The sequence below is a fragment of the Nonomuraea sp. NPDC003727 genome (genome assembly GCF_053586935.1).
Window position 1 is genome coordinate 745173 of the sequence record NZ_JBSFNE010000001.1, and the last position, 223082, is coordinate 968254.

Genomic DNA, 223082 nt, shown 5'->3' on the forward strand with positions numbered 1-223082 from the left:
CGACGAGTTGCTCGCGGGCGAGGGCCATCTCACGGTAGTAGTCGCGGGTCGAGCCGTGGTAGGCGGTGTCGTAGGTGGTCTCCCCGACGACCGGGCGCAGGCGCGGGTCGACCTCCTCGTACCGCTGGTCGGGCCAGAACAGGCCGACCTTGCCGGTGCCCCTGCTGTCCTGGGGGGCGATGATGCCGACGCCCGACTTGGCCAGCGCCTTGAAGCCCTCGGCGACCTGCTTCGGCGTCTGGCCGAACCCCACCCGCTTGCGGGCGTCCATGTAGGGGCTGACCAGGATCGGCTTGCCGGGCAGCTCCTGCTCGATGATGACGTGCTGCTCGGAGTAGACCTGCAGGGTCGGGTTGGTGGCCATGGTGGCGCCCATCTGCAGCTCGAAGGGCTGGTAGAAGCCGCCGAGCGAGGCCCTGTCCTTGAAGCGGTCGCCGTAGTCCTGCAGGATCCTGCGGGTCAGCGTGACGAGCACGGGCATGTGCTTCTGGCTGGCCCTGGTCGCCACGTCCGAGTCGCGCGGCGCCATCGGCAGCGAGGGGAAGACCTGGATGCCGAACGTCTCGCCGAGGTCGAGCAGCTCCTCGAGGCTGTCCTTCTTCGCGCCGGCGATCAGGATCAGGTCGTAGGAGCGTCCCGTCTTGCTGAAGTCGCAGGTGGCGTCGTCGGAGCCGTCGGGCGCGGCGACGAGCCGGTAGTAGACGCGCTTGTGGCTCTCGATGGCGCGTTCCATCTGGGGGCAGCGGAACAGGCCCGGGCCGAACGCCTCGTCGGTCCGGTACACGAAGGTGCGGCCGATCCTGTTGCCGGGGTTGGCCCGCCTGAGGTCGTCCTCCGCCTCGGTCCAGCACCCCTCGCAGTCGGTGTAGCGCGGGTCGACCTCGCCGTCCCTGGTCAGGATCTGGCCGTCCCTGACCGGCCGGTACTGCAGGCCGTACCCGATCCTGATGACGGTGTCGCCGCCGGCGGCGTGGATCTCCTCCATCTGGTGCCGCCACGTGCACGGGTTGCTCGACGGGGTGATCCAGTAGCCGGTGATCGCGTACGGCTTGACGTCCTGCAGGTCAAAGGTGCCGCAGGAGTCCCTGAACTGCTTGGCGGTCGGCTGCGGCAACGCCTTCTTCGACGCGGAGGGCGCGGCCGAGGCTCGGGTGTCGCCCGCGGTCGGCTCCTTGTCGGGAAGGACCATGACCACCGCCGCGATGGCGGCCAGGATCGCGGCACCCAGAAGCACAGTGAGCCAGCGCACGTTCAGGAACCTACCGCCCTCGTGATCAGCAGGGGATAAACGCTACTTCTTGACGCCGGCCCAGGACTCCAGTTGGGCGACGAACCTGCGTGCCGAGTTCGGCCAGTGGTGGTTGGCGCGGGCCGCGGCGTAACCGCGGGCCCCCATCGCGTGCCGTTCGCGCTGGTCGTCCCTGAGTGACAGGACGGCCTGCGCCACGGCCTTGGGGTCCTCCCACGGCACGACCACGCCGCTGGAGTACCGCTCGACCAGCTCCACCGCGCGCGGCGAGGGAGTCGTTATCACGGGGATCCCGTGCGCCATGTACTCCACGATCTTCGTGGGCATGGAGTGGCGGTAGTTGGGCTCGTCGTGCAGGAGCGACAGCCCGGCCAGCGCGCCGTCGAGCCGCTTCAGCGCCTCGTCGTTCGGCATGAAGTCACGCCACTCCAGCACGCCGTCGGCCACCGCCTGGTTGAGCGCGGGCCGCGACTGCGGGTCGGCGTAGCCGATCAGTTCGACCGCCACCTTGTACGGCTGCAGCAGGCGACCGACCTCGATCGCCTCCTGGACGCCACGCGCCCTGGACAGCCAGCCGAGGTAGACGACCCTGTCGTCGCCGGGCGGCGTCACGTCGTCGGGCACCCACGTCTCGTTGGGGACGATGAGGTGGGCGTGCTTGAACCTGCCCGCGTAGGCGGTCTCCGCCAGCAGCAGGTGCAGTCCCCGCTCGGCGGTGCCCTCCAGCAGGCGGGCCAGGAAGCGCACCGGCGGACGCAGGAACGACGGCAGCCAGGGCTTCAGCGACAGCGTGGCCGGGGTGTCCTCGTGCACGTCCCAGACCACGGGCGGCCTGCGGCGCATGCCCCAGACCGAGAACAGCAGCTCGGGGTCGTGGATGAGGACGAGGTCGACCTTGTCACGCAGGCGCTTGAACGCCCTTCGCGCCTCCCACACGGCCCGGATGCGCTTGCGCTGGGCCGCCCTGGGCAGGTCGATGGCGTTCACCCACGGTCTGGCGACCACGCCGTGGGCGGAGAAGGACGCCGCGTACGTGACCTCATGACCGGCATCCACGAGAGCGCGGATCTGCCGGTGCAGGATCCGGGCGTCCTCGGGGTTATGCACCACCGTCATGACGAGCACGTGCACTGCGCGCAGCCCCCTGTCGCTACAGCCGCTCGACGCGTTCACCCTCGGCGAGCACGCCGCGGGTGTCCAGCACGAGCCTGGCGTTCTCCTCGACCATGTCGAGGTCGAAAGCGGCGTGCTGCTGCAGCAGCAGCGTCACGTCCGCGGTCACGACGGCCTCGGCCAGGTCCTCCTCACGCGGCACCGCGGTGCCGTCAACCGACCACTCCTTGACGTAGGGGTCCACGAACGTGAGCTCCGCGCCCAGCTCCAGCAGCGCCCGGGCGACGGGCAGGGCGGGGGTCTCGCGCTCGTCGGCGATGTCCGGCTTGTAGGTGACGCCGAGCAGCACGACCTTGGCGCCGTTCACGGCCTTGCGGTGCCGGTTGAGCAGGCGCTGGACGCGGTTGACCACGTACGCGGGCATCCGCTCGTTGATCTCCTGCGCCAGCTCGACGAACCGGAACGGGTAGCCGAGCTTGCGGACCGTGTACGACAGGTAGCCGGGGTCCACGGGGATGCAGTGGCCGCCGACGCCGGGTCCGGGAAGGAACTTCTGGAAGCCGAACGGCTTGGTCGCCGCGGCCTCGATCGCCTCCCACAGGTCGACGCCGAGCTCGTCGCAGAAGATCGCCATCTCGTTGACGAGGGCGATGTTGACGTGCCGGTAGGTGTTCTCCAGCAGCTTGGCCATCTCGGCCTCGCGGGTGCCGCTGACCGGCACGATCTGCTCGATGAACTGGCCGTAGAAGGCGGCGGCCCGGTCACGGCAGGTGTCGGTGTAGCCGCCGACGACCTTGGGGGTGTTGCGCAGGCCGTACTTGGGGTTGCCGGGGTCGATGCGCTCGGGAGAGAAGGCGAGCTGGAAGTCGACGCCGGCGACGAGACCCGAGGTCTCGAGCAGCGGCCTGGCCACGCCGTCGGTGGTGCCGGGGTAGGTCGTGGACTCCAGGACGACGAGGGTGCCGCGGCTGAGGTTGCGCGCGACCGCCTTGGTCGCGCCCTCGACCGCCGACAGGTCGGGACGGTGGTCCTCGTCCAGCGGCGTGGGAACGCAGATGACGATCGTGTCGCTGGCTGCCAGCACCGACTCGTCGAGCGTGGCGCTGAAGCCGTTGGCCAGCATGTGCTCGAGGTCGGCGTCGGTCAGGTCGTCGATGTAGGACTGACCGGCGTTGAGCGCGTCGACCTTGCGGGGGTCGACGTCCACGCCGACGACCCGCAGGCCTGCCGCCACGGCCTCCTTGGCCAGCGGCATGCCGACGTAACCCAGGCCGATGACTGCCAGGTCGAAATCCGTCACGACATCGCCTTAGAACACTTCATGGTGGCAAAGGTTATCTCAAGTCCACCTAGCTCACGCCTAATGCGACTGAACCCGTCAGAACCGACAGCGAACTTGTAGGTCATCGTTCTTCAAGCGTTCGGTAAAGGTCACGATAAGTCTCGGCAACGCGGCTCCATGTCCGCTTTGCTGCCACTTCCGCCTTTCCAGCCTCACCCATCTCAGCTCGCCTGGCCGGGTCCTGTCGCAGGTCGGACAGCGCCTTGGCGAGCGCCTCCGGGTCGCCGGGCGGGACCAGCAGACCCGCGCCCTCGGAGCCGACGAGCTCGGACAGCGCGGGCAGATCGCTCAGCACGACGGGCTTGCCGAGCGCCATCGCCTCGACGGGTTTCAATGGCGTAACGAGCCGGCACACCCTCAGGTCCTCGCGGGGGCAGACGAAGATGTCGATCGCCGCCTGCGCCTGCAGCGCCTCCTCGGGGCCCACCCGGCCCGGCAGGATGGCGTTGTCGAGGCCGAGCTCCTCCACGAGCGCGAGCAGGTTGTCCCGCTCGGTGCCGTCGCCGACGATGAGGACCCTGACGTCCTTCCTGAGCAGCGCGCCCGCCCGCAGCAGGGTCGCGAAACCCTCGTAGGCCACGATGCTGGAGACCGAGCCGACCACGATCTCGTCGTCGCCGATGCCCATCGACCGGCGGAAGGCCGCGCCGTCGTAGTCGGCCGTCAGCAGCGAGTCGTCCACCGCGTTGGGCGCCAGGCGGATCTTCTCGCGCGGCACGCCGCGCTCCACGATCTCCTGCGCCATGGTCTCGGCCAGCGTGACCACCGCGTCCGCCTCGCGCATCAGGAACGCCTCACGCTCGCGCTGGAGGACGTGCCGCTCGCTGCCGATGCGGATCGGGTCGCGCGAGGCCCAGGTCTCCTCCAGGAAGCCGCGCACCTCGTAGACGAACGGCGTGCCCGTCCGCTCGCGGACCGCGTACGCCATCGACCCGTTGCGGTGGTCCGTGGCCGCGTGCAGCACCTGCGGCCGCAGCGTGGCGACCAGCTCGGTGACGCGCTCGGCGCCCAGGATGATGCGCCCCCGCGTCTCGAACGGCATCTCCTGCCGCCCGTCCGGCAGCAGCCGGTGGTACGGGATGCCGTCGAGCTCCTCGAACGGCGCGGCGTCCGCGTGCCCCTGCAGCATCGGCCAGCCCCAGCTGGTCACGACGTGCGGGTCGAGGCCCTTCTCCTTCTGCGCGGTCACGATCCGGTGCGTGCGCACCGTGTAACCCGCCTGCGTGTACGGCAGGGCGTTGGTGACCATGTGCAGCACCCGGCCGGCCACGCGCTCGGTGATCGCCACCTTGGGACGCGGCGGGATCGGGTCAGGGCTGATCGCGGCCAGCTCGCCCCGGTAGTAGGCGGCCCTGCGCTTCACGAAGGGGTACTTGGCGTGCGGCTCGAGGACCTCGGCCGCCTCGGTGACGCGTCCGGCGTCCCAGTGCGCCTTGGCCTCGTTCCACGGCGCCTTCACCACGCGCATGCCGACCTTGCGGACGGCACGCCGTACCTTGCGGGCGGCCGGCCAGGCGACCCGGCCCACGACGGGGCGCAGCCTCGGCGGGAGCGCGTCGGCGGCGGCTTGGGCGACCCGGACGGGGTCGGATTTCACCTTCGCGACGACGACGCGGGAAACGATGACCGGATGCTGGATGAAGCCCTTGAGAAGTCCACCGACTCCGGCCCTGGCCGACTTGGCGGAAACCTTTGGTCTGGCGTCGGATACCACGCGGTGACCGTACCATAGGCAACGTTTTTCCCCTTCCGCTATGAAAGGCGAGGTAGATGAGGGAGAACCCCCTGGTCCTCCATGTCCTCGGCGCCCGTCCCAACTTCGTGAAGGCCGCCCCCGTGGTCCGCGGACTCGACGAGCTGGGCGTGCGGCAGGGCATCATCCACACCGGTCAGCACTACGACGCGCTGATGTCGGACGTCTTCTTCGCCGACCTCGGACTCCCCGCACCCGTCGCGAACCTCGGAGTCGGATCGGGAACGCACGCCAAGCAGACCGCGGCTCTCCTCGTCGGCCTCGAGGAGGTCTTCCTGGCGCAGGAGCCCGACCTCGTGATCGTCTACGGGGACGTCAACTCCACGCTGGCCGCCATCCTCGTCTGCGCCAAGCTCGGCGTCGCCACCGCCCACGTCGAGGCGGGCCTGCGCTCCTTCGACCGCGGGATGCCCGAGGAGGTCAACAGGATCGTCACCGACTCGCTGTCGGACCTGCTGTTCGCCACTTCGCCCGAAGCGCTGTCGTATCTGGCCGCCGAGGGCGTGCCCGCCGCCAGGACGCATCTGGTCGGCAACCCGATGATCGACAGCCTCTTCGCCGCGCTCCCCTCGCTCGACCCCGCGCCCGTCGTCGAACGGCTCGGCATACCTTCTCGTTATGCCGTGGCCACGCTGCACCGCCCGGCGAACGTGGACACGCCCGAGGCCGCCCGCGAGCTCGTCTCCGCCGTCCTCGAGGTCGCCGCGCAGGTCCCGCTGGTCGTACCGATGCACCCGCGCGGGCGCGCCCAGCTCGCCGCGGTCGGCCTGGTCGACGGGCCCGACGTCAAGGTCGTCGACCCGCTCGGGTACGTCGACTTCCTCTCGCTCGTGCGGGGCGCCGCGCTGGTCGTGACCGACTCGGGCGGCGTGCAGGAAGAGACCACGATGCTCGGCGTGCCGTGCCTCACCGTCAGGCCCAACACCGAGCGGCCGATCACCGTCACCCACGGCACCAACAGGCTCGTCACGCCCGCGGCGCTGGCCGCCGCCGCGTCCAAGGCGCTGTCCGACGGGGCCACGACCCCGGCCGGGGAACTGCCCGTGCTGTGGGACGGCGCCGCGGGGCCGAGGATCGCGCGGGTCATCGCGTCGTGGCTGAAGGGGGAGAACCTCTCACCGGCCTCACGAAACGGGCGGCAGTAGCCGTACCATGACAGACCTCCTTTGACTTAGTGAGGACGAGCGGATGTCTTCAGAAGAGCCGACCTTCCAGCGACTCGGGCCGATCAACTGGCTCCCTGAGGAGCGCAAGCTCGTCGAGAGGTACGAAGAGGAGATCAAGGAGCTGCGGCGGCGGCTCGAGATCGCCGAGGCCCGCGCCGAGTACGCCACCTGGAAGCTGCAGGCCACGCAGACCAAGCGCGCGTTCAAGCTGGGCGAGGCGCTGACGTCCAAGAACCCGGGCAAGGTCGTGGCGGCGGTGCGCTCGAACGAGAAGGCGCCCGCCGCGCCGACTCCGGTCTCGACGGTCACCGAGGCGGCGGGCAAGCGCCCGCCGCTGGTCGAGGTGCCGACGGTCAAGTGGCCCACCGGGCCGATCAACCGGCCCGACCTGAAGGTCGCCGTCATCCTGGACGACTTCTCCAGGATGGCCTTCCGCTACGAGTGGGACCAGATCGAGTTCGGCCTGCGCGACTGGCCGGAGATCTTCGCCGAGAAGCGGCCCGACCTGCTGTTCTGCGAGTCGGCCTGGCACGGCAACCAGGGCCGCTGGCGGTACCAGATGACCGGCACCAATGCGCCCAAGCAGGAGCTGCGGGACCTGGTCGCGTGGTGCCGCGCCGAGGGCATCCCCACGGTCTTCTGGAACAAGGAGGACCCGCCCAACTTCGACTTCTTCATCGACACGGCGAAGCTGTTCGACTACGTGTTCACCTGCGACGGCGACATGATCCCGAAATATCGTGAAGTTCTGGGACATGACCGGGTGGACGTCCTGCAGTTCGCCGCCCAGCCCCGCGTGCACAACCCCATCCAGCAGAAGCAGGGACGCCTGCACGACGTGGTCTTCGCGGGCATGTACTTCCGCGACAAGCACCCCGAGCGCCGCGAGCAGATGGAGACCGTGATCGACCCGATCAGGGAGCTCGGCCTGCACATCTTCGCGCGCAACGGCTCCGTCGACGACAAGTACGCCTGGCCCGAGAAGTACCGGCCGCACATCGTGGGCGAGCTCCCCTACGACCAGATGCTCGCGGCCTACCGGATGTACAAGGTCTTCCTCAACGTCAACTCGGTGCTCGAGTCGCCCACCATGTGCGCGCGCCGCGTCTTCGAACTGTCCGCGTGCGCCACCCCCGTCGTCTCCGGCTGGTCCCGCGCCATCGAGGAGACCTTCGGCCCGCTCATCCCCATCGCCCGCGAGCCCATCGAGTCCTTCAACCAGGTGCTCCACCTGATCAACAGCCCCGAGCTGCGCGCCCGCATGGGCCACCTCGCCATGCGCGAGGTCTTCGACAAGCACCTGTTCTCCCACCGCGTCGACCAGATCCTCGGCCTCATGGGCCACCCGGTCGAGTCGCGCTCGCGCGCCATCTCCGTCGTCCTGCCGACCAACCGCGCCGCGCAGATCGAACACGCCATCAGCTCCGTCGCCCGGCAGCGCCACCGGCCGCTCCAGTTGGTCATGGTCCTGCACGGCCTCGACATCGACCCCGTCGTCGTCGCCGACAAGGCCCGCATGGCGGGCATCTCCGACGTCGTCGTCCTGCCCGCCGCCGCCGACATGTCCCTGGGCGCGTGCATGAACATGGGCATCGCCGCAGCCGACGGCGAACTCGTCGCCAAGATGGACGACGACAACCTGTACGGCGAGCACTACCTGTCCGACCTGGTGCGGGCCTTCGACTACTCCGACGCCGAACTCGTCGGCAAGGGCGCCCACTACACCTACTTCGAGGGCACCAACACGACCATGCTGCGCCTGCCCGGCCTCGAACACCGCTACACGTGGCTGGTGCAGGGCGGCACGTTCCTCGGCAAGGCCGACATGTTCCGCTCGTACGGCTTCGCGGACATCACCCGCGGCGAGGACACCCACCTGGTGCGGCGGCTGAAGGAGGACAAGGTCAAGATCTACTCGGCCGACCGGTTCAACTTCGTGTACTGGCGCAGCGCCGACTCGGCGATGCACACGTGGCAGGCCGACGACATCAAGCTGAACCGGGTCGCCCAGTTCTCCTTCGTGGGCCACCCGGAATCCCACGTCATGCTCTGACCCGCACGAGCGCCCGACGGCAGGAGCCGCCACGTCGGGAGACGCCCACGCCGTCGACCTCGGCCGCTCCACGCGGCCGACGCACGTCCGGGGACGTCACGCTGGGCGTACGGCTCGGCGTGGGCGCGCATCGTACGGCTCGGCGTGGGCGCGGGCCGTACGACTCGGCGTGAGCGTGGGCCGTACGCGTGATGTCGCATCAGCGGGTGGTAGAGGGGCCCCGTCGCCGAGCGAGCCCCTCCAGCACGATCGGTCAGCGCTCGTCCGGCGGCCTGAACAGGACTCGTTCTTCCACGTAGCAATCGCAGTTGCCGCAGCCTGGGACCACGTCGATCTCCCCTCACCCGTCTTCCTCGACCGTACGACAGGCGGCCGTCTCCCGGGCTGACCGCGAGGGTCAGACTCGCGTTCTCACCCTCGCGTCGATCGGCAGGACGGTGCGTGGGGCCGGCCGACCGTGGCAGCACCGTCAACGGGACGCCGCTGGTGCTGTGGGACTGCCACCTCGATCTCGACCAACGGTGGCGTGGACCCCTCAGGCTCACCTTGGTGGTCTCCCTCGGGCTCACCTTGGCGATCTCCCTCGGGCTCACCTTGGGGACTCCCTCAGACTCACCTTGGGGACTCCTTCGGGCTCACCTTGGGGACTCACCTTGGTGGTCCCCCTCGGGCTCACCTTGGGGACTCCCTCGGGCTCCCGTCGGTGGACTCCCTCGGGCGAGGGAGGTGCGAGGCGGCGCCGTCCGCGACAGTCGTGGTGTCAGTCCATGCTGTCCACTCCACCAGATCGGAGAGACCATCATGATCAAGACGGCTGCTCGACTCGTCGCCGTCGCGGCGCTGGCCGCCACGACGACCGCCACCGGCACGGCGAGCGCGGCAGCGGCGCCCGCCGGGAGCATCCGTGTCGCCAAGACCACCGCCGGCATCAAGGGATGGGCGCGCATGCACTTCCCCGCCCCGGGCAACGACATCCAGGTCACGGTTGACGCGCACGGCGAGTTCACCGCCGCCAGCCCCGCCTTCCCGACCCGGGCGTGGGGGACGTTCCGCATCTACCACGCGGTCAAGGAGCCGGGAAAGCCGCGCCAGGTCAACTGGGGTGAGGTCAAGGTCGACTGCCTGACCACCGGCGGCCCCGTCGCCACCGTGACGGGCACGCTCGTCCGGGTGACTCCCGGCGGGCCCTGGGAGGACCTGCTGAAACGGCGCGTGCGCATGGGGGTAAGCTTCTACGTCGCCCCGAAGGGCGCGGGCCCCAGCATGATCGGGCTGGCCGGGGCGACGGCGGAGGGAGAGCCGCTCCTGACCAGGTGCATGGCGCCGGCGCCCGACTCACCGGTGATCAAGGGCGGCTACACCCTGGAGGAAAAGGGGCCGCTCGGCTGATCCCACGCCTCGGCGCCCGCGAAGACGAGACCGAGCTCGTAGGCGAGAACCGCCGCCTGGGTGCGGTCGCGGGCGCCGAGCTTGTCCAGGACGTTGCGGACGTGCGTCTTGACCGTCTCCTTCGACACGTACAGCGCGGCCGCGATCTCGGCGTTGTTCTGGCCGTGGGCGATCTGCCGCAGGACGTCCAGCTCGCGCGGGGTCAGCTCCACCGGCACCCGCCACGTCGCCCCGGCGCTCCCCGCCGAACCGCGCCACCATCCACGCCCCGGCAGCCGATCGCCCGCACGCCCGCCCAGTCCTGACCGGCGATTCCCATCACGACCGCGCCCCGCCTCACCAGCCCTCCCCAGGTCACGTCCCGCCTCCACGGCCCGCCCCAGATCGCGCCCCGTGTGACCGGCCGGTCCCTGGCCGCGCCCCGCCTCACCAGCCCGCCCCAGGTCGCGCCCCGCCTCACCGGCCCGCCCCAGGTCACGTCCCGTCTGGCCCGGTGGTCGCAGGTCAGGTCCCGCCGGCTCCCTCATGGCCGGGCCGCTGGTCCCCTGGCCCGGAACGCGTCCGGGTGTAGGGGGGCCTGCCGTACCGAGATGGTGGGCGGCGATGCGGCGCAGCGCGTCGGGGAAGAGCACCGCGTCGCGGGAGTGGACCAGCCGGACGGCGTCCACCAGCTCGCTCGCCGGGGCGCGTTTGAGCACGTAGCCGGCCGCGCCGGCGCGCAGGGCGCCCCAGACCAGCTGGTCGTTCTCGAACGTCGTGACCACCACGACCCGGGTCGCGGGCGAGCGGCGGGCCAGTTCCTGGGTGGCGGCGAGGCCGTCCATGCGGGGCATGCGGACGTCCATGAGGACGACGTCCGCGCCGAGACCTGCCTCGACGGCCTCGCGACCGTCGGACGCCTCGCCGACGACCGCGATGTCGTCGTGGAGGGAGAGCATCGCGGCCCATCCCGAGCGGATCAGCTTCTCGTCGTCGGCCAGGACGACCCTGATCACAGCGGCAGCGTCGCCTGGATGCGCCACGTGCCGTCCACCTCCTTCTGATAGGTACAGGTGCCGCCGACGAGGCGGGCCCGCATCCGCATGCCGGTCAGGCCACGCCCGGCCCTGCCGGAGGCCCCTGGCACCTCCGGCGCACCTGGTGGATCCGACGCCCCCAGCCCGCCCGACGCACCGGACACCCCCCGCGAACCCACCACGCCAGGCGCGCCCGGCGCACCGGAGCCGCCCGAAGCGTCCGGGATGACCGCCACCTCCGGGATGACCGCCACGTCAGGGATGCCCAGCGCGTCAGGGGTGCCCGGTACCTCCGGGATACCTGGCGCCTCCGGGATACCCGGCACTTCCGGGATGCCTGGCACATCCGGGATGCCTGGCACCTCCAGGATGCCTGGAGGGGTCGCAGTGCCGTGGGGAGCCGGGGCGGCCGTAGGAGCCGATGTCGCGTTCTCCACGGTCAGCACCAGGGTGTCGGTGACGGCGATGTCGAGGGTGATCGGCCCGTGCCCGTGGCGGAGGGCGTTCGTGAGCGCCTCCCTGGTGATCGCGTAGGCCGCGCGGGAGGTCGCCCCCGGCACCCGGTCGAGACGGTCGACGCTCGCCCGCACGTCCACACCACGGGTGAGCGTGCCGAGCGCGTCCAGCGTGGGCCCCTGCCCGGCGTCGCCGTCGTCGAGCACCCCGAGCAGCACGTCGAGGTCCTGCTGGGCGTCGCGCGCGGTGGCCATCAGGTGCTCGAGCGACTGGCCGGCGGTGGCGACGTCCGTCTGCCTGCGCTGCAGCGATGCCTGGGCGGCCATGGCCTGGACCAGGACGACGCTGAGGGCGTGGCCGACCGAGTCGTGCAGTTCCAGGGCGAGGCTCTCGCGCCGGCCGAGCTCCTCGATCGTGCGGGACGGCTCGGCGTGCAGGAGGCGGCGCGCCGCCCACCGCTGGGCGAACCCGGCGGCGACCAGCGCGGCCAGCGTGGCGGCGGCCAGGAGGGGTATCGGGGCCATCGCGCCGGGATCCGCGGTCCAGAGCCCCAGGTCGCCGAGCTTGACCAGCCCGGGTGCCAGCAGCAGGACGCCCGCGCTGAGCGTGGCGCCGCCGTACAGGTGCAGGCTCGTCAAGGCGAGGAGGTAGAGGCGGTCGGCCCGCTCGGGCACCTCGACGCCGAGCAGTTCCGACAGCGCGGCCGCCTCGATGCGCCGCGTCAGCGGCACCGCGGCGAGCAGCACCGAGGCGGGCAGGCACGCCGCCCACAGCGCCAGGACGCGTCCCGGCGTCACCTCGGTCATGATCACTATGCCGAGCGCCACGGCCACGGGAGTCAGCAGCGCGGCGCCCAGCAGCTGGTAGGTGCCCGCTCCGACGGCGCGGGCGATACGGCCTCTCACGTGGAGCGACGCTAGCCGACGCGGCGTGGCGTGGCCTCCCTCGTCAGGGGGAGGTGTGCCGGTACGGGCGTTCCTAGCGTGAGCGGCATGACGAGAAGGGATCGCCTCCTGGGCGCGGCGCTGTCACTGGCGGTGACCGCTGTCGGGATTCTGTGGTGGACGACTCCGGCGAGCTACCCGTTCGGCGCCGGAGACCGCGTCAAGGTGTCGCTGTCGCACCTCATCGAGCACGGGGTGGCCGGTCCGATGACCGTCGCCGCCGGGCTCGCGGGGCTGGTGACGATCTTCGGGCCGCGGCCGGTGGTGCGAGTGGGGTCGGTTGCGCAGTTGCTCTTCTTCGGCGTGGCGATGTCCGACGCCGGCATCATGTCGCTCTTCGCGTACAGCCTGGCGATGCTGGGGCCCGTCGCCATGCTCGGCGTCGTGGTCATGGCCGGCCTGCGCGGCAAGCCGTACGGCGTGGCGGGCCTGGCCGCGCTGGCCGCCCTGGTGGTCGCCGACGTGCTCACCGGGGCGGGCGCGATGACCACGGTGGCGACCTACCTGGGCAACGTCGCCGGAAGTTTCGCCTCCTACGGCGGGCGGCTCGCCTGGACGCTGGCCAACGCCGCCGCGTGGGCGGTGTGGGCGATGATCGCGGTGAGGTCGTTCCGGCCGGCGGAGCCGCCGCGGTGGACCAGGCCCGAGTCGGTCGCCCGGTGGGGGCGCGTCGTCACGATCGGGGCGGCGCTGTGCCCGCTGCCGTACACGCTCTACCGGCTGACCTGGCTGACGCCCTGGGCGACCGACTCCGACGTCACCGGGCCGAACATGGACGCGGCCCTCCGGATGCAGGGCCTGCTGCTCGCCTTCGCCGGACTGATCGGCGCCGTGCTGACGCTGGGGCTGATCAGCAGGTGGGGCGAGGTGTTCCCGCGCTGGGTACCGATCTACCACGGGCGTCCGGTTCCGGTACGGCTGCCCGTCATCGCCGGTGGCCTGATCACGGGGGTCTGCTTCCTTGCCTCGCCGGGCCTCGTGATCGACGCGGTCCTGCGGGGGCAGCCGCTCGCGCTGCTGCTGTGGCCGTACCCGCTGTGGGGGGCGCTGCTGGGCGCCGCGGTCCTCGCCTACTGGCTGCGCCGCCGGTCAAGCACCGGCACAGCCCCCACCCGAGCAGCGGCATAGCCGCCCACCCGATACGCCCCGGCAACCGCAGGAACAGGAGTGCAGCCACCCATCCGGAACACCCCAGCGCAACGCTCCCTCACAGCACCCCTGGTCGCAAACGCTCCCTCACAGTGCCGCTGCGCGCAGCGCGGCGCGGGCCTGGGACATGGCCGCCAGCCGTTCCGCCACCTGGTCACCGGGTGGCGCGGCGCCGCGCTCGGCCTGGCGGCTCAGGAGGACCAGCTCGGTGGCGGCCCGCTGGTAGGCGGCCATCGCGGGCCCGGCGCCGAGCCGCCGGGCGTGGTGGAGGGCCTGCCAGCGGCCGTGCGGGGAGGAGAGCATGGCGATGTCGCGCGGCGTGACCAGGCCCGTCGGCTGGTAGCGGGGCAGGTGGCGGCCGATCGCGGCGACCAGCCCGCGGTGCTCGGCGGTGATCGCGCCGGCCAGGACGATGACGGCCGCGGCGCACGCTACGGAGACCGCCCTCTCGCCGGCGACGGGGGCGTGTCCGGTCGGGGCGGAGAGGATCGCGTGGTTCCACAGGCTGTGGAGAAGGACGGCGGCCGCGCCGTACAAGGGGACGATCAGGACGCTCGTCCGGGTCCGCGAGACGGCCGCGTAGCCGACGCCCAGCCCGAGCAGCGCGCTCCACAGGGGGTGGGCGATCCCCGACCCGAGCCCGTGCTGAACGAACGCGTGCAGCAGGTCGCCCTGCCCGCCCCGCGCGAACACGGCGAGGTGGTGGCCGGCGCTCTCCACGGTCGCGAACCCCAGCCCGGCCATGGCGGCGTAGACGATGCCGTCGGTCAGCGTGGTGATCGCGCCCTTGCGCCGCCACAGCAGCCACCCGAGCACGGCCCCCTTGGCCACCTCCTCGACCGCCGGGGTCAGGACCGCCAGGCCGTCGGGGGCGAGCCATCCCGTCACGACGACGCTCGCCACCAGCGCGGTCCCCGCGCCCCACGCGAAGGCGAAGGCCAGGTGCAGCCGCGGTTTCTGCGCCAGCTGGTCGACCGCGAGCACGACGCCGAGCAGGACGGGCAGCGGTGCCAGCCCGGCCGCGAGCCCCAGGGCCAGGTCGGCGACGGTCGCGCCGTGCGACGGGACCAGCGAGCCGAGGTAGCCCACGGCACACAGCACGGAGATCACCATGACGGCGACCATGCTCCTGTCCCGGCTCCTGCCCTGCCCGGACGGCGGCGGCTCCGAACACGGATCCTGGCACGGCTCCGGACACTGATCCAGGCACAGATCCGGACACGGCTTCGGGCGGGGATCCGGGCGCGGCTCCGGCCGCGGCCTCGGCAGCTGTCGGGTCTGGGTCGTCATGGTGGTGGCCTCGCCTGCGGATGTCGGTCCGGCGGGGAGCGGGGCGAGGCACGGGATGCGCCACACCCCCCGTCGGGCGTTTCATCCGTTTTCTAGCGGTTTGTGGTTGCACATCCCTTTTAGCTGGCTTGCCAGGGCGCGCCACGGCCTCAGCGAACGGCCAGCAGGTCCCCGCAGAACGCGCGGATGGCGCGGGCGACCACGGTGGGCTTCTCCCAGGGCATGAAGTGACCGGCCCCCGGCACCCAGAACGGGCCGACGACCTGCGGGAAGGCGATGGCGCACCGCTCGGCGACGTGATCGCCGAGCGTCACCTGGTCGGGACCGACGAGCACCAGCGTCTGCTGCTGGACCGGCCGGTCGATGAGCTCGGGGGCCGACATGGCGCGGGTGCCCATCACCACCTCGTAGTCGGCGAAGGCGGCGCGCAGCCGGTCGGCGTCGGCGTACGGCTCGGTCAGCACGGCCAGATCGGCCTCGGAGAACGCGCCGGGCGGGCACCACATCCGGTGCCCGAAGAACTCGGCGATGTAGCGCCGGCGGCGTTCGGGGGTGTCCAGCTCGTCGGCGTGCAGGCCCTGCCGGCGCTGGTAGTCGTAGATCGCCGGCTTCGGTGTGCCGGGCGGGATGCCCGCCGCGGCGAACGCGTCGGGCAGGTCGGGCATGGAGTCGTCGAGCACCACCAGGCGGTCGACCCGGCCGGGATGCCGGTTGGCCAGGTCGATGGCCACCATCGCACCGAGATCGTGGCCGGCGACGACGGCCCGCTCCCAGCCGAACGCGTCGAGCAGCCCGACCAGGTCGGCGTTGAACGCCGCGAAATCGTAGAAGCCGTCGGGGGCGAAGTCGGAGTCGCCGTAGCCGCGCAGGTCGGGCGCGGCGACGTCGAACCCCGCCGCGGCCAGCGGCTCCATGGTGTGCGACCAGATGAGGCTGGTGCAGGGGAAACCGTGCAGGAGAAGCAGCGGCACGCCACCGTGGCCGCTGCGCCGAACGGCCAGCCGGTGGCCCTCGCTGACCGTGACGAACGCGGGAGAGACGAGCACACCAGATGCTCGCACGGGCCACCGACAGAACGACAGGAACGGGACACCGCCGGAAACGGGCCACCGACAGGAACAGGGCACCGTACGGCACGCCCCGCCATGGACCGTCGCCGGGACGATCAGCCCCAGGCGCCCGCCACCTGGCGGGTGGCGGCGTTGAGCCTGTTCCACAGGTTGACCGTGGCGATCGCCAGGATGAGAGCCGCGAGCTGCGGCTCGTCGTAGTGCTTGGCGGCATCGGCGTAGATCTCGTCGGACACCGCCTCCGGCCGGTCACTGAGCCGGGTGACGGCCTCGGCGAGCGCCAGGGCGGCCCGCTCGGCGTCGGTGAAGTACGGGGCGTCCCGCCACCCGGCCACCGACCAGAGCCGCTCGTCGCTCTCGCCGGCCTTCTTCAGCGCGCGGGCGTGCATGTCGACGCAGACGCTGCAGCCGTTGATCTGGCTGGCGCGCAGGTTGACGAGCTCGACGAGCTGCTTCGACAGGCCGGTCTGATCGAGGGTGGCGCCCACGCTCAGCAGGGCCTTCATCGCGCCGGGAACCGTCGACGCCGGGTGGCTCATACGGGCTTCCATGATCATTTTCCTCCGTCATCGGATGGCCGTCGGTGACGGTCCGCGGTGCGGGGGCCGCGCCGGGGCCGTCACTTCCATGACCACCCCCGACGGAGAAATGTGACAGCGGGACGGGACGGGTTCCGGATGAGCGACGACGCTGACGGCGCGGTGGCCCGCAAGCCGCCATCCTGTCCCGCGTCAGGACGTGCGGGAGTCCGTCCACTCGGCGCGTACCACCGTGGCGGTGTTCCAGACGGTGCCGGGCGCCAGGCCGGCCTGCATGCCACCCGGCTTCACCACGACGCTCTCCCTGGCGAGCGCCACCCCTGCCGCCTCGTCGATGATCAGCCGGTCCTGCAGGATCCCGTGATCCGCGTCCCGCGCGCTGACCCGGGACTCGGTCTCGATGGCGATCGCCGTACCCGATCGGCCCTGCCCGTCGGTCACCTGGCCGACGGCGGTCACGGACGGCAGCGCGGCGAGCATGCGGAAGGCGGCACCGCGCACCTTGGCGCTGACCGGCATGTCGGTGATGAGCCCCGCGGTGACCTGGAACAGCCACGCGTCCTCGGCCATGGGCCGGTCGGACTCGGTGTCCTTGCCCTCGTAGTTGCGCAGCAGCCAGGCCTTCAGCCCCGCCTCGTCGTCCGGGAGCCCGGCCAGGTCGTCGAGGGTGACGTTGCGTCCCAGCCAGAACACCTCCTTGCCGGAGTGGTGGCCGCTGTACGGCTTGCCGGCCGCGAGCGGGAACCGCCTGTCCCTCGTGCCCTTGCCCGGCATGGAGATCCGGACCTCGGCGGGGGATCCGGCGGCTTCCCACTTCGCCCTGTCGTCAGGCGTGGCGGGCTCGGCGCCGAGGTACTGGTCACGGGACCACTGACCGTTCTTGCCGACCCACATCTCGCTGCGCTGCTCCGAGGCCATCGTGTAGCCGTCGGAGGTCGTGACCAGGCCCCTGGCGAACGTCTCGGTGTGCCAGAACCGGCCCGAGGCCGGCGGCCGCCGCTCGGCGCTGGTGGCGGCGACCAGGAGCACCTGCTGGGCGGACAGCCTCACAGGGGCGCTGGAGGCGGGAGTGCTGGAGGCCGGGGTGCCGGACCCGATGGCGGCCGACGGCGGGCGCGGAGCCGTACCAGCCCCGGTGCTCGTGGCCAGGACGGCGACGGCGGTGACGCCCGCGGCGGCGCCCGCCAGGCCGAGCCCCCATGCCAGGCGGGGCTTGCGGCGGCGCCCGGTGGGCCGGTCGTGCGACATGGCGTAGGCGAGTTCGGACCGCCTGGTCCGCTCGTCGGTGGGGACGTCGCCGAGGTGGGCGGGCCGGGCGGCGCGCAGTTCCTCGATCGGGTTCATGACCACTCCTCCTTGAGGCCGAGCCGGGACACGGCGGGTGCGGGGGGCTGTTCCAGCTCGCGTCGCAGGCGCCTGCGCGCGCGGTGGAGACGGACCTTGAAGGCGGGCACCGAGCAGCCGACGACCTTGGCGGCGTCGCGGGTGGACAGTCCCTGCCAGGCGACCAGGATGAGCAGTTCGCGCTCCTCCTGGGTGAGCCCGGCCATGGCCCTGAGGACTCCGAGCCGCTCGGCCACCTGGTCGGCCACGTCGCCCGCGACCCATTCGCGCAGCTCGCGGGCGAGCCCTTCGCGCCTGGCCTCGTCCCTGATGGTGTCGCGCAGGACGTTCTTCGCGATCCCCAGCAGGTACGGCAGCGCGTTGCCCGGCACCTGGTCGAGCTTGCGCCAGGCGATGGCGAAGGTCTCGCTCACCACCTCGTCGGCGACCTGCCGCCCCGCTCTGGTGACCACGTAGGCCCACACGCGCTGCCGGCATTCGTCGTAGATGGTGGTGAACCGTTCTCGCTCATCCGTCACCGCCCAACTCCCTCATGTCTCGGGTGTGCTGACACGGAGAAGTGGTCCGGGAGGCGCGATGGTTACACGGCATAGTCCTTGAGCCTGATGGAGTTGGCGGCCTTGGTGGTCATCCGGTCGAGGAGGCCGACGAGGAGACCCGAGCTCAGGATCTTGTAGACGCGGTTGCGGCGGCGCACGTTCCTGGGCGCGAAGAACCCGCCCGCCCCGTCGGCGACCCGCTGGCAGGCCTTGGCGTAGCCGCGGATCTGCTCCTCGTAGCGGGGGAAGGCGACCGTGTGGTCGCCGCCCGCGGCGGCCAGCTCGCCGGCGAGCACGTAGGAGGCGATGAGGGACATGCCCGCGCCCATGCCGCCCATGGTGGCGCCGTATCCCGCGTCGCCGATGAGCGCGACGCGGCCGCTGGTGTAGCGGTCCATGTGGATCTGGCCGATCGCGTCGAAGTAGAAGGCGCCGGTGTCGTCGAGGTGGGACAGCAGCGTGGGCAGTTCCCAGCCCGCCCCCGCGTACGCCTCGGCCAGCAGCCGCTTCTGGGCGGCGACGTCGCGACGGTGGTAGTCGACGGCGTCCGCGGCGAACACGCACATGACCGTCAGGGTGTCCTGGTCCCGCTCGGCGGGGTAGACGAGGCAGCCGCGGCCGGGCTCGCTGTACATGAGCGACCGGCCGCTGAGCCCGAGGTGGTTGGGCGCGTCGAAGAGGGCGGCGTGGTAGCCCGACCGCTTCAGGAAGCGCGATTCGGCGCCGAAGGTGAGCCCGCGCACGTTGGAGTGCAGCCCGTCGGCGCCGATCACCAGGTCGAAGCCGCGTCTCGCGCCGCTGTCGAAGACGACGTCGACGCCGCCGGCGGTCTCGGACATGGCGGCGACGGAGTCGCCGAACATGTACTCCGCGCGGTCCTTGGTCAGGTCGTGCAGCAGGTGCGACAGGTCGCCGCGGGCGATCTCGACGGCGCCGCCGGTGAAGGAGGCGGGCAGGCGCAGTTGTTCGGTGCCCTCGGCGTCGATGATGACCAGGGGGCCGCCCTCGGTCCTGCGGCGGCGGACCTCGTCGAGGATGCCCATGCGCTCCAGCATGGTCATGTGCGCCTCGCCCCGGAAGTCGACCGCCTGCCCGCCGTCGCGGATGGCCGGGGCGCGTTCGACGACGGTGACGTCGTGGCCGTCGCGGAGGAGCCAGTGGGCCATGGCGGGCCCGGCGAGGCCGGCGCCGGAGATCAGGACGCGCTTGGTGGTGTTCGTCATGGGGCAAGGCTCGCCGGGCCCGCTGACGGGGCGCGCACCGCTCGCGCACCGCGCGGTGACCTGACCGGCGGCGGCCGGTGCGCGGGTCGCCCGCGTCTCGCCTGTCTCCAGGACCGCCGTCAGGTTCTGCTCTCCAGGACCGCCGTCAGGTTCTGCCCGACCAGCCGCACCTCGTCGGCAGCGGTCGCTCAGCTCCGCGTCATGTTCCGTCGCTATTCATGGCGAGAGTCAGCCTTTCGTAAGCTTCGCGGCATTGGTCACCCAGCTCGGCATTATTTACTTTTCGCGCGACCACGAGCAGGCTCATCACCACCCTGCCCGCCCTGATCACCACGGAGCCCACCTCCAGGCTCTGGCCGCCGCCCGTGACGGCCGTCACATAGGCGCGCGACTGGTCGCCCAGCGGCGGCAGCTCGAGCTTCCTGGTGACGTAGCTGACCCGGGCGCCCTCCACGACCGCCGCGTAGGAGGCGCACGCCGCCGGCAGCTCCCCGGGAAAGGCGGAGGGCAGGTCGACCAGCACCTGGGTGAGCGATCCTTCGTCGGAACCGTAGGCCACGACGGCGGCCGGCGCGGCGCTCACGTCGGGAAGGTCCAGGTCGAGCCGCGGCGCGCACGCGCTGCCCCGCCGTACGGCGGCCATTCCCTGCCGGGTGGCGCCGAGCGCGCCGTAGGGGCCGGTCTCGGGACCGTAGGCGACCCGCATGCCAGGCGGCGCGGGAAGGAGGGCGGCGCCGAGATCGCGGGCGGCCGCCGGGGACCGCGCGGCACTCGGGCGAGGCCCGGGCGAGGCGGCTCCGCAGCCGGCGACCAACATGACCGCCGCACATATCCCGGAAAATGATTTCACCATGCTTTCTCCATTTCCCTGACTCCCTCCTTTCTAGGGCACCGGAAAAGGCCTGCGCGGAGTTCGGGGAATACGCGTAAAATGTTCGCCGAAATGCGCGTGCCATAGCACGGCATTTCCCGCCTCTCGTCATGATCGGGACATGGAGATCGATCGGCACAGGGCGCGCGAACTCGGCATGGGCCGGCCCATCTCGCGCCGCGACTTCTTCGACGGCGTGGCCATGGCCGTCGGAGCGGCCGCGCTGGGATCGCTGGCCGGCTGCGGGGCCGCCGCCACCCACGGCGCGATCGGCACCGACCGGCTGGAGGTCCCGCGGGAGGCGAGGTTCCCTCCGGGGCTGAGCGGGCTGCGGGGCGACACCCCGGCGGCGATGAGCGTCCCGCACGCGCTGCGCGACGGCACGTTCTGGCAGTACGCGGGCGCGCCGCGGCCCACGGGCGAGAGCTACGACCTGGTGGTGGTCGGCGGCGGCATCAGCGGCGTGAGCGCGGCCTTCGAATGGCTGAACAATGACCCGGACGCCAGCATCCTGATCCTCGACAACCACGACGAGATCGGCGGGCACGCGCGCCGCAACGAGTTCGCCCCGCGAGGGCGCGCCGGATCGCTCATCGGGTACGGCGGCTCGCAGTCCATCGAGGCGCCCTCGGCGTGGACGGCCGAGGGCCGGATCCTGCTCGCCCAGCTCGGCGTCGAGCTGCGGGCGCTGGCGTCGTCCTTCGACCGCAAGCTCTACCGTGACCTGGGGATGACCGGCGGCGTCATGTGCGACAGGGAGAGCTTCGCCACGGAACGGCTCGTCAGGCTCACCGGGGGGCTCACGCCCGAGGAGCTGGCCGCCCGGCTGCCGATGGCCGAGCCGGCCAGGAAGGACCTGGTCAGGCTCTACACGAACCCGCCCGACTACCTGGCGGGCCTGTCGCGGGAGGAGAAGGAGGAGCGCCTGGCCGCCCTCACCTACTCCCGCTACCTCCTCGAGGTCGCCGGGGTCCATCCGGACGTGGAGCGGTTCTGCCGGACCATGTCGTGCGACGAATGGGCCTACGACACCACCGTCTTCGGCGCGATCGACGCCTGGGGCAGCGCGGACGGCTGGGACTACCCCGGCTTCCAGGGCCTCGGGCTCGACCGCGGCAAGCCGTCCAGGTTCAACTCGCCGAGCGTGGTCAAGGCGTGGGGCGCCGAGGACCCGGCCGTCCACCACTTCCCCGAAGGCAACCAGGCGCTCGTGCGGATGATGGTCGGCAGGATGATCCCCGGCTTCGCCACCGCGACGGACATGGACGGGATCACCACGGCCACCTTCGACTACGGCAGGCTCGACCTGGCGGCCAACCGGGTGCGCTTCCGGCTGTCCAGCCCCGTGGTCTCCGTCGCCAACGACGGCGACGCCCGCACCGCCGCCGGCGCGACGGTCGGCTACTTCGACGGCACGGCGGTCAGGACCGTCCGCGCCGGCGCGGTGATCATGGCCTGCTGGAACGCGGTGATCCCCTACATCGTCAGGGACCTGCCCGCCGACCAGCGCGCCGCGCTGCGCGAGGCGGTGAAGATGCCGCTGCTGTACGCCACGGTCCAGCTGCGCGACTGGACGGCATGGCAGCGCGTGGGCGTCCACCACGCGCGCTGGACCGGCGCCTACTGGTGCGTCTCGGAGCTGGACCACCCGGTCAGCACGCCGGGCTACGCCTGCCCGAGGGATCCCGGCGAGCCGATCAACGTCCACCTCGTCGCCACCCCGGCACGCTCCGGCATGGCGCCCGCCCACGCCGCGGTCGCCGGGAGGCACGCCCTGCTCAAGACACCCTTCAGCTACCTGGAGTACACCGTCCGCGACCAGCTGGCCCGGCTCCTCGGCTCCGGCGGCTTCGACCCCGCCCGTGACATCGAGGCGATCACCGTCAACAGGTGGGGCCACGGTTACGCGCCTGAGTACTGCCGGCCGTGGAACGCCTTCCATCCCGACGGGCCCTTCCCCGCCGAGACGGCGCGCAGGCGGTTCGGCAGGATCGCCATCGCCAACTCCGACTCCGTTCCCGCGGCCTACGCCGACGCGGCGATCACCGCCGCGCACCGCGCCGTGGGGGAGCTGCTGGTGTGAGGACGTGGCCGCGCGTTTCGCAGCCGGGTTCGCCCGGCGTCGTCACCCCGCCGCTCTGGCTGCGCGCTACCGCACGGGCCGCCGCAAGGCCGTGAACGCCCAGGACATCCGGGGCTCGACCGCCCAGCCGAAGGCCGCGCGGACCGGTGGCGTGCACAGCAGGGTCGCCACGACCACGCCGAGCGCGATCGACAGCGGCACCCCGAGGTCCAGGCGTTCGGCCACCTTCACCACGAACCCGTGCAGCAGGTAGGCGTACATGGTGGCCGCCCCGAGGCCCGAGAACCAGGTACGGCCCCGGGGGGTGACCGCCATGAACGCCGCCACCAGCACCGCTCCCGCCGCCAGCATCCCGAGCCTGATCAGGCTGCCGGTGACGTCGTCCACGCCGATCGCGGTGTTGGCGTGGCGCCACCTGATCCACTCGGTGGGCACGACGTCGTGCAGGAGCAGCGCGGCCGCCAGCCCGGCCGCGAGCGTCACCGCTCCGACGATCCTCATGGACGGCCTGCGCAGCAGCTCGACGTGTTCGGGCCTGAGCATGAGGCCGAGCACGTAGAACGGCAGCAGGCCCAAGGTGCGGTTCATCGACAGCTCGTCGGGCAGCGCGCTCGTGCCCGACAGCAGCGACAGGCCGAGCGCGACGGCCAGCGGCCGGCGCAGCTGCTGCCAGACCGGCGTGGACAGCCGCCAGAGGAAGAGCGACATCAGGAACCACGTCAGGTAGTACGGGTCGAGCAGGCTGAGCTCCAGCTTGCCGTACAGCAGCAGCCTGGGCACCGCGTAGGCCAGCTCGAACAGCACGTACGGCACCGCGAGCGTGGCGATCAGCTTGCGCGCCTTACCCGACGAAAAGGTGAAATTTCGTGACAAATAGCCGCTCAGGGTGATGAAGAGCGGCATGTGGAAGACGTAGACGTAGAAGTACAGCGCGTGGGCGATCGGGTCGTCGCGCAGGTCCTCGATCATGTGCCCGCAGACGACGAGCACGATGGCCAGGTACTTGGCGTTGTCGAAGTACGGATCCCTGTCGCTCACAGCCCACGGACCCTAGCCAGGCCACGGCGAACTCCGGGTGTCCGGCGACCGAACCCTTGTCGGCGGAACGACTTCGGGAAGAGCTGTCAGCGACCGGATCCGGAGCGTGACGCGAAAGCACAGGTCAGGGACGGCCGGCACGGATACCGGCCCAGCGGAATCCGGCGTCGGCCCCGATAATCACACTAATCATCAGGTTCCTCCACTGCGCCACCACCATAATCGGTGCTAGTCTCCTGTGCGATCTTCCGAGGCATATTTACACAAAGCGTGGAAATCGCCGCGGTACTCCGAGGTTGGGACATGGGCTCGAGAAACCGGTCGATTCGGTTCAAGATCTTTCTGTTGCTGCTCCTGCCGCTCCTGTCCCTGAGCGCGCTCTGGGGCTTCGTCCTCAACCTGACCGTGAGCGACGGCCAGGCCCTCCTCCGCGCCAACACGCTCTACGAGACCATCGGCGTCACCTCCACCGAGCTCGGGCTCCAGCTCCAGGCCGAACGGGCCGCCTCCGCCACCGCGCCGGCCAGACGCGGCCGGGAGCTCAGCGCCCAGCGCGAGCGCACCGACACCGCGCTGGCCGCCTTCACCACGGCCGTCGCCGCCACCGACGACGACAAGCTGCGCCAGCCGCTGCGCGACACCGCCGGCGAACTGGCCAGGCTCGACTCCATCCGCGCCGCGCACGACGCCGGGCTGGAGACCCGCCTCCACACCATCAACGCCTACAACCACCTGCTCGACACGCTGTTCCGCCTCTACGAGCAGCTGACCGCGGTCCCCGACCTGCCGATCTTCCAGCAGGCCGCCGCGCTGCAGGCGATGAGCAACGCCCGCGAGATCATCGCCAGGGAGAGCGCGCTGGTCGGCGCCGTCCTGGCCAACGGCAAGATGGCCGAGGCCGAGGCGGCCGCCTTCACCGAGTACGTCGCCACCCGCACGTTCCTGCACACCCGCGCGCTGGCGACCCTCGACACCGAGCTGCGCGCGCCCTACGACCGCTTCTTCTCCGGCCCCGGCTACTCCAGGTTCGCGCGGGCCGAGTCGCGGATCGCGATCACCGGCGCGGCGCCGCCCGACCCCGAGCAGTGGACGGAACCGGTCGCCGAGGTCACCAAGCAGCTCGACAAGCTCGGCGCCGCCTCCGCCCGGATCCTGGCCGAGCGGTCGGCGGACGTCTCGACCACCGTCATGGTCCGCATCGCCGTCGCGGGCGGCGTCGGCCTGCTCGCCGTCATCGCCTCGATCATCATCTCCGTGAGGTTCGGCCGCCGCCTGTCCTCCGAGCTCGCCGGGCTCAGGTCGGCGGCGCTCGACCTGGCGGAGGTACGGCTGCCGCGCCTGGTCGCCCGGCTGCGCGCGGGCGAGGAGGTCAACGTCAGGAAGGAGGCGCCGCCGTTCAAGGTCAGCGGGGCCGCCGAGATCCTCGACGTGGCCAAGGCGTTCGCCTCCGTGCAGCGCACCGCCGTCGAGGCCGCGGTCGGCCAGGCGAACCTGCGGCACGGCATCAGCCAGGTCTTCCTCAACCTCGCCCGGCGCAAGCAGGGCCTGCTCCACCGCCAGCTCGGCCTCCTGGACGGCATGCAGCGCCGTACGGACGACGCCGACGAGCTGGAGGACCTCTTCCGCCTCGACCACCTGACCACCCGCATGCGGCGGCACGCCGAGGGCCTGATCATCCTGTCGGGGTCGGCGCCCGGACGGGTGTGGCACGAGCCGGTGCCCGCCCTCGACGTGGTCAGGGCCGCCGTCGCCGAGGTCGAGGACTACACCAGGATCGCCGTGGAGCACATGCCGCGGGCCGCGGTCGATGGCGCCGCCGCCGCCGACATGGTGCACCTGGTGGCCGAGCTGCTGGAGAACGCCACCATCTACTCGCCGCCCAACACCACCGTGCAGGTGCGCGGCGACTCCGTCAGCAACGGTTACGTGATCGAGATCGAGGACAGGGGGCTCGGGCTCTCTCCCGAGGAGTACGCCCGGCTGAACGGCCTGCTCCTCAACCCGCCCGAGTTCGACCTGGCCGACAGCGACAGGCTCGGGCTGTTCGTGGTGGCCAGGCTCGCGGCCAGGCACGGCGTGAACGTGTTGGTCCGGGCCTCGCCGTTCGGCGGGACGACCGCTATCGTGCTGATCCCGCGCGGTCTGCTGGTGGAGCGGTCCGCCCTGCCTCCGGCCGAGCCGCCCAAGCGCGACAGGAAGCCCCTCGCGCTGGTCGGCGGCACGACCGCGACCCACAAGGGTCTGCCGAGGCGGGTCAAGCAGGCCAACCTGGCACCGCAACTGAAGGCCCCCGAGCCAGAGCCAGAGACACACCCGGAAAGATCGCCAGACGAGGTACGCGACCTGTTCTCCGCCTTCCAGCGGGGTACCGAGCGCGGCCGAGAAGTAGAAGCCCAGGAGGGGGACCTATGACGACACCCACTGCGAACACCGGCGAGCTGAACTGGCTCCTCGACGATCTCACGACCAGGGTGGGCGCCGTCAGACAGGCGGTGATCCTGTCCACCGACGGCCTGGCCGTCGGCTACTCGAAGGGGCTGTCCCGTGAGGACGCCGAGCACCTGTCGGCCGTCGCGGCCGGGTTCCAGAGCCTGGCTCGCGGCGCCGGGCGGCACTTCGGCGGCGGCGACGTGCGCCAGACCATCGTGGAGATGGAGGCGGCGTTCCTGTTCGTCACGGCGGCGGGGCAGGGCACCTGTCTCGCCGTCCTGGCCAACGCCGACGCCGACGTCGGCCACATCGCCTACGAGATGGCGATGCTGGTCAAGCGGGTCGGCCAGCACCTGTCGACTAATCCCCGTGTGCCATGAGCCAGTGGATGGACGAGGAGGCCGGACCCTTCGTCCGGCCGTATGCTCTGATCCGGGGTAGAACCCGCTCGTCAGGCGCCAACCTCGACCTGATCACGCTGGTGACCGCGACGGACCCCGCCTCAGGCGAGGGGCCCGTCGCGGGGCTCGGGCCCGAACAGGAGGCGATCCTGCGCGCGGCCCACACCCCCATCTCGGTGGCCGACGTGGCCGCCGAGCTCGACCTGCCGGTCGGCGTCGTCCGGGTCTTACTCGGCGACCTGCGCGACAACGGCCTCATCTCGGTGGCCGCCTCGGCAGGGCCACGTCCGAGTGAGCGCATTCTCAAGGAAGTGATCAATGGACTCCGGGCTCTCTGAGGACCCCGTTGCGCTGAAGATCCTCATCGCCGGCGGATTCGGCGTGGGGAAGACCACGCTGGTCGGCGCCATCAGCGAGATCAAGCCGCTGCGCACCGAAGAGGTACTGTCCGACGTCGGCGTCGGCATCGACGACCTCGAGGGCGTGGAGGGCAAGACCACCACCACGGTCGCCATGGACTTCGGCCGGATCACCATCCGCGAGGGCCTGGTCGTCTACCTGTTCGGCACCCCCGGGCAGGAGCGCTTCTGGTTCATGTGGGACGAGCTGTCCTACGGCGCGCTCGGCGCGGTCGTGATCGCCGACACCCGGCGGCTGACCGACTGCTTCCCCTCCATCGACTACTTCGAGCAGCGCGGCACGCCGTTCGTGGTCGCCGTCAACTGCTTCGACGGCACGGCCACCCACAGCGTCGAGGACGTGCGGATCGCGCTGGACCTGGACGACGACGTGCCGGTGCTGCTGTGCGACGTGCGCAGGCGGGCCTCGGCCAAGGAGGTCATGATCTCGCTGGTCGAGCACTCCCTGAAGACGCTCACAGCGCCCGGAGCCCGTTGATCACCTCACGCAGCAGGCTCTCCGTGGGAGAGGCGGCCGCCGGCACCGGCGGCCGCACCAGAATGAGCCCGTGATCGAGCAGGTCCCCCAGCAGTACCCGCACCACGCCCACCGGCAGCCCCGTCTCGGACGCGACCTCGACCACCGGTCCCGTACGGCTCCGCGCCACGCACTCGAGCAGCCGCCGGTGCTGCGAACCCAGATGGGCCTGCGAGGGCACCGGCCTGCCCGTCGAGGTGACCACGGCGAGCAGGTCGAGCGACGACGACGAGGGCCTGGTGCGCCCCCTGGTCATCGCGTAGGGCCTGACGACGGGCCCCGCGTCCTCGTCCACCCACTCCATCTCGGCCCCCCTGCCGTGATCGTCGATTGCCTCGCTCGGCTCGGTCATGACCCATCCTGTCCGCTGTCCTGACGACCGCGCTGCCACCCCGACTGCAAGGACGACAGCAACGCCCTGGTCTCCTCGGGAGAGCGCTCGTCGGCCTGCTGCTCTTCGGGCGGGGGGCTGGGTTGCGCCAGACGGGGCGGCAGGTTGGCCTGCCTGGTCCGGCGGGGAAGCACGTCGGGAACCTCGTCAAGGCCGGCCTGCCGCGTCCGGCCGGGAAGCACGGCGGGAGCGTCGTCGAGATTGGCCTGCCTGGTCCGGTGGGGAAGCACGGCGGGAACCTCATCGAGGCCGGCCTGCCGCGTCCGGCCGGAAAGCGCCGCGGGAGCCTCCTCGACGGGCTCGGTGAGCACCGGAGCGGCCAGCGGCCGCACCTTGACGGCCTCGAAGGGGCCCCGGGGCTGAGCGTCCTCGAACGGCCCCCTGACGGCGGGCTCGGGCGCCGGCACGTCGATCCGTTCGACGCTGACGTCCACCCTGCGGGAGGTCCGCGTCCTGCGCGGCAGGTCGGCCGCGCCGTCCTTCTTGATCGGGCGCACCCTGTCCTGGATCGCGGGGCCGTTCACCGGCTTGAGCGGCTCGATGAGCGCGCTCGGGACGAGCACGACCGCCGTCGTCCCCCCGTACGGCGACTGCTTCAGGGTCACGCTGATCCCGTGCCGGGCGGCGAGCATGCCGACGACGGCGAAGCCGAGCCGCTCGGTCTGCGAGGCGTCGAACTCCTGCGGGCCCGCGAGACGGTCGTTGATCGCCTGCCGGTCCCGGACGGACAGGCCGAGCCCGCGGTCCTCGATCTCGATCGCGTACCCCTTGGCCACCAGCTCGCCCCTGATCGACACCTCGTTCTCCGGCGAGGAGAAGACGGTCGCGTTCTCGATGAGCTCGGCGAACAGGTGCATGAGGTCGGCCACGGCGCCGCCGGAGACGCCCTGTTCGGGCATCGGGTAGACGCGGACCCTGGTGTAGTCCTCGACCTGGGCGGCGGCGCCGTTCAGCACGTCCTCGACGGGGATGGTGCCGCGCCACTTGCGGCCTGCCGTACCGCCGGACAGCAGCACCAGGCCCTCGGCGTGGCGGCGCATGCGGGTGGTGAGGTGGTCGAGCTTGAACAGGCTCTCCAGCGCCTCCGGGTCCTCGGCTTCGCGCTGCATGCCGTCCAGGAGCTTGAGCTGGCGCTGGAGCAGCCCCTGGCTGCGGCGGGCGAGGTTGCGCAGCGCCAGCGCGACGCCCTCCCGCAGCCTGGCCTGCTCGACCGCGGCGTGGACGGCGGTGCTCTGCACGCTGTCGAACGCCATGGCCAGGTCCTTGATCTCGCTGGTGGCGCGGGGCGCGACGACGATGGGCGGCGCCTCGGCCGCCACGTCCACGCTCTCGCCGCCGCGCAGCCGCGCGACCACGCCCGGCAGCCTGATCTCGGCCAGCTCCAGCGCGGTACGGCGGAGCGTGGCCAGCTCGCCGGTCACGACGCGGCCGACCCTGATGGAGATGAAGATCGAGAAGCCGACCGCGATGAGGCCGAGCACGCCGGCGACGGCCGCGCGCACCAGGATGGCCATGCCCGCGGGCTGCATCCTGCTCAGCAGGAGGGAGCCGGTGTCCCAGGTGCCCTGCTGGAAGGTCTTCAGCACGGGGTCGGCCGAGCCGCGCCAGTCGGCGACGTCGGCCCTGCCGCCCGCCAGTATCGAGGTGATCGCGCCCTGCAGGACGAGGTACTGGGGCGAGCCCGCCAGCGTGTCGAACGGGCGGCGCAGCTCGCCGTCCAGTTCGGTCCGCGCCTTGTCGAACTGCAGGACGCGGGCGCCCTCCAGCCTGGCCAGCAGCTCGCGGTCGCCGGGCATGATGGCGCCGCGCGAGGCGACGACGAGCGTGTGCTGGCGGTGCAGCAGCTCGCGCGCCTGCTCGGCCGCGATCAGGCCGCCGGCCTGCTGGTAGAGCGTGATGTCGGTGCTGAGGGCGAAGGTGCCGTAGAGACGGTAGATCGCGTCGGAGATCGCGGCGTAGTCGGTCACCAGCCGGGAGGGGGCCAGCAGGCCCTCGTCGGCCAGCCGGCGGATCTCCTCCAGCCGTTCGATCTGCGCGAAGACCACTCTGAGCTGGGCCTTCATGTCGGGAGAGAGGACGGCCTGCGTCTCGTCGGCGTTCGCGCCGGCGGCGAGCACCCTGCGCGCCTTGTCGGTCTCGGTGCGTGCGGCGGCCAGCGCGCTGGGGCCGGACGCGCTGCGCGCCAGCTTCTCCGCGGTGGCCAGCCGTTCGCGCTGGAGGTTGTACACCATGCCGTCGGCGCCGTTGATGACGCCGCTCCAGATGGTGTCGACCTTCAGGAGGTTCATCGCCTCACCGGCGGTGGTGCTGGCCGCGAATCCCCAGAGCGCGATGAGAGACACCAGGGGGACGACGAGCAGGGTAGCGATCTTGAATCGTATGGATCTGCTCGATGCCATGACACCCGCTCCCGTAGAGAGATCGCGGGAGAGAATAGCACCGAGCTTAGGAGAAAATCTTCTCCCATTCGTGAGAAAGTTGTGACATGTCAGGAAATTGGGGCAAGTGAGGCGGCTCGCGTCCTGACCCACTGCAGACGGACCAGCCGCGCCGCCAGCACCGCCAGCAGCGCGACCTCGGCCGCCAGCAGACCCCTCTCGACCAGGCCGATCATCACCCGGTCACCCGGCAGCGCCACGTAGGTGATGGCCAGCAGCCCCAGACCGCCCGCCAGCGCCAGCCACTCCACCGGCCTGGCCACCGCCTTCCACCTGTCGTCGGCGGCCAGCCTCGGCACCAGCAACGCCGCCGCGGCGGGCAGACTGACGAACGCCGCCACCGACACGTAGCGGTGGACCTGCGCGGTCACCGTCATGTCGGCGCCGATCGGCGTGGTGGGGATGATCGCCGCCACGACCAGAGCCCCGCTCCACACCGCCATGAGCCGTTCGGGCATGCCACTGACCGGCGCCCCCGCCCCCCTCAGGCCGGCCAGCAGCGCGAACGACCCCAGGCCCATCGCCGCCATCGCCATCTCCGTGCCGCCCCCGCGGTCGGCCACGGCGTACTCGCTGATCGTCACGTTCATCGGGTCGAGGTACGGGTCGGGGTCGAACTGCCCGACCACGATCGCGACGACCGAGAACAGGATCAGGGAGCAGGCGAGGAGCGGATACACCCTCTTCAGCGGGGCCATGGGTCGAGAATGCCCCGGCCCGTCCCGCATTCCATCCGGCGTCACCCCTGAGACGCCCCCGAGTCGACCCCGGCTTCTCTCCGGCCTCCGGCCCGCTCTTCCCGGCCCGCTCTCCCCGGCCCGCGGTCGCCGCTCTCCAGCCACCGGCCGCCGGCCTGCGGCTCCGGCCCCTGGTCACCGGCCGCTGATCTCCGGTTCCGGTCCCTGATCACCGGCCGCCGGTCCGCGGCCTCCGGTACGGCAGGCGGGGCCGAGGCCACCATGGTCACCGGTGACCGCCCGTCCATCACGCGTGCTCCAGCGGGACTCCGGTCACTCGCCGTCACGTCGTCCCGTGAACGCCCCCTCGCCCGTCCGGTGGGGCCGCGGCCTTCCTCCGTCAGAGCGCGTCGCGGCAGGCGCCGCACATGACCTGGCCGGAGGTGACCGTACCGGCGCAGACGTCCGGCCGGTCGGGATGCCGGAAGCACAGGCACTGGCAGGTGCTCGTCTGCTCCTCGATGTCCCAGGTGCCTTCGGGCTGCTCGCCGCCGAGGACGGTGTTGTCGAAGAAGTCGGCCAAGGGCCGCAGCACCGCCTCCCCGAGTGGCCGCAGGGCCTGCATGAACGTGGTGGCGAGCGGGCCGAAGGTCTCCGACATCTCCCGCAGGAACTCGGGAGTGGTGTCCGGTTTGGCCTCCGGAGGGGCCCAGCGCATGGAGTCCGCGCTCAAGCTCTCCCAGTCCTCCACCACGCCGTCGATGGCATCGAGCACGTGATCAGGGTCGCTTCGCATGGTCGCGCTCCAAACAGAGTGTTCGGATACCACCAGGTTACGCGAAGGACACTCCCACGCCCCCGCGCGTCCGCGCGCCGTAACGCTCGATCTCGGCGGCCAGGTCCAGCGGCTTGATGCTGGAGCGTCCCTTGAGCACCTCCTCGGTGACGAGCTCGGCCGGCAGCAGCCACGACACCTCGAACTCCAGCCCGTCGGGGTCCTTGGCGTACAGGGCCTTGGTCGTGGAGTGGTCGGACGCGCCCGCGAGCGAGCCGAGCTCGGCCAGCTTGACCGCGATGCGCTGGAGTTCCTCCAGCGTGTCCACCTCCCACGCCAGGTGGTAGAGACCGACGGTCGAGCGCCCGGCGGGCGAGGGGCCCGCCTGCGGGCCGATCTGGAACAGCCCCAGGTCGTGGTCGTTGCTGGAGCCGGCGGCCTGGAGGAAGGCGGCCCCGGGCATGCTCATGACCACGTCGAAGCCGAGGGCCTCGCGGTAGAAGGCGACACTGCGCTCGACGTCGCGAACGTAAAGAACCGCATGGTTCAGGCGTTGTACTGGCATACCACCCAATATAGATGAGAGTTCAAGTAAAGTGGAGAGCATGACCCGATGGCTGGACGACGACGAGCAGCGCACCTGGCGCAACTACCTGGCGGCGACCCAACTCCTCCAGGAGGCGCTTGACCGGCAACTCCAGCGCGAGGCCGGCATGCCGCACACCTATTACATGATCCTTGTGGCGCTCTCCGAGTCGCCCGGCCGCTCCATGCGCATGCACGAGCTGGCCCGTAGGGCGCAGGCCTCCCAGAGCCGCCTGTCCCACGCGGTGGCCCGGCTGGAGGAGCGCGGCTGGGTGCGGCGCAACCCGTGCGCGGCCGACCGGCGCGGCAACATCGCCGAGCTCACCGACGACGGGTTCGCGGCCCTGGCCGCCGCCGCCCCCGGACACGTCGAGGAGGTACGGCGCAGCCTGTTCGACGCGCTCACCCCCGAGCAGGTCACCCAGCTCGACGAGATCTCCGCGGCGGTGCGGAAAACGCTGGAGTCGTAGCGCGAAACTGTCGGCGGCACGCCGTACCGTACCCCGGGGATATCCACGAGAAGGGCGAGCCATGTACGACGACAAGCAACTCTTCCAGGCGGTCCACATGATCGCGGCCAGGTTCGCGGGGCAGCCGGTGCCGGTCGTGATGGCCGCCCTCAACACCCATCTGCCCCAGGCCCCCGGCATCTCCGCGCCCGAGATCCGCAGGATCGCCGAGGAGATCAGCGTGGGGCGCGACCCCTCCGGCCTGTGAGGTCTTGACCTCGATGGACATCCCGTCACACGATTAGGCGGTAGTCCAAACTAATTGGGAGGCGCCATGTACGAGCCCACCCCCGCGGACCGGTTCACCTTCGGCCTCTGGACGGTTGGCTGGCAGGCGCGCGACCCGTTCGGCGACGCCACCAGGGCGCCGCTCGACCCGGTGGAGAGCGTGCACCGGCTGGCCGAGCTCGGCGCCTACGGGGTCAGCTTCCACGACGACGACCTGCTGGCCACCGAGCCCGACCGCGAGAAGGCGGTGACGGCCTTCAGGAAGGCACTGGGCGAGACCGGGCTGAAGGTGCCGATGGCCACCACCAACCTGTTCACCCACCCGGTGTTCAAGGACGGCGCCTTCACCAGCAACGACCGCGACGTGCGCCGGCACGCCATCCGCAAGGTCATCCGCAACCTCGACCTGGCCGCCGAGCTGGGCGCGACCACCTACGTGTGCTGGGGCGGGCGCGAGGGCGCCGAGTCCGACGCGGCCAAGGACATCAGGTCCGCGCTGGCCCGCTACAAGGAGGCCATGGACATCCTGGCGTCCTACGTGATCGACAAGGGCTACTCCATCAGGTTCGCGATCGAGCCCAAGCCCAACGAGCCGCGCGGCGACATCCTGCTGCCGACGATCGGCCACGCACTGGCGTTCATCAACTCCCTCGAGCACCCTGAGATGGTGGGGCTCAACCCGGAGGTCGGCCACGAGCAGATGGCCGGGCTCAACTTCGTCCACGGCATCGCGCAGGCGCTGTGGCACGGCAAGCTCTTCCACATCGACCTCAACGGCCAGCACGGTCCGCGCTACGACCAGGACCTGGTCTTCGGCCACGGCGACGTGAAGAGCGCCTTCTTCCTGGTCGACCTGCTCGAGCACGGCGGCTACGACGGCCCGCGCCACTTCGACTACAAGCCCGCGCGCACCGAGAACGCCGCCGACGTGTGGGTGTCCGCGGCGGCCAACATGCGCACGTACCTGATCCTCAAGGAGAAGGCCGCGGCGTTCAGGGCCGACCCCGAGGTGCGGGAGGCGATGGCCGCCAGCAGGGTGTCCGAGCTGGCCGTCCCCACCCTCGCGCCCGGCGAGACCTACGACGACCTCCTGCGCGAGGAGGCGCCCGACGCCGCGCGCGGCTACCACTACAGCCGCCTCAACCAGCTCGCGCTCGAACACCTGCTGGGCGTGCGGACATGACTCTCGTCGCGGGGATCGACTCCTCCACCCAGAGCTGCAAGGTCGTCGTCAGAGACGCCGGCACCGGCCGTCTCGTACGGCAGGGCCGCGCCGCCCACCCCGACGGCACCGAGGTCGACCCCGCCCGCTGGTGGAACGCGCTCGAGACGGCCGTCGCGCAGGTCGGCGGCCTCGACGACGTGGCCGCCGTCAGCGTCGCAGGCCAGCAGCACGGCATGGTCTGCCTCGACGAGTCGGGGCAGGTCGTGCGCGACGCGCTGCTGTGGAACGACACCCGCTCGGCCACCTCCGCCGCCGAACTGGTGGCCTCGACGGGGGCGCAGGCGTGGGCCGAGGCGGTGGGCAGCGTGCCCGTGGCCTCGTTCACGATCGCCAAGCTCCGCTGGCTGGCCACCCACGAGCCGCAGCACGCCGCCCGCACCGCGGCCGTGTGCCTGCCGCACGACTGGCTCACCTGGCGGCTGGCGGGCGCTGCCGGGCTGGAGGGCCTGGCCACCGACAGGGGCGACGCCTCAGGCACCGGCTACTGGTCGCCCATCACCGGCGACTACCGCCCCGACCTGCTCGAGGCAGCTTTCGGCGCGGTCCCGCTGCTGCCCCGCGTTCTCGGCCCGCACGACTCCCCCGGCGTCACCGGCGCCGCCGGCCTCCCACCGGGGATCCGCCTGGGGGCGGGCACGGGCGACAACATGGCGGCCGCCCTCGGCGTCGGCGCCCTGCCCGGTGACGTCGTGGTGTCCGTCGGCACGTCGGGCACCGCGTTCGCGGTCGCCGACACACCCAGCCGCGACGCCAGCGGGATGGTGGCGGGCTTCGCCGACGCCACGGGACGCTTCCTGCCCTTGGCGTGCACGCTCAACGCGGCCAGGGTCCTCGACGCGGCGGCCGCGATGCTCGGCGTCTCGCTGGACGAGCTCGGCTCGCTGGCCCTCCAGGCGCCGCCGGGGGCCGAGGGGCTGACGCTGGTGCCGTACCTGGAGGGCGAACGCACCCCCAACCTGCCCGAGGCGACGGGCGCCGTCCACGGCCTGCGGCTGTCCACGTCGACACCGGCCCACCTGGCGCGGGCGGCGGTCGAGGGCATGCTGTGCGGCCTCGCCGACGCCCTCGACGCGCTCGGCATGTCGCCGGAGCGGATCCTGCTCATCGGCGGTGGCGCCCGGTCGACGGCGGTCAGGCGGATCGCCCCCACCGTGTTCGGGCGGCCCGTGATCGTCCCGCCGCCCGGCGAGTACGTCGCCGACGGGGCCGCGAGGCAGGCGGCATGGCTGCTCTCAGGGGGCGCGGAGCCGCCCACGTGGTCGGTGGGCACACCCGAGGTCCACGAGGCCGACGTCACCCCGGGGCTGCGCGAGCGTTACGCGCAGGCCAGGCGGATGACGTTCGGCGGCGAGCAGCCGACGCGCTGACAATTCCCGCCCGCGGGGCCTCGCCGACGGTGGCTCACCGACGCCGGACCTCGGTCGCTGGGGCGCACCGACGCCGGACCTCACGACCTCGGGACCTTCCTCACCGTCGCCGGACCTCACCGACGGGGGTCGCACCGACGCCGGACGTCACGCCTGCGGGACCTCATCGGCAGGGGCCTCGCCGACGCCGGACCTCGGTCGCGAGGCCCCGCCGGCGGAGGCCTCACGGCCGCGGGACCGCGCGCCTGCGCCGAGCGTCACCGCGACCGCGACGGCCGTCACGATCGCTCCGGTGACGACCGGGTCGAAGTGCGAGCCGTCACGTGGGAACAGGGCGATGCCGAGGTTGGTCATGGCGTGCACGACGATGCTGGTCAGGACGCTCCCGCCGGCGTTGACGTAGACCCGGACCATGACCACCCTGAGCGCGACGGTCATCAGGAACTGCCCCGCCACCCAGCCGGGAGCGTGCGTCTGGGCCCACGGCACGACATGCCACAGGCCCCACACCGCCCCGATGACGACACCGGCGACCGTCGGGCCCCATCGCGCCCGCAGCGGATCGACGGCGTACCCCATCCAGCCCAGTTCCTCGGCCGCGGCGGCCACCAGGAACAGCACAAGCAGCACCGGCACCGACGCCCACGAGATCGCGGCCGGGGGCAGCACGTCCCCTCGCAGCGACAGCACGCCGTACGACAGGAGCAGCACCGCGGGCATCAGCAGCACGGCGACAGCGAGCCAGGCCCGCGACTCGATCTTCCGGTGGTCGACCGCCCTGCGCAGCAGTTCCCCGACGCCCGCACGGCCGTGCTCCCGCACCGTGAGGATCACCGCGGCCACGAGCGGCGCCACGAACATGAGCGCGCTCACGGGCAGGCCCATCGGCATGCCCTCGGGACTCTCGACCAGCGCGCCGACCACCCAGAACGGCACCGAAAGCCCGAAGATCAGCACGAATAACGCCGACGGCGACTTCCTTCGGACGTTCACGCGACCTCCCAGCCTCTGCCCCTCGAGGATGCTACGAGGCGGCCTGCCCGGCCCCTTGGGCGCGTCCTTTGTGGCGTTCGCGTACCGTGCGCCCTCACAGGGCTCGACGGCACCTTCATGACCGCGCCGACCTCGGACAGCGCGACCGTTCGATGGAAGATCGCACGACATCGTGGGATTCATCCCGCCATCGGCTCCCGCCGACCAGCCGCCACCCGACCCGACGACGACGCCGACCGGTGACCGTCCACCACCAGACCCGCACCTGGCATCAACCGCCGGACCCGCAGCCCCGGGCCTCGCATCCCACGTCACCGAGCAACCGGCAGCACCGGGGCCGACGGGGGTTCGCCAGGTCTGCTCGCGAAGATCGTCGGCCTCGACCGGCGAGCAGGCGCGGAACCGGATCCGGCGGTGACGGCGGGCCGTGGACGTGGAGGCGGGGCGCTGCGCTTCAGGTGGTACCACGTGGGCGCGAAATCCGTGGGGGGAGAAGCAGCGCGGGTGCCTGCGAGTCGGGCAGCCGATGTCCGGTCGGTAGGGCTCAGGTCGCGGCCAGCGGTCCTCGATCCGCCGGGTTCCCGAGCAGGAGCCCGGTCCCGGCGAGCCGTGCTGTCTGAGGAGGAGCCGCGTTCCTGACAGGACGCGTTCCCGAGTGGAGCAGCGTTCCCGAGTGGAGCAGCGTTCCCGAGGAGAGGCTGCGGTCCCGGCGAGCCGTGCTCCTGGGGAGGAGCCGCGGGCCCAAGTGGAGGCCGCGATCCTGGGAGTCATGCTCCTGAGGAGGAGCCGCGGGCCCGAGAAAGGGGCCGGCCCGTCAGGCCGACTCCGGCAGGCCGCACGTTTCGGCGAAGGAGTCGGTGAACGCCCGGAAGGTCGGGCACGGCCAGCGCCACATGCAGCTGCGGCACCGCAGGATCGGATGCGCGGCGTCACTGGTGATGCCGCCCGCGTCACGCGGCTGGTGCAGGTCGATCAGGCGCAGCCCGAGCTGCGTGAAGGTGATCAGATCGTCGCGGGCGTCGGCGAGGAAGTCGAGATCCTCGGACGCCAGCCGGGTACGGACGGGGACGAACCCATCCAGATTGACCAGACCGCGCAGGCGGCTGGTCTCCTCCCGCCATGAGGCGGACTTCTCTGCGCGGATCAGCAAAACCTCCAGGTGTTCACGTAGTCGCCGGCGGCGCGGGTCTTCTAGGTGATCATCAGTCATCGAGTTCTCCCCCTCGACATGCCTGGCCACGCCCCTGTTTCATAGCGTCAAGCTTCGCGTACTCTGCGTTTTCATGGGGCCGAAACGGGGGACAAAAACCCGACCTCCCCCTATCGGCGTGAGAACGTGACCCAGAGCCTCAGCGCCGCTAGCCTGCCCATGTGGAGCTCAAGGTCTCGACTCGATCACATGCCGGCCACGCCCTTGTGGAGATCGCCGGTGAAATCGACCTGTACACGGCGCCCCGCCTGCAGTCGGAGTTCACCCGGCTGCTGCAGGAGGGGCCCAGCCGTGTGGTCATCGACATGTCCCTCGTGGATTTCTGCGATTCCACGGGGATGAACGTGCTGCTCTCGGCGCTCAAGCGGGTGCGGGAGCGGGGCGGGCAGCTGGAGGTGGCCGCGCCGCGGCCTGCCGTACGGAAGATTCTGCAGGTCACGGGCCTCGACTCGGTCTTCACCGTGCACGAGGAAGTCCCCGAGGAGCTGCTGATCTCCGAGGGCTCGTGACCGGCGTAGCGGTCGTCATCCCGGCCAAGGATGAGGCCGAACGCATCGGCGCGACCGTGGCCGCGGCCACGAAGCTGCCGGGCGTCGACCTCGTCGTGGTCGTCGACGACGGCTCGACCGACCAGACGGGCAGGGTGGCGCGCGCGGCGGGTGCCAGGGTCGTACGGCACAGCCGCAACCGCGGCAAGGCCGGGGCCATGGAGAGCGGCGCCGAGGCGGTACGGCTGCTCGACGGGCCGACGCCTCGGCACCTGCTGTTCCTGGACGCCGACCTCGGCGACACCGCGCGCGCCGCCTCCGCACTGGTGGAGCCGGTGCGCGCGGGAGAGGCGGACATGACCATCGCGGTCTTCGCCACCCGGGTCAAGCTGGGCGGTCACGGCATCGTGGTCCGGCTGGCGCGCGACGGGATCAAACGGGCGTCAGGGTTCTCGGCGGCCCAGCCGCTCAACGGCCAGCGTTGCCTGACGCGGGACGCATTCGAGGCGGCCCGCCCCCTGGCGCATGGGTTCGGCGTGGAGACGGCGCTGACCATCGACCTGGTGCGCAAGGGGTTCCGGGTGGTGGAGGTCGAGGTGGACATGGCGCACCGCGCGACCGGGACCGACTGGCGGGCGCAGTTGCACAGGGCCAGGCAGCTCAGGGACGTGGCGCGCGCGCTCGCCACCCGGGAGCCGATCATCAGGGACAACCTGGCCAAGATCCGCCTCTGAGGTCGCCGGCCCCGCGGATCCCGCTAGCCGCTCCGCGGCCGGCCGCCGCCGCTTGCCCGCGCACTGGGCCGCCTGTGCGCCGCGGCCCCACGCCGCCCGGGCGCCGCCGCCGTCCACCGGTATGGCGCGCTGTGCTGACCCCGCCGCCCGCCCAGCACCCCGTCGCTACCCCGCCCGCACGCCCCGCAAGGACGCCGCCCGCACATACGCGCCCCGCAAGGACGCCATCCGCACATACGCGCCCCGCACGCACGCCATCCGCACGCACGCGCCCCGCATGCACGCCCATCCGCACGCACGCGCCCCGCAAGCAACGTACGCGCCCCGCACGCACGCCACCCGCCCACGCCGCGCTTTCCGGAACCCCGCCCCGCACGCATGCCGCCGTCTGCGAGTCCGTCGTCCGGGCTGTTCGTGTACGGGGTTCCGGGCAGGGCGGTGAAGAGTGGTGGCTAGGGGGCGCTGTTGATCAGGGCCGAGGCGAGGACCGCGTCGAGGGCGCCGACGCCGGTGAGGTCGGCGACCGTGACGGCCGTGGCCGATCGCCGCACCGGGCCGGCCAGGACGGCTCCCGCGGCCGTGTCGGCGTGTTCGGCCACCGCCCCCGCTCGCACCGCGTGGCCGTAATCCCCGTGGTGCAGGCACTGGGCGTGGTCGTCCGTCACGATCGTCTCCGCCCGGCGGAACAGGTCGGCCGGTAGTTCGTTCTTGTGCGGCATGTCCGCGCCGACGCCGGTGACGTGGGCTCCCGGCCTGACCGCCGCGGCGTCCAGCACCGGCGCGGTGGCGGGTGTCGTGGTGATGACGATGTCGGCCCCGGCCGCCTCGCCGGCGGAGGCGGGCCTGGCCGCGTACCCGCGTTCGCCGAGCCAGTCGCACAGCGCGGCCGCCTTGGCCGGGGTCCTGCCGTGGACCAGCACGCCGGTGAGGGGGCGCAGCATGCCCAGCCATTCCACCTGCAGCCTGGCCTGCTCGCCGGTGCCGAACACCCCTACCGTGTCCGCGTCGGCCCTGGACATCGCGTGGGTGACGAGCGCGCCCGCGGCCGCCGTACGCCAGGCGGTCAGCCGTCCCCTGTCGTCGAGGACGGCCCGCACCTCGCCGGTGTGCGCGCTGACGACGCAGACCAGCCCGTGGTTGGTCGGAAGGCCGCGGTCGGGGTTCCGGTAGAACCCAGAGATGATCTTTACGACGAAGTCGTCGGCGCCGGTGATCCACCCCGCCTTGACGTGGCAGTCGCCTTCCGCCTCGGGGAAGTCCAGGTGGAGGGGCGCGGGTACGGTGGTGCGGCCTTCGGCGTGGGCGATGAGCGCGGCGCGAACCGTGTCGAGGACGGTGGCCGGTCGGGCCGCCGCCTCCAGCGCTTCGAGGCCCAGGACGGTGACGGTCATCGGCGGCCGCGCAGCCATGCCGCGAAGGCGTCGAGCGCGGGCTCGGGATCGCGACGCCCGACGCCGATGCGGAACCGGTCGGTGGGCGTCGCGGTGAGCTCGGAACGGTAGACGCCGGCCGGCAGCAGCAGGACCCCCGCCTGTTCGACCAGGTCGGTGCAGAAGGCTTCCACCCCGTCGCGGCCCAGGTAGCGGGGGTAGGCCACGCAGCCGCCGTCGGGCGCCCGCCACTGGAACAGCTCGCCGAACTCGGCGAAGAACGCGTCGAACACCGGAAGGTTGGCGGCGATGATGCCGCGGTTGCGGTCCAGGATCCGCTCGCGGGCCTTGACGGCGATGCGGGCGAGCACCTCGCTCGGCGCCGAGTTGCAGATCGTCGTGTAGTGCTTGGCGCGTTCGAGCCGCGAGCGCAGCTTCCTGTCGCGGCAGACGATCCAGCCGATCCGCAGTCCCGGCATGCCCAGCGACTTCGAGGTGACGTTCAGCGACAGGGCGCTGTCCGACAGGTCGGCCGCCTGCGGCAGGGTGCGGGAGGGGTCGAGTTCGAGCCCGCGGTAGACCTCGTCGCTGAACAGGTGGATCCCGCGCTCGTCGCACAGTCGGGCCAGGCGGGTGAAGCCCTCCGCGTCGATGATCTTCCCGGTCGGGTTGTTGGGGAAGTTGACGGACACCACCCGGGTGTTCGGGCGGAGGGCCGCGACGACCTGGTCCAGGTCCAGCGCCCAGTCGCGTTCCTGGTCCAGGGCGACGCCGGTCACGTCGCACAGCGAGAGCGGCACGGTCTCGGCGGACTGGTAGTTGGGCGTGACGACGACCGCGTGGTCACCGGGCCCGAGCAGGACCTGCATGGCCACGTACAGGGCCTCTTCGGCGCCCGCGAAGCAGATCACGTCGTCGGCGTCGGCGTGGGTGTAGGTGTCCGCGACGGCCTGCCGCAGGGCCGGGTCGCCGAAGGTCTCGGTGTAGCCGAGCGACAGCGTCTCCCAGGCGTGGCGGTCCTGGTCGTCGGCCAGCGCGAGCAGTTCGGTCATGGTCATCGTCTGGGCGTCGGAGGCCGTCAGATGGTGGCGGGCGGTGAACTCCCAGCGCGAGAAGTAGGTCTCCAGCCGGAAGTCTGGCAGTCGGGTCACGAGTCGTTCCTTTGCACCTTGAGCTCGGCGAGCAGGGCGTAGAGGGTGGAGCGCGACACCTTGAGCGCGCCGGCGACGACGGGGGCCGCCCGCCGTACGGCGAACACGCCCGCCGCGTCGAGCTCGGTGAGGACGGCGAGGCGGTCCTCGCGCCCGAGGCGTTCGACCGGGCGGCCGCGGTCGCGGACGAACGAGCCGATGATCTGGTGCACCCGCTCGACCCAGTCCTGTTCGAACAGCGCCTCGGGACGTGGCCGCACGGGTGCGGCGAAGCCCGCCAGCAGCGCGGCTGCCTGGTCCAGGGGGGTGCGGTCGAGGTTGACGCACAGGAGGGCCGACGGCCGCCCGTCGGGATCGCGCAGCACGGCGCTGACCGACGACAGCCGGCGACCGTCGGCGAGCAGCTTCTGGTACGGGCCGTAGACGTCGTGGGCCGACGGATCCAGGCCGTCCAGCTCGCCCAGCAGGGAGGGGTCGCCGGCCGTGCGGTTGCTCATCGGGTTCCAGATGGCCAGCACCTGGTCATGTGCCACGTCGTGCAGGACCACTTCGGCGTAGGGGCCCAGCAGCAGGGCTATCGCCTGGCACACCGGCGCCCATGTCCGTACGCGCGGGTCCGCGTCATCCGCCACCATCTCCATGTTTGGACTATACGTCCAGACTGGACATTCAGTCCAGACAGTGGTTGCCCGCGGCAGGCGGACCCGGTGGCAGCGGGGCCGAGGGAGCGCTGGGACCGGGGGAGCCGCCCGGTCCGAGGTTCGCCGCGGAGGGGCGCGGTGTGGGGTCCGGGCGCGAGGGCGGCGATGATGTGCTGGAATTTCCGGGTGACATCGCAGGCGGGAACCGAGCCGAGGCCAGGGCTGGCCACGTTCGCCGCTCCCCTGCTCGTCGGCGTGTCGGTCCTGCTGACCGTCACGATCGGGCTGCTCGGCCCCTCGGCGATGGTCCCCGGGCTCGCCGGTCCCGCCTGGCAGCCGCCGTACTGGCTGGCCGCCGGCCCCGCGCCGCACCTCGTCATCGCGCTCGGCGCGACGGCCGTCGTCACCGGCGGGCTCGGGCTGGCCGTCGGGCTGCTGCACCTGCGCGGCGGCGGCCGGCTGCCCGCGCGCGGCCTGGTCATGGCCGGGTACGGCGCCGCCGTGGCGCTCGCGTTCCTGCCGCCGTCCGGCTCGGCCGACCACCTGAACTACGCCGCCTACGGGCGCATGGTCACGCTCGGCCTCGACCCCTACGCCCACGGCGCGGTCGACCTGCCCGGCGATCCCGTCGCGGCGGCGGTGGAGCGACCCTGGCGCGAGGAGCCCAGCGTCTACGGGCCGGTCGCCACGGCGGTCCAGGCGCTGGCGAGCTGGATCGGCGGCGACTCCGTCCGGTTGACGATCTTCGTTCTGTCGCTCGTCAACGCCGCCGCGTTCATCGCCACCGGGCTGCTCCTCGACCGTTTCACCCGCGCCGACCCCGTGCTGCGGTCACGGGCGGCGCTGCTGTGGACGGCCAACCCGCTCCTGCTGTACCACCTCGTCGCCGGGCTGCACGTCGACACGCTGGCCATCGCCTTCATGGTGGCCGCGCTGATGCTGAACGGCACGCCCGCGGCCGGGGCGATGCTCGGGCTCGGCGTGGCGGTGAAGCTCAACGCCGGCATCGTGGCGCTCGGCCCGGCGTGGGAGCTGCGCCGCCGTCCCGGGCGCCTGGCCCTGGTCGCGGGGACGGCGCTGGCCGTGGCGGCGGCGGGCTACCTGTGGGCCGGCGCCCACGCCTTCGACCAGGTGAGCAGGGCGGGCAAGGCCATCTCGCTGGCCTCCTACTGGCGGATCGTCCAGGGCTGGCTGCAGGCCGTCGTCGGCACGGGCAGCGCCTACCGGGGCGAGATCCAGGTCGGCGCGTTCGTCGTGATGGGGCTGCTGGCGTGGGCGCTGTTCAGGCTCCAGCGGCCGCCCGCCGACGCGGTCAGGGTGGCGGCGGTGCTCGTCGTGGCGTACGTGTTCGCCACGCCGTACATCCTGCCCTGGTACGACGGGCTGGCGTTCGCGCTGGTGGCCATGTGGGCGGTGGCCGGGGTCGAGCTCTTCCTCGTCGCCCACCTCACGCTGCTGTCGCTGGCCTACCTGCCCGCCAGGGTCGACGGCCAGCCCGCCGACCTGGCGTGGCTGACGACGGTCGTCAGGGCGCAGGTGGTGCCGTGGCTGCTGCTGGCGCTGACGGCGGCTCTGGCGTGGTGGGCGTGGCGAGCTGGAGGGCGCGCACGCAGGCGGCCAGCGTGAGCGGCACCGCGACCGTCAGCGCCATGGCGGGGATCGCGATGCCGGAGTCGTTGACAAGGAATCCGACGAAGGCGCACGTCAGCGCCCCGAACAGCCCGGCACGCAGGGTGGGCGCGAAGCCGTAGGCGCGGCCGAGCGCCGAGGCGCCCCACCGGGATGGCCGGTCCAGGACGAAGAACAGGAAGGCCAGCGCCACCAGCGACAGCAGGGTCAGCTGCCAGTTGCCCACGGTGATGCCGATCATCGAGCTGAACTTGCGCCACACCACGGCCGGCGCCTGCCCGTCGATGATCTGCTGGACGAACGTGCCGAGGTGGGTGCGCTGGTCGGCGGGCCGCAGCCAGTCGGCGAAGGCGATGGCCCCGATGAGGGCGGCGCCGGCCAGCCCCACCAGCAGCAGCTTGACCAGCGACACCCGGCGGCCCGACAGCAGGATGAGGAAGACGGCCAGCCCGATCACGAACGCCGGCACCCCGCCGAAGTCGGCGCCCCAGCCGGGCCAGCCGTCGGCGAACACGGCGAAGCCCCCGTAGGCGGCGCACAGCAGCACGACCAGCGGCCTGGACAGGCGGCCGAGCAGCCAGGAGGCGACGCCGGCCAGCGCGAGGATCGTGCCGGTCGCGCACACGGCGAAGGCGATGTTGCTGAAGCCGTAGAAGCGGCCGCCGGTGACGGGCTCGTAGCCGGTGACGGCGTTGACCTGCAGCCGGGACCCGGTCATGACGTCGACGACCAGCGCCAGCGAGGTGATGCCGGCCACGACGGTGAGCGGCCCGAGCACGTGGGACCGCCAGGGGCCGGCGAAGGCGAGTCCGGTGATAAGCCCGGCGATGGCCACGATGGTGACGATCACGGCGAGCATCGGCCCGCCCACGCTCCACCACGGCACGAGCTGGGCCAGGAAGGTGGACACCGCGACGGACCCGCTCAGCACCGCGACCACCTGGACGGCGACGAGCACCCGTGAGGCGGCCGCGTCGGGTACGGCGGCGGAGGCGGCCCCGTCAGGTACGGCGCCGGAGGCGGCCGACCTGCGGCGGCGCAGGACGATCGCGGCGACCGCGTAGAAGAGCACCTGCACCGCCACGAAGACGGCGAAGAACGGCCCTCTCACCTCGCGCAGCGTCTGGCTGGCCCGGTTCTGGTCGGTGAGCGTGGCGGCGGTCTCGGCGACGGTGGGCGGCGCGGCGCCGTCGTTCTCCCACGTCCTGCCGACCACGCCGGTGGGGCGCTCGATGCCGAGCAGGCGCAGCGCGGTCGCGGTCACGTCGGTGATCGTGACGAGCCCGTCCTGGCGGGTGGAGGCGGCGGTCAGCAGGCCGTGGCGGAACGGCGCGCCCTCGGCGACGGCGACGTGGAGCTGGGCGGCTCCCGAGGTGTCGGACAGCCCGGCGACGAGGATCGTGGTGCCGGGCGGCAGCCGGTCGACGAAGGCGCCGATCTGGTGGTCGGCCTGGGCGGCGGCCGTCAGCCGTTGCGCCGGGTCGAGGTCGGCGGGGACGCCGTCGGCGTCGCGCGGCTGGGTGTTCCAGACGTCGGCGAGCGCGCCGGCCTCCATCACCAGCAGGTCGAAGTTGGCGGGATCGGTCAATTCCTCGGGGGTCGCCGCGTAGTGCGGCACCCGCCCCGCCCTGTCAGCCGCGGCCAGCGCCGCGCCGGGCCCGACGGCCGCCACCCTGCCTCCCGCGTCGGCGACGGCCTGGCCGAGCGTGCCCGGCACCGCGTCGTAGCCGGTCGTCCCCTGGAAGGCGGTCAGCTCGGCCCAGCCAGGGACGACCCCGCCGGCGGGAGGACGGGGCAGCTCGCAGCCTGGCGCCCCGGCCCGCTGACCGGCCGACACCGTCAGCCACCCGGCCATCGGGCACGCGGTGCCCCGGTTCGGCGGCGGCACCACCCGCGTCGACAGCGACGCGGACGCGCCCTCGCCGACCAGTCGCCACAGCGTCGGGGTGAGCCTGGCGTCCAGCACGTCGCTCCACTGCAGCCCCGGCACCCCGATGAGCGCCACCCGCCCCCGCGCGGTCGCCCCGGCCGCCGGTGAAGGGCTCGCCACCAGGACGGTGGCGAGCACGGCGAGCAGGCCCAGGCACAGGCGTGCCAGGGTGCGGTGCGGCATGGCGGGACCCCCGTGGTCGTAGCAGTCGGCGCGCTCGATCGGTAGCAGCCACGGTAACGTGCCACATCGTGACAGGTGGTGCAGTGCCCGCGCTCGGGCGACGATGGTGGCTGTGGCCGCTGGCCGTGGCGCTCGTCGCGCTGGCGGTCTGGCCGCTGGTCGAGACGTGGCTGACAAACGCCGGCGACCAGCGCCTGGTCGACCTCGACGTCTACCGTACGGGCGGGCAGATGGTGCTGGAGGGCCGGCCCGTCTACGACTTCTTCACCCCGGCCCCGCAGCTGCTGCCGTTCACCTACCCGCCGGTCGCGGCGCTGCTGGCCGTACCGCTGGCGTGGATGTCGTGGGAGACCGCGCAGTGGGTGTGGACGGCCGGGATCTACGCCGCGCTGGCCGTGACCGTGGGCTTCGCCTTCCGGCCGGTCGTCAACAGGAACCCGCTGGTGTTCGCGTTCCTGATGGTGGCGTGCGCGTACCTGATGCCGATCCGCGACCAGGTCCGCTTCGGGCAGGTGGACATCCTGCTGGTGGCGCTGTGCCTGGCCGACTGCGCGGCGAAACGGCCGTGGTGGCCGCGCGGCCTCCTGATCGGCCTGGCCACGGCGGTGAAGCTCACCCCCGGCGTCTTCCTGATCTACCTGCTCGTCACCCGGCAGTGGAAGACCTTCTGGATGGCGACGTTCAGCACGGCGCTGTTCACGCTCATGCCGTTCGCCGTCATCCCCCGCGACGCGGTCGACTTCTGGTTCAGGGCGCTGCTCGACCCCGAGCGCCTCGGCGCCAACGCCGCCACCACCAACCAGTCGATGCGGGGCATGCTCATCCGGCTCTACCTCGACCCCACGCTGACGTCGATCCTCTGGCTCGCGCTCGTGGCCGTCGTCGGCTGGTACGGCTTCCGCTTCGCCAGGCAGGCCCTCGACAGGGGCGACCTCATGACCTCGGTGGCGCTGGTCGGGCTGATGGCCGTGCTGCTGTCACCCGTGGCGTGGATCCACCACCTGGCCTGGGTGGTGGTCGTCCTCGGCGCGCTGGTGGGCAACGGCCACGACGTCGTACGGCTGCGCGTGGCGGTCGGCGTGTGGCTCTACTACGTGCTGCCGATCCCGTGGTGGGGCGTGGCGATCAAGGCGGCGGAGATCCCCGTCGTGAGCCCCGTCGTCGGGAAGATCGTGCAGAACGCCTTCGGGCTCGGCGCCGTCGCGCTCGTCTGGCTGCTTGGCGTCTGGTTGCCCAAACGGCGCCAGATCTTGTGACACTCTTGGTGATGTGCTGATTACTCTCTGGCTCGTCGTGGGCGTCCTCCCCGGGGTCAGTGGCGCCGTCATCGGCTGGCTCGCGCTCAGGCGGGCGCGCGAGGCCCTCGACGACTGCCGGCGGATGCTCTCCCGGCAGGCCGCCGGCAGGGGTGACCTCAAGGCGATCCGCGACGTGGCGGTCTACCGCTACGACGCGCTCCAGGAGATGACCGGCCGCCTCTCGTTCTCGATCGCCATGATCAACGGCCTGGGCGACGGCATCGTGCTCACGTCCATCAACGGCCGCTCCGAGACCCGCACCTACGTGCGTCCGGTGGTCGGCGGCAAGGGCGCGCAGCCGCTGTCGCCCGAGGAGGAAGAGGCCGTACGCGCGGCCAGGCTCGGCCTCGGACCCGAGTTCGAACCACAGATGGCGAGGCGTTGACTACCCTGTAGTCATGTCTCGTCTCGCCTATCTCGGGCCGGAGGGCACCTTCACCGAAGAGGCCCTGCGGCTCATGGCGCCCGACGCCGAGCGCCTGCCCTGCGCCACCGTCAGCGCGGCGCTCAACGCCTGCCGCACCGGCGAGGCCGACGGGGCGGTCGTCCCCCTGGAGAACTCCCTCGAGGGCGCGATCACCTCGACGCTCGACGAGTTCGCCTGGGGCGAGCCGCTGCTCATCACGGCGGAGCTGCTGCTGCCGGTGCAGTTCTCGCTGCTGGCCAGGCCCGACACCGAGCTCAGGCACATCAAGCGCGTCTACACCCACCCGGCCGCGATCACCCAGTGCAGGGGCTTCATCGCCAGGGAGCTGCCCGACGCGGTCGTCGTCGCCGCGCCCTCCACGGCCGCCGCGGCCCAGGAGGTCTCGCTGCCGGGCTCGCCGTACGACGCGGCGATCGCGGCGCGCATCGCCGGTGAGCACTACGGCCTGGTCGAGATCGCCGCCGACATCGGCGACAGGTCCGACACGGTGACCCGCTTCGTCAGGGTCGCCCGTCCGGAGCCGCTGCCGGCGCCGACCGGCGCCGACCGCACCACGCTCGTGGTCTTCCTCACCGACGACCACCCTGGCGCGCTGCTGGAGATGCTGACCGAGTTCTCGGTGCGCGGGGTCAACCTGACCCGCATCGAGTCGCGCCCCACGGGCGAGGGCATCGGGCGCTACTTCTTCCACTTCGACTTCGAGGGTCACGTCGCCGACGCGCGGGTCGGCGAGGCGCTGTCCGGCCTGCACCGGGTCTGCGGCGAGGTGCGCTTCCTCGGCAGCTACCCGCGGGCCGACGGGGTCGCCCCCCAGGCCAAAAGGGGTACGGCGGACGCCGACTTCGCCGAGGCCGGCGACTGGCTGGCGCGCATCCGGTCGGGCCGGGTCTGACCGGCGTCCCTCGGCGCCACCAGCGCGTCCGCCCGGGACGCCGCACCAGATGGGAAAGCGGGCGCGGGCGGAGGTGACGGGTCGGTAGCCTTGGGGTGTGATTGACCTGCGTACCCTTCGTGAGGACCCCGACCGGCTACGGGCTTCGCAGCGTGCCCGCGGTGAGGACGACGCCGTCGTCGACACGCTGCTCGACCTGGACGAGCGCCGCCGCGCCGCGCTGACCTCGTTCGAGTCTCTGCGCGCCGAGCAGAAGTCCATGGGCAAGTCGGTCTCCAAGGCCTCGGGCGAGGAGAAGCAGGCGCTGCTGCAGCGGGCCAAGGACCTCGCCGGCCAGGTCAAGACGGCCGAGGCCGAGGCCGAGAAGCTCGCCGCCGAGCTGGAGGAGCTGCTCGGCACCATCCCCAACATCGTCTCGACCGAGGCGCCCCACGGCGGCGAGGACGACTACGTCGTGCTGGAGACCGTCGGCGAGCCGCGCCAGTTCGACTTCGAGCCGCGCGACCACCTGGAGCTCGGCGAGCTGCTCGGCGCCATCGACATGGAGCGCGGCGCCAAGGTGTCCGGCTCGCGCTTCTTCTTCCTGCGCGGCGTCGGCGCGCGGCTGCAGCTCGGAATGCTCAACATGGCCATGCAGCAGGCGATCGAGTCGGGCTTCATCCCGATGATCACGCCGGTGCTGGTCAAGCCCGAGACCATGGCCGGCACCGGTTTCCACGTCGCCCACGACAAGGAGATCTACCGCCTGCCCGACGACGACCTCTACCTGGTCGGCACCTCCGAGGTGTCGATGGCGGGCTACCACGGCGACGAGATCGTCGACGGCGGGCAGCTGCCGCTGCGCTACGCGGGCTGGTCGTCGTGCTTCCGGCGCGAGGCGGGCTCCTACGGCAAGGACACCCGCGGCATCATCCGCGTCCACCAGTTCGACAAGGTCGAGATGTTCTCCTACTGCAGGCCGGAGGAGGCCGAGGCCGAGCACCTGCGGCTGCTCGCGTGGGAGAAGGAGATGCTGGCCAAGATCGAGGTGCCGTACCGCATCATCGACACCGCGGCGGGCGATCTCGGCATGTCGGCGGCGCGCAAGTTCGACTGCGAGGCGTGGATCCCGACCCAGGGGCGTTACCGCGAGCTGACCTCGACGTCCAACTGCACCGAGTTCCAGGCGCGCAGGCTGGGCGCCAGGTTCCGCGACAAGGACGGCAAGCCGCAGTTCCTGGCCACCCTCAACGGCACGCTCGCCACCACCCGGTGGATCGTCGCCATCCTGGAGAACCACCAGCAGGCCGACGGCTCGGTCGTGGTGCCCAAGGCGCTGCGGCCTTACGTGGGCCTCGACGTCCTGGAGCCGGCCAAGTAGCCCGCCCGCGGCCCCGCACGCCCGGCGTGCGGGGCCGTCACGTTTAGCGGCCCCGTGCCCGTCGCGCGGGGCCGTCACCCTTAGCGGCCCCGCGCCTGTCGCGCGGGGCCGTCACGTTTAGCGGCCCCGCGCCTGTCGCGTGGGGCCGACGTCGTCATCCCCGTACGGCAGGGGCCGCGCGGTCCAGCAGGGCCGTGGCGATGGCGACCTGGGCGGGCTCGAGCGCGCCCCTGCCGTCCTCGATGTCCCACAGCGCGTTCTGCAGGACGCGGCCGAGCGTCCAGCCGGTCGCCCGCTGCCGGTCCAGGCCGAGGGCCTCGGTCAGCAGGTCGAAGCGGCGCAGCACCGTGCGCTCGACCTCGCCGGTCGCCGCCACCTGATCCCATCGGATGTCCAGCGCCGGCAGCAGCTCGAACCCGGGGTCGCCGGCCAGCGGTTCGGGGTCGATGGCCAGCCAGGGCTCCCGCTCCCCTGCCAGGACGTTGCCGTCGTGCAGGTCCCAGTGCAGCAGGCGGTCGCCGGCTTCACCGGCCAGCTCGGCCACGGCGGCCGCGCAGGTGCGCAGCAGCCGCTGCTCGGCGGGGTCACGCAGGGCCGGGACGGCCTGCGGTACCTCCTCGAGCATGGCGGCGGCGATGTCGGCCAGCCGCCGCAGGCCGGCCGGAGCCGGTTGCGCGGTCAGGCGGGCCATCAGGTCGGCGAGGACCGGCATGACCGCGTGGTCGCCGGGCACCGTGGCCAGCGTCCTGGCCGCGTCCAGGCGTTCCAGCAGCTGGGTGCCGCTCTCCTCGTCGTGGTCGAGCAGGCGCACGATGCCGTCGCCGTTCCAGGCTCGCAGGCCGGTGGCGACGCCCGCGGTCTCCTCCCTCAGCTGCTGCAGTTTGAGGACGGCGGGCGTGCCGTCGGCCCGGCGCACGGGCAGGACTAGCGAGGCCATGCCGTGGGCGGCCGGGCCGTCGGGGCGCAGCTCCCAGCGCTCCAGCAGGTCACCGCCGAGGCGGGGGAGCGCGGCGAGCCAGGCGCGCGCCTCGGCGCCGTTGGCACCGTAGGACGCGGCGAACGCGTCGGGGACGTCGATGGTCATGAGTGAGGTGTCTCCTTCGTCGGGCCGGAGTCGGATGTGACAGGCGGGCGAAGGAGATCGCGGGGGTGCCCGGGGCCCGGGCAGGCGTCAGAGCATGTCTCCACCTTAGACGACGTCGATCACCTTCGCGCCAGCCGGATCACCCCTCGGACCAGGCGAATCACCCCTTCAGGCCACTCCTCGGGGCAGGTCGATCACCCTCGGGGCACGTCGATCACCTTCGGGACAGGTCACCCGTCCCTCCGGGCAGGTCGATCACCCTCGGGGCAGGTCACCCCTCCGGGCAGGTCGATCACCCTCGGGGCAGGTCGATCACCTTCGGGGCAGGTCGCCCGTCTCTCGGGTCAGGCGGCCCGCTTCCGGCGCGCGGCCAGGCGGTGGAGGGCGACGAGGCCGTAGCCGGCCGTCACGAACAGCGCGACGAAGGCGAGCGCCGCCACCGCGTAGTCGGTCCAGGCCAGGGTGTCCAGACCCAGGTGCCTGCCGGCCATGCGGCGCGGCAGGCCGGGCGCCGCCACCAGCACCAGTGCCGCGTACGCCAGCGGGAAGGCCAGCCATCTCAGCGGGTCGGCCCGGCGCGGACGGCGCGACCGGTCGAAGGCCGTCCAGTCGACCAGCGCCATCACGGGGGTCACGACGTGCAGCAGGAGGTTGCCCCAGTGCCGCGGCCCGCCGCCGAGGTCGGGCAGCGGCAGGGCGACGAACGCCACCATGCCGGTGATCACCAGGTACAGCGTCACGGCACCCTTGACCGTGGCCGACGTCTCGCGACCGAGCAGCCGCCACAGGTAGTAGGCGGCCAGCAGGATGTTGCTCTGCACCGTGAAGGCCACCCAAGGGTTCCTGAGCACGGCCACCAGGCACGCGATGCCGCCGAGGGCGGCTGACACCATGACGATCCGCCAGATCGTTCGCATGCCCGACACCCTAGACACCGTGATCATGTCGCGGCGGCCGGTCAGGCGGTCAGGTAGCGCTGGAGGGTGGGACCGAGCCAGGCGACGATCTCGTCGTGCGTCATGGCGACCACCGGCGGCAGCCGCAGGATGTAGCGGGCCAACGCCATGCCGAGGATCTGGGAGGCCGCCAGGCCGGCCCGGACGGGTGCCGAGGCGGGATCGGGGCACAGGCGGGCGGCCACGGGCGCGAGCTGGGCGGCGAAGATCTCCCGCATGCGCCCGGCGGCGGCCTCGTTGGTGACACCGGTACGGAGCAGCACCTGGAGCGCCTCGTCGGCCTCCCACAGCGACAGGAAGTGCCTGACCATCGCGGCCCCCACCTCCTCGGGGGCCGTCGCGGTCAGGTCGGGGAAGCGCAGGTCGATGTGGGCGGCCGCGGCGAACAGCTTCTCCTTGGCGCCGAAGTAGCGCATCACCATGGCCGGGTCGATGCCCACGTCCGCGGCGATGGCCCTGATGGTGGCCTTCTCGTAGCCGTCGGCGGCGAAGCGTTCCCTGGCGGCGGCCAGGATCGCCGCCTTGGTGTCCTCGGACGTTCTCCTCATGTCAACAACTGTAGGCCAACAAGTGTTGACATGCCACTCGCCACGGGGTCATAGTGATGCCAACAAGCGTTGACCGGAAGGAAGTGCGAGATGAACACCAGCACGGACGTCCTCGTCATCGGCGCCGGCCCCACCGGGCTCGCCGTCGCCGTGTCCCTCGCCCAGCAGGGCTTCGAGGTCACCGTCGCCGACGACCAGGCCGAGGGGGACAACACCTCCCGCGCGGCCGTCGTCCACGCCCGCACCCTCGAGGTGCTCGAACCGCTCGGCGTCACCGCGACCATGACCGCGCGCGGCATCCACTCCCCCCGCTTCACGATCAGGGACAGGGACAGGCTGCTGGTGCCCGTCGACTTCCGGCGGCTGCCGACCGCCTACCCCTACACGCTGATGATCTCCCAGGCCGACACCGAGCGGATCCTGCTGGCCAGGCTGGAGGCGCTCGGCGGGCGCGTCGCCAGGCCGTACCGGCTGGTGGGGCTGGAGCAGGACGGCGAGGGCGTCACGGCGGCCTTCGACGACGGCAGCCAGGTGCGGGCGAGGTACCTCGTCGGAGCGGACGGCATGCACAGCACCGTGCGCGAGCAGGCGGGCATCGGCTTCACCGGCGGGACGTACGCGGAGTCGTTCTCCCTGGCCGACGTACGGCTGCGCGGCGGCGTCCCCGCCGACGAGGTCGAGCTGTTCTTCTCCCCCGAGGGCCTGGTGGTGGTCGCACCCCTGCCGGGAGGCGCGTTCAGGATCGTGGCGACGGTCGACCAGGCGCCGGACAAGCCGGACGTGGCCTTCGTGCAGCGCCTGCTCGACCTGCGCGGCCCCGCGAAGGAGCCGGTGGTGATCGAGGAGGTCGTCTGGGGATCGCGCTTCAGGGTGCACCACAGGGTCGCCGACAGCTACCGTGCCGGGCGCGTGGTGCTCGCGGGCGACGCCGCCCACGTGCACAGCCCGGCGGGCGGGCAGGGGATGAACGCGGGCCTGCAGGACGCGGCGGCGCTCGGAGAGGCGCTGGGCGAGGCGCTGCGGACCGGCTCGGACGGCCCGCTGGACGGCTACGCGGCCCGGCGGCGGCCGGCGGCCGAGCAGGTGGTGAGGTTCGCCGGGCGGCTCACCGGGCTGGCGACGGTCGGCAGGCGGTGGCGCCCGCTGCGGAACGTCCTGCTCAGGGTGCTGGCGGTGCTCCCGGTCTTCAGGAAGAGGCTGGCGTGGCGGCTGTCGGGGCTGGTGTACCGCTGAGCGCCGGGGACGGCCACGAGGAGGCGGACACGAGAAGAGCGGAGACCTGGATGGTCCCCGCTCTCAACTCGTAGCTATCAGGTCAGACAGCGCGAACCTGGGAGGCCTGCGGCCCCTTCTGGCCCTGCGTGATCTCGAACTCGACCCGCGCGCCGTCCTCAAGGCTGCGGTAGCCGGAGCCGACGATCTCGGAGAAGTGCACGAACACGTCCGGCGCACCGCCGTCCGGGGCGATGAAGCCGAAGCCCTTCTCGGCGTTGAACCACTTGACGGTTCCCTGAGCCATAAAAGCTCTCCCTCAGGATGTGAATCTATGGGACCCGCACCTCGCGAATCCCGGTGTGTCGTACAGCAAGCACCCGGGGTGGCTCAGACAATCTCGTGCCGGTTTTCACTTCGGGATCAGCTAATACAACGCCATCACATCTAACACCATTCCGCCGCGTTGGTGTTCCCGCGCCGGGAAGATTTCTGGACTGCGGCCGCACAGTGCAAACTGGAAGCTGTTATGCCGAGCCACTCTCCCGCCCCTCGACTCGTCGCCACCGACCTCGACGGGACCGCCCTCCGCGCCGACGGAACCGTGTCCTCGCGCACCGCCGCGGCCTTCGCCGAGGTCGAGCGCGCCGGGGCGATGCTGGTCTTCGTCACAGGCCGTCCGCCCAGGTGGATGCAGGTGGTCGCCAATGCCGTACGGCACCGCGGACTGGCCATCTGCGCCAACGGAGCGCTGCTCTACGACCTCCACACCGAGCGGATCGTGGAGTCCCACCTCATCGAGGCCGACATCCTCGAAGAGGTCGTCGCTCAGCTTCGAGCGAACGTCCCCGATCTGACATTTTCGGTCGAGTACGAAGGCGGATTTGCGCACGAGTCGGATTTCCGGCTCAGCGGCATCGACAGCAAGGCCGTGGCGGGGCTGCGAGTCGGCACCTCGACGCTCACCTCGCGCCCCTGTGCCAAGCTCCTGGCCCTTCATCCCGGAATGGACCCCGACAGCCTCCACGCGGCCGTCCACGAGCTTGTCGGCCACCTGGTGACCGCCACCCACTCCAGCGGCAGGGCGCTGGTCGAGATGAGCGCTCAGGGCGTGACGAAGGCCTCCGCCCTCGCCACGCTGTCGGCGGCGCACGGGATCGAGCCCGACGAGGTCATCGCGTTCGGCGACATGCCGAACGACCTGCCCATGCTCGCCTGGGCAGGCACCTCCTACGCCGTGGCCAACGCCCATCCCGACGTGCTCGCCGCGGTCGACCACGTGACCGCGGCGAACGACGACGACGGCGTGGCGGCGGTGCTGGAAGAGCTCTACAGGTAGGGGCCGGAGCCGCTGGCCCGCTGCGCGTCCTGCTGCGTCAACCCGCCGGGCAGCGCCTTGCGCATCTGCTCCAGCTGGGCACGGGCCGCCATCTGCTGCGCGAAGAGGGTGGTCTGTATCCCGTGGAACAAGCCTTCAAGCCATCCGACGAGCTGGGCGTGGGCGATGCGCAACTCGGCGTCACTCGGCGGGGTGCCGTTGTCGTCGGTGAACGGCAGCGACAACCGCTCGAGCTCCTCGACCAGCTCGGGGGCGAGACCGTCCTCGAGCTCCTTGATGGAGCTCTCGTGGATCTCCTTCAACCGCTTGCGGCTGGCCTCGTCGAGAGGCGCCGCCCTGACCTCTTCCAACAGGGTGCGGATCATGCTGCCGATGCGCATCACCTTGGCGGGCTGCTCGACCAGGTTGGTGATCGACCGCTCGTCGTGCGCATCACTATCGCCCTGGGCGCTGATGCCCTCGGGTCCCACCACCACGATGTGGGGGGTGTTCTCCTCAGCGTTCATGCCCTCAAACCTACCTCCAACTGGCGCAGGTGCCTCGTGGTAGCCGAAGCTCCTACTCCTCGGGACGGGCCTCCAGCAGGATCTTGCCCACGTGCGACCCGGAGTCGAGAAGCTCGTGGGCGCGGGCGGCCTCGGCCATCGGCAGCCGGGCGTGCACGACGGGCCTGACCGCGCCCGCCGACACCAGCGGCCACACGTCGGACACCACCCCGCGCACGATCGCGCCCTTCTCGTCCACCGGCCTGGAGCGCAGCGTGGTGCCGTGGACGGCGGCGCGCTTCCTGGTCAGCGCGTGCAGGTCGAGCTCGCCCCTGGCGCCGCCCTGCAGCCCGATCACGACCAGGCGCCCGCCGGTCCTGAGCGCCTTGACGTTCCCCGGGAGATACCTGGCGCCCATGATGTCGAGGATCACGTCCGCCTGGACCTTCTCCGCGAAGTCCTCGGTGCGGTAGTCGATCGCCTCGTCGGCGCCCAGCTCCCGGCAGCGCTCGGCCTTCTCCGGCGACCCGACCGTCACCACCACGCGCGCGCCGAACGCCTTGGCGAGCTGGATGGCGGTCGTGCCGATGCCGCTCGCGCCGCCGTGCACCAGCAGCGTCTCGCCGCGCCGGAGCCTGGCCGTCATGAAGACGTTCGACCACACCGTGCAGACCGTCTCGGGCAGTCCCGCCGCCTCGGTCAGCGACAGCCCGCCGGGCGCGGGCATGACCTGCTGCCACGGCACGGCGACGCGCTCGGCGTAGCCTCCGCCGGCCAGCAGCGCGCAGACCCGGTCGCCGACCTCGAACCCGACGACGTCGGGGCCGGCCTCGGAGATCACCCCCGAGCACTCCAGACCCGGATAGGGCGAGGCGCCGGGCGGCGGGTCGTAGAAGCCCAGCCGCTGGATCACATCGGCTCTGTTGACCGCGGAGGCCGTGACATCGATCACGACTTCGCCCCGCTCAGGACGAGGGTCCGGCACCTCCCGCCACTCCAGAACCTCAGGTCCACCGGGCTTGGTGATGACAATCGCTCGCATGCGACCCACCGTAGCCGGGCACGGAACTTGTGGGTTGGCTGCATTCGACGGAACACAGGGCGTTAATCTGCAAGGTGTTTGCTGCCCCTTTACACCCGTCCCGAGGGGGAACACGGTGGCCCGGCACGATCGTGAGGAATCTCTCGAGGAACAGCTCGCCTGGCTCGACGCCATCAAGGAGAACGACGAGGAGTCCGTCAAGGTCAGCGCCAAGACCGGTGCCGTCGCCGTAGCCGCGGACGACACCGTCGTTTCACCGTATCCGAAAGACCCGTGGCTGTCGGTGCCGACCGAGCAGGAGACCCCGACCCCGCCGCTGTTCCGCGCCGCGGTCGACTCGGTGTACGGCCCCGAGGCGGCGCAGGAGCCCCCGGCCGAGGACTCTCCGGAGGAGGAAGTGCCGGAGGAGGCAGCCTCTGAGGAGGCGGCGGCGGAGGAGACGGCGCCGGCGGAGCCCCGGCCCCCGGCCTTCGGACGGGACGACGACGCCTTCATGGCGCCGCTGAAGCCGCTGCCCCGGCCGGACGACACCGACTCCTACCGGATGACGGCCTTCGACAAGCCGCTCGAGAGCGAGCCCGCGGGCAGCATGTTCGACCCGCTGCCGGCCGAGGAGCGCACGGACCCCTCCTGGCCGCGTCCGGCGTGGCCGCAGCCGCCCGCCGAGAGCTTCGAGGGCATCACGGACGTGGAGACGGTCGAGGGCGAGGTGGTCGACACCGAACCGGCCGTCCAGCCGCCGCGCCAGGAGAAGCCGGCCTTCGAGGGCTTCTCGTTCGGCCTGCCCAGGGAGGCCGACTCCGCGTCCCCGCGCTTCGTGACCGAGCCCCACGAGCCGGCCTGGCACGAGCCCGCGCGCCCCGAGCCGTCGCGGCACCAGGCCGAGTACGACGAGGATCGCCACGAGACCCGGCCGTGGATCGAGCCGCCCGCGCTGGAGACCTCGGTCGAGACCTCGGTGGAGGTGGTCGTGCAGGAGGAGCCCTTCCCCGTACGGCGCCGCCCCCAGCCGCCCGTTCCGGCGTTCGCCGCGCCGCCCCGCCCGCCCGCCGGCGACCGGCCGACCGCCGAGAGCCTCGACCCCGACTCGCTGCTGCGCGGCAGGCGGAACGCTCCCGCCAAGGGCTGGCGCCGCCTGGTCTACAAGGCGTCGGCAGGGTGGATCAAGCCCGGCGAGCCCGCGGACGTCCGCCGTCGCAGGGCGCTGGTGTCCAGGGCGCGCACCCCTGTCTCGGCGGGGCACCACCGCGTCGCCGTGCTCAGCCTGAAGGGCGGCGTCGGCAAGACCACCACGACCGTCGGCCTGGGCGCCACGCTGGCGCAGGTCCGCGGCGACAGGGTGATCGCGGTCGACGCCAACCCCGACCGCGGCACGCTGTCGGACAAGCTGGAGCTGGAGACCTCGGCGACCGTGCGCGACCTGCTCAACGAGCGCGCGCAGATCAAGCGGTACGTCGACATCAGGGCCTTCACCTCGCAGGCCACCTCACGCCTCGAGGTGCTCGCCTCCGACCGCGACCCGTCGGTGTCGGAGGCCTTCAGCGCCGCCGACTACCAGCAGGTCGCGCAGGTGCTGGAGAACTTCTACTCCATCTGCATCACCGACTGCGGCACCGGCCTGCTCCACTCGGCGATGTCGGGTGTGCTGGGCCTGGCCGACCAGATCGTGCTGGTCAGCTCGCCGTCGGTGGACGGCGCGCGGGCCGCCTCGGCGACGCTCGACTGGCTGGAGGCCCACCACTACGGCGACCTGGTCGGGAGCGCGACGGTGGTGCTGTGCAGCGTGCGGCCGCGCTCCAAGTCCGCGGTGGACATCGCCAAGCTGGAGGCGCACTTCGCGGCGCGGTGCCGTACGGTGGTCCGCGTGCCGTACGACCCGCATCTGGAAGAGGGCGCCGAGATCGACCTCGACCGGCTGCAGGAGCCGACGAGGGACGCCTATCTGCAGCTCGCCGCGGCCGTCGGAGACGGCTTCGCGGGAGCGTGAGCGGAGGGTAAGGGATTCGAACCCTTGAGGCCATCGCTGACCTGGCCGCTTTCAAGGCGGCTGCACTCGTCCACTATGCGAACCCTCCAGTGCGCACACCACCATAGCGGCTAACGCTGCCTCCGGCAGAGGTGTACCGTCGGGAGAAGGCTCCTACACCGGAGGCAACCGCGTTGGCCGAACTGAATGTCGAGGTGGAGCGCTCCACGGGGGCGGCGGTCGTGCGGCTGGAGGGTGACCTCGACAAGCTCACCGCGTCGGTGCTCGACCACCACCTGTCGCAGTTGCTGGAGGAGGGCGTCCACACGATCGTGGTCGACACCGCGGGGCTGGACTTCTGCGACTCCAGCGGGCTCTGGGTGCTGATCGACCATCTGCGTCACGTGCGGGAGCGCGGCGGCAGCCTACGTCTCACGGGGGTCCACGGCGTGCTGCGCCGGGTGCTCGAGGTGACCGGGCTCAACGCCGCCTTCCCCTGATCCCGCCGGCCTACTCGTACGGTTCCGACGGGGCCGCGACCGGCTTCACATCGACGGCGGCCAGCTCGGCGTGGACGACGCCGGTGGTGTCCTCGTCCACCTCGGTCGGCACCCACGTGCCCGTGACCTCGACCCACGTGTCCGGCTCCGGCGGGGGCGCGTCACGCACGATCACCTTCAGCGCGTAGGCGTCGGCGGCGCAGCAGGCGAGCTGCATCCTCGTGACGTACCACTGCCCCTTCTTCCTGGACGGCGTGACGAAGCCGGTGAGCCTGACCGTCCTGCCCTTCAGCGTCTGGCTGGAGTCGCTGAACACCCTGCCGATGAACTCGCTCATCGGCATCTCGGCCGGTTCGTCGCCCTTCAGCGGCGCGTAGGCGTCCAGCGCCTGCGGCCGGGGCGGCGGGGCGTCCGACCTGGCCGCGGCGAACGAGCCGAGAGCAGGCGGCGCGATCAGGAAGACGGCGAACACCGGCAGGCACAGCAGCCACGCCACCCTCGGCCCGTGATGGTCGCCGTCGCCGTCGTGGTCGCCGGGGACGGCCCTGCGGACCAGGCCGAGCAGCCCGATCACGAAGATCACCAGGCCCGCCGCGACGAGGAACGGCCGGAAGCCCGGTTTGACGTAGTTGACGTAAATGGTGGAGAACGCCGAGATGCGCAGCAGCGCGCCGCCGAGCAGCATCAGGACCAGGTTCTGCGACATCCGGCTCACAGCAGGATCCATCCGACGAGGACACCGGCCGTGATCGCGACGGCCAGCGTGACGGGCACGAACCTCGCCGCGAACGCCCTGCCGAACGTCCCGGCCTGCAGCGCGATCAGTTTGAGGTCGACCATCGGACCGACCACCATGAAGACCAGCCTGGCCGTCGGCGAGAAGGCCGACAGCGAGGCGGCGACGAACGCGTCGGCCTCCGAGCAGATCGACAGCAGCACCGCGAGCGACGCCAGCACCAGCACCGACAACCACGGCACCCCGGCCACCGCGGTGAGCCACTCGCGCGGCACGACGACGTTGAGCGTGGCGGCGGCCAGCCCGCCGACGATGAGGAAACCTCCCGCGTGCAGCAGGTCGTGGCGCATCGCCGCCAGGAACGAGCCGTGGTGGTGGCCCCTGGCGCGCAGCCATTCGCTCCTGCCGAAGCGCAGCCACAGCCAGCCCACGCACACCGCGGCGACCAGCGACGCCGCGAAGCGGGCCAGCACCATCAGCGGCTCACCGGGGAAGGCGACCGCCGTGGCGACCAGCACCACCGGGTTGATCGCGGGCGAGGACAGCAGGAACGCCAGCGCCGCGGCGGGCGTGACACCCTTCCTGATCAGCCCGGACGCCACCGGCACCGAGGCGCACTCGCAGCCGGGCAGCACCGCCCCCGCCAGTCCCGCCACCGGCACCGCCACCGCGGGCCGTTTCGGCAGCGCCCTGGTCCAGAAACCCTCGGGCACGAACGCCGCGATCGCCGCCGACAGCGCCACCCCGAACACCAGGAACGGCAGCGCCTGCACGCAGATCGCCACGAAGATCGTGGCCCACGTCTGCAGCCCTGGATCCGTCAGCTGGGGTGCGAGCAGGAACCTGCCCGCCAGCAGGGCGGCCACGATGCCGAGGAACAGCCACGGAAGCTGCCTGCCGGTGCGCGGCCGGCCCCATTCGTCGGGCGGGATCTCCAGTGTCCGGGGGACAGACATGGGCACATGGTGCCAGGTCAGAGCCGGCCAAGAAGCCACTTCGGGCCGGTCACCCCGGCGCCGAGGTCGGTGACCCGCTCGCGCAATCCCCTGTCCGCCGTGACGACGAGCACCCTTTCCCAGGGCTTCGCCTGCCGTACGATCTCGACGATCGCGTCGTCGCCGCTGCCGTCGGCGTCGACGACCTCGATGCCGCCGACGGGCGGCAGACCGCGGGCCGCGCCCTCCACGACCGCGACCACGTCGGGGAACCACTCGGCGAGCACCAGGTGCCGCAGGCTCGCGTTCGCCGTCTCCGCCAGCAGCTTGGCCGCCGCGCCCTTGCGGTCCCGCCACCAGCCGTGCTCGGCCCGCGCGCCGACGATGTTGGCGACGTCGAGCACCACCAGCTCCGGGTTCAGGGCGGTCCGGATCCGCGGCCACGTGACGGCGAATCCCGGATGGAGCTTCAGGCCGGCGATCTCGGGCGGCGTCAGCCAGCACAGCTGCGCGCTCTCCTCGTTCCCCGGTACGGCCGGCAGCAGCGTCCCGGCCTCGACGATCACGGTGTCGAACAGCCAGCCGCCGTGGTCGTCACGGTAGACGCCGCGCACCCGCAGCCCCTCCCCCGACAGCGCCGCCTCCTCCCTGGCCTCGCGCAGCGCGGTCTCGACGGGGTCCTCGTGACTGTCGCGCGCCCCGCCCGGCAGCCCCCAGGTGCCGCCGTGGTGACTCCACGGGGCGCGTTCCTGCATCAGCACGCGCGGCACGCCGTCCTGATCCCAGTGGACGGCGAGCAGGCCCGCCGCGCCGTACCGGCCCCAGTGGGTGTGACCCTGCGAGCACAGGATCCACCCGTCACCGTCCTTGACCACCACTCTCACCTCCGGCTGCGCAGGGTTCCAGTCTTACCGGCCACACCGCCGTTCCGGCATACTGGCCGCGCCCCGACGAAGGAAGATCATGGCTTCAGGCGTTTCGGAGGTACCCGTCCGGCCCCTCCGCCCGATCCGCCCTTTCGCGGTGGTGGCGACCGTCCTCATGGGGCTGTTCGTGATCGCGGGGGTCGTCGCGCCCTTCGTCGGCGGCCTGGACGAGGTAGGGGTCTCCGGGGTGTGTCTCATCACGAGCGTCGGCTTCCTGGCGTGGCTGCTCCGCGCCCGCGCGAACTCCTACGCGATCTCCCCGGGGGTCCTGCACACCTACGCCGCCGTCTTCCTGGTGGCCGGCTGGATCCTTCCGATCCTCAACCTGTTCGTGCCCAAGGGGATCATCGACGACATCTGGGCCACCTCCCAGCCAGGGGGCCAGCCGCCCGGCAGGGACCTGTCCAGGGTCCGCAGGTCGGGACTCGTCTGGGCCTGGTGGCTGACCTGTCTGGCTTCCGGCGGGGCCGGTCTGTGCGGGCGGTACGCCGACCTCGGCGCGTGGAACGCGCCCGTCCTCCTGGCCGCCCTCGGGCTGTGGGTGGTCGCGGGCGGGCTGGCGATCGCGGTGGTCCTGAAGATCACCGCGCTCCAGGAGAACGCGCGGGCGGCCCGCTGACCACCGCGAGGAAATCGACTCCGGCCGACATTCGTGGCCACCCAGTCACGTGACTCCGCTGGTGAGTTTTCGGCCCCACCTGGAAGATCGTCGAAGACAATCGGCGAGTGTCTCCTGTGCTCGATGTCGTCATGTGGATCGCTGTCGTTACCGCGTCGGTCCAGGCGATCGCAGCGGTCATTCACGTCCGTCAAGGCCGCACAACGAGTGGGTCCGGTTCGCGTACGGCAGCGGTGAACGCCTTGGTCAAGCGAGGCCTGCTTGTCTCGGTGTTCATCGCACTGTGGATGGCGACAGTCAACCACGTGTGGGAACGCAGGCAGTTCGGCAGGCTGTCCTATCTTGCGATCCGCGACGAGCTGCAGAACGCCACATTCCTACGGTTCATGCTCTTCGTTACCGACGTGGCCATCCATTTCATCGTCTTTCCTCTGGCATGCGCGGTGTTCGTTGCGATCGCCAGAAGCCTGATTGTTGGACAACTGGACAGATCGCAGACTCTCGTCCATATCGTGACGCTGATCGCCACCACCGCGTCTGGAGCGTCGGTTGTCGTTGCCGATGCATACACCTTCGAGCTTTTCGACCCGTGGTGGATCGTGGTTGGCGCCAACTTCGGCCTTGCGATGGATGTCGGTGGTCCGGTCGAGCGATCAAGTGGCCACGGCAGCCGGCTCGACGCCACAACTGATCCTGACGCGGAAACGTCGACTGTCGAGTCCGTTGGCGGACGGGCACATCAAAGCCCTGTCCGAGGATGCGTGTTGACCATTCTGGCGTGGACGCTGGGCGCCCTGGGGCTGTTGATGCTCTTCAGTGGCAGCGCGCTGTACAAGAGCCTTGTATCTGAGGCGGATGGCGACGTGGCGCATCTCCCCTTGTGGGTACGCCTGCTGATCATGGCCGCGGTCTTGGCGACCGGGGGCCTGCTCTTCGCCGGCAGCAGCGCTCTGTTGAAACGGGGAAGGCAGCACCGCCACCGGATCATCCCCTTGTTCGAGGATCTCATCGGGGAGCGCTATCTGCTCTACCTACGGCCCTTCGCCGTCGACCCCGTGATGGCCTTACCACCGACCGAGGCCCCGGGCTGGTACTTTCGCTCGCCCTTCGAGCTGCCGGGGCTTACGCAGGAGGAATTCGTGGTGCGGCAGTTCCGTGGCCTCGGCCGTGTCGTCGCGATCGGGCAACCCGGCGAGCGTCTGCCGGAGATCGGGGCGGAACGCGGCTACGTGCCCGTCGACGACTGGCAGGACACGGTGAGCAGGTTGCTCCAGGGCGCTCACGCAGTGATCATGACGGCGGCCCCCGGTCCCGGGACGATGTGGGAATTCACCGAAGCGCTGCGCACTATCGCACCCACCCGACTGCTGTTGCTGATCTATGGCGAGGCGGACTACCACGCCTTCCGGGAAGGTGTCGCACAGGAGTACGCGACGAGGTCGTCCGCCGAGGCAGCCGGAGCCGAGTGGCCACCGCTACCGCAATTACCGGACATTCCACCCGCCCCCCATACCAAGGGGCTCCAATGGGACTTCCCCCTCACAGGAATCCTGTCCTTCGACCGCCAATGGCGTCCGCAGTTCACGCGTTTCCCGCCGACCGTGCCGCGAATAAGGCACGTCTGGACCATACGCCGACTGGTACGGCGCGAACTCAAGCCGGTTCTGGACCAAGTGGCCCAGCTGCCCCCAGCGCCGTCACCCGCGTAGCGGTTGGCACCCATGGTGTCGCGTGCCGGCGATCCCGGCCCGCGACCGTGACCGGCCGCGGGCGGCGGGCGTGCCGTTCGATCTGAAGGCGACGGCTGGGACCTGCGGCTGATCCGCGGGCTACGTGTCGGTGACCTCGTCCAGGACGTCGGGGCGGTTGGTGATGATGCCGTCGACGTCATAGGAGATCAGGCGACGCATCGTGTCGGCGTCGTCGACCGTCCAGGCGAAGATCTCCATGCCGTGACGGTGCACCTGCCTGACGTAGTCGGCGGTGAGGTCGCGGTGGGGTGGGTTGACCTGTGTGGCGAACCTCGCCAGCCCGGCCAGCTCCCCCGTCGACGGCGTGCCGAGCAGACCCACCGGGACCTGCGGCATGACCCGGTGGAACCGGCGCATCGAGCCCCAGTCGAACGACTGCACCACCAGCCCGCTCGACCATCCGCTCCGGCGCAGTTCCTCGGCCACGCGCGACTCGATGCCCGGGTAGAGGTGCGGGGCCTTGATCTCCAGCAGCAGTCCGAGCCCGTCCCCGCTGATCGCCCGCAGCGCCTCGCCGAGGGTGGGCACGGCCTCGCCCCGGTGGTCCGGGGAGAACCACGATCCGGCGTCGAGCCCGCGGATCTCGGCGAGCGTGAAGTCACCGACCCGCCAGGGGGCGCGGCGCGGGAAGCGCCGCTCGACGTCGGTGGTGCGGGCCAGGGTGGTGTCGTGCATGAGGACCAGCTCGTGGTCCTTCGTCTCCTGGACGTCGAGCTCGACCATGTCGGCGTCCTGGTCGTCGGCCAGTTCGAAGGCCGCGACGGTGTTCTCGGGCGCGTACGCGGAGGCGCCGCGGTGGGCGACGTTGACGACCGCGGCCGCAGGGGCGGCGACGGCGGCGGGAGCGGGGAGGGTGGCGATCACGGTCGCGATGACGAGGCCGAGTCGTCGAAACATGGGTCTCCTCGGGGCCGGGGAGGGGGCCTGCGGTTTCGAACATGACCTGCGTTCATGACCGGAAGTCGATGGCAGCGTAACCCGGCGGTGTCGAGCCGATGAGCAAGCGACACGCATATATAAGCCTTGCCTTATATAAGGCCGATCTTATATAGTCGGCTCGTGCACGCATTCGACATACTCGGCGACCCCGTCCGGCGCCGGATCCTGGAACTGCTCGCCGAAGGAGAGCAGTCGTCGGGAGCGGTCACCTCCGCCATCAGGGCGGAGTTCGGAATCTCCCAGCCCGCCGTCTCCCAGCACCTGCGCGTGCTCAGGGACAGCGGGTTCGCCAGCGTCCGCGCCGACGGCGCCAGGCGGCTCTACGCGGTGAACGCCGCACCCCTCCAGGAGGTCGACGTGTGGCTGGAGCGTTTCCGCCGCTTCTGGAACCAGCACCTGGACGCCCTGGCCACCGAACTGGCCCGGGGCGCACGAGAACGGCGGCAGAAGGACCAGGAAGCCAACGAGGAGGAAACACCATGATCGACATCGCCCAGCAGATCACCGCCATCGGCCGCGAGGTCGCCCGGCAGCCCGCCCCCGGCGGCGAGACCGTCACCGTACGGCTGCGCCGCACCTACGACGCCGCCGTCGAGGACGTCTGGGACGCCCTCACCGACCCCGACCGAATCAAGCGCTGGTTCATGCCGATCAGCGGCGAGCTTCGGGTGGGTGGCACCTTCCAGCTGGAAGGGAACGCGGGCGGCGAGATCCTGGCGTGCGAGCCGCCGCACGCCTTCAGGGTGACGTTCGGCAGCGAGACCAGCGTGGTCGAGGTACGGCTGGCCGCCGACGGCCCCGGCGCGACGGTCCTGGAAATGGAGCACACCGTGCCGATCGAGATCGCGGGCAGCGGCGCCGGCGCCCTGTACGTCGGCCCCGGCTGGGACGGCGCCGTCCTCGGGCTCTCGCTCTACCTGAGCGGCCAGACGGCGGGCGGCGACCCGGTGGCGGCCGCCCACTCACCCGAGGCGCTGGCCTTCTCGAAGGAGTCGGTGCTCGCCTGGGTGACGGCCGTCGAGAAGTCGGGCACGGCGACGGAGGAGGAGGTCGCCGCGGCCCAGGAGGTGTCCCTGAGCCAGTTCGCTCCCGGCCACTGACAGTTCAGGTCCTCCTTTCCGGTCACCCTTTCCGGCCACGCGGACGTGCGGTCGGCTCCAGCGGAAGGCGGCGACAGAAACGGGTGTCGGGCAGCAGAGGCGACGGTGCTGCCCGATATCCGTTTCCATCGGTTCAAGTGGATCAAGCAGGGTATAGTCAAGCCCAGGTCAAACAATTGACGTGGAGCCTCCATGCCCCATTCGTTTGAGCAGACCTCTCTTTGGCGAAGGTCATTGGCGCCTCGCGACAACGATCCGCATGGGGACGAGCGGGCACGGCTGCGGGCCGCCTATCTTCAGCTCCGGGAAACCGTCGAACCGCTGGCCACGTCGATCGCCCACTCGCTGCCGATGTTCACCGAGCACGGAATGGCGCACGCGGAAGCACTGTGGGAGATGGCCTCCCTCATTTGCGGCGAAGACATCTCCATCAACCCGGCCGAAGCGTTCGTCCTGGGCGGCGCATTCCTGCTGCACGACCTCGGAATGGGGTTGGCCTCGTATTCCGCGGCCGGAATCGACCTGAAAGCGGATCCCAAATACGACGACCTGCTGGCCGGGGCGAAGAATCGGCTGCGCAACTCCGAGGCGGCCGCCGGCAGTGAGCTCCTCGACAGGGCGGCGCACGAGGAGGTCGTCGTCGAGCTGCTCCGCCTGCGCCACGCCAGGCAGGCGGAGCGGCTGGTCGGCCAGGTCTTCCACACCTCCTCCGGCGAACCGTTCCACCTTCTGCAGGACGTGGAGCTCCGGCAGTTCTTCGGACCGCAGATCGGCCGGATCGCGCACAGCCACTGGTGGGGGGTGTCCGAGCTGCAGCGGCTGGCCCAGCGGCAGGGGTCGTGCCCGCTGCACCCGCCGACGTGGGACGTGGATCCGCTGAAGCTGGCCTGCATGCTGCGCCTGGCGGACGCCGCGCACATCGACTACCGCAGGGCTCCGATGCTCCTGCACGCCTTCAGACGGCCGTCCGGGACCTCGCGCAATCACTGGTTCTTCCAGGAGCGCCTGTTCCGACCGCGCGTGGTGGACGATCGGCTGGAGTACACCGCTTCGGCACCGTTCAGCCGGGACGAGACCGAGGCCTGGTGGCTCGCCTTCGAGACCATTCAGCTCATCAACGACGAGCTCCGGCACGTAGACGCCCTCCTGGCGGACAGCGGCAGGCAGCGTTTCAGAGTCCGGTCGGTGGTGGGCGCCGACTCCCCCGAGCGGCTGGCCAGGTCCATTCCCACGGACGGCTGGAGACCCCTCGACGCGCGTCTTCGCGTCACCGACACGGTGCAGGTGATCTCGAACATCGGCGGCCGCGACATGTACGGCAACCGCCCGGACATCGCCCTCAGGGAGCTGATCGCGAATGCCGGCGACGCCGTCAAGGCCCGCGCCGCCTTCGAGGGGTCGATCCGGATGTCGCCAGTGACGATCACCCTGGAGCAGTGCGGTGACGACTGGTGGCTGGAAGTGGCCGACCAGGGGATCGGCATGCGTCCCGAGACCATGGTGGCCGCACTCACCGACTTCGGGCACTCGCACTGGCGCTCGGCCGCAACCGTCGAGGAGTTCCCCGGGCTCCAGGCCAAGGGCTTCACGCCCACGGGCAAGTTCGGCATCGGCTTCTTCGCGATCTTCATGGTCGCCGACGAGGTGCAGGTCCGCAGCCTGGCATTGGGAGAGGCCGCGCGCTCGACCCACGTGCTCGAGTTCAGGCGCGGGCTGTCGGGTGGTCGTCCGCTGTTGCGGGAGGCGGAGTTCGAGGAGTGCCTCAGGAAACCGGGCACCGTGGTGAGAGCCCGGCTGCGGGAGGACCCCCGCAACATCAAGGGAATCTTCCGCACGAACAGCAAACGCGTCGGCCACACGGAGCTGCTGCACGAGCTGATCAACCGGATGTGCGCGCTGTCCGAGGTCGACGTCTCCGTGAAGGGCCCGGACGATCCCGCGCCGAGACACGTCATCGCGGCCGGCGACTGGTTGGACATCCCGGCCGCGGAACTCTTTCAGCGTCTCTACCGGCGCTCCGACATGGATTACATGCAGCGCATGCTCTACGAGCAGCATGAGAAGCTTTTCATCGACCACGAGACCCGCGTCCTGGACGACGACGGAAACACCATCGGCCGGGCGATGCTGCTTTCCGGGAGGGAAGCGTCGGAGACGCAGGACCTCTGGTGGCACGGCAACTATCGAGGCATGGTCTACGTCGGCGGCCTGCAGTCGTCTGCTTTCCTCTACACCATGGGAGCTTTCCAGGGCTTCCCCATGACCGCCGACCGGCTCACGTCCTTTCCCCTCGGCCGGCCGGAAAACCTCCAGGACTGGGCACGGTCGCAGGTGGACGTCGCACGGTCGAGTCCGTGGGCCACTCCCGGACACCAATGGATGATCGCCGATTTCGTCGGCGGTCTCGGCGTTTCACCCGAGACCCTGCCGTGCGCGCACTCGGCGGACGGCGCCCTGGACAGGGACGATCTGGTCGCGTGGGCCAGCGGCAAGTCGGAGGTGCTGCTGATCTCGTACGGCGACCTCATGGCGTTCGACACGCTGTTCGATCCGCCGAACTATCGCCGCTCCTTCTTCACGTATGACGGCCGCGGGGTCCGCCTCCCGGCACACGGGTTGATCGTCGAGCTCTATCCGATGTGGGTCTTTCCTGAGGAGATCGTGCCCAGTCCTCGCGACGAGCGGTTCACCGAGGCCGCGGAGAACGGCGAGGAGTGGAGCGCCTGCGCCTGGTGGTGCGAGCACGGCAACTACGGGGCGGCGGGCGTGGTCGTCAGAACCATCGCCGAGGCGTGGAAGGCGGACGTGGACGACGTGGTCAGGTGCATGGAGTCGCTCTATATCGACCGGGAGAAGGACAACCGCCTCGAACTCACCACGTTCACGAGCGATTCTCCCGCTCGCGTGACGGCCTTCCGGGTCCGTCGCCCGCGGGCGGAGACGACGCTCGTATGAGGCTCAGCGCCAGGCGGCCGAAGGAGGTGCCCGCCGCTCTGCCCGCGGACACGCCCGAGATCGCCGTCGAGCGCTACAAGTACATCCTCCAGCAGATCCACACCATCAACGAGAACGTCTACCGCTTCCTGGCCGTCTACCAGACGCTGGCCGTCGCGATAGCCAGCGCCGGCCTCGCGCTCTTCGTCGGCCACCGCGGCTGGCGGATCGACCCGGCAGTCGCCAGATCGGGCCTGGTCGCGCTGATGTGGCTCGAGACGGTGGTCGCCGCGTTCACCGTCATGATGATCGTCATCGGAGTCGTCTCCTGGCTCGACTACCGCCGGGAGGAGTGCGAGCTGGCAGACGAGTTCGTCCGCCCGGGCTTTCGCAAGCCGCCGCGCAAGGCCGCCTTCATCCGGTGGTACGAGACCTACATCGTGGTCTTCATCATCGGCTCCACGATCTTCATGTGGATCAGCACTCTCACCATCCTGCTTCCGGGGGTCACGTGACCGCCCCAGGCCGTGAGGGCCGCGACGCCGCGACGCCGCGGGACGAGGGGCAGGTCGGCGGCCATCCGGCGACGTCACCGCAGGGTCCCGACCGCCGTCCTTGCGGAAATGCTGGTACTTGCCCTGCCGTCCGCTGACCTGGGCGGGGGTAATCAGACGTCGTGAGAGAACACGGTTCGGGCCCAGGCGCCTCGGTGCGGGCTGTCCGGCCGCTGCAGGACCTCGGGCGCCTTCGAGCGCCACGGCGACTGCATTGACTCCACTCGGCAACGAATTCGAAGCGGACCTTTCAAGATCGCATTAGCCCCAAGGCGTTCCATTTAATCGCGATTACGGGGATTGTCCGGCTCTACTCGTGATACAGGAGTTTCGCATGCGCATACGCGCGTATCGGAGCATGCTGGCCGCCGTCACCGCGGTCTCGGCCATGGCATTCCCCCTCGTCTCGGCCGCCCCGGCCGGCGCGGACCCCGACCCCGCGGCGTTCGGCATGAGCATCACCGCACCCCGGGTGAAGCGGCACCTGGAGAAACTGCAGCAGATCGCCGAGGCCAACGGCGGCACCCGCGCCTCGGGCACCCCCGGCTTCGACCAGTCGGTGGACTACGTCGCCGGCAGGCTCCGCAAGGCGGGCTACCAGGTCACGCTCCAGGAGTTCGAGTTCCCGTTCTTCCGCGAACTGGAGAAGGCGACCCTCGCCAGGACCGCCCCCACTCCCAAGACCTACGTCCTGGCGACGGACTTCGCGACCATGACGTACTCCGGCTCGGGCGACGTCACGGGCACCGTACAGGCGGTGGACCTGGTCCTCCCGCCGGCCCCCGCGCCGAGCTCCACCTCCGGCTGCGAGCCGAGCGACTTCGCCGGGTTCACCCCGGGCAACATCGCGCTCCTCCAGCGCGGCACCTGCACCTTCCAGGCCAAGGTGGCGAACGCGCAGGCCGCCGGCGCCAGTGCGGTGATCGTCTTCAACGAGGGCCAGCCCGGCCGCGAGGGCCTGCTGAACGGCACCGTCGGCGTGCCCGCCACCATCCCGGTCGTGGGCACGACCTTCGCCACGGGCAACGAGCTCGCCGCGGCGGGAACCGTCGTCCAGGTCAAGACCATGACCGAGAGCGACCCCCACCGCAAGACCCGCAACGTCATCGCCGAGAACCGCTTCGGCGACCCCGACAAGGTCGTCGCCCTCGGCTCGCACCTCGACAGCGTGGTCGCCGGTCCCGGCATCAACGACAACGGCTCCGGCAGCGCGGCGGTCCTGGAGACCGCGCTGAGACTGGCCCCGCTGCCGACCAGGAACCGGCTCCGGTTCCACTTCTGGGGCGCCGAGGAGCTCGGACTGCTCGGCTCGAAGCACTACGTGGCCGGCCTGTCCGCCGAGGAGAAGGCCAAGATCAAGCTTTACCTGAACTTCGACATGATCGCCTCGCCGAACTACGTCTTCGGCATCTACGACGGCGACAACTCCGACGGTGTCGGCGCCCCGGCGGGCCCGCCCGGTTCCGACGAGATCGAGAAGCTCTTCGAGCAGTACTTCACGGCCGTCGGCAGGCCGTTCGTCGGCACCGACTTCACCGGCCGCTCCGACTACGGCCCCTTCATCGAGGCCGGCATCCCGGCCGGTGGCCTGTTCACCGGCGCCGAGGGCGTCAAGACCGAGGCCGAGGCCACCAGGTTCGGCGGCGAGGCGGGGGCGGCCTACGACAAGTGCTACCACCAGGAGTGCGACACCGTCACCAACATCAACGACGAGGCCCTGGCGATCAACTCCGGCGCCGTCGCCACCGCCGCGGCCGTCTACGCCTACAGCAAGGACCTGCCCGGCGGCGGAACCCCCGGCTCCACCGCTCCCGGCGCGGGCGGCGGGGGTGACGACCACGATCCCGACCGGGTGGTGAGCGAGTGACACTCCCCCACGGAACACGGCCGTGACACCTCGGCCGGGCCGACGCGCGGGCCGTCGCGCGGGTCTCGGCCGGCGTCTCGAGCGGCAACTCCTGGACGGCGAGCCACGGGCCCGGCGAGCCGTGAGCCTCAGGCTCGGTGAGCCGCAGGCCCGTGAGGCACGGGTCCGGCGAGCCGTGGGTCCGGTGACGACCACGACGCCGAGCCCGTGCCGAACACGCACGGGCTCGGCCGTCCACACCGCTCCCCCGGCCCCCTGGCGGGACGGGCCTCGTGGGACCCGGCGGCGAAGCGGCGACCTCCGCCGAAGACGTACCCGCCCCGGTCGCGCGGGGTCGGCGGAGCCCAGGCGGACGGCAGCTCGGTGCCGGCCGCCGAGGGACGCGGATCGTCAGGTCAGGCGGCCCTGGCCTGGCGGCGGTAGCCGCCGGGCGCGATGCCGTACTCGCGTTTGAACGCCTTGGCGAAGGCGAACTCCGTGCTGTAGCCCGTCTGGGCGGCGACCGTGGTCAGCGGCATGTCGGAGTCACGCAGGAGCTTGGCGGCCAGCGTCATGCGCCAGCGGGTCAGGTAGGCCATGGGGGGCTCGCCGACCAGGGCGGCGAACCTCCTGGCGAAGGCGGCACGGGACAGGCCGGACCGTACGGCCAGCGATTCGACCGTCCACGGGGCCGAGGGCGCGTCGTGGATGGCCCCCAGCGCTGGGGCGATCGCGGAGTCGCGAAGCGCGGCCGACCAGCCTTTGGCGGCGGCGGGCTGCTCGTCCAGCCAGGCGCGCAGGATGTACAGCAGCAGCGAGTCGATCAGCGCGGGCACGATGCCGTCCGAGCCGGCACGAGGATTGTCCAGCTCCGCGCCGAGCAGTTGGACCGCGGCGTTCAGCTCGCTATGACGGCCATGCCGGGTGGGCAGGTGGACCACCTCGGGCAACTGCCGGACCAGCGGGTGGGGCCGGGCCATGTCGAGATGGTAGTTGCCGCACAGCAGCGTGGTGCGCGGACCGCTGCCGCCCAGCACGACCGAGCCGATCGGCGGAGCCTTGGTGTAACGCTCCGGTCCCGGCACCTCCGGCAGGGTGGCGGGGTGGTCGGCCAGGATGTAGCGGGCGCCGCTGCGGAGGAACACCACATCACCGGTGCTCAGCGGGATCGGCTCCAGGTGCCGGGCGTCCACGGGGACGAGCCAGCACGACCCGTACAGCACCACGTGGAAGCCGGCGCCCGCGGTCGACGGCAGCTGCAGACCCCACGGCGCGCGGCCGTCGGTGCGGATCGAGGTGGGATGCCCGGTCCGCATCGACTCCAACGCCTCGGTGAGGAGATCCATGTACTGCTTTATAGCGTCAGGACGAGCTTGCCCTGGACCTGGCCCGCCTCCAGCACCTCGTGCGCCTTCCCCGCCTTCTCCAGCGGGAAGGTCTCCTCGACATGCGGGTGGATCTGACCGGCGTCGACCAGCTCGGCGATGGCTGCCAGCGCCACGTAGTCGGGCTCGACGGACACTCCCGCGAAGCGCCGCCCCGCGGCCTCCACCCGTGCGGCGAGCTCGGCGTTCCAGTGCTCCATGATGCTGACAAGCACCCCGCCGGGCTTGAGTACGGCCAGCGAGCGGTCACCCTGCGAGTTGGAGTCGAGGACGATGTCCACATCACGGACCGCCTCGGTGAAGTCGACGGTCTGGTAGTCGATCACCTCGTCGGCGCCGAGGGACCGGACGAACTCGTGCTTGCCCGCACTGGCGAGGGCGATCACGTACGCGCCCTGGGCCTTGGCGATCTGCACGGCCAGGTGGCCGACCCCACCCGCGGCCCGGTGGATCAGCACCCGGTCGCCCGCCCCGACCTTCGCCGCGTCCACCAGCCCCTGCCAGGCGGTGAGCCCGGCCAGCGGCAGAGCCGCCGCATGGACGTGGTCGAGGGAGGCGGGCTTGCGCGCCACCTGGCGGGACGGCGTGGCGACGTACTCGGCGTAGCCGGTCGCGGCGCGGGGGAAGAACGGCATGCCGTACACCTCGTCGCCGACCTTGTACCTGGCGCCGGGGGCCGCCTCCTCCACGACGCCGGAAATGTCCCAGCCGACCCCGAACGGCGGTTCACCGAGCAGCGGGTAAGCGCCGGACCGCACGGCGGCGTCGACCGGGTTGAGGCCGCTGGCCCGCACCCTGATCAGGACCTCGCCGGACAACGGCGTGGGCCGTTCTGCCTCGACGACCTGCAGGACTTCGGGGCCGCCGAAGGAGTTCTGGATGACAGCGCGCATGGGATGCTCCCTGGTTGGTCGGTTCGCTGTGATCAACCTAGGAAGGTTGGACCGGTCCGGAGAATGGCCGTCCGTCTTCTCCACATATCCCAACGTCTCACCCTTCGGCGCTCTCGGGACATCAGCGTTCTCGGGACAGCAGCGTTCTGGCGACAGCAGCGGGGTAAGCAGGTGATCGCCGCACCGAATCGGTTCCGCTGAGTCCGCCAGATCGACGGCCTTGCTCGTGCGGTCCTCAGCTGTGGGTGTACTGGGATCTTGTATTACTTCGTGTGTACGGTCACTTCTGCTCGTCGAGCCTGAAAGGCCAGACGCAACGTGAAAGTGTCCAGTACGAACAGGTCGTTGCCATCCCAGTCGAAGCAGCTGACCTGTCCCGGTGGAGCGTCGTGCTGGGCGGTCACGCAGTCATGGCCTTCCTGGTCCTCGCACCGCTCGACGATCCGGACATCCTCGAACCGGAAGATCACGACAGGTGTCTTCGACAGCTCGGGCGGGGTCCACTGCGGGTCATAGAGGAACTCCAACTCCAGTACCGGCGGTCTGTCGGGCTCATAGGTCAGGCACGTGAAGTCGGTGTCGTGGAGGTAGACATGGGCGCCCTCCTCGGTCCAGAACTCGTACAGCCCTGCCTTGGGGGTGACGCCACGATCTTCATCCTCGGTCACGCCGGCGAACTCGGTCACTGACATGAGGACATGGTCCTACAGACGGAAGCATGCCCCAGTGGTGACGGCAGTGCCGGTAGTGATGTCTCCCTACCGCCAGAACAGGAGACTGGATCTGTTGTTCTCCGCGTGGTCGTAAATCGTACGCACACGGTCTCGGACGATCGCGGATGGCGCTGGATCGAACGAGGGGAGAAAGCGGGCCGTGACCAGCGCGCGGACGCTCTGGTGGACGACGCTGGACGATCACGGCGAATCTCGTAATGAAAGGGGCCTCTGGCGTTCGATGGCCAGTCGCCCGGATGCTTGATCGATGAGCGTGCCGATCGGCGACAGTGAGCTACAAGAGATCGAGAGTCGTGCCCAAGCTGCAACGCCTGGACCGTGGTACGTGCGGTTCCTTGACGATGACGCTGCCGCCAACTTGGTCGCTGTCAGCACCGTGCCCGACGTCGGAGAGGGTAAGCGTTGGCCGGCGTGGAATGGCAGTGAGGTGGTGGCGGCCACATTGGTGCAGTTTCCGAGACCCTACGTTGCAGGCCCTGACGATCGTTGGGATGAGAATGCGACGTTCATCGCGCATGCGCGGTCCGATATACCACGTTTGCTGGCCGAGGTTCATCGACTGCGCGCTCTGCTGGGAAGTGTGCACCACGAGGGAGCCGACGACGGCCAGTCCTGCTAACGCTGTTGCTAACAACGTCCCTGGATACCGGTGGACGTGAATAGAAATCGACCATGGCGAGCGTGTCATTGAGCAGGGGTTTCTGACACTGGTAGGCGCAGGTGAACGATCGCTAACTGGCTACGGATCAGATGTTGGCGTTCCGTCATGCGTAAGCGCCGACAGCAGAGAAGTACAGCAACGCCGACGTACAGCACACTGCGACACCCGCCATCTGCGGCTTGACCCGGACGAATACCTCTCGGCGTCGGGCCTGGCTCCCGTTTACAAGTAGACGCTCATGTGGCCAGCGCGGGACACGATGTTGCCAGTCGAGACCGTACGATCGCGCACCGCGACTCATTGACCGTGGCTGGGGCAATCGACGCCGAGGTTCCCCTTTGTCAGGCCCCGGCACCGGGTGACTCGATCGTCTCCAGGTATTCGGCGGTGGGCTCGTCATGAACCGCCGGTCGACCAACGGCGCCTGATAGACCAGCATCCGGCGGACGAGGGGTTGCTGCGCGATGTCATCCAGCCTCGGCACGTGTTCAGCCGACCGGTTCCGCAAGCTCCATCCGAATATTCTCGAACCTGCTTGCGATCAATCGCTACTTGAGTCCAGCGATGGTCTTGAGCATGTCATACACCGCGTTCCCGCTGACACCGCTTCCGATGGAGCTCGCGAGCCAGATCAGTGCAGGCCCGAGGGACAGCACACCCTCGCCTGAGGGAACCTCGCCTGGAGCAAGGTCACGCAGAGGGTGGGCATCTTCACGCCAGTCGGTCATCACCTCGACGACCTGGTTGAGGTTGCGCCCCCGATAGCTGCCATTCGAATCCAGCAACTGCACCGAATGTAGTGACCCCCAGTCGAAACCACCTGGGTAGGCCATAACACTTACAAGGTCCGTAGTGCCGGAATAGCGCCACGGTTGTCCATTGAAGGGGCTCATGCCGCTGTCAATCGCCTGTTGATGCTTCCGGTTCACCCAGTCGATCCATTGGATGAATTCGGCCGGGACCTGTACCAGCTTGCCTAGCCGCTTCCGGTACCCGGCGATATATAGATCCCAGTGCTTTCCGGACTTGGCATTCAGATAACCGAAGTTGCCGCGCAGGTCGTTCATCACCCGGGAGTCGGGCGATGTGAATAGGAACGTGGCTAGCCAGGATGGCTCGCTATGCTCTCTCAGGCGACGCGCCACCAGGGGATGGATGTCGGTCGGGCGTTGGACTGGGAGCGCCTCGTACATCGGGGGAGGCACGTAAGGGTCTTCTGACACCGCGCTACTCTCCGCTAGAGAAACCGGACATCACATTCGACGCTCTATCGGGCATCCTCTGCAACCGCTTCACGTCAACTGCCTGACGGATCTACTACGGTCTGCCCTACATGCGGGCCTTTGTCGTGTGTGTGAAGTGGCGTTTGTTGTCCCTGTGTGGTCCTACGAGCCGGCTGGCCTCACTTACGCAGAATGGCTGAAGGACAAGAGTCCCGCAGGTTCGCCCGTTAGCCGCTGAGCAAGATGGTTGGACCGCAAGTCAGACGCCCTCTGGCGATGCTGTCACAGGCCTCGACCAGCGCTCTTGCTGAAGCGCTGTTACCGCAACGACGTCACCCAGCTCATGCCGCTACTGATAATCAAGGCGATCCCGCCGGTGCGGGGGCGAGTAGGGCGGCCACGCAAGAGGCCCGACTGTCTGTACGCCGACCGCGGCTACGACCGTTTCCGGTTCCGCGACCCAGCCGGCGGTCAGGATGAGCTGGCTTCTACGGTCGACGGTGAGGAAACCAAAGGGACGCGTGAAGTCGACGTCAACTCTCTTGGCTCGGTAAGGAGGCCGTGGTGCCATGCCGCCTGCGACAGCGCCGATGGCGGTCACTGCGGCGGCTTCGAAGCCGTGTGCCTGGAACGTGGCGGTGGCGTCCTGGCGGGCCTGGGTGATAGCAAGTGGCTCGGAGCTGATGCCGGGAAAGTGTCCCCGGGCGGTGTCGATCACTTCGGCCAGGCCGAACACCTCTGGCAGGGCGAGCAGGTCTAGCGAAGAAGTAACAGTGAACCGAGGCACGGTGACCGTCAGGAGGTCATCAGCCTGGTAGGCGGGGACAGAGCCGATGCTGATCCCAGGGCCTGGATTTCCTGCAGGAAAGGCATCGACGTTTACGTTGGGGTAGCGCTTGGCCAGCGTGTCGATGCCTGAGGTGAGCACGTCGGCGGCTTTCTGGGAGTCGTGGCCGAGCAGGAGGTGAACGTCGATCCCGTCTGTGCCCATGACGCGGAACATGGTCAGCCGACCGGTTCGTGTGTCGGCCACCCGGACTCGGTTGAGGACTCGCGTGCTGCGCCGCAACACGATGATCTCGCGATCGGCCCACGGGCCGGCCTCGACGAGAGCGACACCTTCGGTGAATGGGCGGAGCCAGGTGGTACGGACGGTGAGTGCGCTGGCCAGGACAAGTAGCGTCTCGTCGGTCACGGAGACGGGCATGGTGGGGATTGCTCCATCGGTCTCGCGAGCCGCCCACGCGTCGAGCCGGAGCTGATCTGCGGTCGTGTCTCCCGTCAGTTCGCCTCGCAGGCCTGCGGGCAGCGCCGCGTTCCAGGTCGGCCGTAGAGGCAGTTCCTGCCTGGCCCATAATCCCAATGCCGACTTGATCGCTGGTGAGGCTTTCAGGGCTGCCAGGACGGCCTGCGCTGCCGGGGCAGCGGTGGTGGCGTCTATCCCGATGGCCCTTTGCAGTTCGACCCGTCCTGGACCGTCGGCCGCTGTCGCGAGATACGCCAGCAGCGGCCAGGCGCCCGTTCCGCACAGGACGACCGACTCTCCGGAGCAGGTCGCCGCCCAGCGGGCAGTCAGCGCGTTCACCGCGGTCGCCAGGCCCCTTTGTGATCTACCGTTGAGCACCATTGCATCCCACGGCGAAGCGACGATCAAGACACGGCATCGTCCCACCAGTGCGGCGACGAAGGCAACGCCAATACAGCGCCACAACATTGCACCGTTTCTGTCGGCACGCCTGGGCCGGGCTGCGACCACGTGCACGGGAATGCCTGCACGAGGCAGCAGAGTGCATGGATGTGCCGCAGAGCGTGGCGACGGATCATCGGTAATGGTTCGGCAGCGGTCTTGTTGCCGAGGTCTCTCCGTCCGGCCTTACACCGGAGCAACCAGACCGACGACCGTGATGATTAACGTTGCCGCCGTGGCGTTTGTCCCTGCGTCACGGCAGGTGTATCGCAAGCAACTTTGGCTTCCATCGAATTTTCGGTTGCTTCTACCCCTTGGCTAGCAAGTACAACCTGGACCCACTTTGTACCACTCTCAATAAACTTGAGAATGAACTCTTGCCCTTTGGGCGTGAAAGGGAGGATCATGATCGCGGGAGCAGAAAGAATGACGATCAGCATTAGCGGCAATACGCAGACAGCAGAAACTACTGCTCGACGCATGACGAAAAGCGAATAAAACAACGCTGAAAATCCCTTCCCGGCGCATTGTTTCATTCGCGGGACTCACACTAGCAGCAGTGTTCACCACAGCGCTAGCCGTGAAGATGCACGCGCGAGAATAGGTGCATGACGGTTAAGAGCATGACGATCATTCACTTCGGCTATCACTGCCAAACCGACCAAGGGTAGCCCCAGATCGACGAAGATACCCGTCACACCCCGCACGCCCAGGAGCGCGCTGAACAGTCCTCGCGAGCCGCCGGCCGATACTCGGTGGCCGTGGGTCAGTCACTAATCCACTCCCCGCCTTCACCGCGAGACACATGCGTGCTGATACCTCGGTCCGGCGCCAAAAGTCGCCGGGCCCCTTGCAGGCGGCACATGTAGGGTGGTTTGCCGTGGTGCAACGGCTTGCCCTCTTCGACCTGGACAACACGCTCGTGAACTTGGACGAGGCTTTCCAACTCTGGGCCGCTGAGTTCGCCGAGCAGCACGGCCTGACTGGCGAGGCAGTTGATTGGCTTGTCACTGTCGACTGGACGGGTTACCCGCGCACCGGGAAGTCTTCTTCTCCGAAGTCCGCGAGCACTTCAGCCTCTCCGAGTCTGTCGACGAACTCTGGAGCCGCTATCGCCGACGTATGCCCCACCTGGTCCGCTGTCGGCCTGAGACGATCGACGGGCTGTCCCGGCTCCGCTCCTCGGGGTGGAAGGTGCCAATCGTCACCAATGGGATGGCCGACAACCAGCTCGGCAAGATCCAGCAGACTGGCTTGGCCAAGGCAGTAGACGCCTACGCACTCTCAGGTATCGAGGGGATTCGCAAGCCCGACGTTGGCCTGTTCGAGATCGCCGCGAGGCGGTGCGGCACGACGCTTGCTGACGGGGGATGGATGGTCGGTGACCAACCTTTTGCCGATATTTTCGGGGGACGGTCAGCCGGCCTCCGGACCGTCTGGATCGATCGGGGCACGTGGCCGGGGCACGAACACGCCGCCGATCACATTGTCACGGACGTGCTCCAGGCGATGGAGATCCTGCTACAGCACCCATAGCCGAGGGGCTCGAACCAGCTCGCTCAGGTGATATATCCGCCTGACGGCGTCTCGCCGTCGCCCTGGCCACCCCTTTCACGATGGCCGGCATGGAGCCTCACAAGCGTCAGCAGCCAGCCGAACCCACCACGGCAAAACGGGGTGCCGCCCCCCTCGGCAAGACGACGCGCAGTGGGCCCTGTCCGCGCTACAAGGGCAGCGGTCGAAGGTCAGCCCGGAGGCGAAGCGATCTGGAACAGTGCCCATGATCCAGAAACCTTCGACTCCGACCACTGGTAGGCGGGTGCCTGCCGAACCCATGAGGACAAGCGACCGACATCCACACAGGGCACAACGAGGGCACATCAGAGTGCGAAACCGCCAGAGAAGCCGAGACACAGCGAGGCGCCGGACCGCAGCTCAGAGGCCATCCGGTGACATCAGTGCAGGTCTCAGCCGCCGCCCTTGCTGAAGTGCTGGTAGTCCTTGGTGCCGGACCAGTAGCCGCCCCATTCCCAGCCGACCGCGGCGAACGTGCGGACCACCCGGTCGCCGGGGTTGATCACGCCCTTGCCCTTCATCGGGCGTTCGGTGAACTCGCGGGCGTTGTCGTGGGCCGTGGAGCCGGACGCCGTGACGTACGGGTTCTCGCGCGGGTTCACGTCGACCGCCTGGCCGTAGGCGTGGTTGGACCAGCTGCTCGACCCCGTGGCGCGGCGGCAGTTGAAGGCTGAGGTGTTGTCGGCGTCGATCGAGGCGTAGTCGCTGCCCTTGTAGACGTCGACGGGCTCCATGCGGTTGATCGGGTACCGCATGGCGTACAGCTTCTTGAAGACGGTGACGATGTCGTCGGTGACGGTTTCGCGGACGACGAGTTCGCCGGTGTGGGCCTGGTCGTCGAAGCCCCAGTAGGTCATGGTGATCAGGCGGAGGTCCCGGTAGTGGACGGGGCAGCCGGGGCGCCAGGAGTGGGGGAGCCGGTCGGGGTCGAGTTTGCTCACCTTCGCCTGGAAGGCGGGCGGGCCGGTGGGTGACGGCGCGGGGGTCGGGTCGACGGCGGGCGCGGTGGAGGCGGCGGGGTCGGCGGTGGAGGTCGACGTGGCCGCGGGATCGGTGGACGGGGCGGTCGCGGGCGTCGGGCCGGTGGCGCCTGGGCTCGCCGACGCGACGGGGGCGGTGTTGGCGCCGCATGCGGTGACCAGCAACGATACGGCGGCGATGACGCGTTTCACCTTTTCCAAAGTAGCGCGCTCTACGGCACGACCAGTACCGTTCGCCGCGCGTGCCGTATCAAACCTCGGGACACGGACGCGTGCCAGGGCGAGCGGGAGCGGCCGACAACGATGGCGTCGGCCCGGTGGGTGGCGGCGAGCGTTTCGAGCTCTCTGGCGGCCTCGCCGCGCACGCTGACGAAGCGCCAGGGCACGCCGTGGTGGCCCATCTCCTCGCGCAGGTCGTCGATGAGGTCCTCGGCGGGGTCGGGGATGACCGGGGAGCCGACCCAGAACCACAGGGTGGTGCTGGTGAGGGATTCGACGAAGGCGACCAGCAGGCCGGCCCCGTCGCGGCGGGCGAGCCCCGCGGCGTACGCGAGGGCGTTGCGGCTTGGGCCGGTGCCGTCGTAGCCGACGACGAGCAGGCCCGCGCCGTCCTTGCCTATCTCGAACCGGCCGTCGGGGAGCCGGTTGGCCAGCGGTTCCACGGCGCCGCTCTCAACGGGTGAGGTCCACGGCGTGCCGGCCGCGACGGGCGAGCTCGCGCAGCGTGGCGGCCGCGTAGCCGGCCAGCGTGAGGAAGGCGCCCGCGGCCAGCAGGCCGCCGATCCACACGTCGTTCACGGTGGCGTCGGTCCAGGCGGCGCCGCGCGGCTGGTAGCCGGTCACGAAGGGGGCGGCGACCAGCCAGAGGCCGCCGACGAACAGCAGCGCGAGGGCGCCGAGGCCCAGTGTGGTCTTCATCGCCGGTGTCCGTTCGTGGTGGTGAGGTCTTCGCGCAACGCCTCGACGAGCGGCGCGAGCATGGTCGCCAGTTCCGCCGACGACATGCCGGGGGGTGCGGGCTCGGGTGCGGGTTCTGGTTCGGGTTCGGGGGCGCGCTGCCGTACGGTGACCAGCCCGCGGGCCACCAGGTCCTCGTGGATGGCGGCGGCGAACGCCACCACGCCCACCAGGCCGGCGACGGTGACGCCGAGCCCGGTGAAGAACTCCACGTTCGTGGCGTTGATCCAGTCGTCGGACTCGGGCTGGGTGCCCAGCGCGAAGGGTGCGATCATCAGCCACAGCCCGGCGATCGACGCCAGGGCGGCCGTGACCGCGCCCACGAACCTGCGCATCATCGTGCGGCTCCTTCGGGGACGATGTTGACGGACGGCACGGCGCGGGCCAGCAGCGCGCGCGAGGTGGGGCGCAGCACGGCGCCGGCGACGGCTCTGGCCCGGTCGCCTTCGGGTCTGTTGTCGGGTGGCGCCATCCGGGCGACCGCGCTGACCAGCGCGGACGGCCTGCCGTCCGCGTGCTCGACGCGCTGGGCGATGAGTTCGAGCAGCAGGCCCGCGAGGACCAGGTCGTCCTTGCCGGGCGGTGTGGACGGCGCCGCCTCGGCGGGGCCGTGTCCCCGCAGCGGCAGCTCCTTCAGGAACAGCACCGCGAAGAAGCCGAGCACCGCGATGGGCACGCCGACCAGGAAGACGGTCTCCAGACCTCTGGTGAAGGCTTCGAGCACGATGCCCTTGACGGGTTCGGGCAGCTGCTGGATGTCGGCGGGGCTGCCGAGGCTGAGCGAGCCGCCGCCGGGCGGCCTGACGTGCGCGGCCCGCATGAGCTCGGCCATCTCGTCCTTGAGCCGGTTGGACAGGATCGCCCCGAACGCGGCGACGCCGACCGCCCCGCCCAGCGAGCGGAAGAACGCCACGCCCGAGGTGGTGGCGGCCATGTCGCGTAGTTCGGAGCCGTTCTGGGCGGCGAGGATGAGCATCTGCATCGACAGGCCGAGCCCGATGCCGAGTACCGCGACGTCCACGCCGATCAGCCACTGCGTCGAGTCGACGTGCAGTCGCGAGAGCAGGAACAGTCCGACGGCGACCAGCAGCAGGCCGACGACGGGGAAGATCTTCCACCTGCCGGTCCTCGTGACGATCTTTCCGGAGATCACGCCGGACAGGAACAGCGAGAACACCATCGGCAGCGTCATCAGGCCCGAGGCGGTCGGGCTCATGCCCTTGACGATCTGCAGGTACTGCGGCAGGTAGATCATCGCGCCGAACATCGCCATGCCCACGAAGAGGGAGGCCAGGCTGGTGAGCACGAACGTCCGGTTGCGGAACAGCCGGGGCGGCAGGATCGGGTTGCGGGCGGTGCGCTCGGCGAACACCGACAGCAGCAGCATGACGACCGCGACGGCGCCGAGGAAGTAGGTCCAGAACGAGTTCCAGGCGAACTCGTGCCCGCCCAGCGTCAGCAAGAGCATCAGCGCGCTCGCGCTGGCGGTGATCGTCGTGGCGCCCCAGATGTCGATCGAGGTGTTCCGGTTGGTCGCCGGCAGCCTGAGCACCTTCTGGATCACCGCGAACGCCACCACGGCGAACGGGATGCACACGTAGAAGCACCAGCGCCAGCCCAGCCAGTCGGCGTCGACGATGAACCCGCCGAGCAGGGGGCCCGCGACGGTGGAGATGCCGAAGACCGCGCCCATGTAGCCGGAGTAGCGCCCACGCTCGCGCGGGGGCACGATGTCGCCGAGGATCACCTGGGACAGCGCGGACAGACCGCCCACCCCCAGACCCTGTACGGCACGCGCCGCGATGAGCTGGCCCATGTCCTGCGAGAGCCCGGCGGCCAGCGAGGCGGCGACGAACAGGCCTAGGGCGATCTGGAAGAGCAGCTTGCGGCCGTAGACGTCGGACAGCTTGCCCCACAGGGGGGTCGACACGGTCATCGTGAGCATGGTGGCCGAGGCGACCCAGGAGTACTGCTCCTGCCCGCCGAGCTCGCCCACGATGGTCGGCAGCGCCGTACCCACGACCGAGGTCGAGATCATCGAGGTGAGCATGGCCAGCATCAGCCCCGACATCACCTCGAGGATCTCTTTGTGGGTGTACTGCCTGGTTTGTGCCATGCCAGCGAGTATACGTCTGTTTACTAGCCGCGCGGCAAGTGCGATTAGGCTTCAGCCATGGAGGTCCGGGTACGGGATCGCGAAGCGACCAGGGAACGCCTGCTCACGGCGGCACGCGCGCTGTTCACCGAGCACGGCTACGAGCAGGTCACCGTACGCATGATCGCCGCCGCGGCCGACGCCAACCTCGCGCTGGTCGGCCGCTACTTCGGCTCCAAGGCGGGCCTGTTCGGCGAGGTGCTGGCGGGCGAGCCGTCGGTCGCCAGGGTGCTGGACGGCGACACGGCAGGGCTGCCCAGGCGGCTGGCCGAGTACGCGGCGCAGCGCATGCACTCCGACCCCGAGAGCCCCATCCTGCGCACGCTGGAGCGGTCGGCCGGCGACCCCGAGGTGCAGGCGCTGATGACCGAACGGCTCAGGACCGCGGTCGTGCAACCGCTGGCGGCCCGGCTGGGCGGGGACGACGCGCACGCCCGCGCCCGCCTGGCGACGGCGGTCTTCCTGGGCATCGGGTCGGTACGGCGGCTGCTCGGCCCGGCGGATCCGTCGGCCGACGACATCGACCGCCTGACCGCGGTGTTCGAGGCCTGCCTGCGGTGAGGCTCAGCCGGTCAGGTCGGCGAGCCTGTCCAGCGCCAGGCCCCACGGGAAGGCCGCCGCGTGGTCCGCGTCCGCGGTGGCCGGTGGCGGCTCGAACTCTCCCGGGCCCAGCAGCACCGCGACCCCCTCGGCCCGCAGGCTCGCCACGTTCCTGATGAACGGCGCCCGCGAGGCCAGCGCGCTGTTGACGAACGGCAGCACGACCACCGGGATCCCCAGCCCGGGGGCCTCCGCCAGGACGCCCAGGGCGTAGGTGTCGGTGATGCCCGTCGCGAACTTGTTGACCGTGTCGAACGTGGCGGGCGCGACCACGATCGCGTCGGCCCGCGGCGGTTTCGGCTCGTCGGGCCCGCGGTACCTGCTGCGTACCGGGCGCCCGGTCTGCTCCTCCAGCGCGGCGACGTCGATGAAGCCCAGCGCGGAGGGGGTGGAGACGACCTGGACGGCCCATCCGGCGTCCTGCGCCATGGCGACCAGCCGCCCGACGCCTCCCGCCGGTACGGCCGCGCACACGATGACGTACAGGACCTTGCTCATACCAGCGGAAGGTTAACGCCTCAGCCCTCCCCGATGAAGCGCTCGCCCGCGGCCTCGATGCGTAGGATCTCCGTCCTGAAGAAGCGGGCCAGCTCGGCGCAGGCGGCCGGATCGACCGGGCCTCCCTCGCGTCTGGGCAGGTCGGGGTAGGGACTGCCGATGACGAAGATGTTCTCGTCGTTGTAGTTGTTCGCCGGCTCGGTGTAGTTGAACGAGCCCGCGATGACCGTGGCGTCGTCGATGACCATGAGCTTGTGGTGGAGCTTGCCGAAGGCGGGGCCGCGCTTGGGAAAGTACAGCTCGATGTTGGCGCGGTCGAGGTCGTGGGTGGCCGCCCACTTCTGCGCCCCCTGGCCGGGGTCCATCGCTCCGGTGACGGCCCGCCCGGCCGCGGCCAGGGCGATCATCGCGTCGTCGATGCCGGAGGAGCCGGAGAAGGTGAAGATGGCGAAGTCGACCCGGTCGGTCGCCTTGAGCATCTGCTTCATGATCTCCAGCTCGGGCGCGTGGTCCGGGGCGAACAGCACCTTCACCGGGATGCCGTTGAGGCTGTAGGCGGCCGGGACCTTGCCGTGGGCACCGCGGCCGAACTGCCCGGCGCGCATCTGGTTGAACTCGGTCGTGTACGCCAGGCAGACCCGCGCGTCATGAAATATCACGACATGGTTGAGGTTACGGTGGCAGTCGGTGCCGGTGAAGTTCGCCGACCCCGACAGGATCGCCGACGTGGGCAGGGCCCGCTCGCGGTAGTCGCGGATGATGAACTTCTGGTGGAAGATCGCCGGGTTGTAGTCGGCCTTCACGTCGACGTCGCAGCGCAGCAACGCGGCCAGGATCTTCCTGTTCGGCTCCAGGCTGCGGGCGCCCGTCTCCTCCCCCCACTGGACACGCCGGCGCGCGGCCGCCTCGTCCTCCCCCGCCCGCGGGATGATCTTCGGCAGCTTCGCGGAGACCAGATAGTCCTGTTCCAGCACCATGCGGACGTCCACCCCGCGGAAGCGGGCGTCGAGCACGGCCTGGGCGATGGGCTCGGAGTCGAGCTCCTGGACGGCGATGTCGAGGGAACGCTGGGCGCCGTCGATGAAATCGATGATCACGTGCTCGAGGTCGTCTGCCGCGCCCAGCTCGGTCGGCCCGACGAACGCCTCGATCTTGCCACCGGCGAACATCGTCATGCGGTAAGCGTTCCACTACAGCAGGTGGCAGACAAGCATCACCCGCGACGGGCGTACCGCATCCCGCCGACGGCACGCGCCGCGGGCCGGGCGGAGCCCGGGGGTCAGCCCTGGGGGGTGACGATGAGGCCGTAGATGATCATGATGCAGACGCCGATCCCGATCAGCGACCAGATCGGGAAGGCGGCGATGAACAGGAACTGCCCGAGCATCGCCAGCGCCGCCATGAAGATGCCGGCCCATCGCGCCCACCCCTGCCCCATCAGGAGACCGGCGCCGGTGGCGATCTGCAGCGCGCCGATCACCAGCCAGATCCAGCCCCACGTGTTGTAGTCGAGCACCAGGAGCCGGCCGTCGGGGGCGAGGAAGTAGCTCTCCTTGACCAGGGCGATGAACCCCTCGATGACGTTGAACACGCCCATCATGACGCCGAGCATCCCGGCGAATCCGTACCATCCGGTCTGCATCGGCTGGCGGAAGGTGGGGCCGTGCGGGGTGGAGGCGGTTGTCATCGCGAGCTCCTCTCACCGATCCCGGCAGGTACTGCCGAGCCCATTCAGCGGTGGTCATTCCCTGATTGTGGATAGCGCTAGTAACCGATCCGACAAAGTTCTCGTAAGGAAAGTAACTGGCGGTGCCAGACGGACGACAGCGCCCTCCGGCGATCCGATGGCACGAGTTTCCGCGCGGCTGTCCGGATCGGGCCGCGCCGATCGTCACTAGGGTGCAACCACCGAGAGGAGACCCTGGCGATGAAGTACGTGATGTTCGTCTGCACCGACACGGAACCGGACACCGACCCCGCCGCGACGCCCGACATCGACACGTGGGTGGCCGAGAACGACGCCGCCGGCCGGCGCCTGCAGGGGATGGTGCTGGCGCCGAAGTCGACCGCGACGACGGTGCGCGTGCGCACCGGCGAACTGCTCGTCTCGGACGGCCCGTTCGCCGAGACCAAGGAGGTGATCGTGGGCTTCGACCTGCTCGAGTGCGCGAACCTGGACGAGGCCATCGAAGTCGCCCGCACCCATCCGATGGCCCGTGGCGGACGCATCGAGATCCGCCCGCTGGCCGACTTCGAGCAGTGACCGGTCCGGAAGGGGCCACGGCGGTCCAGGCGGCCGCGACCGCGGCCGCCGACGCCTATCCGCGTATCGTCGCGGCGCTGATCCGCGTCACGGGCGACTGGACCCTGGCCGAGGACTGCGCGCAGGAGGCCCTGGCCCTGGCGCTGGAGCGCTGGCCCGCGGACGGCGTGCCGGCCAACCCGGGCGGCTGGCTGATGACGGTCGCCCGCAACCGCGCCCTGGACGTGTTGCGGCGGGCGTCCGTCGAACGGCGCAAGCTGCACGAGCTGGCGGTGGCGACGCTCACCGCCGCCACCGAGGAACCGGCACCGGAGGAGATCGTGGACGACCGGCTTCGCCTGATCTTCACCTGCTGCCACCCGGCCCTCGGACCGGAGGCGCGGGTGGCGCTGACGCTGCGCACGATCTGCGCGGTCCCGACCGCGGACATCGCGCGGGCGTTCCTGGTCACCGAGTCCACGATGACCCGGCGGCTGACCCGGGCGAAGACGAAGATCGCGCAGGCGGGCATCCCGTACCAGGTCCCCACCGGCGTGACCCTGACCGAGCGGCTCCCGGGCGTGCTGGCCGTGCTGTACCTGCTGTTCACCCACGGCTACAACGCCGACGGGGAGCCGGCGTTCGCCGAGGAGGCGATCAGGCTGGCCAGGCTGCTGGCGCGGCTCATGCCCGGACAGCCCGAGGCGGCGGCGCTGCTCGCCCTCTTCCTGTTCCAGCACTCCCGGCGCCACGCCCGCCGGGACGCCGAAGGCCACCTGGTCACCCTCGACAAGCAGGACCGGTCCCGCTGGGATCACGCCGCGATCGGCGAGGCCGTGGGCATCCTGGCCGCTCTGCGGCACCTCGGGCCCTACGCGCTGCAGGCGGAGATCGCCGCCTGCCACGCGACCGCGACGTCCGCGGCCGACACCGACTGGCGCCGGATCGCCTCCTGCTACGACCGGCTCGTACGGCTCCAGCCGGGTCCGGTGATCGAGCTGAACCGCGCCGTGGCGCACGGCTACGCGTACGGGCCCGCGGCCGGGCTCGCCCTGCTCGAACAGGCTCACGCCGGCGGCGCGCTCGACGACTACCCGCTGGCCATCGCCGCCGAGGCGGACCTCACCGCCCGCGCCGGCGACCGGGAACGCGCCGCCGTCCTGTTCCGGCAGGCGGCAGCGCGGACCCACAGCGCGTCCGAGCGCCGGGGGCTGCTCGTCCGCGCCGCCGAACTGTAGAGAGTCGTCGAGAAGGGAACGTCCATGGACCTGCTCACCGCCCTCAACGGCCAGCGCCGGCACGTGCTCGGCATCGTGGACGGCCTGACCGAGGAGCAGCTGCGCCGGCCGGTGCTGCCGTCCGGCTGGTCGTGCCTGGGGCTGGTCAACCATCTGGCGCTGGACGTCGAACGGTTCTGGTTCGGCGCGGTGGTCGGCGGCCGGCGGGCCGCGATCGACGAGCTGGCCGGGACGGCCGACGCCTGGCAGGTCGGGCCTGACGTACCCGCCCGTGACGTGCTCGACCGCTACCGCCAGGAGATCGACCTCGCGGACGCCGTCATCACCGCCACTCCCGAGGACGCCGCGACCGCCTGGTGGCCGCAGGACCTGTTCGGCGACTGGCGGCCGCGCACCCACCGTGACGTGCTCCTCCACGTGATCACCGAGACCGCCTGCCATGCGGGGCACCTGGACGCGGGCCGCGAGCTGATCGACGGCAGGCAGTGGCTCGTCCTGCCGTGACCGCCGTGGCGCCGAGTCCGCCTTTCACCGCGCGAGGGGCGCGGCGGGACAGGTAGACCCGTGTGACGGAGTTCCAGGAGAAGCGTGCCTTCAGGGAGCGGCCGGTGGCCGTGGTCAGCGGATGACGCGGCCGCGGTGGATGACGCGGGCGGGTGTGCGCAGGACGGCGAGATCGGTGCGCGGGTCCAGGTCGTAGGCGACCAGGTCGGCGGGGGCGTCGTGGTCGAGCACGGGAAAGCCGAGGAAGGCGCGCGCCGTCCAGGAGGCCGCGCCCAGAGCCGCGGCGGCGGGCATGGGGGCGGCCGCCAGGTGGCGCACCTCGCCGGCCACCCGCCCGTGGGGGAGTTCGGGCGTCCCGTAGCTGTCGGTCCCGGCCAGCACCGTCACGCCGGCCTCGTGCGCGGCCGACACCAGCGGCGCCAGGCGGGCGTGGGCCGCCCGGAACCACGAGCGGAACCGTTCGGAGCCGGAGGAGCGGGCGACCTGCTCGAAGGTCTCCCAGACGGTGAACGTGGGCACCAGGGCGGTCCCCTGGCGGGCCATCCGGTCCAGCAGGGCCGGGTCGAGGCCCAGACCGTGTTCGAGGCTGTCCACCGCGGCCACGACGGCGGCCTCGGCGCCCGCCGCCGTCTGCGCGTGGACGGCGACCCGGCCGCCCATGGCGTGCACCCGCCGGGTCAGCTCGGTGAGCACGCCGACGGGAAGCGGCGGCGCGTCGAGCCCCTCCTCGCCGACCACCCAGTCCGCGTAGACCTTGCACCAGCCGCCGGACGCGCGGGCCTCCTCGACCGCCGCGTCCGCCAGTTCGGGCTCGCCGACGTGCCGCGCCCATCCGTCGTAGAACGTGCCTGGCACGCCCAGCCAGCGACCGGCCGAGACGACGCGCGGCTGGTCCGGTTCCGCGCCGAACCACGCGGGGAGCCGGTCGGCCGAGCCGGGCACGCGCAGGAGCGTCACGCCGGCCGCCAGGTGCTCGCGGCCGTGCCTGCGGAGCAGCGCCGGGTCGAGCGGGTCGCCCGGACGAAGGGCGCCCGGATGCGTGTGCGCGTCCACGAGCCCCGGCAGCAGCCAGCCGCCGTCCACGACCGTGGTCGCGTCCGGCAGCGGCTCGCGCGTCAGCCTGCCGTTCGCGATCCAGAACTCGGCCCACTCCTCGGACGGCAGCGCGACGCCGCGCACGCGCAGCCGCTCCTGACGGCGGCCCGGTCGTGTGTCGTTCGCCATGCTCGGCAACCCTCGTCCGGAACGTTCCCCGGCGATGGCGGGAAAACCGCGAGAACCGCGCGGGCCTGACCGGGGCCGCCGGAGGATAACCGGGCCAGGCCAACCCCTCAAGTCCCGAAATTTCGTGGCATGACGGTTGATGTCGTGTCTGACCTACTTGAGACGAGCTTCCTGCCACGTCTCCGAGGTGAACGACCGTATGCCCACATCCGACAAGCCCTCCACGGCCGGCGTCAGGCGCCGGCTCGCCGCCATGGCGGCGATCGCCACCGTGGTGGTCGCGGGCCCCGTGGCAGGCGCCGCCGCCGGCACCGCCGCTCCGTCCCGCGTTCCCGCCACGGCACCGAGCGAGCAGCGTCTCGCGTGGGCTCCGTGCGCGCACGCCAAGGGCTTCCAGTGCGCCACGCTGGAGGTCCCGCTCGACTACGCCGACCCGTCCGGGACGTCGATCAGCGTCGCCGTCATCCGGTCGAAGGCGACCGACCCGAGCCGGCGCCTGGGGTCCTTGGTGTTCAACTTCGGCGGCGGCGCCACCGGCGTCTCGATGCTCCCGCAGGACGCCCCGGCCTACGCCACCCTGCACACCCGCTACGACCTGGTCAGCTTCGACCCGCGAGGGCTGGGACAGAGCACGCCGGTGGACTGCAGCAGCTACCGGCCCGCCGGCGCGACCGCACCCGACCTCGCGACCGCCGCCGGCCGCAGGGCCATCAGGGCGGAGTTCGTCGCGTTCAACCGGGCCTGCGCGAAAGGTTCCGTGAACCTGCGGCACCTCGACACCGAGAACGTCGCCAGGGACATGGACACGCTGCGGGCCGCCCTCGGCGACGACAAGCTCAACTACTTCGGCACCTCGTACGGCACGATGCTCGGCGGGGTGTACGCGGGCCTGTTCCCCGGCAAGGTCGGGCGCTTCATGCTCGACTCGGCCATGGACGGCGACGTCTACGTCGACGGCAAGGAGTTCGTCAAGAGCCAGGTCGTGGCGTTCGAGCGGGTGCTGAACAGGTTCCTCGACGACTGCGTCAGGAGCAGCTCCTGCCCTCTGGGCGGCAGCCGGGAGAAGGCGTACGCACGCGTGACGGAACTGGTCGCCGATCTGAACGCCGAACCCCTCGACGTCGCCAAGGGCAAGAAGCTGACCGGGACGGACGCGATCACCGGCATCGGCGCCGCCCTCTACTCCCGTCACTCCTGGCCGGCGCTGCGCGAGGCCCTCACCCAGGCCTACGACGGCGACGGCGCCGCGCTGCTGGACATGGCGACGGCGTATTCCGGCGCCACCGGCGGATGGCACGTGACGTTCTGCGCGGACACGGCCTACCGCCCGGCCCTGGACGAGTTCGCGCGCGTCGTCCCGGAGTTCACCGAGGCCTCCCCGCTGTTCGGCCCCTGGACCGTCGCCGAACTCATGAGCTGCGCCGGGTGGCCCCGCGGTGACGGTTCGGCCGCTCGCGTGGACGCGACCGGTTCGGCGCCGATCCTGGTCGCCGGCGTGACCAACGACCCTGCGACGCCGTACGAGCAGTCGGTCTCCCTCGCCACCAAGCTGCGGACGGCCACGCTGATCACGCTGGACGGCGACGGCCACGGCGCCTACTTCACCGGCGACGCCTGCGTCAAGAACGCCATCGACGACTACCTGCTGTACGGCACGCTGCCCGCCGCGGGCACCACCTGCTGAAACGCTCCTGATGGCCCCGGGCGGGCGGCCGGGGCCATCAGGCTGACACACCGAAGGCGGCGAACCTGCGATCTCACCGCGAGCCGGGTTAGCCTCGTGCTGGGCATCCGGCGTCTCCCCCGGTCAGGTGGCCCTGGCAGCACACACCACCGTGATCGGAGGCAGGTCATGTCCCACCATCTCAGCGGCCCGAACCTGCGACCGCCGTCCGGTGACGCGCGCCTCGACCTCACCGACGTGTTCGCCTTCCGGTCGCCGCGCGCTCCGGAGAGCACCGTGCTGGTCATGGACGTGAACTCGTTCTCGTTCGACCCGACCCACGGCCCGCACCTCCACCCTGACGCCGTCTACCGGCTCAACATCGACAATGACGGCGACGCCCGCGCGGACGTCGCCTTCAGCTTCGTCTTCTCCGCGCCCAGGGAAGGCCGCCAGACCGTCACCGTCTTCCACGGCACCGGCGAAGCCGCGAGGTCGTGGGAGGCGGCGGGTGACCAGGTGCTCACCGACGTCCCGGTGAGTTTCGGGCCCGAGCCGGAGATCGCGGAGACGGACTGGCTCCGGTTCTCCGCCGGGCTGCGCAGCGATCCGTTCTTCGCCGACCTGGAGGGCATCGGCAAGGGCTTCCAGTGGACCGGCGCCGACACCATGGCGGGCAGGAACGTCGTCGGCATCGTCCTGGAGGTGCCCGACCGGGTCCTGGGCGCCGAGCCGGGCATCGGCGTATGGGGACGGGTCTGCCTGCGCCGGGACGGCGAGCTGGTCTCGGTGGACCGTGGCGCGCACCCGTCGCTGACCGCCTACTTCAACGCCGAGGAGGCCAAGGAGGGCTACAACCGCGGCGAGCCCGCCGACGACGTGGCCACCTACCTGGACGCCTGGACCGCGGCGCTCCAGCACACCGGGGGCTACACCGCCGAGGCCGCACGCGACCGGCTGGCCACCGTCCTGCCGGACATCCTGCGTTTCGACAGGTCCGCGCCCGCCGCCTACCCCAACGGCCGCCGCCTCGACGACGACGTCACCGACGTCCGCATCGGGATGGTCACCGACGGCAGGGTCCCGGACGACGGGATCGGCCCGCATACCGACCTGCTGCCCGACTTCCCGTACCTGGGCACCCCGCATCCGCAGACGTGATGCCGCCCTATTTCTGGTCGACCCTGTGGAACGCCGCGCTGATCGTGGCGCTCTACTACCTGCTGCCGCTGGAGGAGGCCAGGTACGGCTGGGGGTCGTGGGCGCGGCTGGGCGTGTTCGTGGTCGGCGTGCTCCTGCTGGTCTGGGGTGTGGTGCTGGCGGCGCGGCGGCAGGCGGCGACGGACCGGGCATACCTTCCGGTGAGCGGCCTCATCCTGCTCACGCTCGGCGGCCTCGTGCTGTTCGCGCTGGCCGACTTCACCGTCGCGACCCGGTTGGACGGGCAGTTCGTCGGGCTGACGACCAAGACCGACGCCCTCTACTTCTCGATGACCACCTTCGCCACCGTCGGCTTCGGCGACATCCACGCCTCCGGCCAGCTCGGCAGGGGGCTCCTCCTGGTCCAGATGACGTTCAACCTGGTCGTCCTGGCGACGGCGGCGAGCCTGATGTCCCTGCGGATCAAGGAGCGGGTCGGGCAGCGGGAGCAGAGACCGCACGACTAGGTGTACTGACCGTCGCATCGATCCGGATCCGGCTTCGGGATCCTGTCGTGTGAGCTACTGGACGCGCCCTGGTCGACCGGCTGACGTGGCGCCGACGGCCGCCTCGGGTGCGGCGACCGTGAGAATCGGCTCCAATACGCCCGGAAAGCGAGCCTCCAGGTCGTCACGACGCAGCGTCATGTAGCGGGCCTTGCCCTCGGAGCGAGTCGAGGTGATACCCGCCTCACGCAGAATGCGCCAGTGATTGGAGAGCGTGGAACGCGGGACGTTCAGGTGTTGCGGGCTGCAGGGCACCTCGCCGTCTGCGGCCATCAGGCGCACCAGGCCCAAGCGGACGGGATCGCCGAGCGCGTGTAGCACGGCGACCAGATCCATGTCTGCCGTCTTGGGCTCGGTCGGCGATCGCATCCCGCTCTCCTGATGTCGGTCTGAGTTGACATGTCCCGATCCGACCAGCATAGGATCATTTCCATATTTCGAGAAAATGGAAATGATCATGGAGTGTCGCATGGCCACCCGTACCACCTACGCCCGCATCTATGTCGACGACCTGGACACCGCTCTTCCCACCTTCGAAGCCCTCACCGCCGCCCGGCCGGGGCTGCGCTTCCCCTACGGGAACCTCGAGCTGGCGAGCATCGGCGACTACCTCCTGGTCTCAGGCACCCCAGAGGCGCTGGCGCCCTACCGCGACGTGCAGGCCACCGTCATCGTCGACAGCCTCGATGATGTCTTCGCCATCGTTGAGCGCGAGGGAGGCGACACCCTTGACGGCCCGAACGAAGTCCCCACTGGACGCAACCTGACGATCCGCCACCCCGGCGGCGCGATCATCGAATACGTCGAGTTCGACTCCGCCAAGGTTCAAGCTCAATCGGCGCAGTAGAAGTTCGGGACAGGCCCTAGCCCAGCCGTACGGTGACCGTGGCCGAGCCGCCGCCGGCACCGGCCAGCGGGCCCCACACGAGCGTCAGCGCCGCGCCCGTCGTGGCGGCCGACAGCAGCGGGTGCCCGCCGAGCACCCCGGCCACCGGCCGTTCCCACGTCACCGTGAGCTCGTCCAGAGCCTCCCGCGGGTCGGCCACGGTCAGCGTGGCCGTGCCGTCGTCCCTCTCCCTGACGAGGACGGCGCACGGCGCGGAGGCGGAAAGCGCTCCCGCGCCGCCCTCGGTCCAGAAGTTGACGGCGGTGACGCCGAGCGAGGGGACGGCGACGCCCTGCTGCGCCGAGGTGTTGGCCAGCACGCGCAGCCACCCCAGGTCGGCGGCGCGTGCCCGGGTCGCGGCCGCGCTCGCTCCCGGCATGAGCAGGTAGAGGTATCCGGCCGCGCGCGGGTCGACGCCGTGGTCGAGCCAGAGCGTCACGTAGCCGCGCGTCGCCGCGCCGCCCGAACGCCTCTCGCGCAGCGTGCGCAGCGGGGCGCAGGGCAGCACGTAGCCGCCGTGGCCCTCGAGGTGCGCCCAGCCCGCCACGCGGTCGACGGTCAGCGGCGCGTCGGTCCTGCGGTTGTCCACGACGGTCTCGACAGGGACGCCGTCGTCGCTCGTGATGCCGGCGCCCATGCAGACCACCGCGTCGTCGAGGAAGACCCACGACTTGACGGCCTCCATCGTGCTCTCCAGGCCGTTGAGGTGCTGGCCGACCGTGGCGTACGTGCCGTCGGTGGCGCCGCCGACCCAGCGGCCCGGCGGGCAGGTGTCGCCCCATGCGCCGCCCGCGCCGTCGGGCAGCCGCCGGGTGGAGACCGTCGTGCCGGGCAGGCGGTAGGGGTCGACGGTCTGCCAGAAGGAGTCGGAGTACTGCTCGCCGTGGCCGTCGGCCCACCAGTAGAGCATGCCGGAGCCGGTGTGCCAGCCCCGCAGGTTCTCGCCGTTGCCGTGCTCGTAGTGGCCGATCATGGCCGAGGCCATGCTGAGCCCCGCGCACCAGCCGGGCCTGCGGTGGACGGCTCGGGCGCTCTTCGGCAGCAGCCGGTGCCCGGCGGGTTCGGCGAGCGCGGGGATCGTGTCGTCGGCCATGAGTGCCGCCAGGCGGGCGTGGGCGGCCGGGTCGAGCGCGGGGCGGTGCGCGGCCCGCCGTACCCATCCCTTGACCATGCCCTGCCAGCGGATCCGCTCGGCGGCCGAGGCCGACTCGCCCAGCAGCAGGATCGCGGCGGCGATCTCGTGTCCTTTCCGGTGGTCGCCGTAGGGCCGCCTGCCGATTCCCCTGCCGCTGACCAGGTCCATGCAGAACCCGTCGTGGACGAACGGCGCGAACGACCGCTCGACCGCGTCGAAGACGTTCTGGTCGGTGAGCTGCCACGGCGTGCCGCGCAGCACCGCGAACAGCGTCGCCAGGCCGGACAGCAGCACCAGCCCGTACCCGCCCTGGTAGGGGATGGTGGCGTGCTGGATGAAGGAGCCGTCGGGGTAGATCCCGTCGCCCTCCCGCACGTACGGGAAGACGGGGGCGAGCGCCGAGACGGCCTGCGCGGCCCTGTCGCCGTCGGCGGCGAGCATGGCGCGCAGGAGCATGACCGTGCACTGGTCGACCCTGTTGGCGCCGGTGCTGGTGCCGCTGTAGTCCTCGAGCACGCATGCGGGCAGGAAGTGGTCCACGGCCTCGGCCAGCGCCCGGCTCCGCGGCTCGCCCAGGTGCGGGCCGATCAGCACGGCCGCGTCGAGGAGCCGCAGGGGGACGCCGATCTGCCAGTTCCACCAGTTGCCCGCGGGCTCGGCGCCTGCGGTGTACACCTGGCGCCGGTAGTGGTCGATGCCGGTCGCCACGGCCGCCGCCAGCGCGGGGTCGCCGGTCAGGCCGGTGCCCGTCACGGCGTACGCGCGGGCCATGGCCCGCAGCCGCGCGGGGGTCTCGTCGAATGAGGGGAAGGACAGACCCGGCCAGAGCGACCCGTCGTCCGGGCGCATGGTGTCCCGGTAGCCGGCCGCCGTCGCCCCGAGCACCGCCACCTTCCTCCGGTACGGCCCGGCCGCGACGGCGCCCTCCGGCTCCGCCGTGACCTCGCGCCAGCGCCGGCGCAGCGCAGGGAAGGGATCGCCGGCCCGTCCCGCCGAATCGCCTGCCCGGCCCGCCGTCGACGGAAAGGGATGGCCGGTCCGAGCCGCCGACGCCGGAAAGGGGTCGCCGATCCGGCCCGCCGGCACCGCCCCGGCCGCGACCGCGACGGCGCCCAGATGGAGGAACGACCGCCGGGAGAAGCCGCGCACGCCTTGATTATGCGGACTCGGTCACCCGCGCGGCACGCGGTCGGCCAGCCGCCTGGCCAGACGCTGCGCCGGCAACTCGACCAGCCGGTGCGTCGCGTACGCGAGCGGCAGCAGCACGAGGACGTACGACCAGGCCGACGGCAGCAACCGCAGCAGCAGCGGGTGGAGCAGGTACGTCGAGTAGCTGATCACGCCGAGATGGGTCAGGAGGCGCGGATACCGCAGCCGCCGCAGCGCGAACGCCGCCGCGAAGCACGCCCCCGCCGCCACGATGGCGGGGGCCCAGCCGGGGTCGTCCTTGGCGAAGAGCGCGCATGCCAGCACGACCGCCAGCGCCGCCGCGGCCGTGCGCGGCCGGATCTGCCCGTGCTCGGCCCGGTGGACGGCCGTGCCCGCGAACATCACCGCCAGGATGACCAGCCCCTGCCACGCCCCGATCCTGCTGCCGAGCACCACCAGCGCCAGCCCGAGCGCGCCACCCGCCACGGCCGCCGCCGTACGCGCCGCTCCCCGCCCCCACACGGTCACGGCGACGGCCGCCAGCACGGGCACCCCGAGCAGCGCGACCCACCCGCCGATCACCGGCCCGGGCAGCAGCAGCAGCCCCAGCGGTACGGCGAGCAGCGCCAGGACCGCGGCGGCCGGAGCGGACCGGTGGGCCTGGCCGGTCCTGAACAGCGCGACGGTGATCAGGTAGAACGCCATCTCGTACGACAGCGTCCACATCACCCCGATGACGGCCGGCACGCCGAGCAGTTCCTGCAGCATCGACAGGTTCCCCAGCGCGACCAGGAACGGGGGCGTGGTGGCCAGGCCCGGGTGCGGCTCGTAGGCGCCGAAGGCGGCGAGCGTGAACGCCAGCGCGACGGCCACCAGCAGCAGTGGCAGCAGCCGCAGGCACCGGCCGGTCCAGAAGGCCCGCACGTCGCCGCGGCGTTCCAGAGAGGCGGGGATGATGTAGCCGCTGACCAGGAAGAAGACGAAGACTCCCCAGGTGCCGACGTCGATCCGGCGGTCCACCTCCGCCCACAGGCCGGGGAAGTAGGTCCAGCCCGCGTGGTGCAGGACCACCGCGAGGGCCGCGGGCCCTCTGATGGCGTCGAGCCAGCCGAGGCGCGAGGGAGGGGGAGGGGACATTTGCCCGACTATAAGGGCCTATACCAGGTGCAAACTGGCCAGTTCGGTCCTGTTGGAGACGCCAAGCTTGGGGAAGGCCCGGTACAGGTGGTGGCCCACGGTCTTGGGGCTGAGGAACAGCTGGGCGCCGATCTCCTTGTTCGTCGCGCCGGTGGCGGCCAGCCTGACGATCTGGAGCTCCTGCGGGGTGAGCTCGGGGAGCGCGCCAGGCGCCGGGGGCGCGGCGACCGTCTCGCCCGCCGCGCGCAGCTCGGCCCTGCAGTGGTCGGCCCACGGCACCGCCCCCACCTGCTCGAAGACCTCCAGGGCGGACCTGAGCTGGATCCTCGCCTCGCTCTTCCTGCGTGACCTGCGCAGCCACTCGCCGTAGAGCAGCCTGCTCCTGGCCTGCTGCAGCGGCAGGTCGGGGCAGGCGACGGCCTGCTCGTAGTGCGCGTGCTGCTCCTCGGGGTCGCCGGCGAGCAGGGCAAGGCAGCGGTGCCGTACGGCCAGCGCCCACGCCACACCCGAGGCCAGCGCCCAGCTCTCGAACCTGGCGAGCTCCCGCGCCGCCGGACGCCCGGCCCGCACGGCCGCCTCCACCTGGTCGGCGGCGAAGCACGCGCCGTACGGCCGGTGGGCGAGGTGGCCGAGACGCTCCAGCGCTGCCGCCCACCTGCCGGTGACCAGGTCGAGGACGGCGCGGGCGCGGTCGGCCCAGTCCCCGCGCAGCCCGGGGTCCGGCTGCTCGCCCCGCAGGGCCGCGGCGTGGGCGAGCAGCCCGCGGGCGACGGCGGCGTGCCGCCGCTGACCGGTGTCCTCCGCGATGCGCAGCGACTCGGCCGCGGTCGCCTCGGCCGTCCTGGCCAGGCCCAGCAGCGTCTCGGTCTCGGCGAGAACGGCGAGCACGCCGGGCAGCCAGCCGATCGCCCCGCGGGAGCGCATGTCGGCGGCCACCGCCTGAAGGTGGTCGCGGGCGGTGGCGTAGTCGCCCGACAGCAGGGCCAGGGAGGTGGGGGTGAGCGGGAGGCCGTCCCCGCGCTCGGGCGCCTGGTCGAGGTGCCGCCTGATCAGGTCGAGACCGGTTCCAGGGTCGCCGGCCAGCAGCTCGACGGCGCCGGTCATCAGGCTCGCGGGGCCGTCGTCCATGCGGTCCCTGACGGCGCGCAGGCCGTCGGCGTCGCCGACCGTCCAGGCCACCCGCGCCGCCTCGACCAGCAGGTCCTGGCCGGCGTCGAGGAGCAGCCGCGACGCGGTCTCCGGCGAGCCGTGCTCGAACTCGATGCGCGCGCGCAGCCGTACCAGTTCCCGCGAGGCCCCGCCGAGGCGAGCCGACTGGCCGAGGAGGGCGCGGGCGCGCTCGCCCTGGCCCGCGTCGGCGGCCAGCGCGGCGGCCGCGGTGAGCCTGCGGGCCCGTTCGGCGGTGTCGGGGGTGAGCCTGGCGGCGCGCTCGAGGGCCGTGGCGGCCTCGCCGTACCCGGAGACCTCGCGGGCGGTGCCGGCCGCGGCTTCCAGGGCGGCCGCGGCCTCCTCGTCGGGGCCGGTGGCCGCGGCGGCCAGATGCCGGGCGCGGCGCTCCCCCGTGGTGGCGCCGGCCAGCGCGCGGTGGACGGCGACGCGTTCGGCGAAGGAGGCGCTCTGGTAGGCGGCGGCGCGCACGAGCGGATGGCGGAAGGCGGCGTCGGCGACGAGGCCCGCCCGCTCGGCGGGGGCCAGCGCGCCGATGCCGAGTCCCGTCGCCTGGAGCGCCGCCGCGAGTTCGCCCTCGGCGGCCAGCGCGAGCAGCAGGGTGCGGGTGTCGGACGGCAGGGCCGACACCCGGGCCTGGTAGACCTCCTGCAACCGGTACGGGAGCGGGAGCGGCCCGGCGGCCAGGGAGTCGACGTTCATGCCGGGCAGCTCGATGAGCGCGAGCGGGTTGCCGCCCGACTCGGCGACGACCCGGTCGCGTACGGCGGGCGGCAGCCCGGGAGCGCGCTCGGCCAGCAAGCGCAGGGCGGCGGCCCGGTCCAGGCCCGCCAGGCGCAGCTCCGCCAACCCCGCCGTCGTGAACAGGTCGCGGTCCATGGTCCTGGTCGCGAAGACCAGCACGACGCCCTCGGCCTCCAACCGCCTGGCGGCGAACAGCAGCGCGTCCAGCGAAGCGTGGTCGATCCAGTGCGCGTCGTCCAGCAGGCACAGCAGCGGCCCCTGGTCGGCCAGCAGCGTCAGCGTGGCCAACCCGGTCAGGAACCGGTCCTGTCCGCCGGTCGTGGCGGCCAGCCCGAGCACGCCGCGCAGCGCGTCGGCCTGCGGCTGCGGGAGCGCGTCGAGGCCGCGCAGGAGCGGGCGCAGGATGAGGTGGAGCGCGGCGTAGGGCAGCTCCGCCTCCGTCTCGGCCCCCGCGACGCGCAGGACGGGGATCCCGGCGTCCACGGCGGCGGCGTCGAGCAGGGCCGTCTTGCCCGTTCCCGGCTCGGCGCGGACCACGAGTGCGGCGCTGCGCCCCTCCTGCGCCCCGGCGACGAGCCCGCGCAGACGTTCCAGCTCTTCCTGACGGCCATGCAGCATGCCACGCAAGATAGCGGGCGGCATGTCCGATATGCCGGTCCGCATCCTTGGGCATCTGCCCGATACCGCCGGATCGCCCGGCTTTCTAGGTTGTGGAGCCATGAACACCGCCATCAGCATCCGTGAGCTCCACAAGAGCTTCGGCAGGGCCCACGCGCTCGACGGGCTCGACCTCGAGGTGCGCACCGGCGAGGTGCACGGCTTCCTCGGCCCGAACGGCGCGGGCAAGTCCACCACGATCCGCATCCTGCTCGGCCTCATGCGGGCCGACTCCGGCACCGCCGTCCTGCTCGGCGGCGACCCGTGGAAGGACGCCACCGAGCTGCACCGGCGGCTGGCCTACGTGCCCGGCGACGTGAACCTGTGGCCCTCGCTGACCGGCGGCGAGGTGATCGACCTGCTCGGCAGGCTGCGCGGCGGCCTCGACCCGGCCCGGCGCGCGGAGCTGATGGACCGCTTCGAACTCGACCCCCGCAAGAAGGCCAAGACGTACTCCAAGGGCAACCGGCAGAAGGTCGCGCTGGTCGCGGCGTTCGCCTCGGACGCCGACCTGCTCATCCTCGACGAGCCGACCTCGGGGCTCGACCCGCTCATGGAGGCCGTCTTCCAGCAGTGCGTGCTGGAGGAGAAGCGGCGGGGCCGGACCGTGCTGCTGTCGAGCCACATCCTGTCCGAGGTCGAGGCGCTGTGCGACAGGGTGAGCATCATCCGCGCGGGACGCACGGTCGAGTCGGGCACCCTGCCCGAGCTGCGACACCTGACCATGACCAAGATCACCGCCACGCTCTCGGGCGCGCTGCCCGACCTGCCGTGGGCGCACGGGACGGCCGTCGAGAACGGGAAGGTCACCTTCCAGGTGGACGACCAGGACCTCGACAAGGTCATGCGCCGCCTGGCCGAGGCCGGGATCACCAGCCTCGTCAGCACGCCGCCGTCCCTGGAGGACCTGTTCATGCGCCACTACGCGGACCGGAGCGCGCGATGACCACCCTGATCAGGCTGATCCTGCGCCGCGAGCGGCTGATCGCCCCGGTGTGGATGCTGCTCCTGGCCGTGCTCGCGGCGGGCCAGGCCAACCGGTACGCCACGGCCATCCCCTCGATCGGCGACTTCGCCAGGGAGATGGCGGCCAACAAGGCGCTGACCGCCTTCGCCGGCGAGGTCTACTCCCCGACCGTGGCGGGGATGGCGGTGTGGAAGAACGCCGACGCGATCTACACCGTCATCGCCCTGATCGCGATCCTCATGGTGGTCAGGCACACCCGCGCCGAAGAGGAGTCGGGCCGCGCCGAGCTGGTGGGCGCCGGAGTCGTCGGCAGGCTCGCGCCGCTGACGGCCGCGCTGACGGTCACCGCCGCCGCCGTGGCGCTCGCGGGCCTGCTGGCCGGGCTCTCGATGGCCGCGATGGGCTTCGACCTCGCCGGATCGCTGGCCTTCGGCGCCGCGATCACCACCATGGGCCTGGTCTTCACCGGCGTCGGCGCGCTGGCCGCCCAGCTCACCGTCGGCGCCCGCGCCGCCGTCGGCCTGGCCGCCTTGGCGCTCGGCGTCAGCTACCTGCTGCGCTTCGTCGCCGACGGCAGCGGCCTGACGGCGCTCAAATGGCTCTCGCCGCAGGGATGGAGTCACCTGGTCAAGCCGTACGGGGACGACAACTGGGCCGCCCTGCTCCCCGGACTGGCGCTCACCGCCGTGACCGTCGCCACCGCGTACCGGCTGGCCGGGCGCCGCGACGTGGGCCACGGCGTCATCCCCGAGCGGCCCGGCCCCGCGGGGTCCACCACGCTGCGCGGCCCGCTGGCGCTGGCATGGCGGCTGCAGCGGGGCCTGCTGGCCGGATGGACCGTCGGGTACGCGATCGCCGGCCTCGCGCTGGGCGCGCTGGCCCTGTCGATCCCCGAGGTGTCGCGTCAGGGCGCCGCCGTCCAGGAGTTCCTCGCCCGCTACACCGCGGGTGACGGGGTCAGCATGACCGACGCCTACCTGTGGCTGATCGCGCTCAGCCTCGGCTACGTCGCCGCCCTCCACCCACTGCTCGCCCTGCTGCGGCTGCGCGGCGAGGAGGCGGCGGGACGCGCCGAACTGCTGCTGGCCACCCCCGTCGGGCGGCTCCGCTGGGCGGGCAGCCACCTGGTCTTCGCCCTCGGCGGCAGCGTCGTGATCCTCACGGCGGCCGGACTCGGGATCGGCCTGGCGACCGGCGACCCGCTGGGCGTCCTGCCCGGCACGCTGGTGCAGGTACCGGCCGTGTGGGTGCCGGCAGGCGTGGGCGTACTCGCCTTCGGGCTGCTGCCCAGGGCGGCGGCCGGCATCAGCTGGGCGACCTTCCTGTTCGTCAACCTCTTCGGCGAGGTGCTCGGCCCGATCATGGGGATCGACTACTGGATCGCCAAGTACGTCGTGCCGTTCCCCAACCTGCCGATGGTGCTGTCCGGCGAGGAGTTCACGCCCGGCCCGGTGGCGGTGATGCTGGCGCTCACCCTGGCGCTCGTCGCAGGCGGCCTGGCCGCGCTCAGGCGCAGAGCGCTCCTCTGAGGCACAGCGTCGCGCTCCACTGAAGCGCAGGACGCTCCCGGGGCGCTCCGGAGCGGCGCGGCCTCCACGCCACGCGACGCCGGCGCCATCCGGCCACGGATCCGCCCGGCCGCTGCGCGCCCGATGGGGCCGCCCGGCCACTGCGCCTCGCGACACCCCTGGCCCCGCCGTCCCCACGGCGGGGCCGGTCGCATGCCCGCCGGGATTCCACAACCGGCCCGCCGGACGGATCGACCGGGCCAAGCGGACCGGCCAGCTCGGGCAGACCGGCCAGGAGACCGGCCAGGTCAGGTCGGACCGGCCAGGTCGCCGGGCGGATAGACGGATCGGATGGGTCGCCGGGCGAACCGGCCGCGTGGCCAGGCGGACCCGGCGGATCGACCTGGCCAGGCGGATCGGACAGGCGCCGAGCAGGTCAGACGGACCGGACGGGTCGGCGGGCGGACCGGACGGGTCGTTGAGCGGGGCGGGCGGGTTGCGGAGGGCGCGGGCCGGGTCAGCGGTGCGGGCGGTGGACGGGAGGCGGGGCCGTCCTGGTCACGTCGCCTCCAGGTAGGGGTCGGTGACGCCCTCGACGCTGGCGAGCCTGGCGGCGTCGCAGCCGGTCAGCTTGGCGCCCGCCTGGTAGGCGCTGCCGAGGAACCCCAGCACCGTGGCGACCGGGTCGTCGCCGCGCCTGGCGTCGTCGTACTTCAGCACGGCCAGATGGCTGCCCCTCGAGGGGATCCACGCCGCCTGGTCGGGCCACAGCGGCTGCTCGGACAGGCCCTGCGGCTCCGGAGCGGTGTAGGAGTAGAACGCGGGCCACGGCCGTTCCTCGTCGCCGAACCAGAAGCCCGCGCTGATGACCTCCCAGCTGTACGCCTCCCTGGTGACGGGGTCGGCCTCGGGCGCGGCCCCTACGGCCCTGCCGGTGAAGCGTGTGACGGCGATGTCGAAGGTGTGCCAGAAGTGGTGGACCGGGCTCGTCTTGCCGCAGAAGTCGGCGGCGAAGCGCTCCAGCACCTGCGCGACCTGGCCCAGGACGATCCAGTACCGGTTGACGAGTGCGGGGTCGTAGGCGGCGTGCCTGGTGTCCAGGGCGAAGGGGGTGCTGTCCGCCATGTCGTACGGCACCGCCTGGATCTCCACGTCGATCCCCAACTCGTCGAGGATCTCGAAGAGCCGGGCGTAGAAACCGGCGACCGACTGGCCGATCAGCGAGAACTGGGCGCTGCGCCCGTCGGCCTTGTCGACGATCAGGCGGTGCCCGACCAGGTCGAAGTCGATGGAGAACGGGTCGGGCAGCCCCATCGGCCTGGTGGTGAGGCCTCGTCCGGTCAGGTGGAAGGGCACGTTCCACCAGTGGTTGCGGCGCGGGCTCGCGGCCAGCCGTATCTTTCCGACGATCTGCGCGAACCTGTGGAAGGTGTCCTTGGTTTCGAGCCACTCCTCGTACGGCATGGCAGGAAAGAGCTCCATTGGCTCGTGCCCCCCTGAAAACGCGACGCCAGATGTATGTGCCCGGAGAGTAAACCGATACAACGCCCAGTGAGGCGAATTTCCGGTCAGTCCTCGTTCAGCACCTCTCCTGGTCGGTCAAACCTCTCCTCACAAATTACGACATTCACTACTTTCACCACACAGGAGGGAACAAAGAGGGCGGAGGGATCATCATGGTCAAGAGAATCGGCAGCGACATCGCACTGCTGGCCGCACGTGTGATGGTCGGCATCATCTTCATCGCTCACGGCCTGCAGAAGTGGCATGCGGGAATGGACGCCACCACGGCCGCCTTCGCCCACCTCGGCGTACCGAGCCCCCAGCTGGCCGCCTATTTCGCCACCGCTGCCGAGATCATCGGCGGCGCGATGCTCATCACCGGGTTCGGGGTGCGGATCGCGGCGTTCACCCTGCTGGTGGACATGGCCGGAGCCGGGATCTTCGTCGAGTCGCGCGGCGGCATCTTCACCAGCACGCCGGGCTGGGAACTCGTCGTGGCGCTGGCGGCCGTCTGCCTGGCACTGCTGGCCTTCGGCGGCGGCCGTCTCGGCGCCGACGGCCTGCTCGCCCGCTGGACCGCCACGCGTGACGAGCGCATCGACAGCGAGGACGCGCCCCCGAGACCACCGGTGCCGACGGGCGCGGTCATCATCTCGCGCGCCTCCGACGATCCCTCCGACGCCCGCCCCTTCACCGAGGACCGGCCGACCACGCGCCACTCGCCGTACACGCCGTACTCTCCGTACTCCGCCGCCCGCTCGGCACGCGCGGACGGCCCCGACCCCGCCCATGCGGCACCCGCGGGACCCGTCACCCCGGAGACCGGCGCCACGAAGACCGCTGTCCCGGAGACCGGCGCCACGAAGAGCGGTGGTGCGGAATCCGGTGCCGCGAGCGAGGCGGCGGGCAGCCACGCGGTGCCACCGCAGGCCGGCGCGTCCCAGGCCCCGGCGGAGGCCGGGGAGGTGGAGCAGTTGCGTTCCGAGGTCGGCCGGCTCCAGCAGGAACTGGCCGCGACCAAGCGCAGGCCAGGCTCCGGCAAGCAACCCTGAGCCCGCCCCGCCGGACTCCGTGGCACCCCTGACGCCCCGCCGGGCTCAGGGCAGCCCCGAGCCCGCCCCCGCAGGCTCACGGCGTGCGGCCCCGAGCTCGCCACCGCAGGCCCTTGCGTGCGGCCCCGAGCCGGCCAGCGCCGGGCTCCGGCCAAGCCGTCCTGAACCCGCCCGCGCCGGGCACCGGCTCCAACCGGTGTCCGGCGCGTGCCGGCGCGTGCCGGGGGTGCCGAGGGGCGCCTGGGGAAGGTCAGGCCGACCAGTGCGGGTCGCGGCCGAGGTAGCGCAGCAGGGCGGCCACGTCGTCGTCGCCGTCCTCGGGCGAGAGGGCGGCGGCGTAGAAGCCGTACTGCCTGGGCGGCTCGACGTGCTGCTGGGCGATCGGCAGCAGCTCGCGCGCCATGGCCGGGGTGAGCGGCGAGGGCTGTCCCGTCGCCGTCGCGATGTCCCAGGCGTGCACGGCGGCGTCGAGCGCGCACGCCCCGATGCCGAGCGTGTAGGTCATGGTGTTCGGCGGCACGGGGACCGGCACCTCCTGGGCGTCGGGTGACACCGTCGCCCAGGCGTCGGCCGAGGCCTTCATGGCCTGCTCGGCCACCTCTTCGGGGGAGCCGGCGAGCCTGCCGGAGGGGGCGAAGGGGTTCTCCTCGGGCAGCGGACCGCCGGTGATGAACGCCGCGTAGCCGAGCTGGTCGCCGGCGGCGTGCTGGAGCACCTGGGTGACGTTCCACTCGGCGCAGGGCGTGGGCAGCTCCCAGCCGTCGGCGGGGACGTTACGGATGACGGTGCGGAGGGCTTCGTGCGCCTCGGTGAGGATCATGTCTCCAACTATAGCAGAACGGAATAGTCCATTCCAATACAAGGTGAGCCCCGATTCGCTACTGTGACGCCGTGGGACTGGATGTCTGCGTGGTGGTCCGTTACCGCAAGGCGGTGACGTACGGCATGCACGCCCTGCTCGGCGCGCTGCAGGCGGCGCAGGTCGACTGCGAGGTGCGCTACGGCACCACGCCGGAGGAGACGGCCGCGCTGATCTCGGCCTCCGCGGCCGACCGGGTGCTGGTGCTGTGGTCGTTCTACTCCCCCGACGCCGAGGCGATGGCCGCCGAGCTGGCGGCCGTCCGCGCGGCCGGCGGCGGCGACGCCCTGCACATCGCCGGCGGGGTCCACGCCACCGCCGAGCCGCAGCACGTCCTCGACTCCGGCTGGGACCTGGCCGCGATCGGCGAGGGCGAGTCCACGATCGTCTCCCTCGTCACGGCGCTGCGCGAAGGCACACCGCTGACCCAGGTGCCCGGCCTGGCCCTCAAGGACGACGACGGCGTCGCGCTGCGCACCAGGCCCGCGCCCCAGCTGCCCCTCGACGCCTTCCCCTCCTTCCCCGCCGAGCGCGGCCGGTTCGGCCCCATCGAGATCACCAGGGGCTGCCGCTACACCTGCCGGTTCTGTCAGACGCCGTTCATGTTCGGCGGGCAGTTCCGCCACCGGTCGGTGGGCAGCGTGCGCGCCCACGTCAGGGAGATGGTCGCCCACGGCCTGCGCGACGTCCGGTTCATCACCCCCACCTCCCTGTCGTACGGCTCGCCGGGCCCCGACCCCGACCTCGACGCGGTGGAGGAGCTGCTGGCCGGGGTGAAGGAGGAACTCCCTCCCCATGGCAGGGTGTTCTTCGGCAGCTTCCCGTCTGAGGTGCGCCCCGAGCACGTGACACCGGAGGCGATGCGCCTGCTCAAGCGGTACGTCGCCAACGACAACATCATCATCGGCGCGCAGTCCGGCTCCGACCGCGTCCTGGCCGCCTCCGGGCGCGGCCACGGCGCCGGCCCGGTGCGCGACGCCGTCAGGATCGCCGTCGAGCACGGCTTCCGGCCGAACGTCGACTTCATCTTCGGCATGCCCGGCGAGGACGGCACCGACCAGGCGGCCTCGCTGACGCTCGCGGCGGAGCTGGCGTCCCTGGGCGCGCGCATCCACACCCACACGTTCATGCCGCTGCCGGGCACCCCGTGGCGCGACGCCGAGCCCGCCTTCATCCCGCTCGAGACGATGCGCGAGCTGGACCGGCTGGCCCAGCGCGGCGACGCCTACGGCCACTGGCGCAAGCAGGCCGAGCACTCGGCGCGGCTGGCCGAGACCGCCAAGGCCTACCCGCGCAGGACCCGCAGGCGCCGGGCCTGACCCGCTCTCCGGGCCCGCGACCCCGCGCCGACCGGCCGCGGCGAGGGATCGCCGCCATCGCCACCGCGCTCGTCGTCGCGGACGTCGCCCGAAAGATGTCGGCGGCCGCCCGGGGGTCTCCCGATCGCGGGCGCCCCGATCTCAGGTGTGGATGAGCTTGCGGAAGTCGCCGGCCACGGCCAGGTAGTCGGCGGGGTTCTCGGTCGAGTAGTGCAGGTCGATCAGCGGTTCGGCGCCCAGGGTGGTGACCGCCTCCGTGAGGTAGCCGGCGATCTGCTCGGGAGTGCCGCGACTTGGGACCTGCTCGTCCGGCACCGGTTCCGGTGTGATCCTGGGATTGACGCGCACGATCAGCCGCAGCTTCGCCGGATCGCGGCCGATGGACTCCGCGTGCCGCTGGATGCCGCGCCAGGCGCGTGTCAGCATCGGCAGGGGCAGCGCGGCGGCCAGCCAGCCGTCCCCCCTTCGCCCGATCCGCTCCAGCGCCGCCGGCGAGAACCCGCCGAGCAGCGTCGCGGGCCGCTGGACCGGCTTGGAGCCGATCACCGACTCGGGGATGGTCCAGAGCCTTCCTTCGTGGCGGATGACGTCGGACTCGCCCCACACCAGGTCGAGGATGTCGAGCGTCTCCTCCAGGCGCTCCCCTCGCCCGTGCCAGGGTATTCCGGTGGCCGCGTACTCGTCCGCCGACCAGCCGATTCCGAGCCCCACGTCCAGCCGTCCTTCGCTGAGCAGGCCGATCGTGGTCAGCGATCTGGCCAGGACGACGGGCGGCGTCCAGAAGGCGTTGAGGGTGCTGGTGCCCAGCCGTACCCGGGACGTGGCCGTGGCCACGGCGGTCAGGACCGTCAGCGGATCGAGGCACCTGCGGTGCTGCGGGGGGATGGTGCCGTCGCCGCCCGGATAGGGCGTCGTGGGCCGGGTGGGGTTCAGCAGCCGGTCACCCACCCACAAGCTGTCGTAGCCCATCTCCTCGGCGGCCTTCGCCACCTCGATCGACAGCCGTGGATCGGCGAGGACACCGAGTTGGGGTACGGCGAGGCCCAGCATTGCGTGATTCCCTTCACCAGCGCGTCATGGAAGGTCACATCATCTGGGGTGGCGATAAACGCCACGTTATCAACAGGTCATTCCATGAGCTGGTAGGGCAGAAGGGCGGTGGCCGCATCGGTGCGGCAGCGCCGCGCCTGCCGGGTGTCGCCGAGTTCCTCCCATGCCTGGCCCAGCCTTGCCAGGAGCCTCCCGGCCAGCAGGGGGTCGTGCATCGCCTCGGCCATGGGGACCGCCTCCTCGCCGACGGCCACGGCGTCCTGCGGCCGTCCGGCGGCCAGGTGGACGAGCATCAGGCGGTTGGCGGGCCAGGCGACTCTCAGCGGCAGGCCGCCCCTGCGGTAGGTCTCGGCGCTTGCCAGCAGATGCTCGGCGGCCTGGTCCAGCTCGCCCGCGCACAAGCACACGACTCCCTGCGCCATCTGGTTGACCCCGATACTGTGCGGGTCGCCCGCCAGCCTGCCGAGCTCCAGACCCCGCTCGGCGTGGTGCCGGGCGTCCGGGATCGAGCCGTCGTCGGCCAGCGCCATGGCGAGCATGGCGTGGATCATCGCGCTCAGCTTGGGATGGGCGTGGGCGTCGACCGGCGCGAGAGCCTCGGACAGCAGGTTGACCGCCTCGTCCGTCGCCGCCATGCGCTGCGCGCCCAAGCCCATCGCGAGCATGACGGAGGGCAGGAAGATGGCGTCGTCGACGTCGGCGAGCCCGGTCACGTGGGCGAGCAGGGGCACCTCGCGCATGAGACCTTCGCGGCCGGAGCCCGCGATCGTGGCGGCCACGTTGGCCTGCTCGGCCCGCATCCAGGCGCGGGCGGCCGGTACCCCGGAGAAGCTCAGCTCGGGACCGCCGGTCCCGGCCGGGTGCACGAAGCCCGGCAGCGCGACGCGGCACACGCCACGGATGCCGGACAGGTAATGCTCGAAGAGCCGCCGCGTCGCGGCCGTACGCTCCTCGTCGCCGACCAGGCCCCTGCCGTACAGCCGCAGCAGGTCGTGATAGCGGTAGCGGCCCGGGGCGGTGGACTCCAGGAGGCTCGCGTCGACCAGGGCCTCGCACAGGTCGTCGGCCTCGAAGGGGCCGACGCCGAGCATCGCGGCCACCGCCTCGACCGGCAGGTCCGGTCCCTCGGCCAGCGCCAGCAGCCGGAACGCCCTGGCCTGCTCCGGGGGCAGCTGCTCGTAGCCGATCGCGAAGCAGGACGCCACCGTCTCCTGCCCGGCCTTGAGCTCGTTGATGCGGCGCTGGGCGTCGGCCAGCCGTACCGCCAGGGCCTCCAGCCGCAGGCCGGGCCGCGCGGCCAGTCTGGAGGCCACGATCCGCACCGCCAGCGGCAGCCGCCCGCACGCCTCGACCAGCTCGGCGGCGGCCCGCGGCTCGGCCGTCACCCGGGCCTGCCCGGCGACGCCTCCGAGCAGTTCCAGCCCCTCGTCGGCGGACAGCAGCCCGAGGGCCGTCAGCTGGGCACCGGGAATGCCGACCTGCCGGACGCGGCTGGTGACGATCACGGCGCAGGTCGCCGAGCCCGGCAACAGCGGCTCGACCTGGCCGGAGCCGGCGACGTCGTCGAGCACGACCAGCACCCGCCGACCGGCGAGCGTGGACCGCAACAGCGCCGCCCGCTCCGGCAGGGTGGGCGGAATCCGGCGGTCGGCGCAGCCCAGCGCCCTCAGGAAGCCGGCCAGTACGTCCTCGGGAGCCTGGTTTCCGCTGCGGAGGTTGGCGTACAGCTGACCGTCGGGATAGCTCTCCCGTACGGCATGCGCCACGTGCAGCGCCAGCGTGCTCTTCCCGATCCCGCCCGGACCTGACACCCCCACGACGGGCATCGTGCTCGTACCCGCCGACTTCAGCCGTTCGACCAGGTTCCGCACGACGTCACGCCTGCCGGTGAAGTCGTGCACGCCCGCCGGCAGCTGCGCCGGCGCCGGCCGGACCCCGCCGGCTCTCACGGCGACGACCGGCTGGTCGGTGGCGATGATCTGCTGGTAGACGGCCGCCAGCTCGGCCGACGGGTCCACGCCGAACTCCTCGGCCAGGAGCAGGCGGGTGTCGGTGTAGACGCCGATGGCCTCGGCCTGCCGTCCAGCGCGTTTGAGGGCCAGCATGAGCTGGCCGGACAGCCGCTCGCGGGTCGGGTGCTCGGCGTGCAGCGCGGTCAGCTCGCCGATCACCTCGGCGTGCCGCCCCAGCGCCAGGTCGGCGTCGATCCTGGACTCCAGGGCGACCAGGCGTGTCTCGGCCAGCCGGGCGCGCCGCGCCTGCGCCCAGGCGCCGGGCAGCCCGGCCAGCGGCTCGCCCCGCCAGCACTCCAGCGCCTGGTTCAGCAGCGTATGCGCCTGGTCCGCCGGGGCCTGCGCGGCCTTGCTCAGCAACCGGTGGAAGTCCGCCACGTCGGTGGCGGCGGCGCACCTGTATCCGCCTGCCACCGACTGGATCACCTCGGCGCCCACCGCCGCCCGCAGCCGCGACAGGTACTGCCGTACGACGTTCGCCGCGGTCCTGGGCGGCGCGTCGGCCCACAGGATGTCGATCAGCTGGTCCTGGCCGACCACGCGGCCCTCGGCCAGGAGCAGGGCGGCGAGGGTCAGCCGCTGCTGAGGGGAGCCCAGGTCGAGTTCCTGCTCGCCCCGCAGGCAACGTACCGGTCCCAGCAGCTCGAAACGCATTGGGGGATGATGCCACGCCCCGGGCCCTCCCGCCCTTCGAACCTCGTGCCCGACCCGCCCCCGCGGCACGCGGCCCCGCGCCTGCTCGTAGGCTCGGGCGGGTGCGCGAGACAGACAAGCGGATCCGCCAGACGGACACCCTGTACGGCAGAGCCGCCGAGCAGGCCGCCATCACCGCTCTGCTGGACGCGGCGGGCAAGGGCCAGGGCCAGGCGCTCGTCGTCCGCGGCGACGCCGGCATCGGCAAGTCGGCCCTGGTCGAGCACGCGGAACGCCAGGCGGGCCCGCTGAGGGTCCTCAAGGCCACCGGCACCGAGAGCGAGAGCGGGCTCGCCTTCGCCGCGCTCCACCAGCTCCTCCACCCCGTCACGGGCGATCTGGACGCCCTGCCCGGGCCGCAGCGCGACGCGGTGGCCGGGGCGCTCGGCCTGGCCGCCGCCCGCAGCGACGACCGGTTCCTCGTGGCGGCGGGCGTCGTGTCGCTGCTGATCGAGGCGGCGGTGCCCGACGGCCTGCTGGTCGTGGTCGACGACTTCCAGTGGATCGACCAGGCCTCGGCGGCGGCGCTGCTGTTCGCCGCCAGGCGGCTGGGCAGCGAGCGCATCGCGATGCTGCTGGCCGTACGAGGGGAGACGCTCACTCCTGGCGTGCCCGAGCTGCCGCTGGGCGGGCTCGACCAGGACAGCGCCGGCACGCTCCTCGCCGCGCGGGCCCGGCCGGCGAGGGAGGTGGTGGCGCGCCTGGTCGAGCTGACCGGCGGCAACCCGCTGGCCCTGCGCGAGACGGTCGAGCTGCTGACGCCCGCGCAGCTGGCCGGCACCGCCCCGCTGCCCGAGCCGCTGCCGGTGGGCGCGGGCATCTTCGGGGAGCAGGTGCGGCGGCTGCCCGAGGACACCAGGCGGCTGCTCCTGTTCGCGGCGCTGGAAGGCAGGGGCGACCTTCAGGTGGTGCTGAAGGCCGCGGGCAGCGGGGAGCCGGCGCTGCGGGCCGCCGAGACCGCGGGGCTCGTCAGCGTCGACACGGCCATCAGGTTCAGGCATCCGCTGGTCAGGTCGGCCGTCCACGCCGACGCCGATGCCGCGCTCCGGCGCGAGGTCCACCGGGCGCTTGCCGTACAGGTGGGTGACCCTGACCGGCGGGCCTGGCACCGGGCGGCCGCGACGGTCGGCCAGGACGAGGCGGTCGCCGCCGAGCTGGCTGCCGCGGCCGAGCGGGCGAGGGCGCGCGGCGGCTACGCCGACGCCGCCACGACGCTCGTGCGGGCCGCGGAGCTGACCCCCGATCCGGAACGGCGCGCGGTACGGCTGGCCGCCGCGGCCACCTCGGCCTGGCTCGGCGGCCGGCCAGGGCAGGCGGAAAGCTGCCTGGCCGAGGCCCGATCACTCGCCGACCGGCCAGAGTTCGCCCAGCTCAGAGGCCGGTTCGAGCTCAACTCCGGCAACGCGGCCGAGGCGCTTCGCATCCTGTCCGGCGGCGAGACCCTGGAGATGCTCGCCGACGCCTCCGAGGCCGCCTCCTACGTGGGCGACGTCGAGGCGATCGTCGCGCTCGGCCGCCGGGCCGAGTCCTTCCCCGAGGGTTTCGTGCGCGACGCGGTGGCCGGGATCGGCGCGACGCTCGCCGGCGACCGGGCCGCCGGGACGCTGATGCTGCGCAGGGCGCTGAGCCGAAGCGATGAGCTCGACGAGGCCGCCCAGCTGCTGTGGGCCGCCGCCGCCGCCAGCTACCTGGGCGAGGCCGACGTCTCGACCGAGCTGGCCACCAGGGCGGGGCGCACCGCACGGGTGTCGGGCATGGTGGGTCAGCTGCCCGTGGTGCTGGAGTTCGTGGCGACGGCCGAGCGCATCGAGGGCCGGTTCGCGCTGAGCGCGGCGATCGCCGAGGAGGGCCTGGAGCTGGCCCGCGAGGCGGGATACACCAACTCGGTCGCCGCCCACCTGGCCAACCTCGCGGCGGTCGCCGCCGTCCAGGGGCGGGAGGACGACTGCGCCCGCCTGGCCCACGAGGCGCTGGCGATCGCGATCCCGCATCGCCTGGGCATGCGGGCCAGCATCGCCCGCTACGCGCTCGGCCTGCTCGACCTGGGCCTGGGACGCCACGCGGCGGCCCACGACCGGTTCACCGGGCTGGTCGCGACCGGGCATCCCACGGCGGTGTGGCGTTCGACGCCCGACAGGGTCGAGGCCGCGGTCGGCTGCGGCGAGCTGGAGGCGGCCCGCGCGGCCTTGAGCGCCTACGAGCGCTGGGCGGCCGAGGCGCGCACGCCCTTGGCCAGGGCGCTGCTGGCCAGGTGCAGGGCGCTGCTCGGCGACGACGCCGCCTTCGACGAGGCCATGGGCCTGCACCCCGAGGGCTTCGAGCGGGCCAGGACCGCCCTGCTGTACGGCGAGCGGCTGCGCAGGCTGCAGCGCCCAGGAGAGGCGCGGGCCCACCTGCGCTACGCGATGGAGACGTTCGAGCGGGCCGGAGCCGACCCGTGGACGCGCAGGGCGGGCGACGAGCTGCGCGCGGCGGGCGAGACCCGGGCCAGATCCGAGCCCGCGGCGCTCGCCGCGCTGACCCCGCAGGAGCTGCGCATCGCCAAGCTGGTGGCGGCGGGCGCCTCCAGCAAGGAGGTCGCCGCGCAGCTGTTCCTCAGCCCGCGCACCGTGGAGTACCACCTCTACAAGATCTATCCGAAGCTCGGTGTCAGCTCACGTACCGAACTGGCACTAGTAGTCCTACGGATGGCAGGCGAGTCGCCGGACGAGAAGCTTTAGCCATGCAAAACACGATCTGGACCGAAGAGTTCGGCGACACCGCCCACCCGCCCGTCCTGCTCATCGCGGGCTCCATGTCCCAGGGCCCGCAGAGCTGGCCCGACGCGTTCGTCGGCCGTCTGGCCGCCGGTGGCCGCAGGGTGATCCGCTACGACCACCGCGACACCGGCCGGTCGAGGACCGTCGACTTCGCGAGCGACCCCTACACCTGGCGTGACCTCAAGGACGACGCGCTCGCCGTCCTCGACACGCACGGGATCGAGTCGGCGCACATCGTCGGGCACTCGGCGGGCGGCCTGCTCGCCCAGTGGATCGCTGTCGATCACCCCGAGCGGGTGACCACGCTGACCGTGATCGGCTCCTCGCCGCTCGGCCGGCAGGAGGGCATGACCATCATGCGCGCCCTCATGGGCGAGGAGCAGCCGGAGGGCAGCCTGCCGCCGCCCGCCCCCGCCTTCGTCGAGTTCTACCGGAAGATGATCACCACCGCGCCGCCCGCGACCAGGGCCGAGCAGATCGACTTCCAGATCGCCGAGGCCAGGGTCCTGTCGGGCGGCGGGCTGCCCTTCGACGAGGACGAGGAGCGCCGCCAGGCCGAGCGGCTCCACGACCGGGCGCTCGACCTGTCCGCCCTGGCCAACCACCGGCTCGCGGCGGCGGCGGACATGACCTTCGAACCGGCGGGTGTCCTGCACACGGTGAAGGCGCCCACGCTGGTCATCGAGGGCACCCACGAGCCGGCCAAGCCGGGCCACGGCGCGCTCATCGCCGCGGAGATCCCCGGCGCGGAGCTGCTGACGGTGGAGGGCATGGGGCACATGCTCGCCCCGCCGGTGCACGGGACCCTGGCCGACGCGATCCTGGCGCACACGGTTACTGTGCGAAGGTGAGCTATCACCGCCGGATGCTGGTGCTGGCGATCTGCTGCATGAGCCTGCTGATCGTCAGCCTCGACAACACGGCGTTGAACGTGGCGCTGCCGTCCATGAGGCAGGAGTTCGACGCCTCGGTCTCCGACCTGCAGTGGACGGTCGACGCCTACACCCTGGTGCTGGCCTCGTTGCTCATGCTGTCGGGTTCCACCGCCGACAGGGTGGGCCGGCGCCGGGTGTTCCAGGCGGGCCTGCTGCTGTTCACGCTCGGCTCGCTGCTGTGCAGCCTGGCGCCCGGCATGGGATGGCTGGTCGTCTTCAGGATGGTCCAGGCTACGGGCGGGTCGATGCTGAACCCGGTGGCGATGTCGATCATCACGAACGTCTTCACCGATCCGCGCGAGCGGGCCAGGGCCATCGGCGTCTGGGGTGGTGTGGCGGGCATCAGCATGGCGGCCGGACCGCTGGCCGGCGGGTTGTTGACGGAGACGCTGGGCTGGCGCTCGATCTTCTGGCTCAACCTGCCGCTGGGCGTCGCGGCGATGATCCTGACCGCCATGTTCGTGGCCGAGTCCAAGGCGCCGCGGGCGCGCAGGTTCGACCCGGTGGGGCAGCTGCTGGTGATCGTGCTGCTGGGCTCGCTCACGTTCGGGATCATCGAGGCCCCCGCGGAGGGCTGGACCTCGCCGCTCATCCTCGGCTGCCTCGCGCTCGCCGCGCTCTCGCTGGCCGGGCTGGTGGCCTACGAGCGGCGCCGGGTGGAGCCGCTGATCGACCTGCGTTTCTTCCGCAGCGCGCCGTTCAGCGGGGCGACCGTCCTGGCGGTCAGCGCGTTCGCGGCCCTGGGCGGATTCCTGTTCCTCAACACGCTGTACCTGCAGGAGGTGCGCGGCCTGGACGCGCTGCACGCGGGTCTCTACATGGTTCCCATGGCGTCGATGACGCTGGTGTCCGCGCCGCTGTCGGGTCGGATCGTGGCCGCCCGCGGCCCCCGGCTGCCGACGTTGCTGGCGGGCCTGACCATGGCGGGCAGCGGCGTGCTGTTCGCCGGGTTCGGCGCCGCGCAGAGCGTCGCGCTGATGTTCACCGCGTTCGTCCTGTTCGGCATCGGCTTCGGCCTGGTCAACGCGCCCATCACGAACACCGCCGTGTCCGGTATGCCGCGCGAGCAGGCGGGCGTCGCCGCCGGCATCACCTCGACCAGCCGCCAGATCGGCATGTCACTGGGTGTCGCGGTCATCGGGTCGGTCATCGCCACGACGGGACCGGCCGACAACGACGTGGCCTGGTGGATCATCGCCGGCTGCGGCGCCGCCGTCCTGCTGGTCGGCTGCCTCACGACGGGCACGTGGGCCACTGCCAGCGCCGACCGTACGGCGAAGCGCATCGCGGCCGAGGACCGGGTGCACGCCACACGCGCGTAGCGCGACCGGCCCCCGTGACCAGGACGGCGAGCGTCAGCGCGCTCGCCACCTGTGGTGCTGCCCGTGTGCGGGCGACCACGCCTGATCGCCCGTCATCCGCCCGTCGCGGCGGTCGCACCTGGCCGATGCCCTGCCGACCGCCCGTTCTGCCGTGCCGAGACTCAGCCGGAGGAAGCCGCGGAGTCGTGCGACTGCTCCGTGGTCGCCGCGTCATCCCGTGGCGACTCGGCGCCGAGCTCTTCGCGCAGGCGCTCGTAGTCGATGTGGTGGTTGGTGTACTTCAGCTCGCGAGCGACCTTCGTCTGCTTCGCCTTGGCTCTGCCTCGCCCCATGGCTCCACTCCCTCGATGCCCGCCATCATCCTATCAAGTTGAAGAATTGTGCAACTCGCTATATTACGATAGTTGCATGCCCGTTCCGCTGTACCAGGCCAAGGCAGATTTCTTCCGCACGCTCGGGCATCCCGTGCGCATCCAGGTGCTAGAACTCCTCAGGCAGGGTCCCAGACCGGTCCGCGATCTGCTCACCGAGATCGAAGTCGAGGCATCGAGCCTCTCACAGCAGTTGGCAGTCCTCCGCAGAGCCGGGATCGTGAGCGCCACCCGTGACGGAGCGACCGTCGTCTACGCACTGTCCAGTCCAGACGTGGCCCATCTGCTCATCGACGCGCGGCGCATCCTCACCGACATGCTCGCCGACCAGGGGGAGCTGCTGGCGGAGCTGAGGGCGGAAGGCCGCGCGGTGGGCTAGGGCGAAGGCCGCGCGGTGGGCTAGTCGGCGATCCAGCTGCCGTGGAAGCCGGCGGGGACACGGCGCGGCAGCCGTACGGCGGCGACCTCGTGCAGGTCGGTCGCCTCGTGCACGAGGAGCCTGTCGTCCACGATGGACATCAGCCAGCCGTCGTCCTCGGCCCGGGCGTCCGCCCTCGGCACGAAGACCGCCTCGCCGGCGTGCCCGCCCACCGGGGTCACCGTGCCGGTGCCGCGCTCGAGGTCGTACTTGACCAGCTCGCCGTCGGTGACCGCGTAGAGGTAGCGGCTGGCGCGGCCGAGCCGGTCCTCGTTGAAGGTGGGGAACTCCACGCTGCGGTCGTCCAGCTGCTCCTCCTTGACCGCGCCGGTGGCCGGGTCGAGCGTCCAGCGGTGCAGGAGCGCGACGCCGGCCCGCGGCGTGGGGTCGTCCTGGCCGCCGATGATCGTCCACGTCTTGGCGAAGCCCTCGCGGGAGTAGCGGACGCCGTCGAGGACGACCTTGCCCTCGTCCTCGCGGGCGTTGCCGACGTGGAAGACGTAGCAGGGGTCCACCTCGAACCACCGGGTGCCGCCCGCCCTGTCCATCACGCCGAGGCGGGCGCCGTAGGCGTCGCTCCAGCTGAACGGCATGCCCCTGCCGAGCCGTTCCATGTCGAAGACGACGGGCAGGTCCAGCCAGACCACGTAGTGCTCGGTCACCGCGAAGTCGTGCATCATCGTCGGGCCCGGCACCTCGACGACCCTGCTCTCCACCAGCTCGCCCGCGCTGTCGAGGCGGTGGTAGGTGAGGTAGGGCGGCACGACGCCGTAGCCGAAGAAGTGCAGCTCGCCGTGGGGTGCGCGGTCATGCCGGTGGTCAGCCGGCCGCCGAAGTCGCACGGTCCGACCGTGTCCAGCTCGCCGCTCATCTCGTACGGGAAGCCCGCCTCGACCAGCGCGAGGATCTTGCCGGCGTGGTGGATGACGTGGGTGTTGGCCTGGACCGCCGCCCGGTCGGGACCGCGCTCGGTGACGTAGGGCGCGTCGTGCGTGAACCTGCTGGTGCGGACCCAGCGGTTGCGGTACCACTCGGCGCGGCCGTCGCGCAGCCGTACCCCGTGGATCATGCCGTCGCCGGCGAACCAGCTGCCGGGGTCGACGCCCGGCTTCGGGTTGGGGCCGTTGCGGAAGTAGCGGCCGGTCAGCTCCTCGGGCAGCACGCCGGTGACCGGCAGGTCCACGGCGTCGATCTCGTCGGGAACGGGAGCGAGGTGGCCTTCGAGGTAGGTGGTCATGAGTGGCGCGCCTCCACGATCTTCGGGTAGCGGACGGTGAACAGGGTCGGCAGGACGAAGGTCAGCACCTTGATCGCGATGACCAGGGTGGTGGCGTGCGGGTCGAGCGCCAGCACGACGGTCAACGCCACGGCCGCGATCGTGAAGAAGGCCGCCCACACCGCGGTGATGACGGCGTTGACCCGGTAGAAGACCGGCAGCGTGTGGACCTCGGGCGGCGCCATCGTCTTGGCGATGCCGAGCGTGAACGGCCTGCCGATGGCCAGCGAGCCCCAGGCGGTGCCCGCGAGCCACACGTTGACCAGGGCCGGGCCGTACTTCACCAGCTCGGTGTGCGGCCAGATGAACGAGATCGCGGTGATGAGCGCGAAGAAGACGGCCGCGCTGGTCTCGATCACGATCTCGTCCCACGCCCGTCCCGAGCGCCGGTCCCACAGCACCAGGACGACGGCGATCGCCAGCCCCGTGATGGCGCCGTAGCGCCACTGGTCGCCGGTGGCGATGACCGCGTAGACGATCCAGGGCAGGAATCCGATCAGGGCACGCATGTTTTGACCTTCCTATGTAGACAGGTCGAAGCTAGAACTTCCTCTCCCGATATGTCAACATAGGAATATGAGTTTGCGACACGCGGTGCTCGGGCTCCTGGCAGAGGGACCCGCGAGCGGATACGACCTGATGAAGCTGTTCGACATCTCCCTGGCCAACGTCTGGCCCGCCACGCAGAGCCAGCTGTACGGCGAGCTCGGCAAGCTGGCCGACACCGGCCTCATCACGGTCACCGCCGAAGGACCGCGCGGGCGCAAGGAGTACGCCATCACCGAGGAGGGCACGGCCGAGCTGCGCCACTGGATGACGGAGGTCCAGCCGACCCACGGCGGGCGCAGCGACCTGCTGCTGCGCGTCTTCTTCCTGGGACAGCTCTCCCCGGAGGAGGCCCGCGCCTTCGTCCGGGAGCAGGCCGCCGTCGCCGCCGCGCGGCAGGCGTCCCTCCAGGAGATCAGGGCGATGGTCGAGGCGGGCGACGACAACCTGTCGGTCTACGGCAGGATCGTGCTGGAGTGGGGCCTGCGGTTCACCGAGACTCAGCGCGAGTGGGCCGAGTGGGCCGAGCAACAGATCCGTTAGGCTCTTGAGCCATGGTCTCCGAGCTGTTCGACCCCAAGGCCTGGCAGGTCGTCGAGGGTTTCGACTTCACCGACATCACCTACCACCGGGCCGTCGACCAGGGCACCGTCCGGATCGCCTTCAACCGGCCCGAGGTGCGCAACGCGTTCCGGCCGCAGACCGTCGACGAGCTCTACCGCGCCTTCGACCACGCCAGGCAGACCACCGACGTCGGCTGCGTGCTGCTCACCGGCAACGGCCCCTCGCCCAAGGACGGCGGCTGGGCGTTCTGCTCGGGCGGCGACCAGCGCATCAGGGGCAAGGACGGCTACCAGTACGCCGACGGCACCCCCTCGACGGGCCGCCTCCACATCCTGGAGGTGCAGCGGCTCATCCGCTTCATGCCGAAGATCGTCATCTGCGTGGTCCCCGGGTGGGCGGCCGGCGGCGGCCACAGCCTCCACGTGGTGTCCGACCTCACGCTCGCCAGCGCCGAGCACGCGCGCTTCAAGCAGACCGACGCCGACGTGGCCAGCTTCGACGGCGGCTTCGGCTCGGCCTACCTGGCCCGCCAGGTAGGCCAGAAGTTCGCCCGCGAGATCTTCTTCCTCGGCGACACCTACTCCGCCGCCGACGCCCACCGGATGGGCATGGTCAACGCGGTCGTGCCGCACGCCGAGCTGGAGTCCACCGCGCTCGAATGGGCCCGCAAGATCAACGGCAAGTCGCCCACCGCGCAGCGCATGCTGAAGTACGCCTTCAACCTCATCGACGACGGCCTGGTCGGCCAGCAGGTCTTCGCGGGAGAGGCCACCCGCCTCGCGTACATGACCGACGAGGCCGCCGAGGGCCGCGACTCCTTCCTGCAGAAGCGCGAGCCCGACTGGTCACCGTTCCCCTGGCACTTCTGACGGCCCCCCGGCGCTTCCGATGATCGAGGTCCCGGCCGAGCTCGCCGCCCACCACCTCGCCTACGCCGACGACGCGGGGCCCGAGTGGACGGCCGGCCTGCCCGGCCTGGCCGGGCACTTCCTCGACCGCTGGGGCCTGCGCCCCGACGGCGCCCCGATGCACGGTGTCGTGGCGCTCGTCATCCCCGTACGGCAGGCCGACGGCACCCCGGCCGCGCTGAAGCTCCAGCCCGCGACCGGCGAGAACGTCGGCGAGGCCCCCGGCCTGCGCGCCTGGGCCGGCGACGGGATCGTTCACCTGCTCGACGACGCGACCGTCCCCTCACCGACCTCGCCGCACCAGGCCAACGCCCTCCTGCTCGAACGCCTCGACGGCGCCCGCTCGCTCGACGACCTGCCCGACGCCGAGCAGGCGCTGGGCATCCTCGCCGACCTGCTGGCCCGCCTGGTCGCCCACCAGGGCCCCGACGGCGTCCGCACCCTCGGCGACATCGCCGCGCGCATGCTGGAGGACGCGCCCGGCCTGCTGCCCGGGGCCCACCCGGACGACCGGGTGTGGCTGGAGCGGGGCGCGGCCGCCGTGCGCGAGCTGGCCGGGGAGCCGGGCGACCGGCTGCTCCACTGGGACCTGCACTACGAGAACGTGCTGGCGGCGGCGCGCGAGCCGTGGCTCGCCATCGATCCCAAGCCGCTGGTGGGTGACCCCGGCTTCGAGCTGATGCCGGCGCTGCGCAACCGGTGGCCCGCCGCGGACGTGCGGCGCACGGTGCTCAGGCGGTTCGACCTCATGGTCGAGCGGCTGGGGCTGGAGCGGGAGCGCGCGCTCGGGTGGACGCTCGGCCGGCTGCTGCAGAACGGCCTGTGGTCCCTGGAGGACGGCGAGCCCCGGGTCAACCAGCGCGAGATCGCGATCGTCGCGGCCCTGCTGAGCCGTTGACCCGCGACGGCGCCGCTGGTCCGGCAGGCGAAGCGCGCCCGGCGCGGGGCCGTTCGGGAAGGAGACACCGGCAACAGGTGATCTCGGTGGTTGACGCACCGCGGACGGGGTAGAACCATGATCGCCCCCGGCCGCCGTTCTTCCAGCCGGGGGCGCCAGACCGGTCCGGGTCCCCAGCTGTCAGCAGGCGCAGGCGATGCCGGACACCGGGGCGGTGAGCGGGTCGACGGGGTTCCTGGTCACGCCGGCGGCGGTCGCCACGGGGAAGCCCTCGCGGGCCCAGTACTCGAAGCCGCCGATCATCTCCTTCACCCGGTAGCCGAGCTTCGCGAACTCCAGCGCCGCCCTGGTGGCGCCGTTGCAGCCGGGGCCCCAGCAGTAGGTGACCACGGTGGCGTCCCTGGGCACCAGGTCGGCGGCCCTGGCGGCGATCTCGGCGGTCGGCAGGTGGACGGCGCCCTCGATGTGGCCCTGGTCCCAGCTCGCCTCGCTCCGCGAGTCGACGACCACGACGCCGGGGACCTGGCCCGCGAGGTCGGCCGCGACGTCGGACACGTCGGTCTCGAACGCCAGCCGTGCCGCGAAGTGGGCGAGGGCCGCGGCGTTGTCCGCGGCGTTGCCGATGGCGGGGACGGCGGGAACAACGGACATCGGGTGGTTCCTTTCTTCAACGCTTGGTACGCACCCATGGTGGCCGCGGACACCGCCCCCGAGACAGTGGCGGGAAAGCCGCCTACCGCTAAGATTCCGCCACCTCAGGGAATCTCGATGACCAGCTTCCCCCTGCCGTGCCCGGACTCGATCTCCCGGTGGGCGTCGGCCGCGCGGTCGAGGGGGAAGGTACGGCGTACCAGCCAGCTGAAACCGCCCTTCGCGATCAGCTCCGCGTACCTGCCCAGGCGCTCGGCCGTCCGACCCGCCTTCACCAGCTGCACCCCGAGCTCGGCCGCCTTCCCGTGCTCCACCAGCGTGACGATCCTGGCGCGGTCCTTCACCAGCTCCAGGGACACCTCGAGCGCGTGGCCGCCGGCCCCGTCGAGCACCGCGTCCACCTGGCCGAGCGCCCTGACCCTGTCGGCCAGCCCCTCCCCGTAGGCGACGGGGATCGCGCCGAGCGAGCGGAGGTAGGCGTGGTTCTCCTCCCTGCCGGTGCCGATCACCGTCACACCACGCCGGCGGGCGATCTGCACGGCGGCCGTCCCGACCGAGCCCGACGCCCCGTGCACCAGCAGCGTCTCGCCCTCCCGCAGGTCGAGGACGTCCAGGGCGAGCTCCGCCGTCTGCACGCCGGCCGTCAGGCTGCCCGCCACGGCCCACGGCACCTCCGCGGGCTTGTGCGCCACCTGGTCGGCGCCCACCACGATGTACTCCGCGTAGCTGTTCAGCAGGGAGAAGCCGAGCACCTCGTCACCCTCGGCGAACCCGGTGACGTCCACGCCCACCTGGTCGACGACGCCCGCGAACTCGTTGCCGGGGAGGCGCGGCAGGTCGCCGCTCACACCGGGCGGGGTCCATCCGGCGCGCACCGCCGCGTCGTACGGCTGCACGCCGGCCGCCTTGACCCGCACCCTGACCTGGCCGGGACCCGCCTGCGGGGTCTCGATCTCCATCACCTGAAGCACCTCGGGCCCGCCGGGGGTCGCGAATGCCGCTGCCTTCATCGTCATCAACTCCTCGTGTTCGGTGAGATCACTGTGCAACCTCAACCAAACTTGAGGTCAACTCCATCCCCGGGATGGCGGAGAGCGCTGCCGCCGTACCGGATCCCTCTCGAGAGCGAGGGCGGACCGCTCCCACCGGCGATCCGCCCGCGCCCTCGCATGGCCGACCATGGCCTGCAGCACTCCCGGAACGGAGGAAGATTGGACACCGTGTCAGATCTGCCGCAAATCGCCCGCCTGAAGGCGCGTTTCCGCGCCCTTCCCCCGCTGCAGGTCGACCTCACGCTGGCCGCGTTCGTCCTGGCCGTCCAGCTCTCGCCGTTCTTCGGGGAGCGGTGGACGAGCGGGGCGTGGCACTGGTGGGGCTACGTGGTCGTCGTCGCGTCCGCGGTGCCGCTGGTCTGGCGGCGGCGGGCACCCGTCGCCACGCTGGTGCTGAGCATCTGCCCGGTCCCCTTCTACGACCTGGCCGACGCGCTCCCCTCCCAGCCGATCTGGTACTCCTCCCTCGTCTGCCTCTACACCGTCGCCGCCTACAGCTCCCGCTGGCCCAGGGTGGCCATGCTGGCCTCCACCCTGGTCGGCGGCATCGCGCTGGTCGGCTCGTCGGAGACCGCGGTGCGCGGCACCGTGTGCGCCGTCGCCGCCTACGCGATCGGCAGGGCCACCGCCACCTCCCGCGCCTACGCCGCCGCGCTGGAGGAGCGTGCCGTACAGCTGGAAAGGGAGCGGACGCTGGAGGCCGAACGCGCGGCCGAGCGCGAGCGCGCCAGGATCGCCCGCGACATGCACGACATCCTCGCGCACGCGGTCAGCCTGATGGTCGTGCAGGCCGAGGCCGGGCCGGTCGTGGTCAGGAGCGACCCGGCCCGCGCCGAGGCCGCCTTCGACGCCATCGCCACCGCGGGCCGCGACGCGATGGCCCAGCTGCGCCGCATGCTCGGCGTGCTCAAGGAGGATGAGGGGCCGCGCGCCCCGCAGCCCACGATCGCCGACCTGCCCGCGCTGGTCGCGCAGGTGCCGCTGCCGGTCTCCCTCCAGGTGCACGGCACGCCGCGCCCGCTGCGGCCCGACGCCGAGGTGGCGGTCTACCGGATCGCGCAGGAGTCGCTCACCAACGTCGTCAAGCACGCCGGCGCCTCCCGCGCCGAGGTGACGCTCCGCTGGAGCGACGAGGCCCTCACGCTCGACGTCGCCGACGACGGCGCGGGCGCGGGCCTGGCGCTGCCCTCGGGCGGCAACGGCCTCATCGGCATCCGCGAGCGCGCCGCCGCCTGCGGCGGCACCGTGAGCGCCGGCCCCCGCGCCGGCGGTCAGGGCTTCGAGGTCTCGGTACGGCTCCCGCTCACCCCCGATCGGGACCACGTCAGGCAAGGAGTGCGCCGATGAGCATCAGGGTAGTGGTGGCCGACGACCAGGAGCTCGTGCGCGGCGGGTTCAGCATGATCCTCGACGCCCAGCCCGACATCGAGGTGGTGGCCGAGGCGGGCGACGGCGTCGAGGCCGTCGCGCTGGTGCGCGAGCACCGGCCCGACGTCCTGCTGCTCGACATCCGGATGCCCAGGATGGACGGCATCGAGGCGGCCAGGCTGGTGGGCAAGGAGACCAGGGTCATCATGCTCACCACCTTCGACCTCGACGACTACGTCTACGACGCGCTGCGGGCGGGCGCCAGCGGGTTCCTGCTGAAGGACGTGCGCAGGGACGACCTGGTCAGCGCGGTCCGCGTGGTCGCCGCCGGGGAGTCGCTGCTGGCCCCCACCGTCACCAGCCGGCTGATCGCCGAGTTCACCTCGCGCCCGGCCGCGACGGCGGTCTCGCCGGAACGGCTCGCCGTCCTCACCGCCAGGGAGCAGGAGACGCTCGCGCTGATCGCCCGCGGCCTGTCGAACGCCGAGATCGCCGCGGAGATGGTCGTCAGCGAGCACACCGTGAAGACGCACGTGAGCAACGTGCTCACCAAGCTCGGCCTGCGCGACCGGGTCCAGGCCGTCATCGTCGCCTACGAGACGGGGCTGGCCGTACCGGGACGTTAAGCGTTCTTCAAGCGGCCTGCAACCTCCCCGCCGATATATTCGCCCCATTACGGGCGCATGATCCGAGGGAGCCGATGCCCGCATTCGTCGACGCCGCGCTGGCCTTCCCAGCCGTGCTCTTCAGCTTCTTACTCGTCGTGGTCGTCGGTTACTGGCTCGTGGTGATGGTCATGGGCGGTGACGTCGACCTCGACGACGTGCAGCTTCCCCTCGGCCTCGGCGGCATCCCGGCGACCGTCGCCTTCTCCCTGTTCGTCGCCCTGGCCTGGTTCGTGAGCCTGGCGGGCGTGGTGCTCGTCGGCGGCGGGCCGCTCGTGCTCCCCGTCGCCCTCGCGGCCGGATGGGCGGGCACGAAACTCCTGATCATCCCCCTGCGCAGGCTCTTCCCCGACAGGAAGGAGCCTTCCCGCCACGACTTCGTCGGACAGCGGTGCGTGGTGCGCACCGGCCGGGCCGACGCCACCTTCGGCCAGGCCGAGGTCACCGCCCCCGACGGCGCGTCGGCCGTCGTCCAGGTCAGGACGACCGGCGGCGACATCCTCTCCCGCGGCCAGACCGCGTTGATCTTCGACTACGACGCGGAGGGCGAGTTCTTCTACGTCATGGAGGACCACACATGAGTGTCATCTCGACGGGTTTCGGCATCCTGCTGGCCGTCATCCTGATCGTCGCCATCGGCCTGCTCTTCGTCATCAGCCGGCTGTTCAGAAAGGTCGAGCAGGGCAAGGCGCTCATCGTCTCCAAGGTCCGCAGGGTCGACGTGACCTTCACCGGGGCCGTCGTCTTACCGGTGCTGCACAAGGCCGAGGTCATGGACATCTCGGTGAAGACCATCGAGATCGCCCGCACCGGCGGCGAAGGGCTGATCTGCCGCGACAACATCAGGGCCGACATCCGCATCACGTTCTTCGTGCGGGTGAACAAGACCGTCGAGGACGTCATCAAGGTCGCCCAGTCCATCGGCACCGAGCGGGCCAGCGACGAGACGACGCTCCAGGCGTTGTTCAACGCCAAGTTCTCCGAGGCGCTCAAGACCGTCGGCAAGCAGCTCGACTTCGTCGACCTCTACACCAAGCGCGAGGAGTTCCGCGACCGGATCATCCAGGTGATCGGCACCGACCTCAACGGCTACAGCCTGGAGGACGCCGCGATCGACTACCTGGAGCAGACGCCGATGGCCAAGCTGGACCCGGCCAACATCCTCGACGCCCAGGGCATCCGCAAGATCACCGAGCTGACCGCCACCGAGAACGTGCGCACCAACGAGTTCAGGCGCAGCGAGGAGAAGGAGATCACCCGCCAGAACGTCGACGCCGCCGAGGCCATCCTCGAGCTGAGGCGCCGCCAGGCGGACGCGGAGATCAAGCAGAAGCGCGAGATCGAGACGATGAAGGCGCGCGAGGAGGCGGAGATCGCCCGCGTGCAGGCCGAGGAGCGGCTCAAGGCGCAGGCCGCGCACATCAAGACCGACGAGCAGCTCGGTGTCCAGACCGAGAACCGCAACCGCGAGGTCGCCGTCGCCGAGAAGAACCGCGAGCGGGTCATCGCCATCGAGACCGAGCGGATCGAGAAGGACCGCATGCTGGAGGTCATCTCCCGCGAGCGGGAGACCGAGCTGTCGCGCATCGCCAAGGACAGGGAGGTCGAGACCGAGAAGCGGTCGATCGCCGAGGTCGTGCGCGAGCGGATCGCGGTGGAGAAGACGGTCGCCGAGCAGGAGGAGAACATCAAGAAGCTGCGCGCCGTCGAGGAGGCCGAGCGGCTGCGCCAGACCACGATCATCCAGGCCGAGGCCGAGGCGCAGGAGAGCCTGGTCAAGGACATCAAGGCCGCCGAGGCCGCCGAGGCCGCGGCCAAGCACAAGGCGCGCGAGGAGCTCACGCTGGCCGAGGCCAGGCAGCAGGCCGCCGAGCTCGACGCGCGGGCCAAGATCAGGCTGGCCGAGGGCCTGCAGGCGGAGGCCGCGGCCAAGGGCCTGGCCGACGTCCAGGTGAAGGAGCGCGGCGCCGACGCGATCGAGAAGGTCGGCCGCGCCGAGGCCCTGGCCACCGCGGAGAAGCTACGGGCCGAGGCCGAGGGCGCCAAGGCGATGGCGCTGGTCGAGGGTGAGCGGCTCAAGGCGCAGGCCGAGGGCGAGCAGGCCATGGCGCTGGTGACGGGCGACCGGCTGAAGGCCGAGGCCGAGGGCCTCGTCGAGAAGGCCAGGGCGATGGCCGCCATGGACGAGGCGACCAGGGCGCACGAGGAGTACCGCCTGCGCCTCGAAGCCGACAAGGAGATCAGGCTCAAGCACATCGACGTGCAGCGGCAGGTCGCCGAGTCGCAGGCCAACGTCGTGGCGGCGGGCCTGGCCAAGGCCAACATCGACATCGTCGGCGGCGACAGCATGTTCTTCGACAGGGTGGTCGGGTCGATCACCGCGGCCAAGGCCGTCGACGGGTTCGTCGAGCACTCGTCGGTCACGCGGACGCTGGCCGAGCCGTACCTCAACGGGTCGGCGAGCCTCACCGAGGACCTGGCCAGGCTGGTCGGCGGGATCAGCACCGAGGACGTGAAGAACCTGACGGTCTCGGCGCTGCTCATGCGGCTCATCTCGCACGGCGGGCCGGAGACGGCGAGGCTGAACGAGCTCCTGGAGAGCGCGCGCAGGCTCGGCGTGGCCGAGTCGTCGGTGGCCGCGCTCACGGCGGTGAAGGGCTGACGTGACCACTGCGCAGGAGGCGGCCCTCGAGGCGGGCACCTACGAGGTGCTGCGCAACCGCCTGTCGGTCCAGGCCAGGGAGCTGGCCAGGGCGGCCGAGGCGGTCAACGAGGAGCGGCTCAAGGTCTTCGGCGGTGCCGAACTCCGCCTGATCGGCACCGAGCGGATCCGTACGGAGAACAACTGCGTCCCCCGCGACATCGTCTCGGTCGGCGACCTGATGCTCTTCGGCTACAACGTCTTCATCGGGCTGAAGCCGGAGACGGCTGTGGATGACGTGTTCTCCGTCCACAGGTTCAGCCGCGACGGCGACGCGTTCAGGTTCGACGCGGAACAGTTGGGGGCGCTCAGCGACCCGGCGTTCCGGAAGGACTTCGCGGAGTTGTACCGCTACTACAAGGAGACCAGGCTCCTGCAGCTGCGACGGCTGGAGGGCAAGCTGCTGGCCGTCTTCCAGACGGGGCCGACCGACCTGCGGGTGCTGCGCTGGGCCGTCGACACCCACGGGGCGACCGCCTACCTCGACAACAGGGGCGAGCGCGACCACGTCTTCCCGCCCTCGCACGACTTCGAGTGGACGCCGACCACGCGAGACGACCACGTGCTCGGCCGGCACCCGCACATCTCCATCGAGGACGAGGTGTTCGTCGAGACGGTCGGCGGCGACCTCACCATCAAGATCGAGAACAACACGGAGTCGGGCGAGGGCATCTACACCGAGCCCGTCGCCGAACCGCTCCAGTCGCTGGCCGACGCCGAGGTCGACCACGCCAGGATCGGGCCGCTCATCCTGCTGCGCGTCAAGCCGTACAAGGAGACCGAGTGGCGGCACCTGGTCTTCAACACCCGCACCAAGTCCGTCACCAGGCTCGACGGCATCGCGCTGGCCTGCCAGCGGCTGCCCGAGGACCAGGGCATCATCTTCCCCGGCGGCTACTACCTGTCCACCGGCGTGTCCAAGACCTTCGACACCCAGGTGGCCGACCTGGAGTTCGAGCGGGTGATCCGCTCCCCCAACGGCGAGGACGTGCTCTACGTCTTCCACGCGCGGGCCGACGGCCGGTCGCTGCTGCTGCCGTACAACGTGATCAGGAAGGAGGTCGCCAACCCGCTGCCGTGCCACGGCTACTCGCTGTTCGACGACGGCACGCTGGTGGTCTTCAGGGCGACCTCGGAGGAGCCGACGCGCGTCCACCCCATGCAGGTGTGGCAGACGCCGTACGTCTCCGACACCTACGCCGCCGCCCAGCCCACGGGCACCGGGCCGCTGGAACGCATCGGCAACGCCGAGCTGGTGCGCGGCATCTCCGACTGCCTGTCGGTGGCCCGCATGGTCGAGGAGATGGCGCCCTCCCAGGCGACCTTCGAGGCGCTGATCGCCGCCTGCACCCGGGCCTTCGACCACTACCACTGGCTGGGCGACCACGGGCTGCGCGGCCCGCTGGGCGACGTGCGCGCCACCGCCGAGCAGGTCCTCGACGAGTACGAGAACGTCGCCGAGCTCACCCGGCAGGCCGCCGCCACCATGGAGGCCGCCACCGCCGAGACCACCACCCTGGTACGGCAGGCCGGCGCCGAGACGCCGGCCTCGGCCGACGCCTGGGTCGCCCGCCTGGCCGAGCTGCGCCGGGCGCAGGGCCGCCTGGTGACGCTGCGCGAGGTCCGCTACATCGACCTGGCCGCCCTCGACAGGCTCGCCGCCACGCTCGCCGACGAGCTGGCGTCCACCGGCCGGCGGGCGGTGGCGTTCCTGGCGGGCGCCGACGCCTTCACCGGCTACCACGCCGCCGTCGCCCAGCTCGAGGCCGACGCCGCCGCCATCGCGACCGTCGCCGCCGCCGAGCCGGTCGCCGAGCGGCTCGTCGCCCAGGCCGAGGGGCTGGAGGTCGTCACCGAGGTGGTCGGCTCGCTCGACATCGCCGACGCCACGGTCCGCACCTCCATCCTCGAACGCATCGGCGAGGTGCTCGGCGGGGTCAACCGGGCTCGCGCCGTCCTCGACGGCCGCCGCACCCACCTGCTCGCCACCGAGGGACGGGCCGCGTTCGCCGCCGAGTTCGCCCTGCTCGGGCAGGCCGTCACGGGCGCGCTGGCGATGGCCGACACCCCCGAGCGCTGCGACGAGCAGCTCGGCCGCCTCATGCTTCAGCTCGAGACGCTGGAGTCGCGCTTCGGCGAGTTCGACGACTTCGCCGCCCAGCTCACCGCCAAGCGCGAAGACGTCTACGAGGCCTTCTCGGCGCGCAAGCAGACCCAGCTCGACGAGCGGGCCCGGCGAGCCGACCGCATCGCCGCCTCCACCGATCGCATCCTCGCGAGCGTCACCCGGCGGGTGTCGGCGCTGACGTCCCTCGACGAGATCAACACCTACTTCGCCACCGACCCCATGGTCGCCAAGCTCCGCTCCTCGGCGGGCGAGCTGCGGGCGCTCGGCGCCACCGTGCGCGCCGAGGAGCTCGACGGCCGCATCAAGGCCGCACAGCAGGAGGCGGGCCGGGCGCTGCGTGACCGTCTCGACCTGTTCTCCGCCGACGGCGAGACGCTCCGGCTGGGCCGCCACGCCTTCGCCGTCAACACCCAGCCGATCGACCTGACCCTGGTGCCGCACGACGGCGCCATGCACTTCTCCATCACCGGCACCGACTACCGCTCCCCCGTCCCCGCCTCCTTCGCCGACACACAGCCGTTCTGGTCCCAGCTGCTCGTCTCCGAAACCGCGGACGTCTACCGCGCCGAACACCTGGCCGCCTCGCTGCTGCCCACCGTCGCCCCGGGCGCCGACCTCGCCGCCGCGGTACGGCTCGCCGCCGAGGAGCGCTACGACGAGGGCTACGAGCGCGGGGTCCACGACCACGACGCGACCTCGATCCTCGCCGCGCTGCAACGGCTCCAGGAGGGCGCGGGCCTGCTGCGCTACCCTCCGGCGGCGCGGGCGGCGGCCCAGCTCTACTGGGCGTTCGGCCTGGATGATGTTTCACGTAAAACATTGGCCACGCGGGCCGCGTCACTGGTGCGAGCCCGTGCCGCCTTCGGCCGGGTGGAGGCGCTCGACACCCTGGCGGCGGAGCTCTCCACCGCCGTCTCCGCCTTCGTCGCGCCCCACGTCCTCGGCGCCGCGGACCCGGCCGCGGTGGCGCTCGCCGGCGAATACCTCGTCGAGGAGCTCGCCGGCCGGCCCGAGGGCTTCGTCACCAGCGCCGCCGCCAGGAGCATCCTCGACCGGTTCCGGCAGTCGCTCGGACCCGCCCGCGTCCGCGAGTTCGAGGAGGACCTGCGGGCGCTCGACCTGCCCGAACGCATCCAGCTCGCCGGCGCGTGGCTGAGCGCCTTCGACCGGTCCGACGACCTGCCGGAGGCGCTGGCCGTCCAGCTGTGCGAGCTGCCGCGCCACGACTCCAGCGCCACGCTCACCGCCACGGTCGAGGGGCTGCTCGGCACCCACGCCAGGATCACCGACCGGACGCTCACCCTGCGCCTCGACGAGACGCTGGCCAGGACACGCGCGTTCCGCGCCGAACGCGTCCCCGCCTACCGCGCCTACCAGAAGCGCCGCGGCGAGCTCGTCGCCCAGGAGCGCGACCGGCTCCGGCTGGACGAGTACAAACCCAAGGTGATGAGCGCCTTCGTCCGCAACCGGCTGCTCGACGAGGTCTACCTGCCGCTGATCGGCGACAACCTCGCCAAGCAGCTCGGCGCCGCGGGCGAGGGCAAGCGCACCGACCAGATGGGCCTGCTCCTGCTCATCTCCCCACCCGGGTACGGCAAGACGACGCTCATGGAATACGTCGCCAGCCGCCTCGGGCTGCTCTTCGTCAAGGTCAACGGGCCCGCGCTCGGCCACGAGGTCACCTCGCTCGACCCGGCCGACGCGACCGACGCCACCGCCCGGCAGGAAGTGGAGAAGATCTCCTTCGCCCTGGAAGCGGGCACCAACGCCCTGCTCTACCTCGACGACATCCAGCACACCTCACCGGAGCTGCTGCAGAAGTTCATCTCGCTGTGTGACGCCCAGCGGCGCATCGAGGGCGTGTGGAACGGCCGCACCCGCACCTACGACCTGCGCGGCAAGCGCTTCGCCGTCTGCATGGCGGGCAACCCGTACACCGAGTCGGGGCAGCGCTTCCGCATCCCCGACATGCTCGCCAACCGCGCCGACGTCTGGAACCTCGGCGACGTGCTGTCCGGCAAGGACGACCTGTTCGCGCTCAGCTACATCGACAACGCCCTCACCTCCAACCCGGTGCTGGCCCCGCTGTCCACCCGCGACCGGGGCGACGTCGAGCTGCTGGTCCGCATCGCGCGCGGCGAGGAGGGCGTGCGCACCGACCAGCTCAGCCACCCCTACACCAAGGTCGAGCTCGACCAGATCCTCAGCGTGCTGCGCAAGCTGGTCAGGGTGCAGGAGGTGGTGCTGGCCAACAACCAGGCCTACATCGCCTCGGCCGCCCAGTCCGACGACTCGCGCACCGAGCCGCCGTACCGGCTGCAGGGCTCCTACCGCAACATGAACAAGCTGGCCGAGCGGATCGTGCCGGTGATGAACGACGCCGAGCTGGAGCAGGTGATCGACGACCACTACCTCGGGGAGGCGCAGACGCTCACCAGCGGCGCGGAGGCGAACCTGCTGAAGCTGGCCGAGCTGCGCGGGCGGCTCACTCCCGAGCAGGCGGCGAGGTGGGCGGACATCAAGGCGGCCTACCTGCGGACCAAGGCGCTGGGCGGGGCCGAGGACGACCCGATGACCCGCGCGGTCGGCGCCATCGGCCTGCTGGCCGACCGGGTGGGCGACATCGGCCAAGCCCTCCGCCATCCCGACCGCTGACCCACCGGCGGCGCAGGCCGGGTTCCCCTCCCCGCCCTCCGCCACCCCGACCCCTGAGCCCGTCCGCTGACCCACCGGCCTCGACCCCTGACCCACCGGCGGCGCCGAGCCGGATCGGCGGTCGGCCCAGCGCGCGGGGTCAGCGGATGGTGGAGTCCGGGTGGTCGGCGTCCCAGCGCCGGCGGGACTCGGCGATGGCCTCGCGGTGTTCGGCCGACCATGCGGTCATCGCCCTGAGCAGGTGGGTCAGGCTGTGCCCCATGTCCGTCAGCGCGTACTCCACCTGCGGCGGCACCGTCGGATACACCGTGCGGGACACCAGCCCGTCCCGTTCCAGCCGCCGCACGGTCAGGGTGAGCATGCGCTGCGAGATCCCGTCGACCGCCCGCTGCAGTTCCCTGAACCGCCGGACCCCGTGCGCCAGCTCCACCACGACCAGCACCGACCACTTGTCGCCGATGCGGTCGAGCACCTCCCTGATCCCGCAGTCCTCGGCGCAGGAGACGTGAGGCTCGCCCGAGGTGGTTACCCCGGTGTGAGTGGCTGACATGAATGTGCCTCCTTATGGCGGACGACCCCCGTCACGATACTGGTTACCAAAGAGAACCATCTGGCAAGGAGGCTGTTCATGATTCTGGTCACCGGCGGCTCAGGAGGGCTCGGCCAGCTGATCGTCAAGCGTCTGGCGGGGCGGCACGACGTGGTGGTCGGCAGCCGCACCCCCGAGCACGGTCAGCGCCTCGTGGACTTCGACCAGCCGGCCACGCTGGTGGAGGGCTTCCGGGGGGTCGGCACCCTGCTGCTGATCTCCGCGGGATACGGCGAGGACGACGTGGTCATCGCCCGGCACGAGGCCGCCATCAGCGCCGCCGAGCAGGCGGGGGTGGGTCACATCGTCTACACCAGCCTGAGCGGCGACGGCGACCACCTGACCTACGCGCTTCCCCACCGCTGGACCGAACGCAGGCTCCGGCGCGGCACCACCGCGTGGACCGTCCTGCGCAACGGCCTGTACGCCGAGTTCTTCGCCGGTCTCACCGTCCCCGACGCCGAGGGCAGGATCACCGCCCCGCTCGCCGACGGCCGCCTGTCCGCCGTGGCCAGGGAGGACCTGGCCGACGTCGCGGCGAGCGTCACGCTGGAGGCCGCCGCGCACGCCGGCCGTACCTATGAACTGGTCGGTGAGGAGGCGATCGGCGGCGCCGACGTGGCCGCGGCGCTGGGGGCGTCCTACGAGCCGGTCCCGCTGGCCGAGGCCCGGTCGGTGCTCCCGCTCCTGGGCCTGCGGGCCTTCCAGGAGCCGATGATCATGAGCACGTACTCGTCGATCGCCCATGGCTTCATGTCCGGTACGGCGGGCGACCTGCGCGCGCTGCTCGGCGGGACCCCGCGCAGGGCCCTCGACGTGATCACCGCGGGCCGGCCGGCCGCCTGAGCGGGGTGGGCGGCTTACCCGCGCCGTTCTATTCGAGCCGTGCCAGGACGGTCCGCGCCACCTGGGCGATGGCGCGCAGTTCGTCCTCGGTGAGCAGGTCGATGAAGTGCCTGCGCACGGAGGCCACGTGTCCGGGGGCGGCCTCCTTGATCGTGCTGAGCCCCTTGGACGTGAGGACGATGGCCGCGCCCCGCGCGTCGTGGGCGACCTCTTCCCTGCTGACCAGCCCGCGCTCGGCCATGCGGGTGATGTGGTGGGAGAGCCTGCTCTTCGACCACCGCATGTGGACGGCGAGCTCGGTCAGCCGCATGCGGTGCTCCGGGGCCTCCGACAGGTTCGACAGGACGTCGTAGTCGGGCTCGGACAGCCCCGACTCGCGCATCAGGTCGCGCTGGATCTCCAGATCGAGGAGCAGCCGCATCCGCCGGTAGCCGATCCAGGCGGCGTACTCTGTCTCGTTCAGCCAGTTCACGCGCCCCAATCTAGGGCTCGGGCCACCGATTCCGCCGTCGCGGGTACCAGCGGGAGCCGTACGTCGGGCGTGGGGATGAGGCCGTGCGCGTGCAGCACGCCCTTGATCACGGTCGGGTTCGGCTCGGCGAACAGCTGCGCCGACAGGGCGGCCAGCCGGTGCCCGAGCGCCCGGTCCCACGAGGCGGCCATGGACACGAACGAGGCGGTGTGCAGGTGCGCGGAGGCCAGGATGCCGCCGGTGGCGCCGAGCGCGAGCATGGGCGACAGGTAGGTGTCGTCGCCGGTCAGCACGGAGAAGTCCGGCGGCAGGTCGCCGAGCAGCGCGACGGCGTCCTGGTCGACGGCGCCCGTGGCGTACTTGACCCCGGTGATCATCGGGTGCTCGCCGAGCCGCCGCAGGGTGGCGGCGGTCAGCGGCTGTCCCGTCCGGTAGGGGATGTGGTAGATCACCAGCGGCACCGGGGTGCGCTCGGCGAGCCGTTCGAAGTGCGCCAGGACGCCGCGCTCGCCCGGCCGGACGAACGCCGGCACGGTCACGAGGGCGGCCGTGGCGCCTTCGGCCAGCTCCACGTCGCCGACGATCAGCTGCGTGCCGTACGCGGCGGTCACGTCGCGGCAGATCCGCACCACCTGGTGGCGCTCGGCGGGCGTCAGCGAGGAGGGCTCGCCCGTCGTCCCGAGGGCGACCAGCCCCGCGGCGCCCTGGTCGAGCGCGCCGGCGGCGAGCTTCTCCAGCGCGTCGTAGGCCACCTCCCCCGAGGCGGTGAACGGCGTGATCAGCGGTACGTAGATTCCGGAAAGCATGCCTTTCACCCTGGCGGACGGACCACCATCACCACCAGTTCACGTTTCTACGCCGCACCGTAAGGTGTTCTTATGCTCGATCCGAGGAAGCTCCGCCTCCTGCGCGAACTGTCGAGAAGGGGCACGATCGCCGCCGTCGCCGACGCGCTCACCTTCACCGCTTCGGCCGTCTCCCAGCAGCTCAGCGCGCTCGAACGCGAGGCCGGCCTGCCGCTGCTGGAACGGACGGGCCGCACGGTCGTGCTGACGCCTGCCGGGCGGGTGCTGGTGGAGCACGCGGAAACCGTCCTGGAGAGCCTGGAGCGGGCCGAGGCCGCGCTGGCCGCCACGCGCACCGGCCCGGCGGGGCCGCTGCGGATCGGCGCGTTCCCGACGGCGGCCCGCGCGCTGCTGCCCGGCGCGCTGGCCGTCCTGCGGAGCGATCACCCGGCGCTGGAGCCGATGATCTCCGAGATCGACCCCGCCGACGTCGCCGCCGCGCTGCGGGCGGGCGAGCTCGACGTCGCGCTGGTCCACGAGTACGACTTCGTCCCCCCCGTGGTCGACGAGGGCATCGAGACCATGCCGCTGCTCACCGAGCCGATGTACCTCACGACCAGGCGCACCCTCGCCGAGGCCCGCGACGACGCGTGGATCGTCAGCACGCCCGGCACGCTGTGCCACACCATGGCGGTGCGCGCCTGCCACGCCGCCGGGTTCGAGCCGCGTGTCGTTCATCACATCGACGACTTCGACACCGTCCTGCTGCTGGCGGCGGCCGGCCACGGCGTCGCCCTCGTCCCCCTGCTCGCCGCGGCGAATCCGCCGGTAGGCGTCATGTTGACCGCCCTGCCGATCGAGCGGCGCACGCTGATCGCCTTCCGCCGCGGGTACGGCACGCATCCCGCGCTGAGCCCGCTCACAGCCGCTCTCAGGCGATCCACAGCAAGGGCGACCCAGGCTGGAGGGCATGGATGAGTTGCTGAACACCCCCGCGATCACCCACGGCCTGCGCAAGGTGGAGAACAGGATGAGGCGGCTGGCCGGCTCCTCCGCGCTGCCCGGCATCAACGCGGGTGCCGACAGGATCATCACCGCGGGCGGCAAGCGCCTGCGTCCCGCGCTGACGCTGGCCACCTGCCTGGCCCTGGGGAAGACCCCCGACCGCCGGGTGATCACCGCTGCCGTGTGCGTGGAGCTGATCCACGCGGGCTCCCTCGTCCACGACGACCTCATGGACGGCGCCGCGCAGCGCCGGGGCGCCCGCACGCTCAACGCCGAGCTGGGCGAAGGCAAGGCGCTGGTCATCGGCGACTTCATGCTGGCCAGAGCGGGTCTGGCCGCGATCACCTCGGTGTCCAGGCCGGTCGCCGAGGTGCTGGCCGCGACGGTCGTCGAACTGGCCGAGGGCCAGTTCATGGAGACGGCCGACCAGTTCGACCCGGGCAGGACAGTCGAGAGCGCGCTGCGCTCGATCACCGGCAAGACCGCGGCGCTGTTCCGCGCCGCCTGCCTGGTCGCCGCCATCTGCGCGCACGCCTCGGACGAGGAGAAGGCCAGGATGGCCCTGTACGGCGAGCGGTTCGGCCTGATCTTCCAGATCCTCGACGACCTGCTCGACCTCACCGCGCCGGCCGAGCGGCTCGGCAAGCCGTCGGGCAACGACCTGCGCCAGGGCGTCTACACCCTCCCGATGCTGCGCGCGATGGCCAAGGACCCCTCGGTGCTGCGCGACGACGTCGCCGCCACCCTCGCCGCGCTCAGGGAGACCACGATCGTCGGCGACACCCTCGAGTACTGCCGCGGCCTGGCCGCCGACGCCGTCTCCGCGCTGCCCGTGATCCACGACAGCGAGATGGCCGCGACCATGTACGGCCTGCCGACCGCCTACATCGACCACGCGGAGCGGCAAACTTTGACCCGAGCAAGTTGAGATTTGTTGGTACAAAACTCAGGACGGCCGCTCATACTGGAGGCATCTGGCATTCCAGGAGCACGCTCATGCGGAAACCCCCGACGCCGCTCGAAGCGACGCAGTTCCTCCAACTGGCCGCCGTGGATTTCAACGGGATCTACGCGGTTCATCTGGCTGCCAAGGAGGAGCGGCTCAAGATGACCCGGTTAGCGATGAGCCTGCTGTCGGCGCCGTTCGCCGCCGCGATCGCGCTGACCAGCACCAAGGTGGTCGACCCCGCCAGCCTGACCAGGTGGGACACCGTGCCGTGGTACCTCTACGCGCTGGTGGCGGCCTTCGGCCTGCTGGGCGTGCTGCCCTTCCTGCGCCTGATCGAGGCGGTGAACGCGCACGCCAGGACGGCGAGGGCGCTCAACAACTTCCGGCTGCTCTACGTCACCCGCCTCAAGGACGAGTTCGACTGGTCGCCGAACCTGCCGGTCGACCCCCGCTACCCGGAGACCTACGCGCCGCTGGCGTGGCCGGGGGTCAACGTGATGATGCTGGCCCTGGTGAACTCCGCCTACCTGACGGTCGGCGTCACCGGGCTCAGCGGCGGCGAGCTCAACCCGCCGTTGCTGCTGCTGAGCATCCTGCTGGTGGCGCTGGTGCATTACTCGGTCTACTACGTGCGCTGCAACGTGACCAGGCGGCGCCGCCTGCCCCACAACCCCTACAACTTCCCGAACGTGGAGACCTGATGGCAGAGCCCACGAGGTGGGCGTCGTGTGGGGAGGCGTGGATATGGCTGATGCGGCACGTGCAGGCGTCCGGCGTGCCCGCCGACGACGACCGCGGCCCGGTCATCGAGGGCGCGGCGGTCCTGTTCGAGATCGGCGACGTGCGATGGGACGACGACCCGATCCTCAGGCGGTACGGCGACGCCGCCAAGCACGCCCTCTACACCCGTAAGTTCACCGAGGGCGACGTCATCCCGCCGTTCAAGTACAGCTACGGGCAGCGCCTGACGCCCCAGCTGGAGTGGGCGACCACGCTGCTGCGGGCCAGGCCGTACAGCAAGAGCGCGTGGGTGTCGCTGACCAGGCCGGGCGAGCCGTACGACGCCGTGCCGTGCCTGGCCGCGGTGGCGGTCAGGATCAGGGAGGGCGCGCTGGTCATGACGGCGTCGTTCCGCTCGCAGAACGCCTACACCTGCTACCTGAACTACGTGCCGCTCAGAGACGTCCAGGCCGAGATCGCGCGGGATCTCGGCCTGGGCTGCGGCCCCCTGCGGGTGTTCGTGGACGTCCCGCACCTCTACCTGGCCGATCTCACACAGGTCCAGCGGATCGCACAGTCCTGAGCGGGGCGACCCCGGCAGGTATAGGGTCGTCCATCGCCCCGTCAAGTGTTCTGCAAGTCGGTTGACTAGCCTGCTTCGCGTGAAGGCGCGCATCGTGGACATAGCGACGTACCTCCCCGGCCTGACGCGGACGAGCGGTGAGGTCGAGGAGCGGATCGAGGGATTCAGGGCGCCCAGCGGGCTCATCGAACGCCTGACGGGCATCAGGCGCAGGCATGTGGCGGCGGGCGACCAGCAGGCCTCCGACCTGGCCGCCGAGGCGGCCAGGCAGCTCGACACAGACGTCGACCTGCTGGTCTTCGCCTCCGCGTCGCAGGACATGGTCGAGCCGGCGACCGCGCACATCGTGGCCGCGAAACTGGGCCTGTCGTGCCCGGTGTTCGATGTGAAGAACGCCTGCAACAGCCTGCTCAACGGGATCCAGGTGGCCGAGGCGCTGATCGTGTCCGGCGCGTACCGCAGGGTGCTGGTGTGCTCCGGCGAGACGCCGAGCCGGGCGATCAGATGGCAGGTGGAGGACCGCCGGCAGTTCGTCGAGTCCTTCGCCGGCTACACGCTGTCCGACGCGGGAGCCGCGGTGCTGGTCGCCGCCGACCCGCGCCGCGGCATCTTCTACCGCGACTTCTCCGCCGACAGCACCGCGTGGGACGTCGGCACGCTGCCCGGCGGCGGCTCCGCGCATCCCCGCGACCCCGAGCACTCCTACTTCCGCGGCGACGGCCGCCGGTTGAAGGAGGCGTTCGAGAAGGTCGGGCCCGACATCTTCCTCAACGCCCTCAAGCGGACGGGGCTGTCGTGGACGGACTTCTCGATCGTCGCGGTGCACCAGGTGGCGCTGCCGTACCTGCGCTTCCTGGCCGACACGCTGGGCATCCCCGAGGACAGGCTGGTCGTCAGCCTGCCCGCGCACGGCAACTGCGCCTCGGCCACGCTCCCGTTGCAGCTCCAGCTGGGCGGCTGGGCGCCGGGCGACCGGGTGGCGATGCTCGGCCTCGGCGGCGGCATCAGCATGGGCGTCATGCTGGCGGAGATGTGATGCGCCTCTGGGTCGTCGTGCCCGCCTACAACGAGGTGGCCAGCATCGGGGCGACGCTGCGCGCCCTGCGCGAGCAGCACGACCGCGACTTCACCCTGCTGGTCGTCGACAACGCCAGCACCGACGGCACCGCCGAGGTGGCCCGGTCGTTCGGCGCCGAGGTCGTCCACGAGACGCGCAAGGGCACCGGCGCCGCCTCCGACACCGGCATGCGCCACGCGATCGCCAACGGCGCCACCCACCTGGCGCGCACCGACGCCGACTGCCTGCCGCGCGCCGACTGGACGGCGAACATCCGCCGCGCCTTCGACGACGGCCTCGAACTGGTCGGCGGCAAGCTGCGGGCGCGCACCGACGAGTTCCCGCTGAGACTCTGGGAGCGCCGCCTCATCCCCGCCGTGGTCGAGACCGCCGCCTTCTTCGGCAAGGTACGGCCGAGCAACCGCTCGCCCGAGTACCGCGGGCCGTACGTGATGATGCCCGGCGCCACCCTGGCGATCACCGCGGACCTCTACGAGCGCTCCGGCGGCTTCCCCCGCACCGCGATCGAGGAGATGCACGAGGACCGCGAGCTGGTCAACCGCGTGCGCAGGCTCACCGGCGCGTACGGCTCCCGCCGCGACGTCGTGGTGTTCGGCTCGGTGCGCCGCCTGCGCGCCTACGGCCTGGTCCGCACCCTCGCCTGGTACATCGACCACCACTACCGGCCAGACGTGATCGACATCCGATGACCCCTGAGACCAGGCTCTACCTGGCCGCGCACCCCTTCGCCTATCCCCTGGTCCGCCTGCTGGCGCGCATGGGCCGCGTGGTCCGTGTCCCCGGGCTCGGCGTGGTCGTCAACGACGCCGCCACCGCCCGCCGGGTGCTCATGGACCCGCGCTTCCGCAAGGACGGACCCGGCTCGCCGGGCGAGCTGTGGACACCGGTGCTCGGCCCGTCCGTGCTGCTCAACATGGAGGGCGCCGGCCACGCCGCGCTACGCGGCAAGCTCGCGCCGCTCTTCACTCCCTCGTCCGTCTCGGCGCTCGTCGCCGACGTGCTCGACCTGCCGTTGAAGCAGCTGTCCGCCCGGCTCGACCAGGGCGAGCGGGTGGACCTCGTGGACGCCATGCGGCTGATGGCCGGCTCGGTGATCTGCAGGGTGATCGGGCTCGGCGAGGTGCCCGCCGAACGGGCGCGGGCGCTGTTCGCCGACGGGGAACGCGTGGCCGCCATGGTGTCGCTGCGCACCCGCAGGTTGTCGGACCGCCAGGTCGTGGCCGCCCGCGAGGTCCTCGACCGGATCGGCGACATCGCCTCCGCCGCCTACCTCGCCGGCGACCCGTCCACCGTCATGGGCAGGATGCGCTCGCTCGGACTGTCCGAAGCCGAGGCCAGGGGCGCGGCGGGCGCGTTCTTCCTGACCGGCACCGAGACCGTGGCCACCTTCGTCCCCCGCCTCGTCGCGCTCCTGCACGACCACGGGCACCTCGGCGGCGACCGGCGGATCGCGGGCGCCGACCTCGACCGCGCCGTCGAGGAGGCCATGCGGGTGACCACCCCCACCCCGGTGATGCTGCGCTCGGTCGCCGAACCCGCCACCGTCGGCACGATCCCGGTACGGCCGGGCGACCGCGTGCTGATCGCCACCCACAACTGCGCCCGCGCGCACGGCCCCTTCGACCTCTCCCGGCCGCACCCGCCCGAACTGCGCAGGCTGTGGTTCGGCGCGGGGCCGCACTTCTGCATCGGTTACCCGCTCGCGCTGGCCGAGATCCGCGCCGTCGCCGCCACCCTGCTCCAGCACGACCTGCGCGTCGTGGGCAGGCGGGCGGCGCGCGGCGTCCTCATCCCGACCTACGCGCACCTCTGGGTCAGGAAAGCATGATCGACATCATCTCCGGCGTGCTCGCCACCGCTGACAGCGCGCCCGGCAGGACCGCGCTGATCGCACCCGACGGGACGCCCGTCACCTACGGCGCGCTCCGCGACCGCTTCCTCACCGTCGCCCACGCCCTGCACGACACGGACGACTTCGGGGTCCTGTTCGCCGTCCGGCCGGGGCCCGACGCCGTCGCGCTGGCGCTCGGCGCGGTCGCCGCGGGCGGGACGCTCGTGCTGGCCGACCCCGGGCTCGCGCCCGAGGTGTTCGCGGGACGGATGGCGCACACCCGCCCCCGGTGGGTGCTGGCCGAATCGCTGCTGTACCTGCTCAGCGGGCCGCTGAAAGGAGTGGCCAGGCGCAGGGGGCTGGTGCTGCCGAACCTGCGCGAGCCGTTCCCCGGAGCCCGCCACCTCTACACGGGGCCGTGGCTGCCCGGCGTCCCCCGGGGCGCGCTCAGGCTGGACGGGCTGCCCGCCGTACCGGGCGGGTCCTTGGCGGGTGGGCTGCCTGCCGTACCGGGCGGGCTCCCTTTGGGGGGTGCGTTGCCTGCCGTACCGGGCGGGCCTGGGGTGGGCGGCCGGGTGACGTCGGACCAGGCGGCTGTGGTGGCCTTCACGTCCGGGACGACGGAGCGGCCCAAGGGAGTCGTGCACACCAGGCGGTCGCTGGCCGCGGGGCTGCGCCTGTTCACCGAGGCGGTGCCGCTGGGGCCGGGCGACGTCGTGCACACCGACCAGTTCATCCTCGGTCTGCCCGCGCTCATCGCGGGCGCCACCTGGTCGATGCCCGGCCGCGGCGACTACGCGAGCGAGCTGGCCAGGCGCGGAGCCACCCACGCCTTCTCCGTTCCGGTACGGCTGCACGCGCTGCTGGAGCGCACCCCCAGGCTGCCCGCGACCCTGCGCTGCCTGCTGCTCGGGGCCGCGCCCGCGCCGCCCGCCGTTCTCCGGAGGGCACGGCAGGCGGCGCCCGCCGCCGACATCCTGTCGGTGTACGCCATGACCGAAGCGCTGCCGATCGCCGTCGCCTCCGCCGAGGACAAGCTGGCCGCGACGGGCGGCGACCTGCTCGGCGCCCCGCTGCCGGGCGTGGGCGTGCGGGTCGCCGACGACGGCGAGCTGTTCGTGAACGGGCCGCACCTCGCCCGCGGCTACCTCGGCGACCCGCCGCTCACCGAGGTGGCCACCGGCGACCTGGTCCGCCTCGACGCCGACGGCAGGCTGGTGCTGCTCGGCAGGAAGAAGGACATGATCCTCAGGGACGGCGTCAACATCTATCCCGGCGTCTACGAACCCGCCATCGCCGCGCTGCCGGGCGTCGGCGAAGCGGCGGTCGTCGGCCTGCCCGACCCCGACACCGGCGACGAGGAGGTCGTCCTGGCGCTGACCACGACGGCGGGCTACGACGAGAAGCTGGTGCGCAAGGCGCTGCCCGACCTCATGGACGCCCCCTCGCTCCCCGACCGCATCGTCACGCTCGCCGAACTGCCCCGCAAGGGCCGCAGCGACAAGCTCGACAGGGCCGCGATCAGACGGCTGGTGGCCCGATGACCCCCGCCTGCGGACACGCTCCCGGCCCGGCCTTCCATGCCGTCGGGGTCACCTGCCTCCGGGGGCTCGGGTGGGGCCTGTCATGAGGGTCGCGGTCACCGGGGCGTCCGGTTTCGTGGGCGGCGCCGTCTGCAGGGTCGCCGCCGCGCGGGGCTGGGAGGTGCTGGCGTACGGCCGGCGTCCCCACGCCGACCTGGGTACCGTCCCCTACGCCTCGTGGGACCTGGTCCACGGACGGCCCCCGGACGAGCGGGTCGACGCGGTGATCCATTGCGCGGGCAGCGTCACCGACTGGGGTCCGCCGCGGGAGATCTGGCAGGCCAACGTCACGGGCACGCGCAACGCGATGGCCGCCTTCCCCGGCGCCCGCTTCGTCCACGTCAGCACGGCGAGCGTCTACGACCCGTTCCGCCCGACCGTCATGGCGAAGGAGGACGAGGCCCCGGTCAGGCGCTACGCCAACGCCTACGGCGCGGCCAAGGCCACCGCGGAGAACACCGTCATGGGCGCGGCGGTGATCCTGCGCCCGCACGCGATCTACGGCAGGGGCGACACCACGCTCCTGCCCCGCCTGCTGCGCTCGGTCAGGGCGGGCCGGCTGCTCGCCGTCGGCAGCGGCGCGACCAGGCTCAGCCTCACCTCTGTGGACAACCTCGCCCAGGCCTGCCTGCTGGCCGTCACGGCCCCGATCGGCGTCTACAACGTCACCGACAGCCACCCGGTCACCCTGGAGGCCGCGCTCCGCGAGGTGCTGCGCGAACGCCGCATCGCCGCGGAACCGCTCTACGTCGGCGCGGGCCTCGCCATGCGGATGGCCGCCCTCTCCGAGATCGTCGCCGGGCTCACCGGCCGCCCACCCAGGCTGACCAGGTACGCCGTGGGCCACCTGGCCGTCGAGCGTACGCTGGACATCAGCCGGGCTCGCGACCTGCTGGGATACACCCCGGCACCCACCTCGTTCGCCGGAGCGGCCTCTTGGTGAAAGCTTGGACCGACGCGTTCCGCAACCTGGCCGATCGATCCGCAACCGTTACTAATCTGTGATGGATCTGCTGATAGCTGAGGTTGGGGCGGGATGGCTGGCAAAGGTCGCGAATTCGGCCCAGGTATGGGTGTGAGCCTGACGATCGGCTCGGCGCTGCTGTGGGGCGTGGCCCACATCGCCACGGGACGGCATCGCACCGGTTTCCTGCTCATGACGGTCTACCTGGTGCTCGTCGGGTTGATCGTGACCATGGCCACGGCCTTCCGCGGCCAGTTGCTGTCGCTGGCCGTCCAGCCCACCTGGCTCGCCGCGCTCACGGTCGCCATCGCGACGGTCGGCGTGACCTGGTCGGTCGTGATCCTCTGGTCCTTCTGGCTCGTCCGACCCAAGGGCGCGGGCCACAACCTGAACCTCGCCGTCGCTGGCGCGCTGTGCATGCTGGTCATCGCGCCGAGCGCGTGGGCCGGCCGCGTGGCCTACCTCTCCCATGACGTGGTGACCACCGTGTTCTCCGCCACCAGCACCAGCCCGGTGATCGCCAGGGACCCGTGGAAGGGCGCGACCCGCGTCAACATCCTGCTCGTGGGCGCCGACGCCGCCCCCAACCGCCCCGGCGTACGCACCGACAGCATGACCGTCGCCAGCATCGACACCGCCACGGGCGCCACGACGCTCTTCAGCCTGCCGCGCAACCTGCAGCAGGTGCAGCTGCCCGACGGCCCGGCCCGCGACCGCTTCCCCTACGGCTTCACCGGCGAGCCGCCCGCCACCCCTGGCCTGCTCAACGAGATCTTCCAGTACGCCGAGGACTACCCCGAGATGGTGCCGGGCGTGAAGAACGGCCACCGCGGCCCGGCCCTGCTCAAGCAGACGATCAGTGACATCCTCGGCATCCCCGTCACCTACTACGCCATGGTCGACATGGCGGGCTTCGCGCAGATCATCGACGCGATGGGCGGGGTCAGGATCACCATCAGGGAGCCGATCACCTACGGCAAGTACAACGAGGGCCTGCTGCCCGCCGGCACCCGCAAGCTGTCCGGCGAGGAGGCGCTGTGGTTCGGCCGCTCACGCACCTACAGCGACGACTACGTGCGCATGGGCCGCCAGAAGTGCCTGCTCAACGCCGTCGCCCAGCAGGCCGACCCGGTGACGCTGCTCAACAGCTTCGAGAACCTGGCCGCCGCCACCAAGCGGGCCATCTCCACCGACATCCCGGCCGACCTGCTGCCGGCGCTGGTCGACCTCGGGCAGAAGGTGAAGGGCACCCACATCAAGAGCCTCCAGTTCGTGCCCCCGTTGATCAACACGGCCTACCCGGACTGGCACCTGATCAGGCGCAAGGTGTCCGAGGCGCTGAAGGACAGGTCCGGCGCCCCCCGGCGTACCGTGTCGACCCCGTCCCCGTCGCCCACCCCTTCCTCCTCGGAGCGGGCGATCTCGCTGGACGAGGTCTGCTAGCGGCCCCCTCGACCGGCGGGGCCGCCGCCGCCCGGCACGAAGGGCGGGACGACGGCGGCGGCCAGCGCGAGGGTCGCCACGGCGGGCAGGGCTCGGACGTTCAGCACGATCTCCTTCGGTGACTTCACGGGGGGCTTGAGGAGTGGATCCGTGCCCGACCACGGGGCCGTGAACCGGACCGGCCCGGCGCCTGAGTGGGGATGGATGGTGTGGACGCCGAACCGGCCCGGGGCCGGTGCGGACACGAGCTGTGGACACGACCCGTGAGCACGACCCGTGAGCACGTAGCTGTGGACAAAGCCGTGGACACGAGCCGTGGGCACGAGCTGCGCGTACAGGGCGGGACACCGCCGGGCCGGCCCGGAGCCATGTGGGGCGTGGGGTGGGGCGGCGCCGGGCCGGAGACGGGGCGGTGTCGGCTACCGGGTCACGGTTGGCGGCACTGGTCCGGCCTGGGCCGGAGCGACAGACAGGAGCAGGCCACAGGCGGCGGGTAAGCGGGCGGGACGACGCATGGAACCTCCTGCGTGCGGTGACTGGGGGCGACCGTCTGATTACTTAAAGTAGTCGATCAGTCACGGAGAGTGCTAGAGGGATTCATGTCTCCGCTATGTGTGGGTAGGTAGGCCTCACCTCGAGGTACAGCACGGCTCACGGTGCCGCCACCCGCACTCCCACAACCCCGGCCATTCAGCCGGCACGCGCGGCACCGAGCATCCACCCGCGCCCCGCAGCACCGGCCGACCACCCACCGACTGACCGAGCACCGGCCGACCGGAGGCAGGGCGACCCGAGGGCAGGGCGACCCGAGGGCAGGGCGGGCGCCGGGGGCAGGGCGGGTGCCAGGGGCAGGGCGGTGCCGGAGGCAGGGCGACCCGGGGGCAGGACGGTGCCGGGTTGGGTACAGGAGGGACACCGGGGCGGCCGCCACCGACCGATGGGATCGCATCATGACCACAGGCGCGCAGGCGCGCGAGATGGGCCTCTACCGCCACTACTTCGACCTGGTCGCCTCCGGGCGCAAGACCGTCGAGGTGCGCGTCCGCTGTCCCAACCTGAGCACCCTCAAGGCCGGTGACCGGATCAGGTTCGTCTGCGGCGACGACGACGCGGTCACCATGGTGCGGCGCGTCGCGTGTTACGCCTCCTTCGAGGAGATGTTCGCCGCCGAGGGCCCGGAGCGGGTCAACCCGGACAGCCCGCTGGCGGAGCAGCTGGCCGACGTCCGGCGCATCTACGGACCCGAGAAGGAGGCGCTCGGCGTCCTGGCCATCGAGATCGAGCTCGTCGGCCCCACCGAGTGGCCCGACAGCACCGCCCCCTCCCGGCCGGGAGCTGACGGATCTCCCTGACAAAGGGTCTCGTAATTCCGACTTGACTAGAAGGGAATGAAGGGTTTTGATGTGCATATAGCCGACTTATTAAGTAGGAAATAGGGAGTTGCGATGAAGAGGCTAGCCGCCGCCGTCGCCATACTGGCCATGACCTCGCTCGCGGCCGCGTGCGGGTCCTCCTCGTCGGGCGCGCCGGCTGCGGCCGCCAAGGAGGTGCGCCTCGGGTACTTCCCGAACATCACGCACTCCACCGCCCTCTACGGCGTCGAGAAGGGCATCTACGCCAAGTCTCTCGGCGTCCCCCTCAAGACCAGCACGTTCAACGCGGGTCCGGCCGCCATCGAGGCCGTCTTCTCCGGCGCCGTCGACGCCACCTACATCGGCCCCAACCCGGCCATCAACGCCTGGGAGAAGTCCAAGGGCAAGGCCATCAACATCGTGGCGGGCGCGGCCTCCGGCGGCGTCTATCTCGTCGTCAAGCCCGAGATCAACTCGGTGGAGGACCTCAAGGGCAAGAAGATCGCCACTCCGCAGCTCGGCAACACGCAGGACGTCGCCCTGCGCTACTGGCTGCAGGAGAAGGGCCTCAAGACCGACACCAAGGGCGGCGGCGACGTCAGCATCGTCCCGCAGGAGAACTCACAGACCCTGCAGACGTTCGCCACGGGTGACATCGACGGCGCATGGGTGCCCGAGCCGTTCGCCAGCAGGCTGGTCATCGAGAGCAAGGGCAAGATCCTGCAGGACGAGCGCGAGCTCTGGCCGGACAAGCAGTTCGTGATCACTCACCTGATCGTCCGGCAGGAGTGGGCCAAGGCCAACCCCGACCTGCTCAAGAAGCTCATCGAGGCGCACGTCCAGTCGACCGAGGAGATCAACGCCGACCCCGACGCCGCGGCGAAGGTGGTCAACGCCTCGGTCGAGAAGCTGACGGGCAAGCCGCTCAAGCCCGAGGTGCTGGCCAGCGCGTTCAAGAACATCACGTTCACCAACGACCCGATCGCCGCGTCGCTGACCGGCAGCGCCGACCACGCCGTGAAGGTCGGGCTGCTGAAGCCGGTGGACCTCAACGGCATCTACGACCTGAAGGTCCTCAACGAGGTCCTGGCCGCGAAGGGCCAGCAGTCGATCAAGGACAAGTGACATGACCGTCCAGGTGGACCGCCAGGTCGCGGTCAGGCTCGAAGGGGTCTCCAAGCTCTACGGCGACCTGCTCGCCCTCGACAAGGTCTCGCTCGGCGTGGCGCCCGGCGAGTTCGTCTGCCTCCTCGGCGCGTCGGGATGCGGCAAGAGCACGCTGCTCTCGCTGGTGGCCGGGCTCGACCGGCCGTCCGGCGGCACGATCACCACGACCGGCCGCAGGGTCGCGATGATGTTCCAGGAACCCGCGCTGTTCCCCTGGCTCACCGTCGCGGCCAACGTCGAGATGGCCATGCGGGCGCTGCCCAGGCGGGAACGGCGGGCCAGGGCCGAGGAGTTCCTCGAGATGGTCCACCTGGGCGGCTTCGGCCCCAAGCGGCCGCACCAGCTGTCAGGCGGCATGCGCCAGCGCGTGGCGCTGGCCCGCTCGCTGGCCCAGGATGCCGACGTGCTGCTCATGGACGAGCCGTTCGGCGCGCTCGACGCCATGACCCGCGACCTGCTCCACGACGAGCTGGAGCGGATCTGGCGCGAGCGGCGGCTGTCGGTGCTGTTCGTCACCCACAACGTCCGCGAGGCGGTACGGCTCGGCGACCGGGTCGTGCTGCTGAGCAGCAGGCCGGGCAAGGTCGTCGAGGAGTTCCCCGTGGAGCTCGCCCGGCCGCGCCGTACGGACTCGGCCGAGGTGGCGGGGCTGGCGGCGCGCATCACCGACCAGCTCAAGCAGGAGGTGGCCCGCCACGCCGGCGGCTCGCGTGAGTCGGGTCCCGCGGGTGGAGGCGGCCGCGAGGGAGGAACGCCGTGACCACCGACACTCACGCCGCCCAGATCGCCGGCCTCGACGCCCTGGAGATCACCGAGAAGCGGCGCGGCGCCCTGGCCGGCCGCCTCTGGGCGCGGGTCTGGCCGATCACGCTGGCGGTCGGCATCGTGCTGATCATCTGGCAGGGCGTGGTCTGGGCGGGGTTCTGGGAGCCCTGGGTCTTCGCCGGCCCGTCCGAGGTCTTCCCCGTGCTGTTCGACCGCCTGGCCACCGCCGAGTTCTGGCAGGCCGTCGGGGTGACCATGCGCAGGGCGGTGACCGGATTCGCCGCCGCCGTACTGATCGGCCTGATCGTCGGCGCGCTGGTCTCCAGGGTCAGGGTGCTGCGGGCGGCCTTCGGCTCGCTCATCACGGGCCTGCAGACCATGCCGTCGATCGCCTGGTTCCCGCTGGCGATCCTGCTGTTCAAGCTGAGCGAGAGCGCCATCACCTTCGTGGTGATCCTCGGCGCCGCGCCCTCCATCGCCAACGGCCTGATCACCGGCGTCGACTACACGCCGCCGCTGCTGCTGCGCGCGGGGCACGTGCTCGGCTTCCGCCGGCTCCAGCTCTACTGGCACGTGATCCTGCCGGCCTCGCTCCCGTCGTTCCTGGCGGGCCTCAAGCAGGGCTGGGCCTTCGCGTGGCGGTCGCTGATGGCGGGCGAGATCGTGGTCATCATCGCCAACCAGCCCTCGCTCGGCGAGCAGCTCCACTACGCCAGGGAGCTGGCCGACTCGGCGGGCCTGCTCGCCACCATGATCGTCGTGTTGCTGATCGGCATCGTCATCGACGTGCTCTTCGAGCTCGGTGACAACGCCCTTCGCCGCCGCTGGGGCCTTCGTGCGGATCTCCGCTAGGACGCAGTACGCGCTGCGGGCGGTCACCGAGCTGGCCGCGGCGCCGGAGGGCCCGGTGCCCGCCGAGCGGATCGCCGCGGCGCAGGGCATCCCCCGCAGGTTCCTGGACAACATCCTGTTGCAGCTGCGCAGGGCCGGGCTGATCCGCAGCCAGCGCGGCCCCGAGGGCGGCTACTGGCTGGCTCGCGACGCCGCCGCGATCACACTGGCCGACGTGATCGCGGTCGTCGAGGGGTGGCCGTCACCCGACGAGTATCCGGGGGTGGCCGAGCCGCTCGCCGACGTGTGGGCCGCCCTGCGCGAGCACGAGGAGAGGCTGCTGACCGAGATCACGTTCGCGCAGATCGTTTCGCTCTGACCAGGGTTTCGGCAAAATCACGCCGCCTCGCGTTCCCTTGTGTCATGCTGAATCGGTAACGGTTTTCATCGTCAGATGGGGCTTCAGCGTGAGAGTGGCGTTCGTTGGCAAGGGCGGCAGCGGCAAGACCACCGTGTCCGCACTGTTCTCGAGGTACGTGGCCGGTCAGGGCAGGCCGGTGGTGGCCGTCGACGCCGACATCAACCAGCACCTGGCGCTGGTCCTCGGCGTGGACGAGGAGCCCGAGCCGCTCGGCGGGCGCCTCACCGAGATCAAGGAGCTGCTGCGCGGCTCCAATCCGCTGATCCCCTCCGCCGCCGCGATGGTCAAGACGACCCCGCCGGGGCGCGGCTCGCGGATCCTGCGCTTCGCCGACCTGCCGTACACGGTGGCGACGCCGGAAGGGCCGCGCCTCATGGCCACCGGGCCCTTCAGCGAGGACGACCTCGGCGTCGCCTGCTACCACTCCAAGGTCGGCGCGGTCGAGCTGCTGCTCAACCACCTGGTCGACGGCCACGACGAGTACGTCGTGGTCGACATGACGGCGGGGGCCGACTCCTTCGCCTCCGGCCTGTTCACCCGGTTCGACGTGACCTTCCTGGTGGCCGAGCCGACCCGGCAGGGGGTGAGCGTCTACCGGCAGTACAAGGACTACGCCGCCGACCACGACGTGCCCGTCGCGGTGGTGGGCAACAAGGTCCACGGGCCCGCCGACGTGGAGTTCCTGCACGACCAGGTCGGCGACGACCTGCTGACCTGGCTGGAGCACTCCACCGCGGTCCGCGCCATGGAGCAGGGCAGGCGGTTCACCCTCGACGACCTCGAACCGGCCAACGCCGAGGCCCTGTCGGTGCTGCTCAAGCACGTCGACGCGCAGGAGAAGGACTGGGAGAGGTTCGGCAGGCAGGCCGCGGAGTTCCACCTGCGCAACGCCCGCGCGTGGGCCAACGAGCGCACCGGGCGCGACCTCGCCGAGCAGATCGACCCCGGCTTCGTGTACGGCCCGGCGTCACTCGACTGTCGCCCTCAGGCCATCTAGAGCACGCCCACGACCACACCTAGCGTCGAGTGGGCCCCCTTCGAGAGGAGAAAGCATGTCGCTGACCGTTCCCAACGATCTTCTCGAGCAGGCGAGACAGGGTGAGATCGACGACGCGGCGTTCGTCGCCTGCGTCCGCGATTCCCTGCCCTACGCCTGGTCGATGATCAGCGAGCTGGTCAAGCAGCGTGAACATTCAGGAGCCGAGTTCGCCGACAACCACACCCCGCCCCCGGACGAGGAGGCTCGCGGCCAGCTCCTGCGCTGCCTGGCCAGCGACGCGATGCGCGGTGCCCTCGAGCGCCACTTCGGGGTACGGCTCGCCTTCCAGAACTGTCACAGGGTCGCGGTGTTCGACCCGGCCGCGACCGGCGCGCTCCGCGACTTCGTGACGCCGCGGGCGCAGATCCTCAACCAGCGGCCGGAGCTCGTCGACTGCTGATCCTGGGCAGCACCTCGGCACCGAGGCGCCGGATGTTCTCGAGGGTGCGGGCCCTGGTACCCGCACCCTCGACCATCAGGATCAGGTGCTCGATCCCGGTCACGGCGCGCGTGCGCTCGATGGCCGCCACGCAGTGACCGGCGTCGCCCACCGGGTGGGCGCTGGTCAGGAACTCCACGTAGCCGCGGATGTCGCGTGAGGGGCGGGCCCGTCCGTCCACGGGCACGTACCCGGCCAGTCCCGGCTCCAGCCACCGCGGCATCGCCTCCCTGAGCGTCCTGACGGCCTCGCCGGTCGTGTCGGCGACGTGGCCGACCGCCGCCGCCACATGGGGCGCCCGGGGGCCGCCCGCAGCCTCGTAGGCCGCGACGGCCGCCGCCTTATCCTGGTCGCCGACGTGCATCCCGAGCAGCATCGGCAGGCCCCTGCGGGCCGCGAGCCGCATGGTGTCCGGCGAGGTGCAGGCAACCACGGGCGTCATCCGCGCCGACGGCACCATCGCCACCTCCCTGAAGGAGAAGAACTCGCCGTCCGCGGCGACCGTGTCGCGCGAGAGCGCGGCGCACAGCACGTCGAGCGACTCGGCGAAGCCGCGCTCGAACCGGGGCAGGCCCGTCCCGAACACCTCCAGGTCCACCCAGGGGCCGCCCCTGCCCACTCCCAGCGTGAAGCGCCCGCCCGACAGGTGGTGGAGCATGGCCGCCTCCTCGGCCAGCGCCACGGGATGCCGGGTGGACAGCACGCTCACCGCGGTGCCGACGCCGATCCGCCTGGTCCTGCCCAGCGCCAGCGCCGCGAACGCGACGGCGGAGGGGCAGACGCCGTAGGACATGAAGTGGTGCTCGGCGATCCACACGTCGTCGAAGCCCGCCTCCTCGGCCGCCTCGACGGCGGCGAGCGCGTCGCCGAGCACCCGCGCGGGCTCCTGCCCGGGGAAGGCAGCCGCGACGAGGAAGACGCCGATCCGCATTCCCCGATTGTGCGTCGCCGGGGGCTCAGCCGAACAGGGAGATCTGCCCCTCGCCGACCGCCGCGTCCCTGTGCTTCTTGAGATGGCGCCATCGCGGCAGGTCGTCCAGGTAGGACCAGGACAGGCGGTGGTGCGGCGTGGGGCCGTGCTCGGCCAGCGCGGCCTGGTGGACGGGCGAGGGGTAGCCCGCGTTCTCCGCGAAGCCGTACTCGTCGCAGCCGAGGTCCGCCATGAGGGTGTCGCGCCGGACCTTGGCCAGCACCGAGGCGGCGGCCACCGAGATGCTCGCCTGGTCGCCCTTGACCTCCAGGCGGACCGGCCACGGCGCGCCGATGTAGTCGTGGGAGCCGTCGAGGATCACCACGTCGGGCCGCACCGGAAGGGCCTCGAGGGCCTGCCGGGCCGCCCTGCGCAGCGCCTCCGTCATGCCCAGGGCGTCGATCTCCTCGTGGGAGGCCGTGCCGTACGCGATGCCCTTCGCCCACCGCTCCAGCTCGGGCACGAGCGCGGTGCGCCGGGCGGCCGACAGCTGCTTGGAGTCGGTCAGCCCGCCGGGCGGCTCGGACAGGTCGGTGACGACCGCGCAGACCATGACGGGGCCGGCCCACGCGCCGCGGCCGACCTCGTCGACGCCCGCGACGATCTTTCCGCGGGCGCCCGCGAGCAGGGTCTCGATCTCGTACGTCGGAGCCACGGCACCGAAGGCTACCGGTGCGCCAGCCTGACGGGCTCCAGATCGGCGGCGAGATAGCGGGCGGCGACGTGGATCGCCCGCAGCGTCACCGACACCGAGGGCCGGTGGACGCTGGAGCGCCGGGCGACGGCCAGCACGTCACGGCCTCCGGCGGAGCCGGGGAACTGGCGCACCGCGATGCCCCGCACGCCCGCGGCCAGGGCCAGGGCGGGGACGGCGGCGATGCCGATGCCCTTGGCCACCAGGGACAGGATGGTGCCGAGGCCCTCGAACTCCCAGGGCGTCGGCCGCGCGCCGCCCACGTCGGCGAAGAGCCTGTCCACGGCCAGGCGGGACGGCTCGCCGTCAGGGGTGGCCATCCACGGCTCGTCGCGCAGCTCCCGCAGGTCGATCGGCACCTCGGGGTCGGCCAGGCGGTGCCTGCGCGGCACCACGAGGACCAGCGGGTCGTGCAGGAGGGGGAAGACCCGCAGCGACTCGCTGTCGTGCGCCCTGCCGTACCAGTCGTCGACGAGCGCGATGTCGACCTCGCCCGACTGCACCTCGCGCATGCCCCGCCCGGAGCGCGACTGTCCCAGCCTGATCGTCAGCTCCGTGTGGCGGCGCAGCGAGCGCGCCAGCACCGGCGCGAAGGCGACCGCCGCCGTGGGGAAGGCGGTGAGCACCACGCGGCCCGCGGGCGTGCCCGCCTGCGCCGACAGGTCGGACTCCGCCTCCTCGACCATGGTCAGGATGCGCTCGGCGTGCGCCACCAGGCGGCGGCCCGCGTCGGTCAGCTCGGCGCTGCGCGCGGTGCGGTCGAGCAGCGCGGTGCCGGCCTCCCGCTCCAGCGCGGCCAGTTGCTGCGAGACCGCCGAGGGACTGTATCCCAGCGACTCGGCGGTGGCGGCGATGCTGCCCCGCCGAGCGAACTCGCAGATCACCACAAGACGCCGCAAATCGAGCATCGGACTTCCTTATGCCTACCCATGAAAAGCCTCGCTTGTGCTGATGCCTTCATACAACCAGGCTGGGAACGTGACAAACATGAACGTGACGCTTTCCGCCACCCTGGCGGCGAACGAGGACATCGAACGAAGACGGCGCGCCGGGGAACGCGTGTTGCACCTGGCCTTCGGCGAGGCAGGGCTGCCCGTGCACCCGGCGCTGCTGGACAGGCTGGTAGCCGCCGCCGACCGCAACGGCTACGGGCCGGTCGCGGGCGCCATGGAACTGCGCGAGGCGGCGGCGGGTTACTGGACCCGACGGGGACTCGTCACGGAACCCGACCAGGTCGTCTGCGCGCCGGGCAGCAAGCCCCTGCTGTACGGCCTGCAGCTCGCCATCGGCGGCGACATCGTGCTGCCCAAGCCGAGCTGGGTCAGCTACGCGGCGCAGGCCGACCTGGTCGGCGCCGAGCCGATCATGGTGCCGACGCCTCCCGGCGAGGGCGGGGCGCCCGACCCCGACCTGGTCGCCGCCGCCGTCCTGCGGGCCCGCGCGCAGGGCAGGACCGTGCGCTCCGTGCTCGTCACGCTGCCCGACAACCCCACGGGACGACTCGCCTCGCCGCGGACCATGGGCCGCCTGGTCCAGGTCGCCCGCGAGCTCGACCTCGTGATCATCTCCGACGAGATCTACCGCGACCTCGTCCACGACATCGACACCCCGTTCCTGTCGCCGGCCGACCTGGCGCCGGAACGCACGGTCATCACCACCGGGCTGAGCAAGAGCCTCGCGCTCGGCGGCTGGCGCATCGGCGTCGCCAGGCTGCCCCACGGCGCGCGCGGACTGCTCGACAAGGTCCTGGCGATCGCCAGCGAGATCTGGTCGGCGCCGGCCGCTCCCGTCCAGGCTGCTGCCGCCTACGCCTTCACCGAACCCGTGGAGCTGGTCGAACGCGTGGCGCGCAGCCGGCGGCTGCACGCGGTGGTCGCCAACGCCGTCCACGCCGCGTTCGTCGAGGCGGGGGCGAGCGTCCCGGCCCCGCAGGGCGGCTTCTACCTCTACCCCGACCTCGGACACCTGAGGGTGGGCGGCTCGGCAGAAGTCACCAAACTGCTGATCGAGGATCACGGCATCGCCGTACTGCCCGGACACGCCTTCGGCGACGACCCGTCGGCCGCGAGGGTGCGGGTGGCCACCAGCCTCCTGTACGGCGAGAGCCAGGAGGAGCGCATGACCGCGCTGACCTCCTCGGACCCCCTGTCGCTGCCGTGGATCTCGGCCAACCTGGCCCACCTCTCGAGAGGTTTGCACGACCTGTCCACCCGGCAGCAGGCGGCGGGGAGAACCCCACGCCGCACCATGGCCGCAACGCCCGCGCACGGCTAGGCATCGGTTTGGCAAACTTTGCCCCGCGGGCCGCTCGCCACCCCCTACGATCAGCCTGCTGACCTGGGAAAACGCGACCATTGCAGAAACCTGCAAAAGATAGCGCGTGAGTCCTGGTATCTCCTGCGGCGTGCAAGCCCCATCATGTGCTCATGCCCGCTTTTGTCACCCTGTCCGGGCGCCTCGTGCGCCTGGAACCTCTCAGCCTCGCGGTGGTCGATGACCTCGTCGCCGCGGCGTGTGAAGACCGTTCCACGTACGCCTTCACTCGTGTTCCCGATGGGCGGGAAGAGATGGTCTCCTATGTGGAGGCCGCTTTGGCTGAGCAGGCGGAAGGCCGGACGTTGCCTTTCGCCATCCGGTGGCTGCACACCGACCGCGTGGTCGGTGCCACCCGTCTCATGCACCTGGAGTACTGGCAGGGCCCGATGCCCTGGCCTCCGGGTACACGTGGCGCGGTGGGCGAGATCCCGTCCGTGGCCGACATCGGTTACACCTGGCTCTCCGCTTCGGCGCAGGGCACCGGTGTGAACCGGGAGAGCAAGTTCCTGATGCTCTCGCTGGCCTTCGACACCTGGGGCGTCCACCGCATCACCCTCAAAGCCGATGTACGCAACACGCGATCCCGGGCCGCCATCGAGGCTCTCGGCGCACACCTTGACGGCGTGCGACGGGCAGACAGCCGAGGCGCCGACGATACGGTCCGAGATACCGCGTACTACTCGATCCTGGGCTCGGAATGGCCGGTGGTTCGAGAACGGATGGCTCAGAGACTCGGTCTCGTCGAAGCCGCCTAAGCACGTTCCTACGAAAAACTCGGACACGACGGCCCTGCCCGCACCGCCGGGCAGGGCCTGGTGTTGTTTCGAACCGGTAAGGCATGACCGCCCCCGTTGAACTGGGCCATGCCTTTGCGTGTTTCAGCATCCCTCGACCCGCTTAACGCCGGATCAAAGCGCAATCAATGAAACGGCCACCTCTGGGCAACTAGTATTTGGTAGCAAAATGGCCCATTGCGTTGGAGACTGTGAGCATGGCTGGTGAGGGGCTGCGGTTCGCCGTGCTCGGTCCCGTCCGCGCGTGGCGCGATGGCGACGAACTCGATCTCGGCACACCGCTTCAGCGGTCGATCCTCGCGATGCTGCTCCTCAGGGAAGGCCGGGCGATCACCCCCGGCGAGATGATCGACGCGGTATGGGGAGAGGAAGCCCCGCCGAGGGCGCTCGGCGCGCTGCGCACCTACGTCTCGCGGCTGCGCACGGTGCTGGAGCCCGACCGCTCGCCCCGTTCCCGCCCCGAGCTGCTCACCTCGGTCGGCAAGGGCTATGCCCTGCGCACCGGATCCCTCGACCTGACGCTCTTCGAGCGCGGCATGCAGGAGGCCGAGGCGCTGCGCCGGGCCGGCAGAACGAACGAAGCCGCCGAGAGCGTGCGCGCCGCCCTCGCGCTGTGGGAGGGGGAGCCGCTGGCCGGAGCCGTCGGTCCCTACGCCGAGCACCAGCGCGACCGGCTGGCCGAGCGCCACATCACCGCCATCGAGGAGCTCATGGACCTCGACCTGGCCCTCGGCAGGCACGCCGCGGTCGTCTCCGAGCTGATCGCGCTCACCGCCGACCACCCGCTGCGCGAGCGGCTGCGCGCCCAGCTCATGCTGGCCTACTACCGGTGCGGGCGGCAGGGCGACGCGCTCGCCGTCTTCACCGACACCCGCGACGCGCTCGTCGAGGAGTTAGGCATCGAGCCGGGCCCCGAGCTGACCGCGCTGCACCACAAGATCCTCGCCGCCGACCCCAGCCTGATGACGCCGCCCAGCCCGTCCCCCGCCCCCACCGCCGACGGCCCGGCCGGGGCCGACGTCGCCGAGGGCGCCGACGAGCACGAGCTTCCCCGGCCTGCCCAGCTCCCCGCCGCCGTCAGCGACTTCACCGGCCGCCGCCCGATCGTGGCCAGGCTGCGCACGCTGCTGTCCGCGCAGACGGCCGAGGGCGTGCCCGTCGCGGCCATCTGCGGCATCGGCGGCGTCGGCAAGACGGCGCTGGCCGTCCACGTCGCGCACGCCTGCGACGACCTGTTCCCCGACGGGCAGCTCTACGCCGACCTGCGCGGCTTCACCGACGAGGCCACCGCGCCGGAATCCACGCTGGGAGCGTTCCTGCGCGCGCTCGGCATCCCGCCCGACGTCATCCCCGAGGGGCTGCAGGAGCGGGCCGCGCTCTACCGGTCGCTGCTGGCCGACCGGCGCATCCTCGTGCTGCTGGACAACGCGCACGACACCCGTCAGGTCAGCCAGCTGCTGCCCGGCTCGCCGGGTTGCGCGGCGATCGTCACCAGCCGGGTGAAGCTGGCCGACCTGCCCTCGGCCAAGCTGATCGACCTCGACGTGATGGAGCCGGACGAGGCGCTGTCGCTGTTCACCGCCGTGGCGGGGCCCGAAAGGGTCGCCGCCGAGCGCGGAGCGGCGATGGACGTCGTGGCGGCCTGCGGGTTCCTGCCGCTGGCCGTACGGATCGTGGCCGCCCGGCTGGCGGCGCGGCCCTCGTGGACGGTCGCCTCCCTGGTGCCCCGCCTGGCCGACGAGCAGCGCCGCCTCGACGAGCTGCGGGTCGGCGACCTGGCGGTGGAGGCCACCTTCGCCCTCGGGTACGGCCAGCTCGACCCCGCCCAGGCGAGGGCGTTCCGGCTGCTGAGCCTGCCGAACGGACCCGACATCTCGGTCGGCGCCGCGGCCGCCGTCCTGTCGGCCCCGACGCTGGAGACCGAGGACCTGCTGGAGTCGCTGGTGGACGCCAGCCTCCTGGAGGCGCCCGCGCCTGGACGCTACCGCTTCCACGACCTGCTCAAGCTCTTCGCGCGGCGCGTCCTCGACAAGACCGAACGCCCGCAGGCCAGGACGCTGGCGCTGCGCCGGCTGCTCGGCTTCTACCTCGCCTCGGCCCAGGCTGCGCACCGGCTCGCCTACGAGGGCAGCATGATCGCCGACAATCTCGTCGTGGTCGGCAGCGGGCGCGCGTTCGCCTCGGCCGACGACGCCGTCGCCTGGCTCGTCTCGGAGGGCGACTGCCTGTTCGCGGTGATCGGCCAGGCCGCCGAGTCCTGCCGTACGGGCGAGCAGCTGCTGCCCGCCGCCGACCTCCTCGTCGCCATGGAGCCGCTGCTGGAGTCGGGCACCCACGCCCGCGAGTTCGACCTGGCCACCAGGGCCGTGCTCGCCACGGCACGGAAGATCGGCGACCCTGCGGGGGAGCTGCGCTCCCGCTACGTCCTCGGCCGCGTACTGTTCGGCGCCAACCGGCTCGCCGAGGCCGAGGAGCAGTTCAGGCTCGTGCTCGACCTGTCGACCGCAGGCGACGAACGCGTCGTCATGGGCGAGGTGCTCAACGCCCTCGCCGTCGTCTCCGGCCGTCGGCGCCGCCACCACGAGGCGCTCGGCTGGTTCGCCTCCGCCACCGCGTTCTACCGAGAGAACGGCGTGGCGGCCGGCGAGGCGCTGGTGCTCAGCTACTCCGCCCGCGACCACCTCGGCCTGGGCAACCCCGAGGACGCGATCGCCGCCGCCGAGCAGGGGCTGGCCATCTTCACCGAGATCGGCAGCGGCGCCGGCACCGCCCGCGCCCGCTACCACCTCGGCATCGTGCTGTCGCGCGTGGGCCGCCTCAACGAGGCCGTCCACCACCACGCCGAGTGCCTGGCCTTCTTCAGGGCCAGCAGGCAGCGCGTGTGGGAGCAGCGGGTGTGCGTCAGGCTGGCCGAGACGTTCATCGCCGCCCGGCGCTTCTCCGACGCGGTGCGTCACGCGGAGCAGGCGCTGGCGGTCAGCCGCGAGATCGGCCACCCGTACGGTGAGGGGCTCTCGCTCACGGTGCTGGGCAGGGCGCTGCACGGCCTGGGCGGCACCGCGAGGAGCGTCGACTGCCTACGCCAGGCGTTCGACATCTTCACCCGCCTCGGCGCCCCAGAGGCGGGTGACCTCAAGGCGCTCCTCGACGGTGTCGACTCCGTCGCCGTCGTCGAGCCCTGAGTACAGCTCGTCGTCCAGACGTGTCATCCACACATGGTTGATCAAGGCTGGTCTCTTTCCGGGGTGCGGTGTGTGTGGGCCCGACCAGCCGTCTGACCGTCACGTTTCGCCAGGGGGCCCGGTGTCCGGATGCTCCACGTGACAGCTAGCCGCCTCACAACGACGGCCGGTCGGGCGACACGCCCCGCTTCTGTCGAACCCCCCGGGGGCGTGTCCACGCTCCGAGGGTGCGCCGGTACGCATGCAAACCAATCAACGCCCGATCAACCGGCTCGCCACCGCTGCTTCCGGCGCGCCGTGATTGGCTGTCCTCCATCGTGCCGTCCGGGGCGCGCGACGACGAACCGTGAAGAAGGAACGATGGACGCAGACGAGCAGCTGGCCGGCCGGTTCGAGGAGTACCGCGCCCACCTGAAGGCGGTGGCCTACCGGATGCTGGGCTCGCTGAGCGAGGCCGACGACGCCGTCCAGGAGGCATGGCTACGGCTCAGCCGTACCGACGTGAGCGATGTGGACAACCTCGGCGGGTGGCTGACCACCGTCGTGGGACGGGTGTGCCTGGGCATGCTGCGGGCGCGGGAGCGGCGCGCGGAACCGGCCGGGGAGCACTTCCCCGACCCCGTCGTGAGCGTGGCGGACGGCGGTGATCCCGAGCACGAGGCGATGCTGGCCGACTCGGTCGGCCTGGCGATGCTGGTGGTGCTCGACACGCTGGCTCCCGCCGAACGGCTGGCCTTCGTGCTGCACGACATGTTCGCCGTGCCGTTCGAGGAGATCGCGCCCATCGTGGAGCGCTCGGCCGCCACGACGCGCCAGCTGGCCAGCCGGGCCCGCCGTCGTGTGCAGGGAGCGGCGCCCCCGCCCGACGTGGACGTCAGCAGGCAGCGGAAGGTCGTCGACGCCTTCCTCGCCGCGGCCCGCGACGGCGACTTCGAGGCGCTCGTCTCGGTGCTGGACCCCGACATCGTGCTGCGTACGGTGAGCATGGCGGGCGTGGCGGTGCTCCGCGGCGCCGCGACCGTGGCCAAGCAGGCGGCGAGGTTCGCCCGCAACGCCACGGCCGCCCGTCCGGTGCTGGTGAACGGCGCCGCCGGAGTGGTCACCGTGGTGCACGGCAGGCCGTACTCGGTCATGAGCTTCACGGTCGTGGACGGGCGGATCGTCGAGATCTACTCCGTCTCCGGCCCCGAGCGCCTGGAACGGCTCGGCATCACGATGTGACCGAGCCGCCTACACGTGGAAGTAGCCCTCGGCGATCAGCGGGCGGAGGGTGTCGGCGAGCAGCTGCTCGCCGTCGCCCACCAGCTCGGCGATCACGTTGAGCAGCGGGCCGAGGGCGAGCTGCCCGTCGCAGACCCCGGCCAGCGCCGCCTCCACCGTGCCGACGTCGGTACTGCGGAGCAGGCCGCGGGTCTGGCGCAGCACGATGCGGGCGGGATCCTCCGCGCCGGGGGCGCCGATGCGCTCGTCGAGGAGGCCCTCGGCGACCCGCAGCCTGGCCTGTTCGAGATCGCGGGTCCGGTGGGCGGCGGCGATCGAGTCGAGGACGTCCTCGACGTAGTCGCCGACCGGCAGGGAGACCCGGTGGGTCAGCCGCTCCACCCTGACCACCGGGTCGAGGGCGCCCGCGTTGCGCAGCGTGATCCAGCCGAAGCCGATCCCCTCCACCTTGTTCGCCTCGAACCATGACAGCCACTCGTCGTAGCGGGAGGTGTAGGCGGGCGTGCCCTGCTCGGCCGCGTCGCGCAGCCACAGCTCGACGTACTCGGCCGGGTCCTGCACGTCGCGCTCGACCACCCAGCCGTCGCAGCCGGTCGCGCCGACCCAGCCGCCGACCCTGTCGCGCCAGTCCTCCCCCTCCACGTGCAGCCAGTTGGCCAGGAAGTGGGCGTGGCCGTCCTGGGCGAGGTGGGCCGGTGTCCGCAGGACGAGGTCGCGGCAGAAGTCGTCGCCCGCCGCACCGGTCTCGCGGTAGGTCAGGCCACCGCCGGGGGCGATCACGAAGGGCGGGTTGGAGACCACGAGGTCGAACAGCTCGTCCTCGACCGGCTCGAACATGGAGCCCACGCGGGCGTCGACGCCCGTGATGCCGGACAGCCGCCAGCTCAGGCGGGCCAGCTCCACCGCCCGCGGGTTGACGTCGGTGGCGACGATCCGGGACGCCCGGTCGGCCAGGTGCAGCACCTGGACGCCGCAGCCGGTGCCGAGGTCGAGGGCGCGCTCGACGGGCCTGCGGGTGACCAGCTGGGCCAGGTTCGCCGAGGCGCCGCCCGCGCCGACGACGTGGTCGGGGCGCAGCGCGGGGTCGCCGGGGCGCACCTTGCGGTCGGAGACGACGTAGCCGTGCTCGTCCCACGGCTGGAGGTGGACGGTCGCGCGGACGCTGTCGCCGTCGAACTCGACCAGGCCCGACTCCATCACCTCGAACGGCAGCTCGGCCGCCGGCACGGGCACGCCCAGCCACCACAGCCTGATCGACGCGTCGAGCGGGTCGCCGCTCCTGGTGGCGCGAAGGGCCGGGACCAGCTCCTCCCTGGCGAGCGCCGAGGCCGCCATGTCACCGAGCCGATCGCGGACGCCGTCGATCGTGTAGCCGGTCTTCAGGAGATGGTCGCGCAGTCGTTCCACCCGGCCATCCTAGATCCGAAACTCACGGTAATCGTACAGTTACGTCTGTCATACTCCTTCTGCCCCACCCGTGTGCCAAGAGGAACGGAACCGATGCTGCTTCCCTGCCTCGCCTGCGAGTCCCGGTTCAGGCCTGACGACTACTTCAGCGCCTGCTCCGACTACGACCGCCGCCTCGACCGCGTCATCTGGACCTGCCCGACCTGCGGCAACCGCGATGACCTGCGCGTCTTCACCGGTGAGCTCGGCTTCGGCGCGGCCAGGCACGGCCGGTTCGACGTCCACGACCGGGTACGCGTCCCCGGTCTGCGCCGCCACCGGTGCGAGGTGGCGCTCGACATCTCCCTCGACCGCTGCCACTGGCACGTTCCTAGACGATGATCCACGCCTCCACCGGCGTGCACGCGTGCACGGGCTGCTCCCCGCGCACCAGCCTGACGATGTCGTCGACGACCGACGCCGCGCGCTCCCCGGCCGTCTCGCCCGTGGCCTGGCCGAGGCGCGGCGTGAGCACCACGTTGGGCAGCCGGGTCAGCGGATGCGAGCGGTCGAGCCACTCGCCCTCGAAGTGGTCGAGGCCGGCCCCGCCGAGCCGTCCCCAGCGCAGCGCCTCGACCAGGGCGGTCAGGTCGTGCAGGGCGCCGCGCGAGGTGTTGAGGAAGATGGCCCCCTCGCGCATGGCGGCCAGTTCGGTCGGGCCGACGAACCCCCGCGTCTCGGCGGTCAGCGGCACGTGCAGCGACACCACGTCCGCCTCGGCGAGCAACGCGAACAGCGAGTGGGTGGCCTCGGGCACGTAGGGGTCGCACGCGATCACGCGCATGCCCAGCCCCTCCGCCCGCCACTGCACGGCCCTGCCCACCCGGCCCAGCCCGACGATGCCGAACGTACGGCCGGACAGCCGCGAGCCGCGATGGCGCTCGGCGGCCGGCACGCGCTTGCGGCTGACCGTGCCCCGCCGTACTTCCCGGTCGGCGGCGACGATGTTCCTGCTGACCGCGAACAGCAGCGCCAGCGTGAGCTCGGCGACCGCGTCGGCGTCCTGGCCGCCGTCGTGGAGCACCGTCACGCCGCGCTCGGCGGCCAGCGCGACGTCGATCGCGGTGAGGTCGCCCGTACAGGCGACGACGTCGACGGGCAGGTCGAGGACGGAGGTGCGGACCTGGTCGTGGTGGGTGAGGAGCACACCGGCGCCGGTCTCGATGACCAGGTCGGCCAGCTGTTCGTCGGAGAAGCCGAGAGGTGGCCGGTCGGCCACCTCGACGACGTCGGCCACCTCGCGGAGCCGCGCGAGAGCGGGCTCCGGCAGGCCGGTCAGGAGGAGCACGCGCGGTCGTCTCACAATCGCGACAATAACACCACAGAGGGTGCCGGGATCATTGCTCCCTGTCGCTCTGCCGCAGACTCTGCCAGGCCGCCTGACCCAGCCCCTTGATCTCGTCCTCGGTGGGGGTGTGGGCGCCGGCGAACCACAGGCGGCACATCTCCTGCGCGGGGCCGAGCCACAGCACGTAGCACATGGTCGGAGCGACCGGCTGGAGCAGGCCGTTCTTCATGTGCGGGCGCCACCATTCGGCGACCTGGCGGAAGAAGGCGCGCCGCGCCTCGGCCGCCTCGGGGCCGCCCGGCTCGTTCTTGCGCGGTGGGCGCTCGCTGACCAGGATCCTGGCCCGCTCGGGGTGCTCGCCCGCCCAGCGCATGTGGAAGGCGACGACCGCCTCGATGCCCGCGCGGGCGTCGTCGTGGCTGACCAGCTCGGCGACGAAGGCCTGCTGGTAGGCGTTGAGGATCTCCGCGTAGAGCACGCCGAAAACGTGTTCCTTGCTGGCGAAGTGGTGGTAGAAACTGCCGACGCTGACGCCGCTCTCCTCGCGCAGGCTCGCCAGCGTGGTGGCCGAGACCCCGTCCTGGCTGAAGCGGCGAAGGGCGCCCTCGATGATGCGGGTACGGCCGTCGCGTCCGTTCTTGGCACTCTTCACGAGGTCAATGGTGGTCCAACAGAACCTTGTTCCGCAAATACCGCGGCCGGTTGGATCATAGCGGTTACCTCAACACACCCGGAAGAGACCTTCATCGTGGCATCCGGCCAGATACGCCGGATGATCCGGAGCACCCGCCTGTTGTCGCCCAGCACGTCCATGCCGACGGTGGTCGCGCCGCGGCCGGCCGCCCTGCCGAGAAGCGTGCCGATCAGCCTTCTCCCGAGACCGCACCCCTGCCACGCGTCGGTGACCACGATCGCGATCTCCACGTCGGCGACGCCGCCCCGATAGCTCATCGCGTGGCCGATGATCTCGCCGTCGTACTCGGCGACGATCGCGTCCCGCTGGCCGTCGACCGCCAGCAACGCCCTGATCAGGCTGGGTCTGGGCGAGGGGATCCCGCTGAAGAAGCGCAGCGTCTGCGTGTGGAGCGACAGGCCCGCCAGGAAGCGTCTGATCCGTTCTTCGTCGTACGGCCCGGCCTGGCGGATCTGAGTTCCAATCACAGACTCAGCATTCCGCGCGGCAGCTGAGTCTGTCAATTGGACTCAGGCGTTCGTCGAAGTACTCTTCAGCTATGAACGTGCGCTTCCGGGTGGACAACTGCTCGATCGAGCGGACCCTGGGCATCGTCGGGGAGAAGTGGACCTTCCTGGTGCTGCGCGAGGCGTTCAGCGGCGTGCGGCGCTTCGCCGACATGCAGGCGACCACGGGCGCGCCGAGGCAGGTGCTGAGCGCGCGGCTGAACCGGCTGGTCGACGAGGGGCTGTTGCGCAAGGAGCCCTACCGGGAGCCGGGCCAGCGCCAGCGCGACGAGTACCGCCTCACGCAGAAGGGGCGCGACCTCTATCCGATCCTCGTCGCGCTGATGCACTGGGGCGACACGTACCTGGCCGACGAGGAGGGGCCGCCCGTGGTGCTCACCCACCGGGGTTGCGGTGCCCTGCTCGAACAGCACTTCAGATGCGCCGACGGCCACGAGGTCGCCGGCCCCCGCGAGGTGACGGCGGTGCCGGGCTCAGGCGCGAAGCTGCAGAGCGCCTAGGGTCCTGCGCAGGTCGAGCATCGACCAGAGCGCCGTGCCGCCCAGCAGCACGGCGACCCCCGCGGTGCGGACCACCAGGAAGGTCTCCAGCGCCTCGTGGAGGAGCATCCACAGTGTGAAGGAGCCGTTGACGAGCTGCGCGCACCCCCAGAGGAGCGACTGGCGGACGAAGAAGCGGCGCATCCCCGGATGGGCGGCGACGTGGTCGGGCAACGGCACCAGGTCCCTCGCGATCCGCTCGGCCAGCGGCCTGCGTCCGCGCAGGCTGATGAAGAAGGCGGCGCTCACGCAGAAGATGCCCAGGGTGGGCTGCAGGAAGAAGAGCACGGCGCTGCCCGACATCATCCCCACCACGGTCCGCACGGTGAGCGTCAGGACCGCCAGCAGAGCCACCCCGGGCACTGGAACGCGCCATATCAGGCGCAGCGCGAGCCCACCGTAGACCCAGAGCGCCGAGGCGGCCATCCCGCCGATCGGCCCACTGACGATCATGCCCAGGTAGAAGGAGGCGACCGGCATGATCATGTTTTCCAGGACCCTGGGCGCGGCATGGCGGACGAGCTGGCCGACCTTCGGGAAGACGGCGGGGGACGCGGCGAGCAGGACCATGGAGAGATACGGCTCCTGAAGGGGGAAAGGCGACAAATGCCGACGGTAGACCATGACCAGGCGAGTTGTCCCGGGTTCGGTGCCGGACCGGTGCGGGCAGTGCCTACCCTAGGGACGTGTACCGGTTCCTCCTGACGCCCAGGTGGCTGGCACTCCACGTGGTGGTGCTGCTGGTCATTCCCGCCTTCGTGCTGCTGGGCCAATGGCAGTTCGGGCGGTACGAGGAACGCTCGTCCAACAGCGACGTCGTCACCAGGAACCTCGAGGCCAGACCCGTGCCCATCGGCGAGCTCGTCGCCCCCGGCCGGCCCGTCGCCGAGGGCGACCGCTACCGGACCGTCACCGTCCAGGGCACCTACGACCCCGGCCACGCGTTGCTGGTCCGCAGGCGTACCCAGAACAGCCAGCTCGGCTTCTACGTCCTCACCCCGCTGGTCACGAGCCCTGGCCAGGCGGTGCTGGTCAACCGGGGCTGGGTCAAGGCGGGCGCGACGGCCGACGCGCTGCCCGAGGTGCCGCCCGCCCCCTCGGGTCAGGTAACTGTCACCGGAAGGCTACGCACCAGCGAGACCGAGGAGTCGAGCGGCATCAAGAACCGCGGGGGGCTGCCCCCGGGGCAGGTGCTGCTCATCAACAGCGACGCCGTCGGGCAGGGCCTGCCGTACCGGCTGGTGGGCGGGTACGTGTCGCTCACCGAGCAGCAGCCGCGCACCTCGCCCGCGCCCGAGCCCGTACCGCCACCCGACGTGGGCGCCGGCGGAGGGCTCAACTTCGCGTACGGCGTGCAGTGGTGGCTGTTCATCGGCGTGGCCGTCGGCGGCTGGCTGCTCATGATCAGGCGCGAGGCGAAGGACAGGTCAGCCGAACAGCGACGCGACGCCGAAAAAGCCGACGCCGGTGACGACGGCGACCGCGAAGGCCACCAGGAACGCACCGACACCATCGAGGCGTGAGCCCCCCGGCGGCAGCGGGTCGTCCAGCGCCCGCCAGATGGGCTGCGGCTCCATCACCAGGTAGAGCAGGGCGCCGACGCCGCCGACGGTGAACAGCCAGAACCAGCCCCAGCGGGTGGCGTAGCGCGGCCTGGACCTCGCCAGCATCACCAGCAGCGTGACCGACCAGGCCAGCGGTACCAGCACGCCATGTCGGGCGGGCACGTCCTCGAACCACTCGGGCGGCCACCTGTCGCGGTCCGCGCGCACCACGGTGACGCCGCGCTCCTCGGCCGCCGCCAAGGCGGCGTCCATGGCGGCCCTGCCGTCCGGGTACAGGCTCCGCCATCCGAGCGGGCCGGTCGACCAGCGCAACTCCCCGGTGTCCTTGACCAGGACCACGGTGTCGGGCCGGTGCAGGGCGGTCCGCAGTTGCTCTGGCGTGCCCTCGGCGGCGACCGTGCTGAGCGCCACCAGGGTCGCTCCCCACAGCAGTGTCACCAGGAGCAGCGTCCTGGCGGCCGATCCGACGACTCGCCACGCGGGCCTGACGCCTGAGGGGCTCTCCATGTCTCCCCGGATCTCCGAGATCTCCCGACTAAGGTGAGGGGGGTGACGCGGCACCTGGACTTCCTGCGGCTCCACAATTTTCGCGACATCGGTGGATATGTCGCCCGGGACGGGCGGGTCGTGCGGTGGAAGCGCTTCTACCGCGCGGACTCCCTCGGCTGGCTAACGGGTGACGATCTCGACAGGTTCCAGGCGCTCGCCATCCGCACGGTGATCGACCTGCGCCACCCCTTCGAGGTGGAGCGCTCGGGACGCGTCCCCGAATCCGACGGCCTCGCCTACCACAACCTGCCCCTCGAGGGCCGCCGGTGGGACATGACCACCTACGATCCCGCCGGCGGCGTCGCGAGGTTTCTCGCCGACCGCTACCTGGAGATCAGCGAGGACGGCGGCGACCGGCTCAGGCTCGCCCTCGAGACCGTCGCCGAGGCCGGCAACACCCCCGTCGTGGTGCACTGCGCGGCCGGCAAGGACCGCACCGGCGTCCTCACCGCGCTCGTGCTGTCGCTCATCGGCGTCGGGGACGACGACATCGTCGCCGACTACGCGTTGACCGGCCTGGCCACCGAACGCTTCATCGCCGACTGGCGGACCAGGCACGCCCACGTCCCGATGTGGGAGGGCTTCGGCATGGCGCCCGCCGGGGCGATGCGGCTGTTCCTCCGCGACCTGTACGAGCGGCACGGCTCCGTCGAGGGCTACTGCGCCGACGTGCTCGACATCGATCGATCCACGATCGGGCGACTGCGTGCCGTACTCCTGGGTAGTGCGGCGGAGGGTTCACCCACGGCACCCTCATCGGGTGAGCCCGAGCCCGGGATCACCGGCCTTCCCGGTGATCCCGGGTAAGGGCCCGATACCAACAGGTGACCGCTCAGCTTGTTCGACGTGATACGCACGTCGTACGGTTGCCTGCGTGACTACGCCGCTCCTTCCCGACCCCGAGCCGAGGCGGCGCGACTACGTGATCATCTCCGCCGATGATCACCTGATCGAGCCTCCCGACATCTTCGAGGGCCGCGTCGCGGCGAAATATGCCGACTTGGCGCCCAAGGTGGTGGAAACCGAGGCTGGTCACCAGGTCTGGCGGTACGGCGGAGCGACCTACCCCTGCGCGGGGCTCGACGTCGGCGCCGGCCTGCCGCGCGAGCAGTGGACCCTCGACCCCGTCAGGTTCGAGGACATGCGTCCCGGCTGCTTCGACATCGAGGCCCGCATCAAGGACATGGACACCGCCGGCATCTGGGCCGCGCTGTGCTTCCCCGGCATGCTCGCCGGGCAGTCCGGCATGCCGTTCGCCAGGACCCGCGACCAGGAGCTCGGCCTCGCCCTCGTCAAAGCGTGGAACGACTGGCACATCGACGTCTGGGCCGGCACCTACCCCGAGCGCGTCATCGGCCTGCAGCTGCCGTGGCTGCCCGACCCCGAGGTGGCCGCCAAGGAGATCCGCGACAACGCCGCCCGCGGCTTCAAGGCCGTCGTCTTCCCCGAGTTCCCGACCCGGCTGCGGCTGCCGTCGATCCACACCCGCCACTGGGACCCGTTCTTCGCCGCCTGCGAGGAGACCGGCACCGTCGTGTGCCTGCACACCGGCGCCTCCTCCTGGTCGCCCGTGCCCTCCCCGGACACGCCCATCGAGGCGATCACCACGCTGATGCCCGCCAGCGCCATGTTCGCCTGCGCCGACTGGCTGTGGTCGGGCATCGCGCTGCGTTTCCCCAAGCTGCGCATCCTCATCGTCGAGGGGGCCGTCGGCTGGCTGCCGATGCTCGCCGAACGCGCCGACTACGCCCTCGACCACCCCGTCGGCACCGAGGCGCTGTGGGAGGGCGGGCTCAAGCCCAGCGAGGTCCTGCGCCGCAACTTCTTCTTCGGCACGCTCGACGACCACGCCCTCTCCGGGGTACGGCTGGCCGTCGGCCTCGACCACGTGCTGCTGGAGAGCGGCTACCCGCACTCCGACTCCACCTGGCCCGACACCCAGAAGGCGGTCGCCCGCAACCTCGGCACCCTGCCTCCGGCCGACATCGCCAGGGTCGCCTACGGCAACGCCTCCCGCCTCTTCGGCCACCCCCTGCCCTCACGCGCCTGGCTCCGCATGGAACAGCTCTGAGGCGTCATCTCGGTGGAGAACATGAGGGCTGCGCGGCGGGCGGCGAGCCCTCCGATCAACTACGTGCGTGACCCGACCCGGCGGGCCCCTCGGCGAACCTGGTCAGGATGTTCAGCGTGGCACGACGGGTGAAGGCGGAGGCGGCGTCGGTCACTCCGTGCCCGCACCGCCTTCCCCGCATCCCGCAGACCCAGCGCATGGTGCCGGAGGCGAACACCCCCGCCCCGCTGGGCGCGGTGTAGTAGGTGGTGTGGGCCGTGGTCGCCCGGCCACCGCAGTCGACCGGCGACTCGGCCAGCACCTTGACGTTCTTCGGCGACTTCACCGACACCCTGTCGGTCTCCGGGCCCACGAGTCCGGTGAAGCGCGTGCCGCGGGTGCCCTGGTAGATCCAGTGGTGCGGCTGACGCACCACGTAGGCGGCGTCAGCGGGGAAGCAGTCGTACATCTGCCCGACCAGGGCGCTCTCCGCCGCGGAGTCCCGCCAGAGCGCGCACTCGCGCTCCTTGTCGCACTCGACGGTCCTGCCGTGGAGCCCGATCCGCCAGTAGACGGCGTTGGCCCCGAGGAAGGCGAGGTTCACGCCATGGTCGCGGGCCTGGGTGACGGCCGTGCGCATGGCGGGCGACCAGTATTCGTCGTGGCCGAGCGACACCACGGCGCGGGCGCCGTCCAGGACGCCGGGCTTGAGGTCGAGGCTGGTGAGGTAGGCCAGCGGCACCCCGCTGCGCTCGGCCACCTCGATCGCGTCCTTCTCGAAGGCGAGGAAGAGCCGCGCGCCCGTGGTGTCGTAGGGCCGGTCGAAGGTGACCGCCCGTGAGCGCCCGGCGAACCCGCCCGGCCCCTCGTACAGACTGCGCCCGCCCCACAGGTTGTAGGCCTGCCAGGTGGTGACCGCGTTCACCAGCACCACGCGGCCAGCGGTGGAGGCGGAGCGCACGGTCATCGGGACATAACGCTGCCCTCCGGTGGAGGCGTCCAGCCTGATCAGGTAGGCACCCTCGGGCCAGCCCCCGGTGTCGACGGTGAGCGAGGGTTTCCAGTTCGCGGCCGTGACGGTGCCCCGCACGGTCGTCGCGGGTGCCTGCCGTACGCCTGCGGTCCTGCCGGACTGCCAGACCCGGTACGGCTTCGCGCCCATCCGGTAGGCCCTGGCGACGAAGCTCGGCGCGGTGGTGGAGACCCGCAGCCGGAACCTTTCGCCCGCCAGCACGCTCACCCGGTCGGCGTAGCCCTCGATCTCGTGCTCGGCGCCGCGCCTGGTGATCCGCCAGCGGGAGTCATGCCGGACTTCCACCGTGGGCTTCGGCCGGGGCTGAGGCCGGGCGGGAGGGGCCGCTGCCGGCGTGGTCACGCCACTGCAGCCGGCCAGCAGCGGAACGAGGACGAGAAGGATCTTGCGCACAGCCGTCCATCTTGGCGGCTCGGCACTCGCCTGGCAGCCCAGCGGCTCGGCAAACAGGTCGAACGCTGGACATGTTCGGGCATCTTCGTGGTGCGCCCGATCTCGGCTTCGTCGTCAGGCCCCGTGGCATGCTCAGGGGAAGCGCCAGCGGGTGGCGGTCAGCCCGTCCGGTCCGTAGCCGAACGCGCGCGTCGGGGTGATCTCGAAGAAGCCGTACTCCGGCGATCCCGGCAGGTCGTCCTCGTAGGCCGAGCCGTTCCGCACGATGAAGTCCCAGTCGTACTTGGCTTTGAGCGCGGCGGCCACGCGGCGCATGGTGGCCTCGTCGGTGGCCCGTCGGGCGGTGCCTTCGACGACCAGGTCGAGGGTCGGGTCCGCCACCGTGATGACGCAGTGCGGGTTGCCGGCCAAGTTCCTGCCCTTGCGGGAGGCCGGCCGGGTGGAGATCCAGACCGAGCCGTCCAGCCAGGCCAGCAGGACCGGCATGGCGTGCGGCCGGCCGTCGGGCCGTACCGTCGACAGCCAGGCTTTCGGGGCCGTCTCCAGGCACTGCCTGGCCTGGCTCCATGGCTTCACCGTCGACTCGTCGGTGCTGATCGGCGTGGCGTCAGCGGGGCTGAACAGGAGCTCGGCGGTGGGCGTTGTCTCGGACATCACAGGCCTCTTCCCTCGATCGATGCGTTCCCTCAGGGAACCCATAGGCAGGACGGTAACAGAGAGAGTTCCCTGAGGGAACTATTCCCTCTAGACTGGCCCCATGCAGCGCACCTCGTTCGGCGACATGGCCTGCTCGATCGCCCGCACACTGGACGTGATCGGCGAGCCGTGGTCGCCGCTGATCCTGCGGAACGTCTACGTCGGCATCACCCGCTTCGACCAGATCCAGGACAACCTCGGCATCTCCCGGAAGGTGCTGGCCGAGCGGCTCAAATGGCTGGTCGGGAACGGCGTGCTGGAGCGGCGGGAGTACTCGGCCCGGCCGCCGCGCCACGAGTACGTCCTCACGCCCAAGGGGCTGGAGCTGTGCGACCTGCTGCTGGTGATGGTGCGCTGGGGCGACCGGTGGACGGCGGGCGAAGCCGGACCGCCGGTGCTCTACCGGCACCAGGCGTGCGGCGAGATCAGCCATGTCGAGCTGCACTGCGCGGTCTGCGACCGGCCGATGCACGCGGGCGACATCGACGTGCTCCCCGGCCCCGGAACGCCGACCGCCGACGGTGGGGCCGGCCCTACCGCGTCAGGGGTGGACGCGTGACTGTGTAGGGACACCGGCCGCGAGAGAGTCGTCGCCATGCGACCTGCCGGGCGTGAGCGTGGTCAGCGGGCGCGACCGGGCGGGGCGCGCGGCCACCGTGTACGTCACGGGCGCCGCCACCACGCCCGTCCGCAACGCCCACCTGCACGCGACTTTCGGCAGCGCCTTCTGCTAGCGGCTCGCCACCCGCCGCGGACGCCGGCGACGCTCGGGCAGGACCCGTCCAGAAGAGCGGACGCCGGCGGCGCTCGGGCAGGACCGCCCGCTCCCGTCCAGAAGAGCGGACGCCGGCGGCGCTCGGGCAGCACCGCCCGCTCCCGCCGAGGAGAGCGGGGTCCTCCCGTGAGGTCCGGGCGTCAGCCGTGGGCGTGGGCCTGCGGCAGGGTGCCGGGCTTCTCGCCCGGGCCGAGGACGACGAACTGCCCCATCATCCCCTGGTCCTCGTGCCAGAGGATGTGACAGTGGTACATGTACGGGCTGCGGGGATCGGTGTAGTCCCGGAAGCGCATCGCGATCCGGGCCCTCGTCCGCGGCTTCACGTAGAAGGTGTCCTTCCAGCCGCTCAGCTCGGGTCGTGGCGACCCGCCGTCGACCGACAGGATCAGGAACTGGACGTCGTGCACGTGGAAGTTGTGCGGCATCTCGTCGAGGTTCGCGACCTCCCACACCTCGACGGTGTCCTTGGCCACCCCGATGTCGATCCGCCCGGGGTCCATGAGCCGGCCGTTGATCGCGAAGTTGGCCAGCTCGAACGTGCGGACGGCGGCGGGCGAGGACGCGTCGAGTTCGGGCCGCTCGCCGAGCGTGGTGGGCAGCGGCGGCGAGGGGTTGAGGTCCGTGGCGGCGCGCAGCTCGAGGATCTCGAGGACGTCAGAGCCACCGGCGAAACGCTGGTCGCCGATGTGGATGCCGAGGTCGGACCGGTAGCTGACGACCGGCAGGCGTTCGCCGGGCCGCAGGCACACGACGATCTCGGCGCGCTCGCCCGGTGACAGCTGCACCCGGTTCGTGTCGAGCGGGGCGCTCAGCAGGCCGCCGTCGGTCGCCACGAGCGCGAACGAACGGTCGTCGGCCATCCCGATGTTGTAGAAGCGGGAGTTGGAGGCGTTGAGGATGCGCAGCCGTATCCGCTTGAACCGCACGTCGACGTAGGGGGAGACGGTGCCGTTGACGGTGATGAGGTCGCCGAGGACGCCCATCCCGCCGACCGTGGGGATCTCCTCGTTGAGCTGGTTGTCGGCGTTGAGCCGCTTGTCCTGGATGATGACGGGGATGTCGTCCTCGCCGTAGCGGCGCGGCAGGGCCAGCGCTTCGGTCTCGTCGATGATGAACATCCCGGCGAGCCCGTGGTGGACGTGGCGGGCGGTCCTGCCGTGCGGGTGCGGGTGGTACCAGAGGGTGGCGGCCGGCTGCCTGATCGTCCAGGTCGGCGACCAGGTGGTCCCCGGCGAGATGAGCTGGTGGGGGCCGCCGTCCATCATGGGGGGCACGTGCATGCCGTGCCAGTGCATGGTGGTGGCCTCGGGCAGGTCGTTGCGCACGTTGACGACCACCGTCTCGTCGCGCCTGGCACGCAGCGTCGGCCCGAGGAAGGGTCCGTTGAGCCCCCACGTCGCGGTAGGCGCCCCCGGCCTGAACTGCATGGTGCCGGGGGCGGCCCGCAGGTCGAAGACGCGCCGGCCCTGCCTGTCGTGATGCGAGCGGGCGAGCGGCGGTATGGCCAGCTTGTTGACGAAGGCCGCCTGCTCCTCCGTACGGCGGCCGGCGGTGGCCCACATGCCGCCCATCGCGCCGGCGGTGGCGATCGCGGGGCCCCCGGCAAGCCCGCATATGAGCACTGATCTACGCGAAACCATGGCCTCCACTCTGCGGCAGACCTGGCGTCATGCCGGAGAACCACCCGCCATGACCCGGCCATGAGATGTTCACGATGCGATCAGGCCCCTACACGCCCCGGCCTCCACCCCTGCCCGGTAGGCCGGTGCGGCCTGCGCTTACGTCTCAGGATTCGCGCCGCCCCGGCAGCGGCGGCGCGGTGGACACCAGCGCATGAAAAGGGATCGGCCGCCGGGACGGGGCTAGGGTCGCTCGGCCCGACCGGCGAGGCGCTTGCGCTCCCATTCGACGTACCGCCCGCTCTCCCCCAGCATCGAGGCCATCAGCCACAGGAACACGCCGAAGTCGTCGGCGACGCCGAGGAGCACCAGGAAGTCGGGGATCACGTCGATCGGCGAGATGATGTAGACCAGGCCGAGCGCCATCATGGCCAGCTTGCCCTTGCCCATGCCCTCGTAGTCGCCGCGCATCACGCCGCCGATCAGGCGGGGGATGGCCCTGACCCTGGTCAGCACGCCGGGCGTGCCGGGCTTGCTCACCTCGCGGTACGTCTTCCAGGCCGCCGCGGCCCTCGATGCCTTGACCATACGAGCACCTCCTCTTCGCGATATAACGCAATACCCGGCGCTTGGGTTCCTACGCATCAGAATCGTGGCCGCCGGACTGCCGAGAAAGCGCTCATCCGCCGGCGCGGCAGCCTGAACAGCCACGTTTCTCACGAGTGCCGCAGCGCCGCGTGCACGAACGGGTGGGCCCGCTCGACCTGGGCGGCCAGCCGCACGAGGAGATCCTCCCGGCCGGCCGCGGCGACCAACTGCACGCCGACCGGCAGCCCCGCCGCGGTCCGGTGCAGCGGCAGCGAGATCGCCGGCTGCCCCGTGGCGTTGAACGGCGAGGTGAAGGCGACGGCGGGCCCCGTCCGGCCGAACGAGGTGCTCAGGTCGTCGGGAGGGAACCACCCCAGCGGGTACGGCGGGATGCCGAGCGTGGGCACCAGCAGCACGTCGTGGCCGTCCCACCAGGCGGCCATCCGGCGGCGGTAGCGGTCCACCCAGCGCATCGCGACGATGTGGTCGACCGCGCTGCGCCCGCGCCCGGCCTCGGCCATGGTCCGGTTGCGCGGCTCCAGCTCCGACAGCTCCACCGGCCTGCCCCGCCACCTGCCGATGCTCTCCAGCTCGGCGGCCACGTTGCCGGCCACGATCCCGCCGAAGTAGGAGGGGAAGTCGGCGTCGCCGAGCGCGGCCGGCCAGCTCTCCTCCACCTCGTGCCCGAGCTTCTCGAGCAGCGTCGCCGCGCCCGTCACGGCCGCGGCCAGCTCCGGCTCGCCGGGCACGTCCGGCCGGGGATGCTCGCGGGCGAACCCGATCCGCAACCGGCCCGGCTCCACGTCCACCTCGTGCGCGAGCGGACCCGGCAGCGCGGGCGCGGTGTAGGGGTCGCCGGGCACGTAGCCGGTGATCAGGTCGAGCACCGCGGCGGTGTCCCTGACGGTACGGCTGACCAGCCCGAGCGCGGACATGCCGCTCCACCCCTCGCCCTCGCCCGGTCCGTGACTGGCGCGGCCCCGCGTCGGCTTGAGCCCGACGAGCCCGCAGAGGCTGGCCGGAATCCTGATCGACCCGCCGCCGTCGCTCGCCGTCGCCACCGCGACCATGCCCGCCGCGACCGCCGCCGCCGACCCTCCGCTCGAGCCGCCGGCCGAGTAGGCGAGATCGTAGGGGTTGCGCGTGGGCCCGTACGCCACGGGCTCGGTCGTGATCGTGGTGCCGAACTCGGGCGTGCTCGTCCGCCCGAGGATCACGAAGCCCGCCTGCCGCAGGCGGGTCACGGCGTGCGCGTCGGCGTCCACCTCGACGCCGTCGAGCGTGCTCGACCCCGCGTTGTACGGCTCGCCCGCCTGCGCCCAGCCGAGATCCTTCACCAGGATCGGCACCCCGCGGAACGGGGCGTCCTCGGGCAGGTCGTCCAGCTCGGCCAGCGCCCGCTCGAAGCGCGGGTGGACGATGGTGTTCAGCTCGCCGTCGTGCGCCCTGATCGTCGCTATGGCGGCCTCGACCAGTTCCCTGGGGCTCACCCGCCCCTCCCGCACGGCCCGCGCCTGCCCGACCGCGTCCAGCCTCAGGACCTCGTCCACCCATGTCTCCTTCCCGCCGCGAACGTCGCCGCCCCCACCCTCCCCCGCCCGGCGCCCGCACGGAACCCCGCGAACCGCCAGAAGCCGTTCACCGGGCCCAGGACACCCCTTGGCGCCACAGGACCGCCGGACCAGGGCACCGCCGGCCCAAGCAAGCACGGATCGACGGCCACCACGCCCGGCGCCGCCCGCCCGCTCAGGGACCGGCGAGTCGCCGCCGCTCAGGACGTGGACCACTGCGCGACGGGCGGGTCGCCGCGTCAAGGACGTGGACAGCCGCGCGAAGGGCGGGTCGCCGCCTCTCAGGACGTGCCGCGCGAACGGGCGGGTCACCCCGCCAGGGCGTGGACCGCCTCGGGGATCGGCAAGTCCCCTGGGAGGGGTGCCAGGATCGGCGTGTCGAGCCCGTTGGCGACGTACTCCCCCACCCGCGCCCGGCACGTCGCCGCGTCGCCGTGGACGATCAGCGCGTCCACCACCTCGTCGGGGATCGCCTTGAGCGCCGCCTGGCGGTCCCCCGCCGCCCACGCCTCGTGCATGGGCCGCAGCACGTCGCCCCGTCCCAGCCAGTCGTGGAAGGCCGCGTAGGCGGGAACCGTCAGGTAGGCGGCCAGCATCCGGCGGCCCGTCTCGCGCACCCTGTCGGCGTCCTCGCTCACGCAGACGAAGATCCGCGCGATCAGCTCGGTCGAGCCGCCCACCTCGGCCCGCACCCGCCGTACGTCCTCGGGGGACAGCCAGTTGGTGATCGCGCCGTCCGCCTCGGCGGCGGCCAGGTGGAGCATCCGGGGACGCAGCGCCGCCAGCACGATCCTCGGCGCCACCTCCGGCGCCCGCTCCAGCCTGAAGCCCTGCACCTCGAAGGTCTCGTACCGTTCCGACACCTTCTCCCCCGCCAGCGCCTTCCTGAGGAAGCGCAAGGTGTCGCGCGTCCTGGCGTACGGCTTGCCGAACTCGACCGCGTTCCACCGCTCCACGATCGCCGGCGAGGAGGAGCCGATGCCGAGCACGAACCGGCCAGGCGCGAGGTCGGCCAGCGTCGCCGCGGACTGCGCCAGCAGCCCCGGCCCCCGCGTGAACACCGGCACGATCGCGGTGCCCAGCCGTACCCCGGGCGCCCACTCGGCGGCCATCGCGAGCGGCACGAACGCGTCGGCGCCGGCGACCTCGGCCGACCAGATGTCGGTGTAGCCGAGCTCCGGCAGCTCGGCGATCAGCGCCTTGGCGGCGGCGAGGGAGCGGTCGAAGAAGGGGATCGTCATGCCCAGGTTCCGGGTCATCGCAAGCCTTCCCGCGGGGGTCCGGTCGGTACACAGGACCATACCAACCAGACGGTATGCCACTGGCGGCGCATCGCTGCGCGACGGCCGCGACGACACGGGGTCACGCCCTGAGCTCGTGCACCGCCGCGATGAAGTCCTTGGTGATGCCGCGCAGGCCGGGCAGGTTCGACAGACCGACCAGCCGGTCGACGAGCGGCACGCTCACCTCGATCAGCCGGTAGGTGCGCGCGCAGCCGGGCGAGGTGTCGTGCACCCAGTAGAGGACGATCCCCATCGACATCAGCCACAGCAGCTCGGGCAGCTCCTCGCGCAGCTCGGCGTCCATCCGGTCGCGCGCGCCCTCGACCACCTGCCGGTAGATGGCGATGGACGCCTCGCGGGCCGGCGTCGACTGGGCGCTGAAGGGACTGAGCGGGTTGGTGGGCTCGGCCGCGTGCTTGAAGAACTTCACCGCGAACTCGTGGTACGGCTCCGACACCCGCACCCACTCCCGCAGCACGCCCGTCAGCCTGGCCGCGAACGACGCCTCGGAGGCCAGCAGCTCGCGGCAGGCCTCCTCGTGCGCGATCTGGGCACGGTCGTAGTACGCCTGCACCAGCTCGTCCTTGGAGGCGAAGTAGTAGTAGGCGTTACCCACGGAGACCCCCGCCTCCGCCGCGATGGCCCGCATCGTGGTCGCATCGAAGCCGCGTTCCCTGAACAGGCGCAAGGCCGTCTCGACGATGAGCTCTCGGGTGCTCTCCGATCCTCGGGTTCGGGGTTCGGACACGCTCGTCACTTTACGTTAGTCGGCCCCGTGAGGTCATGGAGCCGCACGGTGATCACCGCCACAGGGTAAAGATCGGCGCACGGGAGGGATCACCGGCGCCGAATCGTGGGATTGAACCCTTCGGGCGGAAGGGCATCTCCGCGAAAAAAGGCCATCACATGTGGATACGTTGGTTGGTGCGGCTCTGTGTCGCCGCGCTCATCGCCATACAGACCTGCATCATCGTGCTGTCGGCTGCCGCCTCGGCAGCTCCGGTCCGGCCCGGCTCGACCGTCGAAGAGGACGTCGTCGAGGCGCGCCCGCCGATCATCAGAACATACGCGTTGGAAGGCGTGATCCGGATCGCCCGCTGGTACACGGGCGCCGCGGAACAGCCGAAGGTCGACCTGTCGCGGGCCATGCCGCGCGGGACGATGCGCGTCTCTCACACCTTCGCCATGGACCGTCTCACGTCGGCGGGTCTGCGCTGGAAGTCCAGCGGGAACTGCACCGACAAGAACAACCGCACATGCACGTCGCTGCAGTCCGTCAGGTCCGCCACGGTCACCGGGGCGATCGACCTGAAGCGGGCCAGCGGGTGCAAGATCATGGTCACCGGCGGCACCGAGGCGGGGCACGCACCCGGCCGGTACAGCCACGGGGCCGGCTACAAGCTCGACATCAGCCACAACAAGTGCATCGACCGGTACATCACCGAGACATATCCCAGCGCGGGCGTGCGCTCCGACGGCGCCACGCTGTACCGCTCGGAGACGGGCACCGTCTTCGCCGGCGAGTCCGACCACTGGGACATCCTGTTCCCGTGACCGCTCCCCTCCTACCAGGCCCGGCGCCCGTCATGCGCAACACCGCCGGCCGGGCCCCCTCCTCCTGAGCACTACCGCCGGCCCGGCGCCCCTCATGAGTAACACCGCCGGTCCGGCGCCCCTCATGAGTAACACCGCCGGTCCGGCGCCCCTCATGAGTAACACCGCCGGTCCGGCGCCCCTCCTGTACGGCAAGCCGGTCTGGCGCCTCCGTGGGCGCGTGGTCCCGTCCGTCGCGGGCGCGCCGCCCAGCAGGACTCCGGCCCCCGCCGCAACGGCACCCGTCGAACAACGTGGGACGGCGCGCAGGGGACGGCCCACGACCGGGCGGCCCAGAAGTCCGTCCAGTCGTCTATCAGGGGTCGTCCGTCAGGGTGGTCCGTGGCGGCGGGCAAGGGGCGCCGCACGAGGAGCGTCCCTTCGACGGGCGTCAGCCGGTGACCACGGAGGCGCGTGGAATGGCTTGCCGTACAGGAAGGAGACCACCGGCGCGCTACGCGGCCCCGCTCGGCGGGAAACGGGGCACTGCTTGCCGTACAGGAAGGAGACCTGTGGAAACGGAGAAACCCCCGGCGGGCCGGGGGTTTCTCGGGAGATTGCGGGTCAGAACTCCGTGGCCACCAGCTCGGCGATCTCCGCCGCGTTGAGGGCCGCGCCCTTGCGCAGGTTGTCGCCGCACACGAACATGTCGAGCGTGTTCGGGAAGTCGATCGCCTGGCGGATCCGGCCGATGTAGGTCGGGTCGGTGCCCACCACGTCGACCGGGGTCGGCCACACGCCGTTGGCCGGGTCGTCCATGAGGACCACGGTCGGCGCCGCCTCCAGGATGCGGTGCGCGTCGGCGACGGTGATCTCCCGCTCGAACCGGGCGTGGACGGCCAGCGAGTGGGTGGTCACGACCGGCACCCGCACGCAGGTGGCGGAGACCTTCAGGTCGGGGATGCCGAGGATCTTGCGCGACTCGTTGCGCAGCTTCAGCTCCTCGGAGGCCCAGCCGCCGTCCTTGTACGAGCCCGCCCACGGCACCACGTTGAACGCGATCGGCGCGGGGAACGGCGAGTCGGCCTCGAGCTTGTTGGCCAGCGCCTTGCGCACGTCACCGGCCGTCTGGCCGATCGAACGGTCGCCCGCCAGCGCCTCGACCTCGTCGTACAGCCGCGCGGGACCCGCCACGCCGGCGCCGGACACCGCCTGGTAGGAGGCGACGACGAGCTCCTTCAGCGTGTACTCGGCGTGCAGCGCGCCGATCGCCGCCATCATCGACAGCGTGGTGCAGTTGGGCGTCGAGATGATGTTGCGCGGCCTGGTGCGGGCGGCCAGCGGGTTCACCTCGGGGACGACCAGCGGGACGTCCGGCTCCATGCGGAACGTGCCGGACTTGTCGATCGCGATGGCGCCCCGCTCCGCGGCGATCGGCACCCACGTGGCCGACACCTCGTCGGGGACGTCGAAGATGGCGATGTCGACGCCGTCGAACACCTCGGGCGCGAGCGCCTGGACGACGACGTCCTCGCCGCGGACCTGGAGGACCTTGCCTGCGCTGCGGGCGGAGGCGACGAGACGGATCTCGCCCCAGATGTCCTCACGGGTCGAGACCAGCTCGCGCATCACGGTGCCCACGGCACCGGTCGCCCCGATCAGGGCCAGAGTGGGTCGCTTGCTCATCGTCCTGTCCCTCCGTACACCACGGCCTCCACCTGGTCCGAGTCGAGGTCGAAGGCGCGGTGCGCCGCGGCCACGGCCGCGTCGACGCCGTCCTGCCCCACGATCACCGAGATGCGGATCTCCGAGGTGGAGATCATCTCGATGTTGACCCCCGCGTCCGCGATGGCGGCGAAGAAGGTCGCGGTGACGCCGGGGTGCGAGCGCATGCCCGCGCCGATCAGCGACACCTTGCCGATCTGGTCGTCGAACTGCAGCGACTCGAATCCGACCTGGGCCTGGATCCGCTTGAGCGCCGACAGCGCCGTCTGGCTGTCCGCCGCGGGAAGCGTGAAGGAGATGTCCGTACGGCCGGTCGCGGCAGCCGAGACGTTCTGCACGATCATGTCGATGTTGATCTCGGCCTCGGACAGCGTTTTGAAGATGGCGGCAGCCTCTCCGACCTTGTCGGGAACCCCGACAACGGTGATCTTGGCCTCGCTCCGGTCGTGTGCGACGCCGGAGATGATCGGCTGCTCCATCTCGGTTCCTTCGGTGTAAGGGTCGGCCACGACCCACGTGCCTTCCTTGGTGCTGAATGAGCTGCGCACGTGGATCGGCAGGTTGAACCTGCGAGCGTACTCGACACAGCGCAGGTGCAGGATTTTCGCCCCACAGGCGGCCATCTCCAGCATCTCCTCGTAGGAGATCCTGGGGATCTGCCGCGCCTGCGGCACGATGCGCGGGTCGGCGGTGTAGACGCCGTCGACGTCGGTGTAGATCTCGCAGACGTCGGCCTCGAGGGCCGCCGCCAGCGCCACGGCCGTGGTGTCGGAACCGCCACGGCCCAGCGTCGTGATGTCCTTGGTGTCCTGAGAGACGCCCTGGAACCCGGCCACGATCGCGATCTGGCCTTCGTCGAGCGCCTCGCGGATACGGCTCGGCGTCACGTCGATGATGCGCGCCTTGCCGTGCGTGGAGTCGGTGATCACGCCCGCCTGGGAGCCGGTGAACGAGCGCGCTTCATGGCCCAGGTTGGCGATCGCCATCGCCAGCAGGGCCATCGAGATGCGCTCGCCCGCGGTCAGCAGCATGTCGAGCTCGCGGCCAGGAGGCAGCGGCGACACCTGCTCGGCCAGATCGAGCAGTTCGTCCGTCGTGTCACCCATCGCGGAGACGATGACCACGACCTCGTTGCCGGCTTTTTTCGTCGCGACGATCCGCTGCGCGACCCGCTTGATGCAGGACGCGTCGGCGACGGATGAACCACCGTACTTTTGCACAACGAGCGCCACGAGAGTCTCCCAGTCTGGACTGTGAGCTGCCAGTCTACTGGCGCCTTCTCATGCACCCGGGTGGAAAGCCCACTATGTGGACATTCAGCTGGAGAGGGCCTCCTCAGCCACATCGAGGCGCGTATGGGCCGCGAGCGCCTGGAGTGCCCGCATGGCCGCGCCCGCGTGGTTGCCCCACGTGTTGAAGTAGGAGTACTGCCACCACCACAGCGCCTCCAGCGGCCGCCCCGCGTGGTAGTGACGCAGGCCGTGGATGAGATCGGCGGCCACCGCCGTCAGGTCGTCGGACAGCCGGTACGGCGTGACGGCGGTGTCCTTGTAGGGGTCGAACACCTCGACGTAGTCGTCGACCGCCTCCATCCGCTCGGCCAGCGCCGTACGGACCCCGTCGACGTCGGGGTCCTCGCTCAGCGGCGGCTCCCAGTTGCCGGACAGGATGATGTCCTGGCTGGCGCCGAGCTGGGCGCCGGCCAGACTCACCTGCGCCACCTCGACGAGCAGCAACGACCAGATGGCGTCGCCGCCCTCGCCGCCCGCCACCCTGCTCAGGCCGTCCAGATAGTTCTGCGCGTGCCCTGCGATCTCGTCGGCGAGAGCGCTCCACTGATCAGACATCCAGCAGCCTCCGTCCTTCGAACGCGCGGCCCAGGGTGACCTCGTCGGCGTACTCGAGATCACCGCCCACAGGCAGGCCGCTGGCCAGTCGTGTCACTTTCACGCCCATCGGCTTCACCAGCCGGGCGAGATAGGTCGCCGTCGCCTCCCCCTCGAGGTTGGGGTCGGTGGCGAGGATGAGCTCGGTCACCCGGCCGTCGGCCAGGCGGGTCATCAGCTCACGGATGCGCAGGTCGTCGGGGCCGATGCCGTCGATCGGGCTGATCGCCCCGCCGAGCACGTGGTAGGTGCCGCGGAACTCGCGCGTCTTCTCGATCGCGACGACGTCCTTCGACTCCTCCACCACGCAGATCACATGGGGGTCGCGCCGCGCGTCGCGGCAGATCCGGCACTCCTCCTCCGAGGCGACGTTGCCGCACACGCGGCAGAACCGGACCTTCTCCTTGACCTCGAGCAACGCGTGGGCCAGCCGCTTGACGTCCACGGGATCGGCCGCCAGCAGGTGGAAGGCGATCCGTTGCGCGCTCTTGGGACCGACGCCCGGGAGCATCCCCAGCTCGTCGATCAGGTTCTGGACGACCCCCTCGTACATGGCCTAGAACCCTGGAAGCTGGCCGAGACCACCGCCGCCGAGCCCCTGGGCCAGCGGGCCCAGCTTCTCCTGCTGCAGGTCGGACGCCGCGCGTACGGCGTCGCGAACGGCCGCGATGACCAGGTCGGCGATCGTGTCGGCGGTGTCCTGCGGGTCGTCGGCGTCGATGACGCTCGGATTGATCTTCAGCTCGAGCAGCTCACCAGATCCGTTGACGACAGCCGTGACCAGACCGCCCCCGGCCGAGCCCTCGATCTGCGCATCGTTGAGCTCCTGCTGGGCGCTCACGAGCTGCTGCTGCATGAGCTGAGCCTGCTCCAGCAGCTGCTGCAGGTTGACATCCCCTGGGTTCACCTTCGTGCGCTCCTCGTCGGCTCCGCGTTCATAACTGTCACGAGCCTACGGTGTCTGAGCGCCGACATGTACTGGTGGGCACATGCGTTTCGACTTTGTCGACGATCGCGGCGTCATGGCCGGGTCCCAGCCCCCCTCCAGCGTCCGGGACCCGGCCATCACGCCGACAGGAGCGGCCGCGCCACGCCGGCGTGATGGGAGGAAGCTAGCGCCCACAACGTTGCACACACGTTGCGAGCGATCAATCACCCTGAGCAATCCCCCGAACGGCTTGCGCGAGAGAGGTGATAACACGGATGCTTCGCCGTACAGCATGACTACCTGGAGTGGCCAATGAGTTACGGTCGGCGGCTACGCCGGATCCTGGAGACAGGGGTCGGTGCGCCGCGCCAGCTGATCAACGCCTCCTGGCAGCGCTCGATGGAGGCCGGCGTCGACCCCGAGAGCCAGGCGGCGCCGCTGGTCTACGACGGCTCTCTCATCAAGGACGTCCGCCAGGCGCATCCCCTTCAACCCGTCCTGCCCATGCTCGCGCACACGCTGAAGCGGATGGCCGACGAGTCCGCGCACATCATGATCGTGACGGATGCCGAGGGCCGCATCCTGTGGCGCGACGGCGACTCCGGCACCATGCGCCGCGCCGACCTGGTCGGACTGGCCGACGGGCACCACTGGTCGGAGATGTCCGTCGGCACCAACGGCATCGGCACCGCCCTCGCCACCCGCAGACCCGTCCACGTCTACTCGGCCGAGCACCTGCTGCGCGTGCTCCACTGCTGGTCGTGCAGTTCGGCGCCGATCCTCGACCCCGACAGCGGCGGCGTCCTCGGCTGCGTCGACGTGAGCGGCACCACCCGCAGCCTCCACCCCGCCACCGTCGCGCTGGTCGACACCACGGCCAAGCTCGCCGAGGCGCAGCTGGCGCTCATGATGCACGAACGCGACGAGCGCCTGCGCCGACGCTACGACTCCCTCATGCGGCGCTCCGGCGTCCTGGTCACCGCCACCGGGCGGGTCCTGTCCGGCGACCCGGGCGGCCTGCTCGGCTCCCGCATCCGGCTCCCCGAACCCGGCACCACGGTCTGCCCCGACGGGATCCTCGAACCGTTCTTCGACGGGTACCTGCTGTTCCCTGGCGAACGGCCGGAGGCGCTGCCGCTGCGGCTCACCTTCCTCGGCGAAGGACAACCCACGGTCCGGTACGGCGACCACACGATGACCGTCTCCCTGCGACACGCCGAGATCCTCACCCTGCTGGCCCTCTACCCGCGGGGCCTCACCTCGGAGCAGCTCTCCTGTCACCTCTACGGCGACGACGGCAACCCCGCGACCATCCGCGCCGAGATCTACCGCCTGCGCGCCCAGCTCGGCGGGGCGGTCGCGGCCAAGCCGTACCGGCTGCTCGTCCCCGTGGCCGCCGACTTCCTCGAACTGAAGCGGCTGCTCGGCGGCAACGACCCCGCCGCCGTGGCCCGCGCCTACACGGGGCCGCTGCTGCCCCGCTCCGAGTCGCCCGAGATCCGGTGCGCGCGCGACGAGCTCGAGGTGCAGGTACGCGCCAGCCTCCTCACCGGCGGCACCGCCGACGACCTGTGGGCGTACGCGCAGACGACCAACGGCCGCGACGACCCCCAGGTGCTGGAACGGGTGGCCGCCACCCTGCCCTCCAGCGACCACCGCGCGGCCGCCGCCCGCGCCCGCCTGTCCCCCTGACCGCGGTCCTCCTGAAGCGTCCCCCACGACGCCGGCGGTCGCTCACCTTGCCCGCGCCCGCCTGAAGCGTTCCCCCCGACATCGGCGGTCGCTCACCTTGCCCGCGAAGGCGCCTTCACGCTCGCGTTCTCCGGATCACCGCGTCTCGACCGACGGACGCCCGGCCCCTGCCTGACGGGCGCCGGCCCTTCTGATCAACGGCTCCGCGCGGATCGCAGGACCGGTATCCCGGAACATGCCGATCGGCACGACACGATCGAGCCCCAGCCGTCCGTGCGTCTCACCGCTCCAGCGCCTGTCGGCGAGGTCCGAGCCGTCAACGCTCCCTCGCCCGGCGGCCTGCCCGAGTGCCGATGTCCCCCACCACCGGGTCACTCCACTCCGCGCCCGGTCTCGACCCGACCGCCGCGAGCGGCTCGAGCTCCAGCACCTCCGCCCCGGCTCCGACAGGGCCCGACGCGACCTCCCAGGCAAGTCGAGCTCCCAGGGTCACCCGCGGGCCGGTCAGGTGTGGTCGATCTCGCCGATCATCTGCGCGCCGAGCTCCCGCTGCAGGAGGGCCATGCCGCTGAGCTCGTCGACGTCCGCGTCGGCGTCGTTGAGGGGATCGACCTCGTCGACCTCCGAGCCGCGGTTCCGCCCCGGGATCGCGTCGGGCCAGCCACCCGCCTGCCCGCCGGCCTTTCCGCCGCCCTGCCGCGATGTGGGCTGGCGCGGGCCTGCCTGCGCGGCCGCCTGCGCCGCCGACCTCGCCGCGGCCAGTCCAGGGCTGGGTGTACGGCTGGTCGCCTGGGCCGGGCTGGGCATGGGCGGCGTGCCGTAGTCGTGGTCGTCGGGCGCCTGGGGCCACGACTCGTCGGTCGTGAGCCGCTCCCCGGCCCCGCTCGTGTCGCCTGCGGTCTGTGCCGCCGACCCTGACGCCTGGTCGGATCCGGCCCCGGCCGCCTGGCCCGCGCCGCCTGACCAGTCGCCCTGAGCCGCGCCGCCGCCCGGCCCTTCGCCGCTCTGCGGGCCGCCCGAGACGTCGCTCTGCCCGCCACCCGCCGGCCCGCCACCGGCAGTACCCCCGGAACCGCCGGGGCCGCCAGGGCTGCCCTGTCCACCAGGACCGGCAGGCCCACCGGCACCGCCTGGTCCACCGAATCCACCGGAACCGGCAGCGCCGGCTTCGCCGGCCCCACCAGTACCAGGCCCGTTCGCCCCACCAGTACCAGGCCCGTTCGCCGCACCAGCGCCGGGACCGCCGAACCCACCGCCACCACCGGGACCTGCACCGCCGGAAACCCCGGCACCGCCAGGCCCGAGGCCACCGGGACCAGCACCGCCCGGCCCGATCCCGCCGGAAGCACCAACGCCGCCAGGTCCGCCAGGTCCGCCGGGAACACCAGCATTGCCGGCTCCGCCTGGACCACCGGGGCTGCCGGGACCGCCGGGCCCGCCCGCACTACCGGCTCCGCCCGGCCCACCAGCGTTGCCGGGCCCGCCGGCACCTCCGAAGCCGCCGGGACCACCGCCCTGGCCGCTCTGGGCCGGCGAGCCGTCCGGCTGCGTGGAGCCCATGGATCCACCCGAGGCGTCCCAACCACCCGCCGCAGAACCGGCCGAAACAGCACCGCCCGAGGCGGGACCGCCCGAGGCGGGACCGCCCGGAGCGCCAGGACCGCCCGGCACGCGGGGGGCGGCTTGGGCGTTGCGGCCGCCCTGGGGAACGGGCGCGCCGCCCACGACGGCCTCGACCCGCCACGTGCCGCCCAGCACGTCGCCGAGCGCCCCGGCCACGACGGCGTCCTTGCCGCCGCCGGTGAAGTTCTTCATCGCGCCGACCTGGCTGAACCCGAGCGTGACCAGGTTTCCCTCGACGCCGACGACCTGGGCGTTGGTGTTGACGTTCGCCCAGACGACGATGCTGCGCTTCTTCAGCGCGGCCAGAACGGCGGGCCACTGCTGCTGGAGCGGGCCGACGCCGCTGCCCGTCGCGGCAGGGGCGGAGGCAGGAGTGGGAGCGTGGTGGACGGGCTCGGATTGCTGCGCGGGTGCTCCTGGCCGCACGGGCTCGGGCCAGTCGACGTCGCCCCCGGTGACCCCACCGGAAGCACCGCCACCCGACGCACCACCATCCGATGCGAGGCCGCCCGACGCGGCACCACCGGAAGCAGGACCGCCCGGAGCGGCACCAGCGGAAGCGGCACCGGCCGCGGCGACACCGTCCATGATTGCGCCGCCCGGCCTGGCGCCGCTCGAAGCCGGGCCGTTCGTCGCGAGATCACCGGCAGCCGCGCCGCCTCCAACAGGGCCGCCACTGGCGTAAGAGTCACCGGCGGAAGCGCGGGAGGAAGGGCCGGGAACCGCGGCCGCGGGGCCGCCTGCCGTACCGGAAGACGAGCGGGCGGCCATCTGGGCGACGACCCCGCCGCGCTCCAGGCGTTCGAGGCGGGCCAGCAGGGCCGCCTCCCCCTGGGCGGCGGCGGGCAGCAGCACCCGCGCGCACATCAGCTCCAGCAGCAGCCGCGGCGAGGTGGCGCCGCGCATCTCGGTGAGTCCCGCGTTGAAGACCTCCGCCGCGCGGGTCAGCTCGGCGGGGCCCATGGAGGCCGCCTGGGCCACCAGGCGTTCGAGCTCGTCGGCGGGACGGTCGAGCAGCCCGCTGGAGGCCGCCTCGGGAACGTTGGCGAGGATGACCAGGTCACGGAAGCGCTCGAGCAGGTCGGCGGCGAACCGCCGGGGATCGTGGCCGCCCTCGATCACCCTGTTGACCGTCTGGAAGACCGCCGCCCCCTCACGCTTGGCGAAGGCGCCGACCACCTCGTCCAGCAGGTCGCCGTCGGTGTAGCCGAGCAGGGACACGGCCTTGGCGTAGGTGATGCCGTCGTCCTCCGCGCCCGCGAGCAACTGGTCGAGGATGGACAGCGAGTCACGCGCCGACCCCGCGCCCGCGCGCACGACCAGCGGCAGGGCGGCCGGCTCGAACGGCACGCTCTCGGAGGTGAGGATCTCCTCCATCAGCGCCTTGAGCGTGGCCGGCGGCATCAGCCTGAACGGGTAGTGGTGGGTACGCGACTTGATGGTGCCGATGACCTTTTCCGGCTCCGTCGTCGCGAAAATGAACTTCAGGTGCGGCGGAGGCTCCTCGACGAGCTTGAGCAGCGCGTTGAAACCCTCGCGGGTCACCATGTGCGCCTCGTCGATGATGTAGATCTTGTAGCGCGCGGAGACGGGGGCGAAGAACGCCCGCTCGCGCAGGTCACGCGCGTCGTCGACGCCACCGTGGGACGCCGCGTCGATCTCGATGACGTCGAGGTGGCCGGGACCCGTGGGCGCGAGCGCCACACAGGACTCGCACTCGCCGCAGGGGTCGGGCGTCGGACCCTTCTCACAGTTGAGCGAGCGCGCCAGGATGCGGGCGCTGGACGTCTTGCCGCAGCCCCGAGGACCGCTGAACAGGTAGGCGTGGTTGATCCGGCCGGTGCGCAGTGCCTGCCGCAAGGGGTCGGTGACGTGCTCCTGACCCTTGACCTCGGCGAAGGTTCCGGGCCGGTACTTGCGGTAAAGCGCAAGACTCATGCGACCATCCCGCCTGGGAGGGGGCTTCCAATGAAGAGACCCCTCGCGCACCCGCCAGAGCCCGCTTATCCTTGCTGCCTTCCGGCCCTGGGGAGGTTCACAGGATGACGCCGCGCGAGGGGTCCTCCGACAGTCTAGCCCCGTACGGCAGTGCTCGCTCACGTTGAATGGTGGTCTCTTCAGCGTGAAGAGTCCGGTAAGCTTCTCGACGGAGGATTCGCCTAGTGGCCGAGGGCGCACGCTTGGAAAGCGTGTATAGGGCAACCTATCGGGGGTTCAAATCCCCCATCCTCCGCGCCTGGTTGAGGCAGTAAAACGCGAAGGGGCCGACCATACCCAGTCGGCCCCTTCGTCGTGTCCAGTCTCAGTTTTAGTCTCAGTTGGCCTCTTCGGAGGGCTCGTCCCCCTCCGCGCCCGGTTCTCCTCCGCCAGCTCAAAGGGGCTATGCCATGATCAGTGGCATGGCCCCCTTTGGTTTTGGGTCTCAGCCGGCCTCTTTCAGCGGCTCATCGGGGTCTTCCGCGCCGTACGCGGTTGAGCGCCGCACGGATCGTCCGGTGAACGTGACGCGCCGTGTCAGCAGACTTCCCTGACGCCTGGAGCTTCACCTACGGGTGGTGGGTTGACCGTCACCTGATCAGCGAGGTCTCCAGTAATGGCAATGTCCCAAAGGGAAGATCGCCAGGGTTCCGGCTCACGTCGACACGGGATCAGGTGGATGGGTCAGCCTTGTCTACACGCGTAGTAGATAGCCGGCACCTCTCGCAGACCTTGAGCTCACTCGGGTCATTGGCCCTTCAGTAGCGGTCACCACGGCCGGTTCCGGCCTCGGACGTCGACGGCCCCGCCGTACCCGCAGCGTCTCCTTGTCTAGGTCTGTGGTCACCCACCGGGAGCGACCCGCCCTGGGGCGGCATCGGTCCAGGGCTCGATCGGGTGAGGGTCAACCCCGCGCCTGACGAAAGACGGCCGTGGCGATGCGGGTGAGCGAGCGGATCAACGGGTTGTCGTTGGCGCTGTTCCAGGCGACGACGAGGGGGCTGGGCGGCATGTCGGCCAGGGGGACGGCGGTGAGGCCGTCAGGCAGCGCATGGGCGAGGGGTGCCAGCCCGAGCGTGCCGTTCCACAGAACGGCCTGCAGGCACTCGTGGACGGTCCGCACCACGGGGCCGTCCCGCGGCTCGCCGGCGTTCCAGTAGGAGCGCCAGATCGGATCGGTCCCGTCGGGAAACTGGAACCAGCGGCGATCAGCGAGATCACGCACGTGCAGGACGTCGCGCTGAGCAAGCGGGTCGTCGGTGCGCAGGACCACGCCGACGGGGTCGGAGCGCAGCACGTGGATCTTGATCCCCGTGTCGTCGAAGGGCGCCCTGGTGAGGGCGACGTCGACGAGACCGTGGCGCAGGCCGGTGGTCGGGTCGGTGAAGCCGGCTTCGCGGATGCGGACGTCGACTCCGGGGTGATGCTGCCGGAAGGCGGCGGCGAGGTGGGTGCCCGCCTGTTCGGCGCTGTCGCCAAGAGTCCCAAGAGTGATGGCGTCGGTTGCGGCGGCGACCCGGGCGCGCGCCTGCTCCGCCTGGTCCAGCAGCGTGCGCGCCTCGTCGTAGAGCGCCGTACCGGCGGCGGTGAGCGTTACTCCCGTGGACGAACGGCGCAGCAGGGTGGTGCCGAGATCGCTCTCCAGCTGTTTGACGGCTCGGCTGAGGGGCGGCTGGGTCATGTGCAGACGGGTGGCGGCGCGGCCGAAGTGGCGTTCCTCGGCGACGGCCACGAAGTAACGCAGCAGGCGTAGCTCCATCACCGGCGACGATACCCGCACGGTATCGGGTGTGGGAGATCGGTGTTGGACGCCTCGGGCGATCCGGCGATGGACTGGGCCGGACCGATCGCCCGGACGACCACCTGGCGATCATGGCTTTCCGAGGAGTCGCCGCCATGGCCGAATACCAGCCCGTTGTGCAGATCATCGGAGTTCAGGAGCTCGCGCGCGATCTGCTGGTGATCCCGAACCGGCGTGTGCAGCTGGTGCCCAACATCGGGGTCATCGGTGGCACTCATTCCGCCCTGGTCGTCGAGACCGGGATGGGTCCAGGCAACGCGGAAACCGTTCTCGAGTTCGCCACCGAGTACGCGCGCGGCCGCAAGCTGTACCTGACCACGACACACTTCCACCCCGAGCACGCCTTCGGCGCCCAGACGTTCGCCGGGGAGGCGACGTTCCTGATCAACCGCGCGCAAGCCGAAGACCTGGCCATGAAGGGCCCCGGTTACCTCGACATGTTCAAGGGACTCGGCGAACCGGTCGCCCGGCAGCTGGAGGGCGTCGAACTCGCCACGCCGGACGTCGTCTATGACGACTCCTACGACCTCGACCTGGGTGGCCGGGTGGTACGGCTGCGGGCCACCGGACGGGCGCACAGCAAGGGCGACCAGGTGATCACGGTGCCCGACGCCGGGGTGATGTTCACCGGCGACCTCGTGGAGGCAGGGCAGTTCGCGATCTTCCCGTGGTTCCCGCCACACGACACTGACGTGTCCGGCATCCGGTGGATCGCGGTGATGCAGCGGCTGGCCGAGCAGAGCCCGCGGGTGGTGGTCCCGGGCCACGGCGACATCGGCGGCCCGGAGCTGCTGGCCGATGTCCGCGACTATCTTCATCTGCTGCGCGACGAAACCTGGGTACGCCGCGACTCGGCCATGAGCGAGGAGACGATCAAAGAGGAAGTCACAGCCCTGATGATCGCGCGCCACCCGGAATGGGACGGGCAGGAGTGGATCGAGAAGGGCGTCGGCTGCCTGTGCGCCGAACACGTCGGCGGACCTCATCAACGGCCGCAGGGCCAGGTGGACACGCTCACGGAGTAGTCGCCTCCCGCGTCCGGCGGGAACCAGACCGACATCTCGACCTGAGCGCCCTCGGCACCCTTCACCACACATTCCTCGCCCTCAGGCGAGTCCTCGCCGGCGTGATGCGCGCGTGTCATGGGGACTGGTGTTGTCTTGGGGAGACGGCCAGGTGCCACAGCCGGCGCCAGTCCAGGCGTGGCCGGGCGCGGGCCGTTCCGCGTCGGCTGCTGGCTGGTACGCGCACGCGCAGGACGCCGGGCTGGATACGGCAGTGCACCGGGGTCGCGACCATGAGCGCCTCCCCGTCGACCCCCACGGGGATCTCCGGCACGTCGGCATCGATGACGGCCTCGCGGGCGGTGAGCGAGGTCAGCCCGCCCGACCGGCCCCTGCGGATCAGGCCGGCGGCCTGCACGGCGTTGTCCACCTTGACGCTGAGGACGCCGAGGACCCCCGAGTCCAGGCGGGCACGACGGCCGAGGCCGGCGGGGTCTCCCACGTGGTAGGGGTTGTTGCTCACCAGTACGGCCTGCGGGTCCTCGACGGTCACGGTGTCGGTCCGTACGGTGAGGCGGGGGCCGCGCTGACCAGTAAGGAGTTCGGGCAGCATCTCCAAGGTGGTGTGCGTCTTGTCATCGCGATAGGCGGGGCTTTGCACGATGGCCGCGTAGGCGCCGAAGGACGCGTTGTTGACGAAGACCCGATCGTTGATGCGTCCCAGGTCGACGCGGATCTCCACGCCTTCGTCGAGCGCTGCCAGGCACGTGGAGGGGTCGTTCCGATCCAGCCCGAGGTCCATGGCGAAGTGGTTGCGGGTGCCCGCGGAAATGACCATGAAAGGGACGCCGTGCTCGGCCGCCACAGCGGCCACCAGGGCCTGCGTTCCGTCGCCGCCCGCGACGCCCAGGAGGTCCGCGCCTTCGGCCACGGCCTTGCGCGCCAGCTCGGTCACGTCCTGGTGATGGGCCGGGTCGAGAACCGCGACCTGCGCTCCACGTGCTCGCGCCTTGGCCACCAGGTCGAACGCGCTCACCTTTCCACCGCCCGAGCGTGGGTTCATGATCAGGAACGGACGCCTGAGCGGGAGCGCCGGGAACTCCCGTGAAGAGGCAGGCTCGGAGCCCATGCCGAGAGCGACCCGGCCGATGAGCACGGCCAGCATCATCAGCACGCCCGACATGACCACCGGCCAGAGCATCCCGACGATCGCATACCTGACGAGCACGGCGACGGGGACGGCGATGACCAACACGGCCGCGCACGCGCGTGCCACGCCGCGATGGGTGAGCGCCCACCACAGCGCGGCGACGGTAAAGGCCAGCCCCGCCACTCCGAGGCCGAGGAGCGTGATGCTGCGCAGCCCCGCGGAGGCCATCGGAATCACCGCGGCGGCCGCCGCCGTGACAAGAGAGAGGCGGGCGATCCAGGTCCGCGTCCGGCTGGTGCGGCTTGTGGCGGTGTTCACGGGTGCTCCTGAGACCTGTATCCCCCCATGGCACCGCCATCACGCCAACCGGGCGTCACCCGGCTGAGGTGACTCCCGCGGTACGGCCCGCCGCTTCGCGGAAGTCTGGGGCGGCGCCACGGCACGATCCGGGCCAGGAGCCGGACGCGACGGCGTGCCCGAACAGTCCGCCTGCCGTCCACCCGTCCAGCCCCGGCCGCAGGGACGCGACTCGTACGGGTCCCCCGGTTCGTCGCCTGACGGGCACGCGCTCAGGAAGCGACGGGCCCTCGGGGGCCGGGTGTGAGGTACGGCTGGTCCGCGTAGCGGTAGAGCTGCACCACGAACCAGATGGCGGCGACGAGGGCGGCGAGCGCCACCCAGGGCGTCCCGGGGATCACGTAGCCGGAAAGAAGCTCGGCGGACAGGACGACCGTGACCACCCATCGCAGCGTGTCGAACGTCGAGGCCGTCGGCGGGTCGTTCTGGGCGCGGGCGCGTTTGACGATCCCGTCGGCGATGAACCAGATCGTGAGGATGACGGCGATGCTGTGCAGGAGGCCGATGAAGAGGAACCGGCCGAGCCCGACGAACATCGCCAGCGACAGCGCCATCGCCACCACGGCGCTCGCGTGGGCCGGGCCGAACACCGTGTCGTTCGCGGCCTTCATGCTCGACAGCCCGAGGACGACCAGGAGCCAGCCGACCGGGTCGACGAGGATGTCGAACCCGAACAGGCTCAGGGTGACGAAAGCGATCAGGAAACCGGCCGCGACCCGGCGGAGGGGGAGCACGCGGAAGATCGTCTCACTGCCCGGCCGGATTCTCCAGAGTGGAGATGTCTTCCGGGCTGAGCTCGAGGGTGCCCGCGGCGACGTTCTCCTCCAGGTGCTCCAGGGAGCCGGTGCCGGGGATCGGGAGGATGTTCGGTGACCGGGCCAGCAGCCAGGCCAGCGCCACCTGCGGCACGGTCGCGCGGTGGCGGGCGGCGACAGCGTCCAGGCGCTCGGTCGTGATCGGCTGGAAACCGCCGACCGGGAAGAACGGGACGTAGGCGATGCCCGCTTCCGCGCAGGCGTCGACGAGCGGGTCGTCGTCACGCCTGGCCAGGTTGTAGAGGTTCTGGACGCAGGCGATCGGCGTGATCGTGCGGGCTTCGGCGAGCTCGGCGGCGGTGACGTTGGAGACGCCGAGGTGGCGGATCAGGCCCTCGTCGCGCAGCGCGCACAGCGTTTCCAGGGGGCCGGCCAGCGGTGTCACGGCACGGTCGAGGTCGCCCAGCCGCAGGTTCACCACGTCCAGGCGGTCGACGCCGAGCGAGCGCAGGTTCGCCTCGATGCCGCGGCGCAGGTTGTCAGGGGTGAGACCGGTCTTCTCCGCCGCGGGCAGGGCCAGGTCGGAGCCCTCGACCAGTGCCCCGACCTTGGTCACGATCACCAGGTCGTCCGGGTAGGGGTGCAGCGCCTCCCTGATCAGCTCGTTGGCCGCCACGCCGTCGCGCGCGTAGTAGTGCGAGGTGTCGATGTGGTTCACCCCGAGTTCGACCGCCCGGCGCAGGACGGCCAGGGCCGTCTCCCGGGTGGGCCGGTCGCCTTTCGGCCAACCGGTCAGCTTCATCGCGCCGTAGCCGATCCTCGCCACGCTCAGGTCGCCGCCGAGTGCCCATCGTTCCGTCGTCACGTTCACCCAGCCTAGACGTCGTGCGGGAGGCGCCGGCAAAGGCGCTGTGATCAACTGTCCCCATGGAAGCCGTCATAGCGGGGCTCATCGCCATCGGGGGAACGCTGTTGGGTTCCCTCGTCACCTACCTCTTCCAGCAGAGAGCCACCCAGCGGGCCGAACAGTTCGCGATCTCCGCCCGACTGCGCGAGGAACGCATGACCGTCTACAGCGGTTTCGCCGGTGCCGTTCTGCAGTTCAGGACAGCGCAGTACGACCGCGCCCTGCGCGCCTTCGAAGGCGAGCCGACGCCGGCCTACGACGAGGCCAAGGCGACCTCCTACCGGCTCCGCGCGTCCGCCTGGCATGCTCTCTACCGCGTCCGGCTGCTGGCCGAGGACCCCGAGATCTCGCGTCTGGCGGAGGACGCCATGGCTCTCGCTGCCGACATGCATGAGGCCCGGGACAGGCGAACCCTGACCGGACGGGGCGATGACGTGCGATCCGCCGTCGAGGCGTTCATCGCCACGGCGTCCGCCGAGGTAACGCGGCCACGGCCGCTGCCGTAGCGGTCGTGGCCGTCCGTAACCGGATCCCCTGGCGTTACTCGGGAGCTGCCGGAAGACGCGTGAACGGCCGGCCGCCGGCGGGCCGACCGAGGAGCGCCCGGCCCGTTCTCAGGGCGCCATCGGCGGGGTGACCGAGGAGCGCACGACCAGTCGCGACCTCAGGGTGTGCATCTCGCCGCGCGGATCCGCGCCGCCGATCGTGTCCAGCAGCACCTGGGCCGCCTTGGCCCCCAGCTCGTGCACCGGCTGTTCGATCATCGTCAGCGGCGGCTCCATGACCGCCGCCCACGAGCTGTCGTCGAACCCGATCAGCGCCACGTCGCGCGGGCAGGCCAGCCCCGCCGTCCGCAGCGCCCGCAGCGCTCCGGTCACCGCGTCGGTCTCGGTGCAGAAGACGGCGGTGATGCGGTCGGGCAGGGCGAGCATGCGGGTGACCTCCTCGGTCGCCCGCTCCTCGGTCTTGGGCCCGACCATCACCAGTTCGGGGTCGAAGGGGATGCGGGCGTCGTCGAGCGCGTCGAGGTAGCCGCGCAGCCGCTCGCCGTCCGTCCACAGGTTGCGCGACGCCTCGGCCAGCAGCCCGCGCCTGGTCGCGGGCGCTTCGGGCGCGGGCGGCCCCCACACGAACCCGATCCTGCGGTGGCCCGCCGCGATCAGCGTCTCGACCGCCTCCCTGGCCGCGTCGCGGTTGTCGATCACGACGGCGTCGAGGTCGAGGGCGGCGACCGCGCGGTCCACGAGCACGACGGGGATGCCCCTCTCGACCGCCGCCTTGATGTGGGCGACCTCGCCCTTGCCGATCGCCGCCGAGGCGACGATGAAGCCGTCGACGCGCTTGTCGATGAGCACGTTCGTCGCCGCGACCTCCTCGTCGAGGTCCTCGTACGTGCTCAGCACGATCGTGTCGAAGCCTCTGGCGCGGGAGGTGTCGCAGATGCCGCGCACCACGCCGGCGAAGAACGGGTTGCCGATGTCGGCGACGATCACGCCGAGGGTGTGGCTGACGCCGGTCGACATGCTGCGCGCCAGCGCGTTGGCCCGGTAGCCGAGCTTCTCGGCGGCGGCGAGCACCCGTTCCCGCAGTTCGGGGCTGACGTATCCGTACCCGCCGAGTGTCCGGGCCGCGGTGGCCCGGCCGACGCCGGCCTCGGCGGCCACCTCGGAGATCGTCGGCGGTCCCGCCGCGCGGCCCCGGTCAGCTGGCATGGATGACGTCCCTCATTTCTCGCGTTCGGAGCCTGGCCACATGCTAGCCAGGGCCCGCCGTTCGACGGGCCGCCCGTGGCCGAACGCGCCTTCGACGAAGCACTGCCGGTAGGCGCTGTCAGCGCCGTCGTGCAGGGCCCGCTCGATCATGCGCTCCGACGGTCGCCGGCCGGCCGACCACCCGGCGCGCAGCAGGGAGACGGCGAAGCCGGCCAGGAAGGCGTCGCCGCAGCCCATGGTGTCGACGACGGCGTCCTGCGCGACGGGGCGGGCCGGGGCCGCGACGGTCACGCGGCCGTCGTGGGCGATCGCGCCCGCCACACCGCGGGTGGCCAGCGCCAGGCCCGCGCCCCGCCGTACGGCGTCGGCGAGCAGCGCGCGGGTGGCGCCCTCGTCGAGGTGGGAGCACGAGAGCAGCACCAGGTCGGCGTGCGGGCAGACGCGGTCGAGGTAGGCGGGGGCGCGGTAGTCCTCCTCGCTCGACAGGTCGAAGCTCACGAGCGTGTCGAGCTTGGGCAGCTCGCTCTCGCTGCGGGAGTAGACGCTGGAGTGCACCAGGTCGAAGGACGAGGCGTGGTCGAGCAGTTCGCCGTCGAGCGCGAGCGGCTCCCGGACCGTGACGCCGCCGCCGTTCCAGCCGAGGAAGACCCGGTCGCCGTCGTCGACGCGCAGGGTGGAGACCCCGGTCTCGCCCTGCCGTACGACGCAGTGGTCGACGGCGACGCCCTGCGCGGCGATCGACTCGCGGAGGAAGCCGCCGAGGTCGTCGTCGCCGAAGACCCCCAGGTAGGCGGCTTCGACGCCGAGGCGGCCGGCGTAGACGGCGACGTTCACGCTGTTGCCGCCCGGATAGTCGATGCCGCGGTCGACGAACCGGTCGACGATGTTGTCGCCGAAGCCGAGGACTCTCATGAAGGCTCAGTAGTCCATGACGCGGTAGTAGCGGCGCAGGTCGAGTGAGTGGTCCCGGACCCGCTCCAGGTGCTTGCTCACCCTGCCCATCACGGTGTCGAGCACGAGGGGCGCGAGCAGACCGCGGAACTCGGGGCTGATGCCGTCGAGCGGGTAGTCGCGGGTGTCGAAGACGGTGACGTCCTTGGAGATGCGCCTGGCGAAGGACTCGACGCGGTCGGTGAGGGCGCGCGTCTCGTCCTCACCCTGGAAGACGATCACGCTGGTGTCCTCCTCGAGCAGTTCGAGCGAGCCGTGGAAGAACTCGGCGCTGTGCACCCGCGTGGTGCGCAGCCACTGCATCTCCTCGAGGATGCACATCGAGTAGAGGTAGGTGAAGCCCCAGAGGTTTCCGCCGCCGACGAGGAAGTGGTAGTCGGTGTCCTGGTGGGCCTCGGCGAAGGCCGCGGCCACGGGTTCGGCCTGCTTCGCCACCTCGAGCAGGACGCCGGGGATGCCCGCGAGCTCGGCGGCGAGCTTGTCGTAGCCGTCGAACTCGCCCCTGCGCGACAGCAGGCGTCCCATGAACAGCAGCATCTGGGGGTCGAACGGCCAGGCCTTCGGCTCGGAGACGAGCGCGACGTCGACCTTGGTGGCGACGGGCGAGTCGGGGTGGCCGGTGAAACCGATCGTGTAGGCGCCCTTGGCCTTGCAGTACTCGATGGCGCGGACGCTGTCGTCGGTCGTGCCCGTCACCGAGGTGAAGATCGCCGCGGTGCGCTCGCCCAGACCCGCGTCGCCCGAGGCGATCAGCTCGGCCGCGATCACCGCCCGTACGGCGAGGCGGGACGAACGCCTGGCCAGGTGCTCGTACGGCCACATCTGCGCGTAGGTGCCGCCGGCGCCGACCAGGAGGAGGTTGTCGAACCCCTCCTCCACGAGGCGGTCGGCGACCTCCTCGATCCGCGGGCGCAGGGCCACCGTGCTCGCCAGCTGGGAGAGGAATTCGGGCTCGTTGAAGCCGAGCATGTTCGGGTCCTTTCGGGAGTGACGCGACCTGATACCGGTATCACGCGGGGATCACGCTGGCACAGCGCAACCATCTCCGTCAACTGTTCAGCAGGTCAGAGGTGGCGACCCGAGAAGGAAGATCTTTTCAACTTCCCTCTGGTACCGGTATCAGATCGGCTGTACAGTCGGCCCTCACCACGCGGATCCGAGGTGCCGAGGCACTCCGAGAGAAAGGAAGCCCATGCGTCCTCGCCCATTGACGACGCTGGCCGTACTGGCCGGGTCGCTCGCCCTCACCGGCTGCTCAGGCGGTACGGCGCCGGCTCCGGCCGCCGACGTCACGGCGAAACCGGACTTCTCCGGCACGCTCAGCGTCCTCACCAAGTTCGCGGGCGATCCGCTGAGCCCGTACTTCGAGAAGCTCGCCGCCGCCTACCAGAAGCGGCACCCTGGCGTGAAGGTCGAGCTCATCCAGGAGACCGACCAGAGCATCAAGGACAAGACCAAGACCCTGACCGCCTCCGACGCGCTGCCCGACGTCTACTTCACCTGGACGGGCAACTGGGCGGAGAACTTCGTCCGCGGCGGCAGGGCGGCCGACCTGACGAAGGTGATCGGCCCCGGCACCGAGTGGGGTCGCACCTTCGGCGAGTCCTCACTGTCCGCCTTCGCCTTCGACGGCAAGTACTACGGCATCCCGCTCTACAACAACGGCAAGTTCATGGGCTACAACAAGGCCGCCTTCGCCAAGGCGGGCCTCAAGGTGCCCACCACGTTCGAGGAGCTCGTCGGCAGCTGCCGGGCGCTGCGCAAGGCGGGCTACGAGCCGATCGCGTTCGGCAACAAGGACGGCTGGCCCGCACTGCACTACCTGCAGCAGCTGTTCGCCTACGACGTGCCAGGCCAGACCCGCGAGGCAGACGTCCGCCCCGCCACGGCCAAGCTCGACCACCCCGGCTACCTCGCCGCGCTCAAGCAGTTCAAGACCCTCGTCACCGACTGCACCGACACCGGCAGCGGCACCAACGGCGTCCTGTACACCTCGGCGCAGGAGGCGTTCGCCAACGGCAAGGCCGCCATGTACTACCAGGAGATCCTGGAGTTCGACAGCACGACCGCCGGCCGGGGGCTCACCCCCGAGGACTTCGGCATCTTCCCGCTGCCCGTCCCCTCGGGTGCCGCGGGCGACCCCAAGGTCATCGAGGGCGCGCCGGAGGGCTACCTGATCAACGCCAGGTCGCCGCGCGCCGCGCTCGCCGTCGACTTCATGAAGTTCGTGACCGAGGTCGAGAACGCCAAGGTCCTCTCCTCTCCCCCGTACGGCCAGCCCAGCACCGTCGTCGGCGCCGTCACGCCCGAGACGTCCAGCAAGGCGGTGTTCGAGGGCATCGAGCTGGTCAACGCCGCGCCGCGGCTGGCCAGCTGGCTCGACATGGTCACCGTCCCCGAGGTCGCCGACGCCTGGCTGGCCGGCGGCGAGGCCCTCATCAGCGGCGGCCAGACCCCCGAGCAGGTGCTCGAGAGCGTGCGCCAGGCCTCCCGGACGGCCCGGTAGCCGTGCGCGCCGTCACTCGCCGGGCGGCCGGGCTCGCGTGGGTCGCCCCTGCCCTTGTGCTGGTCGGGGTGTTCGTCTACCTGCCGCTCGCGCAGAACATCGGGTTCAGCACCCTCAAGTGGGACATCTACAGCGGCGGCCAGGAGTACGTCGGCCTGGACAACTACCGCAGACTGCTCGACGACCCCGTCTTCTGGTCGTCGTTCGGCAACAACCTGCTGTACGCGGTGATCTCGATCGTGTTCCAGGTCTTCGGCGCGCTCGTGCTGGCCGCGCTCATCGAGAGCATCCGCAGCGAGAGGTGGCGGCGCGGCCTGCGGGCGATCTACTTCATCCCCTCGGCGATCTCGCTGACCGTCGCGGGCCTGCTGTTCTACTTCATCTACGAGCCGAGCCTGGGCCCGCTCAACCACGCGCTGGAGGCGGTGGGCCTGGGCCAGTTCGACCACTCGTGGCTCGGCCAGGAGAGCACGGCGATGCCGGCGGTCATCGCGATGAGCCAGTGGCAGGGCTTCGGTTACTCCACGCTGCTGTTCGCCGTCGCCATCCAGCGCATCCCGGCCGAGCTGTACGGCGCCGCGGCCATCGACGGCACCGGACCGGTCCGCCGCTTCACGCACGTGACGGTGCCTCTGGTGCGCGAGATGACCGGGCTCATGACGATGGTGACCATCTCCGGGGCGTTCCAGGTGTTCAACGAGGTCATGGTCATGACCAGCGGCGGCCCGAACAACTCGACCCAGGTCATGGGCACGTGGCTGTACCGCAGCGGCTTCGTGCGCAACAACTTCGGCTACGCCGCCGCCATCGCCACGCTGATCTTCGTCATCACGCTCGGCATCGCCATGGCGCAGCTGTGGTTCACGCGCAAGAGAAGGGTGGACTGGTGAGGCGACTGAGCTTTCTCGGCCTGGTCGCGCGGGTGTTCATGTGGGCCTTCCTGCTCGCCCTCGCGGTCGTCGTGGTCTATCCCCTGCTGTGGATGGTCCTCAACGGGTTCAAGTCGAACGCCGAGCTGTTCGGCGACCCGTTCGCGCTGCCCGTCGACTGGAGCTTCGCCAACTACCGGAAGGCGTGGAACAGGGGGGTCGACGACTACTTGACCACCAGCGTGCTGGTCACCGTCACCTCGACGATCGCCACCGTCTTCGTCAGCGCGTGGGCCGCCTACGGGCTGACCCGCGTCAGCATCCCGTTCCCCAAGGCGGTCACCGCGGTCATCCTCGGCGGGCTCATGCTGGCTCCCACCGTGGCGCTCGTGCCGCTGGTGAAGATGTTCCAGGCGATGGGGCTCTACAACAGCTTCTGGGCGCTGCTCATCCTGTACACCGCCTTCCGCGTGCCGTTCACGACCTTCCTCATCCGTGCCTACATGATCGACCTCCCGCGCGAGGTGGACGAGGCCGCGGAGATGGACGGCGCGGGCCGCTGGACCGCCTTCTGGCGCGTCATCCTCCCCATGAGCAAGCCGATCATCACCTCGACGGTCATGCTGCACGTCCTGTTCGCGTGGAACGAGTACCTCTTCGCGATGGTCTTCACCAGCGGCAGCGGCGTGCAGACCCTGCCGGTCGGGCTGACCAGCCTGATGAGCAAGCACGGCACCGACTACCCGGTGGTGTTCGCGGGGATGGTGATCGCGGCGCTTCCCGTGGTGCTGCTGTTCTTCCTCGGCCAGCGCTACATCGTCAAAGGCCTCGCCGACGGCATCGGAAAGTGAGCGGCCGCGGGCCGCCGAGCTGTGTGGTGGAACGCTGCCTGTCCGCGGTACGGCAGGCCCTCGCCTGACGGCCCGCCGGCGAGGGGGCTGCCCAGGCGGACGATTGGACAGGTCAGCGAGGTGCGCTTGATGCTGGGCGCATGGAACAGCGGACATTCGGCAGGACAGGCCGGCGCGTCTCCGTCGTCGGCCTGGGCACGTGGCAGCTCGGCGCCGACTGGGGCGAGGTGGCCGAGAAGGACGCGCTGGCCGTTCTCGACGCGGCCGTCGAGGCGGGCGTGACCTTCTTCGACACCGCCGACGTGTACGGCGACGGCCGCAGCGAGCAGCTGATCGGCGCCTACCTGCGCGAGCGTCCCGACGCGGACGTCATGGTGGCGACCAAGATGGGCCGGAGGGTCGCGCTGGACCCCGCCCTCTACACGCTCGACAACTTCCGCGCCTGGACGGACCGGTCCCGCGCGAACCTGGGCGTCGACCGGCTGGACCTGGTGCAGTTGCACTGCCCGCCGACCTCCGTCTACTCCTCGCAGGCCGTCTTCGACACTCTCGACACGCTCGTCGAGGAGGGCGCGATCGCCGCCTACGGGGTGAGCGTGGAGACCTGCGACGAGGCGCTGACCGCGATCGAGCGGCCCGGCACCGCCGGCGTGCAGATCATCTTCAACGCCTTCAGGATGAAGCCGCTGGAGCGCGTGCTGCCCGCGGCGGCGGACAAGGGAGTGGGGATCATCGCCAGGGTCCCGCTGGCCTCGGGGCTGCTGTCGGGCAGGTACACCAAGGACACGGTCTTCCCCGCGGACGACCACCGGTCCTACAACCGGCACGGCGAGCGCTTCGACCAGGGCGAGACGTTCTCCGGCCTCGACTTCGCCTCCGGGGTGGAGGCGGCGGCGGAGTTCGCGGCGCTGGCTCCCGAGGGGGTCTCGCCCGCGCAGACGGCGCTGCGCTGGGTCATCCAGCAGCCGGGCGTGACGGCGGTCATCCCCGGCGCCCGGGCGCCCGAGCAGGCGCGGGCCAACGCGGAGGCCGCCGCGCTGCCGGCGCTGCCCGAGGCGACGCTGCGGGCCGTACGGGACCTGTATGACCGGAAGATCCGCGCCCAGGTGCACCACCGCTGGTGACCTCCCGTCACGGGGGCGTCAGGAGGTCACCGGCGCCCGCCGTCAGGCGGCGACCACCGCGCGCGAGCGGTCCATGGCCAGGTGGATGGCCATGCCGCCGAGGACGGTGCCCATGAAGTAGCGCTGGACGCGCACCCACAGCGGGCGACTGGCCAGGAACGCGGCCAGCGTGCCGGCGGAGATCGCGATCAGGCCGTTGACGATGGTGCCGATGGCGACCTGGACCGAGCCCAGCGCGAGGCTCTGGAGCAGGATGTGCCCGGCCTGGGGGTCGACGAACTGCGGCAGCAGCGACAGGTAGAGAATCGCGATCTTCGGGTTGAGCAGGCAGGTGACCAGCCCCATGGAGAAGAGCCTGCGCGGCGAGACGGGCTCGAGTTCCCTCGGCTCGAACACCGAGCCGCCGCCGGGCTTGAGCGCCTTCCACGCCAGCCATCCGAGGTAGGCCGCGCCGGCCAGCTTCAGCGCCGTGTACGCCGCGGGCACCAGCGCGAAGATCGCGGTGAGGCCGAGGCACGTGGCGGTCAGGTAGAGCGTGAAGCCGAGCATCACGCCCATCAACGAGATGAGGCCCGCCCGCCTGCCTTGGGTGATCGAGCGAGAGATCAGATAGATCATGTTCGGTCCCGGGGTGAGGACCATGCCGAGCGACACCAATGCAATCCCGATAAGTCCACCCATCATGTGCCCCATTTTGCACAATTACGGAGCGTATTTGACCAATGACCCGGGAAGGGCATCGACATGCAGTTCGAGGACGATGCCGAGCTTGACCCCTCCCAGGTCGAGGACGTCAGAGCCGCCGGGCCCGGACCAGGGCCGGGCCGGGGACCGAGCGGCGGCATGCTGCCCGGCGGCTGCGCCGTCCCGGTCGGCGGCAAGGGCGCCGGCTGCCTGCTCCTGCTGGTCGGCATCGCCGCGCTGTTCCTGTTCCAGATCGTGCCGACGAACATCTCCATCGACGAGCCCGCCCGCCAACCCCAGCAGTCGCTGCCCGCGCCACAGGGGTCGCCGAGCGGCAACCTGGCCGCCCGCTGCCGTACCGGCGCGGACGCCGACCAGTCGGAGGACTGCCGCATCGTCGGCACCGTCAACAGCATCCAGGCCTACTGGCGGCAGGCGTTCGCCGAGCGCGACCGCACCTACACCCCGGCCAAGACCGTGCTGTTCTCCCGGGCCGTCAACACCGCCTGCGGCCCGGCCGACGCCTCGGTCGGCCCGTTCTACTGCCCCGCCGACCAGAAGGTGTACCTCGACCTGACGTTCTTCGACACCCTCCAGCGCGACTTCGGCGCGAAGGGCGGCCCCTTCGCCCAGGCGTACGTGATCGCCCACGAGTACGGTCACCACATCCAGAACCTGGTCGGCACCATGGACAGGGTCGGCCACGGCCGGCGGGGCGCCACCAGCGGCGCCGTCCGCCTCGAACTGCAGGCCGACTGCTACGCGGGCGTGTGGGCCCACAACGCGGTGCGCACCGGCTTCTACACCCAGCCGTTCACGCAGGCCGACATCGACGAGGCCCTCAGCGCCGCCTCGGCCGTCGGCGACGACAGCATCCAGCGCCGGACCACGGGCATGGTCGTGCCCGACGCCTTCACCCACGGCACCTCCGCGCAGCGCGAGAAGTGGTTCAGCACCGGCTACGAGAGCGGCGACCCCGGCCGCTGCGACACCTTCACCGGCGGCATCTGAGCCCGGCGGCATCTGACCCCGGTGGCATCTGATCCCGGTGGCATCTGACCCCGGTGGCATCTGAGCCCGGCGGCATCTGATCGGGGCCGGTCGGCCCGGGTGTCGGACTGATCACCCCGGCCCCGGGCAGATGCGAGGGCATGGATTTCCGAGACCAGGCCGACCTCGACGCCTCACAGGTCGAGGAGCGCACCGGCGGCGGCCGTTTCCCCGGCGGCGGGCTCGCCGTGGGCGGCATCACCGGCATCATCGCGCTGATCGCGGCCCTCGTCTTCGGGGTGAACCCCGGGGACATCATGGGCCGCGAACCTGAAGGGTTACCGCCCACCGCCAACCTGTCCGCGCAGTGCAGGAAAGGCTCGGACGCCGACCAGTCGGACAAGTGCCGCGTCGTCGGCGTCGTCAACAGCATCCAGGAGTACTGGAGCGGACTCGGCGGCTACCGGCCCGCCAAGACGGTCCTGTTCTCCCAGGCGACGAACACCGGCTGCGGAGCGGCCGACTCCTCCGTCGGGCCGTTCTACTGCCCGCGCGACGAGCAGGTCTACCTCGACCTGAGCTTCTTCGACGTCCTGCAGTCCAGGTTCGGCGCCGAAGGCGGGCCTTTCGCGCAGGCCTACGTGATCGCCCACGAGTACGGTCACCACGTGCAGAACCTGACCGGCCAGATGGACCGCGTCGGCCAGGACCGGCAGGGCCCCGACAGCGGATCGGTGAAGCTCGAACTGCAGGCCGACTGCTACGCCGGCGTCTGGGCCAAGCACGCCGTGGACACCGGGTTCTACGAGAAGCCGTTCACCCGCTCCGACATCCAGCAGGCGCTCGACGCGGCGGCGGCGGTCGGCGACGACCGGATCCAGGAGCGCACCCAGGGCAGGGTCGACCCCGAGGCGTTCACGCACGGCACGGCGCAGCAGCGCGTCAGGTGGTTCACCACCGGATACGAGACGGGCTCCCCGGAGCAGTGCGACACCTTCCGGAGGGGCGTCTGACCGTTCCAAAGGGCGTCCGACCTGCGAAGAAGGCGAAAAGGTGGAATCTCTTCTAAAATCGATGGGGTGATCTTTAAGTTGGTCGGCGACGGTCGCCCATATCCAGAACACGGTCTGAGCAATCGCGAATGGGCGCAGATCCCGCCGCGGCAGGTCCGACTCGACTCGCTGGTCACCACCAAGGCGATGCTCGACCTGCACTCGCTGCTGGCCGCCGACTCGACGTTCTACGGCGACCTGTTCCCCCACGTGGTGCAGTGGCAGGGCGAGCTCTACCTGGAGGACGGCCTGCACCGCGCCCTGCGGGCCGCGCTCCACCAGCGCTCGATCCTCCACGCCCGGGTCCTGGAACTGCCCTCGTGACCCACGACGAGGACGACGCGAAGGGCCGTTGATCGCTGACGATCGACGGCCCTTTCCACGATCCGCCACGACCGTGACGATTCCCATGGCCCGCGAGCGGCAACGTTCCAGGTGACGGTTTCCCTGGTCATGGGGGTTCGCCATGGGTCACCCACCGCCTCAGCCCGGCACGCCACCGCCGTACGTCCGCATGGTCGTGCCCGTCCATCCGCGGCACGTCAGGTCGGTCACCAAGCGGCGCGGCCTGAGCCCGGCTACCCACCTGGCGCACTTCGCGCTGACGGTGGCCACGTGCGGTCTGTGGGGGCTGTTCGTGTGGCTGCCCTGGTGGGCTTTCCGCATGCTCGTGCGGCGGAAGTCGACCACGCACTACTACTACTCGTGGCAACCGAAAAGGGCCGCCCGTCGGCGACCCTTCCCAGAAGCGGTCGTGGTGGGATTCGAACCAGAACCGCACGCCTTCTTGGCCTTGGGTGACGCGGATCGTAGCCGGCGGAGCCCGGGATGAGGCCACATGGTTCCGGACGAACTCGAACGGTCTCGGCCGAGCCGTTCCCCCAAATCACGGGAAGCTTGGACCACACTGGCCGTGACGCCGGGCACGCCGCGGCGATGCTGGTGTCCGGGCGAGTGGGATGAGCAGGCGACGGCCGACTTGATCGAGGCGCGAGCGGAGCGGCTGCGGCTGTTTGAGGTCCCTCGCGGGCTGCCGTGACGGGGCACCGTGCCACCCACCTCGGACGCCGAGAAGCAACAGCGGACCGCGGCCCGCGCCTGAGACAGAGAACGCCCCGCCCATCGGGGCGAGGCGTTGGTTTTGCCATGTGCTGGCTATCGGGTGCGGTACTCCACCCAGGCACAGCCAGCGGAGACGGCGCGGCTACGGAACTCGCGACCCTCCTCGACGTACATGGCCTTGTAGAGACGGAACAGCGTCCACAAGGCGGCGAGCCCGGTCACCGCACGCTCTGGCGCCGACGCCCATGCGGGCGCCAGGAGCTCCTCGGCCTGGGCGGGCGTGTGCCCGGCCTCGACCAGGCGCGGCGCGAGCATGACCGCGTCCACCCAAGGGGCGCCGCCGGCAGCGAACCCCCAGTCGATGACCCGCACGCCCTCGGCGGTGACCATGAGGTTGCCGGCGTGCAGGTCGTAGTGCAGGAGCGCGCCACCGGCCAGGGCAGCGACGTCGAACCCCTCGATGGCGGCGGTGTACATCGCCTGGTCGGGCACCTCGTGAGAGGGCTTGGCCATCAGGTGCCTGCCTTTGGCCAGGAGGAACTCGACGTTGTCGGCGACGAGGGGCGCCCCCTGCTCGGGTGCCTTGAGGGTGGCGAGCTTGCCGAGGGCTGCGAGGACCGCGGGCACGTCGGCCGAGCCGGGGGACAGGTCGGCGCGGCGGCCGGCGAGGTGCTCGAACAGCATCGCGATCCAGCCGTTGTCGTCGCCGCTCCACGTCATCCGCGGGGCCGGCGCGCCGGCGGGCAGGATCGTCCCGGCCCAGCGCTCCCGCTCGTACAGGTGGGCGGCCGGGCTGTCGAGCGGGACGGCCTTGAGAAACGCCTTGCCGCCGTCCTCCGTGTACAGGGTCGCGGCGATCCCCGGCATGAGGCCCTGATGCGCCGCCTCCGACTTCAGCACGAGACCGACGACGTCCTGGACTTCGGTGCGCACCGTCGCGGGCAGTTGCTCCCACTGGGGCCTATCCATGTCAGACCTCCGTCTTCGGGTCGTCGACGCAGCCGGCGTAGCACTGGCTGCACTCGCTGGCGGGGATCCACAGTTCGGCGTCGACCTCGAGGCCGGCCGCGCGGATGGCTTCGACGGTAGCGCCGATGTCTGCGGTGGGCGGGCGTGCTGGGCTACGGCGCGGACGCTCCAGCAGTACGCGATCAAATATCTCGTATGGCCAACCCAAAGGGAGACACGGGCGCCCGTCGAGCAGGATGTGCTCGACCTCACGGCCATCCGGCCCGAGTCGGCGCACCATGCGGCGAGCATGCCGAATCGACGATCACGCCTCTGATGGAGCGCCCCAGTCGCCGCAGCGCGCCTGGAGTGGCGCCTGCCACATCGCGGGCGGAGCACGAGCAGTTGCAGGAGCATGAGCAGCGGCGTGCCGAGCAGCCAGATCGCCAGCCGTTCACCCACAGGCGCGGACGGGTGGCGCAGCACGTCGCGGATGCCGACCGCGTACGACAGGCCGAGCCAGTAGGCGAGGCCCTCCCATACGAGCCCCTGGCCGGACGAGGAACGCCCACAGCATCGCTACCGGTGCGAGGTCCGACATCACCGTGGCGTACACCCGCCACGGCATCGGCAGGCGGCGCAGGTGGGCGACCTCCCATAGCGCATACAGCGTGTAGGAGTGGTACCAGCGGACGTGCGCGGGGTGCGGGTGCGGGGTGCGGTGCGGGCGCGGAACAGCTCGGTCAGCAGTTCCGGTAGCTCACGCGCGATGCGGACGTACTGGACCGCCAGCCGCCAGGTGACGGCGTCGCTGACCTTGGCCCGGAGTTCGGGCAGCGGTCGGACGGGCCCGTCGTGGGCATGTCGTAGGTGGCGATCGCGGCGGACAGGCTGGGGAGCGCCTGCTGGATGCGCGAGCCGGCCTGTGCCCGGTCGGCCAGGAGGGTGGACTGGTCGATGCTGAGGGCGGCTGTGATCGCTTCAAGTACGCCGTCGCCAGGGCCGTGCGCGTCGCCCGTTCCCAACGGTGACCGAATGATCTTGAGATGCGAAGAGCCTCTGAACTGTGTTACCAGGTCAGAGGCTCTTTGTCGTGGCGGTGGTGGTGGGATTTGAACCCACGGATGAGTTGCCCCATCACACGCTTTCGAGGCGTGCGCCCTCGGCCACTAGGCGACACCACCGCGCATGAGCTTACCGGATCCTGCGAGTGCCGAAGAACTCCTTGAGTGTCGCGGAGCACTCGTCCTCCAGCACACCCATGATGACCTCGGGCCGGTGGTTGAGCCGGCGATCGCGGACCACGTCCCACAGCGACCCGACGGCCCCGGCCTTGGCGTCGACCGCGCCGTACACGATCCTGTCGACCCTGGCCAGCACCGCCGCGCCCGCGCACATCGTGCAGGGCTCCAGCGTGACCACGAGCGTGCACCCGGCCAGCCGCCAGGTGCCGAGGGACGCGGCGGCGGCCCGCAGGGCCAGCACCTCGGCGTGCGCGGTCGGGTCGGCGCCCGCCTCTCGGTCGTTGCCGGCCCGCGCCAGCACCGCGCCCGACGCGTCGAGGACCACCGCCCCGACGGGCACCTCACCTCTGGCCGCGGCCGCCGACGCCTCGTCGAGCGCCAGCCGCATGGCCGTGTCCCATGGGGTCACCGCAGCCTGTCGAGCTCGTCGGCGAAGGCCAGCCGCTCGGCGATGACCGACAGGATGTCGGCGGGCAGCACGCCCTCCTCCATGCTCAGCTCGAGCAGCTCTTCCTTGCTCACCCCGAAGTCGCTCAGCAGCTCGAAGTCGCCCGCCGGCCGTACGCCGAGGTCGGCGCTGTCCTTGTCGGGCGCGACGCCGGCGAACTCGGCGAACAGCTCGCCGAGCGCGTCGGACAGGCCGGCCTGGGCGTCGGAGAGGAAGACCCGCGGCTCCTCGTCACCCCGGTAGCGGGCGATGGCGAACCACTCGTCCTCCACCTCGACGCACAGCAGCGCAAGCTCGTCGCCGCTCAACCCCAGACTCTCCTGGACGGCGTCGCCGAGGTCGTCGACGATCTCCGCCTCGCTCAGATCGACTTCGGCCCCGCTCCACCCGTCGGGTGTCCTGACGAACGCGGCCGAGAAGATGGCGCTGGAGGGCATGCCACTGCTCCCGAGATTCAGCCGAAGACCGAGTCGATGGCTCGCTCGAACGGCTCGGAGAAGCCGAGCCGCGCGGCGATGCTGGACAGCACGTCCTCGGGGTGAAGGTCGATGTCACCGGAGAGGATGCCCAGCTCCATCTCGTCCAACCCGAGGTCCACGAAGATCGACAGATCGCCGGCGGGCAGCACGGTGTCCTCGTCCTGGAGGATGTCGTCGAGCTCGTCCTCGTCGGGGACGGGCACGTCGAGGTATTCGAGCACCTGCTGGGCCAGCGGGTAGTCCCACGAGGCGGCGATGTCGGACAGGAAGACGTCGACTCTGTCGCCGAGCACCCGCAGCGCCACGAAGAACTCGTCGCCCACGGCCACCAGGCCGATCGTGCCGCTCTCGCTCGGCTGCTGCTTCAACGCATGGATGAGCCCGTGGAGATCGGAGGTGAGAGCGACAGGGAGCAACTCCGCGTCCCAGCACTCGTCCTCGCGATAGATCACGATGGCGAAGTCGAGCGCATCTTCGTCTGTCATCGTCGTGCTCCCCACCCGGCCTGCCAACGCGGCCTCTACGAGCTCCAATGGTTCCAGAAGCGTCCACTGAGCGTAGGGCCGTCCGGCCAAATTGTGATCAAATCCAAGTACGCGACGTGCCGGTACCTTCCACACAAGATAGCGTTGTCCGTTATGGAGACCCTCGTCGTCGATCACCCCCTCGTCGCGCACAAGCTGACCACGCTGCGAGATGTCCGTACCGATTCGCCCACTTTCCGGCGGCTCGCGGACGAGTTGGTGACTCTCCTGGCCTACGAGGCCACGCGCGACGTCCGGGTCACGGACGTGACCGTCCAGACGCCGGTGTCTCCCGCCCACGGGATCCGGCTGGCCAAGCCGTACCCGCTGGTCGTGCCCATCCTGCGGGCCGGGCTCGGCATGCTCGACGGCATGACCAGGCTGCTGCCCACCGCGGAGGTCGGCTTCCTCGGCATGATCCGCAACGAGTCGACCCTGCAGGCGGAGACGTACGCCACTCGCCTGCCGGACGACCTGTCGGGCCGCCAGTGCTTCGTCGTCGACCCGATGCTGGCCACGGGCGGCACCCTGGCGGCGGCGATCCAGTTCCTCTTCGACCGGGGCGCCGTCGACGTCACCGCGCTGTGCCTGCTGGCCGCCCCCGAGGGGCTGGCCTACATGGACAAGGTCTTCGCCGACTCCGGCCGGCCGATCAGGGTCGTGACCGCGGCGCTCGACGAGCGGCTGAACGAGCAGGGCTACATCGTGCCGGGCCTCGGCGACGCCGGCGACCGCCTCTACGGCGTGGTCTGATCGGCTCTTTCCCCTACATGGCCCCGACCCTTCGTTACATACTGTTGCTACGTGGGTACGAAGAGTAACGAAGGTATCTCATATGCGCCTCCTGCTCCGAGGCGCGCATCGGGGAGCACCATGAGCGAGCTGCCAGCCACGAGTCCCTACGCGGAGGTCGAATCAGCCCTTCGCGACGAGTTCGCGGGGATACACTCCGCGAGCACGGTCACCCGCTGCGTCGAGGCCGCGCATTACGGCGCACTCGAGGTCACCGGCTATGCCCACCCGGGTCTGGTCGAGCGGATCGCTCGCAAGCACCTTCACGTCCTGGCGCTCGTGGCGAGCGACCGGGGCTAGTCAAGATCGAGTTCTGTATCCGCGACGCGTAAGACAGTCGTGGTCTGGAGCGCTTTACCCAGCCACCTGGCTGGGTAATGTATACGGCGGGTGTAGTGGGAATGTGGTAGTGGAGGCGACAGTGCAGGTCAAGAAGGTCCTCACCTATGGTGGTATCGCATTCGTTGCGTACTACCTCTTCGCACGACCAACCGATGCGGCGGACGCGGTGCGTGGCGCGTTCGACACGGTGTTCAACGCGGCCGACTCTCTGGCCCAATTCTTCAACAGCCTCGCATGAGACTTGTGACCCACGGGGACTCTGCTCCGTCGTCGGTCAACCGCTACCTACTCCCCCACGAACACCAGGTCATCATGGTGCGGCGACACCCCGCCGTGCTGCTTCGTCCGGTCGCCGAGGTCTTCGGCGGCCTGATCATCGCTGGACTGCTCAGCAAGTTCTTCGGCGACCAGGGTGGCGGCACCGCCTTGGTGGTCGTGTGGTGGCTGTGGCTGCTGTTGCTCATCCGTTTCGTATGGAAAGTCGCGGAGTGGTCGGTCGACTACTTCGTGGTGACCTCGAAACGGATGTTGCTCACGACGGGCCTCATCACGCGCAAAGTCGCGATGATGCCGCTACAGAAGGTCACCGACATGAGCTTCCAGCGCTCCTTGCTCGGTCGCATGCTCGGTTACGGTGAGTTCATCCTCGAGTCAGCAGGTCAGGACCAGGCCCTGTCCACGGTCGAGTACATCCCGTATCCGGAGACCCTTTATCTCGAGGTCTGTCAGATGCTTTTCCCGAGCAAGGACGAAGGGGACGATTAACCCTCTGTGAAGAGATTTCTCGGGTGGGGATACCCGATTCGGTCGCTTCATGCAATCATTGCGACACATTGACCCTTCCCCGCCCTGAGAGATGAGATGCCGAGTCAGGGAACCATCGGTGACCGCGTCCGAGGACTGCGGCTAAACAGGCGGATGTCTCAGGCCCAGCTGGCCGGGCCCGACCTGTCGGACAGTTATGTCTCACTCATCGAGTCGGGTAAGCGAACACCGACTCCCGTAGTGGCCAGACTCCTGGCCGAGCGACTGGGATGCACCACCGAGTTCCTCCTGCACGGGATCGAACCTCGACAGCGCATCGACACCGAGCTCGGCCTCCGCCATGCCGAGCTGGAGTTGCGGCACGGCGACCCGAACGTGGCCGCCGAGCGCTTCACCGAGATCATCAAGGCCGCCGGCGAGGAGAACGCGATGCTCGCCGCGCACGCCAGACTCGGCAGAGCGCGCGCGCTCGAGGCGCAGGGCAGGCTCGGACCGGCTGTCGAGGCTTATGAGCGGCTGCGTAGGGAGGCTGCCGCTCATCCCGAACGCCTTGCCGACCTGCCGCTGGCCGTCGCGCTCGCGCGCTGTTACCACCTGGCTGGCGACCGGCTGCGCGCACGCGACCTGGGCACCGCGGCGTTCGAGCACGCCACCAGGCTCGCCGTCACGCAGGGTGAGCTGGCGGTGGAGCTGGCCGCCGCGCTCGTGGAGACCCGCTCGGACCCGTCGCCTGAGCTCACCTACGTGCGGCAGGTGCTCGTCTCGACCGGGACACCTGAGATTGTGGACCGTTCCGCTGAGATCCACGCGCTGTGGAAGGCGAGCATCGTGGCCGCGGCCGGCGAAGACTCCGCGCTGGCCGTACGGCTGGCCGACGACGCCATCTCCGCAGGTCGCTCCGCCCGCCTGGCCGTCCGCCTCGGGCAGGTCTCGATGGCGTGGGCGCGCCTCGGGCTCGCCACGGCCGCGGAGGCGGAGGAGTTCGCCACGAACGCGAGCCGGATCCTGTCCGCCTTCGCCGACACGGTCGCCGACCACGCCGAAAGCATGATCGTGCACGGGCGCGTCCGGCTCCGGGCGGGTGACGCCGACGGCGCGAGCGAGCTCGGCACCAATGCGCTCAGCCTGCTCCGTAACGTTCCAGGAACGGTCCCAGCGGTCGCCCACCTGCTGCTGGCCGACGCCACGCTCGCGAGTGGCGGCGACGCGACCGAGCACCTCCGCTCGGCCCGGCTGCTCCTGGACGCGCTCCACGCCCCGCCGTACGGGATCGACAGGAGAGCGGCCAGATGCTGGCGCGAACTGGGCGACCTGTACGGCAGGGCCGGTCATCAGGACGAACAGACCGCGGCGTATCGTAGAGCCCTCGAAGCCGCAGGAGTTCGTTCCGCCATGGCCGGAGTGCGGGTGGACGCGCCACTTTCCCGCTGAAAAAGAACTCCGGGAGCTCCAGATTTGTGTTTTCACGTCTGGAATAATTAGGGTCGACCAGTCATTGACTCATAGGATGATTGGTTTCCCCGGAGGAGGCGGACTGTGAGTCTGCGTACGGCGCAGCGGGCCTCGCTCGTCGACCAGGTGATCGATCAGCTCAAAGAGCAGATCACCTCAGGGTCGTGGCAGATCAACGGCAAGATCCCCACGGAGACCGTGCTCGCCGAGCAGCTCGGAGTGGGACGCAACACGGTTCGTGAGGCCGTGCGCGCGCTCACCCACGCCGGGCTGCTCGAGTGCCGGCAAGGCGACGGCACCTACGTCAGGGCGACCAACGAGCTGTCAGGAGCGATGCTGCGCCGGCTCAAGCAGGCCGAACAGCTGGAGATCCTCGAAGTCAGGCGCGCGCTCGAGGTCGAATCGGCGCGCCTGGCCGCCACCAGGCGCACCGACGACGACATCCGCATCATCGAGGCGCGCCTGGCCGACCGCGACAGGGCGTGGGAGGCCGGCAACCCCGAGGCGTTCGTCGAAGCCGACCTGTCCTTCCACAAGGCGGTCGTGGGCGCGACCCACAACCTGGTGCTGATCGACCTCTACGAGGACTTCTCGGCGGCGCTGCGGGCCAGCATCACGGCGGCGGGCACATCGATGGACGCGCTCAACTCCAGCTACATCCCCCACGACGCGATCGCCCGCGCCATCGCGGCAGGCGACGCCTCCGCGGCCGAACGCGCCGGCCACGCCTGCATGGAACACATCCTCATCGCCCTGACCGACGTCTGACCCCAGCTCCCTCTCCACCGACTCGCGGCTGGGATCGGCCGCCCATCCCCCGCACACGCAACTGCCTTCCGTATGGGTCACGGGACCGGCCGCTTTCCACGTGCGCCGCGGGTCTTGTCGGCGTGTCTCTCGCCCGCGCCATGAGGATGGCCGCCTTCCGCATCGGTGCGTGGAGCCGGTCGTCCTTCCCCCGGCACGCGCCGCCGGGCCGGTCATGCTCCCCCTGCACGCGCCGTCGGGCCTGTCGTCCTTCCTCCCGTACGGCAAGCCACACCAACGGCCACCGGGGTCACTCGCTGGCCGCCCGTCTTTCACGCATACTCCAGCAGGACTCCGGCTGATCGCCGCTACGTCGCCCGTACAGCCGTTCCTCTGGCCAGCCTCGCCCGTACAGCCGCCCCGTAGCCAGCCTCGCTGGGACAGCCGCCCCCGCGGCCAACGCAGCCCATACAGCCGTCCCCGTAGCCAACGCGGGTGGAGCGCAGACCGGCCGGAACGCGGGTGGAGCACGGACCGGCCGGAACGCGGGTGGAGCACGGACCGGTCGGAACGCGGGTGGAGGTACACCTGTGTCCGCGCGTGGGGCGACTGTCCGCGCGTGGGGCGACGCGGGGTGGTCAGACGAGGCGGAGGGACATGACGAGGTAGCGGAAGGCGGGGTCGGCGTCGCCCGGGACGTCGGTGATCATGGCGGGCCTGGTCGGCGACTCCATGTTGATGCGCGCGAACTCCGTCTCGATCCCGGTCAGCCCGTCGATCAGGAACTGCGACTGGAAGGCGATCTGGATGTCGTCGCCGCGCAGGTCGCACTCCACCACCTCGGCGCCGCGTCCGATGTCGCCGCCGCCCGCCTGGATGAGCACCTGGCCCTGCGTGAACGACAGCTTCATGCGGGTGTTGCGCTCCGCGACGAGCGCGACGCGCTTGATCGCCTCCACGAACGGGCCGACGCGCACGTCGGCGCGCAGCGGCCAGTCGGCCGTCAGGCGCGTGCGGTAGTCGATGAACTGCTCGTCCAGCAGGCGGACGGTGGTGCTGCGGCCGACGCTCTCGAAGCCCGCCACCCCGTCGCCCATCGCGATCGACACCTCGCCGCCGCGCAGCGACTTGGCCACCTCGACCAGCACCCTGGCGGGCACCATCGCCGAGATGTTGACGTCGGGCCGGACGGGACGCCAGGCGAAGTCGCGGGCCGCGATGCGGTAGCGGTCGGTGGCGGCCATGGCCACGGAGTCGCCCGCGATGTCGACCCGGATGCCGGTCAGCATGGGCAGCGTGTCGTCGCGGCTGGCGGCGGGGGCCACCTGGCCGACGGCTCCGGCGAACACGCCACCGCCGACCGCGCCGATGGCGGGGGGCATCGTGGGCAGGGTGGGAAAGTCCTCGACCGGCATCGTCACGAGCCCGAACTCGGCGCTGCCGCAGGTCAGCACCGCCTCGGAGCCGTCGGTGACGATCTGGACCGGCTCCTGCGGCAGGCTGCGGCTGATCTCGGCGAGCAGCCTGCCAGGGATGAGGACCTGGCCCGGCTCGTCGATGTCGGCCTCGATGCGCGCTCGCGCGGAGACGTCGTAGTCGAAGGCGGACAGGGTCAGCTCGTCGCCCGCTTCGAGCAGCAGACCGGACAGCACGGGAGCGGAGGGGCGGGTGGGGAGGACTCGGGCCGCCCACGCCACCGCGTCAGCCAGCACATCGCGGTTAACCCGGAACTTCACCTGAGCCATCCCTTCGTCGCCGGTTTCTCACCAAACGTTAGCCGGTGGCACTGACAAACCGGACCGGTGCGAGATGATCCCACCGCAGCTCGGAGGCGGCCCCAGGGGTCCGCCGCGCTCGATGCGCCAGAGACCCCCAGCCCAGCCGCGTGAACGGCGCCGCCAGGCGCGACGGCCGGCGCCGGGCTACGCAAGGCCAGCTAGTGTCGGGCCGTGTTGGAGACGGCTGGCGCCGGGCCGAAGAAGGCTGGCCTCGGGCCGCGCTGAAGACGGCTGGTGTCGGGCCGCGTCGAAGACGGCTGGCGCCGGGCCGAAGAAGGCTGGCCTCGGGCCGCGCTGAAGACGGCTAGCGGCGGGCCGCGTTGAGGTAGGCCAGGACGGCCAGCACGCGCCGGTTGTCGTCGTCGGAGGGGGCGAGGTCGAGCTTGGCGAAGATGGAGGCGGTGTGCTTGCCCACGGCGCTCTCGCTCAGGTAGAGCCGCTGGGCGATGGCGGCGTTCGACCGGCCCTCGGCCATCGCCCCCAGCACCTCCTTCTCGCGTGGCGTGAGCCTGCCGAGCGGCTCGTGCCTGGCCTTGCTGGCCAGCAGCTTGGCGATCACCTCGGGGTCCATCGCGGTGCCGCCCTCGGCGACCCTGCGTACGGCGTCGACGAACTGCTCGGCGTTGAACACCCTGTCCTTCAGCAGGTAGCCGACGCCGCCCGACCCGTCGGCCAGCAGCTCCCTGGCGTACAGCTGCTCGACGTGCTGCGACAGCACCAGGATGGGCAGGCCGGGGATCTGCTTGCGGGCGTCCAGCGCGGCCTGCAGGCCCTCGTCGGTGAAGGTGGGCGGCAGCCGTACGTCGACGATGGAGACGTCGGGCCGCAGCTCGATCAGCGACCGGTGGAGGGAAGGGCCGTCCTCGACGGCGGCGACGACGGTGAAGCCGTGGGCCTGGAGCAGGTGGACGAGGCCTTCCCTGAGCAGGTAGAGGTCCTCGGCGACCAGGACGCGGTTCACCATGCGCCGCGCCAGGGGCGTCTCGGGGTGGACTCGGCCATCCAGCGTTCCCTGTCGTGGCACATCGGCAGGTAGAGCGCCAGGCCGTACATCAGCGAGCCCAGCGCGATCATTCCGATGATCGTCGGCCACTGCCACGGATCGTCCAGGTACAGCGCCAGGAACCACGACTTGATCTCGAGGTCGAGGGCCTTGAAGACGCCCGCGACCAGGCCCTGCGGGAACAGCGGGAGCCAGGCCAGGCCCCAGCACACGACCACGGTCGAGGTCTGCCACCACGGCATGCGGATCTTCGGCTTGCCGTACTCCTCGGGCAGGGCCAGCGGCACCGACAGGGCCACGGTGGTCGGGCCGCCCTCCGGGCTGGACACGGCGAGCACGCCGTCGAAGGCGGCGAGGCGGCGTTCGATGCCGTTCAGGCCGCTGCCGCGCGAGGCGTCGGCCCCGCCGCGCCCGTCGTCCCAGACCAGGACGTTGACGTCGCGTCCGGAGTGGCTGATGTCGACGGTGACGCGTTCGGCGCCGGAGTGCCTGGCCACGTTCGACAGCAGCTCGCTGATCGCGAAGTAGAGCGCGGTCTCGACCGGCGTCTGCAGCCGTACGGGGAGGTCGATCTGCACGTCCACCGCCAGCGGGCTGTCGAGGGCCAGCGCCCGCACCGCGTCGCCGAGCCCGCGTTCGGCCAGGACCGGCGGGTGGATGCCGCGCACCACCCGGCGCAGTTCGGCCAGCGCCTCCGCGGAGGCCTCCCGCGCCTTGGCCAGCAGCGCCACGGCCGCGGCCGGATCGTTCCTGACCAGTTCCTCGACCGCGCCGAGCGTCATGCCGAGCGCGACGAGCCGCGCCTGGGTGCCGTCGTGCAGGTCGCGTTCGATCCTGCGCATCTCGGCCGCCTGCGAGTCGACCGTCGTGGTGCGCGACTCCGCCAGCCGCCGCACCTGGCCCGCCAGCCGGCTCTTGGCCGTCGGCGCCAGCAGCAGCGCCGCCCACCGCCCGTAGACGCGCTGCGCGGGTCCCGGCAGCGCCAGCAGCGGCAGCGCCAGTACCGCCTTCACCACCGGGTCGAGCAGCAGCCAGACGAAGTCCCGCCACGTGGCGGGGTCGCCGAACAGCCACTTCCAGCGGTTGCTCCACCTCGGTACCCGCGGCGACTTGTAGAGCGTGCGGTCGTGGCGGTACCAGCCGTCCGGTTGCGGCACGGGCGGGGGCGGCTCGGGGTGGTACGGCGCCTCGATGCCGGCCATCCTCCTGGTCAGCCCGGTCACGCGCCTGACGAGCATGACCGTGGGCGGGAAGCACGGAACCAGCCCCAGGGCGAACGCGCCGATCAGCGCGAGCATCGACAGCAACGCCACCGGCACCTCGACGGCGACCAGCGCGATCAACACCAGGCTTCTGCGGAGCATGCCCCCAGTCTGGGCGATCGGCAGCCTATGCACACTGCACCTAGCCCCACCCCTGTCGTGCATCCAGCCGCCTTACCGGCGGGCGCGCCGGTTCCTAGCGTCATGGACATGAAGGTCATCGAGGTCGCGAACCTCCGCAAACTCTATGGGGACCACGTGGCGGTGGACGACGTCTCGTTCGCCGTCGCCGAGGGTGAGATCTTCGGCGTGCTCGGTCCGAACGGCGCCGGCAAGACCACCACCGTCGAGTGCGTCGCGGGGCTGCGGACCCCCTCAGGCGGCACGATCAGGGTCGGCGGGCACGACCCCGTCGGCGACCGCGCCGCCGTCCGCCGCATCCTGGGTGTCCAGCTGCAGAGCGCCGCCCTGCCCGACAAGATCAAGGTATGGGAGGCGCTGGACCTCTTCGCGTCCTTCTATCCCGACCCGGCCGACTGGCGGGCGCTGCTCGACACGGTGGGCCTGTCCGCCAAGCGGAACACCCCCTTCGCCAAGCTGTCGGGCGGCCAGCGGCAGCGGCTGTCGGTCGCGCTGGCCCTGGTCGGCAGGCCGCGCGTGGCCGTGCTCGACGAGCTGACCACCGGGCTCGATCCGCAGGCCCGCAGGGACACCTGGGAGCTGGTCGAGCGGGTCAGGGCGGACGGGGTCACGATCGTGCTGGTCACCCACTTCATGGAGGAGGCGGAGCGGCTCTGCGACAGGGTGGCGCTCATCTCCTCGGGCCGGGTCGTCGCCCTGGACACGCCGGACGCGCTCATCGGCGGGGCCGGGGCCGCGCAGCGGGTCAGGTTCCGGCCGTCGGCGCCGGTCGAGGAGGCGCTGCTGCTGGCCGTACCCGGGGTCACGGGGGTGGTCAGGAACGGCGAGCAGGTCACGGTCACCGGCTCCGGCGACCTGGCGCCGGCTGTCACGATCGCGCTGGCGGAGCGCCGGATCGTCCCCGCCGACCTGCACATCGAGCGGACGACGCTCGAGGACGTCTTCCTCTCGCTCACCGGAAGGAGCCTGACGTGAGCAAGATCCTGCTCGTCGAGGCCAAGCTGCACCTGCGCGACGGCGCGTCGCTGCTGTTCACGATCGCCCTGCCGCTGATGCTGCTGGTCTTCCTCGGCCGGGCCGCGGGTCCCGCCTTCCCGGCGCTGATGGTCATGCTGTCGGTGCTGACGCTGTCGTTCACCGTGCTGCCTACGGTGCTGGCCACCTACCGGCACCAGGGCGTGCTGCGCAGGATGTCGACGACGCCGGTCTCGCCCCTGCGCGTGCTGGCCGTCCAGCTGCTGATCAACCTGGTGGTCGCGGTGGTGGCCACCGGACTGCTGATGGTGTTCGGGCCGGGCCTGCCGCGCAACCTGCCCGGGTTCCTGCTGGTGTTCGTGCTCGGCACGGCGGCGCTGATGGCGATGGGGCTGGTGATCGCCTCCCTGGCGCCGAACGGCAAGGCCGCGCCGACCATCGGGTCCGCGGTGATGTTCCCGCTGATGTTCGTGTCGGGCATGTGGGTGCCGCGCGAGTACCTTCCCGAGGTCGTGCGGGTGATCGGCGACTACTCGGTGGCCGGGCCCTTCGCCCGCGCGCTGGGCGACACGTGGGCGGGACAGGCGCCCCACCTGCCCCACCTGCTGGTGCTGGCGGTGGGGTTGGTGGTGTCCGGGGCGCTCGCGGTCAGGGTGTTCCGCTGGGAATGATCCCCCGCACGTTGGTCATCAGCGCGTAGAGCGAGGTGGAGGCGGTGATGAACAGCCAGTTGCCCTTGAGCCCGCCGAAGGTCAGGTTGGCGACCTTCTCGGGGATCGCCAGCCTGCCGATGAGCGTGCCGTCGGGGTCGAAGCAGAGCACGCCGCCGTCTCCCGCCGCCCAGATCCGGCCCGCGTCGTCGAGCCTGATGCCGTCGGAGGTGCCCTCGGCCAGCACCTTGCCGCCCGACAGGGTGCCGTCGGCGTGGACGTCGAAGACGCGCAGGTGCCTGCGGCGGGTGTCGACGACGTACAGCAGGCTCTCGTCGGGGCTGAACGCCAGGCCGTTCGGCCGTTCGAACCCGTCGGCCACCCGGGTCACCTCGCCGCTCACCGGGTCGACGCGGTAGACGTGGCAGCCGTCGATCTCCTGCTCGGCCCGGTGCCCCTCGTAGTCGCTGGTGATCCCGTACGGCGGGTCGGTGAACCAGACCGACCCGTCCGACTTGACGACCACGTCGTTGGGGCTGTTGAGGCGCCTGCCCTGCCACCGGTCGGCGAGGACGGTGATCGAACCGTCGTGCTCGGTGCGGGTGACCCTGCGGTTGCCCTGCTCGCAGGAGACGAGCCGGCCCTGCGCGTCGCGGGTGTTGCCGTTGACGTAGCCGGACGGCCGGCGGAAGGGCCCGACGTGGCCGGACTGCTCGTCCCAGCGCAGCATCCTGTCGTTCGGGATGTCGCTCCAGACCAGGTAGCGGCCTGCCGGGAAGTAGCAGGGTCCCTCGGCCCAGCGGGTGCCGGTGTGGAGGATCTCCATCCGCTCGTCGCCGCCGATGCCGGCGAAGCGCTCGTCGAGAACCTCGAACTTTGCCTGAATCGTGTTCACGGTCGGATCGTAGAAGATTGTCCGTTTAGGCTGGAGCGGTGCAGGTACTCGCGTACGTCAGCGACATCCACAGGGCCGTGACGCCATGACCGCGCCTTGGAACGCGAAGGAGCTGACGGTCGGCCAGCTGTCCGAGCGCAGCGGCGTGGCCGTCTCCGCCCTGCACTTCTACGAGGCCAAGGGCCTCATCTCCAGCCGCCGCACGGCGGGCAACCAGCGCCGCTACTCCCGCGACACCCTGCGCAGGGTCGCCTTCGTACGGCTGGCGCAGCGCATCGGCATCCCGCTGAAGACGATCAAGGACGCCCTGGCCGAGCTGCCCGAGGGGCGCACGCCGACCCGTGGCGACTGGGCCCGCCTGTCGGCCGCCTGGCGGACGGAGCTGGACGACCGCATCGAGCAGCTGCTGCGCCTGCGCGACGACCTCACCGACTGCATCGGCTGCGGGTGCCTGTCGCTCGACAGGTGCGTGCTGGCCAACCCGCGTGACGAGCTCGGCGAGGAGGGGCCGGGGGCCAGGCGCATCGACACCCACCTGCGCCCCTTCCCCTGCACCCCGGCCAACGGCTCCCCGCGGGAGGCCGGGCCCTCGGTGAACGGCTCCCCACGGGAAGCAGGACCGGCGGCGGACGGCCCCCCGAGAGCGGCAGGACCGGCGGCGGACGGCTCCCCGCGGGAAGCGGGGCGGGGCGAGGTGGTCAGCGGCCTTCCGTCGGAGGCACGATCAGCGTCGGGCGCCGAGCGTGGTGGAGCACGTGGTTGCTGACGCTGCCGAGGAGCACCGAGCGCACGCCGCCGAGGCCGCGCGATCCGGTGACGACGAGCGAGGCGTCGATCTCGTCGGCGAGGTCGACGATGGCCTGCCAGATGGAGCTCTTGTCGGCCACCGCGCGGTAGGTGACGTCGGACAGGCCGGAGGCGACCGCCAGCTCGGCCCCCTCCTTGGCGCGCGCCACGGCCTGCGTCTGCGCTTCCTCGACGTTCTCGCCGGGGATCAGGGTGGCGGCTGCCGCGCCGTGCCGGGCGAGCTGCACGATGAGCGGCTCCCACACGGTGACGATCACGGTGGGCTCCGCGCTGAGATGCTTGGCGGCGAACTCGATCGCGTGCCGCGAGTCGGCCGAGCCGTCATAGGCGATGAGGTACGACATGGTTGCGCTCCCTTTCGCGTGTCCTGTCTCCTGTAGCACTGGAGTGATCACGGGGGATTCCTGCGTTCGATGTCTCATACGTCACATTCGTCGGGAGATCTGATGATTTTTCTGGAAATGACGACATCGCTCGACGGGTACGTCGCCGCGCCCGGCGTCTCGCTCGAGCACCCCCTCGGCGAGGACGGCCTGCGGCTGCACGACTGGCTGCTCGGCGACTCCACCGCCCAGGAGAAGGAGATCGCGAGCCGGACCTTCGCCAACACCGGCGCCTTCCTTCTCGGCCGCCGCATGTTCGACGTCGGCGAGGAGCCCTGGGGCGACGACGGCGCCTTCGGCAGGCCGTGCTTCGTGGTCACGCACCGGCCCCGGCCGACGCTGGTCAAGGGCCCCACCACCTTCACGTTCGTCACCGACGGCATCGAGAGCGCGCTTGACCAGGCGCGCGAGGCCGCGGGCGACGCCGACATCTGCGTCGTGGGCGGGGCCGAGCTGGCCCGGCAGTACCTGAGGGCAGGGGTCGTGGACGAGCTGCGCCTGCACCTGGTGCCGGTGATCCTGGGCGGCGGCACGCTCCTCTGGGACGGACTCACCCGCACCGAGCTGCGCACGACCCAGGTGGTGGAGACGCCGCAGGCGACACACCTCACATTCCGGCTGCGATAGATTCGACCAACGGTCAGCGTGTGTTCTGGAGGCCCCATGACGAAGGAGCGGGCCGACCGGATCCTCGACGCCGCCGGCGAGCTCCTGGTCCAGCTCGGCTACCGCAAGGTGACGATCGAGGACATCGCCCAGCGGGCCGGGATCGGCAAGGGCACCGTCTACCTCCACTGGCGCACCAAGCAGCAGCTGTTCGAGGCCCTGCTCCTGCGCGAGGCCGTCGCCTACCTGGAGACGCTCCTCGCCGAGATGCGCCGCGAACCGGCCACCGTGCTGCCCCACCGGATGCTGGCGTTCTCGTTCGTCGACATCCAGGACCGGCCCGTCCTACGCGTGCTCATCACCGGCGACAGCCGGGCGCTGCAGGGCATGATGGCCGACCGGCCGCTGCACAGCCAGGAGCTGCTGGCCACCACGCGCATGTTCGACCTGATGGTCGGCCACGGCCTGCTCCGCGACGACGTGCCCAACCTTCGATACGCGCTGAGCGCGCTCAACGGCGGCTTCTACCTCATCGACGCGCTCGACCCGCAGGCGGGCGAGCTCGACCGGCGGGCCAAGGCCGAGACGCTGGCGTTCGTCGTGCGCCACGCGCTCGAACCCGCCACGCCGCCGCCGGACGAGGAGATCGCCACGGCCGCCGCCGAGTTCATCGCCGCGTTCGAGGACCTCATCCGGCCGTACCGCCAGCTGATCTACGCGA

General features: G+C 71.2%; 212 protein-coding genes, 3 tRNA genes, 1 other RNA gene and 4 pseudogenes (3 of these 220 running past the window's edge). 110 read left to right on the forward strand and 110 right to left on the reverse strand.

Going from position 1 to position 223082, the window contains the following annotated elements; genetic code table 11:
• From ACWDLG_RS03650 to ACWDLG_RS03665, 4 genes are all read right to left on the reverse strand, one after another.
• On the reverse strand, positions 1-1249 hold the 5' portion of the coding sequence (locus tag ACWDLG_RS03650; protein WP_449915607.1) for a DUF4434 domain-containing protein. The gene continues 524 nt to the left of window position 1, outside the view; only the first 1249 of its 1773 coding nucleotides appear in the window; it begins with the start codon at positions 1247-1249; its stop codon lies beyond the left edge, outside the window.
• A gap of 42 nt (positions 1250-1291) precedes the next feature.
• Entirely contained in the window at positions 1292-2380 is a 1089-nt protein-coding gene (locus tag ACWDLG_RS03655) for a glycosyltransferase (protein WP_449915609.1), read from the reverse strand.
• Positions 2381-2399: 19 nt separating this feature from the next.
• Positions 2400-3662: a nucleotide sugar dehydrogenase gene (locus ACWDLG_RS03660; RefSeq protein WP_449915610.1), complete on the reverse strand. Its 1263-nt coding sequence runs from the start codon at positions 3660-3662 to the stop codon at positions 2400-2402.
• Between the two features lie 103 nt (positions 3663-3765).
• Positions 3766-5418 carry a glycosyltransferase family 4 protein gene (locus ACWDLG_RS03665; protein WP_449915612.1) on the reverse strand — a complete coding sequence of 551 codons (1653 nt, stop codon included), beginning with the start codon at positions 5416-5418 and terminating at the stop codon, positions 3766-3768.
• 56 nt (positions 5419-5474) lie between these two features.
• Here ACWDLG_RS03665 and wecB point away from each other — a divergent pair, with 56 nt between their 5' ends.
• The 3 genes from wecB to ACWDLG_RS03680 all read left to right on the forward strand — a co-directional run bounded on the left by wecB (position 5475) and on the right by ACWDLG_RS03680 (position 10065).
• Entirely contained in the window at positions 5475-6602 is a 1128-nt protein-coding gene (gene wecB / locus ACWDLG_RS03670; RefSeq protein ID WP_354920387.1) for a non-hydrolyzing UDP-N-acetylglucosamine 2-epimerase, read from the forward strand.
• Between the two features lie 43 nt (positions 6603-6645).
• Positions 6646-8676 (forward strand): glycosyltransferase family protein, encoded by a 2031-nt coding sequence (locus ACWDLG_RS03675; protein ID WP_449915616.1) that lies wholly within the window; start codon positions 6646-6648, stop codon positions 8674-8676.
• Positions 8677-9477: 801 nt separating this feature from the next.
• The gene (locus ACWDLG_RS03680) at positions 9478-10065 is read left to right on the forward strand and encodes a hypothetical protein (protein ID WP_449915619.1); all 588 of its coding nucleotides are present in this window, start codon (positions 9478-9480) and stop codon (positions 10063-10065) included.
• Here the strand turns inward: ACWDLG_RS03680 and ACWDLG_RS03685 are convergent.
• Positions 10032-11060 carry a response regulator gene (locus ACWDLG_RS03685; RefSeq protein ID WP_449915622.1) on the reverse strand — a complete coding sequence of 343 codons (1029 nt, stop codon included), beginning with the start codon at positions 11058-11060 and terminating at the stop codon, positions 10032-10034. The genes ACWDLG_RS03680 and ACWDLG_RS03685 overlap by 34 nt on opposite strands.
• The gene (locus ACWDLG_RS03690; RefSeq protein ID WP_449915624.1) at positions 11057-12442 is read right to left on the reverse strand and encodes a histidine kinase; all 1386 of its coding nucleotides are present in this window, start codon (positions 12440-12442) and stop codon (positions 11057-11059) included. Before ACWDLG_RS03690 ends, ACWDLG_RS03685 begins: the two co-directional genes overlap by 4 nt.
• Before the next feature lie 87 nt (positions 12443-12529).
• On the opposite strand from ACWDLG_RS03690, the gene ACWDLG_RS03695 reads away from it, so the two are divergent.
• On the forward strand, positions 12530-13609 hold the full coding sequence (locus tag ACWDLG_RS03695) for a hypothetical protein (RefSeq protein WP_449915626.1): 1080 nt from the start codon (positions 12530-12532) through the stop codon (positions 13607-13609).
• 108 nt (positions 13610-13717) lie between these two features.
• Here ACWDLG_RS03695 and ACWDLG_RS03700 read toward each other — a convergent pair whose 3' ends face one another.
• From ACWDLG_RS03700 to ACWDLG_RS03730, 7 genes are all read right to left on the reverse strand, one after another.
• Complete coding sequence (locus tag ACWDLG_RS03700) at positions 13718-14743, reverse strand: PrsW family intramembrane metalloprotease (protein WP_449915628.1); 1026 nt, start codon at positions 14741-14743, stop codon at positions 13718-13720.
• A 326-nt stretch (positions 14744-15069) separates the two neighbouring features.
• Entirely contained in the window at positions 15070-15966 is an 897-nt protein-coding gene (locus ACWDLG_RS03705) for an alpha/beta fold hydrolase (protein WP_449915630.1), read from the reverse strand.
• 119 nt (positions 15967-16085) lie between these two features.
• Entirely contained in the window at positions 16086-16541 is a 456-nt protein-coding gene (locus ACWDLG_RS03710; RefSeq protein WP_449915632.1) for a carboxymuconolactone decarboxylase family protein, read from the reverse strand.
• A gap of 180 nt (positions 16542-16721) precedes the next feature.
• Entirely contained in the window at positions 16722-17873 is a 1152-nt protein-coding gene (locus ACWDLG_RS03715) for a CU044_5270 family protein (protein ID WP_449915635.1), read from the reverse strand.
• Complete coding sequence (locus ACWDLG_RS03720; protein ID WP_354920417.1) at positions 17870-18391, reverse strand: RNA polymerase sigma factor; 522 nt, start codon at positions 18389-18391, stop codon at positions 17870-17872. The genes ACWDLG_RS03715 and ACWDLG_RS03720 overlap by 4 nt, the downstream gene beginning before the upstream one ends.
• 62 nt (positions 18392-18453) lie before the next feature.
• Complete coding sequence (locus ACWDLG_RS03725; RefSeq protein WP_449915638.1) at positions 18454-19635, reverse strand: FAD-dependent monooxygenase; 1182 nt, start codon at positions 19633-19635, stop codon at positions 18454-18456.
• A 199-nt stretch (positions 19636-19834) separates the two neighbouring features.
• Complete coding sequence (locus ACWDLG_RS03730) at positions 19835-20341, reverse strand: hypothetical protein (protein ID WP_449915641.1); 507 nt, start codon at positions 20339-20341, stop codon at positions 19835-19837.
• A gap of 286 nt (positions 20342-20627) precedes the next feature.
• Here ACWDLG_RS03730 and ACWDLG_RS03735 point away from each other — a divergent pair, with 286 nt between their 5' ends.
• Positions 20628-22589 (forward strand): NAD(P)-binding protein, encoded by a 1962-nt coding sequence (locus ACWDLG_RS03735; RefSeq protein WP_449915643.1) that lies wholly within the window; start codon positions 20628-20630, stop codon positions 22587-22589.
• A gap of 66 nt (positions 22590-22655) precedes the next feature.
• On the opposite strand, the gene ACWDLG_RS03740 is transcribed toward ACWDLG_RS03735, so the two are convergent.
• Positions 22656-23627, reverse strand: coding sequence for an acyltransferase family protein (locus tag ACWDLG_RS03740; RefSeq protein ID WP_449915645.1), 972 nt, complete (start codon positions 23625-23627; stop codon positions 22656-22658).
• Between the two features lie 345 nt (positions 23628-23972).
• On the opposite strand from ACWDLG_RS03740, the gene ACWDLG_RS03745 reads away from it, so the two are divergent.
• The 4 genes from ACWDLG_RS03745 to ACWDLG_RS03760 are packed head-to-tail and all read left to right on the forward strand — an operon-like array spanning position 23973 to position 27355.
• On the forward strand, positions 23973-26039 hold the full coding sequence (locus ACWDLG_RS03745; protein WP_449915647.1) for a sensor histidine kinase: 2067 nt from the start codon (positions 23973-23975) through the stop codon (positions 26037-26039).
• On the forward strand, positions 26036-26437 hold the full coding sequence (locus ACWDLG_RS03750) for a roadblock/LC7 domain-containing protein (protein WP_354920435.1): 402 nt from the start codon (positions 26036-26038) through the stop codon (positions 26435-26437). The genes ACWDLG_RS03745 and ACWDLG_RS03750 overlap by 4 nt, the downstream gene beginning before the upstream one ends.
• A complete protein-coding gene (locus ACWDLG_RS03755) occupies positions 26434-26796 on the forward strand; it encodes a DUF742 domain-containing protein (protein WP_449915649.1) in 363 nt (120 codons plus the stop codon). The genes ACWDLG_RS03750 and ACWDLG_RS03755 overlap by 4 nt, the downstream gene beginning before the upstream one ends.
• Positions 26777-27355, forward strand: a complete 579-nt coding sequence (locus ACWDLG_RS03760) for a GTP-binding protein (RefSeq protein ID WP_354920441.1) — start codon at positions 26777-26779, stop codon at positions 27353-27355. The genes ACWDLG_RS03755 and ACWDLG_RS03760 overlap by 20 nt, the downstream gene beginning before the upstream one ends.
• Here ACWDLG_RS03760 and ACWDLG_RS03765 read toward each other — a convergent pair.
• The 5 genes from ACWDLG_RS03765 to ACWDLG_RS03785 all read right to left on the reverse strand — a co-directional run bounded on the left by ACWDLG_RS03765 (position 27333) and on the right by ACWDLG_RS03785 (position 32240).
• The gene (locus ACWDLG_RS03765) at positions 27333-27746 is read right to left on the reverse strand and encodes a DUF742 domain-containing protein (protein ID WP_449915652.1); all 414 of its coding nucleotides are present in this window, start codon (positions 27744-27746) and stop codon (positions 27333-27335) included. The genes ACWDLG_RS03760 and ACWDLG_RS03765 overlap by 23 nt on opposite strands.
• On the reverse strand, positions 27743-30184 hold the full coding sequence (locus ACWDLG_RS03770) for a nitrate- and nitrite sensing domain-containing protein (RefSeq protein ID WP_449915655.1): 2442 nt from the start codon (positions 30182-30184) through the stop codon (positions 27743-27745). Before ACWDLG_RS03770 ends, ACWDLG_RS03765 begins: the two co-directional genes overlap by 4 nt.
• Before the next feature lie 89 nt (positions 30185-30273).
• Positions 30274-30921, reverse strand: a complete 648-nt coding sequence (locus ACWDLG_RS03775; protein ID WP_449915657.1) for a DUF998 domain-containing protein — start codon at positions 30919-30921, stop codon at positions 30274-30276.
• A 379-nt stretch (positions 30922-31300) separates the two neighbouring features.
• Positions 31301-31696: a hypothetical protein gene (locus ACWDLG_RS03780; RefSeq protein ID WP_354920452.1), complete on the reverse strand. Its 396-nt coding sequence runs from the start codon at positions 31694-31696 to the stop codon at positions 31301-31303.
• Between the two features lie 37 nt (positions 31697-31733).
• Positions 31734-32240 (reverse strand): VOC family protein, encoded by a 507-nt coding sequence (locus ACWDLG_RS03785; RefSeq protein WP_449915659.1) that lies wholly within the window; start codon positions 32238-32240, stop codon positions 31734-31736.
• Between the two features lie 40 nt (positions 32241-32280).
• Here ACWDLG_RS03785 and ACWDLG_RS03790 point away from each other — a divergent pair, with 40 nt between their 5' ends.
• The 4 genes from ACWDLG_RS03790 (at position 32281) to xylB (ending at position 35589) form a co-directional block, all read left to right on the forward strand.
• Positions 32281-32730: a MarR family winged helix-turn-helix transcriptional regulator gene (locus tag ACWDLG_RS03790; protein ID WP_354920458.1), complete on the forward strand. Its 450-nt coding sequence runs from the start codon at positions 32281-32283 to the stop codon at positions 32728-32730.
• A gap of 61 nt (positions 32731-32791) precedes the next feature.
• Positions 32792-32977, forward strand: coding sequence for a hypothetical protein (locus ACWDLG_RS03795; RefSeq protein ID WP_449915662.1), 186 nt, complete (start codon positions 32792-32794; stop codon positions 32975-32977).
• Between the two features lie 66 nt (positions 32978-33043).
• Entirely contained in the window at positions 33044-34180 is a 1137-nt protein-coding gene (xylA, locus tag ACWDLG_RS03800; protein WP_449915663.1) for a xylose isomerase, read from the forward strand.
• On the forward strand, positions 34177-35589 hold the full coding sequence (gene xylB, locus ACWDLG_RS03805) for a xylulokinase (RefSeq protein ID WP_449915666.1): 1413 nt from the start codon (positions 34177-34179) through the stop codon (positions 35587-35589). The genes xylA and xylB overlap by 4 nt, the downstream gene beginning before the upstream one ends.
• A gap of 147 nt (positions 35590-35736) precedes the next feature.
• On the opposite strand, the gene ACWDLG_RS03810 is transcribed toward xylB, so the two are convergent.
• Both ACWDLG_RS03810 and ACWDLG_RS03815 read right to left on the reverse strand, forming a co-directional pair.
• Positions 35737-36582: a CPBP family intramembrane glutamic endopeptidase gene (locus ACWDLG_RS03810; protein WP_449915669.1), complete on the reverse strand. Its 846-nt coding sequence runs from the start codon at positions 36580-36582 to the stop codon at positions 35737-35739.
• Positions 36583-37396: 814 nt separating this feature from the next.
• Positions 37397-37792, reverse strand: coding sequence for a hypothetical protein (locus ACWDLG_RS03815; RefSeq protein WP_449915672.1), 396 nt, complete (start codon positions 37790-37792; stop codon positions 37397-37399).
• A gap of 161 nt (positions 37793-37953) precedes the next feature.
• Between ACWDLG_RS03815 and ACWDLG_RS03820 the strand changes: the two genes are divergently transcribed.
• Together ACWDLG_RS03820 and ACWDLG_RS03825 are read left to right on the forward strand one after the other, a co-directional pair.
• On the forward strand, positions 37954-38301 hold the full coding sequence (locus ACWDLG_RS03820) for an STAS domain-containing protein (protein ID WP_354920474.1): 348 nt from the start codon (positions 37954-37956) through the stop codon (positions 38299-38301).
• Positions 38298-39014, forward strand: a complete 717-nt coding sequence (locus ACWDLG_RS03825) for a glycosyltransferase family 2 protein (protein ID WP_354920477.1) — start codon at positions 38298-38300, stop codon at positions 39012-39014. Before ACWDLG_RS03820 ends, ACWDLG_RS03825 begins: the two co-directional genes overlap by 4 nt.
• Positions 39015-39466: 452 nt before the next feature.
• Here the strand turns inward: ACWDLG_RS03825 and ACWDLG_RS03830 are convergent, their stop codons facing one another.
• The 3 genes from ACWDLG_RS03830 to ACWDLG_RS03840 are packed head-to-tail and all read right to left on the reverse strand — an operon-like array spanning position 39467 to position 42176.
• Positions 39467-40405: an ornithine cyclodeaminase family protein gene (locus ACWDLG_RS03830; protein ID WP_449915675.1), complete on the reverse strand. Its 939-nt coding sequence runs from the start codon at positions 40403-40405 to the stop codon at positions 39467-39469.
• Positions 40402-41535 (reverse strand): aminotransferase class I/II-fold pyridoxal phosphate-dependent enzyme, encoded by a 1134-nt coding sequence (locus ACWDLG_RS03835; protein ID WP_449915677.1) that lies wholly within the window; start codon positions 41533-41535, stop codon positions 40402-40404. Before ACWDLG_RS03835 ends, ACWDLG_RS03830 begins: the two co-directional genes overlap by 4 nt.
• Complete coding sequence (locus tag ACWDLG_RS03840) at positions 41532-42176, reverse strand: helix-turn-helix transcriptional regulator (protein WP_449915679.1); 645 nt, start codon at positions 42174-42176, stop codon at positions 41532-41534. The genes ACWDLG_RS03835 and ACWDLG_RS03840 overlap by 4 nt, the downstream gene beginning before the upstream one ends.
• A gap of 186 nt (positions 42177-42362) precedes the next feature.
• Here ACWDLG_RS03840 and mptB point away from each other — a divergent pair, with 186 nt between their 5' ends.
• Positions 42363-43802, forward strand: a complete 1440-nt coding sequence (mptB, locus tag ACWDLG_RS03845) for a polyprenol phosphomannose-dependent alpha 1,6 mannosyltransferase MptB (RefSeq protein ID WP_449915681.1) — start codon at positions 42363-42365, stop codon at positions 43800-43802.
• Here the strand turns inward: mptB and ACWDLG_RS03850 are convergent.
• Positions 43702-45918 carry a hypothetical protein gene (locus ACWDLG_RS03850; protein ID WP_449915683.1) on the reverse strand — a complete coding sequence of 739 codons (2217 nt, stop codon included), beginning with the start codon at positions 45916-45918 and terminating at the stop codon, positions 43702-43704. The two genes, mptB and ACWDLG_RS03850, sit on opposite strands and share 101 nt — an antisense overlap.
• A 68-nt stretch (positions 45919-45986) precedes the next feature.
• On the opposite strand from ACWDLG_RS03850, the gene ACWDLG_RS03855 reads away from it, so the two are divergent.
• From ACWDLG_RS03855 to serS, 4 genes are all read left to right on the forward strand, one after another.
• A complete protein-coding gene (locus tag ACWDLG_RS03855) occupies positions 45987-47174 on the forward strand; it encodes a glycosyltransferase 87 family protein (protein WP_449915686.1) in 1188 nt (395 codons plus the stop codon).
• 13 nt (positions 47175-47187) lie between these two features.
• Positions 47188-47601, forward strand: coding sequence for a DUF4446 family protein (locus ACWDLG_RS03860; RefSeq protein WP_449915688.1), 414 nt, complete (start codon positions 47188-47190; stop codon positions 47599-47601).
• A 13-nt stretch (positions 47602-47614) separates the two neighbouring features.
• Positions 47615-48535 carry a prephenate dehydratase gene (gene pheA, locus ACWDLG_RS03865; protein WP_449915690.1) on the forward strand — a complete coding sequence of 307 codons (921 nt, stop codon included), beginning with the start codon at positions 47615-47617 and terminating at the stop codon, positions 48533-48535.
• A 97-nt stretch (positions 48536-48632) separates the two neighbouring features.
• On the forward strand, positions 48633-49895 hold the full coding sequence (gene serS, locus ACWDLG_RS03870) for a serine--tRNA ligase (protein ID WP_354920502.1): 1263 nt from the start codon (positions 48633-48635) through the stop codon (positions 49893-49895).
• Between the two features lie 154 nt (positions 49896-50049).
• On the opposite strand, the gene ACWDLG_RS03875 is transcribed toward serS, so the two are convergent.
• From ACWDLG_RS03875 to ACWDLG_RS03885, 3 genes are all read right to left on the reverse strand, one after another.
• A complete protein-coding gene (locus ACWDLG_RS03875; RefSeq protein WP_449915693.1) occupies positions 50050-50979 on the reverse strand; it encodes an aminoglycoside phosphotransferase family protein in 930 nt (309 codons plus the stop codon).
• A gap of 344 nt (positions 50980-51323) precedes the next feature.
• Positions 51324-51896, reverse strand: coding sequence for a Pr6Pr family membrane protein (locus ACWDLG_RS03880; RefSeq protein WP_449915695.1), 573 nt, complete (start codon positions 51894-51896; stop codon positions 51324-51326).
• 41 nt (positions 51897-51937) lie between these two features.
• Positions 51938-52483 carry a TetR/AcrR family transcriptional regulator gene (locus ACWDLG_RS03885; protein WP_354920507.1) on the reverse strand — a complete coding sequence of 182 codons (546 nt, stop codon included), beginning with the start codon at positions 52481-52483 and terminating at the stop codon, positions 51938-51940.
• A gap of 90 nt (positions 52484-52573) precedes the next feature.
• On the opposite strand from ACWDLG_RS03885, the gene ACWDLG_RS03890 reads away from it, so the two are divergent.
• Complete coding sequence (locus tag ACWDLG_RS03890; protein ID WP_449915697.1) at positions 52574-53716, forward strand: FAD-dependent oxidoreductase; 1143 nt, start codon at positions 52574-52576, stop codon at positions 53714-53716.
• Between the two features lie 82 nt (positions 53717-53798).
• Here the strand turns inward: ACWDLG_RS03890 and ACWDLG_RS03895 are convergent, their stop codons facing one another.
• Positions 53799-54002 (reverse strand): cold-shock protein, encoded by a 204-nt coding sequence (locus ACWDLG_RS03895; protein ID WP_354920513.1) that lies wholly within the window; start codon positions 54000-54002, stop codon positions 53799-53801.
• A 222-nt stretch (positions 54003-54224) separates the two neighbouring features.
• Here ACWDLG_RS03895 and ACWDLG_RS03900 point away from each other — a divergent pair, with 222 nt between their 5' ends.
• Entirely contained in the window at positions 54225-55034 is an 810-nt protein-coding gene (locus ACWDLG_RS03900; RefSeq protein WP_449915699.1) for an HAD family hydrolase, read from the forward strand.
• Here the strand turns inward: ACWDLG_RS03900 and ACWDLG_RS03905 are convergent.
• Positions 55025-55540 (reverse strand): bacterial proteasome activator family protein, encoded by a 516-nt coding sequence (locus tag ACWDLG_RS03905; protein WP_354920519.1) that lies wholly within the window; start codon positions 55538-55540, stop codon positions 55025-55027. The two genes, ACWDLG_RS03900 and ACWDLG_RS03905, sit on opposite strands and share 10 nt — an antisense overlap.
• A 52-nt stretch (positions 55541-55592) precedes the next feature.
• Entirely contained in the window at positions 55593-56561 is a 969-nt protein-coding gene (locus ACWDLG_RS03910) for an NAD(P)H-quinone oxidoreductase (protein ID WP_449915701.1), read from the reverse strand.
• 115 nt (positions 56562-56676) lie between these two features.
• Here ACWDLG_RS03910 and ACWDLG_RS03915 point away from each other — a divergent pair, with 115 nt between their 5' ends.
• The gene (locus ACWDLG_RS03915) at positions 56677-58548 is read left to right on the forward strand and encodes a nucleotide-binding protein (protein WP_449915703.1); all 1872 of its coding nucleotides are present in this window, start codon (positions 56677-56679) and stop codon (positions 58546-58548) included.
• 1 nt (position 58549) lies between these two features.
• On the opposite strand, the gene ACWDLG_RS03920 is transcribed toward ACWDLG_RS03915, so the two are convergent.
• Positions 58550-58636: transfer RNA gene (locus tag ACWDLG_RS03920), tRNA-Ser, on the reverse strand.
• 85 nt (positions 58637-58721) lie between these two features.
• Between ACWDLG_RS03920 and ACWDLG_RS03925 the strand changes: the two genes are divergently transcribed.
• Positions 58722-59027, forward strand: coding sequence for an STAS domain-containing protein (locus ACWDLG_RS03925; protein WP_449915705.1), 306 nt, complete (start codon positions 58722-58724; stop codon positions 59025-59027).
• Between the two features lie 10 nt (positions 59028-59037).
• Here ACWDLG_RS03925 and ACWDLG_RS03930 read toward each other — a convergent pair whose 3' ends face one another.
• From ACWDLG_RS03930 to ACWDLG_RS03940, 3 genes are read right to left on the reverse strand one after another with little or no spacing between them, the layout of a single operon-like run.
• Entirely contained in the window at positions 59038-59733 is a 696-nt protein-coding gene (locus tag ACWDLG_RS03930) for a TIGR03943 family putative permease subunit (RefSeq protein WP_449916182.1), read from the reverse strand.
• A 5-nt stretch (positions 59734-59738) separates the two neighbouring features.
• Complete coding sequence (locus ACWDLG_RS03935) at positions 59739-60719, reverse strand: permease (protein ID WP_449915707.1); 981 nt, start codon at positions 60717-60719, stop codon at positions 59739-59741.
• A gap of 17 nt (positions 60720-60736) precedes the next feature.
• The gene (locus tag ACWDLG_RS03940; RefSeq protein WP_449915708.1) at positions 60737-61573 is read right to left on the reverse strand and encodes an NUDIX domain-containing protein; all 837 of its coding nucleotides are present in this window, start codon (positions 61571-61573) and stop codon (positions 60737-60739) included.
• 88 nt (positions 61574-61661) lie between these two features.
• Between ACWDLG_RS03940 and ACWDLG_RS03945 the strand changes: the two genes are divergently transcribed.
• Positions 61662-62243, forward strand: a complete 582-nt coding sequence (locus ACWDLG_RS03945) for a DUF4328 domain-containing protein (protein WP_449915709.1) — start codon at positions 61662-61664, stop codon at positions 62241-62243.
• 107 nt (positions 62244-62350) lie between these two features.
• A complete protein-coding gene (locus ACWDLG_RS03950; RefSeq protein WP_449915711.1) occupies positions 62351-63952 on the forward strand; it encodes a hypothetical protein in 1602 nt (533 codons plus the stop codon).
• 120 nt (positions 63953-64072) lie between these two features.
• Here the strand turns inward: ACWDLG_RS03950 and ACWDLG_RS03955 are convergent, their stop codons facing one another.
• Positions 64073-64891 (reverse strand): glycerophosphodiester phosphodiesterase, encoded by an 819-nt coding sequence (locus ACWDLG_RS03955; RefSeq protein ID WP_449915713.1) that lies wholly within the window; start codon positions 64889-64891, stop codon positions 64073-64075.
• Between the two features lie 162 nt (positions 64892-65053).
• On the opposite strand from ACWDLG_RS03955, the gene ACWDLG_RS03960 reads away from it, so the two are divergent.
• The 5 genes from ACWDLG_RS03960 to ACWDLG_RS03980 all read left to right on the forward strand — a co-directional run bounded on the left by ACWDLG_RS03960 (position 65054) and on the right by ACWDLG_RS03980 (position 71388).
• The gene (locus tag ACWDLG_RS03960) at positions 65054-65416 is read left to right on the forward strand and encodes an ArsR/SmtB family transcription factor (RefSeq protein WP_449915716.1); all 363 of its coding nucleotides are present in this window, start codon (positions 65054-65056) and stop codon (positions 65414-65416) included.
• Positions 65413-66033 (forward strand): SRPBCC family protein, encoded by a 621-nt coding sequence (locus tag ACWDLG_RS03965; RefSeq protein WP_449915718.1) that lies wholly within the window; start codon positions 65413-65415, stop codon positions 66031-66033. The genes ACWDLG_RS03960 and ACWDLG_RS03965 overlap by 4 nt, the downstream gene beginning before the upstream one ends.
• A gap of 234 nt (positions 66034-66267) precedes the next feature.
• On the forward strand, positions 66268-68988 hold the full coding sequence (locus ACWDLG_RS03970; RefSeq protein ID WP_449915720.1) for an HD domain-containing protein: 2721 nt from the start codon (positions 66268-66270) through the stop codon (positions 68986-68988).
• Positions 68985-69482 carry a hypothetical protein gene (locus ACWDLG_RS03975; RefSeq protein WP_449915723.1) on the forward strand — a complete coding sequence of 166 codons (498 nt, stop codon included), beginning with the start codon at positions 68985-68987 and terminating at the stop codon, positions 69480-69482. Before ACWDLG_RS03970 ends, ACWDLG_RS03975 begins: the two co-directional genes overlap by 4 nt.
• A 373-nt stretch (positions 69483-69855) precedes the next feature.
• Positions 69856-71388 carry a M28 family metallopeptidase gene (locus ACWDLG_RS03980; protein WP_449915725.1) on the forward strand — a complete coding sequence of 511 codons (1533 nt, stop codon included), beginning with the start codon at positions 69856-69858 and terminating at the stop codon, positions 71386-71388.
• Positions 71389-71783: 395 nt separating this feature from the next.
• On the opposite strand, the gene ACWDLG_RS03985 is transcribed toward ACWDLG_RS03980, so the two are convergent.
• The 3 genes from ACWDLG_RS03985 to ACWDLG_RS03995 all read right to left on the reverse strand — a co-directional run bounded on the left by ACWDLG_RS03985 (position 71784) and on the right by ACWDLG_RS03995 (position 74337).
• The gene (locus ACWDLG_RS03985) at positions 71784-72713 is read right to left on the reverse strand and encodes an AraC family transcriptional regulator (RefSeq protein WP_449915727.1); all 930 of its coding nucleotides are present in this window, start codon (positions 72711-72713) and stop codon (positions 71784-71786) included.
• An 8-nt stretch (positions 72714-72721) separates the two neighbouring features.
• Positions 72722-73645: an NADP-dependent oxidoreductase gene (locus ACWDLG_RS03990; RefSeq protein ID WP_354922806.1), complete on the reverse strand. Its 924-nt coding sequence runs from the start codon at positions 73643-73645 to the stop codon at positions 72722-72724.
• A gap of 263 nt (positions 73646-73908) precedes the next feature.
• Positions 73909-74337: a hypothetical protein gene (locus ACWDLG_RS03995; RefSeq protein ID WP_449915730.1), complete on the reverse strand. Its 429-nt coding sequence runs from the start codon at positions 74335-74337 to the stop codon at positions 73909-73911.
• A gap of 289 nt (positions 74338-74626) precedes the next feature.
• Between ACWDLG_RS03995 and ACWDLG_RS04000 the strand changes: the two genes are divergently transcribed.
• The gene (locus ACWDLG_RS04000; protein ID WP_449915732.1) at positions 74627-74998 is read left to right on the forward strand and encodes a hypothetical protein; all 372 of its coding nucleotides are present in this window, start codon (positions 74627-74629) and stop codon (positions 74996-74998) included.
• A 590-nt stretch (positions 74999-75588) separates the two neighbouring features.
• On the opposite strand, the gene ACWDLG_RS04005 is transcribed toward ACWDLG_RS04000, so the two are convergent.
• On the reverse strand, positions 75589-76107 hold the full coding sequence (locus tag ACWDLG_RS04005) for a hypothetical protein (protein WP_449915734.1): 519 nt from the start codon (positions 76105-76107) through the stop codon (positions 75589-75591).
• Positions 76108-76585: 478 nt separating this feature from the next.
• On the opposite strand from ACWDLG_RS04005, the pseudogene ACWDLG_RS04010 reads away from it, so the two are divergent.
• Positions 76586-76720, forward strand: a pseudogene (locus tag ACWDLG_RS04010) (IS5/IS1182 family transposase); the annotation flags it as partial.
• A 51-nt stretch (positions 76721-76771) separates the two neighbouring features.
• Here the strand turns inward: ACWDLG_RS04010 and ACWDLG_RS04015 are convergent.
• A pseudogene (locus tag ACWDLG_RS04015) lies at positions 76772-77977 on the reverse strand (serpin family protein); the annotation flags it as partial.
• A 194-nt stretch (positions 77978-78171) separates the two neighbouring features.
• Positions 78172-78486 (reverse strand): hypothetical protein, encoded by a 315-nt coding sequence (locus ACWDLG_RS04020; RefSeq protein WP_449915735.1) that lies wholly within the window; start codon positions 78484-78486, stop codon positions 78172-78174.
• Between the two features lie 463 nt (positions 78487-78949).
• Here ACWDLG_RS04020 and ACWDLG_RS04025 point away from each other — a divergent pair, with 463 nt between their 5' ends.
• The gene (locus ACWDLG_RS04025) at positions 78950-79486 is read left to right on the forward strand and encodes an HAD family hydrolase (protein WP_449915737.1); all 537 of its coding nucleotides are present in this window, start codon (positions 78950-78952) and stop codon (positions 79484-79486) included.
• Positions 79487-79917: 431 nt separating this feature from the next.
• Here ACWDLG_RS04025 and ACWDLG_RS04030 read toward each other — a convergent pair whose 3' ends face one another.
• The 5 genes from ACWDLG_RS04030 to ACWDLG_RS04050 are packed head-to-tail and all read right to left on the reverse strand — an operon-like array spanning position 79918 to position 83578.
• A complete protein-coding gene (locus ACWDLG_RS04030; protein ID WP_354922818.1) occupies positions 79918-80697 on the reverse strand; it encodes a M15 family metallopeptidase in 780 nt (259 codons plus the stop codon).
• Between the two features lie 20 nt (positions 80698-80717).
• A complete protein-coding gene (locus tag ACWDLG_RS04035) occupies positions 80718-81167 on the reverse strand; it encodes a universal stress protein (RefSeq protein ID WP_449915739.1) in 450 nt (149 codons plus the stop codon).
• A gap of 10 nt (positions 81168-81177) precedes the next feature.
• A complete protein-coding gene (locus ACWDLG_RS04040; RefSeq protein ID WP_449915742.1) occupies positions 81178-81423 on the reverse strand; it encodes a DUF948 domain-containing protein in 246 nt (81 codons plus the stop codon).
• On the reverse strand, positions 81420-81800 hold the full coding sequence (locus ACWDLG_RS04045; RefSeq protein ID WP_449915744.1) for a hypothetical protein: 381 nt from the start codon (positions 81798-81800) through the stop codon (positions 81420-81422). Before ACWDLG_RS04045 ends, ACWDLG_RS04040 begins: the two co-directional genes overlap by 4 nt.
• Positions 81797-83578, reverse strand: coding sequence for an MDR family MFS transporter (locus ACWDLG_RS04050; RefSeq protein WP_449915747.1), 1782 nt, complete (start codon positions 83576-83578; stop codon positions 81797-81799). Before ACWDLG_RS04050 ends, ACWDLG_RS04045 begins: the two co-directional genes overlap by 4 nt.
• Positions 83579-83635: 57 nt before the next feature.
• On the opposite strand from ACWDLG_RS04050, the gene ACWDLG_RS04055 reads away from it, so the two are divergent.
• On the forward strand, positions 83636-84178 hold the full coding sequence (locus tag ACWDLG_RS04055) for a TetR/AcrR family transcriptional regulator (RefSeq protein WP_354922831.1): 543 nt from the start codon (positions 83636-83638) through the stop codon (positions 84176-84178).
• Between the two features lie 3 nt (positions 84179-84181).
• Here ACWDLG_RS04055 and ACWDLG_RS04060 read toward each other — a convergent pair whose 3' ends face one another.
• From ACWDLG_RS04060 to ACWDLG_RS04070, 3 genes are all read right to left on the reverse strand, one after another.
• Positions 84182-84715 (reverse strand): flavoprotein, encoded by a 534-nt coding sequence (locus tag ACWDLG_RS04060; protein WP_449915749.1) that lies wholly within the window; start codon positions 84713-84715, stop codon positions 84182-84184.
• 20 nt (positions 84716-84735) lie between these two features.
• Positions 84736-85890 (reverse strand): phospholipase D-like domain-containing protein, encoded by a 1155-nt coding sequence (locus ACWDLG_RS04065; protein ID WP_449915751.1) that lies wholly within the window; start codon positions 85888-85890, stop codon positions 84736-84738.
• 104 nt (positions 85891-85994) lie between these two features.
• The gene (locus tag ACWDLG_RS04070) at positions 85995-86402 is read right to left on the reverse strand and encodes a DUF7144 family membrane protein (protein WP_449915754.1); all 408 of its coding nucleotides are present in this window, start codon (positions 86400-86402) and stop codon (positions 85995-85997) included.
• A gap of 240 nt (positions 86403-86642) precedes the next feature.
• Between ACWDLG_RS04070 and ACWDLG_RS04075 the strand changes: the two genes are divergently transcribed.
• Genes ACWDLG_RS04075 through ACWDLG_RS04085 form a run of 3 tightly spaced genes read left to right on the forward strand, consistent with a single transcriptional unit; the run spans position 86643 to position 88699 of the window.
• The gene (locus ACWDLG_RS04075; protein ID WP_354922842.1) at positions 86643-86978 is read left to right on the forward strand and encodes a YciI family protein; all 336 of its coding nucleotides are present in this window, start codon (positions 86643-86645) and stop codon (positions 86976-86978) included.
• Positions 86975-88195: an RNA polymerase sigma factor gene (locus ACWDLG_RS04080; protein ID WP_449915755.1), complete on the forward strand. Its 1221-nt coding sequence runs from the start codon at positions 86975-86977 to the stop codon at positions 88193-88195. The genes ACWDLG_RS04075 and ACWDLG_RS04080 overlap by 4 nt, the downstream gene beginning before the upstream one ends.
• Positions 88196-88219: 24 nt before the next feature.
• Entirely contained in the window at positions 88220-88699 is a 480-nt protein-coding gene (locus ACWDLG_RS04085; protein WP_449915756.1) for a DinB family protein, read from the forward strand.
• A 114-nt stretch (positions 88700-88813) separates the two neighbouring features.
• Here the strand turns inward: ACWDLG_RS04085 and ACWDLG_RS04090 are convergent, their stop codons facing one another.
• A complete protein-coding gene (locus tag ACWDLG_RS04090; protein ID WP_449915758.1) occupies positions 88814-89923 on the reverse strand; it encodes an amidohydrolase family protein in 1110 nt (369 codons plus the stop codon).
• A gap of 199 nt (positions 89924-90122) precedes the next feature.
• Here ACWDLG_RS04090 and ACWDLG_RS04095 point away from each other — a divergent pair, with 199 nt between their 5' ends.
• From ACWDLG_RS04095 to ACWDLG_RS04105, 3 genes are all read left to right on the forward strand, one after another.
• Positions 90123-91607 carry an alpha/beta hydrolase gene (locus tag ACWDLG_RS04095; RefSeq protein ID WP_449915760.1) on the forward strand — a complete coding sequence of 495 codons (1485 nt, stop codon included), beginning with the start codon at positions 90123-90125 and terminating at the stop codon, positions 91605-91607.
• Between the two features lie 168 nt (positions 91608-91775).
• Complete coding sequence (locus ACWDLG_RS04100) at positions 91776-92747, forward strand: DUF4331 family protein (protein WP_449915761.1); 972 nt, start codon at positions 91776-91778, stop codon at positions 92745-92747.
• Positions 92747-93253, forward strand: a complete 507-nt coding sequence (locus ACWDLG_RS04105) for a potassium channel family protein (protein ID WP_449916184.1) — start codon at positions 92747-92749, stop codon at positions 93251-93253. Before ACWDLG_RS04100 ends, ACWDLG_RS04105 begins: the two co-directional genes overlap by 1 nt.
• A 54-nt stretch (positions 93254-93307) precedes the next feature.
• Here ACWDLG_RS04105 and ACWDLG_RS04110 read toward each other — a convergent pair whose 3' ends face one another.
• A complete protein-coding gene (locus ACWDLG_RS04110) occupies positions 93308-93751 on the reverse strand; it encodes an ArsR/SmtB family transcription factor (RefSeq protein WP_449915763.1) in 444 nt (147 codons plus the stop codon).
• Between the two features lie 10 nt (positions 93752-93761).
• Here ACWDLG_RS04110 and ACWDLG_RS04115 point away from each other — a divergent pair, with 10 nt between their 5' ends.
• Positions 93762-94139, forward strand: coding sequence for a VOC family protein (locus ACWDLG_RS04115; protein WP_449915766.1), 378 nt, complete (start codon positions 93762-93764; stop codon positions 94137-94139).
• A gap of 16 nt (positions 94140-94155) precedes the next feature.
• Here ACWDLG_RS04115 and ACWDLG_RS04120 read toward each other — a convergent pair whose 3' ends face one another.
• Genes ACWDLG_RS04120 through ACWDLG_RS04130 form a run of 3 tightly spaced genes read right to left on the reverse strand, consistent with a single transcriptional unit; the run spans position 94156 to position 100128 of the window.
• Complete coding sequence (locus ACWDLG_RS04120) at positions 94156-96462, reverse strand: polysaccharide lyase 8 family protein (protein ID WP_449915768.1); 2307 nt, start codon at positions 96460-96462, stop codon at positions 94156-94158.
• A 21-nt stretch (positions 96463-96483) separates the two neighbouring features.
• Positions 96484-97599 (reverse strand): acyltransferase family protein, encoded by a 1116-nt coding sequence (locus ACWDLG_RS04125; protein ID WP_449915770.1) that lies wholly within the window; start codon positions 97597-97599, stop codon positions 96484-96486.
• 18 nt (positions 97600-97617) lie between these two features.
• Positions 97618-100128, reverse strand: coding sequence for an AAA family ATPase (locus ACWDLG_RS04130; protein WP_449915772.1), 2511 nt, complete (start codon positions 100126-100128; stop codon positions 97618-97620).
• Positions 100129-100228: 100 nt separating this feature from the next.
• On the opposite strand from ACWDLG_RS04130, the gene ACWDLG_RS04135 reads away from it, so the two are divergent.
• Both ACWDLG_RS04135 and ACWDLG_RS04140 read left to right on the forward strand, forming a co-directional pair.
• Positions 100229-101113, forward strand: a complete 885-nt coding sequence (locus ACWDLG_RS04135; RefSeq protein WP_449915775.1) for an ATP-binding cassette domain-containing protein — start codon at positions 100229-100231, stop codon at positions 101111-101113.
• Positions 101110-102663 carry an ABC transporter permease gene (locus tag ACWDLG_RS04140; RefSeq protein ID WP_449915777.1) on the forward strand — a complete coding sequence of 518 codons (1554 nt, stop codon included), beginning with the start codon at positions 101110-101112 and terminating at the stop codon, positions 102661-102663. Before ACWDLG_RS04135 ends, ACWDLG_RS04140 begins: the two co-directional genes overlap by 4 nt.
• A 537-nt stretch (positions 102664-103200) precedes the next feature.
• On the opposite strand, the gene ACWDLG_RS04145 is transcribed toward ACWDLG_RS04140, so the two are convergent.
• Positions 103201-104124: a DUF5996 family protein gene (locus ACWDLG_RS04145; RefSeq protein WP_449915779.1), complete on the reverse strand. Its 924-nt coding sequence runs from the start codon at positions 104122-104124 to the stop codon at positions 103201-103203.
• Between the two features lie 194 nt (positions 104125-104318).
• Here ACWDLG_RS04145 and ACWDLG_RS04150 point away from each other — a divergent pair, with 194 nt between their 5' ends.
• Entirely contained in the window at positions 104319-105197 is an 879-nt protein-coding gene (locus ACWDLG_RS04150; RefSeq protein ID WP_449915781.1) for a DoxX family membrane protein, read from the forward strand.
• Positions 105198-105447: 250 nt separating this feature from the next.
• Here ACWDLG_RS04150 and ACWDLG_RS04155 read toward each other — a convergent pair whose 3' ends face one another.
• Positions 105448-106017, reverse strand: a complete 570-nt coding sequence (locus ACWDLG_RS04155) for a TIGR03086 family metal-binding protein (protein ID WP_449915783.1) — start codon at positions 106015-106017, stop codon at positions 105448-105450.
• 71 nt (positions 106018-106088) lie between these two features.
• Here ACWDLG_RS04155 and ACWDLG_RS04160 point away from each other — a divergent pair, with 71 nt between their 5' ends.
• Entirely contained in the window at positions 106089-107375 is a 1287-nt protein-coding gene (locus ACWDLG_RS04160; RefSeq protein ID WP_449915784.1) for a TIGR04013 family B12-binding domain/radical SAM domain-containing protein, read from the forward strand.
• Positions 107376-107516: 141 nt separating this feature from the next.
• On the opposite strand, the gene ACWDLG_RS04165 is transcribed toward ACWDLG_RS04160, so the two are convergent.
• Entirely contained in the window at positions 107517-108425 is a 909-nt protein-coding gene (locus ACWDLG_RS04165) for a TIGR03619 family F420-dependent LLM class oxidoreductase (RefSeq protein ID WP_449915787.1), read from the reverse strand.
• Between the two features lie 77 nt (positions 108426-108502).
• A complete protein-coding gene (locus ACWDLG_RS04170) occupies positions 108503-111091 on the reverse strand; it encodes a BTAD domain-containing putative transcriptional regulator (RefSeq protein WP_449915790.1) in 2589 nt (862 codons plus the stop codon).
• Positions 111092-111192: 101 nt separating this feature from the next.
• Between ACWDLG_RS04170 and ACWDLG_RS04175 the strand changes: the two genes are divergently transcribed.
• The 3 genes from ACWDLG_RS04175 to ACWDLG_RS04185 are packed head-to-tail and all read left to right on the forward strand — an operon-like array spanning position 111193 to position 116146.
• Positions 111193-113850 carry an AAA family ATPase gene (locus ACWDLG_RS04175; RefSeq protein ID WP_449915792.1) on the forward strand — a complete coding sequence of 886 codons (2658 nt, stop codon included), beginning with the start codon at positions 111193-111195 and terminating at the stop codon, positions 113848-113850.
• A gap of 2 nt (positions 113851-113852) precedes the next feature.
• A complete protein-coding gene (locus ACWDLG_RS04180; RefSeq protein WP_449915793.1) occupies positions 113853-114740 on the forward strand; it encodes an alpha/beta fold hydrolase in 888 nt (295 codons plus the stop codon).
• Positions 114737-116146: an MFS transporter gene (locus tag ACWDLG_RS04185; RefSeq protein ID WP_449915796.1), complete on the forward strand. Its 1410-nt coding sequence runs from the start codon at positions 114737-114739 to the stop codon at positions 116144-116146. Before ACWDLG_RS04180 ends, ACWDLG_RS04185 begins: the two co-directional genes overlap by 4 nt.
• Positions 116147-116307: 161 nt before the next feature.
• Here the strand turns inward: ACWDLG_RS04185 and ACWDLG_RS04190 are convergent, their stop codons facing one another.
• Entirely contained in the window at positions 116308-116478 is a 171-nt protein-coding gene (locus tag ACWDLG_RS04190) for a DUF3073 domain-containing protein (RefSeq protein ID WP_354920990.1), read from the reverse strand.
• A gap of 76 nt (positions 116479-116554) precedes the next feature.
• Here ACWDLG_RS04190 and ACWDLG_RS04195 point away from each other — a divergent pair, with 76 nt between their 5' ends.
• Positions 116555-116896, forward strand: a complete 342-nt coding sequence (locus ACWDLG_RS04195) for an ArsR/SmtB family transcription factor (protein WP_354920993.1) — start codon at positions 116555-116557, stop codon at positions 116894-116896.
• 20 nt (positions 116897-116916) lie between these two features.
• On the opposite strand, the pseudogene ACWDLG_RS04200 reads toward ACWDLG_RS04195, so the two are convergent.
• Both ACWDLG_RS04200 and ACWDLG_RS04205 read right to left on the reverse strand, forming a co-directional pair.
• Positions 116917-118172 (reverse strand): annotated as a pseudogene (locus ACWDLG_RS04200) (carotenoid oxygenase family protein).
• Complete coding sequence (locus ACWDLG_RS04205) at positions 118169-118720, reverse strand: hypothetical protein (protein ID WP_449915800.1); 552 nt, start codon at positions 118718-118720, stop codon at positions 118169-118171. Before ACWDLG_RS04205 ends, ACWDLG_RS04200 begins: the two are co-directional and overlap by 4 nt.
• A 67-nt stretch (positions 118721-118787) precedes the next feature.
• On the opposite strand from ACWDLG_RS04205, the gene ACWDLG_RS04210 reads away from it, so the two are divergent.
• From ACWDLG_RS04210 to ACWDLG_RS04220, 3 genes are read left to right on the forward strand one after another with little or no spacing between them, the layout of a single operon-like run.
• Positions 118788-119300, forward strand: a complete 513-nt coding sequence (locus ACWDLG_RS04210) for a PadR family transcriptional regulator (protein WP_354921001.1) — start codon at positions 118788-118790, stop codon at positions 119298-119300.
• Positions 119301-119311: 11 nt separating this feature from the next.
• The gene (locus ACWDLG_RS04215) at positions 119312-120190 is read left to right on the forward strand and encodes a 1,4-dihydroxy-2-naphthoyl-CoA synthase (protein WP_354921004.1); all 879 of its coding nucleotides are present in this window, start codon (positions 119312-119314) and stop codon (positions 120188-120190) included.
• A gap of 19 nt (positions 120191-120209) precedes the next feature.
• Positions 120210-121127, forward strand: a complete 918-nt coding sequence (locus ACWDLG_RS04220; RefSeq protein ID WP_449915804.1) for an aminoglycoside phosphotransferase family protein — start codon at positions 120210-120212, stop codon at positions 121125-121127.
• A 180-nt stretch (positions 121128-121307) separates the two neighbouring features.
• On the opposite strand, the gene ACWDLG_RS04225 is transcribed toward ACWDLG_RS04220, so the two are convergent.
• Both ACWDLG_RS04225 and ACWDLG_RS04230 read right to left on the reverse strand, forming a co-directional pair.
• On the reverse strand, positions 121308-121778 hold the full coding sequence (locus ACWDLG_RS04225) for a rhodanese-like domain-containing protein (RefSeq protein ID WP_354921007.1): 471 nt from the start codon (positions 121776-121778) through the stop codon (positions 121308-121310).
• A gap of 104 nt (positions 121779-121882) precedes the next feature.
• A complete protein-coding gene (locus ACWDLG_RS04230; RefSeq protein ID WP_449915807.1) occupies positions 121883-122788 on the reverse strand; it encodes an NADP-dependent oxidoreductase in 906 nt (301 codons plus the stop codon).
• Between the two features lie 210 nt (positions 122789-122998).
• Here ACWDLG_RS04230 and ACWDLG_RS04235 point away from each other — a divergent pair, with 210 nt between their 5' ends.
• From ACWDLG_RS04235 to ACWDLG_RS04255, 5 genes are all read left to right on the forward strand, one after another.
• Positions 122999-124177 (forward strand): sensor histidine kinase, encoded by a 1179-nt coding sequence (locus tag ACWDLG_RS04235; RefSeq protein ID WP_449915809.1) that lies wholly within the window; start codon positions 122999-123001, stop codon positions 124175-124177.
• Positions 124174-124824: a response regulator gene (locus ACWDLG_RS04240; protein WP_449915811.1), complete on the forward strand. Its 651-nt coding sequence runs from the start codon at positions 124174-124176 to the stop codon at positions 124822-124824. Before ACWDLG_RS04235 ends, ACWDLG_RS04240 begins: the two co-directional genes overlap by 4 nt.
• A 74-nt stretch (positions 124825-124898) precedes the next feature.
• The gene (locus ACWDLG_RS04245) at positions 124899-125444 is read left to right on the forward strand and encodes a hypothetical protein (protein WP_354921018.1); all 546 of its coding nucleotides are present in this window, start codon (positions 124899-124901) and stop codon (positions 125442-125444) included.
• Positions 125441-127525, forward strand: coding sequence for an SPFH domain-containing protein (locus ACWDLG_RS04250; RefSeq protein WP_449915814.1), 2085 nt, complete (start codon positions 125441-125443; stop codon positions 127523-127525). Before ACWDLG_RS04245 ends, ACWDLG_RS04250 begins: the two co-directional genes overlap by 4 nt.
• Position 127526: 1 nt before the next feature.
• Positions 127527-132347, forward strand: coding sequence for a DNA repair ATPase (locus ACWDLG_RS04255; protein ID WP_449915815.1), 4821 nt, complete (start codon positions 127527-127529; stop codon positions 132345-132347).
• Positions 132348-132486: 139 nt separating this feature from the next.
• Here the strand turns inward: ACWDLG_RS04255 and ACWDLG_RS04260 are convergent, their stop codons facing one another.
• Positions 132487-132897, reverse strand: coding sequence for a winged helix-turn-helix transcriptional regulator (locus ACWDLG_RS04260; RefSeq protein WP_354921027.1), 411 nt, complete (start codon positions 132895-132897; stop codon positions 132487-132489).
• A gap of 78 nt (positions 132898-132975) precedes the next feature.
• On the opposite strand from ACWDLG_RS04260, the gene ACWDLG_RS04265 reads away from it, so the two are divergent.
• Positions 132976-133782: an NAD(P)H-binding protein gene (locus ACWDLG_RS04265; protein WP_449915817.1), complete on the forward strand. Its 807-nt coding sequence runs from the start codon at positions 132976-132978 to the stop codon at positions 133780-133782.
• Positions 133783-133810: 28 nt separating this feature from the next.
• Here the strand turns inward: ACWDLG_RS04265 and ACWDLG_RS04270 are convergent, their stop codons facing one another.
• Together ACWDLG_RS04270 and ACWDLG_RS04275 are read right to left on the reverse strand one after the other, a co-directional pair.
• On the reverse strand, positions 133811-134254 hold the full coding sequence (locus tag ACWDLG_RS04270) for a MarR family winged helix-turn-helix transcriptional regulator (RefSeq protein ID WP_354921033.1): 444 nt from the start codon (positions 134252-134254) through the stop codon (positions 133811-133813).
• Entirely contained in the window at positions 134251-135060 is an 810-nt protein-coding gene (locus tag ACWDLG_RS04275) for a dihydrodipicolinate synthase family protein (protein WP_449915820.1), read from the reverse strand. The genes ACWDLG_RS04270 and ACWDLG_RS04275 overlap by 4 nt, the downstream gene beginning before the upstream one ends.
• Positions 135061-135132: 72 nt before the next feature.
• Between ACWDLG_RS04275 and ACWDLG_RS04280 the strand changes: the two genes are divergently transcribed.
• The 17 genes from ACWDLG_RS04280 to ACWDLG_RS04360 all read left to right on the forward strand — a co-directional run bounded on the left by ACWDLG_RS04280 (position 135133) and on the right by ACWDLG_RS04360 (position 151170).
• Positions 135133-136017, forward strand: coding sequence for a LysR family transcriptional regulator (locus tag ACWDLG_RS04280; RefSeq protein ID WP_449915821.1), 885 nt, complete (start codon positions 135133-135135; stop codon positions 136015-136017).
• Positions 136010-136972 (forward strand): polyprenyl synthetase family protein, encoded by a 963-nt coding sequence (locus tag ACWDLG_RS04285; RefSeq protein ID WP_449915822.1) that lies wholly within the window; start codon positions 136010-136012, stop codon positions 136970-136972. Before ACWDLG_RS04280 ends, ACWDLG_RS04285 begins: the two co-directional genes overlap by 8 nt.
• Before the next feature lie 68 nt (positions 136973-137040).
• Entirely contained in the window at positions 137041-137694 is a 654-nt protein-coding gene (locus tag ACWDLG_RS04290; protein ID WP_354921045.1) for a hypothetical protein, read from the forward strand.
• 50 nt (positions 137695-137744) lie between these two features.
• Positions 137745-138296, forward strand: coding sequence for a thymidylate synthase family protein (locus ACWDLG_RS04295; protein ID WP_354921048.1), 552 nt, complete (start codon positions 137745-137747; stop codon positions 138294-138296).
• A gap of 79 nt (positions 138297-138375) precedes the next feature.
• Positions 138376-139332: a 3-oxoacyl-ACP synthase III family protein gene (locus ACWDLG_RS04300; RefSeq protein WP_449915825.1), complete on the forward strand. Its 957-nt coding sequence runs from the start codon at positions 138376-138378 to the stop codon at positions 139330-139332.
• A complete protein-coding gene (locus ACWDLG_RS04305) occupies positions 139332-140063 on the forward strand; it encodes a glycosyltransferase (RefSeq protein WP_449915827.1) in 732 nt (243 codons plus the stop codon). The genes ACWDLG_RS04300 and ACWDLG_RS04305 overlap by 1 nt, the downstream gene beginning before the upstream one ends.
• Entirely contained in the window at positions 140060-141202 is a 1143-nt protein-coding gene (locus ACWDLG_RS04310) for a cytochrome P450 (RefSeq protein WP_449915830.1), read from the forward strand. The genes ACWDLG_RS04305 and ACWDLG_RS04310 overlap by 4 nt, the downstream gene beginning before the upstream one ends.
• On the forward strand, positions 141199-142749 hold the full coding sequence (locus tag ACWDLG_RS04315) for a class I adenylate-forming enzyme family protein (protein WP_449915832.1): 1551 nt from the start codon (positions 141199-141201) through the stop codon (positions 142747-142749). Before ACWDLG_RS04310 ends, ACWDLG_RS04315 begins: the two co-directional genes overlap by 4 nt.
• Before the next feature lie 82 nt (positions 142750-142831).
• Positions 142832-143731, forward strand: coding sequence for an NAD-dependent epimerase/dehydratase family protein (locus ACWDLG_RS04320; RefSeq protein ID WP_449915834.1), 900 nt, complete (start codon positions 142832-142834; stop codon positions 143729-143731).
• A 126-nt stretch (positions 143732-143857) separates the two neighbouring features.
• The gene (locus ACWDLG_RS04325; RefSeq protein ID WP_449915836.1) at positions 143858-145195 is read left to right on the forward strand and encodes an LCP family protein; all 1338 of its coding nucleotides are present in this window, start codon (positions 143858-143860) and stop codon (positions 145193-145195) included.
• Positions 145196-146145: 950 nt separating this feature from the next.
• A complete protein-coding gene (locus tag ACWDLG_RS04330) occupies positions 146146-146547 on the forward strand; it encodes an ASCH domain-containing protein (RefSeq protein ID WP_449915837.1) in 402 nt (133 codons plus the stop codon).
• Between the two features lie 93 nt (positions 146548-146640).
• Positions 146641-147672, forward strand: a complete 1032-nt coding sequence (locus ACWDLG_RS04335; RefSeq protein WP_354921070.1) for an ABC transporter substrate-binding protein — start codon at positions 146641-146643, stop codon at positions 147670-147672.
• A 1-nt stretch (position 147673) separates the two neighbouring features.
• Positions 147674-148474, forward strand: coding sequence for an ABC transporter ATP-binding protein (locus tag ACWDLG_RS04340; RefSeq protein WP_449915839.1), 801 nt, complete (start codon positions 147674-147676; stop codon positions 148472-148474).
• A complete protein-coding gene (locus tag ACWDLG_RS04345; protein ID WP_354921077.1) occupies positions 148471-149331 on the forward strand; it encodes an ABC transporter permease in 861 nt (286 codons plus the stop codon). The genes ACWDLG_RS04340 and ACWDLG_RS04345 overlap by 4 nt, the downstream gene beginning before the upstream one ends.
• Positions 149315-149689: an RrF2 family transcriptional regulator gene (locus ACWDLG_RS04350; RefSeq protein WP_354921079.1), complete on the forward strand. Its 375-nt coding sequence runs from the start codon at positions 149315-149317 to the stop codon at positions 149687-149689. The genes ACWDLG_RS04345 and ACWDLG_RS04350 overlap by 17 nt, the downstream gene beginning before the upstream one ends.
• A gap of 88 nt (positions 149690-149777) precedes the next feature.
• The gene (locus ACWDLG_RS04355) at positions 149778-150728 is read left to right on the forward strand and encodes an ATP-binding protein (protein WP_449915841.1); all 951 of its coding nucleotides are present in this window, start codon (positions 149778-149780) and stop codon (positions 150726-150728) included.
• A 55-nt stretch (positions 150729-150783) separates the two neighbouring features.
• Positions 150784-151170, forward strand: coding sequence for an SCO5389 family protein (locus tag ACWDLG_RS04360; protein ID WP_449915844.1), 387 nt, complete (start codon positions 150784-150786; stop codon positions 151168-151170).
• On the opposite strand, the gene ACWDLG_RS04365 is transcribed toward ACWDLG_RS04360, so the two are convergent.
• The 3 genes from ACWDLG_RS04365 to ACWDLG_RS04375 are packed head-to-tail and all read right to left on the reverse strand — an operon-like array spanning position 151139 to position 153781.
• A complete protein-coding gene (locus tag ACWDLG_RS04365) occupies positions 151139-152140 on the reverse strand; it encodes an LLM class flavin-dependent oxidoreductase (RefSeq protein WP_449915846.1) in 1002 nt (333 codons plus the stop codon). The genes ACWDLG_RS04360 and ACWDLG_RS04365 overlap by 32 nt on opposite strands.
• A gap of 25 nt (positions 152141-152165) precedes the next feature.
• Positions 152166-152834, reverse strand: coding sequence for a ribonuclease HII (locus tag ACWDLG_RS04370; protein ID WP_449915847.1), 669 nt, complete (start codon positions 152832-152834; stop codon positions 152166-152168).
• Positions 152835-152845: 11 nt separating this feature from the next.
• A complete protein-coding gene (locus tag ACWDLG_RS04375; protein WP_449915850.1) occupies positions 152846-153781 on the reverse strand; it encodes a LysR family transcriptional regulator in 936 nt (311 codons plus the stop codon).
• A 79-nt stretch (positions 153782-153860) separates the two neighbouring features.
• On the opposite strand from ACWDLG_RS04375, the gene ACWDLG_RS04380 reads away from it, so the two are divergent.
• The 4 genes from ACWDLG_RS04380 to ACWDLG_RS04395 all read left to right on the forward strand — a co-directional run bounded on the left by ACWDLG_RS04380 (position 153861) and on the right by ACWDLG_RS04395 (position 160386).
• The gene (locus ACWDLG_RS04380) at positions 153861-155147 is read left to right on the forward strand and encodes a pyridoxal phosphate-dependent aminotransferase (RefSeq protein WP_449915852.1); all 1287 of its coding nucleotides are present in this window, start codon (positions 153861-153863) and stop codon (positions 155145-155147) included.
• A 152-nt stretch (positions 155148-155299) separates the two neighbouring features.
• Positions 155300-155944 (forward strand): GNAT family N-acetyltransferase, encoded by a 645-nt coding sequence (locus ACWDLG_RS04385; protein ID WP_354921100.1) that lies wholly within the window; start codon positions 155300-155302, stop codon positions 155942-155944.
• Between the two features lie 236 nt (positions 155945-156180).
• Positions 156181-159165, forward strand: coding sequence for a BTAD domain-containing putative transcriptional regulator (locus ACWDLG_RS04390; RefSeq protein WP_449915856.1), 2985 nt, complete (start codon positions 156181-156183; stop codon positions 159163-159165).
• Positions 159166-159525: 360 nt separating this feature from the next.
• Complete coding sequence (locus ACWDLG_RS04395) at positions 159526-160386, forward strand: sigma-70 family RNA polymerase sigma factor (RefSeq protein WP_449915859.1); 861 nt, start codon at positions 159526-159528, stop codon at positions 160384-160386.
• A gap of 9 nt (positions 160387-160395) precedes the next feature.
• Here ACWDLG_RS04395 and ACWDLG_RS04400 read toward each other — a convergent pair whose 3' ends face one another.
• Positions 160396-161793: a DUF7059 domain-containing protein gene (locus ACWDLG_RS04400; protein WP_449915861.1), complete on the reverse strand. Its 1398-nt coding sequence runs from the start codon at positions 161791-161793 to the stop codon at positions 160396-160398.
• A gap of 93 nt (positions 161794-161886) precedes the next feature.
• On the opposite strand from ACWDLG_RS04400, the gene ACWDLG_RS04405 reads away from it, so the two are divergent.
• Positions 161887-162174 carry a hypothetical protein gene (locus ACWDLG_RS04405; protein ID WP_449915863.1) on the forward strand — a complete coding sequence of 96 codons (288 nt, stop codon included), beginning with the start codon at positions 161887-161889 and terminating at the stop codon, positions 162172-162174.
• Here ACWDLG_RS04405 and ACWDLG_RS04410 read toward each other — a convergent pair.
• The 3 genes from ACWDLG_RS04410 to ACWDLG_RS04420 are packed head-to-tail and all read right to left on the reverse strand — an operon-like array spanning position 162164 to position 164281.
• Complete coding sequence (locus tag ACWDLG_RS04410; RefSeq protein ID WP_449915865.1) at positions 162164-163135, reverse strand: NAD(P)-dependent oxidoreductase; 972 nt, start codon at positions 163133-163135, stop codon at positions 162164-162166. The genes ACWDLG_RS04405 and ACWDLG_RS04410 overlap by 11 nt on opposite strands.
• Positions 163136-163169: 34 nt before the next feature.
• Positions 163170-163772 carry a TetR/AcrR family transcriptional regulator gene (locus ACWDLG_RS04415; protein ID WP_354921113.1) on the reverse strand — a complete coding sequence of 201 codons (603 nt, stop codon included), beginning with the start codon at positions 163770-163772 and terminating at the stop codon, positions 163170-163172.
• On the reverse strand, positions 163769-164281 hold the full coding sequence (locus ACWDLG_RS04420) for an N-acetyltransferase family protein (RefSeq protein ID WP_449915867.1): 513 nt from the start codon (positions 164279-164281) through the stop codon (positions 163769-163771). Before ACWDLG_RS04420 ends, ACWDLG_RS04415 begins: the two co-directional genes overlap by 4 nt.
• A gap of 71 nt (positions 164282-164352) precedes the next feature.
• On the opposite strand from ACWDLG_RS04420, the gene ACWDLG_RS04425 reads away from it, so the two are divergent.
• Positions 164353-164820, forward strand: coding sequence for a winged helix-turn-helix transcriptional regulator (locus tag ACWDLG_RS04425; protein WP_354921119.1), 468 nt, complete (start codon positions 164353-164355; stop codon positions 164818-164820).
• On the opposite strand, the gene ACWDLG_RS04430 is transcribed toward ACWDLG_RS04425, so the two are convergent.
• The gene (locus ACWDLG_RS04430) at positions 164794-165465 is read right to left on the reverse strand and encodes a VC0807 family protein (RefSeq protein WP_449915869.1); all 672 of its coding nucleotides are present in this window, start codon (positions 165463-165465) and stop codon (positions 164794-164796) included. The two genes, ACWDLG_RS04425 and ACWDLG_RS04430, sit on opposite strands and share 27 nt — an antisense overlap.
• Before the next feature lie 80 nt (positions 165466-165545).
• Here ACWDLG_RS04430 and ACWDLG_RS04435 point away from each other — a divergent pair, with 80 nt between their 5' ends.
• On the forward strand, positions 165546-166382 hold the full coding sequence (locus ACWDLG_RS04435; RefSeq protein ID WP_449915872.1) for an SURF1 family cytochrome oxidase biogenesis protein: 837 nt from the start codon (positions 165546-165548) through the stop codon (positions 166380-166382).
• Here ACWDLG_RS04435 and ACWDLG_RS04440 read toward each other — a convergent pair.
• Entirely contained in the window at positions 166287-166931 is a 645-nt protein-coding gene (locus tag ACWDLG_RS04440) for a hypothetical protein (protein ID WP_449915874.1), read from the reverse strand. The genes ACWDLG_RS04435 and ACWDLG_RS04440 overlap by 96 nt on opposite strands.
• 42 nt (positions 166932-166973) lie before the next feature.
• On the opposite strand from ACWDLG_RS04440, the gene ACWDLG_RS04445 reads away from it, so the two are divergent.
• Positions 166974-167780 carry a tyrosine-protein phosphatase gene (locus ACWDLG_RS04445; RefSeq protein WP_449915876.1) on the forward strand — a complete coding sequence of 269 codons (807 nt, stop codon included), beginning with the start codon at positions 166974-166976 and terminating at the stop codon, positions 167778-167780.
• Between the two features lie 67 nt (positions 167781-167847).
• Positions 167848-169044 (forward strand): amidohydrolase family protein, encoded by a 1197-nt coding sequence (locus ACWDLG_RS04450; RefSeq protein WP_354921128.1) that lies wholly within the window; start codon positions 167848-167850, stop codon positions 169042-169044.
• A gap of 55 nt (positions 169045-169099) precedes the next feature.
• Here the strand turns inward: ACWDLG_RS04450 and ACWDLG_RS04455 are convergent, their stop codons facing one another.
• Both ACWDLG_RS04455 and ACWDLG_RS04460 read right to left on the reverse strand, forming a co-directional pair.
• Positions 169100-170449, reverse strand: a complete 1350-nt coding sequence (locus ACWDLG_RS04455) for a N,N-dimethylformamidase beta subunit family domain-containing protein (protein ID WP_449915880.1) — start codon at positions 170447-170449, stop codon at positions 169100-169102.
• A 132-nt stretch (positions 170450-170581) separates the two neighbouring features.
• Positions 170582-171103: a pyridoxamine 5'-phosphate oxidase family protein gene (locus ACWDLG_RS04460; RefSeq protein WP_449915883.1), complete on the reverse strand. Its 522-nt coding sequence runs from the start codon at positions 171101-171103 to the stop codon at positions 170582-170584.
• 103 nt (positions 171104-171206) lie between these two features.
• Here ACWDLG_RS04460 and ACWDLG_RS04465 point away from each other — a divergent pair, with 103 nt between their 5' ends.
• Positions 171207-171704, forward strand: a complete 498-nt coding sequence (locus ACWDLG_RS04465) for a winged helix-turn-helix transcriptional regulator (protein WP_449915886.1) — start codon at positions 171207-171209, stop codon at positions 171702-171704.
• A gap of 52 nt (positions 171705-171756) precedes the next feature.
• Complete coding sequence (locus ACWDLG_RS04470; protein ID WP_449915889.1) at positions 171757-171879, forward strand: hypothetical protein; 123 nt, start codon at positions 171757-171759, stop codon at positions 171877-171879.
• 181 nt (positions 171880-172060) lie between these two features.
• Here the strand turns inward: ACWDLG_RS04470 and ACWDLG_RS04475 are convergent, their stop codons facing one another.
• From ACWDLG_RS04475 to ACWDLG_RS04495, 5 genes are all read right to left on the reverse strand, one after another.
• The gene (locus ACWDLG_RS04475) at positions 172061-173560 is read right to left on the reverse strand and encodes a multicopper oxidase family protein (RefSeq protein ID WP_449915892.1); all 1500 of its coding nucleotides are present in this window, start codon (positions 173558-173560) and stop codon (positions 172061-172063) included.
• Positions 173561-173782: 222 nt separating this feature from the next.
• Complete coding sequence (locus tag ACWDLG_RS04480; RefSeq protein ID WP_449915894.1) at positions 173783-174127, reverse strand: YkvA family protein; 345 nt, start codon at positions 174125-174127, stop codon at positions 173783-173785.
• Between the two features lie 128 nt (positions 174128-174255).
• On the reverse strand, positions 174256-175677 hold the full coding sequence (locus ACWDLG_RS04485) for an amidase (protein ID WP_449915896.1): 1422 nt from the start codon (positions 175675-175677) through the stop codon (positions 174256-174258).
• A 329-nt stretch (positions 175678-176006) separates the two neighbouring features.
• Positions 176007-176957, reverse strand: a complete 951-nt coding sequence (locus tag ACWDLG_RS04490) for an LLM class F420-dependent oxidoreductase (RefSeq protein ID WP_449915897.1) — start codon at positions 176955-176957, stop codon at positions 176007-176009.
• A gap of 103 nt (positions 176958-177060) precedes the next feature.
• On the reverse strand, positions 177061-177729 hold the full coding sequence (locus ACWDLG_RS04495) for a TetR/AcrR family transcriptional regulator (RefSeq protein ID WP_354921155.1): 669 nt from the start codon (positions 177727-177729) through the stop codon (positions 177061-177063).
• A 35-nt stretch (positions 177730-177764) separates the two neighbouring features.
• Between ACWDLG_RS04495 and ACWDLG_RS04500 the strand changes: the two genes are divergently transcribed.
• On the forward strand, positions 177765-178535 hold the full coding sequence (locus tag ACWDLG_RS04500; protein ID WP_449915899.1) for a hypothetical protein: 771 nt from the start codon (positions 177765-177767) through the stop codon (positions 178533-178535).
• A gap of 603 nt (positions 178536-179138) precedes the next feature.
• On the opposite strand, the gene ACWDLG_RS04505 is transcribed toward ACWDLG_RS04500, so the two are convergent.
• The 5 genes from ACWDLG_RS04505 to ACWDLG_RS04525 form a co-directional block, all read right to left on the reverse strand.
• The gene (locus ACWDLG_RS04505) at positions 179139-180200 is read right to left on the reverse strand and encodes an aspartate-semialdehyde dehydrogenase (protein WP_449915902.1); all 1062 of its coding nucleotides are present in this window, start codon (positions 180198-180200) and stop codon (positions 179139-179141) included.
• Positions 180197-181471, reverse strand: coding sequence for an aspartate kinase (locus ACWDLG_RS04510; RefSeq protein ID WP_354921164.1), 1275 nt, complete (start codon positions 181469-181471; stop codon positions 180197-180199). Before ACWDLG_RS04510 ends, ACWDLG_RS04505 begins: the two co-directional genes overlap by 4 nt.
• Before the next feature lie 84 nt (positions 181472-181555).
• Positions 181556-182086, reverse strand: coding sequence for a DUF5063 domain-containing protein (locus tag ACWDLG_RS04515; protein WP_449915905.1), 531 nt, complete (start codon positions 182084-182086; stop codon positions 181556-181558).
• The gene (gene recR / locus ACWDLG_RS04520; protein ID WP_358132984.1) at positions 182079-182678 is read right to left on the reverse strand and encodes a recombination mediator RecR; all 600 of its coding nucleotides are present in this window, start codon (positions 182676-182678) and stop codon (positions 182079-182081) included. The genes ACWDLG_RS04515 and recR overlap by 8 nt, the downstream gene beginning before the upstream one ends.
• 3 nt (positions 182679-182681) lie before the next feature.
• Positions 182682-183032: a YbaB/EbfC family nucleoid-associated protein gene (locus ACWDLG_RS04525; protein WP_354919065.1), complete on the reverse strand. Its 351-nt coding sequence runs from the start codon at positions 183030-183032 to the stop codon at positions 182682-182684.
• A gap of 333 nt (positions 183033-183365) precedes the next feature.
• On the opposite strand from ACWDLG_RS04525, the gene ACWDLG_RS04530 reads away from it, so the two are divergent.
• Complete coding sequence (locus ACWDLG_RS04530; protein ID WP_449915910.1) at positions 183366-184745, forward strand: GAF domain-containing protein; 1380 nt, start codon at positions 183366-183368, stop codon at positions 184743-184745.
• A 504-nt stretch (positions 184746-185249) separates the two neighbouring features.
• Here ACWDLG_RS04530 and ACWDLG_RS04535 read toward each other — a convergent pair.
• Together ACWDLG_RS04535 and ffs are read right to left on the reverse strand one after the other, a co-directional pair.
• On the reverse strand, positions 185250-188306 hold the full coding sequence (locus ACWDLG_RS04535) for a DNA polymerase III subunit gamma and tau (RefSeq protein WP_449915912.1): 3057 nt from the start codon (positions 188304-188306) through the stop codon (positions 185250-185252).
• 31 nt (positions 188307-188337) lie between these two features.
• Positions 188338-188433: signal recognition particle sRNA small type (ffs, locus tag ACWDLG_RS04540), an RNA gene on the reverse strand.
• Between the two features lie 83 nt (positions 188434-188516).
• On the opposite strand from ffs, the gene ACWDLG_RS04545 reads away from it, so the two are divergent.
• Positions 188517-188601, forward strand: a tRNA-Ser gene (locus ACWDLG_RS04545).
• A 648-nt stretch (positions 188602-189249) separates the two neighbouring features.
• Here the strand turns inward: ACWDLG_RS04545 and ACWDLG_RS04550 are convergent.
• Positions 189250-190104, reverse strand: a complete 855-nt coding sequence (locus ACWDLG_RS04550; RefSeq protein ID WP_449915914.1) for a LysR family transcriptional regulator — start codon at positions 190102-190104, stop codon at positions 189250-189252.
• A gap of 137 nt (positions 190105-190241) precedes the next feature.
• Between ACWDLG_RS04550 and ACWDLG_RS04555 the strand changes: the two genes are divergently transcribed.
• The gene (locus ACWDLG_RS04555; protein ID WP_449915916.1) at positions 190242-191171 is read left to right on the forward strand and encodes an MBL fold metallo-hydrolase; all 930 of its coding nucleotides are present in this window, start codon (positions 190242-190244) and stop codon (positions 191169-191171) included.
• Positions 191172-191286: 115 nt separating this feature from the next.
• On the opposite strand, the gene ACWDLG_RS04560 is transcribed toward ACWDLG_RS04555, so the two are convergent.
• The 3 genes from ACWDLG_RS04560 to ACWDLG_RS04570 form a co-directional block, all read right to left on the reverse strand.
• On the reverse strand, positions 191287-192618 hold the full coding sequence (locus ACWDLG_RS04560; RefSeq protein WP_449915918.1) for a diacylglycerol/lipid kinase family protein: 1332 nt from the start codon (positions 192616-192618) through the stop codon (positions 191287-191289).
• A 251-nt stretch (positions 192619-192869) separates the two neighbouring features.
• Positions 192870-193391, reverse strand: coding sequence for a hypothetical protein (locus ACWDLG_RS04565; protein WP_449915921.1), 522 nt, complete (start codon positions 193389-193391; stop codon positions 192870-192872).
• A 13-nt stretch (positions 193392-193404) separates the two neighbouring features.
• Positions 193405-194277 (reverse strand): oxidoreductase, encoded by an 873-nt coding sequence (locus tag ACWDLG_RS04570; protein WP_449915923.1) that lies wholly within the window; start codon positions 194275-194277, stop codon positions 193405-193407.
• Positions 194278-194339: 62 nt separating this feature from the next.
• Here ACWDLG_RS04570 and ACWDLG_RS04575 point away from each other — a divergent pair, with 62 nt between their 5' ends.
• Positions 194340-194825, forward strand: a complete 486-nt coding sequence (locus ACWDLG_RS04575; protein ID WP_449915924.1) for a hypothetical protein — start codon at positions 194340-194342, stop codon at positions 194823-194825.
• A 108-nt stretch (positions 194826-194933) separates the two neighbouring features.
• Here the strand turns inward: ACWDLG_RS04575 and ACWDLG_RS04580 are convergent, their stop codons facing one another.
• Genes ACWDLG_RS04580 through ACWDLG_RS04590 form a run of 3 tightly spaced genes read right to left on the reverse strand, consistent with a single transcriptional unit; the run spans position 194934 to position 197951 of the window.
• A complete protein-coding gene (locus ACWDLG_RS04580) occupies positions 194934-196031 on the reverse strand; it encodes a LacI family DNA-binding transcriptional regulator (RefSeq protein WP_449915925.1) in 1098 nt (365 codons plus the stop codon).
• Positions 196032-196043: 12 nt separating this feature from the next.
• Positions 196044-196943: a PfkB family carbohydrate kinase gene (locus ACWDLG_RS04585; RefSeq protein ID WP_449915927.1), complete on the reverse strand. Its 900-nt coding sequence runs from the start codon at positions 196941-196943 to the stop codon at positions 196044-196046.
• Between the two features lie 6 nt (positions 196944-196949).
• Entirely contained in the window at positions 196950-197951 is a 1002-nt protein-coding gene (locus ACWDLG_RS04590; RefSeq protein ID WP_449915929.1) for an SIS domain-containing protein, read from the reverse strand.
• Between the two features lie 223 nt (positions 197952-198174).
• Here ACWDLG_RS04590 and ACWDLG_RS04595 point away from each other — a divergent pair, with 223 nt between their 5' ends.
• From ACWDLG_RS04595 to ACWDLG_RS04610, 4 genes are all read left to right on the forward strand, one after another.
• Positions 198175-199488, forward strand: a complete 1314-nt coding sequence (locus tag ACWDLG_RS04595; RefSeq protein ID WP_449915930.1) for an ABC transporter substrate-binding protein — start codon at positions 198175-198177, stop codon at positions 199486-199488.
• Positions 199489-199490: 2 nt separating this feature from the next.
• Positions 199491-200378 carry a carbohydrate ABC transporter permease gene (locus ACWDLG_RS04600; RefSeq protein ID WP_449915932.1) on the forward strand — a complete coding sequence of 296 codons (888 nt, stop codon included), beginning with the start codon at positions 199491-199493 and terminating at the stop codon, positions 200376-200378.
• Positions 200375-201208 (forward strand): carbohydrate ABC transporter permease, encoded by an 834-nt coding sequence (locus ACWDLG_RS04605; protein WP_449915935.1) that lies wholly within the window; start codon positions 200375-200377, stop codon positions 201206-201208. The genes ACWDLG_RS04600 and ACWDLG_RS04605 overlap by 4 nt, the downstream gene beginning before the upstream one ends.
• A 140-nt stretch (positions 201209-201348) precedes the next feature.
• Positions 201349-202332: an aldo/keto reductase gene (locus ACWDLG_RS04610; RefSeq protein WP_449915937.1), complete on the forward strand. Its 984-nt coding sequence runs from the start codon at positions 201349-201351 to the stop codon at positions 202330-202332.
• 42 nt (positions 202333-202374) lie between these two features.
• Here the strand turns inward: ACWDLG_RS04610 and ACWDLG_RS04615 are convergent, their stop codons facing one another.
• Positions 202375-203016: a LysE family translocator gene (locus ACWDLG_RS04615; RefSeq protein WP_449915938.1), complete on the reverse strand. Its 642-nt coding sequence runs from the start codon at positions 203014-203016 to the stop codon at positions 202375-202377.
• Between the two features lie 60 nt (positions 203017-203076).
• On the opposite strand from ACWDLG_RS04615, the gene ypfJ (ACWDLG_RS04620) reads away from it, so the two are divergent.
• From ypfJ (ACWDLG_RS04620) to ACWDLG_RS04630, 3 genes are all read left to right on the forward strand, one after another.
• Positions 203077-204027: a KPN_02809 family neutral zinc metallopeptidase gene (gene ypfJ / locus ACWDLG_RS04620; protein ID WP_449915940.1), complete on the forward strand. Its 951-nt coding sequence runs from the start codon at positions 203077-203079 to the stop codon at positions 204025-204027.
• Positions 204028-204167: 140 nt separating this feature from the next.
• The gene (ypfJ, locus tag ACWDLG_RS04625) at positions 204168-205019 is read left to right on the forward strand and encodes a KPN_02809 family neutral zinc metallopeptidase (RefSeq protein ID WP_449915942.1); all 852 of its coding nucleotides are present in this window, start codon (positions 204168-204170) and stop codon (positions 205017-205019) included.
• Between the two features lie 66 nt (positions 205020-205085).
• Entirely contained in the window at positions 205086-205382 is a 297-nt protein-coding gene (locus tag ACWDLG_RS04630) for a type II toxin-antitoxin system VapB family antitoxin (protein WP_354919110.1), read from the forward strand.
• Between the two features lie 831 nt (positions 205383-206213).
• On the opposite strand, the gene ACWDLG_RS04635 is transcribed toward ACWDLG_RS04630, so the two are convergent.
• From ACWDLG_RS04635 to ACWDLG_RS04660, 6 genes are all read right to left on the reverse strand, one after another.
• Positions 206214-207089 (reverse strand): phosphotransferase family protein, encoded by an 876-nt coding sequence (locus ACWDLG_RS04635; protein ID WP_449915945.1) that lies wholly within the window; start codon positions 207087-207089, stop codon positions 206214-206216.
• A gap of 1 nt (position 207090) precedes the next feature.
• The gene (locus ACWDLG_RS04640) at positions 207091-207369 is read right to left on the reverse strand and encodes a hypothetical protein (protein WP_449915946.1); all 279 of its coding nucleotides are present in this window, start codon (positions 207367-207369) and stop codon (positions 207091-207093) included.
• A gap of 793 nt (positions 207370-208162) precedes the next feature.
• Positions 208163-208252 (reverse strand) — tRNA-Ser (locus ACWDLG_RS04645).
• 10 nt (positions 208253-208262) lie between these two features.
• On the reverse strand, positions 208263-208700 hold the full coding sequence (gene tadA / locus ACWDLG_RS04650; protein ID WP_354919300.1) for a tRNA adenosine(34) deaminase TadA: 438 nt from the start codon (positions 208698-208700) through the stop codon (positions 208263-208265).
• 17 nt (positions 208701-208717) lie between these two features.
• The gene (locus ACWDLG_RS04655; protein ID WP_354919126.1) at positions 208718-209197 is read right to left on the reverse strand and encodes a tRNA adenosine deaminase-associated protein; all 480 of its coding nucleotides are present in this window, start codon (positions 209195-209197) and stop codon (positions 208718-208720) included.
• A gap of 17 nt (positions 209198-209214) precedes the next feature.
• Positions 209215-209724 (reverse strand): tRNA adenosine deaminase-associated protein, encoded by a 510-nt coding sequence (locus ACWDLG_RS04660; protein ID WP_354919128.1) that lies wholly within the window; start codon positions 209722-209724, stop codon positions 209215-209217.
• Between the two features lie 153 nt (positions 209725-209877).
• On the opposite strand from ACWDLG_RS04660, the gene upp reads away from it, so the two are divergent.
• From upp to ACWDLG_RS04690, 6 genes are all read left to right on the forward strand, one after another.
• The gene (gene upp, locus ACWDLG_RS04665) at positions 209878-210516 is read left to right on the forward strand and encodes a uracil phosphoribosyltransferase (RefSeq protein ID WP_354919131.1); all 639 of its coding nucleotides are present in this window, start codon (positions 209878-209880) and stop codon (positions 210514-210516) included.
• Positions 210517-210636: 120 nt separating this feature from the next.
• Positions 210637-210855, forward strand: a complete 219-nt coding sequence (locus ACWDLG_RS04670; protein ID WP_354919134.1) for a hypothetical protein — start codon at positions 210637-210639, stop codon at positions 210853-210855.
• 121 nt (positions 210856-210976) lie between these two features.
• A complete protein-coding gene (locus ACWDLG_RS04675; RefSeq protein WP_354919137.1) occupies positions 210977-211135 on the forward strand; it encodes a hypothetical protein in 159 nt (52 codons plus the stop codon).
• Complete coding sequence (locus tag ACWDLG_RS04680) at positions 211132-211662, forward strand: PH domain-containing protein (RefSeq protein WP_192778731.1); 531 nt, start codon at positions 211132-211134, stop codon at positions 211660-211662. The genes ACWDLG_RS04675 and ACWDLG_RS04680 overlap by 4 nt, the downstream gene beginning before the upstream one ends.
• 96 nt (positions 211663-211758) lie before the next feature.
• Positions 211759-213093, forward strand: coding sequence for a helix-turn-helix domain-containing protein (locus ACWDLG_RS04685; protein ID WP_449915950.1), 1335 nt, complete (start codon positions 211759-211761; stop codon positions 213091-213093).
• Positions 213094-213198: 105 nt separating this feature from the next.
• Entirely contained in the window at positions 213199-213882 is a 684-nt protein-coding gene (locus ACWDLG_RS04690; protein ID WP_354919144.1) for a FadR/GntR family transcriptional regulator, read from the forward strand.
• A gap of 617 nt (positions 213883-214499) precedes the next feature.
• On the opposite strand, the gene dnaN is transcribed toward ACWDLG_RS04690, so the two are convergent.
• The 3 genes from dnaN to ACWDLG_RS04705 all read right to left on the reverse strand — a co-directional run bounded on the left by dnaN (position 214500) and on the right by ACWDLG_RS04705 (position 218006).
• Positions 214500-215597, reverse strand: coding sequence for a DNA polymerase III subunit beta (gene dnaN, locus ACWDLG_RS04695; protein WP_354919147.1), 1098 nt, complete (start codon positions 215595-215597; stop codon positions 214500-214502).
• Between the two features lie 346 nt (positions 215598-215943).
• Entirely contained in the window at positions 215944-216603 is a 660-nt protein-coding gene (locus ACWDLG_RS04700; RefSeq protein ID WP_449915953.1) for a response regulator transcription factor, read from the reverse strand.
• Positions 216597-218006: a sensor histidine kinase gene (locus ACWDLG_RS04705; protein WP_449915955.1), complete on the reverse strand. Its 1410-nt coding sequence runs from the start codon at positions 218004-218006 to the stop codon at positions 216597-216599. The genes ACWDLG_RS04700 and ACWDLG_RS04705 overlap by 7 nt, the downstream gene beginning before the upstream one ends.
• A 108-nt stretch (positions 218007-218114) precedes the next feature.
• On the opposite strand from ACWDLG_RS04705, the gene ACWDLG_RS04710 reads away from it, so the two are divergent.
• Entirely contained in the window at positions 218115-219020 is a 906-nt protein-coding gene (locus tag ACWDLG_RS04710; RefSeq protein ID WP_449915957.1) for an ABC transporter ATP-binding protein, read from the forward strand.
• On the forward strand, positions 219017-219691 hold the full coding sequence (locus ACWDLG_RS04715; protein ID WP_449915959.1) for an ABC transporter permease: 675 nt from the start codon (positions 219017-219019) through the stop codon (positions 219689-219691). The genes ACWDLG_RS04710 and ACWDLG_RS04715 overlap by 4 nt, the downstream gene beginning before the upstream one ends.
• On the opposite strand, the gene ACWDLG_RS04720 is transcribed toward ACWDLG_RS04715, so the two are convergent.
• Entirely contained in the window at positions 219669-220565 is an 897-nt protein-coding gene (locus tag ACWDLG_RS04720) for an SMP-30/gluconolactonase/LRE family protein (protein WP_449915961.1), read from the reverse strand. The two genes, ACWDLG_RS04715 and ACWDLG_RS04720, sit on opposite strands and share 23 nt — an antisense overlap.
• Positions 220566-220650: 85 nt before the next feature.
• On the opposite strand from ACWDLG_RS04720, the pseudogene soxR reads away from it, so the two are divergent.
• Positions 220651-221091 (forward strand): annotated as a pseudogene (soxR, locus tag ACWDLG_RS04725) (redox-sensitive transcriptional activator SoxR); the annotation flags it as partial.
• 172 nt (positions 221092-221263) lie between these two features.
• Here soxR and ACWDLG_RS04730 read toward each other — a convergent pair.
• Positions 221264-221716 carry a universal stress protein gene (locus tag ACWDLG_RS04730; protein WP_449915963.1) on the reverse strand — a complete coding sequence of 151 codons (453 nt, stop codon included), beginning with the start codon at positions 221714-221716 and terminating at the stop codon, positions 221264-221266.
• A 117-nt stretch (positions 221717-221833) separates the two neighbouring features.
• Here ACWDLG_RS04730 and ACWDLG_RS04735 point away from each other — a divergent pair, with 117 nt between their 5' ends.
• Both ACWDLG_RS04735 and ACWDLG_RS04740 read left to right on the forward strand, forming a co-directional pair.
• Positions 221834-222382 (forward strand): dihydrofolate reductase family protein, encoded by a 549-nt coding sequence (locus ACWDLG_RS04735; RefSeq protein ID WP_449915966.1) that lies wholly within the window; start codon positions 221834-221836, stop codon positions 222380-222382.
• Between the two features lie 36 nt (positions 222383-222418).
• Positions 222419-223082 carry the 5' portion of a TetR/AcrR family transcriptional regulator gene (locus tag ACWDLG_RS04740; RefSeq protein ID WP_449915969.1) on the forward strand. It continues 5 nt past the right edge of the window, so 664 of the gene's 669 nt are visible here — the first part of the coding sequence; the start codon lies at positions 222419-222421; the stop codon falls past the right edge of the window.
• On the reverse strand, positions 223050-223082 hold the final stretch of the coding sequence (locus ACWDLG_RS04745) for an HAD-IA family hydrolase (protein WP_449915971.1). Its footprint extends 921 nt past the window's final position; the window shows 33 of its 954 coding nt (coding positions 922-954); its start codon lies off the right edge, out of view; the stop codon is at positions 223050-223052. The genes ACWDLG_RS04740 and ACWDLG_RS04745 overlap by 38 nt on opposite strands.

What these genes read in the sequence shown, in the direction of transcription:
- wecB (WP_354920387.1), top strand. Translation starts at nt 5,475, where the DNA reads ATGAGGGAGAACCCCCTGGTCCTCCATGTCCTCGGCGCCCGTCCCAAC.
- ACWDLG_RS03675 (WP_449915616.1), top strand. Translation starts at nt 6,646, where the DNA reads ATGTCTTCAGAAGAGCCGACCTTCCAGCGACTCGGGCCGATCAACTGG.
- ACWDLG_RS03680 (WP_449915619.1), top strand. Translation starts at nt 9,478, where the DNA reads ATGATCAAGACGGCTGCTCGACTCGTCGCCGTCGCGGCGCTGGCCGCC.
- ACWDLG_RS03695 (WP_449915626.1), top strand. Translation starts at nt 12,530, where the DNA reads ATGACGAGAAGGGATCGCCTCCTGGGCGCGGCGCTGTCACTGGCGGTG.
- ACWDLG_RS03700 (WP_449915628.1), bottom strand. Translation starts at nt 14,743, where the DNA reads ATGGTGATCTCCGTGCTGTGTGCCGTGGGCTACCTCGGCTCGCTGGTC.
- ACWDLG_RS03710 (WP_449915632.1), bottom strand. Translation starts at nt 16,541, where the DNA reads ATGGAAGCCCGTATGAGCCACCCGGCGTCGACGGTTCCCGGCGCGATG.
- ACWDLG_RS03715 (WP_449915635.1), bottom strand. Translation starts at nt 17,873, where the DNA reads ATGAACCCGATCGAGGAACTGCGCGCCGCCCGGCCCGCCCACCTCGGC.
- ACWDLG_RS03725 (WP_449915638.1), bottom strand. Translation starts at nt 19,635, where the DNA reads ATGACGAACACCACCAAGCGCGTCCTGATCTCCGGCGCCGGCCTCGCC.
- ACWDLG_RS03730 (WP_449915641.1), bottom strand. Translation starts at nt 20,341, where the DNA reads ATGCGGGTCGCCTACGGTCCCGAGACCGGCCCCTACGGCGCGCTCGGC.
- ACWDLG_RS03735 (WP_449915643.1), top strand. Translation starts at nt 20,628, where the DNA reads ATGGAGATCGATCGGCACAGGGCGCGCGAACTCGGCATGGGCCGGCCC.
- ACWDLG_RS03750 (WP_354920435.1), top strand. Translation starts at nt 26,036, where the DNA reads ATGACGACACCCACTGCGAACACCGGCGAGCTGAACTGGCTCCTCGAC.
- ACWDLG_RS03755 (WP_449915649.1), top strand. Translation starts at nt 26,434, where the DNA reads ATGAGCCAGTGGATGGACGAGGAGGCCGGACCCTTCGTCCGGCCGTAT.
- ACWDLG_RS03760 (WP_354920441.1), top strand. Translation starts at nt 26,777, where the DNA reads ATGGACTCCGGGCTCTCTGAGGACCCCGTTGCGCTGAAGATCCTCATC.
- ACWDLG_RS03765 (WP_449915652.1), bottom strand. Translation starts at nt 27,746, where the DNA reads ATGACCGAGCCGAGCGAGGCAATCGACGATCACGGCAGGGGGGCCGAG.
- ACWDLG_RS03770 (WP_449915655.1), bottom strand. Translation starts at nt 30,184, where the DNA reads ATGGCATCGAGCAGATCCATACGATTCAAGATCGCTACCCTGCTCGTC.
- ACWDLG_RS03775 (WP_449915657.1), bottom strand. Translation starts at nt 30,921, where the DNA reads ATGGCCCCGCTGAAGAGGGTGTATCCGCTCCTCGCCTGCTCCCTGATC.
- ACWDLG_RS03780 (WP_354920452.1), bottom strand. Translation starts at nt 31,696, where the DNA reads ATGCGAAGCGACCCTGATCACGTGCTCGATGCCATCGACGGCGTGGTG.
- ACWDLG_RS03785 (WP_449915659.1), bottom strand. Translation starts at nt 32,240, where the DNA reads ATGCCAGTACAACGCCTGAACCATGCGGTTCTTTACGTTCGCGACGTC.
- ACWDLG_RS03790 (WP_354920458.1), top strand. Translation starts at nt 32,281, where the DNA reads ATGACCCGATGGCTGGACGACGACGAGCAGCGCACCTGGCGCAACTAC.
- ACWDLG_RS03795 (WP_449915662.1), top strand. Translation starts at nt 32,792, where the DNA reads ATGTACGACGACAAGCAACTCTTCCAGGCGGTCCACATGATCGCGGCC.
- xylA (WP_449915663.1), top strand. Translation starts at nt 33,044, where the DNA reads ATGTACGAGCCCACCCCCGCGGACCGGTTCACCTTCGGCCTCTGGACG.
- xylB (WP_449915666.1), top strand. Translation starts at nt 34,177, where the DNA reads ATGACTCTCGTCGCGGGGATCGACTCCTCCACCCAGAGCTGCAAGGTC.
- ACWDLG_RS03815 (WP_449915672.1), bottom strand. Translation starts at nt 37,792, where the DNA reads ATGACTGATGATCACCTAGAAGACCCGCGCCGCCGGCGACTACGTGAA.
- ACWDLG_RS03830 (WP_449915675.1), bottom strand. Translation starts at nt 40,405, where the DNA reads ATGACCGTCACCGTCCTGGGCCTCGAAGCGCTGGAGGCGGCGGCCCGA.
- ACWDLG_RS03840 (WP_449915679.1), bottom strand. Translation starts at nt 42,176, where the DNA reads ATGGAGATGGTGGCGGATGACGCGGACCCGCGCGTACGGACATGGGCG.
- ACWDLG_RS03850 (WP_449915683.1), bottom strand. Translation starts at nt 45,918, where the DNA reads ATGCCGCACCGCACCCTGGCACGCCTGTGCCTGGGCCTGCTCGCCGTG.
- pheA (WP_449915690.1), top strand. Translation starts at nt 47,615, where the DNA reads ATGTCTCGTCTCGCCTATCTCGGGCCGGAGGGCACCTTCACCGAAGAG.
- ACWDLG_RS03875 (WP_449915693.1), bottom strand. Translation starts at nt 50,979, where the DNA reads ATGACCATCGACGTCCCCGACGCGTTCGCCGCGTCCTACGGTGCCAAC.
- ACWDLG_RS03880 (WP_449915695.1), bottom strand. Translation starts at nt 51,896, where the DNA reads ATGCGAACGATCTGGCGGATCGTCATGGTGTCAGCCGCCCTCGGCGGC.
- ACWDLG_RS03885 (WP_354920507.1), bottom strand. Translation starts at nt 52,483, where the DNA reads ATGAGGAGAACGTCCGAGGACACCAAGGCGGCGATCCTGGCCGCCGCC.
- ACWDLG_RS03890 (WP_449915697.1), top strand. Translation starts at nt 52,574, where the DNA reads ATGAACACCAGCACGGACGTCCTCGTCATCGGCGCCGGCCCCACCGGG.
- ACWDLG_RS03895 (WP_354920513.1), bottom strand. Translation starts at nt 54,002, where the DNA reads ATGGCTCAGGGAACCGTCAAGTGGTTCAACGCCGAGAAGGGCTTCGGC.
- ACWDLG_RS03900 (WP_449915699.1), top strand. Translation starts at nt 54,225, where the DNA reads ATGCCGAGCCACTCTCCCGCCCCTCGACTCGTCGCCACCGACCTCGAC.
- ACWDLG_RS03905 (WP_354920519.1), bottom strand. Translation starts at nt 55,540, where the DNA reads ATGAACGCTGAGGAGAACACCCCCCACATCGTGGTGGTGGGACCCGAG.
- ACWDLG_RS03910 (WP_449915701.1), bottom strand. Translation starts at nt 56,561, where the DNA reads ATGCGAGCGATTGTCATCACCAAGCCCGGTGGACCTGAGGTTCTGGAG.
- ACWDLG_RS03930 (WP_449916182.1), bottom strand. Translation starts at nt 59,733, where the DNA reads ATGTCGCAGAACCTGGTCCTGATGCTGCTCGGCGGCGCGCTGCTGCGC.
- ACWDLG_RS03935 (WP_449915707.1), bottom strand. Translation starts at nt 60,719, where the DNA reads ATGTCTGTCCCCCGGACACTGGAGATCCCGCCCGACGAATGGGGCCGG.
- ACWDLG_RS03945 (WP_449915709.1), top strand. Translation starts at nt 61,662, where the DNA reads ATGGCTTCAGGCGTTTCGGAGGTACCCGTCCGGCCCCTCCGCCCGATC.
- ACWDLG_RS03955 (WP_449915713.1), bottom strand. Translation starts at nt 64,891, where the DNA reads ATGTTTCGACGACTCGGCCTCGTCATCGCGACCGTGATCGCCACCCTC.
- ACWDLG_RS03965 (WP_449915718.1), top strand. Translation starts at nt 65,413, where the DNA reads ATGATCGACATCGCCCAGCAGATCACCGCCATCGGCCGCGAGGTCGCC.
- ACWDLG_RS03975 (WP_449915723.1), top strand. Translation starts at nt 68,985, where the DNA reads ATGAGGCTCAGCGCCAGGCGGCCGAAGGAGGTGCCCGCCGCTCTGCCC.
- ACWDLG_RS03980 (WP_449915725.1), top strand. Translation starts at nt 69,856, where the DNA reads ATGCGCATACGCGCGTATCGGAGCATGCTGGCCGCCGTCACCGCGGTC.
- ACWDLG_RS03985 (WP_449915727.1), bottom strand. Translation starts at nt 72,713, where the DNA reads ATGGATCTCCTCACCGAGGCGTTGGAGTCGATGCGGACCGGGCATCCC.
- ACWDLG_RS03990 (WP_354922806.1), bottom strand. Translation starts at nt 73,645, where the DNA reads ATGCGCGCTGTCATCCAGAACTCCTTCGGCGGCCCCGAAGTCCTGCAG.
- ACWDLG_RS03995 (WP_449915730.1), bottom strand. Translation starts at nt 74,337, where the DNA reads ATGTCAGTGACCGAGTTCGCCGGCGTGACCGAGGATGAAGATCGTGGC.
- ACWDLG_RS04000 (WP_449915732.1), top strand. Translation starts at nt 74,627, where the DNA reads ATGAGCGTGCCGATCGGCGACAGTGAGCTACAAGAGATCGAGAGTCGT.
- ACWDLG_RS04005 (WP_449915734.1), bottom strand. Translation starts at nt 76,107, where the DNA reads ATGAACGACCTGCGCGGCAACTTCGGTTATCTGAATGCCAAGTCCGGA.
- ACWDLG_RS04020 (WP_449915735.1), bottom strand. Translation starts at nt 78,486, where the DNA reads ATGAAACAATGCGCCGGGAAGGGATTTTCAGCGTTGTTTTATTCGCTT.
- ACWDLG_RS04040 (WP_449915742.1), bottom strand. Translation starts at nt 81,423, where the DNA reads ATGAAGACCACACTGGGCCTCGGCGCCCTCGCGCTGCTGTTCGTCGGC.
- ACWDLG_RS04045 (WP_449915744.1), bottom strand. Translation starts at nt 81,800, where the DNA reads ATGATGCGCAGGTTCGTGGGCGCGGTCACGGCCGCCCTGGCGTCGATC.
- ACWDLG_RS04050 (WP_449915747.1), bottom strand. Translation starts at nt 83,578, where the DNA reads ATGGCACAAACCAGGCAGTACACCCACAAAGAGATCCTCGAGGTGATG.
- ACWDLG_RS04055 (WP_354922831.1), top strand. Translation starts at nt 83,636, where the DNA reads ATGGAGGTCCGGGTACGGGATCGCGAAGCGACCAGGGAACGCCTGCTC.
- ACWDLG_RS04060 (WP_449915749.1), bottom strand. Translation starts at nt 84,715, where the DNA reads ATGAGCAAGGTCCTGTACGTCATCGTGTGCGCGGCCGTACCGGCGGGA.
- ACWDLG_RS04065 (WP_449915751.1), bottom strand. Translation starts at nt 85,890, where the DNA reads ATGACGATGTTCGCCGGTGGCAAGATCGAGGCGTTCGTCGGGCCGACC.
- ACWDLG_RS04070 (WP_449915754.1), bottom strand. Translation starts at nt 86,402, where the DNA reads ATGACAACCGCCTCCACCCCGCACGGCCCCACCTTCCGCCAGCCGATG.
- ACWDLG_RS04075 (WP_354922842.1), top strand. Translation starts at nt 86,643, where the DNA reads ATGAAGTACGTGATGTTCGTCTGCACCGACACGGAACCGGACACCGAC.
- ACWDLG_RS04085 (WP_449915756.1), top strand. Translation starts at nt 88,220, where the DNA reads ATGGACCTGCTCACCGCCCTCAACGGCCAGCGCCGGCACGTGCTCGGC.
- ACWDLG_RS04090 (WP_449915758.1), bottom strand. Translation starts at nt 89,923, where the DNA reads ATGGCGAACGACACACGACCGGGCCGCCGTCAGGAGCGGCTGCGCGTG.
- ACWDLG_RS04095 (WP_449915760.1), top strand. Translation starts at nt 90,123, where the DNA reads ATGCCCACATCCGACAAGCCCTCCACGGCCGGCGTCAGGCGCCGGCTC.
- ACWDLG_RS04100 (WP_449915761.1), top strand. Translation starts at nt 91,776, where the DNA reads ATGTCCCACCATCTCAGCGGCCCGAACCTGCGACCGCCGTCCGGTGAC.
- ACWDLG_RS04105 (WP_449916184.1), top strand. Translation starts at nt 92,747, where the DNA reads ATGCCGCCCTATTTCTGGTCGACCCTGTGGAACGCCGCGCTGATCGTG.
- ACWDLG_RS04110 (WP_449915763.1), bottom strand. Translation starts at nt 93,751, where the DNA reads ATGATCATTTCCATTTTCTCGAAATATGGAAATGATCCTATGCTGGTC.
- ACWDLG_RS04115 (WP_449915766.1), top strand. Translation starts at nt 93,762, where the DNA reads ATGGCCACCCGTACCACCTACGCCCGCATCTATGTCGACGACCTGGAC.
- ACWDLG_RS04125 (WP_449915770.1), bottom strand. Translation starts at nt 97,599, where the DNA reads ATGTCCCCTCCCCCTCCCTCGCGCCTCGGCTGGCTCGACGCCATCAGA.
- ACWDLG_RS04130 (WP_449915772.1), bottom strand. Translation starts at nt 100,128, where the DNA reads ATGCTGCATGGCCGTCAGGAAGAGCTGGAACGTCTGCGCGGGCTCGTC.
- ACWDLG_RS04135 (WP_449915775.1), top strand. Translation starts at nt 100,229, where the DNA reads ATGAACACCGCCATCAGCATCCGTGAGCTCCACAAGAGCTTCGGCAGG.
- ACWDLG_RS04140 (WP_449915777.1), top strand. Translation starts at nt 101,110, where the DNA reads ATGACCACCCTGATCAGGCTGATCCTGCGCCGCGAGCGGCTGATCGCC.
- ACWDLG_RS04145 (WP_449915779.1), bottom strand. Translation starts at nt 104,124, where the DNA reads ATGGAGCTCTTTCCTGCCATGCCGTACGAGGAGTGGCTCGAAACCAAG.
- ACWDLG_RS04150 (WP_449915781.1), top strand. Translation starts at nt 104,319, where the DNA reads ATGGTCAAGAGAATCGGCAGCGACATCGCACTGCTGGCCGCACGTGTG.
- ACWDLG_RS04155 (WP_449915783.1), bottom strand. Translation starts at nt 106,017, where the DNA reads ATGATCCTCACCGAGGCGCACGAAGCCCTCCGCACCGTCATCCGTAAC.
- ACWDLG_RS04165 (WP_449915787.1), bottom strand. Translation starts at nt 108,425, where the DNA reads ATGCTGGGCCTCGCCGTACCCCAACTCGGTGTCCTCGCCGATCCACGG.
- ACWDLG_RS04170 (WP_449915790.1), bottom strand. Translation starts at nt 111,091, where the DNA reads ATGCGTTTCGAGCTGCTGGGACCGGTACGTTGCCTGCGGGGCGAGCAG.
- ACWDLG_RS04180 (WP_449915793.1), top strand. Translation starts at nt 113,853, where the DNA reads ATGCAAAACACGATCTGGACCGAAGAGTTCGGCGACACCGCCCACCCG.
- ACWDLG_RS04190 (WP_354920990.1), bottom strand. Translation starts at nt 116,478, where the DNA reads ATGGGGCGAGGCAGAGCCAAGGCGAAGCAGACGAAGGTCGCTCGCGAG.
- ACWDLG_RS04195 (WP_354920993.1), top strand. Translation starts at nt 116,555, where the DNA reads ATGCCCGTTCCGCTGTACCAGGCCAAGGCAGATTTCTTCCGCACGCTC.
- ACWDLG_RS04205 (WP_449915800.1), bottom strand. Translation starts at nt 118,720, where the DNA reads ATGCGTGCCCTGATCGGATTCCTGCCCTGGATCGTCTACGCGGTCATC.
- ACWDLG_RS04210 (WP_354921001.1), top strand. Translation starts at nt 118,788, where the DNA reads ATGAGTTTGCGACACGCGGTGCTCGGGCTCCTGGCAGAGGGACCCGCG.
- ACWDLG_RS04215 (WP_354921004.1), top strand. Translation starts at nt 119,312, where the DNA reads ATGGTCTCCGAGCTGTTCGACCCCAAGGCCTGGCAGGTCGTCGAGGGT.
- ACWDLG_RS04220 (WP_449915804.1), top strand. Translation starts at nt 120,210, where the DNA reads ATGATCGAGGTCCCGGCCGAGCTCGCCGCCCACCACCTCGCCTACGCC.
- ACWDLG_RS04225 (WP_354921007.1), bottom strand. Translation starts at nt 121,778, where the DNA reads ATGTCCGTTGTTCCCGCCGTCCCCGCCATCGGCAACGCCGCGGACAAC.
- ACWDLG_RS04230 (WP_449915807.1), bottom strand. Translation starts at nt 122,788, where the DNA reads ATGAAGGCAGCGGCATTCGCGACCCCCGGCGGGCCCGAGGTGCTTCAG.
- ACWDLG_RS04240 (WP_449915811.1), top strand. Translation starts at nt 124,174, where the DNA reads ATGAGCATCAGGGTAGTGGTGGCCGACGACCAGGAGCTCGTGCGCGGC.
- ACWDLG_RS04245 (WP_354921018.1), top strand. Translation starts at nt 124,899, where the DNA reads ATGCCCGCATTCGTCGACGCCGCGCTGGCCTTCCCAGCCGTGCTCTTC.
- ACWDLG_RS04250 (WP_449915814.1), top strand. Translation starts at nt 125,441, where the DNA reads ATGAGTGTCATCTCGACGGGTTTCGGCATCCTGCTGGCCGTCATCCTG.
- ACWDLG_RS04260 (WP_354921027.1), bottom strand. Translation starts at nt 132,897, where the DNA reads ATGTCAGCCACTCACACCGGGGTAACCACCTCGGGCGAGCCTCACGTC.
- ACWDLG_RS04265 (WP_449915817.1), top strand. Translation starts at nt 132,976, where the DNA reads ATGATTCTGGTCACCGGCGGCTCAGGAGGGCTCGGCCAGCTGATCGTC.
- ACWDLG_RS04275 (WP_449915820.1), bottom strand. Translation starts at nt 135,060, where the DNA reads ATGCTTTCCGGAATCTACGTACCGCTGATCACGCCGTTCACCGCCTCG.
- ACWDLG_RS04280 (WP_449915821.1), top strand. Translation starts at nt 135,133, where the DNA reads ATGCTCGATCCGAGGAAGCTCCGCCTCCTGCGCGAACTGTCGAGAAGG.
- ACWDLG_RS04285 (WP_449915822.1), top strand. Translation starts at nt 136,010, where the DNA reads ATGGATGAGTTGCTGAACACCCCCGCGATCACCCACGGCCTGCGCAAG.
- ACWDLG_RS04290 (WP_354921045.1), top strand. Translation starts at nt 137,041, where the DNA reads ATGCGGAAACCCCCGACGCCGCTCGAAGCGACGCAGTTCCTCCAACTG.
- ACWDLG_RS04295 (WP_354921048.1), top strand. Translation starts at nt 137,745, where the DNA reads ATGCGGCACGTGCAGGCGTCCGGCGTGCCCGCCGACGACGACCGCGGC.
- ACWDLG_RS04305 (WP_449915827.1), top strand. Translation starts at nt 139,332, where the DNA reads ATGCGCCTCTGGGTCGTCGTGCCCGCCTACAACGAGGTGGCCAGCATC.
- ACWDLG_RS04310 (WP_449915830.1), top strand. Translation starts at nt 140,060, where the DNA reads ATGACCCCTGAGACCAGGCTCTACCTGGCCGCGCACCCCTTCGCCTAT.
- ACWDLG_RS04315 (WP_449915832.1), top strand. Translation starts at nt 141,199, where the DNA reads ATGATCGACATCATCTCCGGCGTGCTCGCCACCGCTGACAGCGCGCCC.
- ACWDLG_RS04320 (WP_449915834.1), top strand. Translation starts at nt 142,832, where the DNA reads ATGAGGGTCGCGGTCACCGGGGCGTCCGGTTTCGTGGGCGGCGCCGTC.
- ACWDLG_RS04325 (WP_449915836.1), top strand. Translation starts at nt 143,858, where the DNA reads ATGGGTGTGAGCCTGACGATCGGCTCGGCGCTGCTGTGGGGCGTGGCC.
- ACWDLG_RS04330 (WP_449915837.1), top strand. Translation starts at nt 146,146, where the DNA reads ATGACCACAGGCGCGCAGGCGCGCGAGATGGGCCTCTACCGCCACTAC.
- ACWDLG_RS04335 (WP_354921070.1), top strand. Translation starts at nt 146,641, where the DNA reads ATGAAGAGGCTAGCCGCCGCCGTCGCCATACTGGCCATGACCTCGCTC.
- ACWDLG_RS04340 (WP_449915839.1), top strand. Translation starts at nt 147,674, where the DNA reads ATGACCGTCCAGGTGGACCGCCAGGTCGCGGTCAGGCTCGAAGGGGTC.
- ACWDLG_RS04360 (WP_449915844.1), top strand. Translation starts at nt 150,784, where the DNA reads ATGTCGCTGACCGTTCCCAACGATCTTCTCGAGCAGGCGAGACAGGGT.
- ACWDLG_RS04365 (WP_449915846.1), bottom strand. Translation starts at nt 152,140, where the DNA reads ATGCGGATCGGCGTCTTCCTCGTCGCGGCTGCCTTCCCCGGGCAGGAG.
- ACWDLG_RS04375 (WP_449915850.1), bottom strand. Translation starts at nt 153,781, where the DNA reads ATGCTCGATTTGCGGCGTCTTGTGGTGATCTGCGAGTTCGCTCGGCGG.
- ACWDLG_RS04380 (WP_449915852.1), top strand. Translation starts at nt 153,861, where the DNA reads ATGAACGTGACGCTTTCCGCCACCCTGGCGGCGAACGAGGACATCGAA.
- ACWDLG_RS04385 (WP_354921100.1), top strand. Translation starts at nt 155,300, where the DNA reads ATGCCCGCTTTTGTCACCCTGTCCGGGCGCCTCGTGCGCCTGGAACCT.
- ACWDLG_RS04390 (WP_449915856.1), top strand. Translation starts at nt 156,181, where the DNA reads ATGGCTGGTGAGGGGCTGCGGTTCGCCGTGCTCGGTCCCGTCCGCGCG.
- ACWDLG_RS04395 (WP_449915859.1), top strand. Translation starts at nt 159,526, where the DNA reads ATGGACGCAGACGAGCAGCTGGCCGGCCGGTTCGAGGAGTACCGCGCC.
- ACWDLG_RS04405 (WP_449915863.1), top strand. Translation starts at nt 161,887, where the DNA reads ATGCTGCTTCCCTGCCTCGCCTGCGAGTCCCGGTTCAGGCCTGACGAC.
- ACWDLG_RS04425 (WP_354921119.1), top strand. Translation starts at nt 164,353, where the DNA reads ATGAACGTGCGCTTCCGGGTGGACAACTGCTCGATCGAGCGGACCCTG.
- ACWDLG_RS04440 (WP_449915874.1), bottom strand. Translation starts at nt 166,931, where the DNA reads ATGGAGAGCCCCTCAGGCGTCAGGCCCGCGTGGCGAGTCGTCGGATCG.
- ACWDLG_RS04460 (WP_449915883.1), bottom strand. Translation starts at nt 171,103, where the DNA reads ATGTCCGAGACAACGCCCACCGCCGAGCTCCTGTTCAGCCCCGCTGAC.
- ACWDLG_RS04465 (WP_449915886.1), top strand. Translation starts at nt 171,207, where the DNA reads ATGCAGCGCACCTCGTTCGGCGACATGGCCTGCTCGATCGCCCGCACA.
- ACWDLG_RS04475 (WP_449915892.1), bottom strand. Translation starts at nt 173,560, where the DNA reads ATGGTTTCGCGTAGATCAGTGCTCATATGCGGGCTTGCCGGGGGCCCC.
- ACWDLG_RS04480 (WP_449915894.1), bottom strand. Translation starts at nt 174,127, where the DNA reads ATGGTCAAGGCATCGAGGGCCGCGGCGGCCTGGAAGACGTACCGCGAG.
- ACWDLG_RS04490 (WP_449915897.1), bottom strand. Translation starts at nt 176,957, where the DNA reads ATGACCCGGAACCTGGGCATGACGATCCCCTTCTTCGACCGCTCCCTC.
- ACWDLG_RS04500 (WP_449915899.1), top strand. Translation starts at nt 177,765, where the DNA reads ATGGAGCCGCACGGTGATCACCGCCACAGGGTAAAGATCGGCGCACGG.
- ACWDLG_RS04505 (WP_449915902.1), bottom strand. Translation starts at nt 180,200, where the DNA reads ATGAGCAAGCGACCCACTCTGGCCCTGATCGGGGCGACCGGTGCCGTG.
- ACWDLG_RS04515 (WP_449915905.1), bottom strand. Translation starts at nt 182,086, where the DNA reads ATGTCTGATCAGTGGAGCGCTCTCGCCGACGAGATCGCAGGGCACGCG.
- recR (WP_358132984.1), bottom strand. Translation starts at nt 182,678, where the DNA reads ATGTACGAGGGGGTCGTCCAGAACCTGATCGACGAGCTGGGGATGCTC.
- ACWDLG_RS04530 (WP_449915910.1), top strand. Translation starts at nt 183,366, where the DNA reads ATGAGTTACGGTCGGCGGCTACGCCGGATCCTGGAGACAGGGGTCGGT.
- ACWDLG_RS04535 (WP_449915912.1), bottom strand. Translation starts at nt 188,306, where the DNA reads ATGAGTCTTGCGCTTTACCGCAAGTACCGGCCCGGAACCTTCGCCGAG.
- ACWDLG_RS04550 (WP_449915914.1), bottom strand. Translation starts at nt 190,104, where the DNA reads ATGGAGCTACGCCTGCTGCGTTACTTCGTGGCCGTCGCCGAGGAACGC.
- ACWDLG_RS04555 (WP_449915916.1), top strand. Translation starts at nt 190,242, where the DNA reads ATGGCCGAATACCAGCCCGTTGTGCAGATCATCGGAGTTCAGGAGCTC.
- ACWDLG_RS04575 (WP_449915924.1), top strand. Translation starts at nt 194,340, where the DNA reads ATGGAAGCCGTCATAGCGGGGCTCATCGCCATCGGGGGAACGCTGTTG.
- ACWDLG_RS04580 (WP_449915925.1), bottom strand. Translation starts at nt 196,031, where the DNA reads ATGCCAGCTGACCGGGGCCGCGCGGCGGGACCGCCGACGATCTCCGAG.
- ACWDLG_RS04585 (WP_449915927.1), bottom strand. Translation starts at nt 196,943, where the DNA reads ATGAGAGTCCTCGGCTTCGGCGACAACATCGTCGACCGGTTCGTCGAC.
- ACWDLG_RS04590 (WP_449915929.1), bottom strand. Translation starts at nt 197,951, where the DNA reads ATGCTCGGCTTCAACGAGCCCGAATTCCTCTCCCAGCTGGCGAGCACG.
- ACWDLG_RS04595 (WP_449915930.1), top strand. Translation starts at nt 198,175, where the DNA reads ATGCGTCCTCGCCCATTGACGACGCTGGCCGTACTGGCCGGGTCGCTC.
- ACWDLG_RS04610 (WP_449915937.1), top strand. Translation starts at nt 201,349, where the DNA reads ATGGAACAGCGGACATTCGGCAGGACAGGCCGGCGCGTCTCCGTCGTC.
- ACWDLG_RS04615 (WP_449915938.1), bottom strand. Translation starts at nt 203,016, where the DNA reads ATGATGGGTGGACTTATCGGGATTGCATTGGTGTCGCTCGGCATGGTC.
- ypfJ (WP_449915940.1), top strand. Translation starts at nt 203,077, where the DNA reads ATGCAGTTCGAGGACGATGCCGAGCTTGACCCCTCCCAGGTCGAGGAC.
- ypfJ (WP_449915942.1), top strand. Translation starts at nt 204,168, where the DNA reads ATGGATTTCCGAGACCAGGCCGACCTCGACGCCTCACAGGTCGAGGAG.
- ACWDLG_RS04635 (WP_449915945.1), bottom strand. Translation starts at nt 207,089, where the DNA reads ATGGATAGGCCCCAGTGGGAGCAACTGCCCGCGACGGTGCGCACCGAA.
- ACWDLG_RS04640 (WP_449915946.1), bottom strand. Translation starts at nt 207,369, where the DNA reads ATGGTGCGCCGACTCGGGCCGGATGGCCGTGAGGTCGAGCACATCCTG.
- tadA (WP_354919300.1), bottom strand. Translation starts at nt 208,700, where the DNA reads ATGCGGCTGGCGCTCGACGAGGCGTCGGCGGCCGCGGCCAGAGGTGAG.
- ACWDLG_RS04655 (WP_354919126.1), bottom strand. Translation starts at nt 209,197, where the DNA reads ATGCCCTCCAGCGCCATCTTCTCGGCCGCGTTCGTCAGGACACCCGAC.
- ACWDLG_RS04660 (WP_354919128.1), bottom strand. Translation starts at nt 209,724, where the DNA reads ATGACAGACGAAGATGCGCTCGACTTCGCCATCGTGATCTATCGCGAG.
- upp (WP_354919131.1), top strand. Translation starts at nt 209,878, where the DNA reads ATGGAGACCCTCGTCGTCGATCACCCCCTCGTCGCGCACAAGCTGACC.
- ACWDLG_RS04670 (WP_354919134.1), top strand. Translation starts at nt 210,637, where the DNA reads ATGAGCGAGCTGCCAGCCACGAGTCCCTACGCGGAGGTCGAATCAGCC.
- ACWDLG_RS04680 (WP_192778731.1), top strand. Translation starts at nt 211,132, where the DNA reads ATGAGACTTGTGACCCACGGGGACTCTGCTCCGTCGTCGGTCAACCGC.
- ACWDLG_RS04685 (WP_449915950.1), top strand. Translation starts at nt 211,759, where the DNA reads ATGCCGAGTCAGGGAACCATCGGTGACCGCGTCCGAGGACTGCGGCTA.
- ACWDLG_RS04700 (WP_449915953.1), bottom strand. Translation starts at nt 216,603, where the DNA reads ATGGTGAACCGCGTCCTGGTCGCCGAGGACCTCTACCTGCTCAGGGAA.
- ACWDLG_RS04705 (WP_449915955.1), bottom strand. Translation starts at nt 218,006, where the DNA reads ATGCTCCGCAGAAGCCTGGTGTTGATCGCGCTGGTCGCCGTCGAGGTG.
- ACWDLG_RS04710 (WP_449915957.1), top strand. Translation starts at nt 218,115, where the DNA reads ATGAAGGTCATCGAGGTCGCGAACCTCCGCAAACTCTATGGGGACCAC.
- ACWDLG_RS04730 (WP_449915963.1), bottom strand. Translation starts at nt 221,716, where the DNA reads ATGTCGTACCTCATCGCCTATGACGGCTCGGCCGACTCGCGGCACGCG.
- ACWDLG_RS04735 (WP_449915966.1), top strand. Translation starts at nt 221,834, where the DNA reads ATGACGACATCGCTCGACGGGTACGTCGCCGCGCCCGGCGTCTCGCTC.